The organism is Bacillus sp. N5-665 (genome assembly GCF_022637375.2).
Taxonomy (GTDB): domain Bacteria; phylum Bacillota; class Bacilli; order Bacillales; family Bacillaceae_G; genus Bacillus_A; species Bacillus_A wiedmannii.
The window spans coordinates 3,575,164-3,805,849 of sequence record NZ_CP093325.1; the positions used below are offsets into that span (position 1 = coordinate 3,575,164).

213 protein-coding genes, 12 pseudogenes, 1 riboswitch and 4 other annotated features (2 of these 230 running past the window's edge) are annotated in these 230,686 nt (G+C 33.9%); of the genes and pseudogenes, 59 read left to right on the plus strand and 166 right to left on the minus strand.

Features of this window, described 5'->3' with window-relative positions; genetic code table 11:
- Positions 1-839 carry the 3' portion of an NADPH dehydrogenase NamA gene (gene namA, locus MNO09_RS20920; RefSeq protein WP_001086182.1) on the plus strand. The gene continues 199 nt to the left of window position 1, outside the view, so 839 of the gene's 1,038 nt are visible here — the last part of the coding sequence; the start codon falls outside the window, past its left edge; it ends in the stop codon at positions 837-839.
- 776 nt (positions 840-1,615) lie between these two features.
- Here namA and MNO09_RS20925 read toward each other — a convergent pair.
- The 6 genes from MNO09_RS20925 to MNO09_RS20950 form a co-directional block, all read right to left on the minus strand.
- On the minus strand, positions 1,616-2,638 hold the full coding sequence (locus MNO09_RS20925) for a sensor histidine kinase (protein ID WP_001020444.1): 1,023 nt from the start codon (positions 2,636-2,638) through the stop codon (positions 1,616-1,618).
- The gene (locus MNO09_RS20930) at positions 2,635-3,306 is read right to left on the minus strand and encodes a response regulator transcription factor (protein ID WP_000720522.1); all 672 of its coding nucleotides are present in this window, start codon (positions 3,304-3,306) and stop codon (positions 2,635-2,637) included. The genes MNO09_RS20925 and MNO09_RS20930 overlap by 4 nt, the downstream gene beginning before the upstream one ends.
- Positions 3,307-3,387: 81 nt before the next feature.
- The gene (locus MNO09_RS20935; protein WP_000286985.1) at positions 3,388-5,376 is read right to left on the minus strand and encodes an FtsX-like permease family protein; all 1,989 of its coding nucleotides are present in this window, start codon (positions 5,374-5,376) and stop codon (positions 3,388-3,390) included.
- Positions 5,366-6,133, minus strand: a complete 768-nt coding sequence (locus MNO09_RS20940) for an ABC transporter ATP-binding protein (protein ID WP_001244402.1) — start codon at positions 6,131-6,133, stop codon at positions 5,366-5,368. Before MNO09_RS20940 ends, MNO09_RS20935 begins: the two co-directional genes overlap by 11 nt.
- Positions 6,134-6,992: 859 nt before the next feature.
- Positions 6,993-7,652: an oxidoreductase gene (locus MNO09_RS20945; protein ID WP_001042749.1), complete on the minus strand. Its 660-nt coding sequence runs from the start codon at positions 7,650-7,652 to the stop codon at positions 6,993-6,995.
- A 115-nt stretch (positions 7,653-7,767) separates the two neighbouring features.
- On the minus strand, positions 7,768-7,917 hold the full coding sequence (locus MNO09_RS20950) for a hypothetical protein (RefSeq protein WP_000540925.1): 150 nt from the start codon (positions 7,915-7,917) through the stop codon (positions 7,768-7,770).
- A gap of 267 nt (positions 7,918-8,184) precedes the next feature.
- On the opposite strand from MNO09_RS20950, the gene MNO09_RS20955 reads away from it, so the two are divergent.
- Positions 8,185-9,135 (plus strand): metal ABC transporter substrate-binding protein, encoded by a 951-nt coding sequence (locus tag MNO09_RS20955; RefSeq protein WP_001126161.1) that lies wholly within the window; start codon positions 8,185-8,187, stop codon positions 9,133-9,135.
- A 128-nt stretch (positions 9,136-9,263) separates the two neighbouring features.
- On the opposite strand, the pseudogene MNO09_RS20960 reads toward MNO09_RS20955, so the two are convergent.
- The 4 genes and pseudogenes from MNO09_RS20960 to MNO09_RS20975 form a co-directional block, all read right to left on the minus strand.
- Positions 9,264-9,544 (minus strand): annotated as a pseudogene (locus MNO09_RS20960) (transposase); the annotation flags it as partial.
- Positions 9,545-10,003 carry a DUF6773 family protein gene (locus MNO09_RS20965; protein WP_000413127.1) on the minus strand — a complete coding sequence of 153 codons (459 nt, stop codon included), beginning with the start codon at positions 10,001-10,003 and terminating at the stop codon, positions 9,545-9,547.
- A gap of 13 nt (positions 10,004-10,016) precedes the next feature.
- Positions 10,017-10,234 (minus strand): annotated as a pseudogene (locus MNO09_RS20970) (helix-turn-helix transcriptional regulator).
- Between the two features lie 461 nt (positions 10,235-10,695).
- Positions 10,696-11,267 (minus strand): annotated as a pseudogene (locus tag MNO09_RS20975) (imm11 family protein).
- 561 nt (positions 11,268-11,828) lie between these two features.
- On the opposite strand from MNO09_RS20975, the gene MNO09_RS20980 reads away from it, so the two are divergent.
- The 5 genes and pseudogenes from MNO09_RS20980 (at position 11,829) to MNO09_RS21000 (ending at position 16,444) form a co-directional block, all read left to right on the plus strand.
- The gene (locus MNO09_RS20980) at positions 11,829-12,101 is read left to right on the plus strand and encodes a TIGR04197 family type VII secretion effector (RefSeq protein WP_000974201.1); all 273 of its coding nucleotides are present in this window, start codon (positions 11,829-11,831) and stop codon (positions 12,099-12,101) included.
- 68 nt (positions 12,102-12,169) lie between these two features.
- The gene (locus MNO09_RS20985; protein ID WP_001070987.1) at positions 12,170-12,532 is read left to right on the plus strand and encodes a DUF3958 family protein; all 363 of its coding nucleotides are present in this window, start codon (positions 12,170-12,172) and stop codon (positions 12,530-12,532) included.
- The gene (locus MNO09_RS20990; protein WP_000056089.1) at positions 12,529-14,223 is read left to right on the plus strand and encodes an HNH endonuclease; all 1,695 of its coding nucleotides are present in this window, start codon (positions 12,529-12,531) and stop codon (positions 14,221-14,223) included. Before MNO09_RS20985 ends, MNO09_RS20990 begins: the two co-directional genes overlap by 4 nt.
- A gap of 4 nt (positions 14,224-14,227) precedes the next feature.
- Positions 14,228-14,704, plus strand: coding sequence for a DUF6985 domain-containing protein (locus MNO09_RS20995; RefSeq protein ID WP_000723514.1), 477 nt, complete (start codon positions 14,228-14,230; stop codon positions 14,702-14,704).
- A 1,554-nt stretch (positions 14,705-16,258) separates the two neighbouring features.
- A pseudogene (locus tag MNO09_RS21000) lies at positions 16,259-16,444 on the plus strand (hypothetical protein).
- A 281-nt stretch (positions 16,445-16,725) separates the two neighbouring features.
- Here the strand turns inward: MNO09_RS21000 and MNO09_RS21005 are convergent.
- Complete coding sequence (locus MNO09_RS21005) at positions 16,726-16,977, minus strand: hypothetical protein (RefSeq protein ID WP_000690659.1); 252 nt, start codon at positions 16,975-16,977, stop codon at positions 16,726-16,728.
- Between the two features lie 144 nt (positions 16,978-17,121).
- Between MNO09_RS21005 and MNO09_RS21010 the strand changes: the two genes are divergently transcribed.
- The 4 genes and pseudogenes from MNO09_RS21010 to MNO09_RS21025 all read left to right on the plus strand — a co-directional run bounded on the left by MNO09_RS21010 (position 17,122) and on the right by MNO09_RS21025 (position 19,013).
- The gene (locus tag MNO09_RS21010; protein WP_001042533.1) at positions 17,122-17,316 is read left to right on the plus strand and encodes a hypothetical protein; all 195 of its coding nucleotides are present in this window, start codon (positions 17,122-17,124) and stop codon (positions 17,314-17,316) included.
- A gap of 87 nt (positions 17,317-17,403) precedes the next feature.
- Positions 17,404-17,568, plus strand: coding sequence for a hypothetical protein (locus tag MNO09_RS21015; protein WP_000017081.1), 165 nt, complete (start codon positions 17,404-17,406; stop codon positions 17,566-17,568).
- A 171-nt stretch (positions 17,569-17,739) separates the two neighbouring features.
- Positions 17,740-17,956 (plus strand): annotated as a pseudogene (locus MNO09_RS21020) (exosporium leader peptide-containing protein).
- A 586-nt stretch (positions 17,957-18,542) separates the two neighbouring features.
- A complete protein-coding gene (locus MNO09_RS21025; protein WP_000172430.1) occupies positions 18,543-19,013 on the plus strand; it encodes a GNAT family N-acetyltransferase in 471 nt (156 codons plus the stop codon).
- Between the two features lie 96 nt (positions 19,014-19,109).
- Here MNO09_RS21025 and MNO09_RS21030 read toward each other — a convergent pair whose 3' ends face one another.
- Positions 19,110-20,060: a CobW family GTP-binding protein gene (locus tag MNO09_RS21030; RefSeq protein ID WP_000613444.1), complete on the minus strand. Its 951-nt coding sequence runs from the start codon at positions 20,058-20,060 to the stop codon at positions 19,110-19,112.
- Positions 20,061-20,225: 165 nt separating this feature from the next.
- On the opposite strand from MNO09_RS21030, the gene MNO09_RS21035 reads away from it, so the two are divergent.
- Positions 20,226-21,128, plus strand: a complete 903-nt coding sequence (locus MNO09_RS21035) for an aldo/keto reductase (protein ID WP_000442777.1) — start codon at positions 20,226-20,228, stop codon at positions 21,126-21,128.
- A 24-nt stretch (positions 21,129-21,152) separates the two neighbouring features.
- Here MNO09_RS21035 and MNO09_RS21040 read toward each other — a convergent pair whose 3' ends face one another.
- Positions 21,153-21,737, minus strand: coding sequence for a GNAT family N-acetyltransferase (locus tag MNO09_RS21040; RefSeq protein WP_001068735.1), 585 nt, complete (start codon positions 21,735-21,737; stop codon positions 21,153-21,155).
- A gap of 84 nt (positions 21,738-21,821) precedes the next feature.
- The gene (locus MNO09_RS21045; protein WP_001168148.1) at positions 21,822-23,285 is read right to left on the minus strand and encodes a flavin monoamine oxidase family protein; all 1,464 of its coding nucleotides are present in this window, start codon (positions 23,283-23,285) and stop codon (positions 21,822-21,824) included.
- 177 nt (positions 23,286-23,462) lie between these two features.
- Between MNO09_RS21045 and MNO09_RS21050 the strand changes: the two genes are divergently transcribed.
- Both MNO09_RS21050 and MNO09_RS21055 read left to right on the plus strand, forming a co-directional pair.
- Positions 23,463-23,654 carry a DUF3896 family protein gene (locus MNO09_RS21050; RefSeq protein ID WP_000815498.1) on the plus strand — a complete coding sequence of 64 codons (192 nt, stop codon included), beginning with the start codon at positions 23,463-23,465 and terminating at the stop codon, positions 23,652-23,654.
- 104 nt (positions 23,655-23,758) lie between these two features.
- Positions 23,759-24,760 carry an LLM class flavin-dependent oxidoreductase gene (locus tag MNO09_RS21055; RefSeq protein WP_000594032.1) on the plus strand — a complete coding sequence of 334 codons (1,002 nt, stop codon included), beginning with the start codon at positions 23,759-23,761 and terminating at the stop codon, positions 24,758-24,760.
- Between the two features lie 45 nt (positions 24,761-24,805).
- On the opposite strand, the gene MNO09_RS21060 is transcribed toward MNO09_RS21055, so the two are convergent.
- The 3 genes from MNO09_RS21060 to MNO09_RS21070 form a co-directional block, all read right to left on the minus strand.
- The gene (locus MNO09_RS21060) at positions 24,806-25,750 is read right to left on the minus strand and encodes an alpha/beta hydrolase (RefSeq protein WP_000798291.1); all 945 of its coding nucleotides are present in this window, start codon (positions 25,748-25,750) and stop codon (positions 24,806-24,808) included.
- 210 nt (positions 25,751-25,960) lie between these two features.
- Positions 25,961-26,416, minus strand: a complete 456-nt coding sequence (locus MNO09_RS21065; protein WP_000488201.1) for a DUF3939 domain-containing protein — start codon at positions 26,414-26,416, stop codon at positions 25,961-25,963.
- A gap of 107 nt (positions 26,417-26,523) precedes the next feature.
- The gene (locus tag MNO09_RS21070) at positions 26,524-26,967 is read right to left on the minus strand and encodes a Dps family protein (protein ID WP_000105195.1); all 444 of its coding nucleotides are present in this window, start codon (positions 26,965-26,967) and stop codon (positions 26,524-26,526) included.
- Positions 26,968-27,208: 241 nt separating this feature from the next.
- On the opposite strand from MNO09_RS21070, the gene MNO09_RS21075 reads away from it, so the two are divergent.
- The gene (locus MNO09_RS21075) at positions 27,209-28,249 is read left to right on the plus strand and encodes a YkvI family membrane protein (RefSeq protein ID WP_000370201.1); all 1,041 of its coding nucleotides are present in this window, start codon (positions 27,209-27,211) and stop codon (positions 28,247-28,249) included.
- A 36-nt stretch (positions 28,250-28,285) separates the two neighbouring features.
- Here the strand turns inward: MNO09_RS21075 and MNO09_RS21080 are convergent, their stop codons facing one another.
- From MNO09_RS21080 to MNO09_RS21100, 5 genes are all read right to left on the minus strand, one after another.
- On the minus strand, positions 28,286-28,654 hold the full coding sequence (locus tag MNO09_RS21080) for a DUF3979 family protein (protein ID WP_000965083.1): 369 nt from the start codon (positions 28,652-28,654) through the stop codon (positions 28,286-28,288).
- 296 nt (positions 28,655-28,950) lie between these two features.
- Entirely contained in the window at positions 28,951-29,256 is a 306-nt protein-coding gene (locus MNO09_RS21085; RefSeq protein WP_000539573.1) for a hypothetical protein, read from the minus strand.
- Between the two features lie 196 nt (positions 29,257-29,452).
- Complete coding sequence (locus MNO09_RS21090; RefSeq protein WP_000533116.1) at positions 29,453-31,435, minus strand: HAMP domain-containing methyl-accepting chemotaxis protein; 1,983 nt, start codon at positions 31,433-31,435, stop codon at positions 29,453-29,455.
- 206 nt (positions 31,436-31,641) lie between these two features.
- Positions 31,642-32,691: a ribosome small subunit-dependent GTPase A gene (rsgA, locus tag MNO09_RS21095; protein WP_001073092.1), complete on the minus strand. Its 1,050-nt coding sequence runs from the start codon at positions 32,689-32,691 to the stop codon at positions 31,642-31,644.
- Between the two features lie 182 nt (positions 32,692-32,873).
- A complete protein-coding gene (locus tag MNO09_RS21100) occupies positions 32,874-33,401 on the minus strand; it encodes a DinB family protein (protein WP_001018110.1) in 528 nt (175 codons plus the stop codon).
- A gap of 196 nt (positions 33,402-33,597) precedes the next feature.
- On the opposite strand from MNO09_RS21100, the gene MNO09_RS21105 reads away from it, so the two are divergent.
- Both MNO09_RS21105 and MNO09_RS21110 read left to right on the plus strand, forming a co-directional pair.
- Entirely contained in the window at positions 33,598-33,945 is a 348-nt protein-coding gene (locus MNO09_RS21105) for a DUF4257 domain-containing protein (RefSeq protein WP_000426320.1), read from the plus strand.
- A gap of 84 nt (positions 33,946-34,029) precedes the next feature.
- Complete coding sequence (locus MNO09_RS21110; RefSeq protein WP_000162604.1) at positions 34,030-34,254, plus strand: hypothetical protein; 225 nt, start codon at positions 34,030-34,032, stop codon at positions 34,252-34,254.
- A gap of 162 nt (positions 34,255-34,416) precedes the next feature.
- Here the strand turns inward: MNO09_RS21110 and MNO09_RS21115 are convergent, their stop codons facing one another.
- The 4 genes and pseudogenes from MNO09_RS21115 to MNO09_RS21130 all read right to left on the minus strand — a co-directional run bounded on the left by MNO09_RS21115 (position 34,417) and on the right by MNO09_RS21130 (position 37,491).
- Positions 34,417-34,779 carry a DUF805 domain-containing protein gene (locus MNO09_RS21115; RefSeq protein WP_001198798.1) on the minus strand — a complete coding sequence of 121 codons (363 nt, stop codon included), beginning with the start codon at positions 34,777-34,779 and terminating at the stop codon, positions 34,417-34,419.
- 143 nt (positions 34,780-34,922) lie between these two features.
- Positions 34,923-35,130, minus strand: a pseudogene (locus tag MNO09_RS21120) (hypothetical protein).
- 48 nt (positions 35,131-35,178) lie between these two features.
- Positions 35,179-36,354 carry an MFS transporter gene (locus MNO09_RS21125; RefSeq protein WP_000832286.1) on the minus strand — a complete coding sequence of 392 codons (1,176 nt, stop codon included), beginning with the start codon at positions 36,352-36,354 and terminating at the stop codon, positions 35,179-35,181.
- 201 nt (positions 36,355-36,555) lie between these two features.
- Positions 36,556-37,491 carry an aldo/keto reductase gene (locus tag MNO09_RS21130; RefSeq protein WP_000877954.1) on the minus strand — a complete coding sequence of 312 codons (936 nt, stop codon included), beginning with the start codon at positions 37,489-37,491 and terminating at the stop codon, positions 36,556-36,558.
- Positions 37,492-37,599: 108 nt separating this feature from the next.
- Between MNO09_RS21130 and MNO09_RS21135 the strand changes: the two genes are divergently transcribed.
- Entirely contained in the window at positions 37,600-37,908 is a 309-nt protein-coding gene (locus tag MNO09_RS21135; RefSeq protein ID WP_001259914.1) for an ArsR/SmtB family transcription factor, read from the plus strand.
- Positions 37,909-38,212: 304 nt separating this feature from the next.
- Here the strand turns inward: MNO09_RS21135 and galT are convergent, their stop codons facing one another.
- The 4 genes from galT to MNO09_RS21155 all read right to left on the minus strand — a co-directional run bounded on the left by galT (position 38,213) and on the right by MNO09_RS21155 (position 43,425).
- A complete protein-coding gene (gene galT, locus MNO09_RS21140; RefSeq protein ID WP_000640225.1) occupies positions 38,213-39,703 on the minus strand; it encodes a UDP-glucose--hexose-1-phosphate uridylyltransferase in 1,491 nt (496 codons plus the stop codon).
- A gap of 211 nt (positions 39,704-39,914) precedes the next feature.
- Complete coding sequence (locus MNO09_RS21145) at positions 39,915-40,865, minus strand: serine protease (RefSeq protein ID WP_001089046.1); 951 nt, start codon at positions 40,863-40,865, stop codon at positions 39,915-39,917.
- Positions 40,866-41,140: 275 nt separating this feature from the next.
- Positions 41,141-41,428 (minus strand): AbrB/MazE/SpoVT family DNA-binding domain-containing protein, encoded by a 288-nt coding sequence (locus MNO09_RS21150; protein WP_000648329.1) that lies wholly within the window; start codon positions 41,426-41,428, stop codon positions 41,141-41,143.
- A 116-nt stretch (positions 41,429-41,544) separates the two neighbouring features.
- Positions 41,545-43,425, minus strand: coding sequence for an ABC transporter permease (locus MNO09_RS21155; protein ID WP_001025973.1), 1,881 nt, complete (start codon positions 43,423-43,425; stop codon positions 41,545-41,547).
- A gap of 270 nt (positions 43,426-43,695) precedes the next feature.
- Here MNO09_RS21155 and nadE point away from each other — a divergent pair, with 270 nt between their 5' ends.
- Positions 43,696-44,514: an NAD(+) synthase gene (gene nadE / locus MNO09_RS21160; protein ID WP_000174887.1), complete on the plus strand. Its 819-nt coding sequence runs from the start codon at positions 43,696-43,698 to the stop codon at positions 44,512-44,514.
- Positions 44,515-44,559: 45 nt separating this feature from the next.
- On the opposite strand, the gene MNO09_RS21165 is transcribed toward nadE, so the two are convergent.
- From MNO09_RS21165 to MNO09_RS21180, 4 genes are all read right to left on the minus strand, one after another.
- Complete coding sequence (locus MNO09_RS21165; protein ID WP_000024987.1) at positions 44,560-45,021, minus strand: NUDIX hydrolase; 462 nt, start codon at positions 45,019-45,021, stop codon at positions 44,560-44,562.
- 30 nt (positions 45,022-45,051) lie between these two features.
- Positions 45,052-45,249 carry a DUF4083 domain-containing protein gene (locus tag MNO09_RS21170; protein ID WP_002203457.1) on the minus strand — a complete coding sequence of 66 codons (198 nt, stop codon included), beginning with the start codon at positions 45,247-45,249 and terminating at the stop codon, positions 45,052-45,054.
- Positions 45,250-45,352: 103 nt separating this feature from the next.
- On the minus strand, positions 45,353-46,513 hold the full coding sequence (locus MNO09_RS21175; RefSeq protein ID WP_000520869.1) for a transglutaminase domain-containing protein: 1,161 nt from the start codon (positions 46,511-46,513) through the stop codon (positions 45,353-45,355).
- A gap of 145 nt (positions 46,514-46,658) precedes the next feature.
- A complete protein-coding gene (locus MNO09_RS21180; protein ID WP_001041260.1) occupies positions 46,659-47,411 on the minus strand; it encodes a YwqG family protein in 753 nt (250 codons plus the stop codon).
- A 220-nt stretch (positions 47,412-47,631) separates the two neighbouring features.
- Here MNO09_RS21180 and MNO09_RS21185 point away from each other — a divergent pair, with 220 nt between their 5' ends.
- Positions 47,632-47,778, plus strand: coding sequence for a YjcZ family sporulation protein (locus tag MNO09_RS21185; protein WP_000540425.1), 147 nt, complete (start codon positions 47,632-47,634; stop codon positions 47,776-47,778).
- Between the two features lie 87 nt (positions 47,779-47,865).
- Positions 47,866-48,831 (plus strand): patatin-like phospholipase family protein, encoded by a 966-nt coding sequence (locus tag MNO09_RS21190; RefSeq protein WP_000686805.1) that lies wholly within the window; start codon positions 47,866-47,868, stop codon positions 48,829-48,831.
- A gap of 111 nt (positions 48,832-48,942) precedes the next feature.
- On the opposite strand, the gene MNO09_RS21195 is transcribed toward MNO09_RS21190, so the two are convergent.
- Positions 48,943-49,110, minus strand: a complete 168-nt coding sequence (locus MNO09_RS21195) for a DUF3933 family protein (RefSeq protein WP_000816376.1) — start codon at positions 49,108-49,110, stop codon at positions 48,943-48,945.
- A 12-nt stretch (positions 49,111-49,122) separates the two neighbouring features.
- Positions 49,123-50,565, minus strand: a complete 1,443-nt coding sequence (gene pdxR / locus MNO09_RS21200; protein WP_000443456.1) for a MocR-like pyridoxine biosynthesis transcription factor PdxR — start codon at positions 50,563-50,565, stop codon at positions 49,123-49,125.
- Between the two features lie 118 nt (positions 50,566-50,683).
- On the opposite strand from pdxR, the gene MNO09_RS21205 reads away from it, so the two are divergent.
- Positions 50,684-51,298 (plus strand): LysE/ArgO family amino acid transporter, encoded by a 615-nt coding sequence (locus tag MNO09_RS21205; protein ID WP_001287292.1) that lies wholly within the window; start codon positions 50,684-50,686, stop codon positions 51,296-51,298.
- A 53-nt stretch (positions 51,299-51,351) separates the two neighbouring features.
- Here the strand turns inward: MNO09_RS21205 and bcbE are convergent, their stop codons facing one another.
- The 22 genes from bcbE to MNO09_RS21315 all read right to left on the minus strand — a co-directional run bounded on the left by bcbE (position 51,352) and on the right by MNO09_RS21315 (position 76,029).
- Positions 51,352-52,581 carry a bacillibactin exporter BcbE gene (gene bcbE, locus MNO09_RS21210; RefSeq protein WP_000913346.1) on the minus strand — a complete coding sequence of 410 codons (1,230 nt, stop codon included), beginning with the start codon at positions 52,579-52,581 and terminating at the stop codon, positions 51,352-51,354.
- 237 nt (positions 52,582-52,818) lie between these two features.
- Positions 52,819-53,025 carry an alpha/beta-type small acid-soluble spore protein gene (locus MNO09_RS21215; protein ID WP_000113545.1) on the minus strand — a complete coding sequence of 69 codons (207 nt, stop codon included), beginning with the start codon at positions 53,023-53,025 and terminating at the stop codon, positions 52,819-52,821.
- Positions 53,026-53,151: 126 nt separating this feature from the next.
- Entirely contained in the window at positions 53,152-53,994 is an 843-nt protein-coding gene (asbF, locus tag MNO09_RS21220; protein WP_000877690.1) for a petrobactin biosynthesis 3-dehydroshikimate dehydratase AsbF, read from the minus strand.
- Positions 53,995-54,030: 36 nt separating this feature from the next.
- Positions 54,031-55,014 (minus strand): petrobactin biosynthesis protein AsbE, encoded by a 984-nt coding sequence (asbE, locus tag MNO09_RS21225; RefSeq protein ID WP_000200723.1) that lies wholly within the window; start codon positions 55,012-55,014, stop codon positions 54,031-54,033.
- Positions 55,015-55,058: 44 nt separating this feature from the next.
- The gene (asbD, locus tag MNO09_RS21230) at positions 55,059-55,313 is read right to left on the minus strand and encodes a petrobactin biosynthesis protein AsbD (protein ID WP_001250755.1); all 255 of its coding nucleotides are present in this window, start codon (positions 55,311-55,313) and stop codon (positions 55,059-55,061) included.
- A complete protein-coding gene (gene asbC / locus MNO09_RS21235; protein ID WP_000909562.1) occupies positions 55,310-56,548 on the minus strand; it encodes a 3,4-dihydroxybenzoic acid-AMP ligase AsbC in 1,239 nt (412 codons plus the stop codon). Before asbC ends, asbD begins: the two co-directional genes overlap by 4 nt.
- Positions 56,535-58,373 carry an IucA/IucC family protein gene (locus MNO09_RS21240; RefSeq protein ID WP_002203456.1) on the minus strand — a complete coding sequence of 613 codons (1,839 nt, stop codon included), beginning with the start codon at positions 58,371-58,373 and terminating at the stop codon, positions 56,535-56,537. The genes asbC and MNO09_RS21240 overlap by 14 nt, the downstream gene beginning before the upstream one ends.
- A 60-nt stretch (positions 58,374-58,433) precedes the next feature.
- Positions 58,434-60,242, minus strand: coding sequence for an IucA/IucC family protein (locus MNO09_RS21245; protein ID WP_001163360.1), 1,809 nt, complete (start codon positions 60,240-60,242; stop codon positions 58,434-58,436).
- Positions 60,243-60,540: 298 nt separating this feature from the next.
- Positions 60,541-61,062: a GNAT family N-acetyltransferase gene (locus MNO09_RS21250; RefSeq protein ID WP_000402425.1), complete on the minus strand. Its 522-nt coding sequence runs from the start codon at positions 61,060-61,062 to the stop codon at positions 60,541-60,543.
- A gap of 96 nt (positions 61,063-61,158) precedes the next feature.
- Entirely contained in the window at positions 61,159-61,839 is a 681-nt protein-coding gene (locus tag MNO09_RS21255; RefSeq protein WP_000119502.1) for an MgtC/SapB family protein, read from the minus strand.
- A gap of 159 nt (positions 61,840-61,998) precedes the next feature.
- Positions 61,999-62,655: a YkyA family protein gene (locus MNO09_RS21260; RefSeq protein ID WP_000873560.1), complete on the minus strand. Its 657-nt coding sequence runs from the start codon at positions 62,653-62,655 to the stop codon at positions 61,999-62,001.
- A 14-nt stretch (positions 62,656-62,669) separates the two neighbouring features.
- On the minus strand, positions 62,670-63,491 hold the full coding sequence (locus MNO09_RS21265) for a peptidoglycan-N-acetylglucosamine deacetylase (RefSeq protein WP_000409390.1): 822 nt from the start codon (positions 63,489-63,491) through the stop codon (positions 62,670-62,672).
- A 101-nt stretch (positions 63,492-63,592) separates the two neighbouring features.
- A complete protein-coding gene (locus MNO09_RS21270; protein ID WP_000824509.1) occupies positions 63,593-64,954 on the minus strand; it encodes a sensor histidine kinase in 1,362 nt (453 codons plus the stop codon).
- Complete coding sequence (locus tag MNO09_RS21275; RefSeq protein WP_001142159.1) at positions 64,951-65,640, minus strand: response regulator transcription factor; 690 nt, start codon at positions 65,638-65,640, stop codon at positions 64,951-64,953. Before MNO09_RS21275 ends, MNO09_RS21270 begins: the two co-directional genes overlap by 4 nt.
- Before the next feature lie 13 nt (positions 65,641-65,653).
- The gene (locus MNO09_RS21280; RefSeq protein ID WP_001174819.1) at positions 65,654-66,901 is read right to left on the minus strand and encodes a hypothetical protein; all 1,248 of its coding nucleotides are present in this window, start codon (positions 66,899-66,901) and stop codon (positions 65,654-65,656) included.
- 164 nt (positions 66,902-67,065) lie between these two features.
- Entirely contained in the window at positions 67,066-68,067 is a 1,002-nt protein-coding gene (locus MNO09_RS21285) for an LCP family protein (protein WP_000093639.1), read from the minus strand.
- A 283-nt stretch (positions 68,068-68,350) separates the two neighbouring features.
- Positions 68,351-70,654, minus strand: a complete 2,304-nt coding sequence (locus tag MNO09_RS21290; RefSeq protein WP_000738136.1) for a glycoside hydrolase — start codon at positions 70,652-70,654, stop codon at positions 68,351-68,353.
- Positions 70,655-70,864: 210 nt separating this feature from the next.
- Positions 70,865-71,074 (minus strand): DUF6366 family protein, encoded by a 210-nt coding sequence (locus MNO09_RS21295; protein ID WP_000712287.1) that lies wholly within the window; start codon positions 71,072-71,074, stop codon positions 70,865-70,867.
- Positions 71,075-71,186: 112 nt separating this feature from the next.
- Positions 71,187-72,080: a homoserine kinase gene (gene thrB, locus MNO09_RS21300; protein WP_000612662.1), complete on the minus strand. Its 894-nt coding sequence runs from the start codon at positions 72,078-72,080 to the stop codon at positions 71,187-71,189.
- Positions 72,077-73,135 carry a threonine synthase gene (gene thrC, locus MNO09_RS21305; RefSeq protein ID WP_000276445.1) on the minus strand — a complete coding sequence of 353 codons (1,059 nt, stop codon included), beginning with the start codon at positions 73,133-73,135 and terminating at the stop codon, positions 72,077-72,079. Before thrC ends, thrB begins: the two co-directional genes overlap by 4 nt.
- Positions 73,128-74,423, minus strand: coding sequence for a homoserine dehydrogenase (locus tag MNO09_RS21310; RefSeq protein WP_001066910.1), 1,296 nt, complete (start codon positions 74,421-74,423; stop codon positions 73,128-73,130). The genes thrC and MNO09_RS21310 overlap by 8 nt, the downstream gene beginning before the upstream one ends.
- Before the next feature lie 154 nt (positions 74,424-74,577).
- Positions 74,578-74,809, minus strand: a binding site (T-box leader).
- Positions 74,810-74,924: 115 nt separating this feature from the next.
- Positions 74,925-75,156: a binding site (T-box leader), on the minus strand.
- A 234-nt stretch (positions 75,157-75,390) separates the two neighbouring features.
- Positions 75,391-76,029: a pyridoxamine 5'-phosphate oxidase family protein gene (locus tag MNO09_RS21315; RefSeq protein WP_241950202.1), complete on the minus strand. Its 639-nt coding sequence runs from the start codon at positions 76,027-76,029 to the stop codon at positions 75,391-75,393.
- 82 nt (positions 76,030-76,111) lie between these two features.
- Between MNO09_RS21315 and MNO09_RS21320 the strand changes: the two genes are divergently transcribed.
- Positions 76,112-76,720: an NUDIX hydrolase gene (locus MNO09_RS21320; RefSeq protein WP_241950049.1), complete on the plus strand. Its 609-nt coding sequence runs from the start codon at positions 76,112-76,114 to the stop codon at positions 76,718-76,720.
- A gap of 88 nt (positions 76,721-76,808) precedes the next feature.
- On the opposite strand, the gene MNO09_RS21325 is transcribed toward MNO09_RS21320, so the two are convergent.
- From MNO09_RS21325 to MNO09_RS21345, 5 genes are all read right to left on the minus strand, one after another.
- Entirely contained in the window at positions 76,809-77,636 is an 828-nt protein-coding gene (locus MNO09_RS21325; protein ID WP_000291196.1) for a peptidoglycan-N-acetylglucosamine deacetylase, read from the minus strand.
- A gap of 117 nt (positions 77,637-77,753) precedes the next feature.
- Positions 77,754-78,626: an aminoglycoside 6-adenylyltransferase gene (locus MNO09_RS21330; RefSeq protein WP_001258525.1), complete on the minus strand. Its 873-nt coding sequence runs from the start codon at positions 78,624-78,626 to the stop codon at positions 77,754-77,756.
- 125 nt (positions 78,627-78,751) lie between these two features.
- Positions 78,752-79,192, minus strand: a complete 441-nt coding sequence (locus MNO09_RS21335) for an ASCH domain-containing protein (RefSeq protein WP_001001034.1) — start codon at positions 79,190-79,192, stop codon at positions 78,752-78,754.
- Positions 79,193-79,245: 53 nt separating this feature from the next.
- Positions 79,246-79,917: an O-methyltransferase gene (locus MNO09_RS21340; protein ID WP_000103840.1), complete on the minus strand. Its 672-nt coding sequence runs from the start codon at positions 79,915-79,917 to the stop codon at positions 79,246-79,248.
- A gap of 149 nt (positions 79,918-80,066) precedes the next feature.
- Positions 80,067-80,786 (minus strand): 3-ketoacyl-ACP reductase, encoded by a 720-nt coding sequence (locus MNO09_RS21345; RefSeq protein ID WP_000818989.1) that lies wholly within the window; start codon positions 80,784-80,786, stop codon positions 80,067-80,069.
- A 190-nt stretch (positions 80,787-80,976) separates the two neighbouring features.
- On the opposite strand from MNO09_RS21345, the gene MNO09_RS21350 reads away from it, so the two are divergent.
- Entirely contained in the window at positions 80,977-81,570 is a 594-nt protein-coding gene (locus MNO09_RS21350) for a DUF3139 domain-containing protein (protein ID WP_002096691.1), read from the plus strand.
- Positions 81,571-81,593: 23 nt separating this feature from the next.
- Here the strand turns inward: MNO09_RS21350 and hitS are convergent, their stop codons facing one another.
- The 3 genes from hitS to MNO09_RS21365 form a co-directional block, all read right to left on the minus strand.
- Positions 81,594-82,649 carry an envelope stress sensor histidine kinase HitS gene (gene hitS, locus MNO09_RS21355; protein ID WP_000040217.1) on the minus strand — a complete coding sequence of 352 codons (1,056 nt, stop codon included), beginning with the start codon at positions 82,647-82,649 and terminating at the stop codon, positions 81,594-81,596.
- A 13-nt stretch (positions 82,650-82,662) separates the two neighbouring features.
- Entirely contained in the window at positions 82,663-83,340 is a 678-nt protein-coding gene (gene hitR / locus MNO09_RS21360) for an envelope stress response regulator transcription factor HitR (RefSeq protein WP_000612742.1), read from the minus strand.
- 88 nt (positions 83,341-83,428) lie between these two features.
- Positions 83,429-85,189, minus strand: coding sequence for an ABC transporter ATP-binding protein (locus MNO09_RS21365; RefSeq protein ID WP_000453875.1), 1,761 nt, complete (start codon positions 85,187-85,189; stop codon positions 83,429-83,431).
- Positions 85,190-85,429: 240 nt separating this feature from the next.
- On the opposite strand from MNO09_RS21365, the gene MNO09_RS21370 reads away from it, so the two are divergent.
- The gene (locus MNO09_RS21370) at positions 85,430-86,194 is read left to right on the plus strand and encodes an alpha/beta fold hydrolase (RefSeq protein ID WP_001194960.1); all 765 of its coding nucleotides are present in this window, start codon (positions 85,430-85,432) and stop codon (positions 86,192-86,194) included.
- A gap of 98 nt (positions 86,195-86,292) precedes the next feature.
- Here MNO09_RS21370 and entFM read toward each other — a convergent pair whose 3' ends face one another.
- Entirely contained in the window at positions 86,293-87,579 is a 1,287-nt protein-coding gene (gene entFM, locus MNO09_RS21375) for an enterotoxin EntFM (protein ID WP_000755538.1), read from the minus strand.
- Between the two features lie 700 nt (positions 87,580-88,279).
- Here entFM and MNO09_RS21380 point away from each other — a divergent pair.
- Positions 88,280-88,450, plus strand: a complete 171-nt coding sequence (locus MNO09_RS21380; RefSeq protein WP_000789354.1) for a hypothetical protein — start codon at positions 88,280-88,282, stop codon at positions 88,448-88,450.
- 198 nt (positions 88,451-88,648) lie between these two features.
- On the opposite strand, the gene MNO09_RS21385 is transcribed toward MNO09_RS21380, so the two are convergent.
- A complete protein-coding gene (locus tag MNO09_RS21385) occupies positions 88,649-89,251 on the minus strand; it encodes a nitroreductase family protein (RefSeq protein ID WP_002096693.1) in 603 nt (200 codons plus the stop codon).
- A 245-nt stretch (positions 89,252-89,496) separates the two neighbouring features.
- Positions 89,497-90,450: a D-alanyl-D-alanine carboxypeptidase family protein gene (locus MNO09_RS21390; RefSeq protein ID WP_000825882.1), complete on the minus strand. Its 954-nt coding sequence runs from the start codon at positions 90,448-90,450 to the stop codon at positions 89,497-89,499.
- A gap of 188 nt (positions 90,451-90,638) precedes the next feature.
- Here MNO09_RS21390 and MNO09_RS21395 point away from each other — a divergent pair, with 188 nt between their 5' ends.
- Positions 90,639-91,640, plus strand: coding sequence for a S66 family peptidase (locus tag MNO09_RS21395; RefSeq protein WP_000926338.1), 1,002 nt, complete (start codon positions 90,639-90,641; stop codon positions 91,638-91,640).
- 89 nt (positions 91,641-91,729) lie between these two features.
- On the opposite strand, the gene MNO09_RS21400 is transcribed toward MNO09_RS21395, so the two are convergent.
- The 10 genes from MNO09_RS21400 to MNO09_RS21445 form a co-directional block, all read right to left on the minus strand.
- The gene (locus MNO09_RS21400) at positions 91,730-92,176 is read right to left on the minus strand and encodes a DUF6376 family protein (protein WP_000695196.1); all 447 of its coding nucleotides are present in this window, start codon (positions 92,174-92,176) and stop codon (positions 91,730-91,732) included.
- A 79-nt stretch (positions 92,177-92,255) separates the two neighbouring features.
- Positions 92,256-92,477 carry a hypothetical protein gene (locus MNO09_RS21405; RefSeq protein WP_000461289.1) on the minus strand — a complete coding sequence of 74 codons (222 nt, stop codon included), beginning with the start codon at positions 92,475-92,477 and terminating at the stop codon, positions 92,256-92,258.
- A 206-nt stretch (positions 92,478-92,683) separates the two neighbouring features.
- Positions 92,684-95,245: a glycosyltransferase gene (locus MNO09_RS21410; protein WP_000528185.1), complete on the minus strand. Its 2,562-nt coding sequence runs from the start codon at positions 95,243-95,245 to the stop codon at positions 92,684-92,686.
- A gap of 431 nt (positions 95,246-95,676) precedes the next feature.
- Entirely contained in the window at positions 95,677-97,401 is a 1,725-nt protein-coding gene (cydC, locus tag MNO09_RS21415; protein ID WP_088107108.1) for a thiol reductant ABC exporter subunit CydC, read from the minus strand.
- 2 nt (positions 97,402-97,403) lie between these two features.
- Entirely contained in the window at positions 97,404-99,119 is a 1,716-nt protein-coding gene (gene cydD / locus MNO09_RS21420) for a thiol reductant ABC exporter subunit CydD (RefSeq protein WP_000824081.1), read from the minus strand.
- Positions 99,119-100,135: a cytochrome d ubiquinol oxidase subunit II gene (gene cydB / locus MNO09_RS21425; protein WP_000950065.1), complete on the minus strand. Its 1,017-nt coding sequence runs from the start codon at positions 100,133-100,135 to the stop codon at positions 99,119-99,121. The genes cydD and cydB overlap by 1 nt, the downstream gene beginning before the upstream one ends.
- Positions 100,122-101,525, minus strand: coding sequence for a cytochrome ubiquinol oxidase subunit I (gene cydA, locus MNO09_RS21430; RefSeq protein WP_000448887.1), 1,404 nt, complete (start codon positions 101,523-101,525; stop codon positions 100,122-100,124). Before cydA ends, cydB begins: the two co-directional genes overlap by 14 nt.
- A 616-nt stretch (positions 101,526-102,141) precedes the next feature.
- The gene (locus MNO09_RS21435; RefSeq protein ID WP_000417567.1) at positions 102,142-103,197 is read right to left on the minus strand and encodes an LLM class flavin-dependent oxidoreductase; all 1,056 of its coding nucleotides are present in this window, start codon (positions 103,195-103,197) and stop codon (positions 102,142-102,144) included.
- 83 nt (positions 103,198-103,280) lie between these two features.
- Entirely contained in the window at positions 103,281-103,724 is a 444-nt protein-coding gene (locus MNO09_RS21440; protein WP_001205521.1) for a MarR family winged helix-turn-helix transcriptional regulator, read from the minus strand.
- A 357-nt stretch (positions 103,725-104,081) separates the two neighbouring features.
- On the minus strand, positions 104,082-104,621 hold the full coding sequence (locus MNO09_RS21445) for a DUF4352 domain-containing protein (RefSeq protein WP_000473160.1): 540 nt from the start codon (positions 104,619-104,621) through the stop codon (positions 104,082-104,084).
- A 304-nt stretch (positions 104,622-104,925) separates the two neighbouring features.
- Here MNO09_RS21445 and MNO09_RS21450 point away from each other — a divergent pair, with 304 nt between their 5' ends.
- Positions 104,926-105,669 carry a hypothetical protein gene (locus MNO09_RS21450; RefSeq protein WP_000548209.1) on the plus strand — a complete coding sequence of 248 codons (744 nt, stop codon included), beginning with the start codon at positions 104,926-104,928 and terminating at the stop codon, positions 105,667-105,669.
- Between the two features lie 88 nt (positions 105,670-105,757).
- Here MNO09_RS21450 and MNO09_RS21455 read toward each other — a convergent pair whose 3' ends face one another.
- Entirely contained in the window at positions 105,758-106,306 is a 549-nt protein-coding gene (locus MNO09_RS21455) for a DUF4865 family protein (protein WP_000579888.1), read from the minus strand.
- Between the two features lie 120 nt (positions 106,307-106,426).
- Here MNO09_RS21455 and MNO09_RS21460 point away from each other — a divergent pair, with 120 nt between their 5' ends.
- Positions 106,427-107,215, plus strand: coding sequence for a LysR family transcriptional regulator (locus MNO09_RS21460; protein ID WP_000405001.1), 789 nt, complete (start codon positions 106,427-106,429; stop codon positions 107,213-107,215).
- A 92-nt stretch (positions 107,216-107,307) separates the two neighbouring features.
- Here the strand turns inward: MNO09_RS21460 and MNO09_RS21465 are convergent, their stop codons facing one another.
- From MNO09_RS21465 to MNO09_RS21520, 12 genes are all read right to left on the minus strand, one after another.
- The gene (locus tag MNO09_RS21465; protein WP_002096695.1) at positions 107,308-108,261 is read right to left on the minus strand and encodes a branched-chain amino acid ABC transporter permease; all 954 of its coding nucleotides are present in this window, start codon (positions 108,259-108,261) and stop codon (positions 107,308-107,310) included.
- Between the two features lie 49 nt (positions 108,262-108,310).
- Positions 108,311-109,171: a branched-chain amino acid ABC transporter permease gene (locus MNO09_RS21470; protein WP_000382798.1), complete on the minus strand. Its 861-nt coding sequence runs from the start codon at positions 109,169-109,171 to the stop codon at positions 108,311-108,313.
- 21 nt (positions 109,172-109,192) lie between these two features.
- Positions 109,193-109,894 (minus strand): branched-chain amino acid ABC transporter ATP-binding protein, encoded by a 702-nt coding sequence (locus MNO09_RS21475; protein WP_001196690.1) that lies wholly within the window; start codon positions 109,892-109,894, stop codon positions 109,193-109,195.
- Entirely contained in the window at positions 109,872-110,645 is a 774-nt protein-coding gene (locus MNO09_RS21480; RefSeq protein WP_000149307.1) for an ABC transporter ATP-binding protein, read from the minus strand. Before MNO09_RS21480 ends, MNO09_RS21475 begins: the two co-directional genes overlap by 23 nt.
- A gap of 91 nt (positions 110,646-110,736) precedes the next feature.
- Entirely contained in the window at positions 110,737-111,954 is a 1,218-nt protein-coding gene (locus MNO09_RS21485; protein WP_000062016.1) for a substrate-binding domain-containing protein, read from the minus strand.
- A 234-nt stretch (positions 111,955-112,188) separates the two neighbouring features.
- The gene (locus tag MNO09_RS21490; RefSeq protein ID WP_002203455.1) at positions 112,189-113,985 is read right to left on the minus strand and encodes a 6-bladed beta-propeller; all 1,797 of its coding nucleotides are present in this window, start codon (positions 113,983-113,985) and stop codon (positions 112,189-112,191) included.
- A 62-nt stretch (positions 113,986-114,047) separates the two neighbouring features.
- Positions 114,048-115,043, minus strand: coding sequence for a 3-oxoacyl-ACP synthase (locus MNO09_RS21495; RefSeq protein ID WP_001020497.1), 996 nt, complete (start codon positions 115,041-115,043; stop codon positions 114,048-114,050).
- On the minus strand, positions 115,043-115,459 hold the full coding sequence (locus tag MNO09_RS21500) for a MaoC family dehydratase (RefSeq protein ID WP_033657676.1): 417 nt from the start codon (positions 115,457-115,459) through the stop codon (positions 115,043-115,045). Before MNO09_RS21500 ends, MNO09_RS21495 begins: the two co-directional genes overlap by 1 nt.
- Positions 115,460-115,463: 4 nt before the next feature.
- Positions 115,464-116,954, minus strand: a complete 1,491-nt coding sequence (locus MNO09_RS21505) for an o-succinylbenzoate--CoA ligase (protein ID WP_001161518.1) — start codon at positions 116,952-116,954, stop codon at positions 115,464-115,466.
- Positions 116,955-116,969: 15 nt separating this feature from the next.
- Positions 116,970-117,575 carry a TetR/AcrR family transcriptional regulator gene (locus MNO09_RS21510; RefSeq protein WP_001290799.1) on the minus strand — a complete coding sequence of 202 codons (606 nt, stop codon included), beginning with the start codon at positions 117,573-117,575 and terminating at the stop codon, positions 116,970-116,972.
- A gap of 130 nt (positions 117,576-117,705) precedes the next feature.
- Entirely contained in the window at positions 117,706-118,629 is a 924-nt protein-coding gene (locus MNO09_RS21515; RefSeq protein ID WP_000754944.1) for a CobW family GTP-binding protein, read from the minus strand.
- Between the two features lie 103 nt (positions 118,630-118,732).
- Positions 118,733-120,169: a flavin monoamine oxidase family protein gene (locus MNO09_RS21520; protein WP_000983562.1), complete on the minus strand. Its 1,437-nt coding sequence runs from the start codon at positions 120,167-120,169 to the stop codon at positions 118,733-118,735.
- 201 nt (positions 120,170-120,370) lie between these two features.
- Here MNO09_RS21520 and MNO09_RS21525 point away from each other — a divergent pair, with 201 nt between their 5' ends.
- Positions 120,371-121,315, plus strand: a complete 945-nt coding sequence (locus tag MNO09_RS21525) for an L-lactate dehydrogenase (protein WP_000715323.1) — start codon at positions 120,371-120,373, stop codon at positions 121,313-121,315.
- 86 nt (positions 121,316-121,401) lie between these two features.
- Here MNO09_RS21525 and MNO09_RS21530 read toward each other — a convergent pair whose 3' ends face one another.
- The 3 genes from MNO09_RS21530 to MNO09_RS21540 all read right to left on the minus strand — a co-directional run bounded on the left by MNO09_RS21530 (position 121,402) and on the right by MNO09_RS21540 (position 124,432).
- Positions 121,402-122,415 carry an AI-2E family transporter gene (locus MNO09_RS21530; protein ID WP_001006590.1) on the minus strand — a complete coding sequence of 338 codons (1,014 nt, stop codon included), beginning with the start codon at positions 122,413-122,415 and terminating at the stop codon, positions 121,402-121,404.
- 166 nt (positions 122,416-122,581) lie between these two features.
- Positions 122,582-124,192, minus strand: coding sequence for an amidase family protein (locus MNO09_RS21535; protein ID WP_000758817.1), 1,611 nt, complete (start codon positions 124,190-124,192; stop codon positions 122,582-122,584).
- A gap of 105 nt (positions 124,193-124,297) precedes the next feature.
- Entirely contained in the window at positions 124,298-124,432 is a 135-nt protein-coding gene (locus MNO09_RS21540) for a hypothetical protein (protein WP_000997339.1), read from the minus strand.
- Positions 124,433-124,615: 183 nt separating this feature from the next.
- Here MNO09_RS21540 and MNO09_RS21545 point away from each other — a divergent pair, with 183 nt between their 5' ends.
- The gene (locus MNO09_RS21545; protein ID WP_000860623.1) at positions 124,616-125,032 is read left to right on the plus strand and encodes a GNAT family N-acetyltransferase; all 417 of its coding nucleotides are present in this window, start codon (positions 124,616-124,618) and stop codon (positions 125,030-125,032) included.
- Positions 125,033-125,186: 154 nt separating this feature from the next.
- On the opposite strand, the gene MNO09_RS21550 is transcribed toward MNO09_RS21545, so the two are convergent.
- From MNO09_RS21550 to MNO09_RS21565, 4 genes are all read right to left on the minus strand, one after another.
- A complete protein-coding gene (locus tag MNO09_RS21550; RefSeq protein WP_001277030.1) occupies positions 125,187-125,789 on the minus strand; it encodes a nitroreductase family protein in 603 nt (200 codons plus the stop codon).
- Positions 125,790-125,846: 57 nt separating this feature from the next.
- On the minus strand, positions 125,847-126,497 hold the full coding sequence (locus MNO09_RS21555) for a DsbA family oxidoreductase (RefSeq protein WP_000216675.1): 651 nt from the start codon (positions 126,495-126,497) through the stop codon (positions 125,847-125,849).
- Between the two features lie 71 nt (positions 126,498-126,568).
- Positions 126,569-127,000, minus strand: a complete 432-nt coding sequence (locus MNO09_RS21560; protein ID WP_000704067.1) for an Rrf2 family transcriptional regulator — start codon at positions 126,998-127,000, stop codon at positions 126,569-126,571.
- 121 nt (positions 127,001-127,121) lie between these two features.
- Positions 127,122-127,991: a LysR family transcriptional regulator gene (locus tag MNO09_RS21565; protein WP_000156767.1), complete on the minus strand. Its 870-nt coding sequence runs from the start codon at positions 127,989-127,991 to the stop codon at positions 127,122-127,124.
- 97 nt (positions 127,992-128,088) lie between these two features.
- On the opposite strand from MNO09_RS21565, the gene MNO09_RS21570 reads away from it, so the two are divergent.
- A complete protein-coding gene (locus MNO09_RS21570; RefSeq protein ID WP_000192802.1) occupies positions 128,089-128,994 on the plus strand; it encodes a DMT family transporter in 906 nt (301 codons plus the stop codon).
- A gap of 42 nt (positions 128,995-129,036) precedes the next feature.
- Here the strand turns inward: MNO09_RS21570 and MNO09_RS21575 are convergent, their stop codons facing one another.
- The 5 genes from MNO09_RS21575 to MNO09_RS21595 all read right to left on the minus strand — a co-directional run bounded on the left by MNO09_RS21575 (position 129,037) and on the right by MNO09_RS21595 (position 134,515).
- On the minus strand, positions 129,037-129,657 hold the full coding sequence (locus MNO09_RS21575; RefSeq protein ID WP_000821375.1) for a YcnI family copper-binding membrane protein: 621 nt from the start codon (positions 129,655-129,657) through the stop codon (positions 129,037-129,039).
- Positions 129,658-129,746: 89 nt separating this feature from the next.
- Complete coding sequence (locus MNO09_RS21580) at positions 129,747-131,396, minus strand: copper resistance CopC/CopD family protein (RefSeq protein ID WP_070168706.1); 1,650 nt, start codon at positions 131,394-131,396, stop codon at positions 129,747-129,749.
- Positions 131,397-131,728: 332 nt separating this feature from the next.
- Positions 131,729-132,148, minus strand: a complete 420-nt coding sequence (locus MNO09_RS21585) for a VOC family protein (protein ID WP_000750864.1) — start codon at positions 132,146-132,148, stop codon at positions 131,729-131,731.
- A gap of 83 nt (positions 132,149-132,231) precedes the next feature.
- Positions 132,232-133,587 carry a branched-chain amino acid transport system II carrier protein gene (gene brnQ, locus MNO09_RS21590; RefSeq protein ID WP_001284769.1) on the minus strand — a complete coding sequence of 452 codons (1,356 nt, stop codon included), beginning with the start codon at positions 133,585-133,587 and terminating at the stop codon, positions 132,232-132,234.
- A 235-nt stretch (positions 133,588-133,822) separates the two neighbouring features.
- Entirely contained in the window at positions 133,823-134,515 is a 693-nt protein-coding gene (locus tag MNO09_RS21595; protein WP_000522525.1) for an FMN-dependent NADH-azoreductase, read from the minus strand.
- Positions 134,516-134,809: 294 nt separating this feature from the next.
- On the opposite strand from MNO09_RS21595, the gene MNO09_RS21600 reads away from it, so the two are divergent.
- A complete protein-coding gene (locus MNO09_RS21600; RefSeq protein ID WP_000103800.1) occupies positions 134,810-135,775 on the plus strand; it encodes an arsenic resistance protein in 966 nt (321 codons plus the stop codon).
- Positions 135,776-135,898: 123 nt separating this feature from the next.
- On the opposite strand, the gene MNO09_RS21605 is transcribed toward MNO09_RS21600, so the two are convergent.
- Positions 135,899-137,146, minus strand: coding sequence for a DUF4153 domain-containing protein (locus tag MNO09_RS21605; protein ID WP_000354055.1), 1,248 nt, complete (start codon positions 137,144-137,146; stop codon positions 135,899-135,901).
- Between the two features lie 1,321 nt (positions 137,147-138,467).
- On the opposite strand from MNO09_RS21605, the gene alr reads away from it, so the two are divergent.
- Entirely contained in the window at positions 138,468-139,583 is a 1,116-nt protein-coding gene (gene alr / locus MNO09_RS21610; RefSeq protein WP_000286224.1) for an alanine racemase, read from the plus strand.
- A 561-nt stretch (positions 139,584-140,144) separates the two neighbouring features.
- Here the strand turns inward: alr and topB are convergent.
- The gene (gene topB / locus MNO09_RS21615; RefSeq protein ID WP_000766761.1) at positions 140,145-142,289 is read right to left on the minus strand and encodes a DNA topoisomerase III; all 2,145 of its coding nucleotides are present in this window, start codon (positions 142,287-142,289) and stop codon (positions 140,145-140,147) included.
- A 332-nt stretch (positions 142,290-142,621) separates the two neighbouring features.
- Between topB and MNO09_RS21620 the strand changes: the two genes are divergently transcribed.
- A complete protein-coding gene (locus MNO09_RS21620) occupies positions 142,622-143,167 on the plus strand; it encodes a hypothetical protein (RefSeq protein ID WP_088107107.1) in 546 nt (181 codons plus the stop codon).
- Positions 143,168-143,354: 187 nt separating this feature from the next.
- Here MNO09_RS21620 and MNO09_RS21625 read toward each other — a convergent pair whose 3' ends face one another.
- Positions 143,355-144,638, minus strand: a complete 1,284-nt coding sequence (locus MNO09_RS21625) for an aminopeptidase P family protein (RefSeq protein ID WP_088107106.1) — start codon at positions 144,636-144,638, stop codon at positions 143,355-143,357.
- A 221-nt stretch (positions 144,639-144,859) separates the two neighbouring features.
- On the opposite strand from MNO09_RS21625, the gene MNO09_RS21630 reads away from it, so the two are divergent.
- Both MNO09_RS21630 and MNO09_RS21635 read left to right on the plus strand, forming a co-directional pair.
- Complete coding sequence (locus MNO09_RS21630; protein WP_088107105.1) at positions 144,860-145,843, plus strand: F510_1955 family glycosylhydrolase; 984 nt, start codon at positions 144,860-144,862, stop codon at positions 145,841-145,843.
- Positions 145,844-145,858: 15 nt separating this feature from the next.
- On the plus strand, positions 145,859-146,575 hold the full coding sequence (locus tag MNO09_RS21635; protein ID WP_000493103.1) for an urease accessory protein UreH domain-containing protein: 717 nt from the start codon (positions 145,859-145,861) through the stop codon (positions 146,573-146,575).
- Between the two features lie 45 nt (positions 146,576-146,620).
- Here MNO09_RS21635 and MNO09_RS21640 read toward each other — a convergent pair whose 3' ends face one another.
- Complete coding sequence (locus MNO09_RS21640; RefSeq protein ID WP_088107104.1) at positions 146,621-147,493, minus strand: LysR family transcriptional regulator; 873 nt, start codon at positions 147,491-147,493, stop codon at positions 146,621-146,623.
- A gap of 143 nt (positions 147,494-147,636) precedes the next feature.
- Between MNO09_RS21640 and MNO09_RS21645 the strand changes: the two genes are divergently transcribed.
- Together MNO09_RS21645 and MNO09_RS21650 are read left to right on the plus strand one after the other, a co-directional pair.
- Positions 147,637-148,344, plus strand: a complete 708-nt coding sequence (locus tag MNO09_RS21645; protein WP_000109161.1) for an alpha/beta fold hydrolase — start codon at positions 147,637-147,639, stop codon at positions 148,342-148,344.
- 146 nt (positions 148,345-148,490) lie between these two features.
- Positions 148,491-148,721, plus strand: a complete 231-nt coding sequence (locus MNO09_RS21650; RefSeq protein ID WP_000789778.1) for a DUF896 domain-containing protein — start codon at positions 148,491-148,493, stop codon at positions 148,719-148,721.
- 50 nt (positions 148,722-148,771) lie between these two features.
- Here MNO09_RS21650 and MNO09_RS21655 read toward each other — a convergent pair whose 3' ends face one another.
- The 12 genes from MNO09_RS21655 to kimA all read right to left on the minus strand — a co-directional run bounded on the left by MNO09_RS21655 (position 148,772) and on the right by kimA (position 162,172).
- Positions 148,772-149,251, minus strand: coding sequence for a CcdC family protein (locus MNO09_RS21655; RefSeq protein WP_000561059.1), 480 nt, complete (start codon positions 149,249-149,251; stop codon positions 148,772-148,774).
- Positions 149,252-149,266: 15 nt separating this feature from the next.
- On the minus strand, positions 149,267-149,662 hold the full coding sequence (locus MNO09_RS21660) for a DUF2871 domain-containing protein (protein ID WP_088107103.1): 396 nt from the start codon (positions 149,660-149,662) through the stop codon (positions 149,267-149,269).
- A gap of 146 nt (positions 149,663-149,808) precedes the next feature.
- Positions 149,809-150,204: a cytidine deaminase gene (locus MNO09_RS21665; protein WP_000358539.1), complete on the minus strand. Its 396-nt coding sequence runs from the start codon at positions 150,202-150,204 to the stop codon at positions 149,809-149,811.
- 33 nt (positions 150,205-150,237) lie between these two features.
- The gene (locus MNO09_RS21670) at positions 150,238-151,539 is read right to left on the minus strand and encodes a pyrimidine-nucleoside phosphorylase (protein ID WP_001983022.1); all 1,302 of its coding nucleotides are present in this window, start codon (positions 151,537-151,539) and stop codon (positions 150,238-150,240) included.
- Between the two features lie 36 nt (positions 151,540-151,575).
- Positions 151,576-152,757 (minus strand): NupC/NupG family nucleoside CNT transporter, encoded by a 1,182-nt coding sequence (locus MNO09_RS21675; protein ID WP_000876170.1) that lies wholly within the window; start codon positions 152,755-152,757, stop codon positions 151,576-151,578.
- Between the two features lie 102 nt (positions 152,758-152,859).
- Entirely contained in the window at positions 152,860-153,531 is a 672-nt protein-coding gene (deoC, locus tag MNO09_RS21680; protein WP_001017444.1) for a deoxyribose-phosphate aldolase, read from the minus strand.
- Between the two features lie 307 nt (positions 153,532-153,838).
- Positions 153,839-154,786: a DNA-binding transcriptional repressor DeoR gene (deoR, locus tag MNO09_RS21685; protein ID WP_088107102.1), complete on the minus strand. Its 948-nt coding sequence runs from the start codon at positions 154,784-154,786 to the stop codon at positions 153,839-153,841.
- Positions 154,787-155,154: 368 nt separating this feature from the next.
- Positions 155,155-155,781, minus strand: a complete 627-nt coding sequence (locus MNO09_RS21690; protein WP_000432982.1) for a LysE family translocator — start codon at positions 155,779-155,781, stop codon at positions 155,155-155,157.
- A gap of 231 nt (positions 155,782-156,012) precedes the next feature.
- Positions 156,013-157,092 (minus strand): non-hemolytic enterotoxin NHE subunit C, encoded by a 1,080-nt coding sequence (gene nheC / locus MNO09_RS21695; RefSeq protein WP_000415291.1) that lies wholly within the window; start codon positions 157,090-157,092, stop codon positions 156,013-156,015.
- A 259-nt stretch (positions 157,093-157,351) separates the two neighbouring features.
- The gene (gene nheB, locus MNO09_RS21700) at positions 157,352-158,560 is read right to left on the minus strand and encodes a non-hemolytic enterotoxin NHE subunit B (protein ID WP_000162959.1); all 1,209 of its coding nucleotides are present in this window, start codon (positions 158,558-158,560) and stop codon (positions 157,352-157,354) included.
- Positions 158,561-158,591: 31 nt separating this feature from the next.
- Complete coding sequence (nheA, locus tag MNO09_RS21705; protein WP_000751846.1) at positions 158,592-159,752, minus strand: non-hemolytic enterotoxin NHE subunit A; 1,161 nt, start codon at positions 159,750-159,752, stop codon at positions 158,592-158,594.
- Positions 159,753-160,345: 593 nt separating this feature from the next.
- Positions 160,346-162,172 carry a potassium transporter KimA gene (gene kimA / locus MNO09_RS21710; protein ID WP_000254869.1) on the minus strand — a complete coding sequence of 609 codons (1,827 nt, stop codon included), beginning with the start codon at positions 162,170-162,172 and terminating at the stop codon, positions 160,346-160,348.
- A gap of 143 nt (positions 162,173-162,315) precedes the next feature.
- Positions 162,316-162,462: riboswitch (cyclic di-AMP (ydaO/yuaA leader) on the minus strand.
- A 138-nt stretch (positions 162,463-162,600) separates the two neighbouring features.
- Here kimA and MNO09_RS21715 point away from each other — a divergent pair.
- On the plus strand, positions 162,601-162,729 hold the full coding sequence (locus MNO09_RS21715; RefSeq protein WP_000031869.1) for a hypothetical protein: 129 nt from the start codon (positions 162,601-162,603) through the stop codon (positions 162,727-162,729).
- 55 nt (positions 162,730-162,784) lie between these two features.
- Here MNO09_RS21715 and panE read toward each other — a convergent pair whose 3' ends face one another.
- Positions 162,785-163,729 carry a 2-dehydropantoate 2-reductase gene (gene panE / locus MNO09_RS21720; RefSeq protein ID WP_078183608.1) on the minus strand — a complete coding sequence of 315 codons (945 nt, stop codon included), beginning with the start codon at positions 163,727-163,729 and terminating at the stop codon, positions 162,785-162,787.
- A 174-nt stretch (positions 163,730-163,903) separates the two neighbouring features.
- Here panE and MNO09_RS21725 point away from each other — a divergent pair, with 174 nt between their 5' ends.
- Positions 163,904-165,379, plus strand: a complete 1,476-nt coding sequence (locus tag MNO09_RS21725; protein WP_241950050.1) for a hypothetical protein — start codon at positions 163,904-163,906, stop codon at positions 165,377-165,379.
- Between the two features lie 173 nt (positions 165,380-165,552).
- Here MNO09_RS21725 and trhO read toward each other — a convergent pair whose 3' ends face one another.
- A complete protein-coding gene (gene trhO / locus MNO09_RS21730) occupies positions 165,553-166,512 on the minus strand; it encodes an oxygen-dependent tRNA uridine(34) hydroxylase TrhO (protein WP_000246220.1) in 960 nt (319 codons plus the stop codon).
- Positions 166,513-167,004: 492 nt separating this feature from the next.
- On the opposite strand from trhO, the gene MNO09_RS21735 reads away from it, so the two are divergent.
- Positions 167,005-168,300, plus strand: a complete 1,296-nt coding sequence (locus MNO09_RS21735) for an Nramp family divalent metal transporter (RefSeq protein ID WP_001030663.1) — start codon at positions 167,005-167,007, stop codon at positions 168,298-168,300.
- Here MNO09_RS21735 and MNO09_RS21740 read toward each other — a convergent pair.
- From MNO09_RS21740 to MNO09_RS21750, 3 genes are all read right to left on the minus strand, one after another.
- Positions 168,290-169,198: a M23 family metallopeptidase gene (locus MNO09_RS21740; protein ID WP_088107101.1), complete on the minus strand. Its 909-nt coding sequence runs from the start codon at positions 169,196-169,198 to the stop codon at positions 168,290-168,292. The genes MNO09_RS21735 and MNO09_RS21740 overlap by 11 nt on opposite strands.
- Positions 169,199-169,280: 82 nt before the next feature.
- Positions 169,281-170,348 carry a sensor histidine kinase gene (locus MNO09_RS21745; protein WP_140399225.1) on the minus strand — a complete coding sequence of 356 codons (1,068 nt, stop codon included), beginning with the start codon at positions 170,346-170,348 and terminating at the stop codon, positions 169,281-169,283.
- A complete protein-coding gene (locus MNO09_RS21750; protein ID WP_088107099.1) occupies positions 170,338-171,036 on the minus strand; it encodes a response regulator transcription factor in 699 nt (232 codons plus the stop codon). The genes MNO09_RS21745 and MNO09_RS21750 overlap by 11 nt, the downstream gene beginning before the upstream one ends.
- Positions 171,037-171,178: 142 nt before the next feature.
- Between MNO09_RS21750 and MNO09_RS21755 the strand changes: the two genes are divergently transcribed.
- Positions 171,179-171,703, plus strand: a complete 525-nt coding sequence (locus tag MNO09_RS21755) for a GNAT family N-acetyltransferase (protein ID WP_000483961.1) — start codon at positions 171,179-171,181, stop codon at positions 171,701-171,703.
- Positions 171,704-171,869: 166 nt separating this feature from the next.
- On the opposite strand, the pseudogene MNO09_RS21760 reads toward MNO09_RS21755, so the two are convergent.
- From MNO09_RS21760 to MNO09_RS21780, 5 genes and pseudogenes are all read right to left on the minus strand, one after another.
- Positions 171,870-172,016 (minus strand): annotated as a pseudogene (locus MNO09_RS21760) (radical SAM/SPASM domain-containing protein); the annotation flags it as partial.
- 27 nt (positions 172,017-172,043) lie between these two features.
- Positions 172,044-174,089 (minus strand): class I SAM-dependent methyltransferase, encoded by a 2,046-nt coding sequence (locus tag MNO09_RS21765; protein ID WP_078176846.1) that lies wholly within the window; start codon positions 174,087-174,089, stop codon positions 172,044-172,046.
- A 327-nt stretch (positions 174,090-174,416) separates the two neighbouring features.
- Positions 174,417-174,797: a BA_1872 family lipoprotein gene (locus MNO09_RS21770; RefSeq protein ID WP_000771817.1), complete on the minus strand. Its 381-nt coding sequence runs from the start codon at positions 174,795-174,797 to the stop codon at positions 174,417-174,419.
- Between the two features lie 59 nt (positions 174,798-174,856).
- The gene (locus MNO09_RS21775; RefSeq protein WP_088107098.1) at positions 174,857-175,066 is read right to left on the minus strand and encodes a hypothetical protein; all 210 of its coding nucleotides are present in this window, start codon (positions 175,064-175,066) and stop codon (positions 174,857-174,859) included.
- Positions 175,067-175,508: 442 nt separating this feature from the next.
- Positions 175,509-177,137 carry a peptide ABC transporter substrate-binding protein gene (locus tag MNO09_RS21780; RefSeq protein ID WP_000810615.1) on the minus strand — a complete coding sequence of 543 codons (1,629 nt, stop codon included), beginning with the start codon at positions 177,135-177,137 and terminating at the stop codon, positions 175,509-175,511.
- Positions 177,138-178,311: 1,174 nt separating this feature from the next.
- Between MNO09_RS21780 and MNO09_RS21785 the strand changes: the two genes are divergently transcribed.
- Both MNO09_RS21785 and MNO09_RS21790 read left to right on the plus strand, forming a co-directional pair.
- A complete protein-coding gene (locus MNO09_RS21785; RefSeq protein ID WP_001202568.1) occupies positions 178,312-178,536 on the plus strand; it encodes a hypothetical protein in 225 nt (74 codons plus the stop codon).
- Between the two features lie 92 nt (positions 178,537-178,628).
- Entirely contained in the window at positions 178,629-178,943 is a 315-nt protein-coding gene (locus MNO09_RS21790; protein ID WP_000026687.1) for a hypothetical protein, read from the plus strand.
- A gap of 54 nt (positions 178,944-178,997) precedes the next feature.
- On the opposite strand, the gene MNO09_RS21795 is transcribed toward MNO09_RS21790, so the two are convergent.
- Entirely contained in the window at positions 178,998-179,210 is a 213-nt protein-coding gene (locus MNO09_RS21795) for a hypothetical protein (protein ID WP_078183614.1), read from the minus strand.
- A 151-nt stretch (positions 179,211-179,361) separates the two neighbouring features.
- Entirely contained in the window at positions 179,362-180,411 is a 1,050-nt protein-coding gene (locus MNO09_RS21800) for a flavin-containing monooxygenase (protein WP_000887815.1), read from the minus strand.
- A 262-nt stretch (positions 180,412-180,673) separates the two neighbouring features.
- Here MNO09_RS21800 and MNO09_RS21805 point away from each other — a divergent pair, with 262 nt between their 5' ends.
- From MNO09_RS21805 to MNO09_RS21830, 6 genes are all read left to right on the plus strand, one after another.
- Complete coding sequence (locus MNO09_RS21805) at positions 180,674-181,033, plus strand: ArsR/SmtB family transcription factor (protein ID WP_088107097.1); 360 nt, start codon at positions 180,674-180,676, stop codon at positions 181,031-181,033.
- Complete coding sequence (locus MNO09_RS21810; RefSeq protein ID WP_241950051.1) at positions 181,023-183,581, plus strand: heavy metal translocating P-type ATPase; 2,559 nt, start codon at positions 181,023-181,025, stop codon at positions 183,579-183,581. Before MNO09_RS21805 ends, MNO09_RS21810 begins: the two co-directional genes overlap by 11 nt.
- 59 nt (positions 183,582-183,640) lie before the next feature.
- Positions 183,641-184,225 (plus strand): SCO family protein, encoded by a 585-nt coding sequence (locus MNO09_RS21815; protein ID WP_000738790.1) that lies wholly within the window; start codon positions 183,641-183,643, stop codon positions 184,223-184,225.
- A gap of 54 nt (positions 184,226-184,279) precedes the next feature.
- A complete protein-coding gene (locus MNO09_RS21820; RefSeq protein WP_088107096.1) occupies positions 184,280-184,960 on the plus strand; it encodes a DsbA family protein in 681 nt (226 codons plus the stop codon).
- On the plus strand, positions 184,957-185,394 hold the full coding sequence (locus MNO09_RS21825; RefSeq protein WP_070168676.1) for a disulfide oxidoreductase: 438 nt from the start codon (positions 184,957-184,959) through the stop codon (positions 185,392-185,394). The genes MNO09_RS21820 and MNO09_RS21825 overlap by 4 nt, the downstream gene beginning before the upstream one ends.
- Positions 185,395-185,459: 65 nt before the next feature.
- Positions 185,460-185,978 carry a PCYCGC motif-containing (lipo)protein gene (locus tag MNO09_RS21830; RefSeq protein WP_088107095.1) on the plus strand — a complete coding sequence of 173 codons (519 nt, stop codon included), beginning with the start codon at positions 185,460-185,462 and terminating at the stop codon, positions 185,976-185,978.
- A 703-nt stretch (positions 185,979-186,681) separates the two neighbouring features.
- Here the strand turns inward: MNO09_RS21830 and MNO09_RS21835 are convergent.
- From MNO09_RS21835 to MNO09_RS21865, 7 genes and pseudogenes are all read right to left on the minus strand, one after another.
- Positions 186,682-186,789, minus strand: a pseudogene (locus tag MNO09_RS21835) (polysaccharide deacetylase); the annotation flags it as partial.
- On the minus strand, positions 186,789-187,295 hold the full coding sequence (locus MNO09_RS21840) for a DUF3902 family protein (RefSeq protein WP_000805758.1): 507 nt from the start codon (positions 187,293-187,295) through the stop codon (positions 186,789-186,791). The gene MNO09_RS21840 and the pseudogene MNO09_RS21835, both read right to left, overlap by 1 nt.
- A gap of 547 nt (positions 187,296-187,842) precedes the next feature.
- Positions 187,843-189,738: a M56 family metallopeptidase gene (locus MNO09_RS21845; RefSeq protein WP_241950052.1), complete on the minus strand. Its 1,896-nt coding sequence runs from the start codon at positions 189,736-189,738 to the stop codon at positions 187,843-187,845.
- Positions 189,738-190,139: a BlaI/MecI/CopY family transcriptional regulator gene (locus tag MNO09_RS21850; protein ID WP_000661423.1), complete on the minus strand. Its 402-nt coding sequence runs from the start codon at positions 190,137-190,139 to the stop codon at positions 189,738-189,740. The genes MNO09_RS21845 and MNO09_RS21850 overlap by 1 nt, the downstream gene beginning before the upstream one ends.
- 495 nt (positions 190,140-190,634) lie before the next feature.
- The gene (locus MNO09_RS21855) at positions 190,635-192,377 is read right to left on the minus strand and encodes a methyl-accepting chemotaxis protein (protein ID WP_000008936.1); all 1,743 of its coding nucleotides are present in this window, start codon (positions 192,375-192,377) and stop codon (positions 190,635-190,637) included.
- A 221-nt stretch (positions 192,378-192,598) separates the two neighbouring features.
- On the minus strand, positions 192,599-193,420 hold the full coding sequence (locus tag MNO09_RS21860) for a peptidoglycan-N-acetylglucosamine deacetylase (RefSeq protein ID WP_000694599.1): 822 nt from the start codon (positions 193,418-193,420) through the stop codon (positions 192,599-192,601).
- A gap of 134 nt (positions 193,421-193,554) precedes the next feature.
- On the minus strand, positions 193,555-194,058 hold the full coding sequence (locus MNO09_RS21865) for a DUF3902 family protein (protein ID WP_000833556.1): 504 nt from the start codon (positions 194,056-194,058) through the stop codon (positions 193,555-193,557).
- A 660-nt stretch (positions 194,059-194,718) separates the two neighbouring features.
- Here MNO09_RS21865 and MNO09_RS21870 point away from each other — a divergent pair.
- The gene (locus MNO09_RS21870) at positions 194,719-195,273 is read left to right on the plus strand and encodes a helix-turn-helix domain-containing protein (protein WP_001059762.1); all 555 of its coding nucleotides are present in this window, start codon (positions 194,719-194,721) and stop codon (positions 195,271-195,273) included.
- A 148-nt stretch (positions 195,274-195,421) separates the two neighbouring features.
- Here the strand turns inward: MNO09_RS21870 and MNO09_RS21875 are convergent, their stop codons facing one another.
- A complete protein-coding gene (locus tag MNO09_RS21875; RefSeq protein ID WP_088107033.1) occupies positions 195,422-196,849 on the minus strand; it encodes an S-layer homology domain-containing protein in 1,428 nt (475 codons plus the stop codon).
- Between the two features lie 620 nt (positions 196,850-197,469).
- Between MNO09_RS21875 and MNO09_RS21880 the strand changes: the two genes are divergently transcribed.
- Positions 197,470-199,218: an S-layer homology domain-containing protein gene (locus MNO09_RS21880; RefSeq protein ID WP_098098010.1), complete on the plus strand. Its 1,749-nt coding sequence runs from the start codon at positions 197,470-197,472 to the stop codon at positions 199,216-199,218.
- A 446-nt stretch (positions 199,219-199,664) separates the two neighbouring features.
- Here the strand turns inward: MNO09_RS21880 and MNO09_RS21885 are convergent.
- Positions 199,665-200,856: pseudogene (locus tag MNO09_RS21885) on the minus strand (ribonuclease).
- Positions 200,857-201,098: 242 nt separating this feature from the next.
- Between MNO09_RS21885 and MNO09_RS21890 the strand changes: the two are divergent.
- Positions 201,099-201,206 (plus strand): annotated as a pseudogene (locus MNO09_RS21890) (DUF4878 domain-containing protein); the annotation flags it as partial.
- Positions 201,207-201,249: 43 nt separating this feature from the next.
- Here the strand turns inward: MNO09_RS21890 and MNO09_RS21895 are convergent.
- The 10 genes and pseudogenes from MNO09_RS21895 to MNO09_RS21940 all read right to left on the minus strand — a co-directional run bounded on the left by MNO09_RS21895 (position 201,250) and on the right by MNO09_RS21940 (position 209,253).
- On the minus strand, positions 201,250-201,699 hold the full coding sequence (locus MNO09_RS21895; protein WP_001246772.1) for an SMI1/KNR4 family protein: 450 nt from the start codon (positions 201,697-201,699) through the stop codon (positions 201,250-201,252).
- Between the two features lie 16 nt (positions 201,700-201,715).
- Positions 201,716-202,182, minus strand: a pseudogene (locus tag MNO09_RS21900) (HNH endonuclease); the annotation flags it as partial.
- A gap of 336 nt (positions 202,183-202,518) precedes the next feature.
- Positions 202,519-202,776, minus strand: a pseudogene (locus tag MNO09_RS21905) (ankyrin repeat domain-containing protein); the annotation flags it as partial.
- Positions 202,777-202,877: 101 nt separating this feature from the next.
- The gene (locus MNO09_RS21910; protein ID WP_002096723.1) at positions 202,878-204,203 is read right to left on the minus strand and encodes a bifunctional S-methyl-5'-thioadenosine deaminase/S-adenosylhomocysteine deaminase; all 1,326 of its coding nucleotides are present in this window, start codon (positions 204,201-204,203) and stop codon (positions 202,878-202,880) included.
- A gap of 53 nt (positions 204,204-204,256) precedes the next feature.
- Positions 204,257-204,616: a YunG family protein gene (locus MNO09_RS21915; RefSeq protein WP_000349591.1), complete on the minus strand. Its 360-nt coding sequence runs from the start codon at positions 204,614-204,616 to the stop codon at positions 204,257-204,259.
- A 27-nt stretch (positions 204,617-204,643) separates the two neighbouring features.
- Complete coding sequence (locus MNO09_RS21920; protein ID WP_000702237.1) at positions 204,644-205,087, minus strand: GNAT family N-acetyltransferase; 444 nt, start codon at positions 205,085-205,087, stop codon at positions 204,644-204,646.
- A gap of 213 nt (positions 205,088-205,300) precedes the next feature.
- On the minus strand, positions 205,301-206,815 hold the full coding sequence (gene scpC / locus MNO09_RS21925; protein WP_000429793.1) for a succinyl-CoA:acetate CoA-transferase ScpC: 1,515 nt from the start codon (positions 206,813-206,815) through the stop codon (positions 205,301-205,303).
- Positions 206,816-206,942: 127 nt separating this feature from the next.
- Positions 206,943-207,587: a LytTR family DNA-binding domain-containing protein gene (locus tag MNO09_RS21930; protein ID WP_000389706.1), complete on the minus strand. Its 645-nt coding sequence runs from the start codon at positions 207,585-207,587 to the stop codon at positions 206,943-206,945.
- Between the two features lie 81 nt (positions 207,588-207,668).
- Positions 207,669-208,274 carry a pentapeptide repeat-containing protein gene (locus MNO09_RS21935; RefSeq protein WP_070168671.1) on the minus strand — a complete coding sequence of 202 codons (606 nt, stop codon included), beginning with the start codon at positions 208,272-208,274 and terminating at the stop codon, positions 207,669-207,671.
- 55 nt (positions 208,275-208,329) lie between these two features.
- The gene (locus MNO09_RS21940) at positions 208,330-209,253 is read right to left on the minus strand and encodes an alpha/beta hydrolase (protein ID WP_001102603.1); all 924 of its coding nucleotides are present in this window, start codon (positions 209,251-209,253) and stop codon (positions 208,330-208,332) included.
- Positions 209,254-209,457: 204 nt separating this feature from the next.
- On the opposite strand from MNO09_RS21940, the gene MNO09_RS21945 reads away from it, so the two are divergent.
- On the plus strand, positions 209,458-210,219 hold the full coding sequence (locus MNO09_RS21945; protein ID WP_088107031.1) for a DODA-type extradiol aromatic ring-opening family dioxygenase: 762 nt from the start codon (positions 209,458-209,460) through the stop codon (positions 210,217-210,219).
- Positions 210,220-210,272: 53 nt separating this feature from the next.
- Here MNO09_RS21945 and MNO09_RS21950 read toward each other — a convergent pair whose 3' ends face one another.
- The 3 genes from MNO09_RS21950 to MNO09_RS21960 form a co-directional block, all read right to left on the minus strand.
- Positions 210,273-211,487, minus strand: coding sequence for a multidrug efflux MFS transporter (locus tag MNO09_RS21950; protein WP_000179291.1), 1,215 nt, complete (start codon positions 211,485-211,487; stop codon positions 210,273-210,275).
- Between the two features lie 167 nt (positions 211,488-211,654).
- Entirely contained in the window at positions 211,655-212,506 is an 852-nt protein-coding gene (locus tag MNO09_RS21955) for a GNAT family N-acetyltransferase (RefSeq protein WP_000390874.1), read from the minus strand.
- A gap of 18 nt (positions 212,507-212,524) precedes the next feature.
- Positions 212,525-213,241: a DUF554 domain-containing protein gene (locus MNO09_RS21960; protein WP_000236058.1), complete on the minus strand. Its 717-nt coding sequence runs from the start codon at positions 213,239-213,241 to the stop codon at positions 212,525-212,527.
- 216 nt (positions 213,242-213,457) lie between these two features.
- Here MNO09_RS21960 and MNO09_RS21965 point away from each other — a divergent pair, with 216 nt between their 5' ends.
- Positions 213,458-214,561, plus strand: a complete 1,104-nt coding sequence (locus tag MNO09_RS21965) for a CapA family protein (protein ID WP_000854491.1) — start codon at positions 213,458-213,460, stop codon at positions 214,559-214,561.
- A gap of 52 nt (positions 214,562-214,613) precedes the next feature.
- Positions 214,614-214,841 carry a hypothetical protein gene (locus MNO09_RS21970; protein WP_033657814.1) on the plus strand — a complete coding sequence of 76 codons (228 nt, stop codon included), beginning with the start codon at positions 214,614-214,616 and terminating at the stop codon, positions 214,839-214,841.
- 80 nt (positions 214,842-214,921) lie between these two features.
- Here the strand turns inward: MNO09_RS21970 and ilvA are convergent, their stop codons facing one another.
- Genes ilvA through ilvE form a run of 6 tightly spaced genes read right to left on the minus strand, consistent with a single transcriptional unit; the run spans position 214,922 to position 221,819 of the window.
- Positions 214,922-216,184 carry a threonine ammonia-lyase IlvA gene (gene ilvA, locus MNO09_RS21975; RefSeq protein ID WP_000250345.1) on the minus strand — a complete coding sequence of 421 codons (1,263 nt, stop codon included), beginning with the start codon at positions 216,182-216,184 and terminating at the stop codon, positions 214,922-214,924.
- A gap of 31 nt (positions 216,185-216,215) precedes the next feature.
- Positions 216,216-217,889 carry a dihydroxy-acid dehydratase gene (gene ilvD / locus MNO09_RS21980; RefSeq protein ID WP_001255825.1) on the minus strand — a complete coding sequence of 558 codons (1,674 nt, stop codon included), beginning with the start codon at positions 217,887-217,889 and terminating at the stop codon, positions 216,216-216,218.
- Between the two features lie 46 nt (positions 217,890-217,935).
- Positions 217,936-218,943 carry a ketol-acid reductoisomerase gene (locus tag MNO09_RS21985; protein ID WP_000861121.1) on the minus strand — a complete coding sequence of 336 codons (1,008 nt, stop codon included), beginning with the start codon at positions 218,941-218,943 and terminating at the stop codon, positions 217,936-217,938.
- Positions 218,944-218,957: 14 nt separating this feature from the next.
- The gene (locus tag MNO09_RS21990; protein ID WP_000019915.1) at positions 218,958-219,188 is read right to left on the minus strand and encodes an ACT domain-containing protein; all 231 of its coding nucleotides are present in this window, start codon (positions 219,186-219,188) and stop codon (positions 218,958-218,960) included.
- Complete coding sequence (gene ilvB, locus MNO09_RS21995; protein ID WP_000434920.1) at positions 219,185-220,897, minus strand: acetolactate synthase large subunit; 1,713 nt, start codon at positions 220,895-220,897, stop codon at positions 219,185-219,187. The genes MNO09_RS21990 and ilvB overlap by 4 nt, the downstream gene beginning before the upstream one ends.
- 22 nt (positions 220,898-220,919) lie before the next feature.
- Positions 220,920-221,819, minus strand: coding sequence for a branched-chain-amino-acid transaminase (gene ilvE / locus MNO09_RS22000; RefSeq protein WP_000528128.1), 900 nt, complete (start codon positions 221,817-221,819; stop codon positions 220,920-220,922).
- 152 nt (positions 221,820-221,971) lie between these two features.
- Positions 221,972-222,210: a binding site (T-box leader), on the minus strand.
- Positions 222,211-222,277: 67 nt separating this feature from the next.
- Positions 222,278-222,523 (minus strand) — a binding site (T-box leader).
- A 262-nt stretch (positions 222,524-222,785) separates the two neighbouring features.
- Between ilvE and MNO09_RS22005 the strand changes: the two genes are divergently transcribed.
- Positions 222,786-223,544 carry an SDR family oxidoreductase gene (locus tag MNO09_RS22005; protein WP_000911794.1) on the plus strand — a complete coding sequence of 253 codons (759 nt, stop codon included), beginning with the start codon at positions 222,786-222,788 and terminating at the stop codon, positions 223,542-223,544.
- A gap of 49 nt (positions 223,545-223,593) precedes the next feature.
- On the opposite strand, the gene MNO09_RS22010 is transcribed toward MNO09_RS22005, so the two are convergent.
- The 4 genes from MNO09_RS22010 to MNO09_RS22025 are packed head-to-tail and all read right to left on the minus strand — an operon-like array spanning position 223,594 to position 228,706.
- Positions 223,594-224,283, minus strand: a complete 690-nt coding sequence (locus MNO09_RS22010; protein WP_088107029.1) for a response regulator transcription factor — start codon at positions 224,281-224,283, stop codon at positions 223,594-223,596.
- A gap of 15 nt (positions 224,284-224,298) precedes the next feature.
- Positions 224,299-225,789 (minus strand): sensor histidine kinase, encoded by a 1,491-nt coding sequence (locus MNO09_RS22015; RefSeq protein ID WP_000027744.1) that lies wholly within the window; start codon positions 225,787-225,789, stop codon positions 224,299-224,301.
- A gap of 27 nt (positions 225,790-225,816) precedes the next feature.
- Positions 225,817-227,061, minus strand: a complete 1,245-nt coding sequence (locus tag MNO09_RS22020; RefSeq protein ID WP_000966896.1) for a copper resistance CopC/CopD family protein — start codon at positions 227,059-227,061, stop codon at positions 225,817-225,819.
- Positions 227,062-227,077: 16 nt separating this feature from the next.
- The gene (locus MNO09_RS22025; RefSeq protein WP_000711351.1) at positions 227,078-228,706 is read right to left on the minus strand and encodes a multicopper oxidase family protein; all 1,629 of its coding nucleotides are present in this window, start codon (positions 228,704-228,706) and stop codon (positions 227,078-227,080) included.
- A gap of 247 nt (positions 228,707-228,953) precedes the next feature.
- Between MNO09_RS22025 and msrA the strand changes: the two genes are divergently transcribed.
- Positions 228,954-229,490, plus strand: a complete 537-nt coding sequence (msrA, locus tag MNO09_RS22030; protein WP_001291868.1) for a peptide-methionine (S)-S-oxide reductase MsrA — start codon at positions 228,954-228,956, stop codon at positions 229,488-229,490.
- 163 nt (positions 229,491-229,653) lie between these two features.
- On the opposite strand, the gene MNO09_RS22035 is transcribed toward msrA, so the two are convergent.
- Both MNO09_RS22035 and MNO09_RS22040 read right to left on the minus strand, forming a co-directional pair.
- On the minus strand, positions 229,654-229,854 hold the full coding sequence (locus tag MNO09_RS22035) for a hypothetical protein (protein ID WP_000913390.1): 201 nt from the start codon (positions 229,852-229,854) through the stop codon (positions 229,654-229,656).
- Positions 229,855-230,050: 196 nt separating this feature from the next.
- Positions 230,051-230,686, minus strand: partial view of an RCC1 domain-containing protein gene (locus MNO09_RS22040; protein WP_001106801.1) — the 3' portion only. Its footprint extends 261 nt past the window's final position; 636 of the gene's 897 nt are visible here — the last part of the coding sequence; its start codon lies beyond the right edge, outside the window — the gene reads right to left on this strand; the stop codon is at positions 230,051-230,053.

The window sequence follows — 230,686 nt, forward strand, 5'->3', positions numbered from 1 at the left end:
GACGAATTTCTAACAAAGACTTAGGCATTTGGGATGACAACCTAATTGAAGGCTTACATAAAACGACTACTTTTATACATGATAACGGTGCAAAAGCTGCCATTCAACTCGCTCACGCCGGAAGAAAAGCTGAATTAAATACGAATGCTTTCGCTCCTTCTGCAATTCCTTTTAATGATACGATGAAAATACCAGTAGAAATGAATATACAACAAATCAAAGAGACTATATTAGCTTTTCAGAGGGCCGCGTTACGTTCAAAACAAGCCGGATTTGATATTATCGAACTACATGGCGCTCACGGTTACCTTATCAATGAATTCCTATCACCACTTACTAATAAACGAACTGATGAATACGGCGGCTCACCTGAAAACCGCTATCGTTTCTTACGCGAAATCATCGACTCTGTAAATGAAGTTTGGGACGGACCAATATTCGTTCGTATTTCAGCAAATGATTATCACCCTGACGGGCTAACGGTTCAAGATTACGTTCAGTATACAAAGTGGATGAAAGAACAGGGAATAGATTTAATCGATTGTAGTTCTGGCGCAGTTGTACCAGCACATATTGATGTGTATCCCGGTTACCAAGTACAATACGCCAAACATATTAAAGAGCATACTAAGATTGCAACTGGTGCAGTTGGATTGATTACGACTGGGTCACAAGCAGAGCAAATTTTAAATAATGACGAAGCAGATTTAATTTTCATCGGACGTGAGTTACTTCGCAATCCGTACTTCCCGAGAATTGCGGCCAATGAACTTGGCTTTGAATTACAAGAACCTCACCAATATAAGCGAGCACCAAGAAAAATTCATACGAATAAATAAAACCGAGAAGAATATGTAAGACTGAACCTAAAATAATTAATATAAGATATGCTACAGGACAACACATGTTGTTTAACAATGTAGTTTTAAGGTGTATCAACACTTTGCTTGATACACCTATTTTTTATGTTTTTTATCACCCATTTATCACTACATTCATTAAGTCAACAAATATGTTATGTCCTTTCTTTTAAAACTGCCCTCTTTACTTTAAGTACAATACTTCACAATTTTTCCACCTAAATAAATTCAATCTCTTAAAAGTGTTATCCATGTGAAAAAATACCACCTTATTAAAGAAAGGCGTTTTATAGTGAGAGTAATAAAATAGATAAATAGAAACAACTTAGTTTATTTCTATTCAAATAACGCAACCGTTGTAGCTTGGAAATAAAGTTTGATTAAATTAGACCTTAAAAAATTGAAATTATTCATACTTACTTTAAGTGTAATATAAGTTTAGACACAGAACTGTCTAGAAAATATGTAGATTTTTACAACGCTAAGAAAGTTTCAGTGAACTAAGGGGATCTAATGAGGTCAATATCTATAGACTAAAATATCATTCTCGTAGTGGGAGTCACCATATCAAAAAAGAAAATAGTAGGTTCGAACACAATTTAGACACAAAACATCCGATTCACAATTAAATATATCAATATGTTAAATGGCTAAATAATACAAACGGTATGAAGAGAATTTCTAGTCTTTTCATACCGTTTTACATTTGTTCTTAAGTTTTATATGAAATTCGTGGAAAGATAGCAGCATCTATTTTATAAATAAGGCTCAAAAGTTACCATACCTGACAATGGAAATATTAATGTAACTCTAGTTCCTATATTCACTTCAGAATCAATGGCAATTTCCATACCTAATTTTGAGCACAGTTTTTCGCATAGATACAAGCCCATTCCTGTACTTTTGCTAAATCTTCTTCCATTCTCTCCAGTAAATCCTTTCTCAAAAACTCTATTTATATCTTGAGTTACTATCCCTACTCCATTATCCTCTATATTTAGTATTACTGAGTTAGTTTTCTTAATTGAGTATATACGTATCATTTGTTCTTTGTTATTTGAGTACTTTATGGAATTTCCTAATATTTGATTAATAATAAATTCAACCCATTTCCTATCACTATATACGATTTCATTAATATCTTTTATATCTAATTTTATTCTCTTATGAATAAAATCTCTATAATTTCTTTTAATTACAGTTCTTACTACATCATCAAGTTTGATTGGTTTTATAATATAGTCTTTATTAACGTTATTGCTTCGAGAATAATACAGAACCTGTTCTACAAAACCCTCGATTCGATCCATTTGAGAGTCAATTTTATTAGTTACTTCATTTTGATTATTTTCAATTATTAGCTTTGTAGAAGCTATTGGTGTCTTAATTTCATGCACCCATGTCTCTATATATTCTCTGTAATCTATTTGCATATCTCTATAATATTTTACATTTTCATGCATATCTCTACTTACTTCTTTCAGTATAGCGTTAAGCTTTTCCCCATGTATAAAGTTTGCTTCCTTTACTACCTCTGGAAGTAAGTATTTTTTCTCCAAGTTTTCTAATATGCTGTTAATCTCATTATAATAATTTTTACATCTTATAAATTCTATAGCCATATATGAAATTAATGGAAAAAACCAAATACAAAAGACAAAAAATATGATAATGAACGGAATGTGCGCAGTCAGCAATATACCTGCTAGTATGATATATACCAGTACATTTGATAGTATTACTACTATTTTATCTTTAATAAATTCACCTATATTCATGGCATTATATACCCTAAGCTTCTTCTTGTTGCAATTGGATTTTCTATACCTATCTCTTCAAGCTTTTTTCTTAATCTATTTATATTAACAGTTAAGGTGCTATCATCCACAAAATAATCAGATTTCCATAAAGTTTCTATGAGTGAATCTCTTTTTACAATATTTCCGCGATTATTTATTAAGCATGAGAGTATTTTAACTTCATTTTTAGTTAATTCTACAGACTTGTCTTGATAAGTAACTGTTGCATTTGAAAGATTTAAATTAAAGTCTCTATAAACTAAGATATGATTCGTCTTGAAATCTCCAGTTGTTCTTCTTAAAATGTTTGTTACTCTTGCTAATAGTATTTCTGTATTATACGGCTTTGTTATAAAATCGTCTGCTCCTAAATTCATACTTATTAGTTCATCTACATCACTATCTCTGCTTGTAACCATGAAGATTGGAACATCTGAAGTTTTACGTATTTCTCTGCATATATAATAGCCATCAAACACAGGAAGATTTATGTCTAGTAATATAAGGTCTGCATTCTCACTTTCTATATATTCGATAATATGATTAAAATCTGTGGGAGCCTTTACTTCATATCCATACTTTATAAAAAAATGTTGTAATTCTTCTCTGATGATTTCATCATCTTCAATCAGAATGATTTTTTTCATGACTTTTCCCTCCCTATACAGAATATAAGACTATTACATCTTGAGAAACAAGGTGTAATAGCCTTAATGAGCATTATAAAATCAAGTATTACTTTTTACAATATTTTTATAACCGACATATGTCGTGTAGAAATATATTACATAAACTACAAGAAATACTAAGCCAGTCATCAATGCTGGTAAAGTAATGTCTACTTGTTGAAATGCGTTAATAAAATCATTAACTACATAAATTCCAACTGCAGAATGAATTAAAGCAAGAAAAACTGGAAGACTGAAGTATACGAAAGTTTGAATGAAAATCGCTTTGTCGATCATTGTTCCGTTTGAACCAATTCTCTTCAAAGATTTATATCGATCTATGCTATCACTGGCTTCTGATAATTGTTGAAGAGCTAATACAGCCATACTCGTTATTAAAAATACAATACCTATATATATCCCAATAAACAGTACGATAGTTTTCATTCCCTTAATTTCTGCACAAACTTCATCCTTTGATTTGCCTGCTATACGATTAATATTTAATTTCGGGCCATTTTCGTCATGAAATCTCCGTGCAACGTTATCATATTTTTTATTATATTCTTCTCTATTTCCATCTAAATAATTTACATTAAGTACGGATTCAATAATTTTGTAGTCTGATAAAAAATCATCATTTATAACGATTTTGAAGAAATAAGGTTGCGTATCAGAAGTGTAAAGACTCTCTTGTATAATTTTAGCGTATTTTACCAGATATTCTTTTTCTTTAATATTTACCTTATTGCTATTTTTTAATCTTTCATTTATCGAATTAAGCAACCGCTTATCATTTGATAAAAGTAAAACTTCATTGTTATTTAAAGTGATTTCCTTTTCACCTTTAAGATTTAAAATTTTATTATAATCAGATAATTCAATGAAATCCATACCGCTTTTCTTATAATCTTTACGTACTTCCGGTACTAAGTCCCCCACTTCCATTCCTGTTGGATATACATTATAAGATACATATTTTTCGTTATTACTTATTTTAAAATTAGCTTTATTTAATACGTCTTCTATAGTGTAACTTTCATCCTTATTCTCCAACGTAATACTGGCATCAAATGGTGTTACTTCTTTCGTTGTTGCGTCCATCATTCTGTTAAAGCTGATTCCTGTAGATAGGGCCACCATTGTAAGAAATAACATTAAACAGATTACAGACATGGATATAAAATTTGTATTAACCTTACTATTTATTTGTTTGATGATAAATATATTTAAACCTTTAAAATAGATTTTTTTATTCTTCTTTACAACATATAATATAAATCCAGATAAACTAAAGAAAAACAGCAATGTACCTAATATGCCAAGTATGATTGATACCATGAGCATAGGATTATTATAATTCAATCCGATTTTTAGTACAGTCACATATGCATATCCAAGTGATGCTACACACATAATAAATATGATTACATAGATAAGAGGATTTCTAAATTTTACATCTTCGTTTTTTTTACCTGCTGTTAACAAATCAATTATTTTGTATTTAGAAACAACATATACATTAAATAACATAACAAGTAAAAACATGATTCCAAAGTATAATACACTTTTACCTATAGCACCTGTTGAAATTGCAAATTTATATTTATTGATGGGCAAGTCAAATAGCTTTAATGCAAATGTAGATAACCCCTGCGATACTCCAATACCTATTATAAGTCCACTCACTAAAGATATAACGCCAACTAGAAATGTCTCTATTACTAATATTCTGGATATGTTTCTTCTTCCCATACCTAAAGTCATGTATATTCCTAATTCTTTTTTACGTTTTTTAATTAAAAAATTATTTGCATACAATATTAAACCACCTAATATTACAGATACAAATACTGACACATTTGAGATAGCGTTCATTACTGTAGGCACATACTTTCTATCTGAAGCGTTAATTTCCATAAGTGCCTTTTGTGATTCTATTGAGTTAAAGCTATAAAATATACAAACAGCCAGTGTTAGTGTTAAGAAATATATTGCATAATCTTTAAAACTTTTCTTTACATTCCCAATAGCAATCTTAGAGTACATTATTATCGTCACCTCCAAGAAGAGTTATAACTTCGATAATTTTAGTAAAGAATTCTTTTCTGGAATCATTCCCTCTTACCAACTCGATAAATATTTTTCCATCTTTAATAAAAAGAATTCTACGAGCATAGCTTGCTGTAAATGCATCATGAGTAACCATAAGTATTGTAGCTTTTAAATCCTTATTTAGACTTTCAAATCTTTCGAGTAATAATCTAGCTGATTTAGAATCTAACGATCCTGTTGGTTCATCTGCAAGTACTAAAGATGGATCTGTTACGATAGCTCTTGCCGAACCAACCCTTTGTTTTTGTCCGCCTGATATTTGATAAGGGTATTTGCTTAATACTTGTTCAATGTCTAAATATTTTGCAACCGCTTGTATTTTTTCATCAATTTTTGAATTTGCCTCACCTTTTATAGTTAACGCTAGAGCAATATTTTCATAAGCAGTAAGGGTATCTAATAAATTAAAGTCCTGAAATACAAACCCTAATTCATTTTGTCTAAACTTATCTAGTGACTTTGATTTTAACCGAGTAATGTCACTATTATTTATCATTATTTTTCCCGTAGTAACATTATCAATCGTTGATATACAGTTAAGTAATGTAGTTTTGCCACTTCCTGAAGGCCCCATTATCCCAACAAATTCTCCCTCATCTACCTTAAAACTAATATTATCTATAGCCTTTGTTACATTATCTTTATTACCATAATATTTTTCAATTTTTTCTACACTTAATATATTTCGCATTAATACTTCTCCTTTTTCATTATAAAAATTCTTTAACTCCCCTTCATTTTATATAATTTCATTAATAGTATCGGTGGAATTACATTTCATTAACATTACATTTTTGTTATATTGAGTGATACCTCTACATGTAAGTTATCAGAAATCGCAGTGGTATACGTAAGGTCTATTCGATGCCTTAACCAAATGGTCAGATAAATGTAGGGATATCGTTTCTGGTGCAAAAATGATAAGACTTATGTAATTATAGGTTATAAAAAAACTCTAGATTTTCTATGTAGCATAGAAAATCTAGAGTTTTCATTCCAAATATTGATTAAACATACTTTATCTACGTTTGGCAAACATATTGGAGAAAGAACTTTACTATTAATAAAATATCATTAATTTTCTCCCCAAAAAATATTTTAGATCAAAGGACTAGTTATCCATTTCTAATCTAACCTAATCTTAAAGTTCAAATTTTATTTAGAAACCCTTATCTTTTTTGTTTTTTAAGCATAATTTCAATCCTAAACCAATTACCACAACCACAATTGGTTATAAGAAAGTGTCATTTTCTCTAGCAATAGAGACATCTATTGAAATTGTTTCTTTCAGCTTTTAAATCGCATCAGCTGACATTCCAATCATCTCAGGTTTATGTTCTTTTAACATTTCTGTACCATAAAATCAGACGTATTTGAGACGTATGAGGGATAAAAGTAGAATTAAGATCATAAATTGGCGTGATAAAAGGAGTGGATTCCCCACTCCTCTTTCATTTTAGTATAAGTGTTAAACAACATGTATTTACTGTTAATCCAAGCCTAAAACTCTATTTCCTTTGTCTTTCAGTAAAAGCCATTCTTCTCGTTTTTTATTCTATCGTTGTAATTTCATTTGAATTATAAATATGGATACCCGATTCTTCTCGCAATGCAGTTATATACATCCCTTTCGCCACATCTTTAGCTGAAATAGGTTTATACTTTTTGAAAGCACCTTTAAATATAAAAGGAATGATACGAGATAACTTTTCAGCCATTCGTTCACCGAAACGAAATTCTTGTCGATTTCCTACTAATAAAGATGGCCTAAAAATATGAATACCACCAATGACTAACTTTTGTAATTCCTCTTCCATTCTCCCTTTAACTTGCGAATAAAAGAAAAACGATTTAGGTTTTGCTCCCATTGAAGACACAACAAGGAAATTTTGTACCCCTTGTTTTTCAGCTAAACAAGCAGCTCGTAACGTATATTCATAATCTACCTTTTTGAAATTTGCCTTTGTTTTTGCTTTTTTGATTGTTGTTCCTAGACAACTAAATACATCATCTACAGCAAAAAACTCTTTATATTCCTCTAACACCGAAAAATCTATTTGTTTTTGCTGTAACTTTTCATGTTGCCATTGCATTGGTTCCCTTACAAAAATAGTAACCGAATCGTAGTAATCTGATTCAAGTAATAGACGCGTTATCTCTTGTCCAACTAAACCACTTGCACCAAGTACTAACGCTGTTCGCTTATTCATATATGCATATACCTCTTATTTTACTTTTCTCTCCTTCAGTAAAATACAACTTTTAGGAGTTTCCTTCTCTCATTTTACCACAAGTAAAGCACTATGCGTACGCATAGTGCTTTACTCACTCTTTTTTCTCATCTTTCTCTCGCAATTTTGTTACTGTTGATGCATCTCCTAAATTACTTATTAATCTTCTTAAAAAAATTAAGACTAATGCTAATGGTAATACTACCGCTAATATCAATAAAATAGCTTCCATTAAGTAACCCAAACACTCATCCCCCTCTGCACCCTCCTTTCAAATATATGAACGTAGCGTTGTCACATATGCATGCATTCCTAAAAATAATACATCCAAATTTGACAACTTTATAACAAAAACAAATCGGAATGATTATTATTTATTGCAACTTTATAAAAGATGTATTATACTAAGTTCGCAAACTAAAACGTAATTATTCCGTTTTGTATTAAAATGATATTTTTCTTCTATAATTGGGGAAAATATATCCGTAAAAAAAGAAAAGAGGAGAACTTCATGCCTAAAAGATTGACTATATTTTCATTCTTACTTATTTTCACTTTAATTTTTACTGGCTGCTCAAATAAAAAAGAAGGTAATGCCAAGAAAGACGGAAAGCTAACTGTTTATACTACTATTTTTCCTCTTGCAGATTTTGCAAAAAAAATTGGTGGCGACTATGTAACTGTTGAAGCGATTTACCCACCTGGTGCAGATTCACATACATTTGAACCAAGTCAAAAACAAACAGTACAAGTTGCAAAAGCGGATTTATTCGTTTATAACGGTGCTGAATTAGAACCATTTGCTGAAAAAATGGAAAAAGCATTACAAAAAGAAAATGTTAAAATTGTAAATGCATCAAAAGGTATTGAATTGCGTACTTCTACTGAAGAAGAGCATCATGATCACGGAGACGGTCATAAAGAGGATGAACATCATCACGATAAAGACCCACACATTTGGTTAGACCCTACTCTAGCAATGAAACAGGCAGAAAAAATTAAAAATGCACTTGTAGAATTACAACCTGATCATAAACAAGAGTTCGAAAAAAACTTCGCAGCACTTCAAACAAAATTTACTGATTTAGATGATCAATTTAAAGCAGCTGTTGCGAATGCAAAAACGAAAGATATTTTAGTTTCTCATGCGGCTTATGGATACTGGGAACAACGCTATGGCCTGAAACAAATTGCTATCGCTGGTATTTCAGCTTCTGATGAACCATCTCAAAAACAGCTTGCTGACATTACAAAAACAGTAAAAGAACATAATCTACAATATATTTTATTTGAAACATTCTCTACACCAAAGGTAGCGTCCGTAATTCAAAAAGAGACGGGTACAAAAATTTTACGTTTAAATCATCTTGCTACTATTTCTGAAGATGACGCGAAGAGTAATAAAGATTACTTCACTTTAATGGAAGAAAACGTAAACACATTGAAAGAAGCTACTAACTAATCAACTTTTGATAAGAAGAGGCTGTCTCAAAAGGTCTTTAAACAAGACCTTTTGGAGACAGTTTTTTAGTTTAACTTTAATATGGATGAAAAATGCCCGGTTATAGTAGAAAATCAACAGATTTTCTACTATAACCGGGCATTTTTCGCTTTAGATTGAGCTGTTGTTGTCCATTTCCGTAAATTATGGGAAACACAAATAAAACCCCATTCCAGTCGATTTTTGGAAAGGCCTCTTAAGGAAAAACGTTGGAAGAAGCGATTCTATTTAATATGACCGAATACGGGTTCTACCTCTATTTTTCGTTTTGTATATAATTCTTTACCTTTTTTGTACATAAGCGTTCTCATACTTTTTTTCGCTGTTTTTGATTTTTGACAGAGACGCTGATAGATTTTGTTTCGTTTCCTTATATTTTATTGGATCTCTTCCATGCTATTACTGTAATAAGGTATTGAATCCCAAATAGGAAGATGAAAAGTGTAATGAATTTTGCTATTACTGATAACCATCCAACAAAATCTTCAGGTAAATTATATTTGTATGTGGTAGCACCTATTGCTACAAAACACAAAATAAAGGTATCACTCATTTTTTCTTTTAATTGCTCTTTATTATTAATATCTGTTTCATAAACACCAGTTAGAATAGATTTAATAAAAAAGAAAATCATATAACAAATTATAATGGCTAATGAAGCAATCCATTCTAGGAATGGGCGGTGTAGATATGTTCCCCTTATGATAATATCAATAAAAGCTAAAAGTAGGACAACAATTCCAGATTGTGCCCAAATTTTCATTTCAATTTTTTGAATTCTTTCATCTGAATGTATACTGAGTGAAAACCATTTTTTTAGTTTTTCCATTTTAGAGTTCCTTCTAAAATAATTTATCTAAACTCTTATCTAATGTTTTAGCTATACGAATACAAAGTTTTAAAGAAGGGTTAAACTTATTACTTTCAATATGACTACTGGTTTTTCGCGTAGCGTTTACAATATCGGTAAACTCCAGTTGAATTAGACTTTTTTAACTCTTGCAATTTTCTCTTTACTTATAGACTTTAAATACGTCTCATTAGTAAATGATAACTTCATACCATAAATCCCATATTCTATATATTAAATTATCATCAACGAAAATGAAATGTATATTTTACATTATGACACATATACATTACCATTCTCTTTATTTTTGTATCTAAAACTACCCTACAAATATAAGAATAGAAATTTTTCTGTAGACACCTTTTTCTTTTAGTTATTTTCGTATCCCCAATGTAACAGCAAGGAATTTATATATCCGTATTTTGGTGTACTTTCATTTGAAATGCAAATACTAATACATTGCAACTTCATCGCTTGCTTCATGTATCCCTTTATATAAAGAGATAACGTAGTGGAACTTTTTTATAAATAGTTAATCCGTCCGTGAAAATTCACTTGTGAAAAAGAAGATTTCTGTAGAGAATTTTGCACCTTTAGCTAATGTAGTTACCTAACTTATTTCCTTTATCACCCAGGCGTTCAAGTCCAACTAGTGTAAAAGTATAACTTCTCTACATGGCACCCTCTTCTGAATCCCACACTTCAATAAATTCAAAACCTTTTAATTCACTCTCTAAAATTGCATTTTTGAATTGATCTGATACTAAAAGATAGTTAGGATGGACCTTCCCATTTATATTCAATTTAAAAACTGGTTCGTGCTGGACAACATAAGGAATAAATACAAATTTTTCACATCCTATTATTAAACCTGAACTGAACTTAACTTATCAAAGATTGTTTTATTAGTATCAAGTGCTTCCAACACCCTTAAAACATGCATAGCATAGTATTTTTTTTTGTTTATGAATTAATGGTAAAAATTCAATAGTATCTCCTACTATAGGTTCTAAAACATTCTTGGCTTTTTCACTAATTATTTGTACACCAGACTTTCCCAAAAAATAGGGGAATCGCTTGGTTTTCCTTCATCTGTTACCTCAATAAACTTAGGCGTCCATGAATCTGACAAACTCACCATAGAATTAAAACTAGTTTTAAAATATTTTTTATCCTCTTCATAGTTCAATAATTGAAAGGTTTCATAATCATCAATCGAGCTTTTTAATTGCCAAATTTTCATACTTTCCCTCCTATATACTCTGTTACTTAATCAGGTTCCATTCTTTTGGTTGATTTAGTTTTATACTGCCATCTAATAACCCTAACAGCATCAGGTTAAATACCACCAAACTCTTTAATCTCTGTCAGAGTATCATATACTAACCCTATATACTCCAGTCCATGATCACCTATATGCATTGCCTCCGTAGTTACGTATTTAACCTCTATTGCTCGATATCCAGAAAAAAAACTACCCCGTTAGTAGCAGCGTTTGAATCTATTTCAAACTTTTTTATAAAATTTTGTATTTCCACAGTGCTCCCCTTGTTATATCGTACAATATGATTTGCCGCATTATAATATGGAGAATTTTGTATTAAAACTAAAATTCTCCTAAGTAAATCTAGTGATTTATTGGTATAATTAATATCACATTCCATTTTATGGATTAACCAATAAATACAGGGCTATGTTTTAGAACATATGACGAAACTACTTATTTAATATTAAACATACTAAAGTACATAGCCTTTTCTTTTTACTATTAAAAAAACATATTAAAGTAAGGAGTTATATTATAATGGCAATCTTTCAAAGTAATGTTCAAAAAGCTGAACAAATTGTTACTCAAATGAGGTTAGCTTCTAACGCAATTCAAAATGCAACAAACAAATCTATAACACACGCGACACGTACAACTTTAACTGTGAATTCCAAAGCACAGGAAGCAAATCAGCAAGCATTAGAATTAACTAGACAATTTCTTGCTGCCTTTCAGCAATCAATTGACAATATACAGTCTGTAGCAACAGAGTTTGAACGAATGGACAACGAACTACAGAAGAATTTTTAGCTTTTTTAAGAAATTGTCCTTTATCCCTTCTGTTAACTTATATATAAGCAAAAAGGTAGACGGAAAAAATGAATCAAGAAATAGAACAAAAAGTGAAGGTCTTAAGTCAGAATCTAATAAATCTATCCGAGGAGCAATACCAAAATCAACGAGCAATACAAACACAAGAACAAGCAGAAGCAGACTTTCAAGAATTAAGAATGCGCAGCCATCGCTTTTTTCATCGTATGTTAGAAACATGGCATGGTGATAAAGAACTCTCTCGCTTTTTTACCAATATACAATTAGAAACTCAACAAATTGAAAGAAACCTTTCTTATAAATTAGAAGAACAAAAGGAAACATTAATTCAAGAGAAACAAAAATTATACAATCTAGAAAATGACCTCGCCCATCAAAAACAAAAACTTGCTAGGGAGGCCAATTTATGAGTTTAAATATGTACCTTGGAGAAGTACAATCCCAAACAAACACTATGTATGCTTTTTGTACTGCTACTATACAAAGTATGGAGCAAGTAATCCAGTCTATCGACAGTTTTGTTAGTGATTCTGTCCTACAGGGTCAGACTTATGATAGTGCGAAAATGTATTTTGCAGAAACATTTCTTCCTTTAGCACAGGGAATTATTTACCTATGTGAAGAATTACTACGTCAAAATGAAGCTTTTCCTGCTGAATTTCAATCAAGAGTCGCTTCAACAGATGTAGTTGAACAAGAACTATTAGAACAAATCCGAGAAATTGACCGAATGATAGCAAGTATTGAAGTTACGAAGCAAATTATGACACTACCGGATATGGATGCAATGGTTAACCTATTTATTGAGATGCGCCGTAAAATCCAGGAAAAGTTAGAACATCTATATGAATTTAATCAAACATCTAGTAATAACTATGCTACCGCGATTCAATTAGCGGCTAGTATCGCCGCAGGCCTTGCTGAAGTTCAAAGTGGAAAAGGCTTTAGCCCTGCAAGCGGTACATTTAGTACACAAAGAATAAATATGGAATGGGCAGATTCTATTCATGAATACCTAGACAATGATATTAGGTTAGATAATAGTATAAATACAAATAATCTAATCGAATCTGGTATAATATTAGGTAGTTCTTCTGAAAAGAATATACTAGAAAAGTTTATAAAAGGGGTTTGGAATGGCTCTGGAAAATTTATTGGCGGTTTAGTAGAGACATACAATTCGTTAGACGATACAGTGACAAAGGAAAACCTAAAATATGCTGCAGGTCATCCTATAGAAACCGCATATACCATGATAAATACTTTTTCAGACACTTTTATGAATGAATTTTGGCATGGCGATGCTGAAAGTCGTACACAATGGGGAACAAATATTTTTATGGAGTTTGGTTTAGGATGGATTGGAGATAAAGGAGCAGGCCAAATTGGAAAAGTAACTTCCCTTGGAGACTCTGTAAAGTTAACGAAATTTTCAGGTGATATACCTTATATTTCAAGCCACTTACCATTAAAAGATCGATTTGCTTTTGCTGGTGAATATAATTTACGCTCTAAATTTGGTATATCTGATTTAAATCAGGCACTATCAATATATCAGTTCGCTAAAAGTAACATCGATTTAGGAAAAATTAGCGATTTATTGAAGAATAACAAACAAAAAATGACAGACGGCAGAACTGTTACACCAAAATACAGTTCTTATGAAGAAAGACTTAAAGTATCAAATAAAAACCATGGCGAATGGAAAGGTGACCGTGGAGAATCTAAATTCATTTCTAACAAAGAAAAAGTAAAAAAATATCTAGATGAAATTAAAGTTGATGGAGTAGAATATAAAAATGCAATGCCAAACTTTTCAGCTTTTTCTAGAGCTGAAATAAAAATTGATATGACTGAAATTCGTGATGGTAAAAAAGGAAATTTCGCAAAAGCCGATGAAGCATTGGCCAAGAAACTATCAACTGATGAAATGAAAATAACCAGAACAGATATCAAAAAATGGCGAACTGAGAATCGTTACACTTGGCATGAACTTAACGATTGTGAAACAATACAATTAGTACCTACTGATATAAATAGCACCTTCAAGCATTTCGGTGGAGTTGGAGAAATCAAGAAAAAAAATAGTTTAGGAGAATAAAATTATGAAAAAAATAAACCATGAATTATTTGGTGAAATTGTTCACGATTTATATTGGAGCGGGCAACAAAAGATAACTATTTTTGGACAGGTAAAAATTGTTTCTTTAACTATTGATGGTGAAGAAGATGATTTAATTCCTAAAATTCAAGAAGAAGCGTATAGTAAGTTCATTACCAATTTAAACAAACTTACAAAAGAAGCTGAACAAGCAATATTCGAGTATTACAAAGAGGAATATATGGAATATAGGGATATGGCAGTTGATGAATCTGCTGATGAAATAGCACCGATTATTAAAACTATTCAAGAACTAGGGAAATTGGTAGAACCTGTTGGATTAATTATACTACCAGATTTTGAAGATGGAATTAGAAGAGTTGGATTAATATTCAATTGTACCTGGGAAGAGGACGGTGTTGGGGTGAAATTTGAAAATGAACAAGTTGTAGAAGTTGGTTATCAAGATATTGTTATTTAAACTTTTAAATTAATGTAATAAGCTTCATTTTCTGTTACATATCAACAGCTCGTGAAATAAAAAATGCCAAAATTATCTTGGAAAAGATAGAAATAGAAATTTCATTTTAACAGGTTATCCACTTGACTAATAATAGGGAAAAAATATAGGCAATAAAAAAAGAAGCCAGAGAAGTTACAGTTTATCAGTTCTTAGCAGCAACGTTTCATTAAGATGCATTTTACGAAGAAGCAAGTACGTAATATTTACAAAATGCTATCATTTTTTTAACTGACGTTATTAAAAGCGATTATGAAGATAACGAAAAAAATAACTACATTCAGCGTTGTGCAGATGGAATTCTTTTGGGATCTTTAGATATGACACCTATAGAATAGTTATAGCAAACTCTTAAAATACTAAAAGAAGCCCTAAAAAGAAAAGAACAAAGTTGTAATTAACAAAGCCGACTTATATCGTGTTGAGTCGGCTTTACTATTATTTCACACTTACTTCAAACTTGCCGTAATATATCATGTTTCTCTCTCGAATTATGCACGCAATAAATCGGATATCCATCGACATTTGCTTTGTGTGTCGATAAACAACACTGAGTGCCCTTTCACAGAAATAAAAATGGTAAGGGCAAAACTGGTGGTTATCATCACGTAAGTATGATGGGTGAAGGAGAAATTATAAACATGGCTTATATCAGCATTTCTAATCTACTAATAGAAGGATAAACACCTACGAAATATATCTCTAAATTTTTTAAAGAATCTTTTGATATATTACTGATTAGCTTACCTGAAGAGATTTCTTTAGTTAGTGATTTGCCAATCTATCTTGTTTACTATCAATCAATTTTAAAAAAATTCTTCGTTTAGGGGCTACTTTAAAATCTTAAGTTGATGGGCATGTGGCGGACACCTACTAATATTCTTGCTTTTAAATTAATTTCAGTATATTATATTCATATGATAATATAGGAATTACGGTATACAGAAAGGGATCAAATCTATTTGTAAGATTTAAATCCTTTTCAAAGATAAAAAAATTTCACCAAAACTTAATATAACTTATGCTTGTTTTTTTAAGACGTATCTAATAAAAATACATTTTTTTATCAATACAATTGTGTTTTCAATATAAATGAAAAATTTTAAATAGAAGTTTATTTACTTTCAATAATAAGAGGTAGTGTTCTAAAACATAGAAAAATAAGGCACCATACATAGTATCTGACAAACTTGAGAGGTTTTGTATGTAGTTTGCTCATCACAGATAAAAATAAAAGAGCCTTACCTATCTTGGCAAGACTCTACTAGTTTAGTTATATAATATTTACATAACAACTAAGAAACTAAAAACATATAACACCAAGTAGCAGAACCCTAATATTCCTCCTACAGCTAATACCTGTTTAGCCCAACTTTTAATTTTCAGATTACTGTAAATCACTTGTACTCTTTCCATATTTCCTCCTATTAGGGAAAACCCTTAAAGACTCACACCTCGCTATGATACCATTAAAGAATGACTAATAGAGCCTAATTTTTGTCTAAACGTATAAATATGCAATATTGCATACGAAAATGTATCGTTATAAATGTAAGCACTTACTATAATAAGGTTATAAAGATTCACACATCTTAATACAAAAACAGAGGAGAGAATAATATGGAAATCGCAATGGCAGTTTTTAAATTTATTGGTGGAGCAATCCCATTAATTCAAGAAATTCTAAAAGCATTTATGTAATTTCATTATTTAGCAATTCTTTATAAATATTATCATACAAATGATCTGTATATCAAAGATGAATTGATTTACAGATCATTTGCGTGAGCAAGGTCCTTTTAACATTATTGAGGGACTTTTTTAAATACTTAAAGGTTACGGTCACATCAAAATCAAGTTAGCAAAACAAAATGAAATTTTGATTTCGTTCAATTTGTTAATTCCCATAGGATTTACATACTTACTAACGGATAAGTTGATGTAATTTACATAGTAAATTACATCTTGGAGGAGATCAGCAGTTAGCTTTTGCTAGCTGCTCTTTTGCTCATATAAAGTAGTTTTTCTTGAGCATCCTCAGTAGCTTCTTTTCTGTCGAATTCTCCCCATCCATTACCGCTGCAAATTTCATCACCACAAGAACTACAAATTAATTCGTATTCATAGCACTCACAACCACAAGGTTCTCCACAAAGCATATTCGTATAATCAATATCTTCTTCAGCATTGTTATGGCCACACTCGTTACATTTAAAGTTGTAACCAATTTTCATTCTCCTTTCCTACCCAAATAGCGTTTTTGTTCAAATTTCTCCTGTACTTATATACGTCCCTGTATATCCAAAAACAAAAATATAGTAAAATACATTTATAAGTTCGTTTAATACTTAAATCTATTGAGAACAGGAGGTCTGTATATGAATAAAAGACTTAATGTGTTAATGAAAATTATGCCTTTCCTAAGTGTACTTTTTATCTTAATTGGAATATCTATGGCAATATTCGGTGCATTAGATCATAACCACAAAATGTTTATGGGTTCACTATTCGTAATTGTACAAGCTGCACTTGTAATTACATATACTAAGATGTTTAAAAAAATTGGTTTCTAAAACTTTGAATAAGGATTTCATTAAAAACTTACATGTATATCTTTTTCGTTATATAATTAAGATATCGATATATTAGGAGTGTTAATCATGTCAGGAACGATAATGATTTTGTTATACATTTGTTTCGGATTAAGTGCAGTTTTCAGCTTAATAAAAGAATTGAAAAAGCCACAGAAAAACCAGTTCTTGATTTTAGTTGATTCTCTAATTTTGCTAGGAGCCTTAATACTAGTAGGTAGTATCTTCATCTAAATTACATAACAAGAACTACATTAGGGAGCAAAGCAGTCTAGCGAAAGCTAACTGCTTTTTTATTAAATAACTATTTTATTAAATTTCATATATACAATCGCTTGTCCATTTCATTTGGCTCTACCCACGCATTTACTATTAGTAATACGAATTTTTCAGAGATGAATTTTATTGGACGAGTTTTTATCCTCCGCTGCATTAAATCCAGGTTCAGTCGGACCGACACTTCCACCTATGCAACCTTTTTAATTCCCTACAGGTGCTACAGGGGGAACCGGTAACACTGAGCCTTATTGGCAATACCGGACCACCTGGCATTGTTTTGCTCACATATGGCTTTAAATCTCTCATAATACGTTTTGCATTTCGGATACTCCCCATATCATAAATACTAATTACATGTCTTCTTGTTGCAAACTGTACCTTTCTAATCGTAGCGAGTATCACCACACAATGGTTGATGTTCATGTTTATCCATCTCATATTCTTTTAGATGTTTCCACTTGACCTTGTCGTCAATATACAGAACTTGCAGTATGGTGGCGTTTTCCTTCATATATATCTTCCTGGAATAAATTGCAGTTTCTCTAATCTAGATTGATCTACTGATCTACCACTACTTCTGATGCAGTAAGAGTCGGTAAACGAAAATTGAGCTTGCATTCTCCATCTTTTTTACACCCCTTGGCAAGATTTCTCCTGTAGGATATTACATACAGCAGACGATACAAAACCAAGTGCCCCTTCAACGAGCGCAATGTGCAGTGAATAAAAATATTGAGCTCACCAATGGAGATGCTCTTATTAGCATAGTGAAGCATAAACATTAAAGAGGTTGCTCAAAAGTAGCTATTCAGCTACTTTTGAGCAACCTCTTCTTTTTTATGTGTTTCTGCTTGACTTGACCAAAATAACAAGTAAAATTATCCATATTAGCTTTTAAGCTATATTAATTTAGAAGGTGAGTTGGAATTATGACTCTTCACATTTGTGAAGTAACAGAAAAAAATTGGCGTTCGGTAGCTGCTTTAAACGTCGCAAAAGACCAGCAGCAATTTATTGAAAGCAATGCGTTTTCTCTAGCAGAATCATTATATGAGAAAAACGGAACGTCAGTAGGTTTATATGATGGAGAAACACTTGTAGGATATGCAATGTATGGATGGTATTGGGAAAAACGTAAAAGCGTATGGTTAGACCGATTTATGATTGACGAGCAATATCAAGGAAAAGGATACGCAAAACGTTTCCTTCGCATACTCATTCAATTCTTACAAGATAAATTTGAATGTAAAATAATTTATTTAAGTTTGCATCCAGACAACAAACTCGCAATGGGATTATATGAATCATTTGGCTTCCGTTTAAATGGCGATATTGATGATGAAGGCCCAGTTGTAGGTGTTGTAATGGAGTTACTATTAGATGAACATACAAGCCTGTGAAAACAGGCTTTTTATCATCCTTCTTTTTTGCAATCTAGCATGTTTCTGCAAAGCACTTAGTTAAGTTCAAAAAATAAGCCTGCAATATATGCAGACTTATTTCACACACTCCTCGAAATGTTCTTGGAACCATTCTTTATTAATATCTTTTCCGATAAACACGACTTCACTTACTCGTTCTTCGCCCTCTTGCCACTCTCTATCATATGATGCAGCAAACAGTGTATGCACACCTTGGAAAACGATACGTTTATCTACTCCATCAATCGATAAAATTCCTTTGTAGCGATATAAATACTCCCCTAGCTCTTGAACGACAGCTGACATCCACTCATTTAGTTTTTGTAAATCTAACGGTCGCTCTTCGCGTAGTACAAACGACTTTACGCCTTCTAGATGATTATGCTCTTTATGAGGATAAATTTGTAACGTATCTTTCGTTTTAAACGTTTGAATTTGTAGTAACGATGGAATATCTACATCACAGTTAGTCGCCTCGATTAACTTTGCAGTTGGATTAATACCTTGCAGTTCCTGCAATAGATTTTCCTTTTCACTTTCATCCACTAAATCTAATTTATTTACTAAAACGACATCAGCAAATGCAATTTGTTCCTTTGCTTCTAGTCCTTTTTCAAAATGTTTATGTATATGATAACTATCTACTACTGTTACAACGCCGTTAATTTGGTATGCAGATTGAATCACAGGATCTAAAAAGAATGTTTGAATAATCGGACCTGGATTTGCAAGACCAGTCGTTTCAATTACTAATCCATCAAATTCCATTTTACCTTCTGCTTTTACGTCCAGTAATTGTTTTAAAGCGACTAGTAAATCTTCACGTACAGTACAACATAAACATCCATTCGTCATCTCCATAATCTCTTCTTCGACATTCATAATCAGCTGATTATCAATACCAATTTGCCCTATTTCATTTACAATCACCGCTAATTTCTGACCGTGATTTTCTGATAAAATACGATTTAATAATGTCGTTTTCCCTGATCCAAGAAAACCAGTTAATATCGTTACTGGAATCATTTCGTACATCTCCTTATAGCTATATGTTTTTACATTATAGCATATAGAGAAAATCATTTTTGTAGCAAAACATATTTATTGTATGTACGACACTGTAACTATATAATAATATGTAGCAAGAAAGCCTTTTCAAAAAATGATTCATTCATCAAGGAGGTAATTATAATGGAACGAGTTCAAATGGCCGAAACACTAGAATTTTCTCGTATTATTCAAGGTTTTTGGCGTTTAGCAGAATGGAATATGCCAAAGCAAGAGTTACTTTCTTTTATGGAAGCTTGTATGGATATGGGAATTACTACTTTCGATCATGCTGATATTTATGGCGGATATACGTGTGAAGGATTATTTGGAGAAGCATTACAACTCAAGCCTTCCTTACGCGAAGACATGCAAATTATCACAAAATGTGGAATCGCTCCCCCATCACCAAAATTTCCAGAGCGATATGTTGCGCACTACAATACGAGTACTGAGCATATAATAAAAAGCGTGGAAGACTCATTACGAAACTTACATACAGATTATATTGATGTACTGCTCATTCATCGTCCTGATCCATTTATGGATCCAAATGAAGTAGCAGAAGCGTTCTCACGCTTAAAGCAAGAAGGAAAAGTCCGTCACTTCGGTGTATCTAACTTTTTACCTTCACAGTTTAATATGTTAAGTTCTTATTTAGATTTCCCGCTCATTACAAATCAAATTGAAGTATCTGCGATGCAGCTTGAACATTTCGAAAAAGGGACAATTGATTTATGCCAAGAAAAGCGAATCAATCCTATGATTTGGTCGCCTCTTGCTGGCGGAGAAATCTTTATTGGTCAATCAGAACGTGCCGTACGTTTACGTGAAATGTTACAAAAGATTGCTACTGAACTAGATGTTACTAGCATCGATACAGTTATGTATGCATGGCTGCTTGCTCATCCAGCTAACATGATGCCAATCGTTGGATCTGGTAAATTAGATCGTGTTAAAACAGCCGCTCTTGCTACAAAAGTTGATTTAGATCGTCAACAATGGTTTACAATTTTCGAAAGCTCTAATGGACACCCTGTACCATAATACATAAAAAGAAGAGCTGTTTCTTTACAGCTCTTCTTTTTCATATGTATTTCTAGTCATGGCAAATACACACATATCCCTTAATCCATTTCCATCTACCGCTACACTCGCACTTTCCAATGTACCTTCTAACTTAAATCCTAATTTCTCAGGTATCGCTCTACTCTTCTTATTTAAAGAATCGCATCGAATTTCTACGCGGTTTGCTTTCAATTCAGTGAAAGCAAACTCCATTATACCTTTTGCAGCCTCTAGCATATAACCCTTTCCACTAAACCTTGAATCAATCCAATACCCAATTTCAAATTGAGGTATATCCCAATTAATACGATGCAATCCAGCTGATGCAATAAATTCACCTGTTTCTTTCGAAAAAACTAGTAATCTTAAATCCTCACGCTGCAAAAATTGAATATGCGATTTTCTAATGCTCACTTCTACTTCTTCCTCTGTTTGCTCTTTTTGTGCAAAAACCATCCAAGGTTTTAATTCTTTCATAGAAGCTTGAATTGCATCGTACACAGATTTACCGTCACCCGGTTTCGGCATTCGAATAAATAGCCTATCAGTATAAAATTCAGAAGGAAAATCGAATAATAACGGATTCACTTTCAACACTCCTTTTAATTCTATTATATATAATAATATCCATCTCAAACCATACAGTAAAGAAATTTCTGAATTTTACACATTTTAATCTTTTACCTCTACCGCTACACGAACTCCAGATTCAATTGCACCTTGTATCCATCCGTGATATAACGTTGTATGATCACCTGCAAAGTATAATCTCCCCTCTGGTTTTATAATCGCTGGTTGTAGCTCAGATTCTTGCCCTGCCTGAAATAGTGCAAACCCTCCGAGTGCATATGGATCCAATGTCCAACTTTTTGATATGCCAGACATGAACTCATCATATACTTGACCGCCTAATATTGTCGCTAAATTTTGTAATGTGTAATAAATACGATCACCTTTTGATAAACCATCCCATAACAACGCATCATAAGACCATGTATAGCTTCCTAACATCATAGCAGGTCCTTTTTCTCCAATTCCGTGACTTGGATAATAGGCATAACGAATTGGCAAATCCGTTATAATCCTGCCACCTAATTGCCCTTGTTCTTCCCAAAATCGACTTTTAAATTGAATCCCTATTTTCGTTGCTGGCATATAATGCAATTCACGAATTGCTTTCCATTTTTCATGAGATATAGAATTAAATGGATCTACTTCCACAAAGCGCATTGTCGAAAATGGAATTGTAATAATAACTAAATCCCCTGTAATACTACTATACTCAAAAGTTTGCTCGTTTCGATAAAAAGCTGTCACACCATTATCGTGTTGATGTAGCTTCATTAATTTTTGATTATATATAATATTTTCTTCTAATTGTGGTAAAAAGGACTTTGGTAATCTATCATTTCCGCCTACTATTTCACAAAATCCACTCTCCTCCTGCATAATGTATAAAAAGCGTAGTGTCTCAACAAATGACCTTTCCAAAAAACCTTCTAAATCTAATAAAACACCGATCATCTCAATTGTTACTGGTGAAAAGTAAGTATTATATTGATAAGGATGATACTTTAAAAATTGTCCTGTAGAGTATCTCCCAAAATCCTTTACTACAACATCCCAATTTTTCTCTGGGTTCTTTTTTATAAAATTTATAATGGGCTGTACCGCTAACAATAATAGTTCCTCAGACGTTTTCCCGACTTCATTCATTTCCACGGGATACTTTAATATACTTGGGTCCTTTTCATATTGTTTTAATGTCGTTTTCCGGCCATTTACGTAAATAATATCCGTCTCATTCCTATTAATAAACGGGCTCACCTGTAGCCCAAATTTTCTTATATATGCCATCGTTAATGTGTGCGAATACGGAATTCTCATTGCCCCAACATCTAAATATAATCCGGTATCTTCCATTCTAACCGTCTCTATGCGGCCACCTACCCGGTTGTTTGCTTCAAAAATCTTCACATCATGTCCTGCAGCCTTTAATAAAGATGCCGAAACCAACCCAGCCATACCAGCCCCTACTACTATAATTTGTTTCGGACGCGTCGTCTTCTTTAACCCTTTATTTATAACTTTTAACGTTTCATCCATTTCAGTGTTATACATTATATCTTTCTGCACAATTCCACCCCTTACTTCATAAAATGGGCATTAGTGGTTTAGTACATTTTATTCATAAATTCCTATAAACATAACAACATAGCAAGTGGAATATTCACTAAAAGTACATAAGAGGTAGCTTTCACATCTCTTCACGCTTCGTATAATATAGCAACAGCAAAGAAGGAGTGGTTGAAAATGAAACAAACTTACGACTACCACGCTACAAAGAAGTATTTAGAAGGAAAGAAACAACAACTATGCAACAAACTTAATAGTAAACAACTATCTAAAAAAGAGCGTGAACAACTAAAACTTGAGATTGATAACTACGAATATATATTAAATTTAGTCGAAATGAATTATTATGAACGGGGCTTTTCTCGTTAGAAGTGGATATAAGTGTATCCACTTCTCATTTTGAGCATTTCATTACGCATTTTTCGTAAGTAAATATATAATAGGATGTACATTAAGATTGCGAGGTATATTCTATGATCAAATTAAGTGTGTTAGACCAATCCCCTATTTCAGATGGTAGTACAGCAGCCCAAGCTTTTTCACATACAGTTACACTTGCACAAGAAGTTGAAAAATTAGGATTCACACGTTTTTGGGTATCTGAGCATCATAATTCCATCAGCCTTGCTGGTTCAAGCCCTGAAATACTTATTTCTCATATTGCAGCAAAAACGGATCGTATGAGAGTTGGTTCAGGTGGTGTTATGTTACCGCACTATAGCCCTTATAAAGTTGCTGAGAATTTCCGCGTTTTAGAAGCGCTTTATCCAAATCGTATTGATCTTGGTGTCGGCAGAGCACCTGGTGGTATGCCAATTGCAACTCGCGCACTTCAAGAAGGCAAAATGGTCTCACTTGATCAATACCCAGAACAAATTGCAGATGTTGCAATGTACTTACATGATCAAGTACCAGAAAACCATCATTATGCAAATTTAAAGGCTACTCCTGTCATTCCAACATCTCCCGAGATGTGGATGCTTGGTTCTAGCGGAGAGAGTGCAATGATTGCCGCAAAACAAGGTGCTTCTTTTGCATTTGCACAGTTCATTAACGGAAACGGTGGCCCTGAAGTAATGAATGCTTATCAGGAACAGTTCCAACCTTCTTATTTAGGAGATAAACCAAAATCAATCGTCTCTATTTTTGTTATTTGCGGAGAAACGAATGAAGAGGCGGAAAAAATTGCTTCTAGTTTAGATTTATCAATCTTATTACTAGAACAAGGAAAGCGTACAACTGGTACTCCTTCTATCGAAACTGCACAAAATTATTCATACAGCGCTTATGATTTATTCCGTATAAAAGAAAATCGTCAACGTATGATTGTCGGTGATCCATCTTCTGTGAAAGAACAAATCGTAAACTTAAGCAAAGCGTACAATACTTATGAATTTATGATTGTCACAATTACTCATCGATTTGAAGATAAATTGAATTCTTATCGCTTACTAGCAAATGCTTTTCATTTATAATGACAAAAGGGAGATACATCAGTTATGATGCATCTCCCTTTTTTACTACTTATTATTTTTGTCGTCTATATATTCAATAGCTTCTTTTAATAGTTCATCAAAATCCTTAGGGTAATCATGATTTAAATTGGGTACAACTTTAAACTCATGTTCTATATTCTTATCTCTTAATAATTGTACAAATTGCTGCGTACATTCGAAACAATCTTCATCTTGATCCCCACACACTATATATCCCTTTATATTTTTATTCTGTAGCACTTCCAATAACTCATTCCATTCATCAATCTCTGGAAGCCACGGCGCCACAAAAATAAAACCATCTACATCTATATTTTTTTGTAAAATCGTATACAAAGCTACTCTTGCACCAGCAGAAAAACCACCAATTATTAAACTTTCTACTGTATGATTTTCTATAAACGTAACGTAATGCTCTTTTAATTCTTCTTTCCCTCTATGTATATCATCCCAAACAAACCCATCTGAAAACTGAATTTGCGAAGACTGTGGTAAAGCTAACGTATAATCTTGATCCAAAACAGATTTCCAATATGGTTCTACTATTGCTATATTTTCTTGATCTCCGTGCATTGCAATAAATAGTTTTTCTTTTTTCTTACCATCTATAAATTTCACGTCTGCTCGTTCTGTTTTCTTTGCTAATTCTTCTCTCTCTTTACATAATTGAACCATTTTATGAAACTCTTCAAATTTATGTAGTGATTTTAAATCGTCGTCGGTAATTAAATATTCATTTCCATACCAAAAACCCTTTTCTATAATGGCTTCCTTCATTACATGCATCGCTTCTTCTTCAAGTCCTGCTGCACCCGCTAGTGCATATTTGAAATTATATATTTGCGCCTCATTCCCCACTATGCCTTTCGCATGCTCCATTATATAAGTGTACGCTTCCAAACTCCCTTTATTTGCGTAACAATGTAACGTTTCATTTAATAATTGAATGTAAGTCATACTATTTTTCATACACCCATTCCCCCGTAATCTTTTATAATATTTATTTCTCAAACCTTTATACCATTCTGTAATCACTGTATATAACTCACGCTAACAATACTTAATCATTACTTCTCTTCGTCCAATAAGTTTAGTATAAAGTTTAATAAACAGAAAAATCAATGTTTTCAAAAAAAAAAAAAAAAGACAACAATATATTTATTGTTGTTCTCAATACATCTACCCACTCTTTTGTTTTTTTCTGTCCGGTTTACTTGAAACTAAATAATGTTTTTCTGAAATATATAGGTCTCTTTTTAATATACGCTTCAAATATGGTCCTAATTTTATCCCGCATATAAGACGCTCTTCACTACCTTCAACAAGTGGAAACATTTCTTTTTCTGTTACGTACTGATCTACTGCTTTTTGTACGATATCAATTTCTTTAACTAGGTTTAGATTTTCTTCTGTATGTTCAAATACCTCAAGCGTTTCCTTCGTAATAAGAAAACTATTTGTTGGAAATGCAAGTAAATACGGCTTTAACAAATCATAATTTACTGTATAATCATCATTTACTAATACTGTATAAACGATATTAGCATTCGTTTCTAGAAACTTAGCCATCGCTTGTTCTAATTCATCTTTCGTAATTTCACGCTCTTCTTTTCCAGTTCTGAAAAAGCGAAACATTGCATCGCCTCCTTTTTACTATATTATAGCATAAAAGAAAACTGAAAAATGACAAAAAAAGCCATTGAATGAATTTTTCAACGACTTTTCCCTTAATATACTTATATTTATTTTAAGAACGCACTTAGCATCCATACATGTTGTTCTAATGTTGTATGAATCGCTAACAACATGTCTGCTGATGTTTCATCGCCAGCTTCGCCAGCAACTTCCATACCTTCTTTTAATTCTTGAATAAGTGCAGAGTAATCATTCACTAATGTTTGCACCATTTCTTCTGCAGATTCCTTGCTTGTCCCTTCACTCACACTAGATGTTGCAAGATATTCTTTCATTGTCGCTAGCGGTTTACCTTCCAACGCTAAAATACGTTCTGCTAATTCATCAATATTTGTTCCAGCTTCATTGTAAAACTCTTCAAATTTCTCATGTAACGTAAAGAAGTGTGGTCCTGTCACATACCAGTGATAATTATGTAGTTTCACATATAACACATTCCAGTTTGCTACCTGCTTGTTTAATACTTCAACAACATTTGTTTTCGTACTCATACAATCCACTCCTCTTATCATTTCATAATGTTTATCTTTTAATAACCTAGTTACATGTTACCATACATTTCCTACCCTTTCGAACGATTGGCTCATATGTAACAAAGTTTTAACACCTTTAATACTTCCCTAATATCTTTTAATTCATGTATGTTTTCAAACACTTCATAAGTCTAATTGTCCAAGCTCATACATATGCATAATAGTAAATCAAGCTCATCGTAGTAGAAAGAGGGATAACATGGACAATCAACAATGGCAAGTAGCAAAGAAGGTCGCTGCTACTTATATTGGAACAGTCGTTGGAGCTGGATTTGCTACTGGACGAGAAATTGTTGAATTTTTTACAGTGAACGGATTATATGGAACAATTGGCATATGTGTAAGTGGATTTTTTTTTATTTGGCTTGGCACAAAGATGATGTTACTTTCATCACAAATTGGTGCATTTTCAGCGCAAGAATTTAACAAATATTTATTTGGGGATGTATTTGGAAATGTTGTAAACACACTATTATTACTCGTATTATTTGGTGTAACGAGCGTTATGTTATCAGGAGCTGGGGCGGTATTTGAAGAGCAACTTCGTTTACCAAGACAACTTGGTATTTTCATTATATTGATCGCCTGTCTCCTTATAGGTAGTCGCGGATTACAAGGGGTTTTTGAAGTTAATACACTTGTCGTACCTATTATGATGATTTTTATTATCGGACTTGCTATTACAACTTTTTTTCACGGTACAACTCCTATTAGTGACACTATTCCTGCAGAAAGCTGGAATATGAAGTGGATTACTAGTCCTATTACATATGTCGCCTTAAATCTTTCTCTCGCCCAAAGCGTTCTCGTCCCGTTAGCCAGTGAAGTAAAAGATCGAAAGGCCATTTTATGGGGCGGTATTTTAGGCGGTGCAGGACTTTCTTTAATTTTATTATGTAGCCATTTAGCTATTTTATCAGTCGATCAATTTTATCAATATAATATCCCAATGGCTGAAGTCATAAGAAAATTCAATGCAACTTTTCACTTTTTCTTTGTCCTTATCATTTTCGGTGAAGTGTTCACAACTTTAGTTGGTAATGTGTTCGGAATGACAAAACAAATGCAATCCATCACCAGATGGAAAAGTAACAATATTATTTTCTTCATTTTACTGATTAGTTATTGCTTTAGTTACATTGGTTACAGTGAATTACTCCACATTCTATATCCTATAATTGGATGGGTCAGCATCATTTTACTGCCAATTATTGCTTTTAAACAACTTCAAAAAACATAAAAGAAGCATCCATGTTATTGGATGCTTCTTTTATGTTCATTCACAATCATCGCATACTTCCCAGTACGGCCCCATTTCGAGTGCTAAATATGGCTTTAATTGCAACCGAATCATCCGACTAGGCATACGTTCTAAAACGAATTGAATTCCTTCTTCCTCTTCGTCTAATTCAACTTTTGAAATCGCAATTCTTTGCATAGTAGAAATAGGCATTCCATCTTTATATAAAGTGATTTTCACCTCATCATATTCATTAAAATACAATTCAACACTCATTTGATTTTTCAACAGTTCATCAACAATTTCATATTTATCATTTCGTTCCTGGATTATATATTTCCAGCCGCCTCTACCTTCTTCTTTCGGAGCTGCTTGAAATAATGTCATCAAATCCTCGTATAGCATAAGATAACCCCTCTCTTACTAAAAAACGATGAGTATTTTATATACCCTTTATCTCTATCACTATCCATATGTATTGTACCATATATCGTCGTTTTTACCGTATTCATTTGCTTCATAATTGCATGTAAAACACCTGATTCTCTTCATTATTATATGAATTGTCTCTCATTATATTTCTTAATATGCTTCTAACGCTTTCCAATCATATCAAACATAAGTAAATACACTCTTTGTCCATCCTCCGCTTAGTATTTCCTTACAATAACAAAAAAGAAGAGTGACTTTTATCACTCCCCTTAAAAGAATTTCCCCGTAGCTACTAACGCTAATACTAGTATTAAAATTGTAAATAATAATGATACAATGAAACTAAAAATAGGTAATGCTTTTTTTTCATTCTTCTTAAAGAGTAACTTTAAACTAAGAAAGATGTTTACTGGTACAAGTATAAAATAAAAATATTTAACAATTTGCACCGAACTATTCGAAAGTGTTTTTAAAATAAACACTTCAATTAAAAAGACAATAAAAAATGAAATACTTAACCAAAATGAGACATAACTAAGCCAAGAATGTCTTTTGGTACCCCAATAAACTCCCATAGTAATCTCCTTTATTTGCATTTTATATGACTATAATTATACACAAAGTTAACAAATACCTCTATTTTTCGACAAATATTATACATGATATACCTTTAAACATCATAAAAATACTCTCTATCCCATTTCATGTTACATAATAAAAACAGACTACTCCAAAATCGCATACTGCTATTTTGGAGTAGTCTGTCCTCTGTTACACTTTAAATCTTTCAATTAACCCTTGTAACTCTTCGGCCATTTGAGATAATGTACCAGCCGCCGAACTAATCTCCTCAATGGACGCTAGTTGTTCTTCTGCTGATGCTGCAACGTTTTGAGTACTCGTCGCATTGTTCTGTGCTGTCATTGCAATTTGACCTACTGAAATAGACACTTCATTTGCACCTTTTGACATCCCATTAGCCGTTTCAACCATCGTTTTAATCTGATCTGCAATTTCATTTGTAGATTGTAAAATCTCAGTAAAGTTTTGCTTCGTTTCATTCGCAATAACAAGTCCAGATTGAACTTCTTCATTTACATGCCCCATAGATTTTACCGTCTTACTCATGTCATCTTGTATTTCACATATTAATTTACTAATTTCACTAGAAGATACACTAGACTTCTCCGCCAATTTACGTACTTCATCTGCAACAATTGCAAATCCTCTTCCATGCTCTCCTGCTCTTGCAGCTTCAATTGCCGCATTCAAAGCTAGAAGATTCGTTTGATCTGCAATATTTTGAATGACTTCTAGTATGTCACCAATTTGTTTTGATTTATTATTTAGCAACTGTATAACTTCATCTGATTGTGAAACAGATTCTGCAATAGACTGCATTTGATTTACTGTTTTTCCGACTAGTTTTCCACCATCTTCTGCTTTTTCACGAGTATGAGCAGAAGCCGTGCTAATTGATGATGAACTATTTGCTACATGCTGAATTCCTTCTGTTACATCAAATAATAACATTGCACCATTTTCTACGCTCGTTGTTTGCGTTGTTGCCCCGCTCGATATTTCATCCATTGCCATTGTAATTTGCTCAGTCGCTTCACTCGCTTGTCTTACACTTGCCGTTAGCTCTTCTGATGCTGCTGCAACATGTCCAGCCGAAGTATTAATTCTTCCAATTAACGTTCGCAATGCATCTGTCATCTCATTGAATCCTTTTGCAAGTTGGCCAATTTCATCATTAGAATGAATCTCGATTGTTTGCGTTAAATCTCCCTCACTTATTTCTTTAGAAGTGGCAACTAATCTTTTTAATGGCTTCGTTATAGAAAGTGTCACAAAATAAATAAGTGCTCCGCCTATAACTAATGAAATGAACATAACAATTAACATATTATAAAATACAGGCTGCGCAGCTTCAATTATTTCATTTGAGTACATCGTTCCACCGATTTTCCAACCTGTTTTTACATTTGTAGCAAATACCATTTGTTTTTCGCTGCCATCATACATATATGAAAAAGCACCATGGTTATCTTCATAAATTTTCTTCGCCCAAGAATCAGCTGCTTTTTCCCCAGATTTTTCTTGAGGATGTGCAATTATTTTTTGTTTTCCATCTAAAATGAAAGCATATCCCTTTTTACCGATATTGATTAACTTTGTTGTTTTTAATAAATTATCTAAACTTAAATCTATTGCTACAACACCGTTTTTATCTTCTGCTTGTTTTGCAATCGTTACGACAATATGTCCATTTCCTTGCGCCTTATACGGCTCAGTAACGACAATACCACCTTGTTTTGCCACTGCATCTTTATACCAAGAACGTTCTGTTGGATCATAGTCTGCTGCCATTTGTATATTTGGTTCTTGCACAAATTTCTTATCATTCCCAGCAACGTATACTTGTTCAACATCTTTATTCAAATTAATATATTGAGATAACATTTTTCTTACTTCATCTTGATTATCCCCTTGATACATATTACCTTGAATCACCCGTGCAAAATTATTTACATCATTAAATTTCGCCTCAATCATTTGATTGATTAAATTATCTAATATTTTTATATTGTCGTGAGCACTGCTCGTAATTTGTGATTCAAAATTCTTTTTAGCTGTTTGATAAGACATGCCTCCAATAATAGAGACAGCCGCAATTAAAATGACAAAAAACGAAATTAGTAGTTTTTTTGCTACTTTCATATCACGAAACCAATTTAATAGTCTACCCATTACAAACCTCCTGCTTTTCAATTTCAATAGTTAAATCTAGCGAGTTGTAAACATTTCCCATCCCTAAATTATTATTTTCATAATCTATTACGATGGATACTTTGTAAAGTTTAAACAATTAAATTCCCTTTGTCTATATATTTGAATAATATTATTATAAAATTTACAAATACAAAAAAAGCCAAAGGGAACCACCCTTTGGCTTTTCATATTTTTTTATGCTGTTTAGAAATCTTTTTCCACTTATCACGCTCTGCTCTCGCAAGAATAGCATCTTGTTTTCTCATAAAATACGCCAGTTCTCTTTGTAATTTTTTATAGCTTTGCAAACGATTTATCGTAATAATTCCGTTATCAATTGCATTATGCACTGCGCACCCTGGCTCATTTTCATGTTTACAATCCCTAAAACGGCACGTTTTTGCTAATTCTTCAATATCAGAAAATGTTGTTTGAATTGCATCGCTTCCTTCCCAAAGCTGCAGCTCCCTCATACCCGGAGTATCAATAACTAAACCACCACTCGGTAATCGGAACAATTCACGATGAGTTGTCGTATGCCTTCCTTTACTATCTTCCTCACGAATATCTCCCGTTTTTGCTACTTCAAGTCCTATGAGTGCATTTAACAAAGTGGATTTTCCAACCCCCGATGACCCGACTAAAGCAATTGTTTTTCCTGAAGAAACAAATTGCTGCAACGATTCAATACCAGTATGCTCTAAACTATCAACGACGAAGATCGGAACACCAATTGCCACAGCTTCCGTTTCAACAATTTTCTGTTCCACGTCTTCACATAAGCTACTCTTTGTTAAAACAATAACAGGCATTGCACCACTTTCATACGCTAATAGTAAATAACGTTCTATTCTTCTTACGTTAAAATCATGGTTAAGTGCATTTACTAAAAATAGATAATCTACATTTGCTGCTATTACTTGTTCTTCCGTTCGATTACCAGCCTCTTGTCTAGAAAAAGAGCTTCTTCTTTGAAAAATACGATGAATAATTGCTTTCTTTTCATTCTCTATTTTCTTTATATACACCCAATCACCAACCGCTGGATAATCTCCCTTCGTTACTGCTTCATGCCGAAACTTTCCAGACAGCTCTGCCATATATTCACCATCATTACAAATAATTCGATATATATGTTTATGCTCAAGTAAAATACGCCCTACTTCAAAGTTCTCTACAGCTTGTTCTTCAAAAAAAGAATCCCAGCCGAATGATTTTAAAATATTTTGATTCAAATTGATATCCTCCCTAGTTTGAGCTAAGCGGAAGGATCGTGCGCTCACTTATACAGTCTCGCCCTTTCCATCCACCTTTGTATTTGGTTTATTATTCATATACGTTATCTTCGCCATAATACATCACTCCGTTCTCATTTTAATTACTCTCATTATATGGAATATTTATTTAAAAAGCTACCTTATTTAACGAAATTTTCAAATATTTTATTTTTCATCATTCTAATTTGTCCACGGTGACTAACCTCATCTTCTAGCACATGAAACCACAGATAGTGCTGGTTATACGCTACACCGTTAGGCCACTTTCTTTCTGACATAAGCCATTCATCATCTTGTTCATTCAAATACTTCAGAGATTCTTCTCGAACACTTTGTAGAAGTTGTACATAATACTGTATTTCATGACCACGGATTGTTCTCCCCGCTTTCCCTAAATACAGTGCGTCTTCCCATATTTCTAATTCTTCTTTTGTAAAGTCGCGCTCTTGAAATGAAATAAGTTGATGGGCTTTTTCTATAGCTGCTATATGCTTTAGTAACGCTCCGATGGAATTCCCTCCACTCGTCATAATGAAATCTAATTGCTCAACAGATAGATCGTTTATTTCCTGTAATGTTACAGCCCTCGTATGCTCCAGCATGCTTACTAATTCCCCTATATTTTTTGTATAACCATCTACACTTCTTATTCGATAATCTATATTCATATCACGCACCCCTTTCTACATTCATATTAAGGAATAACCGCTTCATATAATAGACTAAAAGATATCAGGTTTTTCTGTTATAATTAAATTGAATTCATAATAAACCCAAACAAACTTTCTCAATATGCTTCTATGAAATATTAAAAGGAATCAATATAAAAGAATCGAATCTTATTCACTAAAAGGAGTGGATTCGATGGAAATGTATCAATGGCTAACTGCTGTTCTCGTTGGTGGCATTACTGGTTTCGTTTCCCATCTTATCAATAACCAAGGCAAGTTATTGCTTCCACGCCGTTTGAAAACTTTTTTTCACTTTGGGTTTTTGACTGATATTTTCACTGGTAGCTTAGCTGCACTTCTTGGACTCGTTCTATTCGATGTCACCTTAATAAAAGAAATTATAAAAGTATCCATTGTGACAGCTATTTCCGGTCAGACTTTCTTACTGCATCAAGCGCTTGGTGGTGAGCAGGCTAAAAATACACAAATTGGGAAAGCTGATGAAAAGATTCAAGAAATTGACAAATTATTACGACGTTAGTCTATACTTTCTTTAAAAATTATTGCTATAATAAACAATAAATATTTTCTATTGCGTCGTTTGTCAGAAGAAAGGGTGTTTCGTATGACAAAAAAGAAAATAGAAGATTTCTTAACAAACACTGAAAAAGAGGAACTGCTAGAAAACTATAAATGTTTACGAGAAGCCCGCACAAAAAGCGAAGCTAATTATTTTGGTGAAGCAGTAGACCATCTATTAAATAAAGCAAAACAACGAATTATTAAAGATGCAGGCATACATGATGAAAATGCAGCAACAGTTCAATCAAAGAGAAAAGCACTGTTTTAGTTACATTAGCTAAAACAGTGCTTTTTATTTAGAATTTTTTCTTCTTGCCATGCTATATTCTCTCTGCCTTTATTCTTCCCATTTTTACAGTTTCAAAAGTCATATAGGCCTAGAGATCAACTTAATAATATTAGCCCGTGCAAAATTTTAATAATAGGTTTATTAAATCGCTTCTTTTAAATCTGAATGCGGATTTGGTCCGTATTGATTGTCAGTTTCTTCACTTTCAATGATAAAAAATACAAGTAAAACAACGCTACCAAACGGTACAAAATTTAATAGTTGCCACCATCCTGTTTTCCCAATATCATGCAATCGTCGTGCACCAACCGAAAAACTTGGTATAATCATTACTAACATAAATAGCAACGCAATAATAGCAACTAACACCTCTGAAAATGATGATAAAAATAACAATAACCAAAAAATTACGATATTCGATAAACTAAAAGTCCAGTACTCTTTTCGCGTAGCTCTACCACTAAAATTCCCATAATTCTTTAGAGCTTTCAAATACCATTGCATTTAAATATCTCCCTTTTATCCCCAATAAAATTAAAACATGTAATTATTAACAAATAAGTAGAAATATAACACAGCATTTATGTAAAATCCATATCCTCATCTAAATTATCCTCTATTTAAATAGTTTTTTCTTTCAGCATTTTTCACATTACTTTCACATCTATTTCACAAATATAAGTAGTTCTATATGTTAAACTACATATATCCTTTTCCAAGGAACTATATGCCGATATATAAATCCCTATCTTTGTAGGGATTTTTTATTTTTGAATTCCTCATAACTTTGTTACAATACATTTCTACTACTATTTCTATACTTTTAGTAACCACTGTAATTAATAGCACATTCATGTATTCACACTCTTATTAATTCTGATTTGCAAAATATTTATACAGACTTTATGATGCAATTCCTGTTTCACTATCTTCATTAAGCTTTTCACTTTTTCTAAACAAAAATAAAGCTCCTATATATAGTAACGCAGTAAAACTACCTATAAGTATAAAATTGTGAGATGCTGCAAATAGCAGTCCTGCTATTGCAGCTCCAATCATTTGACCAATATACATAGAAGCATTAGCAAGCGCGGCTCCTGTTCCTCTTGCTACACTAGATATGTTTTGTAAGTGCCTCATCATTAATACAAACAAAATTCCTGTCACAAAAAACAAAACAAAGAACAATAACTCCACCAATACGATGTTCTTTACATGAGGAAGTAATACATATAGCACTGCTGTAAATATAATCCCACCATAGAAAGAAAGGTTATAACCAATTTTATTTACGATTCTAGGGCCAAAAATATTACCAGTTAAATTTCCTAGTCCTAATACGAGCATAGCTGTACCTACTTCATGAACTTGTAAGCCAAATTGAATGGAAAGCCATACACCCAAAAATGAAAATGCAGCAAAATTACCAGTTTGAAAAACAAAATATGCAAAATAAGAAATTGAAACCTTTGAATCTGTAAGTAATTGTTTATAGCGCTTTAAGATGTTTGTTTTACTTCCACCTATATGAACCGGTTTTATTTCTGGTAATACTACATAGATAAGAATTACAAGTAGTGCTGATAATATACCAATGATGAAGAATGGTGTTGTATAGTGTATCATTGCCAAATACGATCCAACTGGCAACCCTAAAATTTGAGAGATTGCTAACCCTGCTGTTGCAATTCCAATTGCCTTTACAATTCCCTCCTTTTCTATAAGGAGCGGAATAGATGCCCACACTTGTGGAGATACAAAGGCTGCACTTACACCTGCTAAAAATCTAAATGCTAGCATCCATAGAAAACTCGGTGCCATTCCACATAAAAACGTACTTAACGCAAAAAAACTCATTCCTATTACCATCACTGTTTTTCTGTTTAAGCCATCTGATATAGGACCAGCAATAAGCGCAAATCCAGCGTATCCTAAAGCATATGAACTCACCATCCACCCTGACAGCTCAGTTGAAACATGATACACCTTTTGTAATGTCGGTAAAAGTGGTGAAATTAAGAAAGTATCTGTACCTATCATAAACATTATCGTAAAGAATACAGCTAGTACTCTTTTCATTTAAACCTTCTCCTTTTATATAAAGTGAAACTTTAATCAGTGGGGGTTTTGTTCATCCCCCACTGATTATTAGTTGAACCAATCGGGCTTTTACGGGCAGTTGATCCCCCACCTAACTTCTTTGCTTCCGCTAAATTTTGAGGTGGGGGTCTTACTGCCCGTTAATGCGGGATAAAAAGAGGGAAGTACCCCTCTTCTCAACTAATCTTCTAAAATAGATTTAATTTCTTCCATAACCTTTTCATTCAATGAAACTTCCACCGCTCTTACACTTTCTCTTATTTGCTCCGCTCGTTTCCCACCAGGAATAACAGTATCAATTCCTTTTTTATTTAATAGCCATGCTAAAGCTAAATGTGATACTTCAAAATTCATTTCTTTAGCTAAACCTTTTAACTTCTCAACTTTTTTAAAGTTACTCTTATATGTATTTTCTTCAAATAGATTTACACTTTGACGCCAATCGTCTTCGTTCAATTTAAAATCTTCTGTATATTTTCCGCCTAGTATCCCAAAGGCAAGAGGTCCGTACGGAATAAATGAAATACCTGATTCTATACAATACGGCAAAAGTTCTTCCCCAGCAGTACGATCTAACATATTATATGGTGATTGTACAACATCTATATGTCCGTGCTGATTCGCTTCTTTTAACTGCTCTACATTAACGTTAGATATTCCAATTGAACGAATTTTCCCTTCTTCTTTTAGGCGAGTAAGCTCACCAATTGAATCTATGTAACTTGTTTCTGGATTTGTAAAATGTAAATAATATAAATCAATATAATCAGTTTGTAATCTTCTTAAGCTATTTTCCACAGCATTTCTTAAATAGCTTCTTTCATTATTAATATAAACCTCTCCATTTAATAACGGCTGTATTCCACCTTTTGTAGCAAGTACAACTTCTTGGCGTTTTCCTTTCAATACTTCCCCTACCAATTCCTCTGATCTACCGAATCCGTATGAATCTGCTGTATCAAAAAATGTAATCCCTTGCTGGATAGCTTCTTCTATTAATCGTTTTCCTTCCTCCTCATTCACATCAGCATATAAATTATGTCCCCCTACAGCGTTTGTTCCTAGCCCTAACTTTGAAATATTTAGTCCTGCCTTTTGCAATTTGGTATATTTCATTTTTTCTCCCCCTATATTTCTATTGTTCGATTATATTCGAACAATAGAAATATATCACTTTATATGTTATAGTGCAAACTATATTAACTTATACAAGCAGGTGAAAAAATGCGTACTCTCTATCATCCAAATCGAGAAGAAATTCAATTCTCTTCTGTCTTATACGCACTTAGCGATCAAATCCGTTTACAAATTGTAACTATGCTATTAGAGAAAAATGAACAATCTTGCGGTGCGTTAAACATTCCAATTGCGAAATCAACTTTATCTCACCATTTCAAAGTGTTACGTGAATCTGGTGTTATGTATACACGCCTTGAAGGCACACAACGTTTCATTTCAATTCGTGAAGATGACTTACATGCTAGATTCCCCGGTTTATTAGAGGTCGTATTACATGCGACAGAACCATACTAAAAAACATCTCATATTCATATGAGATGTTTTTAATTTTTTCTATTCTTTTAATAAAATGCAACTTTAATCAGAAGGAACTTTGTTCATCACACACTAGAAATATATACGATTCATTCTTTTTCACTTTATTTTTGTACTGGATCTTTTGGACACTTTAATTATTTGATTACATTTTATACACATCATTAATACAGGGCCGCCTATCTGTTTCAATTCCTGTAGTTGCTTATGCTCACACTCCTCCATATTATTACCTCCCTTATCATATAATTAGGTCATTTTGTAATCACCATCACTACTAAGTTCATTCCTTATTTAACCTCTGAATAAAACGTTTAAATGCCGATATCCCTTCGTCATCTCGCTTAAAAACACCAGCATCTTCAAGCGCCTGTATAAATTTCCGTCCCACTTCTTCTCTTATAATCTCCTGTACATTGTGTTCATGTATCCGATTGTCATATTTGATTTTTAATTGTTCTGCCCATCGTATATGAGGCGTTGGAATATCACTTGGAATGTTAAGTAAGAATTTTTCCACTTCCTGAAGTTCTGTTTTTAAACGCGCCGGAAGTACAGCTAACCCCATTACTTCAATCAGTCCGATATTTTCCTTTTTAATATGTTGTATTTCCGCATGAGGGTGGAAAATACCTAGCGGATGTTCTTCACTTGTACGATTGTTTCGCAAAACAAGGTCCAATTCGTATATACCATTCCGATAGCGGGCAATCGGCGTAATCGTATTATGTGGAACATCATTCGTAAATGCAAATGTATGAACAGAAGGATCACTATATCCCTTCCACCTCTCTAATATGTACTCCCCTGTATTTACTATTTGTTCTATGTCGTTACTTCTTAAGCGAATAACTGACATTGGCCATTTAATAATAGAACATTGCATTTCTGGAAAGTTAGTGAGTTCAAAAATTAAGTCGTTTGATGCATTTGCCATAGCAAATTCATAATTTCCACCTTGATAATGGTCATGTGTTAGAATAGATCCTCCTACAATAGGCAAATCTGCATTAGAACCAAGGAAATAATGCGGGAATTTTTCTACAAATTTTAACAAACGTAAAAATGTTTGACGGTCAATTTTCATATCACGGTGTTCTGAAGACAATACAATACAGTGTTCATTGAAGTATATATACGGAGAATACTGTAGAAACCAGCTTTCATCTGTAAGATTCATACGAATCATACGATGATTCGAGCGTGCTGGATGTCCAATTCTGCCTCTATATCCTTCATTCTCAATACAGAGTAAACATTTTGGATAATTTGTACTTTCCAATACTCTCTCTCTAGCAATTTGTTTCGGGTCTTTTTCCGGTTTTGATAAATTAATCGTTATATCAATGGGTCCATATTCCGTATTTACTTTATAATTTATATTTTTGGCAATTTGCTTCATTTGGATATAGTTGCTGTTTTTACTTAACTCATAGAAGTAATTTGTCGCAGCCTTCGGATTTTGTTCGTATTTTTCATAAAATAGAGAATTGATAACGGACGGTTTGGACATAAATACATCCATAATTGCACTTGCTAAAATCTCCTTCTCGTCCATTACTGCCTCAATGACTTTATGCATACAAGCATATTCAATTAACTCTTCCAATAACTCCGAAATTGCTTTCTTTGCGGGCGCTGACGCTTCCACTACAAAGTCATCTAAACGAAGTAAGGAAAGGATTTGATTCCTTGTATATATTTCATCTTCTTTTTCAATTAATTGAACTTCAATAGCACGATCAATTAACTGCTGGATAGCTTGATATATCATCAGTATATACCTCCTCTAACCTTATAGCGGTTTTCGTTGTTACGATGCAAGTTCTATGTACTTTTTATAATTTTATGAACAGACGTATAGGATAACCACCATTCTAATATACGTTGCATGAAAAAGAATTAAATACTAGATTCTCCTGTATATGCGACAGAACCATACGAAAAAACATCTCATATTCATATGAGATGTTTTTTCGTATTTGCTATTCTTTTAATAAATCTATTAATCCATTCCCTTCAGATGTACGTTCATACCCTAAAGGTACAGTTCTTTTAATAAGTTGTGCATATATTTCTGGCTCTGATAACTTTCTACCATATTCTCTCTCACACTGCTTAATGAGCAATGCCAGCGCTCCAGCAACATGCGGTGTTGCCATAGAAGTACCACTTAATACCGCATATTTTCCTTCGGGATACGTAGATAATATTTCATCACCTGGCGCCACTAAATCAATTTCTTGATTCGAATTACTAAAACATGCGATTTTCCGTTCTAAATTGACAGCGCCGACTTCAATTACTTCGGAATAAGCACCTGGGAAATCTAGTTCCTCTGTATTATCATTACAATCTCCATTATTCCCAGCAGCACATACGACGAGAACATCTTGTCTTACCGCATTTTGAATTGCTTCATGTAATTCTAGAACGTCTTGCGGGCCACCAAGTGACATTGAAATGACCCTAACTCTTTCTTTATTAGGTCCTCTCCAATTTACAGCATAATGAATCGCCTCAATAATTTGCTCATAACTTCCAGAACCATCTCCCGCTAAAACCTTTAACACTAACATTTTAGCAAGTGGTGCGACTCCTAAAACACCGACACCATTTTCAGTCGCTGCAATTGTCCCCGCTACATGAGTACCGTGTCCGTTATTATCAAGATAAATATTTGGATCCCCTTCGTAATCTTTCGTGAAATTTCTTCCACCGATAATGCGATCCTTTAAATCTATATGATTCACATCACAACCTGTATCTAATACGGCAACAACAATATCTTTTCCTTTCGCACTCTTCTCCCATACTTGTGGAGCATGAATGAGTTGTACACCTGGTGGAATTTCATTTACTTGTTCAACCACCTTATCTACTGTAAAAGGAATCAATTGTATACCTTTTTGTTTATTCGCTGTACTACTATTCATCGTAATCCCTCCTGAAAATATATTATTTTCATTTCAGACCACTTTTGAAAAGGTTTAAATGTAAAATTCGTTTTATTCGTTTCGTTTTCCTTCCTTAAAAATATTTCTCAATATAGCTTACTAATTTTATACTACTCTTTTTATTTATCTCGTAATTTTTATTCACCAAAAATCCGATTGGTACAACCAATAACAAAAATAAAAGGACCAATTTAATGGTCCTTTCATAGTTTTTAAAGAATGATATGAAATTTTAAAAATAAAATAAATTAAGACTAAGCCTCACTCTTATTTAAAAACTTCTCTATTTCTTTTATTAAATGTTTCGCTCCATCTATACTAACAGTAATGTTTCCATTTGCTAATGATATGTTTTGATTTGAAACATCACCTGTTATTTGACAAGCATTGTAAGGTTGATATTTTTGTAAAATGACTTTATCTTCTTCTACGAAAATTTCAAGTGGTGATTTGATTTGTATTCCCAATACATCACGTAATTCTTTAGGAATAACAATTCGTCCTAATTCGTCTACTTTTCGAATAACTCCTGTTGCTTTCATAATACTCCCCCCCTTACTTTCTATTATTTTTTCCACCTCGCTCTTTCCATTTTATCACTTTTTGGTAATACTTGTCTCTTTTTAGAAAATTTTGTACTCAAGTTAAAAAAACACATTTAACGAATACGTAATCTCTCTTTCAATTGTTTTAAATAACGAGATCTTATCAGTAAAAAGTAACCAACTTGAATTCCTACGAAAATACTTAATACAATCGCATTTTCTTTAAATAGTGAGTACTCAAACATCTGTCCGAGTGCAGTTAATGCTACTGCCCCATGTAATGTTGCAACGCCTATTGGAACGAAGAATAAAAGTGCCAATCGAATTGTAACTACTTTCGATAACTCTCCACTCGTTAAGCCTACTTTTCGAATCATTTCAAACAAACGAGTATCATCCTCCAAATCAGAAAACAAACGGAAGTAAAGGAAACTTCCTGCACATACGAAAAATACTATACCAATAAAGAAACCTACAAATAGAATTGGTCCTGCGATTTGTAAACTTTGGTTTTGTTCGTACTCTTCTGCACTAAACATTGCATGTTCTTCATAAATCTTCATTTGATGAGTAAGCTCTTTACCAACCTCTATTTCATCTTTCGTTCCTTCTGTTTTGTACACATAATCTTTTTCCTCTTTAAATCCTTCTTGTAATGCATCATATTGATTTTTAGAGATTACATAAACGTTACCTCTTAGTATTTTACTTAATGAAGAAGTATTAACTTTTTTCACTTTTAAAGATTCATTCAAATGTGGTAAAGTAATTTCTTTTCTTTCTTTCATCGGTGGGCCTGGTATATCGACTGATAAAAATAAAGCTTCTTTATTTGCTACAGTTTGAAATGGTTCTCCTGTTAACTTCGCATACTCCTTATAATCTGATTCTTTTATGAAAATAGCACTTCTTAAAGACTGCTCCTCTGACCTTTTCGTTGAAATAGTAGCTTTAGAAGCTGTTATACTATGCTTCTTTAATCCTTCATCAATTATCTTCAAATGCTGTGATTCATTACTATTTCCTTGCTTGGAGTGGTAATGAAACGCAATTGGTCTTTCCATAATTTCTTTCGTCATTGATGCGAAACCAACTAATGTACCTATTGCTGAAAATGCTACAGTTGAAATAATAGTTACAATAAAGAACATTCTGGCGTTGTCTCTCATACGGTAAGCTAAATCTGATAACGTAACAATATTTGTCTGTGTCCAATAGAAACGTTTACTTTTTTTACATAGTCTAATAATAAAGACACTCAACTGCTTGTACAGCAAATACGTACCAATAATGACTACCGTTGTAACAGGAATCATCATGACAAATACCATTGCACCGTGTGACATAAGTGCTCCCGCATATCCCGCACTAAGCAATATGACTGCTAATATAGAAGAAATAATGGAAGCTTTCGGTTCCGGCTTCGCTTCTGCTGATCCTCTAAACAATTTCATAATTTTATTTTTCCGAATCATTCCTGCACTAAACAATGAAATGATCATAAATAATACGAAAAACATAATACTCGTTACAACAATGGCTTTCATTGGTATGTAATAAGCTAAGGAAATATCTAATTTTAATATCATCGGAGCTACAAATATTAACATTCCAGAAAATAGCATTCCTGCAAGTATTCCAAAAATAATTGCCCCTATCCCAATCATAATATTTTCAAAGAAGATAAGACGCTTTAATTGATATTTCGTCATACCTAACATCATTAAAATTCCTAATTCACGCTTTCTCGTTTTTAAAAACATTCCCATCGAATATAAAATAAAGAAAAATGTAAATAAGTAAATAATGGACTGTGCAAAAGACATACTTACGAACACGTATTGCCCCAGTTCTCCAGCACTTAATGCCGGATGAAACGCAAAAAATGAATACACAAAAAAGGCCATAATAGCAAATGCACTACTTAAAAAATATGCTGAGTATGTTCGTCTATTTCGCGTTACATTCCGGTATGCGAGTTCTCTAATATTCATATTACTTCTCCGCCCTTCTACTAACTATGTTTTTATATTAGTAAAATACGGAAATACCTTCCATCGATTCAAATGACAAAAACCTTACATTATTGAAAGGTTTCAAAAAAATTGCTTAAACGAAGCAGTTTCATTATAATGACTACATTCATATTCATACACGCATCCTATTGTATATTCGCTAGTTTTGCGAAATAATAAAGGATAGAAGTATGTACCAATATACATATAAACTTAATTACTGCTTTAATATGAATAGGAGGAAACATAATGACATTACAAGAACAGATTATGAAAGCATTACATGTTCAGCCTGTAATTGATCCGAAAGCAGAAATCCGTAAACGTGTTGATTTCTTAAAAGATTATGTAAAAAAAACAGGTGCGAAAGGATTTGTACTTGGAATTAGTGGCGGACAAGACTCTACATTAGCTGGACGTTTAGCTCAGCTTGCAGTGGAGGAAATTCGTAATGAAGGTGGTAGCGCAACGTTTATCGCCGTGCGCCTTCCTTATAAAGTGCAAAAAGACGAAGATGATGCGCAATTAGCATTACAATTTATTCAAGCTGATCAATCTATTGCATTTGATATCGCTTCAACAGTTGATGCTTTCTCAAATCAATACGAAAACTTATTAGGTGAATCATTAACAGATTTCAATAAAGGTAACGTGAAAGCACGCATCCGTATGGTTACGCAGTACGCAATCGGTGGTCAACAAGGGCTACTTGTAATTGGAACTGATCACGCGGCAGAAGCTGTTACAGGATTCTTTACAAAATTCGGAGATGGTGGTGCAGACCTATTACCATTAACGGGATTAACGAAACGCCAAGGACGCGCTCTATTACAAGAATTAGGTGCAGACGAGCGACTTTACTTAAAAATGCCAACAGCTGATTTATTAGATGAAAAACCAGGTCAAGCTGATGAAACAGAGTTAGGTATTACGTATGATCAACTAGATGATTATTTAGAAGGTAAAGCAGTTCCAACTGACGTTGCAGAAAAAATTGAAAAACGTTACACAGTGAGCGAACATAAAAGACAAGTTCCAGCATCAATGTTTGATGATTGGTGGAAATAAATAAAACATAAAAAAGAAGCTAATCTCATTAGCTTCTTTTTTATGTTAACGATACACCCCTACTCTTTTCTCTAGTAAGTCCTGTAAACAATCCTCATGTTGTTGATTAAACAATGGTGGCATTTTGTTTAGCGGGAAAAACTTCAATTCCAACGTTTCATCACCGTCTACTTTTTGCTCTCCACCGGCAATTGAGCATGAAAAGAATATTAAAATTGACTGAGCTCTATCACCATTTGGATATGTTTGAAAATATTTTGTATACACCCCGAGAAGCTCATTTATTTCTACATCATAACCTGTTTCTTCTTTTATTTCTCGAATCGCGGTTTCTGCGGCAGATTCTCCGATTTCCATTGCACCGCCAGGAAATCCCCAAGCATTAAAATCACCTCTTTTTTGCAGTAATACTTCGCCAGATTCATTTAACACACAACCACCCGCAAAGTTTATGAGAACACAGTCGTGCCCTACTTTTTCACGTAATTCTTTTATATAATTAGCCATCCTCTTCCCCTTTTCATACATCTTCTATCACTATTTCTTATCTTTTTCAAGCAATTCAATCATTCGATCTAGCTTCTTATTCATATTAATTACATGTTGTTTTTTTGCAGCGCTGTTTTGCAATAATCTTCTAAGGAACAAAGTAAATGATAGGAAAAACAAAACGATAAGTCCGATTACTAAACAAGTATATATTAATGTAAAAATATTACTTTCGAACAAATTCATTCCAATCCCACATCCTTCCTTTTTGTATTTTATCACACAATTCTGTTTTTTAAAGTGATACATAATAAAAAGAGCACCTTTTACAGATGCTCTTCTTCATTAATTAATACGTAAATGTAATTGTCGCTAATGAATAATCTGCCATCGCACTATATGGTGCTACTTCATAAGATACACGTTTTGCACCTTTTGGCCAATTTATTTCATTTAACACTTTCTTTATATCTTGCATTGTTCCATCCATAGATTGCTTATATCGTACTTCTACCTTTTCTGGCTTAGAAGCGAATTGTTGCTGTAATTTTTTCTTAAATTCACTATAATTATCTGCCCCGTATTGTGCAGACAAATATTTTAAATTTGTTTCTTTTAACATTTGTTCATACGCAGCAGTCTTTGAACTACCCGTTTTTATTTTGTTTGTTAATTCATTAAAGTAACTTGCAGTTGCCGCCGGATATTTACTACGATCCCATTCATGATCTTTACTTAATTGCTCGTCAGACATATTAAAATATGAATATGTTACACGCCCAGCTTTATCTGGTACTGGATCATCGAATGTCGTATCAATGTGATACCATTTATTTTCAATGTTTACTAAATTCCATGCATGAGCTTGTCCATTCCCAGTGCCTGTTACAATATGATTTTGAATACCTGCTTCTTTTAACAACTCATACGTTAATAACGTATAGCCTTGGCAAACGGCAGAACGATTTGCTAATGCTTCATATGCTGTATACGCTTTATAAGACGTATCATAAGATACATGTTTCACAACATAATCATGAATCGCTTTTACTTTCTCATGCTCATCCATTCCAGGTTTTACAATTGAACCGATAATTGCTTTTGCCTGAGATTTCACATATTGTGTTTGCTCTTTTGATTCACGGTACTTAACTTGCAGTGTAAACGTATAGTTTCCTGGTAACCCTTTAATAGAATATTTAGTAGACGCTACATTATATTTTACATACTCATCTGCATCTACAATTTTATTAAACTCGCCATACAATTGGTCCATAACATTTCTAGCATTTCTATCTTTTGATTTATATGTGATTGTAATATTTTCTTCTCGATTATCAACCTGTTTTTTTAATTCTTTTCTAAAATCATTTAACAACTTTGCATCTGATTGTGATGTCGCTACAGTTGAATTCGTAGCTGCATAAGATACAGATGACGCCTGTAAGCCTCCCATTACTATAGTTGAACAAAGTGCGGCAGCTGTCACATACTTACTTGTCTTTCCCATCATGTCACTCCTTATATTCTATAACTATACGAAAAAGTATCGTATAGTTTCAGAGTATACAATACTTTTTCGTATAGGTCATATGAGATTATGCATATTTAACATTGTAAAAAGGTTGTTCTTTTTACAAGAACAACCTTTTTCATTAACAAGTTTGTAATACACAACATGTATTTTCAAAACGTCGATTTTTCAAGTCTTCATTTCCAATACAGAAATAAAGCATTCCTAAATCTCCCCACATCATATTACAATTTTTAGTATCTGAATCGATTTGGAATAAAAGCGTCATTTGCTGCGGGTCTATCCCCATATATTCTCCTGTCTCATATAATACTTCCTCTTGTACAGAAAATGGCTCACCAAACATTTGATGGTTATCATAGTTGTCTGGGATTAGTTCTTCAAGCAATTGTAAGAAACGATCTGAATCAGCCTCATCTTCAATGAAAAGCTCTGGCAATTTATATGTCAGTTCAAAAGTAGTTACACACTGGTTATAATTTGTTTGCAATTCATCGGCCCTTTGTAATTGCTCTACAGTAACATCATAATAAAGTACACGCCCCGCTTCAGTTGGATTCACATCTTCTTCAAAGTAATTTTCAATGCTAAAGAAATATAACATCCCTGTCTTAGGAAGATTGTGCTCCATACCAACATTTTGTAAATCATTTAAATTAAATTGAGCGATAAACTGTAACCGGTTTCCTTTGTACATTGGGTATTCAAATGCAGATGGTAAATCAGGAACTCCTCCCATTTTCGAACTACCTACCGCAACTGTTTCCTCCTGCTTTGGCACAACTTTCACACTAGGAAATACAGTATTAATAAGTTCTTCTTTTAAATGTGTCAGCCCATATTTATCAATTAATACTTCAATTTGTTTATTCATAAATTCTCCTTACATTTACATATTTATATCATCGCACAAAAATTATACTCCATTCTTTGTAAAAACAACAAGCCTCCAAAAAAACGGGCTCTTCCTTCATACGCGAACAAGTTAAAAAAAGCATAGTATACATTGTTCCTACAAACACGATAGTTCATTATTTCTTCCAGTACATTTTCCCCTCGTTCATTTTTATTTTTAATTTAAGGAGGAATTCCACATGGGTTACGGATATAGTTGCGGCGGTTACGGTTACGGCGGTAGTTGTGGTGGATGTGGTTATGGAGGTTTCGCTTTATTAATCGTTTTATTTATCCTTCTAATCATCATCGGAGCTAGCTGTTGGGGCGGCTTTGTAGGCTGCTAGTAAATTTAAAAACTATTGTAAAAAAGCACGTACAATACGTGCTTTTTTTCCATTTTCAAATCTTTTATTCGAAAGGAAGTATGATTGATGAAGATTGATGGTGTTTTTGAAGGAGGCGGTGTACGCGGGATTGCACATGTAGGGGCAATTTGCGCGTTAGCTGAAAAAGGCTATGAATGGGAGCGTGTAGCTGGAACATCAGCTGGTTCCATTATCGCTGCGCTCCTAGCAGCAGGATATTCTTGTTCAGAGTTAAAAACGATTATAACTGATATCGATTATAATAAATTTACGAAGAGAACCTTTATTGACAGAATCCCCTTTATCGGAAAAGGATTAAGTGCATGGACTACTCTTGGTATTTACTCCAATATATTTATAGAAGAATGGATTGAAGAATTACTTCGCAAAAAAGGAGTTCACTTATTTACAGATTTACCTGATTTAAATAAGCTTAAAATTATCGCTTCTGATATAAGTAATGGTAAAATGGTTATCTTTCCTGATGACTTACCAAACTACGGATTTTTAAATTATCGCTTCTCTATTGCTAAAGCTGTAAGAATGAGTAGTACAATCCCCTTCTTCTTTGAACCGGTAAAATGGAGAACCCCTAAATGGAAGCAACCTTGTTATATGGTTGATGGAGGGATTTTAAGCAATTACCCAATTTGGATTTTCGACTCACCTTCCTCTCCTCGCTGGCCAACATTTGGATTTCATTTCGTAAAAGATGAGATTCAAGCTGATCCTGCCCACTACAATGAGCCTATTTCCATGTTCAAAGGACTTTTTAAAACAATGATGCAAGCCCATGATTTACGTCATTTAGATAAGGAATCAAAAGCAAGAACGATTACAATTCCAACAGGATCCATTACAAGTACAAACTTTGAGTTAACAAAGGAAGAAAAAGAGTGGCTTTACAATTCTGGTTATAACGCCGCAAATAAGTTTTTACAATCTTGGAACTTCAGACAATATATCGATGACTATAGAAACGGAAATCAGGACCGAAAAACAAATCGGTATTTCCGTCAACTTGACTCATAATACTATTATTTTTCATACGAGAACACGTAACGCTTTCAAAAAAAATAAGCCTAGTAATATCATAGATTACGAGGCTTATTTACTTCCTGCTGCATCATTATTATTCGTTGCTTAAGGATACGTTAACCCTTCAGCTTCTTCCGCAGTAATAACTGTGTATCGATTTCCCGTTCGTAATCCTAACAATTCTGCTTTTTCAATTGCATCCTGCTTCGACTCCGCATAAGCAGCTAAATATTTTTCTCCATTGATAATTTGGCAAATTACGTATTGTTTCATTATTTTCTCCTCTTACTTTTTCATTAGTTGTGCAAGTTTTTTGATACCTATTTCAATTTCTTCTAACGTTGCGTATGAATAGGATAGACGCAAAAATTGGTTTGCACTTCTATCATACAAAGTACCTGGATTTAATAAAATCTTTTCTTTCAAAGCTTTGTCGAATAAGCTACGGTTCGAAACGGGTACATTCATATGTAACCAAATATAAAAACCACCTGTCGGTTCATACCATGTTGCTATATCACGACAATATTTCTCTAACATTTGCAACATAAAATCTCTACGTTTTTTCAACTTAGTTCTTACAAACTGTAAATGTTCATCATACAATCCATCTGCAAACCATTCCGCTGCAATTTGCTGGGATATAGAACTTGAACCATAATCTGTTTGCATTTTTATGTCTGCCAATCTTTGAATGACTGGCTCAGATCCAACAATCCATCCAATTCTTAACCCTGGACTAATAACTTTAGACATACTCCCAATATGTAGTACAATTCCGTTTTTATCATATGCTTTTAAAGGCTTTGAAACAGGCTCATCAAACCATAAGTCTTGGTACACCGCGTCTTCTATAATAGGCAAACCAATTTCGTTACATATTTCCATCACTTCTATTCGTTTCTTCGCATTCATACTAAAGTTCGTCGGATTATGAAAAGACGGGATTGTATATAAAATAGATGCATTAAATTGCTTCTTATATTTCGTAATATATGATGCATGTAAACCGTTCTCATCCATTGGTATACCAATTAAACGCATTCCTGCTGATTGAAAAACATTAAGAGAATATAAATAAGATGGTTTTTCTAATAAGATGGATGCCCCTTTTTGAAGAAGCCCCATAGAAATAAGTTGCAACGCTTGAATTGCTCCTGAAACAATTAATATAGAATCAGGAGTTACATCTATACCATGTCCTTTTAAATAGTCCGCAATTTTCTTCCTTAAATAGAAATTCCCTTTCGGTTCTTCATACCCAAGTATCATGCTCGACTTTAAAAGCTTATTCATAATATCTTTCATCTTTTTTTCAGGTAAAAGACTTGGCGCGAGCTCACCTGTTCCTAAACGAATTACATGCGGATAAAATTCAGCTTGATTAATCTCTTGAATAGCAGGCAGATTCGGATAATGAAGTCCTGTTTCTACATAAGACTGCCAATTAGGCGGGGGCGCGTACGTTGAAGCATTCTCATTATTATTTACAACAATTGTTCCTTTCCTGCCATTCCCTTCAATGTATCCCTTTGCCACTAGTTCATCGAAAGCCATTACAATTGTACTCCGGTTCACACCGAATGTATGTGCCAAATCTCTTTGTGAAGGCAATTTCGTTCCAACAGTCCATTCTCCATTAACGATTCTTTCTTTTATATACGTTTCTATTTGTTTATACAGAGGAGTCGCTAGAGACATATTCGGTTTCCAAACAAAGCTTTCCATCATATCACCTTATATTCTTTTTGGTTGGTAACCTCTCCAATCATATGGATGGATACAAATTTTCATTTCTTCTATACAATATACACTATCATACTGAATTAAAATAGGAGGTAATATGATGAGTGAAGCAATTATTCATGGTATCATTCTTGCATTTGGTCTTATCATTCCATTAGGTGTCCAAAATGTTTTCGTCTTTAACCAAGGTGCGAGCCAACCAAACATTTGGAGGGCAGCCCCTGTAGTATTAACTGCCTCTATATGTGATACGTTACTCATATTGATTGCAGTGCAGGGTGTCTCCCTTATACTCCTTACTTTTTCTTGGCTAACTAACACGTTATATATAATTGGATTTTTCTTTCTCCTATATATGGGCTTTGTTATTTGGAGAAGTAACCCTTCCAACGATATAAAAAAAGAAAACAGTATGCCATTAAAAAAGCAAATCCTTTTCGCTGCATCGGTTTCGTTATTAAATCCACATGCAATTTTAGATACAATCGGTGTAATCGGAACAAATTCTATTCAATACATAGAAAGTGAAAAATGGGCTTTCACACTTGCAACTATTATCGTTTCTTGGATTTGGTTTATAAGCTTAGCCTTAGCGGGGAAATTTCTAAAAAGAATAGACTCAACCGGAAAGACAATCGTATTATTAAATAAGTTTTCGGGTCTCATCATTTGGGGCGTCGCGCTTTATATGTTAAAACAAGTTATGTATTCTTAATGAACGAAAGAGAATTGCATGTTCCTTAAAACACCATGCAATTCTCTTACAGGTTATGAAGTAGGTTCCGTTTTCTGTTTTACCGTCTTTGCATCTTTTGCTGGTTTAATCCAAATCATTGCTATAACAGCACCGATACCAGCGAAAATACTTGTTACATAAAACACTTCATGGTCAGCACCTTTCATGAAAAAAGAGTATAGAGGTGGTCCAGCTGCTACACCAATAAATCGCATGGAACTATAAAATGACGTAACTGTCCCCCTTTGCTCCTTTTCAATTCCTTGTGTAATTAGGGCGTCTAAACATGGGAGTGCCATACCAATTCCTATCCCCATAATAACGAGACAAAGAAGTAGTAAATAAATCCCTTTTATAAATAAAGGAATGATGACTGATGCAGCTGCCATTAAAAAACCAATATAAATACACTTCTTCATTACATTTTGATTATCTCCAATTTTTTTACCCGCCATATATGAACTAAGTGACAGTACAAGTAACGGGATAGCAAGTACACAACCTTTCCATATACCATGTATGTCATACTTTGATTCCAGTATCGTCGACAAATAAAAGAGAATTCCGAATAAAATAAGCATAATAATTGCACCTAATACAAAAATGGCAATTAACCATCTTCCCTTTTCTCGAAACGTAGAGATAATAGATTTTATAAACTCTTTAAGTGGTGGCACTTCTCCTTCTTGTTTCTTTGCCTTTACTAGAACAAGTAATAAAACAATTGATACTATGCATAAAACTGGAATTGCCCAAAATGGTAAGAACCATACAATGGCAGCAAGAGCAGATCCTAAAATAGGGCTCAGCACTTTTCCAAATGTATTGGATGTTTCAATGATTCCTAAACCTGTACTAACTTGTTTTTCATCTTTGTATAAATCACCAACACACGGTATAACAACTGGCATTGCACCAGCAGCACCAATACCTTGAATCGCTCTACCGATCAATATCCAAGTGTAGGGATTATCAACTTTCCATGATACCCAACCAGTTATCGCTCCTCCTATAGCCGCAATCAGCAAACTCGGAACCATTATCATCTTTCGTCCCCATCTATCTGATAAATAACCAGCAATCGGTATAAGTAAAATGGCTACAATAGAGTAAATTGTAATAATCATGGATACTTGAAACGATGAAATATGTAATTTCTTTTCGATAGTCGGTAGGATTGGAATGAGCATTGAATTCCCTAATGTCATAACAAGTGGAACTGATGCAAGCGCAATTAAACAACAGTTTTCTTTTTTTAACATGTTGGCTTCGGAACCCTTTCATCGTATATTTCTGACCATATAATAGCCCTGCTGGAACGTAATTTTTCATTCCACCAGGGCTATTACATCTTTACTACTTCCCATTTACAACAAAAGAAATTGGGGAAAATATAGTATTATTCCTATTCTTTGAATCCAGTTCGCAATATATTCATACCAATTAATTGAAAAAAAAAGAAAGGAAGAATCCTTCCTTTCTCCTATAACCTTCTACAATTAGCGAGTATATCCGCCACCAAGTTGTTGTTCTGCCATCGCTACTAGACGTTTTGTAATTTCACCGCCTACAGAACCGTTTGCACGTGAAGAAGTGTCAGCTCCAAGTTGTACACCAAATTCTTGTGCAATTTCATATTTCATTTGATCTAAAGCTGCTTGTGCTCCATGTGATGCTAATTGATTAGAATTACGATTTCTAGCCATTACCAATCACCTCCTTATTTATATATAAATTGTGTTAAATTTTAATTTAAATACATGGTAATTTTTGGTTATTTATATTTTTAAAAAAAGAGTCTCTACAATGAGAGACTCTTACATCATTTTATATTAAGAAGTTACTACTTCTAAATTTCTATTTGTTAATACTTTCATTTCTTCTTTTAATATATCTTTCGCATTATGTCCAAACCATTCGAGTGAAGCAAAATGGTCAGTATCTCTCACTTCCTGAATAATCTCATTATAATTTACCACACCTTCAAATAATGGAACCATACCAATTCGACTTCCCGCTGCTGCATATACATTATTTGGTTCAAACACATGCAAATAATCTGCTGACGATATATTCTTAAAATGGTAATGTTGTATCCACGGCTTTAGTCGATGGAAGCTGTCTATTGGATCTGCACCAGACTCCCATATATGAAGAAAATCAAGGTTTATTTTCAAATTCGGATGATCTACTTCTCCTAATAATTCCAAAGTAGAAGGCAGCGTATCCGTTAACGTATTTGGATGTGTTTCTAAAAGTACATACATATTATGCTGAGCAAATACTTCACAAATCATGCGAATACGATTCACATACTCTTTTCTCTCTTGTCCCGAGAAATCTTCGCTACCTTTTTGTCCAGCAAACGTACGAATTTTGTTTGTTTTAAACCAATTAGCTAATATTGCAATTTGTTCACATTTCTCTATCGTTTTTTCAAAATCTGCTGATAATGATATGTCTAAGTAATCACTTATCATCGTAATTTCCAAGTTTTTATCCTTTAAACAATTCAATTCTCGTTCTGTCGTTTCATACTCTTGCATATACAAATTTTGTGCATGAGTCCCCCACAATTCAATTCCTTCAAAACCGTTTTCATATGCAAATTGAACAATATCAGTAAATGAAATTAATTGATGACGAAAGGAAATAGTACATAATGAATATTTCATAGGTTTGAACTCCCTTATCTTAAATTCAGTTAGCTTTTATAATACTAAGACAGACTCGTTTGTTTTCATTTCTTTCCATAATAAAAACTGTCTCTCTAATTCAGCCTTAATTTGCAGTTCAATTGCATTCATTTCATCCAACTTTTTAACAATTGATAATAACATGCCTGTATTATTCGTCATTGCCATTTTAATTGCTCGATACTGTACATTTGTAAATCCTTGTACAATATCCTCTACTCGATCACACCAATAATCAAACTCTTGCTCCGAATATTGCAACGTTTCACGGAAGTATGCAAAGGCATGTTCATAACTATATTTACGAATCGCAAGTACTGGTATTTGTTTGACTGCCGGTACAAGACCAGAAAGCGAATACCCATCTTCTTCATTTGCCATTTTTATAATTAAATTTTTCAGCTCCATAGTCAGTTCATTGTCAGTTCTTTTGAAAGTTTCTATGAAATAACTTGCTACCATTTCTTCTGTTGGCTCCTGAATTTCTTCTATATCAATGAAATACCCTCCACCAAATGGGTTATCTTGAACAGAGTGGAGCACTTTTTCTCTTTCCATATTCCCTTCCCAGCGAAAATCAGGATCTAGCATGAACCATTCTTCTTCTTTCTCCGTCTTTGATATCATCAAATAATGCGGAAACGGTTTTTGATGGAATTTATTTTCCCTCTCTGGTAATAGAGACATATCTACCATTACAATGACATAGCGATTCTCTGGCTTGTTTTCTACTAATTGTAAAAACGTTTCTACATTGCTATCCTTATCTTTTGCATGATCATACCATTCGTTCACTTTCATGCCATACAATTTTTCATACCATAATAAATAATTATCGTGGTTAATATTTTCGGAGTGATACGATATAATTCCGCCTTCTGTTATATCAAAATCGCCGTCCCATAGTCCAAAATAAAAGGGACGAAAATCTATATCGCTACGCCTTTTTATAATTTCGCAAAAACAACTCACTAAACAGTGAACTTTAATTGAAGTCATATTCTCATCCACTTTCCTAAAAGTTAATTATTCACATTTACTTCTTATACCGGCTGTAGCTCCTCCATAAAATCAAGTAAAGATCCTACAGTAAGAAATGCTTTTGGATCTACCTCATCCTCTGGAACGCATAGCTTTACATCCATTTCTATGTAAACTATGAGTTGTAACATCATTACCGAATCTATATATAAATCTTGGTTTAAACGCATCGTTTCTTCTAAATGCGTTACATTTTTTAGTTCCATTTTTTCTTTCATAATTTTCAATACTTCATTTTTTAATGTTTCACGTCTCATGTTGTAACCTCTCCCATCTCTAGTAACTTTCTACTTACTTTTCCAGTTTTATTTTTCGGAATTTCAGTTACACTTTCAATCTCATGTGGAACTTTATAAGCTGGTAAATGCTGTATACACCATTCTCTTATTCGAACCGGCTCAATATGAGAGATTACTTTCGCTTTAACTATTTCGCCCATCACAGGATGTTTCCCTCGATATACAATTGCCTCTTGAACACCTTCTAGTCGAAGCATCGTTTCTTCTACCTCTATAGGAAAGACTTTTAATCCTGAAACGTTAATCACATCATCCATGCGCCCCATAAAATGAAGGCCGCGCTCAGATTTATACCCCAAATCTTTCGTAAAAATTTCCTTATCGTTCATTTTCACTACGATTTCTTCAGGCATATTTTCATCTGAACCTATGCTTATACTCACATGAGGTAGTGGATTTCCTAAATCTAAATGGCTTTTCATATCATGACATATACTAATACAACCTGCTTCAGAACAACCGTATTGCTGCATCATATATGTTGTCATTTCTTTTAGTTTATAAAATAATGCTTCTGGCAAAGGCGCTCCGGATGTCATAATTTTATGAAACTGAAATGTTCCTTGCGGGAAACTCCCCATAATATGTAACATAAGTGGTACTGCATATATGATATGTTTTTCTGTATTGCGAACTATATTTAAGGCGAATTTAGGATTTTTATTCGTAATGATGATAGGTTTGCTTCCCCGCGTAATTGCAGATAACGTACCACATATTAGTCCGTATGAATGTGAAACAGGAGCCATAACAATCGGCACTTCATCTACTTCACAGTTTAAAGCTTCATTATAAGCCGTAATTTCTGTATCCACTTCCGCCCATGCTCTACGAATCAGTTTTGGTTCTCCTGTTGTTCCAGAACTATATTGCAATAAAGAAGGCTCTTCTAGTAAAGCGTTCACTACTTCTAATTTCGTAAAATCGCTATATTCTCCATATAATATCCCGATACAATTTGCACGCTTTGCCATTTCAATAGCCGTTTCTTTTGGCGTATCTTCATGTATAAGCAATACTGATAATTTCTTTTCTTTTAAGAAAAACACAAGCGTAATAATATCGAATGGATCTTTCAAACAAAGCGCAAATCTATTTCCTGCTGCTTTTTGAAATTGTTCCATTTCCTCATAAACTTGTAATCTCAAATCAAAATCACTTTTGCTATACTCTTGTTTATTAACGATTAGCATAATTTCCCCCTGTAACAACTGATTTTTGTTTCATAAGTTGGCTTGCTCTATACAATGGATTTGGAACTTCATGAACAAGCGATTCCACATCCATATATAATCGTCGCTTCGTTAATTGCTCAGCATAGAATGTAGGAGTGTATAGCTGAATACTTTCAAATCTATCTTTCAAGTATGGATATTTTCTAAAATGATTTTCAATTTCTTCGACAACTATCATCCAAAAAATTTCTTCTTTCCAATCATATTCGTCTGCAAGTACGAAAGCTAATTCTCCTACATTAAATAAGAACAGTGCATCTAATACCATCTCTTGTAAACATTCAATACGATTCATTTCAAAGAAATCATTCATTTTTCCATTCACATACGTTTTATGCATTTTAGTAAAGTCTGGACATTTATTCATTTCTTTTAAGAATGGACGATAAAACTCAAGTCCTTCATGGAAATCCTTTAATGCAATACGGACAGGTAGCCCTTCTTTATGAACTAAAATCATATTTTGTCCGTGTGATTCTAATGCGATTCCATGCTCTACAACAAGATGTATAACTGGTATGATCGCTTTTTGAATCAGTAATCGTAGCCAATTTTCTATCCCATATTTGTTTAACCATGCATCAATAACTGGTGTCCCGTCTTTCTCTTTTGCATATAAGCCGTTAAAGGGAACCGCATCCTCTTTCTCATTTAAATATTTATGAACGCTTTCACGCCAAATGCATCCTAATGAACCATATGTGGCTTTCTTATTCGTATCATACGTTACACTCGAAAATTCCTTTAGCAAAATAATGCGCGATTCATCCCTTAAATAAGAATCCTGACTTACGACATCACTTAACCAATTCGATATAGCTGGTGCACTCACAACTGAATATGGTTTCAGCGTACGGAGTGTTGAAGTGTTAAGTATGTTCAGCGATAACTTTACATATGGTCTCTTTGGATTCGTAACATTTCTTAACGTCCTCATCGATTGTTGCGCGCAATAATCATCCGCCGATTGTCCTAAATAAATTATATTTTTATCCTGTATATGGTCAGCGTAATTTGGAATGATGAAATTCTCCCACTGCCAAGGATGAACAGGTATAAACACGTACTGCTTTGGATCGCATCCCGCAATGTGAATTCGTTCCATATATGCTTCTAATTTATGCTCGCCTATCTCACCTTTTAAAATATTGTCATAGATTACTTCATTTTCATAACCTACAGCCGCATATTTCTTATGCGCTGCAATCCATACAATTTTTATTGGTCTCATAAATTCATATCCATATTGAAAATTGTCACGATATTGAAATCCAATTCGTGCTTTATAGCTAGGATGATATGGGTGACCGTCTATTAAATGGCACTCAAAGTCATCGTACGATTTTTGAGTATATTTCACCTTATTATGTCTTTCATATTGTGCAATCGTGTCTTTAAATATCGTTTGTTCTAATTCATGAATAAAAGAATCTAATTTCGTTTGTTCTACGTTAACAATCCGAAAAACTTCTTCCAAAAATTGAGAGACTGAGTGTATTTCTTGTTTTCCCTCTTGAACTCTTATTACTAATGAATCTATAGAGATACGTCCAAATGTCATTCGTTCTCTTCCGTAACATTCGTACGTGACACTTTTGTTGTCCTCATCAAGTCCTTGTATAAGAAAAAGAATTTGTTCTTCATTTTCTATGCGAATTGGCGTAATAATCCCCTCATAAATTAACGACTCTACTAATTGACGTAACACTCTTCTTCGTACTGAAATGTAATCTTCTGATTCAAGCGCTTTCAATATTCTCGTATGATACATGTCCACTCTCATAACTCCCTCCGCCTTACGAAAAAACACCATTATTTGTATTACGTGAAATTTTAACGTTATTTATGAACGAACAGCCACTTCTCTAACGAGCGGATTCTGTACCTGTACGTAAATTGCTTGTTCTAAAGGATTACTTAACTCATCGACATCGAAAAATCTCGTTAATAAATTTGCTTTACATGCCAACTTATCCTCTTCTAACAATTCTCTTAAAAAGGTAGAAGGTTCACGGTTATACGGAAGGAACGATTCAAGTACAGATCTTAATTCAGAGAGAAGAAATTCCTCCTTAATTAATCCTGCTGTGCCAAAACCGTTAATGAGACCAAACATATGATTAAAAATTAAGTAGTAACGAAATCTCTCATCTACAATATAATCGTCATATAAATTTCCAGTACGCTCTCCAATGCCAGCCAACTCATTATTAAGCATCTCTTTCATTGAATTACAGAAATAAAACCCTTGATTATCACGGAAATAATATTTGACCGGATAACCATCCTTTAGCTGAACAACGCTATTTTGCTGATGCGCTTCTAATGCAACACCATAACGTAAGTACATCCATACCATCGGCTTTAAAGAAATATTCATATATCGTCTAAACCAATCTAAACTTACTTCTTCACAGCTTCTACCTTCTAAATCTGCTAGTCGATGAATAATATTCGATAAACGAGTACGTTCCCCAGGTATAGCATCTTGCACTAATCCAGCAATTAAAGTAGCGTCATTTGCATGTTCACTATAAAAAGGATTCTCTCGTATAATTACTTCAAATCCAGATTCTTTTGCCCCGTAATTTAATGTAATAAATGCTGGATCACAAATAAAATCAAAACCTGGAAACTTCTCTAACACTTCACCAATTGCTGTATTTAGCATTTCCTTTCCTTCAAGACCACTCTCTAGTTCCTTCAATTTATTAATACGCATTGAATTTGTTACTTTTACTGGAAATGAAAACTTAAGCATATATTTTGATTGGGGATGATATAACGTCCTAAGTGATGATGTTGCCATATAATACTTACCGACAGGACCGATATATTCAAGTACTCCTTGATCTATCCAATCCTGTACGTATGATTGGTGTAATAGCCATTCTGCCTGAAGCGGATGAATTGGAAGTAATGAATATTCATCTTCATTACAATACTTCGATATAAATTCTTTACAAACCATCTCATCATTACGTAACTCTTCTTTTAGAATTACTGTTGTAGAATCTAACAATAATGATTTTTCATTTACTATATTTTTATGTGCCCTAAAATAATGAAGCTGACATTCTCCTTTTAATTCTGGAGAATACATTGCGCTTTTCCATTCCAAAATACCTTGTCTACTCTTTGGGGTTGGATGAGTTAAATGTCCAAATAATAAAGATTGCTCCGCTTCTATAAAGGATGTATGGAAACCGTATAATGCAGATGTATCTTCTATTCTCTCCTTTGTAAATTCTTCAATATTTTGACAACTACGAATAACTCGAAGCATAAGTTCAGCAGGATTCGTCCCTTCTCCGTAGTTGATAGACATCTCTTTTATTAAGAATGTAATAACTGTAACGTAATCTGCTTTTATAACATTCTTATTTTCTCCCATTTGATAATAAAATTGTTCTCCAAACAAATGGCGATCTGTTGCTGATTTATATATAACTTCTCCATACAAAGTAATGTGTTGTGCCGATAGCCGACAATATAAATATGTGGGGACTATATCTCTATTCAACGTATTACTGAAGATACTTTTCATTTTTTCATCCTCTGTAACCCATTCTCCACTCCCTGTTTCTCTTAAATAACAGTTTAAAAAACTTTGTAATGTTGCATGTTCTGCGATTTGTTTCGCATGCTGCATATTGGTCCTCCTCTTTATATTAAAGCTATCGAAATTTTATATAATAAACAACAATTGAATATCGTTATCAATTATGATTCTAATTGATAACGATATTCAATTCAATAGTATATTTCAGAATTTTTATATCTAATTTAACTTTTCTTGTTTTCTCTCTTTTCTTTAATCTAGTTAAAAATACACGAAAAAAATACTCAATTTCAAACTATATACTTACTATTTTTCATTAGTAATCCATCCAAAATAGTTAAACAAAAGAGGTATACCTTAATTGGCATACCTCTTTCAAAGAATAAGTTTACATAATAATATTATTTATATCTCTCCAACAATAGGCTGTTTCTTCTACCTGTACTCGCTCTAAAAATTTTGTATCAATTTTTTCTGGATTAAATTTTTCATAAAAATTTTTAGACGGATTATTCGTAACAACCCATACTAAAAGTGATTGCATATCATTATTTATACATTCTGATAATAGAGATTGAAATAACTTTTGTCCTATTTTCATTCCTTGATACTCTTGTAAAAGGTAGATTGCATATAATTCCCCATCACAATTATATGCACCACTTCTTTCCACTCCCCCGTCAATGAATCCGATTATTGTTTCATCTGACGTCTCTGCTACAAATCTATATTTGGATTTATCCTCTTGTTGAAAAATATTTTCCCATTGTTTTTCTCGTTGCTCATATGTTATATTTTCTAAAAATTCGTCAGCAAATATCCCTTTATACGTTGTTTTCCAGCTATCAACATGCACCTTTGCTATACCTCGTATATCATCTTTTATCGCTCTTCTAATATGTATTTCCATCATTTCTCCCCCTTGTTATTCATCATTATATCAATTTATTCCCTTAAAAATCCAAATAAAAAAAGAGTGAAGTAAATTCACTCTTTTTTATCACAATTATCTACTTTCCACTTCAACTGAAACAACACGATCAATCTCTTTCAGTGAACTATACAACTCTGTTGTATATAAATCTTCTGGAGCTAAAATAACCATTTCCAGTTGCTGAAATGCTCCATTATCTATATCTTTAATTTTCACTCGTTTCACATGCATACCTAAATTTTTAATTTGCTTAAATATACCATCTAACTCATGATGCTCTTTTACAGTAATTTTTATAGATAAATCCTTTTGTCTTAATGAATACGGACCTGCAATTTTCACAAGTTGTGGAAGTACGTTAATTGCTAAAATAATTAAAATCATAGCAACCGTCGCTTGTAAATAAAATCCTGCTCCAATCGCAATACCTAAAGCTGAAGCAGCCCACACCATAGAAGCTGTCGTTAATCCAGAAATAACATCATTACTTCTTCGTAAAATAACACCTGCCCCAAGAAAACCAATCCCACTCACAATTTGAGCAGCTAGACGCATTGGATCCATATTTGTATGTCCTGGAACAGAATATACATGTACGGCTTCAATTGAAACCATCGTAATTAAACAACTTGCTACAGAAATAACCATACTTGTTTTCACACCAAGCGGTTTATTCTTTAGCTGCCTATCTATCCCGATGAATAATCCTAAAAAGAGTGCTAAACCTAATTTGAGTAAAAATTCATATGACATATTTCCATTCTCCTTACTTTACAATGTTTCCCTTGGAATAATTCACTATAACTCTTTTATGATATCAATTCCAGTCTTTTCTATTCATTTAACGTAAAAAGCCGAAAAAACATTTGTAACGATGTTTCTCCGGCTTTTTATTATGCTTAAGATTCTTCTTTATTTCTGATCTTTCATCTTAATCTCTGCATCTTTGTAGAATGCTAATTTACTGTCATTATACTCTTTTGTAAAATTGTTAAATTGCTCTTTTGATTTTTGTGCTTCCACAGTTAATTCATTAACAGCCTTAACTTTTTCACCAATCTCTTTTAATTTCGTTTCTTTTACTTTTAATTTTTCATACAGTTCTTTTTCAGTCGCTAACGCCTTCGTATAATTTTCATTCATCTTTTGGAATGCATCATAACGGTTTTTATACGACTCTTCTACTGCTTTCGCTTGTTTTTGTAACTTCTTATCTTCAAGCTTCTCTATATTTCCTTGAACAGATTTCGTTTCTTTCTGAGCTTTTTCTAGCATTTCTTTCTCATTTTTCAATACTTTTTCACGGTCATCTACATTTGCAGTAGCTTGCTCTATCTTCTTCATAACAGCGTCATTATGATCTTTACCTTCTTGTAAAATTTGAGAATATAGTTCTTGACCTTCATTCTCTAATTTCTCTAACTTCTTCGCTTCATCAACTAATGATTTTTCTTGTGTCGCTGCTGTTTCAAAAGCTGTATATAGATTTTCTTCTGGTTTTTCACCGAAACAACCTGTTAATAGTCCTACTGATAGTGCTCCAACTACTGCTACTTTTCCATACTTCAACGTTCATTCCTCCATTACATACGGTTATCATGCCAGAAATTCACTGGGAAGTGACTCTCTTCATGATAAGCTTCAAACTCATAACCCTTTTCTTTTAACCCTTTTAAAATTGCTGGCACAGCAGCAACTGATTGTGGGTGAATGTCATGCATTAAAATAACTTCCTGTGGTTTTGTTGCATGTGTTATTACGTTTTGAGCAATTTGTGCTGCCGCTGCATCAACTTGCATTTTGTTATATTTCCAATCTAATGAATCAATTGTCCAATCCCATACTTTAAAACCGCCCTCTACCACTTTATTTCGAAGGCCTTCATTTAATCCAGGCATCGAACCGTATGGTGGACGTGTTAATTTAGGTGATTTTCCAATAATATTTGCGATTAAGCTTTGATCTTCTTTCATTTCATTTACATACTCGCCATTTTTATATAACTTCGCAAAATTATGTGTCATACTATGCATACCTACATAATGACCCTCTGCATTTTCACGTTTCACTAAATCCGGAAATTCTTTTACATTCGCTCCAATTAAAAAGAACGTCGCCTTCGCATCATGCTGTTTTAACATATTTAACAATTCAGCCGTATATTTCCCTGGGCCATCATCAAATGTAAGATAAGCAACTTTTCTTTCTTTTCCATTAAAACGACTTGGTGCCGTTTTATTCATTTCTACTTTCGGTTGTTCACTTGCAAGCTGTACTACGTTTTCTTGTTTTGCAACAGCCTTTGCTGGTGAAGTAATGGATTGAAACATGAAATACCCAATAGCTACTGCTGCAATCGCTATTAAAACGACTACTACTCGTTTAATTTTAAAAGCTTTTTCCATTCTATCGAATTCCTCTCCCTATTAATCTTATATATAAATCACCCAATATAATTATACATCTATTTATTTTATTACACTATATAAACAGACCTATATATGTATTATAGTGGGAGTTTTATCAAAATGGTTGTTCCTATTCCTTCTTTACTTATAAAATTAAGTGTGCCTCCATGAAGCTCTACCATTTTTTTAACGATGGCTAAACCGAGACCTGCACCTGTAGCATTGTTATTAATCTGGTAAAATGACTGTTCTATATATGGTAAATGCTCTTTAGCAATTCCAATCCCTTCGTCTTTCACCTTTATCACTGCTTGTCCTTCATTTTTAGTCGCTTCAATATGAATTGTACCTTTTTCATGTGAATATTTAATAGCATTTTGAACGATATTCAAGAAAATTTGCTTTAGCCTATTTCGATCTCCCATCAATTCAATTCTTTCTATCGTATTAATAAATTGAATTTGTTTCTCTTCAGCGTTAGGAGTTAATTGCCAAATCGTCTCCTCTAGTATATCGTACATTTGCACATTTTGTTTATATAAATTAAAATGATTTGATTGTAATCTTGAAAAATCTAGCAATTCTTCTACTAAATGAATCAATCGGTCTGTCTCACCTGAAATAATTCCCATGCCTTGCTTTATCTCTTCTTCTGTTAAATGATCTACCGTTTTTAACGTCTCACTCCAACCTTTAATTCCAGTTAAAGGCGTTCGTATTTCATGAGAAATAGAAGCAATGAATTCATTTTTCATCTGTTCCGCTTTTTCTATTTTATTAGACATATGATTTAAACTATATGCTAACTCACCTAATTCACCTGGATAATCCTCTTTAATTTTCTTCTTTAATGTACCTTCTGCAATTTGTGAAGAAGCATGAATAATAGATTCGATAGGTTTAACAAACGAATTCGCTAATCGTCTACTGATTAAGAATACGATACCAGAAATGACAATTCCAACTGAAATAGTAAACATAATAATTTCAATAATCTTTGCATTTACATTCGTTAAAACAGTTGTATATTTCAAAACACCGATCGTTTGTCCTTGATGAATAAGTGGACTAATCACTTCCAATTGTTTCACATTGTCTTTCGTAACAGTCACTTGATGATACATTTCTCCTTCTAGTAAAGAATACGGAATAACTACTTTACCTTCTACCTTTTGTCCACTTGACGACTGTATAATCGTACCATGTCGATCAATTAATTGTAATTCGGTTCCTTCTAACTGAAAGCTCTCAATTATATCCCCGCTGTATTCTTGCAAACGAATAAAGTATAGGGAATTGTATTCAGAGAAAAATCGCGTACTTGTCTTCGCATGAGATTCTATATATTGCACAATACCATTATAATAATATCGATAAATGGAGACTGAAAATACGACTTCAAATAATACGAGCATAAGTATAATGACCGTCATAAAATATAAAGTCACTTTTCTTTTCATCTTATACTTTCCTTCCACACATATCCTTTTCCCCACACAGTAAGAATAAATTCAGGTTCTGATGGATTACATTCTATCTTTTGGCGTAACCGCCTCATATTTACATCTACTACTTTCGTCTCACCTACATAATTCGTTCCCCAAATCATATTTAAAATTTCATCACGTGAAACCGGCTTTGAAGCCTGATTCATCAAATACTGTAATATCATATACTCTGTAGGGGTTAAATCAACTAATTGTCCACTTTTATATAATCTTTCTTCTATAACATTTAACGAAAACGGGCCAGATATGATCATATTCGCTTTTTCATCATGTACTTCTATTCTTCTTAGTAACGATTGTATACGTGCAATTAATTCCACTGGACTAAACGGTTTTGCGATATAATCATCTGCACCAATTCCTAGTCCTTGTACTTTATCTTCATTTTGTACGCGTGCGGTTAACATAATAATACCTATTTTTTTATTTTCTTCCCGGATGGATTTACAAACTTGAAAACCATCGATTCCTGGTAACATTACATCAAGCAATGCTACATCAACAGTATGTTCACATAAAATCTGTAACGCCTCTTCTCCCGTACTAGCTTCTAACACATAAAATCCAGCACGTTTCAAATTTAAGACGATAAAACTACGAATAGGCATTTCATCTTCTAAAACTAAAATTGTTGGCATAATTTCCACCTCCCTACTCTTGTTGATAATCCGCTAGCGGTTTTACATATGCTTTTACTTTTTCAAAATGTGGTTGTTTCGGTACAGCATATACGTGAGAAGCTGTTTTAACTGCTGCTTCGTATCCTTTTATTTTGAACCATTCTTTCCGCTTAAATATATGGACTTCAAGCCATAATTCTTTTGTACTTGTCTCCAAAAACTTTTGAGAATTTGATTCCTTTCGCTCATATGGTATCGTAATTTTTCCAATTAACTCTTCAGGAATTTTCACATAATATCCTTTTTCTATATCGATATATCTTTCTTCAATTGGTTTAATTCCAGATTCACTCCACTGTATGTAGCGTTCGAAAAGCGGACTATCACCATGTGATTTATCTTCCCAACCTTGTGGACGCACTGTACGAACAAATTCAATAATGCCGTCTTCATTAACATCTTTACTTTCTACAACATATTCATTGAACAAATCTTCTTTCCCATCTATAGGTAATACCTCATAATGACCCTTATCAAATTTTGCTACATACGTTATCCCTGAATGAGCGCCAACTCCTGCATCAATTACAACCGCCTTTAGTGATTTAGAAACACGGCCCATTTGTATTCTTTGAATGCTATTTATAAATGGATCGAATGATGCCTCAGATAAAGTTTTAAATTGTTCCATAAACTCAACTGTCAACTTCTCATCTTTTTCATACGTAACAAGGCTTATATCTTTCAGTCCATTTTTATTTAGATCCTCTATGAATAACTTCGTATAACTTCGATTATATATTTCCTTCATATCTTCATTTTCTTCCGAAAAAACATACATAACATGTTCTAACGATTCACGACTTACAGAAACTCCGATTAATAACTCTCGCTTCCCGTTCCCTGTAAAATCACCGACTTCAACGATATCTACATCTCCACCATCAAATCTATGCGTGGACTTTACTTTCCATCCATTTCCAACTTCTTCATAGACAGCTAAATATACGCTATGATCTTCATTCGGTAATTTATAAAATAAGATGGCTTCTTTCTTATTATCTTGTTTAAAATCCATTGACCAAATCATCTGTTTATCTTTATTAGACATTGGAGTAAGCAATCGATAATTAACAGGCAAATCTTTATCTATTTGCTCTTTTAGTTCATTAATCCATTTTTCATTGGCAGGAGCACCCATTAAACTTGTTGGAGCTTCAGACATTTTACATCCAGTCAACATAAAAATGATTCCCATAATGCCTATCCATTTCTGCATATGATATCTTTCCTTATTACAGATTTTCATTATTTTTCTTTACTTTTTGCTTCTCCAATATTCTCATACATATGAGTATAATTTTTCTAAAATAAAAAATCGTTACAGAAAAGTTACAAATCCATTCCGACAAAAAAAGATTGGCAAAGGCCAATCTTTTTTTATTATTCATTTCGAACTGGTTTTGGTGTTACACCTAAATGCTCATTTAATTTTTTTGAAATATCTTTTACATTTTTTTCGTTTGGAATGTAATAATAAATACCTCCGATACGTTTATCCGTACCTTCTATTTGCATTTTTTCCATTTCTAAATTAGATCCTGCCATATTTTTTGTAATCGCAAGCATATCATCGAAAGTTAAGTTCGTTTTCATATTTTTATCAACCGCATCAAGTAAAGAACCCATTTTGCTAATTGATTGCACAGACATCGCTTTTTTTGCAATTGCTTCTATTACAAGTTGTTGTCTTTGTCCACGCATTGCGTCACTATCAATTTTACGCGTTCTTGCAAGTGCAAGTGCTTGTTCTCCATTTAAATGTTGGAAGCCTTTTTCTAAATGAATCATACCCGCTTGGTCTTTACTATCTTGCTCTGTGAAAGTAACAGGTACATCAATATCAATACCACCAAGTGAATCGACAATTTGTACGAATGATTCAAAGTTAAACTTCACATAATAATCAACAGGAACATTTAAAAATCTTTCCACTGTATCTCGTGTACTTTCAACACCACCAAATACGTGTGCGTGTGTAATTTTATCTAATTTCTTTCTAGATGGAATATATACACGTGAATCACGCGGAATACTTACTAATTTAACTGATTTATCATCTTTATTAATTGTTGCTAATAAAAGTGCATCTGTGCGAACAGCTTCACCATATTGACTTTTTCGCATTTCACTACCATCTACACCCATAATTAAAATAGAGATGTTATCCTTTAAAGGCTCAACTTCTTTATCACGTTTTGATGATTTATCAATTTGTGCATACGCATCACTTACAACAGCTTTTGCTTTATTATATATTAATGATCCATATCCTACTCCTCCAAAAATAAGTAGGAAAAATGGAATTAAAATGAACCATTTTATTGACCTTCTTTTAGAACGTTTTTTATTGCTTCTCGTATTTTGTTCTAATTCAGAGCTCATCTTCATTCGCCTCTCTTTCTCTTTCCCTAGTATAATGTATGTCTAGTATTCTTCATATTGAATTTCCTTTCAAACACCTTACATTTTTGTAAGGTTACATGATGAATCCAATATGTATTCCATTTCACATTATACTCTCGTGCTTATTTTTGGCAAGTCACTATTTTCCAACTTCAAATATTTAACACTTCGCAACATCCGAAATTACAGATTTATAAATTTATCCGTTTCGAATCCTTCAATTTTCACCTAAAAAATCAGTAATGCAACAATACATTTCATTTTATCCCTCAAGCGGTGTATACATTGTTTTCTTCCCATGATTATTAATGAAAGCGGATTTTGCTTTTAGTTTCGTCTTTTCTATTTCTATCTCTTCATTCGAGAAATTCACAATAATTTTAATATCTTTTCCATAAGAAGCAGATTGAACTAATTTATCTTCTGACAAATATGCAAAGTTCGTCATTTCTTCTTTTACTGCCTTTTCATGAACTTCATTCCAAACTTTCAGATGCTGCGTAATTTCTTGTTTATGCTTATTCCACTCTACTTCATCTAAATGGTACAACGGAGGAACATTATACAATAATTCGTATAGCATACGGTTTCCTACCTCATCTTTTACTTTCAAACTTCCCCATTCCCAGTGGTGCGTTGTAATTACAGAATCATTGTATACTAATTTATATAATGGTACTGAATATACAGGGTTTAAATATACTTGTTTATATTCTTCTTTTAACGGTACTTGTTTTGCATATTTTTCTGGAACATTTTGATTCGGTGACCAATATCCGCCTACATAATACGGACTTGTTTTATTTTTCCTCATATCTTCATCGTCCCATTTAATAACCGGTGTTTCAATACCGTGAGCAAATGCAATCGTGCTACTTGCAAAGTCATTTCCGCCTTCTGAGCCAACTACCATACCTTTTTCTTGCGCAATATAATCCATTCGTTGCAATCTTGCTTTTAAATCTTGTTCTTGTGTCGTTATATGTTTTGCCGAATAATCATCATAAATTTCACCTGTTGCATCACAATCAATAAACCATGAATTATATTTAGGTCCATTTTGTAATATATCGTTCATTCGCTCTTTTACACTAGGAAGAGATAAAGTTGGATTTAACTTTCGTCCTCTACCTAAAAATCCTTGCACTTTTTCTCCATTTTTCTTCGTCACAGTTGCCTCTTCATATAGCGATGGATCCTGAAAAGAAGCTGTATTCCAATTTTTATCTACTTTTTCGTGAATAGAATGATAAGAATCATACGGACCAACTAAATATCCTATTTTCTTAGCTTCTGTCACGAAATCAGGCTGCATATACCCTTGTTCCCAATTCGGTAGCCCAATCCATGCATTGTCTATTCCTGCCGCTTTCATTTCCTTTATAATATCCGTTCCATCTGCTTTACCCCATTTACTTACTTCTTCAACCGCATCACCGAGCGCCGACTTTAATACATGCTTATTTAAGTTATATAACTCCATCTTCGATAAGTGATCTATCCCTTTGTTTAATAACTCACTAGCGTTCTGATCAACATTTTGGAAAATATCCTTTTTATACAATTCCTTCATTGATAATACTTCATTTACATAACGCAAAATAACATTTTTTTGATACTTATCAATGAAATCTTGTTTACTTACTTGCTCAAACACACTCAGTTCTCCAGGCTCCGAACTATTCTTTTGAATAAGCCCTTTTATATGACTAAACACAGGACTATTTATTTGCTCTCTTATTTTAGGCCAATTTATGTTACTGTCAGACAAACCATTTTGATTCCAAAAATAAAAATGAGCCGCACCATAAAGTTTTTCAATCTCTTTATTTTTTCTAGCCTTTTCTTGTAATGTTTTAAATTCACCTTTTCGAGCAATATTATCCTTATACAGTTTAGCAATACTGACTGCATCATTATTTGTCACATATAATTGAAATCCATATGTTTTATTTTTATTTATACTCGGGAATTCATGTATAAAATCAAATCCTATTTTCGGATCCGAATGAAATTTCAATTCATTATTAAACATATTGTTCGCAATATATACAATGGAATATTTCGAACCATTTAGCGCAAAAAACTTCATAGAAAATGATTCAGCAAATGAATATGCATCATCCTTTAAAAACTTCTTCCAATTTTCATCATTACTCGGAATTTGTTTTCCTTCCCATAACGGAAGTGTATAATTTTCAGCTTGTACTTTCGGCCATGTAAAACTTTCTGCACCAGTCGATTCCACTTCAATATTTAAGTGATCTTTTTTCTTTTCTAGATTCACTTTTACTTTTTGATCTGGGTATTCCCAAGATGTGCGATCCTTGTCTTTTTTTACATTCGACACCTTCATTTTCGGTAACGGCTGTGATGCCTGTTCCTTTACACCATCATGTTCTACAGTTAACGTGAAAGTCTCTGGATTTACATCGTAAGTGAACTCTTTATACGTCGCTTTCTTTACTTTAGACTCTTGTACAGCCTTGTTACCTTTTACATCACACCCGACTAAAGTCGAAAATGACATCGTTGTAAGAAGACATATTGCTATCATTTTTTTCATCTTCTGCACCTCCACCACTGAATATACAGGGGCTTTGTTACAGGAATGTGGCAAAAAAATAGAACTAGCATAACGCTAGCTCTATTTTGAGTATTATAAATAAGTGTGTATGAACAACTATAATCTGCTTAAAGTATATGTAGTACAATAGTGTTTTTTCATCCCCACTAAATATAAAAGCAAATAATTCGAAGCTTTAACACTTATTTTTTAACTAAAAAAATAAGTGTATATAATACACCCTAAAACTAGCACTAAAATTACTAGCGCTGTACCTTTCCAATTCATACCACCCGTCATATCAACTGGACTACCTGATTCAGCTCTGTTGAATCCATCATGTAAAGAACCGGTAGGATTATTTTTCAATTCACTTTGCCTTATACGTTCTCTGTTTTCTTCTGGTGACTCTTTTTTCATACGATCGCCTCCAAATGAATACACGCTTTACTAAATTATACATTATTACTTTTCTTTTATATGAAAACTGAAAAGATATTTACAACAAAAAAAGCTAGCAATGCTAGCTTTTTTATAGTTCTATATGTTCTTCTTTATTTACAGTAATTCCTCTATGATCGATTTCTAGCTCACACACTTTCATAGACGTAAATACTCTCGCTAATTGCTCAGCAATTTCTTGACGCTTATCATATGGCGTTAATATAAAAATGGATGGACCTGCACCACTAAGCGCTGTGCCGTATGATCCAAACTCTTTTGCACATTTACGAATTGAGGGTAATAGCGGTACGAGTTCTAAACGATACGGCTCGTGAAAATGATCTCTTTCCATCATTTCACCTACAACTTCCCACTTCTTTTGACAAAACGCAGCTACTAATACGTTGCTGATTGCACTAGCCTTAACTGCTTCATGAAACGGAAACACATCTGGTAATACAGATCGGCTTTCCTCTGTATTTAACTCTTCATTTGGAATAAGAGAAATTACACCTAATTCCTTACTTTCAATTCTTACAACCGAAACATTCTTTCCATCAAGTGCTCCGATTACAGTTCCTCCTAATATAGAAGCCGCAACATTATCTGGATGCCCTTCAAAATTTGTTGCAATTTGAACTTTTTGATCAGTCGTTAAGTTTAAATTGCCAAGTTGATTCGCAAGCTCTATCCCTGCTACAATTGCTGCTGCACTACTTCCTAGTCCTCTTGTAAGCGGGATATTACTAGTAACTTCTATTATATGAGGTGATAAAGAAGGACATACTTTACATGCCGTGCTAACGATTAAATTTTTATCATCTGTCGGAATTGATTCTTCAAAGGAATGGATTACTTGCCATCTATCAGCTTTTTCTTTTACCACCACATCTAAATATAATGACAAAGCTATTCCTACTGAATCAAATCCAGGTCCAACATTCGCTGTACTAGCAGGAACACGAATACTTAATGGTATCACGACATAATCACCCCTTTAATATGTTCTTTAATTTGTTCTATATTATTTGAAACATTTGCAATGTCTAATGTATTAGAAGAAATTGCGATATCAGGATCTTTCAAGCCGTTTCCAGTTAAAACTGCAACAACTGTCTCTCCTTTTTTGATTTTTCCAGATTGAACATGTTTAATTACACCTGCTAATGAAGCATTTGATCCTGGCTCAGCGAAAACCCCTTCCGTTTTTGCTAATAATCTATACGCATGTAAAATTTCTTCATCTGATACCATATCTATTTCACCGTGAGACTGTTCAGCAGCCTCTACTGCATATGACCAACTTGCGGGGTTACCGATACGAATCGCTGTTGCAATTGTTTCAGGTTCTTCAATGACATGTCCTTTTACAATTGCTGCTGCTCCTTCTGCTTCAAATCCGTGAATTCTTGGCTTCTTATAGCCTTTTTCTTTCTCATATTCACAGAAACCTTTCCAGTATGCTGTAATATTTCCGGCATTCCCAACAGGAATCGCTAAAACATCTGGTGCACTTTGCAACTGGTCACAAATTTCAAATGCTGCTGTCTTTTGCCCTTCAATTCGATAAGGATTCACTGAGTTTACTAATGTAATCGGCTCTTCCGCAGCAATATTTCTTACAGCCTTAAGTGCATCATCAAAATTTCCTTCTATTGAAATGATTTCAGCTCCATAGGCGACTGCTTGCGCTAATTTTCCATGTGCAATCTTTCCTTCAGGGATTACGATTATACATTTCATTCCAAGGCGTGCCGCGTATGCTGCGGCCGATGCCGAGGTATTACCTGTTGATGCACAAATAATTGCCTCCGAACCTTCTTCTTTCGCCTTCGCAACAGCCATTACCATACCACGATCTTTAAAAGAACCTGTCGGATTCGCTCCTTCATACTTACCGTATAACTGAATTCCTAATTGTTTTGATATATTTAATAACGGAATAAGCGGTGTATTTCCTTCCATTAAGCTCACATCAGGTGTATTTCCATTCACCGGTAAATAAGAAGCATACTGTTTTAATAATCCTTTATACATATTGTTTTTCCTCCTCAATAATGTAATAACTGTTTATTTCACTTGCGACATTTTCTATCGCTCCTAGTACTCGTTCGAATTGATACTTTGAAGTTTGATGTGTCACAACAACGACTTCTGCAAGTTCACGATTTAAAGGTAATTGAATAACTTCTTTTAAACTTACAGAATAATTAACGAAACATTCTGTTATTTTTTGTAACATCCCAGGTTCATCTCGTAATGAAATACGTAAGAAATATTTCGAAACGACTTCTTCATCTCCTTGTAATTCATATGGCTCTGGTTCTTTTAACGCACTTTTATTTTTCGGGACTTGATTCATATTTTTAACGATTGAAATAATATCACTTACTACAGCAGAACCTGTCGGTAACTTCCCAGCTCCAGGTCCGTAAAACATTACTTCCCCTACTGCTTGACCGTGAACATATACTGCATTAAATTCATTATTTACATTCGATAATGGATGATGACTTGGTAAAAGAGTCGGTTCTACACTTAAATGAATGGCTGACCCTTGTTTCTCTGCTTTACCAATTAATTTCATAGTAAATCCTAATTTTTCTGCCATTTGTAAATCTTCTTTTTCGACCTTTCGAATCCCTCTTACTTGTACATCATCTAAAGAAACATTCATCGAAAAACCTAAGTTTGCAAGAATGGCTACCTTTCTCGCCGCATCTAGCCCATCTACATCCGCTGTTGGATCCGATTCTGCAAAACCTAATTTTTGGGCTTCTTGTAAAGCCTCTTCATACGACCATCCCTTTTGACTCATCTTTGTTAACATGTAATTTGTTGTACCATTTACAATCCCCATTATTTTTTCAATTTGATCTGAAGCTAATCCATCTGTTAATCCCCTTAACACCGGAATACCGCCCGCTACACTTGCTTCATAACATAGATCACAATCATTATCGTTCGCCAGTTGGAGAAGCTCTGCACCGTATACAGCCATTAAATCTTTATTTGCTGTTACGACATGTTTTTTATTTCGTAAAGCCTTAACAATATGTTGCTTTGCTTCTTCAATTCCGCCCATTACCTCTACTACAATATCAATATTTGGATCATTTAGAACTTCATCGACATGACTTGTTACTACGATCCCATCAATGCAAACATCACGTTCTTTTTCTAAGTCACGTACAACGACTGTCTTTACCTTCACTTCATACCCTGTATCAAGTGCAATTTTTTTATAATGTTCTTTCAAAATATGGACAACACCACTTCCGACCGTACCTAAGCCTAACACCCCAACATTAATAACGTTATTCATTTTCTAATCTCCTCCTACAATTTTATTTTTTATCTCTATCAATCACCTTGCTCTGCTTTTTAATCATGCAGGTGGTGGTTATTTCCGTACGTACAAATCGTTTCATGTTACAGCACCTCCTTTCAAAGTAATAAAAAAACACACTCATCCCTAGGAAAGGGACGAATGTGTTTTCGTGGTTCCACCCTTGTTCCAATCTAGACTTATTTCCTTCTAGATTGCTCAAGTTCAGATAACGGCTGATTCCGTCAATAATTACTAGATTACTCGTTCACTATTGAAGTTCAAAGGTGGTAAAATCATTTCTCGTGTTAGGAAGCTCACACCCTTGGCTTCCCTCTCTGTAAACCGTAAAAATGATTCCGTGTCCTTATCGTTACTTTTTCGCTCATGTTTATTTGTTAATTCATTATACTCGCATAAACAACAAAATCAATACTATTTTTTAATTATTTTTAATTTTCAATCTCTAATTCCATAAAAAAACACACTCATCCCTAGGAAAGGGACGAATGTGTTTTCGTGGTTCCACCCTTGTTCCAATCCAGACTTATTTCCTTCTAGATTGCTCAAGTTCAGATAACGGCTGATTCCGTCAATAATTACTAGATTACTCGTTCACTATTGAAGTTCAAAGGTGGTAAAATCATTTCTCGTGTTAGGAAGCTCACACCCTTGGCTTCCCTCTCTGTAAACCGTAAAAATGATTTCATATCCTTATCGTTACTTTTCGTTCATGTCTATTTGTTAACTTATTATAGTTATCAACTTTTTAAAAAGCAAGCCTATTTTTACTAACTATTTTCAAAATCATTTTTTATTGTATTTCAAAATAGCATTATGCAACTACCACTTGATTTACCTATTTTGTTATTTCTCCAGTTTGTAAATCAACGATTCTTATATGAATATCACATTCTAAAATGTGTACATATTCACCTTACAAAACTATATCTATAAAGTTTTTTCAATACAATCTTTTCGTATAACTTTCTTCTAAAGAACGTGCAACATCTTCTTCAGAAGTATTTACTTTCGCATGCTCCAGCAACATTTTTGCTGCTGAAGGTAACTCTTTTTTATGTAACCAAGATTCTGGATCCCACATCTTAGATCGGATAAAAGCTTTTGCACAATGAATATAACACTCTTCTATTTCAACGACAATTCCAAGTAACGGATTGCGCCCATTCGCCTGCATTTCTTGCAATATCTCTTCGTCGTTTGTAATATACGCTCGGCCGTTTATCCGAAGCGTCTCCCCAAGGCCTGGAATAAAAAAGAGTAACCCTACGTATGGATTTGAAATAATGTTCAAAATGGAATCTATACGACGGTTACCTGGTCTTTCTGGAATGATAATTTGATTATTATTTAATACGAATACAAACCCAGGTGCGTCTCCTCTCGGCGAAGCATCACACTCTCCTAATTTATTTGCAGTAGATAATACTAGAAAAGGAGATTTAGACAGAAAATCTACGCAATGGTGGTCTAATGATGAAATAACTTTCTTTAACGCTCTCTCATTTGGTTGCCCCAATATTTTCCGTAATTCTTCCTCTGTTGAAATAATCGATTTTATTTCTTTACTCTCTATCCCCACTATTAACCACTCCATTTTTCTTTATTTTCCCAAAATTCAATACAGATATTGTATAATAAAATTTGCAGAAAGGGGAATTAAAATGACAGAGTGGTTAACAATATTTGATCCTGAAAGAAATACACTTGGGAAGAAATTGCGTGATGAAGTGCATCGTGACGGTGATTGGCACGAAACATTTCATTGTTGGTTTGTAGAAAAAGATGCTGAAGATATGTTCTTATATTTCCAATTACGCTCTAAAAATAAAAAAGAAGCTCCATGTATATGGGATATTACTTCAGCTGGACATATTATGCATGATGAAAAAGTAGACATCGGTGGCCTTCGTGAAATCGAAGAAGAATTGGGACTCTCTTTTCAAACGGCTGATTTAGCATACAAAGGAATTTTTAAAATAGATTATGAAATTTCAAATCTTACTGATCGTGAATTTTGTCATATGTATTTTCACAATGTCATCAATCCACTTCCATTTGCACCAGCTGAAGAAGTAGACGATGTGATGAAAGTACATGCAACCTCTTTTTTACAACTATTAAAAAAAGAGATTGCATCTTTAACAACTATTTCTGTTTTAAGCAATAAACCGATAACGATAACATTTGAAGATATTTATCCATATGATCTTGCATACTATGAATTCGTTGTAGAACAAGGAAAAGAATTACTAAAAAATAATAGTTTATAAACAAAATAGGACTCCCATTTTAAAATACTTGGGAGTCCTATTCTTAATAGTGGATGATTGACAATACCCGACTGATTTAAACTCCACTTCATTTTCTCTCTTTCGATGTTTGAAACATACTTGGCAGCGTTACAAAGCGTGCCCCTTTCGTTTTTAACTGCGGAATAAATTTATCTAGCGCCTCTACAGATCCTTGTAAATGCCCACCTGGGGTTGAATGCTGAAGGATGACACTGCCAGGAAATGAATTCCCTAACACATTATTTGTAATCGTATCAGCGCTTACTCCTTTCCAATCAACCGTATCAACACTCCACTGTACAATCATAAAGTTTTGCTCTGTCGCCCATTTCAATTGATTTTCAAGTATTTCACCGTACGGTGGACGTATAAACTTCGGTGCATAACCAGCTAAACGATTTAATATTTCTTCTGTTTTTATAATTTGATTACGGTACTCAGCATCAGTTACTTTCGCTAAATTCGGATGGCTATACGTATGATTACCAATTACATGCCCTTCATTCGCAATACGTTTTACTACATTCGGAAACTTTTCCGCATTTTCACCAAGCAAGAAGAAAGTCGCTTTTACATTATGTTGTTTTAACTTATCCAAAATTTTTGGCGTAAATTCTAAATCTGGTCCATCATCAAATGTAAGAGCGACTTCCGCTTTATTGTACGGTCCGGAAAATGCATACGCATATTTTTCGACCCACGAAAATGGTGTCCACGATCCACGCTCATATGCTTTCATTTGTACTTCATAGTTTTGAGGGATATATGCGTATGGCAATGAGCTTATATAGTCTCCATAATAAAATGAGTGATATGGCATATAGGCGTACGAAACATCTCGTTCTAGTCCCCATTCATATGGAGCAAACATTTCTGGTGAATAAAAATAATACATGATAAAAACCTCCCTAAAATTTCATATGTGATTCATCTGCACTTTGTTAGAGAAATTCCTATTCATGAACAAAAATAAGACTGTCCGTAATTAGGACAGTCTTATTGCTTACTATTATTAATAAATCGATGTACTATCTTTCGGCAAAGCTTTCACATGTTTTAAATAGCTTGTCACTCTGTCATCATCACCTTGCGGGTATTGATATCCATATGTGTTAGCAATTTCATTCGCTACTTCCCTAAATAAATTACCCATGATAAAGAATGACTCCCATATGTTTTCATATTCTGCATTAGAAAAAGTTCTTTTAAATTGCTCCCACATATCTTTTTCAATATATTGCTCGAAATGCTTCCCAAACTTTCCTGCATTACCTGTAAAGTCTGTTTTCATACCAATATGCCATTCTAGCATTACAATGAACATATCTCGTACTGGACCATCAAGCATCCCTTTCGCATAAGAAAGTTCTTCTCTCCATAGTCCTTTCCCTACATTCGTACTACACCACCAAAATTCATTACAGCAATCTAAAAACTCTTTTTCTGTAGGCTTTTTTATTAAGTAATCTTTATCGCTTGCTGGTGGAAATTCAACAATACAATTATCTTTATCCAGAAACAGTTTACTTAAACTATCTTGTCCAACGAACTTATTTATCAAATCAAATGGAACGAGCGTTAAATCAATTCGATTTCCATCCATAAACTGCATTAAATACGGAAATTTCCCGTCTTCGTCCGCTGGAATTAATGACATTTCTTCTGGCATTTGTACAATCATTATTTCTCCAAATCTATGAATCCAATTATGATTAGACGTAAAAGATTGTATATCATTTACAACATACATAATATCATAGTCTTGAAAACAATCTCTTTTCACATTTGGATTTACACGTGATCCATTCATGATAACTGCTCGGATTCTTTCATCCTCTTTTGCTGTATTTATAATTAAGTCTAACATTTCTTTTTCAGTTCTCATCTATTCCTTACCTCCAATTTTTATATAAACTTATATTTCCAAGTATGTTGGAGGTCCACGAGGTAGCTGCGTTGTACACGATACATGTTATAATTTTTGAAACATCTTTTTCATTTTCTCTCCTCCTATTTTTTTATATCTATTCTTCTAAATCGTTCACATACAAGCAATATATCATCAGAAAAATCATGACCCACTTCATTCAATTTACTTCTGAAATATCTTTCATGAATCTCCTTCCAATTTTTATAGCTTTCATCCCCTTCAGCAATTGCAAATTCTCCTGTAATTTCATTCATAGGTAATATTGTTACTTCAATTGTTTTTACAATTGCTACCGGATTTTCATCGTGATCCAAAATAACAGAGTAGTCCTCTGCAGTTGGTAACGGTATATTCTTTAATTCATAGAAGAGATATGCAGAACAAGTTGCCGTTTTCGTTCCGTCAACTACTTGCTTAGCAAGACGATTTGCGGTATCACCAAATTTCCATGCACTCACCGATTTTGGTATCTCAGCATCTTTCCAATACTCCGCCCAGTATTGTTGTGCTGCTTCATTCATTATCTCTCACTCCCCTAAACTCTACTATAAATGTAATAGACTTTCGAACCGTATCACTCTTTTACGACTGCCATTACAAACCCATCGTATCCTTTACTTCCTACAGTTTGAAGCGCAGTAGCACTTACACTTGGCTCTGCAGCTATTAATTCATAGAAGCGACGTATCCCTTGTACACGAGGATCGTTACTCGTATTGTCAATAACTTCTCCTTCACGTACTACGTTATCACCAATAATTATAGTACCAGGGCATGATAGTTTCAGTGCCCACTCAAAATAGGTAGGGTTATTTTGTTTATCAGCGTCTATGAAAATAAAATCAAATGGTTCATAATTTTCATTTTCGATTTGCCGTAAAGAATCTAAAGCTAATCCTACTCGTACTTCAATTTTATCATTCAAATTGGCACGCTCAATATTGTTACGTGCAATTTCTGCATGTTTTTCATTTGCTTCCAATGTAACAACTCGGCCTTCAGATGGCAAGCCCCTTGCAAGCCATATCGTGCTATATCCGCCTAGAGTACCAATTTCCAAAATGTTTCGAGCTCCTTGAATTTGTACTAATAGTTGCAAAAACTTCCCTTGCGTTGGCGATACATCATGTGCTGGTAAATTAGCTGCAGCGTTTGCTTGAAGAACTTCTTCTAATGTAGAATCTTTCGGTATTAATACATCACTCACATATTGATCAACAGCCGTCCATTTCTCAATCGTACTCATGTAAATACCATCCCCTTCAATTTCTCAATGCTTTTCTACCATTCACTCTTAATTATACCGAAAATTCCGTCTCATACACAAAAAATAAAGAAGAGACATCTACTCCATTACAGAATAGATATCCCTTCTTTTGTTTATAAATTTATCCCCTAAGGATTAGTAGACCAAAGTCCTGCTGATTTAATAAATGTACGTTTATTTAATTTCAGCTGCGCTACGATAAATTCTGCAATATCTTCTGCTTGCATTACTTTATCTGGGTTTCCGTCAGTTAATCCTAAATCTACAGCCATATCAGTTGCTACTGTACTTGGGGTTAGAGCTGTTACACGAATGTTATGTTTGCGAACTTCCATCGCTAACGATTCTGTTAAGCCAAGAACACCAAATTTAGAAGCGCTATATGCACTTGTTACAGGTGCACCTTTTTGTCCTGCTGTAGATGAAATGTTAATAATATCACCAGATTGTTGTTCAATCATGCTTGGTAAAGCTGCACGAGTTGCATAGTATACACCCATTAAGTTTACTTGAATGATTTTTTCCCAATCAGCAACGTCTAATTCTAAAAACTTACCGAATTTAGAAATACCAGCGTTATTAATTAAAATATCAATAGATCCTAAACCATTTTTTAACGTTTCAATTGCAGTAGTCACTTCTTTATATGAAGAAACATCAGCAGTCGCAATAACAGCTTTTACGCCTTCTGCTTCTACTTCTTTCGCTACAGCTTTTAAGTTTTCTTCTGAACGAGCTAAAAGACCGACATTTACGCCCTCTTTCGCTAATGCGATCGCTACAGCACGACCAATCCCTCTACCTGCTCCTGTAATTAAAGCATTTTTGCCTTGTAATAATTCTGCCAAGTATAACACTCCTTAATCATCTCAGTTATGTACTATATTAAAATTGTATCTATGTTTATGTAAAAAGGCAATGATGCACTTTCATGTGCGTAGGTTACTTATAGGTAACTATGGAAAGTTTTTATTGATAAGTCTCATGTTTTTTCCATAATTCATGTAAAATAAAAATAAATCCTGCATAGGAGAGTGCATGTGTATGAAAAGAAAAAAATGGTTCTTATCACTAACTGCAGTCGGACTATGTATCATATTTTTGGCTATGTACTTTATATTTGGTAATCCATTACATTATAAAGTAATAGAAAAAGATACTAGCGACTACCTCTATACTATAAAAGGCTATAAGCAAAAAGAAATACAAAGCATAACCGGAAAATATACTCTCATTTATAATATCGGCTATTATGCAGAGGTCGTATATAAAGACGAACCTTATTTTACATACTCTTATACATACGATAAGAATAAGAAAATAATACAAGACAACAGCATTTTAGGAAGACATACTGAGTCATTTGAAAGTCTTAATTTAAACTGGTCATTGTTTGACGAGTTAGTAGACGGTATTCATACAAACCTGCAAAAAAGAGGTTTAAGTGAAAAGAAAGATTATTCTATACGCTACGTTCAATTCATTGATATCGATAATGATAAAAACGGTGCAGAAGCATATGTTGACTTTAAGAAAGATAAAAAATCAGATTATTCATACCGTATGAATAACGAAGGAAAAGCTTATCAATATAGTTGCAGTAATGGAAAATGTATTTTTAAAGAGAAATAGTGTTAGAAGATATCCTCCTAACACTATTTCTCTTCAGAATTTGGAATACAAACAATAAATTCTGTCCCATTCCCCTCTTCACTCTCGACTTTTATTTTTCCTTGATGAAGGTCGAGTACCTTTTTTACGATAGCTAAACCTAATCCACTTCCTCCATAAGTGCGATTTCGTGAAGAGTCCGCTTTATAAAAACGCTCAAAAATATGTTGTTTCTGTTTTTCAGATATACCAATTCCAGTGTCACGAATACGTATTTCTACGAATTTCTCATGTTCTTGTAACTGAATTGTAATTGTGCCACGACTTGGAGTAAATTTAATACTATTATGAATTAAATTAATCCACACTTGACTCATACTTTCTTGATCGGCAGTTATATGCACTTTTTCTAAATCAAGGTCTAATTCAATTTCTTTTTCAGCCCAGAGCGGTTCACTATTTAACACAATTTGCTTTAACTGTTGATCTAATCGATAAGTCGCTTTTTCTGGTGTATACTCCTCTGACTCTAAAAGAGTTAGTTTCAGTAAATTTTGGCTTAGTTTAGATAATCTCGTCGTTTCCGTTTCAATAATGGTAAGATAATGCTTTCTTTTTTCCTCCGAAAGATTGTTATCTTGTAGTGCTCTAGCAAATCCTTTTATAGAAGTTAAAGGTGACTGTATTTCATGAGAAACATTCGATACAAATTCCTGGCGCATTTTCTCCATCGCATTCAGTTCATCTGTCATATCATTTATACTTTTTACGAGTACACCAATTTCTCCATCATACTTTTCTTCATTTCGTATTTTTACGGAGAAGTCTCCTTTTGCAATTTTTTGTATCGGTTCAATAATAGTCCAAATCATTGCCTCTCGTTTTGGTCTCATTAATATCCCAATCAATGTCCAGATAAGAACAATAAATACAAAACCGACCATATCACTAATTAGAAAGGCCACAAACGACGATACGTTTACTTCAAAAGCATTCAATATACTAGTTGCTACATAAAATGCGATAGACCAAATTATAGTGAGAAAAGAAAAAAGCGCTAATACCGCTCCCGTTACTTTCAACATCTTCAACTTACTCATTCGTTTTTTTTCCTCATTTACTTACCTCTAAGCGATACCCTAATCCTCTTATCGTTTTAATACTAAACTTCGACTTCTCTTCTTGAAACTTCTCACGTAGTCGATTAATATGAACGTCTAGTGTACGTTCATTCCCTTCAAAATCATATCCCCATACATCTTCAATTAACTGCTCTCTCGAACAAGTTCTTCCTGCTTTAGAACCTAAAGTAAAGAGCAATTCGAATTCTTTTAGCGGTAATGTGACTGTTTGTTCTCCGGCTGTAACTTCAAATGTTTTACGATTTAACAGTACATTCCCAATTTGAATCGATTGCGACACTGTAATTTGGTAACGTTTCAATAACGCCTTAACTCTCACTACTAGTTCTATAGGATCAAATGGTTTTACAAGATAATCATCGGTGCCAAGGTGAAATCCTTTTACTTTTTGAGACGTTTCCCCTTTAGCAGTTAGCATCAAAATTGGAATATCATAGTACTTCCTTAATTCAAAACATACATCAAATCCATCCATATTTGGCATCATGATATCAAGAACAACCATATCAACTTTTACTTCGTCTATTTTCTGAAGTGCATCTAGTCCATCAATTGCCTCATATGTTTGAAAACCTTCTCGTTCTAAAAATACAGAAACAAGTTCTCTAATATGCGGATCATCGTCCACTATTAAAATGTTAGGTATCAAAGAAACCACTTCCTTTCTAATTCGCATCCTTTATAAAACTTTTAAAAATGAATCATTAGTGGAGTAAAAACCCCACTGATGATTCATTTTATAATACGCCCTCTTTAATTTTCAATTGTTGCGTTGCAAATTCACGATACATATCATGTGTCTGTAATAATTCATCATGTGTACCGCTTCCTGTAAGATTCCCTTTTTCTATAAAGATAATTTTATCTGCATCCACAACAGTAGAAAGTCTATGTGCAATAACTAATGTTGTTCTGCCTTTCATTAAGTTATTTAACGCTTTCTGAACGACAGACTCTGATTTACTATCTAGACTGGAAGTTGCTTCATCTAACATAAGAATTTGTGGATTTCGAAGTAACGCTCGAGCAATCGCAATTCGTTGTCTTTGCCCTCCTGAAAGCTTCACACCACGTTCTCCAACTTCTGTTGCGTATCCGTTTGGCAAATCATGAATAAATGCATCAACATATGCCATCGCTGCTACTTTTTCAATTTCTTCATCTGTCACTTCACCCTCAACACCGTAGCAAATATTATCGCGAATTGTCCCATCGATTAATGGACTATCTTGTGATACGTAACCGATTTGACGTCGCCATGATTGCAATGAATAACTCGTAATTGATTCTTTTCCTAATTTAATAGCACCGCTAGTTGGCTCGTAAAAACGTTCTAATAGTGAGAATAACGTCGTTTTCCCGCTACCACTTGGTCCTACGATTGCTGTTACTTTTCCTGATTCAATTGTGAAATCAATATTCTTTAAAACTTGCTCTTCTTCGTTATACTCGAAATGTACATTTTCAAGAACGATCGGCTGCTTAGCATTTGTGACCTTCACACCAGTTTCATGATCTTCTACTTCATATTCTAAAATCGTATTAATTCTTTCCGTTGCACCAATCGCCTTTTGAAATTGTGTAAAGAACATAGATAATTGACTCATTGGCATTATAATTTGAACTAAATATAAAATAAACGCTACTAGTTCTCCTGTTGTTAATGCACCGCTAGAAACTCGCATTCCACCATACCCTACGATAATAACAAGCAATGCCATTAAAACAAACGACATAACTGGTGAAATTAACGCTTGCACTTTTCCCTCTTTCAAACCAAATTGTAATAGCTTTTCAATACCTTTATTTCCAGTTTCATATTCCTTTTTTTCTGTGTTCGAAGATTTCACTAAACGAATTTCTGATAACACTTGTGTTAATACACTAGTAAAAGATGCTGTTTCATCTTGAAGTGCTTTTGAAATCTTATACATTTTTCGTCCAAGCGGAACTAAAATGAGTACTGATAATGGAATAACCGTTAAAAGTAAAAGTGTCATTTTCCAATCTAAAACAAATAATACAATTAATGATCCAACAATTGAAATACCGCCTGTTAATAAATTTGACAAATGCTCAGAAATTAACGTTTTCACAACTCCTGTATCATTTGTCATACGACTAATTGTATCGCCTGTTCTATTTTGATCATAATAAGTTACCGGTAAAATAAGCACCTTTTTCCACAAACGTTCTCTCAGCCCAGCTACAATCTTCTGTCCAATATAATTTAATAAATATATAGACAATCCTGCAGCTATAGTTTGCATAATAAAGAATGCAACTAGCCCAACAATTTGCCCTGTACTAATTGAAGAAAGTGAAAAATTATCTACTAACCCCTTCGTTAACATCGGAATAAATAAACTCGCTCCCGTAGAAAGCAAACTCATTAATAATGCAAAAGCAAGAATCCCTTTCGGAGGATTTGTATCTTGAATAAGGCGTAAAAACTGCCTCCAGCTCCCTTTTTTCTTCATCTCATTTCTAACTTCCATTCCTGTTCATCTCCTCGTGTTAAACCAAACTGTTCTTTCTAAAAATAGAATACAATACGAATGTAAACTGAATGTAAACACACTTTTTCTATTTTTACAAAATATACATAAAAACGCATCTTTACAACAGATATAAACATCTGATATTATTACCTAGTACTAAATATTATTCTATGTGAATTATAAATAACCAATTTACGATACTATATAAATCTCCCGTTATTGAAAGGAGTATCCTTTTTGCAAACAAGTATACATTCCGAAAAAGAAACAATCATTTTTATTCATGGATTAGTTGGCAATCGTCGTGCCTTCAAAAAAGAGCATAAACGATTTTCCGCCTCTTACAACATTATTACTTATGACTTATTAGGTCACGGCGACGATAAAGGAGAAGCTATCGAATTTTCATTACAGCGTCTCGTAGATCAATTATTGAATTTATACGAAAAAGAAGGCATTAAAAAGGCCCATATTTGCGCTTTAAGCTACGGCTGTTATATCTCTACAATTTTTGCACAAATGCACCCAGAAAAAGTTTTGAGCATTTGTCATATTGGTGGACATTATAATAACCCTTCCCTTTTATATAACGTATTTCAAAAGTTTTGGGAGAAGCGAGGAGACGATTACTCTAAATGGCTCTCTCAATACGCAAATACTATTTTTCCAAGTGGCATATTAAAGGCAAATCCGTTCGCAGTCATTTCAAGAAATATTTATTACCGTTTCGGATTGCAATTACATTCATCAATTATTGCCCAATCATTACGGCATCGTTTAGAATTCGATTTAAAATCTAAATTAAAATCACTTCCCCACCCTATTCTATGGGTAATGGGTGAACATGATCATCTCTATAAATCTTGTCTTTTTGATTTGAAATCCATTCTTCCTAACGTTTTATATAAAGAAATACCGCTTGCAGGACATGCAGCAAACTTATTTCGCCCGAACTACTTTCATGACCTATATGCTCGATTTTTAAATGGAAAGTTACAGTAAAAACTACTACATTCCCAATTTATTCAACTATAAAAAGGCTTCCCAAGTTTCCCTGGAAAGCCTTTTCTCTATACGAAAAGTATATAAACTACTTTTTCTTAGTATGCTTTTGTGTAACCTAACATGTGCTTGCTCCAGTAAGAGTTACTTACAGAACTAATTCGTACACCAGTTGCATCAGTTTCTGCACTAATGAACTGACCGTTTCCTAAGTAAACGCCCATGTGAGAAGGACCTGATTTATAAGTATTTTGGAAGTATACTAAATCACCTGGTTGTGGATTGCTAGTTTTTGTTTTAGAGCTCCAGTATCCAGCAACTGTTTGACGAGCGCCTTTATGACCAGTTTGATTTAATACGTAGTGAATGAATCCACTGCAGTCAAAACCAGCAGGTGTTGTACCAGCAGTTCTGTATGGTGAACCATTTAAAGATCTAGCGAATCCAGCGATTGAAGATGTATCTCCACCTGTTGTTGGTTTTTGTACGTCTTTACCTGGTTGTTGAACGTTATTTGTAACGTTATTGTTATTGTTATTCGTAACGTTGTTTACTCCGCCTTTTACAAACTTAACGAAGTCTGCGCTTACGTAACCTGTACGGCCGTTATGGTTAATTTTGTACCAACCATTTTCAGCACCAGTAACGTTTAATACTGTACCGTTTGTTACGCCACCGATTACAGCGTTGTATGTAGCTGGGCCTGTACGTACTTTTAAAGCACCAGTGTTAACAACATAAGAACCACCAGTTTGAACTGTAGTAGTATTGTTGTTTGTAGTTGGTTGTTTTGTTTCGTTAGATACAGCAGAACCACCTTTTGTTACGAAGTCTTTGCTTACGTATCCAGTTCCACCATTGAAGTTGATTTTAAACCAATCTTGTACTTCACCTACAACTTGTACTGTTTTACCTTTATTTACAGAGCCTAATACTGTATGAGATGTACTTGGGCCTGTACGTACGTTAAGTGAAGAAACGTTTACTGTGTAAGTACCAGTTCCTTGTTGAACAGTAGTTCCTGTTTTACCACCAGTCGTTACGAAGTCACCACTTACATAACCAGTTTGACCGTTTACAGTTACTTTGAACCAACCGTTTTCTTGTCCAATTACTTGTAATACTTGACCTGATTTCACTTTAGAAATAACGTTATGTCCTGTACCAGCACCTGAACGTACATTTAATACATCAGCTGTTACCGTGTATTTTAATTCAGAAGTTGTTTCTACCTTTTTTGTTTCAGTTACAGTCGTTTGAGTTTGAGTTTGTCCATTAATTTCTTTTAGCGCCTCATTTGAAACTTGTGCCTGAGCAGAATCCATACCTGGAACTGCAACACCCACTACAGAAGCTGCTGCTAAACCTGCAATTACTTTTTTCATAAGTTGTCTTTACTTCCTTTCCCTACTATCCTCTTAAAAAAACTTATAAACTTAATACATTACAATATTATCAAAGTAAAATATTCATTAAGTTCCATTTTTTAACAAGAGTTTTTTTTTTTCACACAGAGTTCATTTTAAACGAATGAAGTGAATTCCGCGTGAACTTCATGTGAACTTTACCATTAAACTTAGTATTTTTGCAATGCTTTTTTCAATTCTCTTATGTATTTCATTGAAAATTCGACATTTCATTCATTATCTTAATATACATTTTCTATCCACTTTGAAAAACTCTATTCATCTAATCCAATGCAAAGAATGTATTTCCTAGTAAAGTCCCTTCCATGAAGCATACTCTTATCATGACAAAAAATACTTTTTTTATCAATAGTATAATATTTTCAGAAAGTTTCTTCCGATACTATCTATCGTTTATAAAAGATTTGACGATTTGTAAGATTTAACTCCAAAAATTCTGTTCTAATTTGACGAAAATACACACTCCACTACCCACTTTTCACTAACTATGGAATTTCTAGGATATTTACATTATTATATATATAGTAGTATTTTAACCAATACATATTTTATTTACCCTACACTGAAACCTATCGAACTTTTACAGGTCGGTATATTGAATTTTAAGATGGAAGTCGTATTGCCCGCAAATAATGGGATAAAAAAAGGAGGTATATTTATGAAAAACATAATAGAGGATCCTATAAATAAAAATATAGAATTGTACTATGCTTTTTTTCAATTCGTTTCAATTATTACCTTACAAAAAATATCAACTATTGAAACACGTAAAAACGAATTAAAAAATCAGATGAAAAATTCCTATCAAAAAAATCCTTATTACTTATAAAAGGTGAACAGGTTGTATCCCTGTTCACCTTTTATCCCGCATTAACGGGCAGTAAGACTCCCACCTCAAAATTCAGCGAAAGCAAAGAAGTTAGGTGGGGGATCAACTGCCCGTAAAAGCCCGATTGGTGTGGGCTGATAATCAGTGGGGGATGAACAACTCACCCACTGATTAAAGTTTCACTTTATCATTCCTACATTATTTATAAATTTTCACACGGTTTTCTAAAGGGTGGTATTCTTTTTCACCTGCAGGTACCACCGGTTTACCAAACGGCATTTGTGCAGTAAGTTTCCAATTTTCTGGAACTTCCCATTCTTTTCTCACTTCTTCATCAATTAATGGATTGTAATGCTGCAATGTAGCACCAAATCCTTCAATTTCTAAAGCTGTCCAAATTGCAAATTGTAACATTCCTGAGGATTGCTGTGACCACGTTGGGAAATTCTCTTTGTATAATGCAAAGTTTTCTTGCAGTTCTTCCACTACTTGACTGTCTTCAAAGTATAAAACCGTTCCATAACCACTTTTAAATGCATTCATTTTTTCTTCAGTAGATGCAAAGTTATTTTCAGGTACAATTTTTCGTAACGTTTCTTTCGTAATATCCCATAACTTATCATGTTGTTCTCCTAGCAAGACGACAACGCGGGCGCTCTGAGAGTTAAAAGCTGAAGGTGTATGTTTTACAGCATGATAAATCACTTCTTGAATTTTTTCATCAGAAACTACTTGCTCTTTACTAATCGCGTAAATAGATCTTCTGTCTTCAATTGCTGTGTAAAAATCTTTTGCCATCATAATTCCCTCCAATTTTCATTTGAGGCTTTTTCATATGTATACATCATATTCCGCCTCTTAAAACTTATCATTAATAAGCTTCTAACTTTAGACTATCAACAAACAATAATAAACTCAAATAATAACACTCACATTTTTCACCTTTTTACTTCCTAATGCTAACAATAAAAAGGCAATTTATTGTTACCGATAATAAGTAACAACAAATTGCCTTTCTTATATGATGATCCAACTCAGTATTTCACTTAATTAACTAAGCCAAATGCATAAGACATTAGCTTGTTCGTCTCTGTAAAACGCTTCGTTTTACCTTTCGTTCCCATTACAACAGTAATAATACGAGTATCACCTTGTTTTGCTGTACCCGTAAAACAATACCCCGCGCTATCTGTAAATCCTGTTTTTAATCCGTCTATTCCTTCTATATATAAAGCTTTATTATTTTTGTTTAACATATCATTTGTACTTGCAACATTAATATTATTAAATGCTAACTGACTTTGACGTAAGTGAGTCACTTCTAATATTTCTGGATAGTCTTTTATTAGATGATACGCCAAGTTTGCTACATCAGCAGCTGTCATCTTCGTCTCACTTCCATCAGGTTCTTGTAGTCCTGACGCATTTGCGAATTTAGCATAATCGGACATTTTTAACTGCTTTGCTTTTTCATTCATAAGCTGAACGAAATCTTTCTCTGTTTTTGCCATATGTTCAGCTAAAGCTACAGCCGAATTATTTGCTGATTCAATCATTAATGCATGGTACAAATCTTTTACAGTTAATGTGTCATTCACTTGGACTGGGATTCTCGCACCCTCTGTTTGTGCCGCTTTCGCACTCATTTTCACTGGATCTTCCCAGCGAACTTTCCCATTATGTACATTTTCTAATAGAAGGTACGCTGTCATCATCTTAGACATACTTGCTGGCGCAAAAGCTTCATTTTCATTATGTTGATAAATAATATCTCCATTACTCGCATCGATAATCATAGCTGCTTTTGCATCAATTTCCGGTGGTATGTACTTTGGTGGCACTACTTTTTCAGCTAATCCTGTTTGAGGTAGTTCTGCCACTTGTAAAGGTTGTCCCTCTATATTTGTTGCACTCTTTTGAGTTCCTTGGAATAAGAACCAACATATCCCTAAAATAATGACTACTAGGATCGTCAGCCTTCCCCATTTTAACCGCTTCATTTCAAAACTCCTTTAGCAAACCTTTTATACACTCACGTTTAACCATAACAATAATTACTTTATATCGTCAAGGCAAAAAGCATATTTATTCATCTAATACATTTATGTTACAATTAAAATACCAAAATATAAGAATATTCAATGTTATATTGTCGTAATTTAACTACTTAATAGAAAGGATTCTTACAATGCTACTTCCAAAAACATTAAAATACGGAGACACAATCGGCATTTATTCGCCCTCTTCACCAGCAACCTACACTTCTCCTAAAAGATTTGAACGAGCGAAATCTTATTTACAACAGAAAGGATTTCACATATTAGAAGGTTCACTAACAGGTCGATATGATTATTATCGCTCTGGCAGTATACAAGAGCGTGCCGAGGAACTGAATGCTTTAATAAGGAATCCTAATGTATCTTGTATTATATCAACAATTGGCGGTATGAATTCCAATTCCTTATTACCTTATATTGATTATGATGCTTTTCAAAATAATCCTAAAATAATGATTGGCTATTCAGATGCAACAGCTTTATTGCTAGGGATTTATGCCAAAACAGGAATCCCTACATTTTACGGTCCGGCACTCGTCCCCTCCTTTGGAGAATTTGAGCCTTTTGTAGATTATACATACAAATATTTTGTAGAAACATTACTACATGATCAATCGCTTCCTTACAACATAAAACAGCCTTTATTTTGGTCAGATGAATTTATTAATTGGGAAGTGAAAACGAAAGAAAAAGAACTTAGACCAAATAATTGGATTTCCGTAACAAATGGACAAGCTACTGGACGTATTATTGGTGGGAACTTAAATACAATGCAAGGAATTTTGGGTAGCCCTTATATGCCAAGCATTCAAGAAGGCGATATTTTATTTATTGAGGATAGTTCAAAAGATGCAGCTACTATTGAAAGAAGCTTTTCATTACTTAAAATTAACGGTGTATTTGATAAAGTTTCAGGTATACTTCTTGGAAAACATGAGCAATTTGATGATTGTGGTACAAAGCGCAAACCGTACGAAATATTATTAGAAGTACTGCAAAACCAAAGCATTCCTTTATTAGCTGACTTTGATTGTTGTCATACCCACCCGATGATCACTATGCCGATAGGTGTTCAAGTGAACATGGATGTAACCAATAAAACAATACATATTTTAGAAAAATGGAAGATATAAAAAACGCCTATATTATAGGAAGAAAATATTATAAACTTTCCATTAGAAAACATAAAAAAGCTCCGTTCATCACAAAACGGAGCTTTTTATTATTGTCCTAAATTTTGAACCTTCTCTTTCAACTCACGAACTTGATCAATCGTCTGCATAAGCTCAGAGTTTTTAAATTGCTCTACATCCACTTTTCCTTCTTCTATCTTCGTCATTGCCGTATCAATTAATGTATTTAACTTTTCGTTATATCCGACGATTTGCTGATGAAGATCCTTTGCTACATCAGGTGGTGTTAATTCATTGAAAGCGGGTATATCTTGTTTAATTTCACTAAGCTTCGTTTCTAATTCTTTTCGAGCCTCACTATCATTAACAGCCTTTTCAGCTAATGCTGGTGCATCATTTGCAAATGCACTTATTTCATTTACATAGTCTGTCGCTTTTTGAGCATAATCTATGGAGTTCTTTCCTTGCTCTACTAGTGAACACCCCATTAAACCAATTGAAACCATACATACTAATAAAATTGATTTGATTTTCATTTTAGACTCCCTTCGTCATTATACTTGTCTGTAATCTTCTTTATCATAACTTCTAGCTAAATCTTTTTCAAATAGCTATTTAACCTCTCACATGCCCTATTATCGTTACAACATCTATTTCTATATGTACGCTAATAATATCTTCAATTATATCCATATACCCTTGTCCTATAGCTGCTCCATAGCTTAATGTAAGCCCCTTCTTTTCATACACTGACTTTGGCACTGAAAAAATAAATCTTCTCAAGTTTCTTTCATCAGCAGGCTCCATAATTAAAACAATTCCATCCTCTTCAAACATATACACTCGCCCTCCAACTTTACATTCACTATGGCTCAGTATTGCCTTTGTCAGCTAAATTTAAAACAAAAAAATAAGTTGCACATCGCTCTATAATTAAAATAAGAAGCATTAATTCTTTTTTTTAAGTTTAATGCTTCTTCAAAACTTTGATTTAATTGTCCATAATCCGTATTATACGAATTATTTCAATTCCCCTCAATTCTTCATTTCCGGACAATATAGAGTACATCAGTTTCAGATAAACCAAATTTCCTCGCACTTTTCATTCCTTGTTTTTCAGCTATGTTATACAATTCCACCTTAAATCCTACATTCATTAATCGTTGTATAAATCCTGATTGATTATAAATTCTTACATGTTCTTCATGACCAAAAGCTAATTTTCTCAATTTTGGCGTTAAAATTAATTCATTCTCTATAATAATATCTACATTCATTACGATTGGAGCTTGAATAATTCCCCATCCATTTGTTTTTAATACTCTATATAACTCTCTCATCGCTTTTTCATCATCTTGAACGTACTGTAATACATGACCACATAAAATCACATCAAATGTATCATTTTCATATGGAATTCTAGTAACATCAATTTCCTGCATTAATGGATCCTTTGGTTCAATATCTCCACACACATATATAATATTTTTATACTGAGCAAACCAACTTCTTAACTTCGCTTCTGGTGCAATATGAAGCATAGTATCATTTTCACTTAATAAATCCGTTTCCATTTCAATATATACACGATATAACCTTTCACGGTCCATCGAATCACATACCGGACAAATCCCCGTATCTTTATTCCACATCTCGAATTTGTATTTTGGAAAAGCGTAATGTTCTGGCCAAGGAGAAAATTTTTCAAATTGTTGATTGCAAAATTGACAATAGCAGACTTCTTTCTCAAATATACGATTAACTAGCTTATTTAGTTCCTTCTCTATCTTTTCATTATCAATTTGATTTAATTGACTATTTTTTACCACATCCTTAATTATTAAAACCGTATTTTCCAAACAATTAGTTAAACACTCTTTATAATCTTGCTCACAATTTAAAAACCCACTATTATATGCATCTATTATTAATTCAATCCATTCTTCAATTGTCTTTAATGTAAATTGCATTTGTTTTTGATTTTCCCCACTATGTTGTCTAAAATAACTAAGGGGTTCCTCTATATAAACTACTTTTCCTTTCTTCATCATATCTAGCCATGTTGCAATGTCATTAATAGCAGAGTAAGCCTTCCCCTTAAAACACCCAAAATCCCCTCCCAAAAATTTTCGATTAAATAGAACTGTTGTAGGCTCACCAACTACATTTTTTAAGTTTTTTAACATATAATCCCCTAATTCTTTCCCTTCAAAAAGTGTAGTTTCTTTGGCAATTTTCATATTCAATGTTGATGGTGATAATACTTTTCCATTCTCATCAATTAATTCACGATATGACGTCACAAACGAAATGTTTTCTAGACTAAAAAAACAGTTCATCATTCTTTTAATCTTTTCAGGATGAAATAAGTCATCATCTAATAAAAAGTTTATATAATCTCCATTTGCAAGTTCTATACACTTATTAAAGTTCTCTGCTTCTAATCGAGGTTTATTTTTAACATATGTAATACATTCATATTCACTTAAATATGGTTGGATCATCGCTTGAATTTCACCGTTTATACTATCGTCAGAAATTATTATTTCGATATTTTCATATGTTTGATTCAAAGCACTTTTGAGAGCTAATTCCAAGTAATGGGGTTTATTATAGGCAGGAATGAGTATACTGACTTTCGGTAAATGAGAGTTGTTATTCCGATACTGTTTTTTCTTTTCTATATTTATTTCCTTTCGCTTAATTTTTCGGTAATAGTCTAATGTATATAATATTGATGATGGAACTAATTTTTTTGCATAGTCTAGGAAATTAGTTATCGCTTTATATAACTCTTTTTCAGTAGATAAAAAACCATACTTTTCTCCAACTATAATACTATGTGAAAAATCCTCTACTCCATCCATAAGTTTATTAGATTCATTCAACTGTTGACCTGAATGTAATCGGAAGTAACTAAGTGTCTCCGCTATGTATACTGCTTTTCCTTTACTTAATAAAGATAACCATGAGGCTATATCTACATTACATAGATACCTTCTCTTATCAAAAATCCCATACGGTTCTTGTAAATCATTTTTACGAAATAAAACTGTTGTCGGTTCTCCAATATAATTTTTTTGATCCACAATTACCCTATTTCCTAGTTCTGTTCCCTCTATAATCGTATCCTCTTCAAATAAACGGACAGTTGAATAAATATGTCGTAGTTCTTTCCCTTTATCATCAATTACTTGACGATGAGATGTTACAAGCTTGATTTCATTATCTAAATCATTGAAAAAATACTTCATCATTTTTTCAATTTTATTCATATGAAATATATCATCATCCATTAAAAAATTTATATACTCACCGTTCGCTTCATTAAATAACATTAGCGCATTTTCAAATTGTCCGAGAGTTGACCTGTTTTTTATATAAATAATATTTGAATGATCACATAAGTATTTTTGTAACACATTTTCCGTTTCGTCATTCGTGCTATCATCTCCAACAATAATTTCTATATTAGAATATGTTTGTTGTAATACACTACACAATGCTTTTTCAAAGTAGCCAGGACGATTATAAGTAGGAATTAATACACTTACCAACGGAATTCGATCTATCGCCTCTTCACTTTTTTCAAAACGATTCCCCATCTTTTCCCTCCACCTTTTCGCATATTATTTATATACGCGACATAATATCACATTACTTAAACCGTATGAAACCTTTATACTTTTATGCAAGCCCATAACAAAATATCCTACTTTTCACTCCAAAATATACATATTCAATAATTTAAGCATTTGATTAACTGTTTTTTATACATTTGATTTCTATCATAAAATAATGTAAGACAAATAAAACGAAACTTTAATCAGGGGGGCTTCTCCATCCCTTCTGATTATCCCCCTCACCAATCGGACTTTTACGTACAGTTAATCTCCCGCCTAACTTCCTCACATCAGCCGGATCTTGCCCTGCAAATAGCGAGATAAATCTATACCTTAAAAAGAATATATATTTCTTAACAAAAAAATAGCTGCACCATTAGGCTTAGCTATTTTACAATTATTACTTATTCAAACTATATTCCTTTATCTAACTCATACAGCTTACGATACTTCTCGTTTTCTTTCAGAAGTTGTTCATGACTGCCTTGCATCACAATTTGGCCACGATCAAGGAATATAACTTCATCTACATGTTCAATTCCTACAAGGTGGTGTGTAATCCAAATAACAGTCTTTTCTTCTGTTGCAGAAAACATTGTTTCTATTAAAGATAATTCTGTCTTTGGATCTAAGCCAATCGTAGGTTCATCAAGTACAATAATTGGAGCCTCTTGCATTAGCGTTCTAGCAAAAGCAACCCGTTGTCTTTCTCCACCAGAAAACCTTTTCCCCATTTCATGCATTTTTGTTTGCAATCCATCTGGAAGAGAAGCTATATGCGAAGCTAATTGTGCTTTCTCTAAAGCTATCCATATCTCTTCATCCGTAGCCTCTGGTTTACCGATTCGCACATTATTTCCAATTGGCGTATCGAATAAATGCGGCTTTTGATTCAATACAGAAATATATTTTGATAAAAGATTCGTATGAGCATGTTCACTATTCAATAAAACTTCACCATGTAACGGGCTTAGCGCACCTGCTAACAATTTTAACAAAGTAGATTTTCCTGTTCCACTTCTTCCTAAAATGGCGATTTTCTTTCCTGCCTTTATTTGCAGTGATACTTCTTTCAATACAAATTCATTACTATCTGGGTAACGATACGATACATTATTTAATTCAATGTCTATATGTTTTGATGCAACATAATCTTTATCCTCATGTAATTCCTTTTCATCCTGTAAAACATCATTAGCTTCTACTTTATTTAGACGATGAGCAGATTCTACATATGATGGAATTCGATCGATGGCATCTGAAAGAGGAATAAGCGCGTTTGTGACTGATAACGTCATTAAGACGAAAGCCGCAATAACGGTAGGTGCAATCTGTTCACTTGCCGCCTCATTTCCAGTCCATATGATCATTGAAATAACTACAATCCCCACTACTAATTGAATGATACTGTCCCGAATATGATTCCAGCGCTTCATTCTTTTTTCCGTTTTTAACAACTGAGCATTTTGCTCTACATACTTATCAATGAATTCATCTTTTCTACCACTTGCTTGCCAATCAGATAACCCAAAAACAGCGTCTGTTAGTTGTTGATACAAACGGCTTCTTCCTTGCTTTAAAGTAACATGATGCTGCTTCATTAAAAGTAATGATACAAACGGAAGAAGAAAAACGATAATAGCCAACATACATGCTGCAATAAGTGCAAATACTACGTCAAATGCACCGATAACAAGTACGAATATGCTATATACAACTAATGCTAATAGACTAGGAAATATTGTACGTAAATATAGGTTTTGCAAATGCTCTATATCTTCGGATAATATACCTAACATATCGCCCGTTTGAAATCGTGAGCGAAAAAATAACGCCTGCGGTTCTACTATTCTGTATAGTTTCGTTCTCATCTTTTCTAATATGCGTAGTACGACATCGTGTCCAACTAAACGCTCTAAATAATGAAATACCGCTTGTCCTATACTAAACGCACGTGTTGCAACGATAGGAACATATACAGCCATTACATTTTCTGGTCTAAGAGCAGATTTAGAGATTAAATAACCTGAAATGAAAAGTAACATTGCACCTGAACTAACTCCAAGAAGACCAAGGAAAATAGTTAAAGTCATTCTACCTTTATTTTGCTGTATATAAGGTTTAATCCAGTTACTCATCTCTATCCCCTCTCTTTCCTGTGAAAATGTAATGCCTCATTCTTTAAAAGTTCTTCATACGTTCCGCTTTCTATCATTTCCCCTTTATTTAAAATAAGAATATGATCCATCTGTTTCATCCAGTGAAGACGATGTGTTGCAAGAAATACTAGCTTACCTTCAAACAGACGTAACATCGCTTGCTTTATTTCAAATTCAGTTTCAATATCAAGATGTGCTGTAGGCTCGTCTAATAGAATGATTGGCTTTTTGCTTAAAAGTGCACGCGCCATAGCGACACGTTGTTCTTGCCCGCCACTAAGCATACGTCCACCTTCTCCAATTCTTTCATACATCCCATTCGGAAGCGATGTAACGAGTGAACGAAGACCAACTTCATTAATAACTCTTTCCACTTCTGCATCAGTTGTATTTGTTTCATAGAAACAAATGTTATCTTTTAATGAAAGCGGGAAAATATAAGGTTGCTGCGGAATATAAGCAATATTCTTTTGCCAATCTTCGCGGGTATCCCCGTCAATTTCCACACCATTTACTATCAGCTTTCCACCCGAAGGAGTTAAAAATCCTGCTAATACATCAATTAACGTCGATTTCCCTGCCCCACTTTCACCAATTACACCTATAGCGCCAATGCCTTCCCAAGTAAAATCAATTCCCTCTAATATAGCTTTCTCAGATTCATCATTCTTTACTTTTACATCTTGTAATTTCAAGTTACTAGCGGAATTCCATATTAGACCTACATTTGATTCTTTCTTTCCTATTTCTTTTTGTTGCTGTAAAATCTCTTCTATTTGCTCCATTGCAAGTTGTCCATCTAATGTAGCATGATAATTCGCTCCAACTTGTTTAATCGGCAGAAAATATTCCGGAGATAAAATTAAAATCGTAAGGGCTGGCAATAGTACAATTGTCCCATCTATTAAACGTATCCCTAATCCGACCGCCACAAATGCGATTGATAAACTCGTAAAGAAATCTAATGCAAAAGAAGAAAGAAAAGCAACTCGCAAAGTACGCATCGTTGCTTTTCTATATCTTTTACTTACTTTTTCAATCTTTCCTTCGTGCTGTTTACTTTTACCTAAATACTTTAATGTTTCTAATCCTTTTAACGTATCTACAAAATGATTAGAAAGTACACGATACGACTCATACTGACTATCCGCCATCTTTTGCGCTGCTAATCCTAGTAGGATCATAAATATAATCACGATAGGAATCGTTACAACTAAAATGATTCCAGACTCAATATCTAGCGTAAAAACATATAGTACAATTAGTCCCGGTACGATACTACTTCTAATCATTTTAGGAATTGTTAATTCTATATATGTTTTAAACTTCTCAATACCTTCTATCGATAAGGTAACCAGATGACCAGTTCCAGCAGTTTGAACATAACGTGGACCTAATGTGAAATACGCCTCTATTAATTGTTTTCTCAGTAGCGATCCTGTTTTTTCAGCGAAACGTTCCACTAATATTTGCGATATTCGCACTAGCATATGACGTACTGCAAACGTGATTCCAAAATAAACCGTTTCATTTAACACAGATTGCACAGTTTCTCCTTGAAATAAAAACGTAATAGCCCGTGCTAAAAACACTGTTTGCGCAATAATACTTACAGCTTCTAAAATGCTAATGATTGTTAACACTACATATAAAACTCGGCTACCAGGATACGACGGAAGTCCTCTTTTTCTTTTCATTAGTACTCCAAATCTTTATCTGACTTAACAGGTTGTCTAAACACATAGAAACTCCATATTTGACTTCCCAAAACAAATGGCAATATAGCAATTGAAAAATACGTCATCAGTTTTAGTGCATAATCTCCTGATGCTGCATTATAAATTGTTAAATCGTATATTGACCCTAACGAGCTAATTAAGACACGTGGGAACATGCCGGCAAACACACTCGCACTTAGTAAAATGATTGTTAAACTCGTCATAACGAAAGCCCAACCATCTCTTCTTCTTTTATTTAATAATGTTGACGCACATAATGCTACAAAAGCTCCAATCGGAACCATAATCCACTCTGTACCATGACCAGTGAAAATATCTGTTTTCCATAACCCTACACCGGCAAAAATAAGAAGTGCTATAATTGCAAGCGGTGCAATTTTCAACGCAGCAATACGTGCACGTTCTCTTAACTTACCAGTTGTACGTATAGTAAGGAATTGCAATCCGTGAACAATACATAGCAGAAGGAACATAACTCCTCCAAGTAATGCAAATGGATGAAGTAATGGTAAGAATCCACCTACAGCATTTTTCGTTTCATCAATTGGAATACCTACCATAAAGTTAGCAATGGCAACGCCCCAAAGAACAGGCGGTAGTAAACTTCCTAAAAACATACCCCAATCCCAAAAACCTTTCCATTTATGATTGTCTATTTTCGCACGGAATTTAAAGGAAACCCCTCTTATAATTAAAGCAAGAAGCATAAATACAAACGGAATGTAAAACCCGCTAAATAAAGTTGCATACCAGTGCGGGAATGCTGCGAACATAGCCCCACCAGCACAAACAAGCCATACTTCATTCGCGTGCCAAAATGGACCAATTGTATTTAAATATATTCTTTTCTCTAAATCGTTTTCCCCTAAAAACCTTGAAACTATACCTACACCGAAATCGAATCCTTCAAGTACAAAGAAGCCTACGAATAAAATTGCAATAATGATAAACCACAACTCATTAAGAGATAACATACTCTTCCTCCTTATCAAATGGATCATGGCTTTGAGAATCCTGTTTCGTTTTCTTATTCTCATGTCCTTTAATGACACGAACGAATAAGTAAACAGTAATTCCTCCTATAATTAAATATAGTGATGTGAATGAAACTAAAGAGAATAATACTTCTCCGAACGTAACATTTGGAGATACAGCATCTTCCGTTTTCATAACACCGAAAACTACCCAAGGCTGACGTCCCATTTCAGTCATAATCCATCCTACTGTATTACCGATAAACGGTAGTGCAATTGCATACACCATTAATTTTAAATACCAATTTTTTTCAGCTAATCGATCTTTTCTTGATAAGAACCATCCGTACGCTCCTAGAAGAAGCATAAATGTTCCACTCATTACCATCGCTCTAAAACTCCAGAACATAGTGTGTACTGGCGGAATATAATCTCCAGGCCCATATTTTTCTTCATATTGCTTTTGAATTTGATTCATCCCTTCTACTTGACCGCTAAATTTATCAAATGATAAAAGACTTAGCATATAAGGGATTTGAATTTCAAACGAGTTTTCTTGCTTCTCTGCATCAATTTTCGCAAATACTGTAAATGGAGCTGGATCCTCACTCGTATTCCATAACGCTTCAGCTGCTGCCATTTTCATTGGGTGTGTCTTAATTAATTGTTGTGCTTGCGCATGACCGAAGAATAATACTAGCGCAGTTGTAAGTGTTCCAACAATGATAGAAATGCGGAACGATTTTTTAAACACTTCAGTTTCTTGAGCTTTCGTTATTTTCCATGCACTCACACCTGCAATAAAGAATGCACCAGTTGCAATTGCTGCTGTAATTGTATGCGGGAATTGTACCCATAATTGTGGGTTTTGAATAATCGCTAAGAAATCATTCATTTGTGCACGTCCATCTGCTGCCATTTCATATCCTACTGGCGATTGCATAAATGCACTTGCAGTTAAAATCCAAAATGCTGATAACATTGTTCCAATTGAAAGGAGCCAAATACATAACAAGTGAATTCGCTTCGGTAATTTGTCCTCACCGAATACCCATAAACCTAGGAATGTAGACTCTATGAAAAATGCTAATAAGCCTTCAATTGCAAGTGATGGACCAAACACATCACCCACGAAACGTGAATATGTTGACCAGTTCATGCCAAACTGGAATTCTTGTAAAATACCAGTTACTACACCTACCGCAAAGTTAACTAGGAATATTTGTGTCCAAAACTTCGTCATCTTCTTATAAATTTCTTGTCCCTTTACCACGTATAACGTTTGCATTAACGCAATGATAAAAGCTAAACCAATAGACAGCGGAACAAAAAAGTAATGGAAAATCGTTGTTGAGGCGAATTGTATTCGTGCCAATTCGAGCGTTTCCATACTACAATCACTTCCTTCATAATTTTTTATATCGTAATTTCAATTGAGTTGTATGAATAAAACAACTCAAATCTTAGAAATATAGAAAGATAAATTTGTTTATGTACTTTTAGAAAATATAAATTTTCAGTTTTCAAGATAATTACAAAAGAACTTTCTCATAAAATTTACCTTTTCACTATTTCAGTAGTGTTTTATCCGTTAATCGAATTGTATAATATACCTGCATAGTAAATTCAGCTGATTTTTGACGTATTATTGACATCATTTTGTCTGAAATATGTCTTTTGTCATTTTTTTGAATTAGATTTTTCTCATTAATAAAATGTATTTTTTTAATATAAGACTTACTTCCATATCAATAAAACAATCATTTTTCTCTTCATACACTTGACTTTCGCGCGAAAAAATGTCCTCTAAATTAACGGAGAAATCAGTTAGTTTTTGTCAAGAGAAAAATATATTTCTAAAATTCAAACACGAAATAATGTTATTCAAAAATAGAAAATCCCCTCCCTCTTTCTAGTCTAAAAATTCATTTTTTTGCCATTTTTTCAAACTAAATTAATACATAAAAAAATACCGAGAATCGATTAGACTCTCGGTATTTTTCAAATTATTTTGCTGTATGTTTTCTAATAGCCGGTAAAATTTCAGTAGCAATTAATTCAATGTTTTTCTCAATTTTATTAAGTGGTACGCCACCAAAATCAATTTGTGCCATAAAACGTTGTTGCCCAAATAATTCATATTGGTAAAGCATTTTTTCAATAATTTGTTGCGGGCTACCAACCATTAATGCGTCACGGTAATCTACTGCATTTGTGAATTGTTGCTTCGGATACCCACCACCGCGCAGTGTAAGCATACCAGCATTAATATGAGGATAGTATTCACTAAATGCATCTTGTGAATTTTTTGCTGTATAAAATAAACTCGTTGTTGCAACTGGCAAACTTGCTGGATTAAATCCACTTTGCGCCGCAGCCTCTCGGTAGGCATCTACCGATCCTTTAAAGTTAATAGCTGGGCCACCTAGTGTTGTTATCATCATTGGTACACCCGCACGTCCCGCTTTAATCGCACTAGCTGGTGGGCCACCAACTGCACGCCAAATTGGTAAGTTATTATTTTTAGCTCTCGGAATAACCGATGCATGTGCAAGCGGCGCTCTGAACTGTCCGTTCCATGTTACATGTTCCTCTTTATTAATTTTTAATAAAAGATCCATTTTCTCTTCAAATAACTCTTCATAATCATTCACATCATAACCAAGTAAACTATATCCCCCAATACGAGATCCACGACCAGCTACGATTTCTGCACGTCCATTAGAAATTAAGTCAATTGTAGCAAAATCCTCATATACTCGTACCGGATCAGATGTACTTACTATCGTTGCTGAACTTGCAATTTTTATATTTTTCGTAGCTTGTGCAATAGCTCCTAAAATAACTGTATGAGCTTGCGTTGTAAAATGCGTTTGATGACTTTCACCGACAGCAAATACATCAAGTCCAGCTTCATCCGCTAACTTAGCTGTTTCAATTAATTCATGAATTCTTTGTTCTGCACTAATTTTCTCTCCGTTATGCGGATTTAAAACATGATCCCCAATTGAATATAATCCAAACTCTATTCCTTTACTTGTATCCATACGGTATTTTTCCATAGTTGTTCTCTCCTTTAATTCTGTCGTATTCATTTTCTTCAATCACCCATCACTTGATTAGTCAATTGATGGTGTAAAAAAAATTACTCATGTGGTAATTCTTTTTTTTCGCTATGCTTATGAACTTTCGTCATTAACTCGTATAATATTTTCTGCTCTTCTTCATTTAATACATCATCAAAAAACGAAGATTGAAATGCAAGCTGCTCTGGCAACGCTCTCTCTAAAGCTGCTTCCCCTTGCTCTGTAAGACTAATTGTTTTCGTTTTCCAGTCTTGTTTTCGCACAATATATCCTTCTTTTTCAAGACGAGTTAACATTCGAGAAATGCCACCTTGTGTAACAGTAACCTTCTCAGCTAACTCCATTTGTGTTAGTGGTTGATACGTACGTATTTGCAAAAGCACATCAAATTGAGCTGTCGTTAAATCAAAACGTTTTAAAAACTCATTTGACATCTGATTACTTTGGTTCGTAAATCGTATTAAACGTAACCATATTAATGATCCTATCGTATTATCACGCATGTTTGATCACTTCCTATCGTGAATCTTACTATCACTTTACCACTCAAGTGATAGTGATGCAAGAAATAATTTCATTTTTTATATAACTCAACTTACTTGTACTTAACTAAAGGCATCACTCGTGTAGTATTAGGTCTACTTACCATTCTCTACATCTCCATAAAAAAAGGATTAAGCTCAAACGCCAATCCTTATCATGCATTTATTTTTTGTTTTTAAAACAGTATGTTTGAAATTCACACCATCTAATCTATTATTTTCTTTTATCGTACCGTAAGCATACTGGCTTCATGTAAAACCTGTATAAGTTTGCATAAAAGGCCCTTGTTTACACCAATCGGGCTTTTACGGGATAAATCATTTAAGTTCTACTTTTACTTCCTCTTTAGACATAACATCAGGTCTATAAATTAATTCAAGATTAGAATCACCTTTTTTCGCTTCAAATGTTATGGCTCCTGTTAACTTACCGTTTGGATCTACATCTTTAATTTTAAAAATATTTTTATTACTAGTTGAAAATGTATGGTCCACAATACTTCCGTCGCCTCTTTCAAGGTAAAAATCTAATGGGTTAATTCTAACTTTTTGATTACCAATATTCTCTACTGTAACATGAACAATAACAAACTCATTACCTTTTTCCAGCTTATCATATTCTGCCACTTGTGCTATTTGTACTTTATGGACTGTTAATTTTTGATTTCTAATTTGAGTAGTTTTTTCGACACTATATTCTCTTGTATCTTCATTCTTCGTATTTTCTTTTTTGGCACTACTTTGCTCTTCCTTAGTATTATTTGATACAGTTTTAGCTACTTCTTTCTTCTCATCACATGCCGATAAACTGAAAGCTAAAGTCCCTCCTAAAGTGACTGTCGCGATTTTTTTAAACATAAATTCCCTTCCCCCAATGTGAAAATGATAAAAATCCCCAAAAACTATATATTATACTAACAGATAAATGAACAGTATATTGTCGCTATGTGTCGAATGTAGTAAGGCTATATATAAGTATGAAGTCTTACTTTGCTTCATCTCTCAACTGTTCGACATATGATAAAATCTTAACAATAAGATATCTACCTTACTTACGAACTCTTTCTTCCCATAACTATGAGTATCATAAAGTTTTAAATAAGAAAAAATTCAAATAAAATGATAAAATTAAACAAAGCACTAGTATAAAGGTGGGCAGAACATGCATATTTCTAAACAATTTATAAAACCATTTCCTGAATATGAAGACATATTTTATGATGATTTGGAACAACATAAAAAGCACTTTTTACCCATTTGTTCTATAAACTTACAATGTATTGAACCGGAATTGGACGAATGGTTACATATTGTGTCAGCAAAAGAAATCCATGATGGTTGCGTGGGTGATTTCACCAAACCATTTCACACAAATTTTACGAAAGCAGATACATTAGGATTCGATGTCATTAATGGAAAATATAAATTTGAAGCGGATTGGAATTATTTCGAAATCGAACAAAATAATTCTGACATAATAGAACAAGCCTACGAGAGTAATGAAAGAAATTATCAAATCCGTAAAGAGTATTTTCAACGTAATCAAAAAATTTATCCTTATTCTAGCTTTGGAAAAGAAATAACATCTGTAGAAGTATTAGAACAAGAGTTTGCTGAAAAACAAACAAATGGCTGGGGATTAAATTATCCCGTGGTAAATGGTATCCTAGATGATGTTCGTTTTATGACAGAAGAAGGTGAAGAATTATTAGAAGACTGCGATAACGAAGACGAAATTTTTGACTTTACGAATCTTCTATATGTACCAAAAGATAAATATGGACATCCATTTACATATGTTGGATTTGTTACAGGATATTATTTTCAAGCTTATGGTGCCGATCGTATTTACTTATTCTTTAATAAAGAATTAAGAAAAGCAGTAATTTGTTTTGAATATACATAAGATAATTAAGAAAAGTCCATTTTGAACATTATTACTTGACTCAAAATGGACTTTTTATAAATAATTTATTTATATTTCAATTCCTCATCTACTGTGAAATGTGTAAAACCTCATATATTGTAATATCCTCCATCTCTTCAATTTCAGGCTTTACTTCATAAAATTCAAACTGACTATATCCCCACTTATCTGGGTTATACACTATTACATTCCCTTTACAATTTTCTGTATTCTGGACATTCTTATTAAAAATGCTAAATTGAGTCCCCCTCAATGAATTACTTTGAGAAATACTCCCTACATATTCAACAACATACTTACATTTCTTAAAATCATCCTTTACATTAACAACTAATGGAACACCTATATTTATTTGTTGCCATCCAAAAGATTGTAAAATATTATCGTAATACCCTTCAAAGATAAATTTGTTCATTCCTTCATGGCCATTCCAAATATATAAAGGTGCATAACAGTTATAGAAATTCCCATGCTTACCTGCCTCAGTCATTAAATATGCTTTAAAATTCAATTCTTGAAAACCATCCATTTTATACCCATTATCCTTTACCCTTTTCTTAATAATCTCCATATCATAATCTTTTGGCAAAATGACCTTATATTGCATTCCAATCATGTTTATCACTCACTTTCCATCTTATATACACAATGATAAGGCAATGATTGACTAACGTAAAATAGGTATAAATTATGCTTGGTATCATTTATAATGATATCGTATAAGGGGCTGTGATAAATGGAAATAAATGATCTTATTATATTCAAAACTGTAGCTAGCGAAGGTTCTATTAGTAAAGCTGCTAAAGAGTTAGGATATGTTCAGCCAAACGTAACTGAGCGAATCAAAAAATTAGAACAAGAATTAGAAACTCCTTTACTACATAGAGATAACAAAGGCGTTTCCTTGTTACCTTCTGGTGACATTTTATTAGACTACACGAATCTAATATTAACTCTAGTAGAAGAAGCAAAAGATAAAATTAAAACGAATGGTTCTTCTTATATAATTGCGACGTCACAATCTATTTTGACTAATTATGTAAGTAAGCGCATTAAAGAAAATTTCAGGAATTATCAAATATATGTAGAAAATAGTAGTCATTTGCAAAAATTACTGCAGCAACAAAAAGTTGATATGGTCATTACTTATGAGGATTACCCGGACACAGCGTTTAAAAAAGTATTTTTCACTTCAATTTCTGTAGGCTTATTAAAAGCGAAAGAAAAGTGTACCATTGACTTTTCAAAGGAACTCTTCTTCGTTAGCAATGACAAAAAGTGCCCTTTTAGAAATAGGACGATACAATTTCTAAAAGAAAATAATCTATCTCAGCATCAACTTCAACAATTAGATTCTTATTCACTCATTGAAGATTTTATAAACGATGGCAACGGAATAGCCTTTTTACCGATTAGAAATGATAAATTGGTACCAATTGAAAATGTTCCAATTGAGAAATTAACCGTTCATTTTTTTACAAATCAAAACTCTTTAAAACAAATCCCTGATGAACTATTTGATTAATATAATAGCTATAAACTAATTACATACACCAATAAAAATCCCTCCTTTACGAATCTAAAAGAGGGATTTTTATATTCTATACAATTGATTTTTCACACATTTTGCTCTACTTCTGCACTTTTCTCCTTCTTACTCTGTTTCACATTCTTCAGTCTCTTAATCGTGCCAACTAATCCTTTCGGAAAAACTAACAAGACGATAATGTACAATAAACCAAGAATAATTGTCCATCTTTCAAAAATCGGATACGCTGTGGCTAGTTCTGATAAATAATATTTCAGTGATTCAATAATTCCAGCTCCAGCAATCGCTCCAATTAACGTTCCAACTCCGCCAATCATCGTCATCAATAATGCATTTAATGTCATTTCAATTGAAAATACAGTCGTATTAACAAAGCGTAGTGTGATAACAAATAAACCACCGCTAATTGTAGCAACTACTCCTGCAACAATACTAGCAATAATTTTATAATGAAGAACTTTATATCCTAGTGCTTCCACACGTTGCTCATTTTGTGAAATTGCTTTTAATACTTTTCCAATAGAAGATTTTGTGAAAAGACGTAACAGAATAAAAATGACAATTAAACATATAAGTGTTACATAATAAAAGGTAAGACGATCACGGAATAAGTCTGGTACACCAAATGTAAAACCATCCCCTCCGTGAGTGAGACCGCGCCACTTTTCAGCAAGTACGAAAAACAACTGTGAAATAGCAAGTGTTAACATTGCATAAAAATGACTTTTCAGTCGTAAAGAAAGCAAACCGATTATATAACTAACAATTACTGAAATGATAATTGCAGCTACTATCCCTATTAAAAAGTTCGTTATAGATACTCCTTGCCGATCAAATAAAAGCGCTACGCCATATGCTCCTATTCCAAAGAACATACAGTGACCGAACGATACAATTCCGGTATATCCAAGCAATACATCAAAACTCATTGCAAAAATAGCAAAGATGAAGATTTGAGTGAACAAAATTAACAAGCTCCGTGAATCATTTACGAATGGAAATACACTTAAACAAATGAGCATACATACTCCGAAGTATACTTTAATTCGATTTGATGTGCTGTTCACCATTTCACCCCTTTTCACTAACAAGTCCATTTGGCTTCACTATTAAGAAAAATAGTAACATTAACATATTGATTGCAAGTGATAAATCCGGTATAAAATACGCTGTAAAAGCACCCGCTAATCCGACAATTAAAGATGCGATTGCTGAACCTTGTACGCTTCCTAATCCTCCAATGATTACTACTATGAAAGCTAAAATCGCATACTGCATACCCATCTCGGCGAAAATAACGCCTGAATACGGTGCTAATAAGAATCCTCCTAACGCTGCCATTCCTGCTCCTAATAAAAAGACGAAAGAAAATATTGCATTTACGTTAATACCGAGCGCTTGAACCATCTCTTTATCTATTACACCAGCGCGTATCATTAGACCTATCTTTGTTTTTTTGAGCAATAATAGTAAGGCAATGTAAATGATGATCCCAATTAAAATAACGAATAGACGATATTTAATTAATATAACGCCTTCAAATGTATAACTACCTTGTAACCATAACGGTAATTTAGCACCAATTGGATTTGGCCCCCAAAATACTTTAATACATTCACTAAGTACAAGCATTCCTCCAAGCGTCACAAGAAGCTGGCGAACATGATTTCCATATACCGGTCTAATCAGAAATCTTTCTAAAATGAATCCAAGAAACATCCCCATAGCAATTGCGCCAATTAACGCTAATACATAACTACCTGTCATATTAAATAACCAAACACCTGTAAACGCTCCCCAGGCAAATAAACCACCATGTGCGAAGTTTAGAACGCTCATTAAACCGAAAATAAGTGAAAGTCCTGATGCTAATAAAAAAATGAGCATCCCTGTTGAAATCCCATTTACAAATAAATTGATTAACACATCCATCCTTCTCACCTCAGATTCATGTTAAGAGATTCCTAAATATTTGTGACACATTTCCTTATCCTCTTTTAATTCATGCATAAAACCGTTATGAACAATTTTTCCGTTATCCATAATATAAAAGTAATCACCAATTTGACTAGCCATCATAAAGTTTTGTTCAACGAGTAAAACTGTTGTTTTCTCCTTCATTTTTAAAATAGCTATCATTAATTTTTCTATCATAATAGGGGACAAGCCTTTACTCGGCTCATCAATAAGTAATAAACCATCACTATTAATAAATGCTCTTGAAATTGCTAGCATTTGTTTTTGTCCTCCGCTTAAGAGTCCACTTTTTTTGTGCCAAAACTGCTTTAAATCTGGAAATAGTTCAAACATCCACTCAATTTTCTCTTCCGCTTCTTCTCCCTTACCCCTAGCAAGAGCGAATGTTTCTTCTACTGTCAAATCGTGAAAAATACCTTGATTTTCTGGTACATACCCTATTCCTTTCCTTGAAATTAAATGTGTAGATAATCCATTTACTTGTGAACTATCATAATAAATTTCACCATGTGCGATATGGTGAAATCCCATAACCGAACGTAATGTCGTCGTCTTCCCTGCCCCATTTCTTCCAAACAGTACAGTAATCGTTCCTTTCTCAACAGCAAGAGATACCCCTTGTAAAATATGAAACTGATCTAAATACGTCTCTATATTATTCACTTGTAATAGTGCCACTATATAATCCCCCTAAATAAGCACTTTGTACACGCTCATCTTTCATAATCTCTTCAGGCAAACCTTCAGCCAATAGCTCTCCATGGAATAAAACGATAAGATGGTCTGACAAACCTAGTACCATATCCATTTTGTGTTCAATTAGTACAATTGTACTCTCTGGATGTTTCTTAATATTTTCAATCACTTGTAAAATAGCCGGTACTTCCTCAACTGATATACCTGCCGTCGGCTCATCAAGTAGTAATACATCCGTTTTTAAAGCTAGTAACATCGCAAGCTCTAACTTTCGTTTTTCCCCATGTGCTAAATCTTTCGCTAATACATGTTCTTTCTCGTGAAGTAAGACTGTTTTTAAGAAACGTCTCGCCTCTCCCACTTGTTGCTTAAATTTTGCCGAACTCGGAAAAAAACTATAGTAATCTTGAACAAATGATTGAACACTTAAACGAACATTTTCAAGTACCGTTAACTCTGGGAATATATTTGTAAGTTGAAAAGAACGACCAATTCCTAATCGAGTTCGATCCGAAATTGATAATTTTGTAATCTCTCGTCCTTTAAAATATACTTCCCCCTTTGTTGGAGAAATTTGTCCACTTAGTAAATTAAATAACGTTGTCTTTCCTGCACCATTAGGTCCAATAATGGAAATGAGCTTTCCTTTTTGTACTGTTACATTCACATCTTTAATAACATGATGCTCGCCAAAAGATACGCAAAGATTTTTCGTTTCTAGCAAATGTGTCACGAAATCCCTCCTTTTAAAGCTTTAAGTATGAAAGAAATACGTATAAAGAGGGTGCACGCCCTCTTTATACGTAAACGACAGAAAATTCAGTCTATTTATTTTGAACTGGTGGTTCTGTCTCTTTCATCGTTAATTCTCGCTCTAATACTGGCACCGGATAGTCAACACCATCTTGCTTTTTCAATGTGATAGAATACAGTGTCTGCATCGCTTGGTGATCCTTCTCCCTAAACTTCATCTTTCCTTTCGGTGTCTCAAATTCCATTCCTTCCATTTTCTTAATCAATGTATCTACATCTGTATCACCTTTTGTTTTCTTTAAAGCTTCTACAATTGAAATTGCCGCTGACATTCCACCTGCTGTAAATAAATCTGGCACCGCACCATTAAATCGTTTTTTATGCTCTTCCACTAACCAATCATTCACCTTATTTTTCGGGAGGGTATGATAATAAACAGAAAAACCTTGCATTCCTACTAACGCATCCATCGTTTTTAATGCCGGTATATCTGGTGCACCGGTAGAAATTTTAATACCTTGCGCTTCTACATTCATATCTTTCAACTGTTTCCAAGGTGAATTTGCCCCTGCCCAAACGATAAATAAATAATCTGGTTTTGAGCTAATGATATTTTGAATATTTGCAGTAAAGTCAGTCGAATTTGTATCAGCATATTGCTCGTTTACAATATTTGCACCTAACTTCTTCGCTCCAGCTTTAAATGCCGCAATTCCTTCACGACCGTAAGCATTATCTTGTGCTAACGTTGCTATTTTCACATCTTTTTTAGCAATTGCTGCAGCACCAGCGACTGCATCTTGAGATGAATTTCTACCTGTTCTAAAAATATATTTATTCCAGTTCTTCCCGGTAATACTATCAGCTACTGCTGGTTCTACAACCATTATTTTTTCATATTCTTCAGCTAGTGGTAAAACCGCTAATGTATCACTTGAACTAGACGATCCAACTAAAAAATCAACTTTCTCTTCTTCTAATAACTTCGTAGCTTTCTTCACTGCTACATCAGCTTTCGTTTCCGTATCTTCTACAACAAACTTAATCTTCTTCCCTTCCACTTTCCCAGTTCCACCCGTTGCATAGTCTAACCCTAATTCAAATCCGTTCATTGTTTGTTTTCCATACGATTCTAATGGACCTGTTAATGATGCAAGAACCCCTACCTTAATCGTCTTTTCATCCTCTGTACTTGTTTTCTTTCCTGAACAAGCTGCCGTTATTAATAACGAACCTAAAACACAACCAGTAGCCATCATTCTTAGCCATTTACGTTTTTTCATCGACATTGTGATCCTCCCCACACTTTTCTTTCTGATAGAATCAAACACGCCAAAGTTACCCATCCGTAATTATGACTTTTTCTTTGAATAATATAAACGAGATTGTTAGTATACATGTATCTTCTCCGATTTCCATGAAACACCTTTACAATTTGATACAAATATTTTATTCCTACCTATACCGCATTCCGAAACTATTAAACTTCTATCCTTTCTAACAAGCATTTTGAGCCTCTAATACTAATTAGCTTTCTTAAAAAATTGAATTCTTTGGAGTAAACCATCTGTAATAATGATATTTCCTTGGCTATCCACATCTATTCCTTGTGGTGAGAAAAACTGCCCTGTTATACCACTAAAACTTCCAAAAGACTCTAAAAAATCCCCATTTTCATTATAAATATTCACGCGATTATTAGAAGTATCTGTGACATACACCGTATTATTTATATCGATTTCAATTCCTATTGGCAAAAAAAGATCTCCTGGACCCTCTCTCCAATTTTCTAGTGGATCTAAGTTTCCAGCTCCATGATTTGTACCCCATTTTGTAAGAAAATTACCCTCATTATCAAATTTTTGAACCCTATTATTAATACGATCCACAACATAAACATTATCTTTTGAATCAATTGCTAATTGCATAGGTTGAAAAAACTCTCCCTCTCCACTTCCTTTTCTCCCCCATTCTTTCATATATACAAAGAATGGATTAAATTTTTGAATACGATGATTTTCTGAATCAGCTATAAATATGTTTCCTTTACTATCAATAGCTATTCCAGATGGAAATTGAAAAAAACCTGGTAATACTCCAAATGAACCATATGAAGCAAGCGCTATTCCTGAATTGGTGAATTTTTGGATACGATGATTTACAGAATCAGATACATACACGTTATTGTAACGATCCGTTGCAATTTGTCTTGGAACATAAAACTGTCCCGGAAGACTTCCGTATCCTAGTGGTCCACCAGCACCAAATAAACTTCCCCACTTCCCAACAACCTTCCCAGATATATCATATTTCAAAATTCGATGATTAAAGGAATCAGATACAAAAACATTTCCATTTGTGTCTCTTTCGACATCATAAGGTCCTGCATATTGTGTATTTCCATTCCTTTCATTACCTATGGTTTTCTTCATTACCGCTGTTAGGCCTACCTCATTATATAAAAGTACACGATTATTTCCCGTATCCGTTATATAGATATTCCCTTTACCATCGGGAAGAACTTGATTAGGATAAACAAACTGAAAAAAGTTACCTACTGTATATAAAAATTGATCTTTATTTGTAAATTTCATTATCCGATTGTTATATGTATCTGCTACATATAGCGATCCAGATGTTGAGTCAAAATTTATTCCTCTTGGATGGTAGAATTGATATGGGCCTAAACCTGCAATTCCTGTTCCGATTACTCGCTTAAACTCCCCTTTTTTATCAAACACTTGAATACGATTGTTATATGTGTCTGCAATATAAACCTCATCTTGTTTATTTATCGCGATACCTTGTGGTAAAGCCATTTCTCCATTCGCCTTTCCATAACTCCCTATTGTTTGAATATACTGCCCATTCGGGCTATATTTCTGAATACGATGATTGTATTCATCCGTAATATAGTAATTGTTATCGCTATCTACTGCAATTTCCCTAGGAAACGAGAACTGCTCACTTCCTTTACCTTTTGTGCCCCAACTTTTAATAAATTGAAACTCCTCATTAAATTTTTGAATACGATAATTCGCTGTATCCGCAACTAAAATATTACCTTCTTTATCAACAGCAATACCAAATGGCATATTAAACTGCCCCGGACCTTCACCTAAAGTTCCTATCGTATCAACAACTTCTCCATTCTTATCTATTTTCAAAACCCTATTATTCCCCATATCAACAACATACAAAAATCCTTTTGCATCCCTTGCCATCGCCACCGGTGTCCTTAATAACTTAGAAGGATCTAGCTCACTCCCCCATGATTTCACATATTTTACAGCAGAGGCATTTCCTACAGAAGCAAACATCCATAGACTCACAATAACAATGAAAAAACAACATATAATTTTTTTAATAAAATCCATCTTTACTACCATCTAATCACAGTCGCTGCCCACGTATACCCAGTCCCTGCACTAACTACTACTGCAATATCTCCAGGCTGTAATTTTCCCTGTTCATTTGCAAAGTGAAGACCAATGCAAGGATCAAGCGCTGACATATGTCCATAATGATCTAAATATACAACTTGTTCTTCTTCTAGCCCTAGTCCCTGTATCAATTCTATTAACATAGAACGTTTTGTATGCAGTGGTAACAATACTTTAATATCTTTAGGAGTAAATCCACTTTTTCTTAACGCCTCCCTAATAACCTTATCAAAATTAGAGATTGAAACCCGGTCTAGACGTTCTTTCATACTATTAGGATCTATTACATCAATATAATGTTGTCGATTCTCGACTGTATCATAGCTTGCAACCTGCTTCGATCCACCAGCTGGAATACGAACATCGTCATGAAATGAACCATCCGTTATAATCGCACTGCCTAATATTTCACCGTTTCTAGCGTCCTTTTTCACTAAAGCTGCACTTCCACCATCAGCGAAATTAAACATAAAACGTGAGCGTGGATTATCATAATCTACAATTTGAGATTCTTTACATCCACCTACTAATAATATATTTTCAATTGAGTTATCGGAGTAAAGCATATCTTTTGCGACTTTGAGAGCAATAGGAAAGCAAGAACTAACATTCATAATTTCAAAAGCATAAGCATTTTTTAATCCAAGTTCATGCTGAATTTTTGGGGCACTTGACCATACGTGGTAATCTTTATGTGGACTGCCAAAATAAATGACTACATCAATAGATTGAGGATCTACTTGTAATAATATTGGCTTTGCAGCAGCAATAGCTAAATCTGATGCATGCATCGTTTCATCTGCGACATGTTTTTCATATAATCCAAACTTTTCTATAATAATATTCTCAGGGATACCTGTTTTTTGAGATAGGTCTGCCGCCGTCTCTACATCTTTTGGGAAGAAAACACCAGTCGCTTCAATCCCAATATTCATTAGACTACTCCTCCTTCTTTTGGTACCATCATAGTTGCTACACCAGTTAATACTAAATCTCCTTTTTGGTTATGACACTCCGTTAACAATTTCAAAACTCTCTTTTCTATCATAAATTCTTGTACTGTTGCCGTAGCTGTAACCGTATCTCCTATAAAGACTGGTGCTGTAAATTTAATAGTTTGTTCCATATAAACAGATCCTTTTCCAGGTAAATGAATCCCAAGCAATTGTGATAATAGACTAGAAGTTAGTAAACCATGTGCTATTCTTTGATTAAATCTAGTTTGTTTCGCATACTCATGATCAATATGAATTGGATTAAAATCCCCGCTCAAACCTGCAAATAATACAAAATCCGTTTCTGTTATTGTTTTACTACATGATGCCTGTTGACCTGTGCTATACATCATCATCTCTTCACCAACTTTTCAATTGATTTGCTAACTGTGCTTTTTGAATTTTACCAGTTGCATTTTTAGGCAATTCCTCTAGAAACACAATTTCTTTTGGAAGTTTATATTTTGCTAGAAATAAACGACAATGTTCAATGACTTCTTTTTCAGTTAATTCACTGCTACTCTTTTTCACAATAAAGGCGATTGGAATCTCCCCCCACTTTACATGTTGCCTACCAACGACCGCTACCTCATATACCTCCGAAATCTTATTAATGACCTGCTCTACTTCAAGTGGATAAATATTTTCACCACCGGAAATTATCATATCTTTTTTTCTACCGATAATGTATACAAAACCATCTTCATCAACTTTAGCTAAATCTCCCGTATATAACCAACCATCTTGAATCGTTTCTTCTGTTGCATCTGGCCGATTCCAATACTCTTTCATTACATTCGGCCCTCTTATAAGTAATTCTCCAACTTCACCAACCTCAACTTTATTTTTGTTTTCATCAATAAGTACATACTCACAAAACAGAACTGGTTTCCCAATTGATCCTACTTTATGTCTTGCATCTTCTTCTGAAAGCATAAATACGGTTGGTGATGTTTCAGTCATACCAAAGCCTTGCCCAAATAAAAATCCTCTATCTATAAATTCTCTCATCAACTCTTCTGGACATGGAGCACCACCGTTATAAAACCAGCGAACGGATTGTAAATTTGTAGTTTCAAACTTTGCACAATTAATTAATGCTTGATGAATTGTAGGTACCCCCATCACTACAGTTACTTTATGTTTTTCTATCATGGAAAGAGCTGTGGTTGGTTCGAATTTCCTTGGAATAATGATTACGCCACCTGCAAATAAAGTTGGAAATGCGAATAAACCAATTCCACCAATATGAAATAAAGGTAATAATACAATAGAGCGGTCGTGCATAGTTAAGTCAATCGCAAATGTATTGTTTAGCGCATTCCAAAACATATTTTTTTGTGTAAGTACGGCTCCTTTCGGTTTTCCTGTTGTACCTGATGTATAACATATAATAAAGGATGCGCTTTCATTTATCTCTTCAAAGTTGTCACTTTTTCTATCTTCTATTTCTTTTAAACTTTTAATCGAAATAACTCTTTGTACGTACGATACCTTATGCATTGACAGTGCCATATTTTGAAATGTTTCCTCTACAAATAAAACTGTAGTTTCACTATCTTTTAACTGAAATATAAGTTCATTTTCTGTTAATCGTATATTCAATGGAACAGCAATACATTCTACCTTTGCTATAGCAAACAAAAGTACAATATATTCCAAGCTATTTTGTGATAAAATAGCTATCCTTTCTCCTTTTTGCACATTTAAATCGTAAATTAAATAGGCTGCTACGTTACTTACATACTCATGTAACTGTTTATATGTCATTTCCTCCTCTTCTGTAATAATGGCAATGCGATCTGGATGTAAATAGGACCGTTTTTCAATCCAATAAGCAATGCCTTGCATATTTTCCCCACTCCCTTATCTCTTTCTCAATCCTTCAAATATTAATGACATCGCTGCTTCAAATACATCTTCCGGAACATCTTTCTCTTCCCAATAGCCCCATCGCATTCCTAGAAATTGCCCAATTGACATAAGACAATACGCAATTGTTTCTTTATCAAGTTGTTTAAACTCTCCCGCTTCCATACCAGCCGATAAACTTTTTAAAAATCCATTTGCGAGCTTTGCATAATACCATCTATATAAGTTATCATCAACAACTACTGCCTGTTGTACAATGTTATATAGATTAGGTCGATCTTTCACCCACCGAAAAAAAGCCTGAAAACCTCTTCTTTGTGCCTCTTCATAACTTGATATTCCCTTCATTTCTTCTTTAATAATTAAGCGTAACTCACGGTTCAATCTGCGAATCAATTCATCAAATATATCTTTTTTAGATGGAAAGTAATTATAGAAAGTTCCGTGCGCTACCTTTGCTTCTTGTGTAATATTCACAATAGAAGCCTCGTAATATCCTTTACTACCAAACACCTCTTCTGCAGCACACAATAATTTCTCTCTCGTTTCTAATCCTTTTGTTGTTAAGTTTTTTACATCCATTATTATTTTTTCTGACACCTGAATCACCTCTTAGATTTGATTATAAATATATTTCTGAATTTTACAATTATTTTTATTAGACAAAATCTGCAAGCGTTTTTCTACATATAAAAAAGGACTAACTTAATTTGAAGTTAGTCCTTTAATCTTAATTAGAATTAAGTTCTACTTTCTCTAACCCTTCAGCCAATTGTTTCTTATCTAGCCCTTCTCCTATTACTACCAAGTTCGTCGGGAAACCGAAATCTTGTTCCAGTAAAGTTGGTACCCCAAATGAATATTGGAATAGGTGCGGGTATTTATCTCCATGGAATTTCACAAATCCTTTTACACGATAAATACTATCTGGTAAATTCGAAAGCCATTCGTATAATTTATCTTGATCAATCGATTTCGTAAATTGATATGTCATCGTTTGTATATGCAAATGCTGTTTTACATGTAGTGTCTCATGTTCCCCATCATTCGTAAATTCAGCTTCTTCTATGTCTTCTAAAGATATATTACAATATTTTGTTTCAAACAATTTCGCATGATTATTTATTGCTTTCACTTCTTCAATTACTTTGTTCTTATCCGCATCTGTTAGTAAATCTGATTTATTAATTAAAATGTGGCTACCAAACTTCAATTGCTCATGCAATAATTGCTGAACGTTTGCACTTAATACTCTTCGATTTAACCACCTTACTGCATCTAAAACGACTACAATTGATTTCACTTCTAGAAAAGGTGCTAAAATTGGTGATACACACGCATCTAACACTTCAATTGGATGTGCAACACCTGTCGTTTCTATATAAATGACATCTGGTCTTTCTTGCTGATATAACGAGTGTAATTGTATTTCAAGCTCTTCTTTTAGCGTACAACAAATACATCCTTTCAGAAGTTCCCTTAAAACATTCTCTTTTCCAATAATATCTGTATCTACCGAGTATTCACCAATTTCATTCATTAATACTGCAACTTTTCTATTCTTCTTTTTCTCCGCTAACAATAAATTTTGTAATAATGTTGATTTTCCACTTCCTAAAAAGCCACCTAATATATGAATTTCTACTTTTTTCATTTGATCGACCATCCATTTCTTTATTTCAAACATATTCAAAGCGTAATAATTACGATTTATATTAATCATTTTATTAAAAGAATAGTGATTTGTAAATATATCTTCACTGTTCGTTTACTTCATAAGCAACTCGAATTCCAGACTCTATTGCTCCTTGCATCCATCCATGTGTTAATGTCGTATGCTCTCCTGCAAAGTGTACTTTGCCAGCTGGCGGCGTAATATACGGAAATAACTCGAGCTCTTGACCTGGTTCGAAAGCCGTAAATGCGCCGCAAGAATACGGATTTTGGCTCCAGCTAAAAGATGTTCCAGTAACAAACTCACTATAGACGATTTCACCGTATATTTCCGCTAAATTTTTTAATGCGTAACGTATACGATCTCTTTGCGGGAGACTATCCCACGTTAACGCCTCATCTGCCCACGTATAACTCGCTAAAACGATAGCCGCCCCTGGTGTATGAATGCCATAACTCGGATAATATGTAAATCGTATAGGTAAATCTGTAATAGATTTACCGCCACGCTGCCCCACTCTTTCCCAAAATCTACTTTTAAACTCTATCGCAATTTTAGTCGAAGCTATATAGTTTAATTCACGAATTGCCCGTCTTTTAAAATAAGAGAATAAATGATATGGCTGAACTTCTACAAATCGTAACGCTGAAAATGGAATTGTGATAATAGCAATGTCGCCTGTTACCACAAATGGATGTAACGTTTGTTCATTTGTTACTTGCATCATTACTTTATTATCTTCCTGTATAATTTTTTCTACTTTATACGACATAAAAATATTTTCTTTTAACTCCGGTAAAAATGAATTTGGTAATGTATCCATTCCGCCCGTTATCTCATAATATTTTGTCGTTGAAGTAAAAAAGATCATTTCACGTAATACTTCAATTAAAGACATTCCCATATATGCTTCCATATCTAGAAGTACCCCAATCATATCTATTGCTCCATCTGAATAATACTCGCTTAAAAATGATCCGAGCGAATATGTTTTATACTTTTTTTCAACGATGATCCAGTTTTTATTAGGATCTTTTTTTATAAAATTAAGTATTGGTTCTAATACTACTAACATTAGCTCTTCGGCTGTTTTTCCTTTTTCGTTCTCTACAATTGGATATCCAAGTATACTTGGATTTTTTTCAAACACGCTCAATCTCGTTTTAATATTATTCGTATAAATAATATCTGAAGCGGTTTTATTTACAAAAAGATTTAACGGTAATTTAAATTTACGAATGTAGGCTAAAGTTAACCCGTGTGTTTCAGGAATTCTCATTGGTCCTGCATTAAAATATAAACCAGAACTAAATGGTTCACGAATCGTATATATCCTTCCGCCTATTCGGTTATTCGCTTCTAAAATTGTTATGTTATGCCCTGCTTCTTTCAATAACGATGCTGCAACTAATCCTGAAATCCCTGCACCTGCAATAATAATCTGCTTTGGATTATTCGTTTTAACGAGCCCCACATTAATAATATGGAGCATTCTTTCCATCGTTAATGGCTGCATCATGCCCTTTTCCCCTTCGATAAAGGATTTTATTGCATTATATTCGGTTCACTCACTTCCTATGTTTCGTGCAAAGAATTGCACGGATACATTTTCAATTACTTGAATATCTTTTATAAAATGTAATAAACTAGATATGACTCTATAGAAGTAAGACGTACTATCTTACATAATAAAATCAATGAAATTGCGAGGAATTTTGAAATGAAAAAAGGTATTAACCGTGTTGTATTAGTAGGAACAGGAGCAGTTGGATGTAGTTATGCTTACTGCATGATTAACCAAGCTGTAGCTGAAGAATTTGTTTTAGTTGATGTAAACGAGGCAAAAGCTGAAGGAGAAGCGATGGACTTAAGTCATGCTGTTCCTTTTGCACCAGCTCCAACTAGAGTATGGAAAGGTAGCTACGAAGATTGTAAAGACGCTGATCTTGTAGTCATTACGGCTGGATTACCACAAAAACCAGGCGAAACACGTTTAGATTTAGTTGAAAAAAACGCGAAAATCTTTAAACAAATCGTTCGTAGTATTATGGATAGCGGATTTGATGGTATCTTCTTAATCGCAACTAACCCTGTCGATATTTTAACTTACGTAACTTGGAAAGAATCTGGTTTACCAAAAGAACGCGTAATCGGTTCTGGTACAACTCTTGATTCTGCTCGTTTCCGCTATATGTTAGGTGAGTACTTCAATATTGGTCCACACAACATTCATGCTTATATTATCGGAGAACATGGCGATACAGAACTTCCTGTTTGGAGTCACGTATCAATTGGTATTCAAAAACTACAAACGCTTCTTGATAAAGACAACACATACACGCAAGAAGATTTAGACAAAATTTTCATAAATGTTCGTGACGCAGCTTACCATATTATTGAGCGAAAAGGTGCAACTTACTATGGTATCGGTATGTCACTTCTACGTGTTACTAAGGCCATTTTAAACGACGAAAATAGTGTATTAACTGTTTCAGCATATTTAGAAGGTCAATACGGTCAAAAAGATGTTTATATCGGCGTACCTGCTGTTTTAAATCGCGGCGGTGTTCGTGAGATTTTAGAAGTGGAATTAAGTGAAGAAGAAGAATTAAAATTCGATCACTCTGTTCAAGTGTTGAAAGAAACAATGGCTCCTGTTCTGTAATCGTGAATTCAAAAAAGCAATCCAATTTACTTTGGATTGCTTTTTTTGATTGTTCCTTGAAAACATCATTTATTTTCTATCTTTTTCTATTTTTTAAACTGTTCCTCATTGTTTACATCAAGTACATCTAATAAAAAGATAAAGATTGGTATCCCGATAATAAGCCCCCATATTCCAAGGAAATGTTCTGAGAAGATGAGAATCATAAATGTATAAAAGATTGGTAAATTCGTTTTCGCAGACATAAACTTCGGATTTAAAAAGTAGCTTTCAAGAGCATGGATTACTGTAATGAACACAAGTATGTATACAACGTACATTACTCCGCCTACGTTATAAGCAATAATACAAAGTGGAAACAAGGAAATGATAACACCAGCAACTGGAATCAAACCGAGTAGAAAGACCATGACGGCCAATACAAGAAGCTGCGGAAATCCTAAAATCACAAGTGCAATTACAGTGAGTACACAATTGACAACCGCAATTAAAAACTGTGCTTCAATTACTTTACCGAACGATCTTGCAAACCTTTCACCAAAATATGCAATCTCCTCATAAAAAACCTTCAGACTACTATCTTTAAATTTCGAAGTAAATGATATTATGCGTGCTTTTTCTAACAAGAAAAATAAACTTAGAATAAGAGAGAGTAGTATTTGCAAACTGACTTTTCCTATATTTGCAATCGATTGATATATGACATCTACACCTTGTTCTATATATTTTGATACTTCCATCCCATTAATTGTTGAAAGTGCATATTTAATGATCTCATTATCAGGTGGATTTTGAAAAAACAGCCTAAACTGATAAATCAATTGGGAAATTTGTATCGTTAGCACAGGTAAATATTTATATAATGTTGTGCCGATAAAAGTAACTAATATTATATACAAACATGCGATAACAATTTTCCGATTCACTTTCAATTTCTTTGAAATAAAACGTTGAAACCGATCCATTAAAAATGTAAGTATGAACGTAATTAATATTAAATTGATCATACTTCTTAATCCATATAATACAAGCGCTACTATTATTAAAACGAGAAACCGTTGGAACCCTCTACTTCGAAAGAAATTTTTCACTTCATTCATTAAGATTTAACCTCCCCCTTCAATGGATGGAAATTGAATATATTACATTTTATGAACTTCTATAGACAATCTTTCTTACTAATTGAGAAGAATCCTTTTTTTCTTTTTATATTGTTAGATTCTTTTCATATTACCCCACTCATAGAGCTTTTTTTCGTTTACCTTTTTACAATTTTGGTGATTTTCTATTTTTAGACTGCTGCTCATACGCATATCCAATATTGAACAGTTCTTTTTCACCAAATTGCTTCCCGACAAACACTGCACCTACCGGCTCTCCATTGTCATCATATCCTGCTGGCACCGCTAATTCTGGATAACCAGCTACAGCTGATAGAAGAACTTCTTCGTTGTTAATCATAACTAAAGCATCCAAACCTTTTTCTACTAAATATCTATCTAGCTCTTTTCTTGCATTTTCTTGACTCGATCGCACTATTTTTTCAAACTCATCTTTCGTTATAGCAGATTTTTCAGATCCCTCGATTAATGTTTGTCCATACTTTATTCGTCTATTACTATCATTTTTATTAAACGCTATAATCTCTTCTAGCGATTTTACCGGTACATTTTTTTGCTGTGCAAGATAATCGTTAACATTATGTTTGAACTCATATTCTAATGTTTGCAAATTATCTACTCCCCCATCGTTTAACTGAATATCATCAGTCAATATCGCACCTGCATCTTGAAGGTCTTTTCTAATCTTCTCTGCTACTTCTTTTCTATTCTCATCTTGTCGATCTATTGAAAAAAGAACTCCTACTTTTTTCCCTATCAATCCGTCTATTGATAAGTCCTTCGTATAATCAATTCTTTCTTTATCTTTCATTTTTTCTGTCATAGCATCTTTTTCATCATAACTTACCATTATATTAAATAACGTTGCCGCATCCTTTACCGTTCTTGCCATCGGTCCTGCTGTATCAAGTGTTTCAGCTAACGGAATAATGCCAGATCTACTCACCATACCTAGTGATGGACGCAACCCAACTACTGATTGCTGCGTCGCGGGTGCTACAATTGACCCAGTCGTTTCCGTCCCGATTGCAAGTGGTGCAAAATCTGCCGCAACTACTGTAGCAGATCCAGAACTTGATCCCGATGTATCAAACGTAATCGGACCGTATGGATTCAAATTTTGTCCTTTTTTTCCGCTATATCCGCTAGGCATTGTAAAGGATAAATAATTTGCCCACTCAGACATATTCGCTTTCCCTAAAACAAACGCACCTTCTTCTTTCAACTTCTTCACGATTGTCGCATCTTCATCTGCAATCCAATCTTTTAACACATACGTGCCCGCACTTGTCGGCATCACCTTTTCTGTTTGTACATTATCTTTTACGATAACCGGCATGCCGTATAAGTTCGACTTCTTATTTGAAGACCTTTCTTTATCTAACTTTCGCGCTTCTTCCATTGCATTTGGATTAATCTCTGTAACAGCATTTAATGATATTCCATTTTGGTCATGTTCTTGTATTCTAAAAAGATAAATACTCGTTAATTCTTTATATGATAATTTTCCATCATCAATCATTTTTTGAAGCTCGTTCACAGTCGCATTTACAACCTCTTTTTCTTTTATCTTCACATTATCTATGTTAATCCCTTTCAACTGATTATGTATCGGTTTTAACACTCTATCTTTATCATATACGATACGCTCAGGTTCCTTTGGAAAATAATTTTTATACACGTAATATCCTCCGGCACATGTCAATAGGACGATCCCCCCAGCAATGGACAGCGTTATCTTTATCCACTTTTTCATGCTGTTTCCTCCGCTCTAAAAGTTGCTCAATTGTATTGAAAAAGAGAGTTATCCTTATAACCCTCTCTTATTAAAATGCTAAATGAAAAAATGAAGAATTTCAATTTAATTCATTCTTTTTTTCATTTGCTTCGCTAATAATTCCTTCACTTGATTATACGTTAACCCTGAATCCTTATTTAAACGTTTTACCTCCTCAACATCAGTACCTACCACTGTATATTTTTTCTCATCATTCATTTTTCCACTTCCCTTTCTACTGCATTATTTCTAATATTTTTCCCCTAAACTCTTATAAATTAATACAAATAAGGAAACTGTACGAAATTCAATAGCCAAAAGGGATTCAGTTACATAAGAGGAAAAGATAAAAAAATGTCGAATTTATATACATGTTGTATTTAAGGACTTGGAGGTTACATTTTGAAAACATATGAGTTTAAACAGAACATTCCAACATTAGAAGAGTACAAATACTTGTGTGATTCTGTTGGATGGACTAATTATATGAATTTTGAAGTAGCGGATACTTCACTGAAGAATTCTATTCACTGCATCACAGTGAAAGATAATGAACAAATGATTGGCATGGGGAGAATTGTTGGTGATGGAGCTATCTATTTCTATATTCAAGATATAGTGGTTCATCCGGATTATCAGAAACATGGTATTGGGAAAGAAATCATGCATCGTTTAGTTGCATACTTACATGAGAATGCCCCTGATAAGGCGTTTGTCGGTTTGTTTGCATCACAAGATAAAGAATCATTCTATGAAAAATTTGATTTTAAGGATTACTCACCAAACATGACGGGGATGTTTACTGTCATTTCAAAATAATAAACATAACAGATTTTTAATTGTAAGGAAAGACTTCGATTCATATGAAGGAAGTCGTTCTTGCAGTAAGAGTTTAACATTGCATACGAAAGGAGAGTACATATATGGCCAATATGTACTCTCCTTTCATTTAACTTTATATATATTAAATTTCTTAATAAAATTTCACTACATCTTCAGTAGGTAAGAAAGTTCTTTCTCCTGGTTGTTCATTTGGCTCACCAAATGGCATTTGTCCTACTAAGCTCCACTCTGCCGGAATGTTCCAAGTTTCTTTCACTTCAGCATCTACGATTGGATTGTAGTGTTGTAATGATGCACCAATTCCTTCAGCCGATAATAACATCCATACAGTATGTTGTAACATTGCATTTCCTTGATGAGACCAGAATGGGAACTGATCTTTATATAATGGTGCATTTTCTTGCATTTTTTCTACTGTTGCTTGATCTTCAAAGAATAACACAGTCCCAACACCTGTATGGAAACCTTTTAATCTTTCTACAGTCGCTTCAAAGTTTTCTGCTGGTACGCGGGCTCTTAGTGTTTCTTTAACAATATCCCAAAACTTTTCATGCTCTCCATCCATTAATACAACCATACGACCACTTTGCATATTGAAAGATGTTGGTGCGTGTAACGCTGTTTTTAAAACTTCTTCAATTCTTTCTTTCGTAATTGCATCGTTTTTTGTTACTTTACGAATGGAACGACGGTTCACGATTGCTTCTTTTAAGTTTGTTGTAGTTGCTGACATTTTAATTCCTCCAAATATTTGTTTTATAATTTATTTTGTTATTTCATAACAAGCGATTTAGCAATATCCATCTGTATTACATTGCATACCTTCAAATGAATTTGTTTTATCCTTTTCAATTTCTTTATCAATGACTCTTTGTAGCGTTTCTTTACTAGCAAGCCCTTGAATGACTTCATCTCCAATCATGACAGTTGGAACAGCCATAATATTCGCTTCATCATATGCATGCTGAATTGCTTCTTGATGCTTTTCTTTATATTTACGAGTTACTAACGCATCTTTAAATTCAGCTTCAGGAAGACCTACTTCTACCGCTAATTTTGTTAAAACATCAATATCTTCAATGTTTTGCTCTTCTTGGAAAAATGCTGTGAATACGCGGTGATGATACTCATTTCCTAGTCCACGTTCTTTCGCAAATTGACACCCTTCGAAAGCTAAATGTGTATATGGATGCGGAGAAACACGTGGCAAACGCATATCGATTCCTAACTTCTTCGCAGTTGGAAGAATAAAAGCATCCCATGAGCCTAATTTTTCTGGCTCATTCCATGGATCTATTTTTGAATATGGACTTGGACGTAATTCAAATGGCATCCATTCAATTTCTACATCTTTCTCTTTCGCTACTTCATCTAATGGACCTTTTGCTAAAAAACAAAATGGACATATAAAATCTGAGTATACTTTCATTTTTACAGTCATACTTTTACACCTTACCTTTATAGTTGTAATCAAATCAGTTACATTGATAATAAAAAAATATAAAATATGATTTAAGCATTCATTTTTTCTTGCAAAATTTCAAACAAATGCCCCATCGTAATATTGCTCAAAACTTCTTCCATCGCGGATTGCGCTTGTATTAATATAACTTCTAACACCGCTTGAATATTCGCTCCAATTGGACAATCTGGATTTGGTTGCTCGTGAATATGGAATAGTTTGTCTTCTTCCACTACATTCACTGCATGATACACATCTAACAATGTGATTTCATGTAAATCCTTTAATAATCCCGCACCACCTGGACCGCGATTTACATATACAAAACCAGCTTGTTTCAAGTACGACATCATTTTACGAATGACTACTGGATTTGTGTTTACACTTTCAGCTATATAGTCTGAAGTACAAAGTGAAGATGGATTGTTTTTCAAAATAGATAAAATATGAACAGCTATAGAAAAGCGGCTACTAATTTTCATCGTGATCACCACCTCGATGTAATCATTATAGTTACAACAAAAAGATAAGTCAATCCTTTTCATAGATTTTTTATAAGCAAATAAAAAAAGTGTCCCATTATGATATATGAGACACCTCTTTTTATTCTGCAAATAGCGCTTGAAATTCTTCAATAAATAGCTGCACAGCGATTGAGGAATCCTTTAATGAAGGAACAGCTAAAGCAATTTCTCTCCATACTTGTGGTTCCAATTCTCTCGTTTGCACATTCTGTGGTAAATTCGTTAAAGATAATTCGGCTAATATTGCAATACCTAGCCCTTCTTGAATCATGTTTAAAGCTGTAGTAACGGTTGATATTACATACTCAGCCCGAAGTGGTACGTTTGCTTGTTTAAACATATCAATAATGGGTGGTTCGTATCCACCCTTACATAATATAATCGGTTCATTCTCTAAATCACTAATTGTAATAGAGTCCTTCTTACAAAGAGGATGATCATCTCTTAAGATAGCAACCATTTTGCCCTTCGTTAATGGGACAATCTCCATCTCTTTATTAGGCAAAATAACAATTCCTATATCAACAACCCTCGATACTAACCAATCTTCAACCTCTTTAATCGTTCCTTCACAAAGAACAACTTCTAAGTTCGGATACTTCTCCTTAAAAAGGTTTATCATTTTGGGTAAGAAATGTGCAGAGGCACTCGGAAAACTCCCAATTCGAATCGTCCCAACTTCGTGTCCTTTCTCCATCGCAACTTCTTGTTCAATCTTCTCTACACCGTTCAAAATCTCTCTAATATGCACAAGAATTCTGTTTCCTACATCCGTAACGATTAGCCCTTTTCGTTTATCACGTATAAGAATCGTAACTCCTAACTCTGACTCAATACTTGAAATTGCATGACTTACAGCTGGCTGCGTCATATTTAACACCCGAGCAGCCTTCGTAAAACTACCTAGCTCAACAGTTTTTATTAATACTTGCAGTTGTGTAATGGTCATAACTAATCACTTATACTCCTTATAAAAAAGATTCATTTTATTTATTACAGTCGATATCATATCATAGTGAAATGAATAACAACAAGGAGGTCTTACCGTGACACAGCTTTCTCGAACTAAGACGGCCATAATCCTTACCTTTCTCGTTTTCATGTGGGGAATCAATTGGCCTTTATCTAAGTTTGCCCTGCATTATACACCACCCGTTTTATTTGCAGGCGTTCGAACTTTAATTGGAGGATTTATTTTACTCCTTTTCGCATTACCGAAATACAAAGAGTTACACTTAAAAGAAACTTGGCATTTATACGTTATTTCTTCTTTACTTAACATCATTATATTTTACGGATTACAAACTGTAGGCCTTCAATATATGCCCGCTGGGTTATTTTCCGCCATTGTATTTCTACAACCTGTTTTACTCGGCATTTTCTCATGGATTTGGCTTGAAGAATCTATGTACGGCTTAAAAATTTTCGGGCTTGTTCTTGGATTTATTGGCGTAGGTGTCATTAGCTCTAGTAGTTTAACTGGACATATTTCTATTATCGGAATCCTTCTCGCGATAGGATGCGCTATTGGCTGGGCACTTGGAACAGTATTTATTAAGAAGACTGGGCACCGCGTTAATTCCATTTGGATGGTAACACTGCAGCTTATTATTGGCGGGCTTTGCTTAATTGGATTTGGTTCAGAGTTTGAAAGCTGGTCTAGTATCGCTTGGAGTATACCATTTGTTAGCGTACTACTCTTTATTTCATTCTTTGTTATTGCAATGGGATGGCTTGCATACTTTACTCTTGTTGGAGCTGGTGAAGCAAGTAAAGTTGGGGCTTATACATTTCTTATTCCACTAATCGCTATTATTGTAAGTTCAATTTTCTTACATGAGGCCATTACTATTAGCTTATTCATCGGACTATTATTTATTGTGGTGAGTATTTGTTTCGTAAATATAAAGCCGAAAACACTTGCTGTAAGGCAGCAGGTTGAAGTGAAATAGATATAAGAAAGAGCCTACGGTTTGTAGGCTCTTTCTTATATCTTACTTTTTACGACGTACTACAAAAACACACGCACCTACCGAAGATACAATCGCCAAAATAGATAAAACAATTGCTATCAATTGCATATTACTAGTACCTTCATTCTTTTCTACACTAGATACTTCACCATGTTCTCCTGTTAATGACGTACCTTTTGCAATTGTAGTAAGTGAATGTGGTTTTTCAGCTTTTTCATCGCCTGTCCATTCAACAATTTCTCCGTCTTTATATTGTTGATATGCATCCCAAGCTATTTTTTGTTCTTTATCCGGATTTTTAGCGACGAAAGTAAATCGCTGGAACTGACCGGGTAAAATCCCTTCTCCTGTTGCTTCCCATACTACAGTTTTAACTTTTCCGGCATTATCTTTCTGCTCTTCCACTTTCCATCCTGGCACTGGTTCATACTGTTGGAACTCTACTCCAGACGGTATTTTCAATGTAACTTTTGTCGTTGCTAGATTCTTCTCAACTGGTACTTTTATCGTGTAAGTCTCCCAAGAATTAACGTCCGAAGCTTCTGGTTTCACAGTGACGTGCGCACTAACAGGTAACGAAAAAATCCCCATTGCAATTATTGTTGCGATCATTGTTGTGCCAAATTTTTTTATACGTTTCATTTTCTATTAGCTCCTTTTTATCTATACCTTCTCTTTATCCCGCTATTCGCCGGATAACCCGATTGATGAGGGCTGATTAAAGTTTCACTTTATCTGCCGCCTACAATAAATTTATAATCCGTATCAAAACTATCAAGAGATTTTGTTAATCCGTGCACTTGTATATTCCAGTTTCCTGTCATGTTAATATACATACCTTCCGCTTCATATTCTCCTGGTGACACGGCCGAAACTTTAAATGAACCCTTCCCCATATTCATATCCAATGATTGCGTGGTTAAAATAATTTGCTCCATATCAGTAACAGGTTGTCCGTTCTCATCCTTTAAAGTAATATGGAATGTATTTTGTCCTACTTTATTAGGACTTACATGTAAAGTAAGTTCATATCCATTATCTAATTGCTTACTCTCTGTAAAAGGTCCAGTTGGAGGCATCGGCGGTGTTTGTACGTTTGTCATAAAAGCTACGATTACGAAAATGATAATTCCTATGATAAACTCTACTTTCACCGTAGCGCCTAAACCTTGCTCCGCTCTCATTTTCCCTTTCACATAATGAACAATTCCCAATATCCCCATGAAAATGAATAAAAGTATCTTTGCTAATAAAACTAATCCATACTTCGTATCAAATAACGAGTGTATTGTTGGTATAAAGAATGTACTGTTAAAAAGACCTGTTATTAAAATTACGATGACAGCACCTGTTGCCCACGGTGAAAAGCGCTTAATCATATCCCAATACATACTCCACTTATCATCCTCTTTACGTAAAAGAAGAACAATAGATGATAGACCACCAATCCATAACGAAGCTGCGAATAAATGTAGAAAGTCCATAACGACCGCAATCTCTTTAAACTTTAAACCAAATGCGTGACTATTAAAGGCTTTCATAACAAGTATCCCGATAAACAATAGTATTGGAATGCTCCATACTTTAAACGACGACAGCTTCTCACACTTCATCGCAAAATACGTAACAATTATAAGCGAACTAATAAGAACCATTTGAGTAATCCATACATATCCAAAAACAGAAAGCTGTAATGTTTCTTTTAATAGTAACGGATCGAATGCTTCTAACCATGAAACATCAGCATTTATTTTCGCTTGCAATGGTAGATTGAATAATAAGCTAATCAATATACCCAATAATGAGATCCATATTATGTTCTTACTCCTTGATCGAACCGAGGTTGCATTCCCTTTATACATAATAAGATTAAAGAATAGCACGCCTATAAATAGTGAGAAACTTGTATATAAAACTCCACGTTCCATAATCATATCTATTTGCGGGACATACCCCATCTCTTCTACTTGTATATCGTCTGCTCCCGCTTCCTCTGACCCAATTCGGAACGGAATAACTCCTTGAATAGGATGCCCGTCAGCAGAAATCACTTTCCACTGAATAGAGTAAAGCCCGTTTTTCAAGTTTTCTTTTAAGCCTACTTCTAATATTTTTTTGTTTTTCTTATCGATATGAGCATCTTTTAAATCTACTCTTGTACCTGAGGTATCTCTTACAAACAATGTATTAAAATGCGAAACTTGTATATCCTCATCAAATTCAATTTTCACTACAGATGGTGCTTTCTTCAACGTTTCATTTTCAGCAGGGTTTGATTTCACAATGTACGCATGAGCAGATGCACTTTTTGGTATCAATATGATAAGTACACACGCAATTAATAGCCATGCCCCTAACCTTCTCATTACTTTCACAATCATTTCACTTCTTTCTTCCTCATCACTATCTTTTCATTCCTTAAACTTCCCAAGTTTCATTCTTCGACGAAATATTAACCTGATTAAATATAAATTTCTATACAGTGTAACTTTTTATTTCTCTCTCACCTCTTAACTTCCAATACAATAGTAACTACCTTCATAGATACAACTTACATTTTTAAAGTCGATTGTTATTATATCATAAAATATATTTATGTAAGTTCCTAAAGAAGAAAAGTTATCGTGAATCATTTGTGAAAGAAGTGTGAAATACATAAATGAAAAAGGTATTACGTTATTACGCAATACCCTTCTTCCATCATAAAATTTCTTTACTTCTCTTCTGGATAATCACAATACTCAATGATTGTTCCCTCTGTATCCGCTGGGTTAAGATATATTAATCTTCTACCGTGCTTATTAATTCGAAGTGTATGCTCTAACGTTCGAATACCTTGTTCTTTTAACTCTTCTAAAGCTACATCTAAATCATCGACACGATACGCAACGTGATGAACACCTTTACCTTTTTGCTTTATAAATCGGGCAATTGGAGATGTCGTATTATTCGTAGGCGCAAGTAATTCAATTCTATCTCCATCCACTTCAAGAATGGCTACTTCGCTTTCCACACCAGGAGCTTCACTTACGTAACGATCTATTAAAGTTCCTAACAACACCTTTTCATAAAAATGTATCGTACTTTCTATATCTCGAACTGCGATGCCGATATGATCAATTGTTTTTTTCATTTTATTTCCCCTACTACTTTATTTTCTTTCATTATTAATAGTAACAAAAAAAGTTATAGAAACAAGTTCTATAACTTTTTTATTTAACCTATTTTCTTATTCGCACTAGCTGGTTGAACTTGATTTTTTGCTTTTAAAACGCTAATACCATATCCGATAAATCCACCGATAATTGCTGGGAAGATCCATCCTAATCCTACTTCTTGCATCGGAAGGAATTTAGTGAACACTCGGCTTACTACTTCAATGTTAACTCCAGCTGCACTTAATCCATCGAATAAGCTGATGATAAATGTTACGATTAAGCTCACTTGATAAACTTCAGCTCTTCCTTTGAATAATGAATGGAAGAATGTTAAGAAAATCAATACGATTGCTAGTGGATAAATTGCTGTTAGTACTGGAACAGAAACTGCGATTAATTGTGTTAATCCTACGTTTGCAACAATTGCACTAAATACACATAGCGTGATGGCAATCGCTTTGTAAGGAACATTTGGGAATAACTTATGGAAGAATGAAGAACATGCTGATACAAGTCCCACACTAGTTGTTAAACACGCTACTGTAATCATTAACCCTAATAATACTCCACCATATGATCCGAAATAGTAGTTAGAAACTTTCGCTAATACTTCTCCACCGTTCTCTAAATGTCCAAGCTTTGCAACACTTGAAGCACCCATATAAGAAAGAGCTGTATAGATAATTGCTAAAATAGATGCTGCAATGATTGTCGCTTTTGCACAAACGATCATAATCTGTGTTTTCGTTTTTGCACCTTTTTCTTTAATTGCATTAATGATGATGATTCCAAATACGAATGATGCAAGCGTGTCCATTGTTAAGTATCCTTCTTGAAATCCTTTAAAGAATGCATGTGATGTATAAGCTTCCACTGGTGCTTGCATATCTCCAATCGGATGTATAAAAGCAACGATTACTAAAATACCAATGAAAGTTAACTTAATTGGCGTTAAGATTTTTCCAACAATATCGACAATTTTCGCAGGATTTAGCGAAAAAAAACAAGTGATGCTAAAGAATACAATTGTGAAAAGAATTAAAGGTGTAGAACCTAATCCTTCTGGCATAAACGGTTTAAGACCAATTTCATAAGATACATTTCCTGTTCTTGGTATTGCAAATAACGGGCCAATCGCTAAGTATAAAACTGTTGTAAACACAATCCCGAATACTGGGTGAGCACGACTTGCTAGTGACTGTAAATCATCTTTACCCGAAAAACCAAATGCCAGTACACCTAGTAGTGGTAATCCAACACCCGTTACTAAAAATCCAGCGTTAGCAATCCATACATTCTCTCCTGCCGATTGACCGAGCATTGCCGGGAATATTAAATTTCCTGCTCCAAAAAATAGTGCAAATAACATTAATCCAATAACTACTATGAACGAAAACGGTACTTTATTCGCCATAATATAACCCCCATTCAAATTTCCTTATCTCATTTTCCATTTTTAACTAATTGAATTTTCTGAATATTTAATTCAACTATCAACTATTCTTGAATTTATTATAGTTTGTCATATAATATTTTGCAATACTATTTTCAAACTTTTCATTTATTTTATAAATATACATTTTTTAACATAGAAATAGACTAAAAAACCAACATGGTCATCCATGTTGGTTTTTTACATTTACTATCAATTAAAATTTTGCCGCTACTTTCTTAACGTTCTCTAAACCTTCTTCAACAATTTGTTGTGAACGATCTGGATATTGATTGTGCCCTTCAATTACAACAGTTTCTGGATTTGTAATTCCCCAGAACCCAAGCACATTCGTTACATAATTAACTGCCATTTCCATAGGAGCCATTTGTTCTGAAGAATAATCCGAACCACGCGCACCTAATACAACGACTTTCTTATCACCAGCTAAACCTACTGGGCCATTTGCTGTATATTTAAATGTTTTTCCAGCTTGAGATAAGTATGAAATATATGTGATTAATGGTGCTGGCACTGTGAAGTTCCATAGTGGGAACGCAAATACAACTTTATCAGCTTCTAAAAACTGATTTAAATATTGATCTACCTTAGCTACAGCCTTCTCTTCTTCTGCTGTTAACTCCATTCCTTGACTACGTTTATATCCACCTGAAATAGCGATATTTCCGTAATACGGAAGATCTAATGCGAATAAATCTAACTCCGTAATTTCTGTATTTGGGTTCGCTTCTTTATAAGCACTTACAAATGTTTCATACATTCTTGAACTAACTGCTTGCTCCGCCGGACGATCGTTTGCTTTTACAAATAATACTTTTGACATTGTTTTATTCCCCTCTACTTTTGTATTTTCTTCTTTTTTACCAAATAATGAGCTAAATAGTCCCACTTTCTTCACCTAAACTTTCTTATCATATTCATTATTCATCATCATAAAAATTCTTATTCTAGTAAAAAGTTCCAATAGATACCTTAAGTAAAAACACAAAAAACTTTTTGTTATTTAATTACCTTATGTAAGTGATTGTAATACAGTGACTTACTTTAGTCAAGTAACTTTAAATAAAAAATAATATCTCAAATTAAAAATAATGACCACAATACAATTCATACACCCATTGTAACTTTATTGTTTGTATAATGGATGTAGAGAGGGCAATTCATATTTAGAAAGGATTTACTCATGAGCACTATAGAAAAGATTCAAACTTTTATTATTCTTTTTGCTGTTACATGCGGCATCGTACTCGGACAATTTAATTTGATACATATGTATTCAGAGCAATTTATTGTCCCCTTCTTATTTTTCATGCTGTATGGATTATTTCTCAGCATTCCATTGAAAGAAATAAAAAATGGATTCCGCAATTTAAAATTCGCTGGAACGAGCCTTACTATTAATTTTGTATGGACACCTTTACTCGCTTGGGGATTAGGTGCACTATTTCTTTCAGATCACCCAGCACTTTGGGTTGGATTTATTATGTTAATGGTTACTCCATGTACAGATTGGTACTTAATCTTTACTGAAATAGCGAAAGGAAATGTAGCACTTTCTACTGCCATTTTGCCTGTAAATTTAATTTTGCAAGTACTACTCCTTCCCATTTATTTATTTTTATTTGCTGGTGTCATGAAGACTGTATCTGTTTCTGTTTTAGTAGAAAGTATTGTTATCGTAATCGTCTTACCATTTATACTTGCACACGCTACAAAATTCATTATGAATAAACTGAAAAAAGCTGAAACACTCGAGAATAGTCTCATTCCGTTTTTCAGCTCTGCTCAAATTGTATTTTTAAGTTTAGCAATCGTAGCGATGTTTGCATCACAAGGTAAATATTTACTACAAAATATGAATGTCGTTTTACTATTACTCATTCCTGTTCTATTATTCTTCATCATTAATTTCGTACTCGGACAATTTATCGGAAGCATGATGCGTTTATCTTATAAAGATACAGTAAGTTTAAACTTAACAACATTAGCAAGAAACTCACCTGTTGCACTTGCTATTGCTGTAACAGCTTTTCCAGATGAGCCTCTTATTGCTCTCGCATTAGTTATTGGGCCATTAATAGAACTACCTGTACTAGCTTGTGTATCACAAGTGTTATTACTTATTAAGAAAAAGCAGCAATATACATAAAAAAACGTCCAAATTTGGGACGTTTTTTATTGTTGAGAAATTATAGAAGTAACGATAATTATCGGCTCTAAGGATTTTATACGTTATAGAAAATTAGCTTGTCGTTACATTAACAAAGCCTATCTAATTAAAAATTATAGGAAAAGTAAATATAACAAAAGCGGCCCAAAGTCCGTAGATTGGCAAATACTTCGTAACAGCATCTTGGATAGCTGTCGGTCCTGATTTGTTTTGTAGAAAACGCATATAGGAAAACATAATCCAAATGAGATTTGCCCAAATCAGTATGTTTATGCCTAAAACAGCAAGTCTATTAGGTGTAATCCCGTAAGAAGAAAGTCTGAATACGATGGCTGATAATGCGACAGTGTCAATAATAAGCGCCAGAACAATTAAGGCAAAATTTATATAATCTGAAATGCTCTTTTTCTCGTCTGAGTCACTTTCAACAATAGAAAATATGGTAACGGCCAATACACCAAGAAGTATTCCATTGAACGCCATTAGGAAATTGCGGTCCAAGAATGGATTTTTTCCACTCCATATAACCGTTATAAGATAGATCAACAATGTAATCAGTACAAGCGGACTAAAAATTTTAGCTATATATGGTGTAATATTTTTAGCAAGTTTAAGGTTCATTGATACTAAGTATGTAGCCACAATAGCGAGAGCCGCAGCACCAAATAAAACAACATTACTAAAATAGAATTCTCCTATATCCAAGTCAACGAAGCTAAATAACTTCATCGTGAATACTGCTAGTACCATTCCGCTCACTGCCATACTCGCGTAGAGAAGACAATATTCTAAATTAAATTTAATATACGCTAATCTTGTACTGCCTTTTGAATATTCATTTCCTGTAAACGCAAGTCCCAATAAGACCCATAACAATATAGGAAGATGTAAATACGCAAGGATACTGCTGTCTTTATAATTTAATGGCAACATATTAAGATACAACCCGGCAATTAAGAACAACGCTGCAAGGAAATAAATAATACTTTTTTTCGGAGTATTATTGTAAATAAAATAAGCAGCAATAAAGGGAATTACACCAAAAGCCAAGTTAATTGGAGCAATTGCTTCCTGCTCGACAAAGTGGAAAATGATTCTAGTGCTTAGCCCAGCTAGAATAGCTAACATGCCCATGAATAAGAAACCTTTTTGAAACAGCGATATTTTTTCTTTATTTGCCGTCTCCTTGAAATTCAATCTTTCATACCAAGCAGCTAGAAGCTGAGAATCAGGGTTTTCATCCCATGCTTGTGAGAATGACTTTTTAAAAGCTTTCGGGTCTTTTCTATACATTCTCTCCAACTCATGAGGGTTATCCATATTTTCAATAATCAAATTGTTAATGTCCATATTTATACCTCCTCTAATTTTAAAAATAACGTTGTTACCTTTTCTATAAAAAGCACCACACTTATTTATTATGTTTTTGATTTTAATATAAAATTTATCGTTTTACAATAAATTTTTATTATTTTTTACGATATTTTCATTGCATACTTCCACAAACATTAATGTAAGCTACTTTTGGTTGTTCTCTTAATTGCTTATTTCCATTTTCTAATTCCTTATTTTCCCTTTATATAAAAGAAGTTCCCTATAAAATAGATTTTTTCAGTGTCTACTCTATAGGGTACAGTTTAATTGGCATACTTTTTTATTTGTTGAAACCACTTGTCCCAAAGTAAAGAACTTTTTCTTCCGAATTTTTATGCTTCATAGTTTTTTAAAATTAAAATACCTGACATAAAAAGTACCTTCACCTATAAAGGAATATTTTTTCACCTGTAAATTGTAAAATGTACCTTATGACTCACGAAATAGTAATGATAAATATATAAGTTTCCTAGCCAAAAATAAACTCTAAGCAATCCTAAAATATCTAATCTTCCTTTATATATTTTCATCCACTTTAAATAAGATAACAGCAACTTCGATTTGCTTTTTACTACTCTTTTATGAATCAGTATCTTTTAAAATAATCACATTTTATTTACCACATTAGAAATTTATTTATTATGAAAGTAGACTTTTTCTTCTAAGTATTTCGCTACTTCTGGTTTCAACCCTTGATATAGGCTCGTTAACATTTTTATTTTAGCAATAGTAGCTCTTTTATTACTAAATTTATTTTCTAACACATATTTAAGATGAAGAACAAAACTCAAAGTTTCAAAATGTAAGAGTAAATGAAAATGTCCAGAGATAAAAAAATTTTTAATTTACAATAAATTCTTTTAAAACATAATAAAGTTGTTTAAAAAATGCTGGTCATGTTATTTAACAATTGGGCCATTTAATAGAATAACTCCTTATACAATTTATTTGAATTTAATTAATCTAAAGGGGGATGACCCACCATCATATTTTCTAGCTACCATCTATTATGGTGGGTCCACACCCTACCATAAGACCGTAAAAATACTTATTGTGTGGACCTTTTTGGATTAGTGCAGGTATGTAAAAATTTTAGCAATGGTATGAATATAATGTTTAACGCCTTTAAGCTTACAGACGGCCGTCCTGTATAGTCTCCCTTATGTGTTGGAAGTTAATTAATTCCCTAGGAAGACGAAAAAAAGTCTGCTCTTAAAAAGTTCACAATCAGTGGGCAATCCGTTTAATGAGCTACTTGAAACGATCATTGAAAATTCACCTAAAGTGGGGGGAAATGATGTATAGACCAATATGGACTGAAATTAGCCTTAGTAACATTTCACATAATATTAGTGAATTTCGAAAAATAATACCTAACTCAACAATAATAATGGCCACCGTAAAAGCGAATGGTTATGGGCACGGTGCTGTCGAGGTTTCCCAAAAAGCGATTAATAGTGGAGTGGATTATCTAGCGGTGGCCAGTTTAGAAGAAGCTATTAAACTACGAAAATCAGATATTCAGGCACCTATACTTATACTTGGATACACACCTCCATCAGCATCGAATCATGTTGTTTATTGGGATTTAACACAATCAATTTTTGATATGGAACATGCAGAAGCTTTATCAAATTCTGGGCAAATCTTAGGAAAAAAGGCAAAGGTTCACGTCAAAGTCGATACAGGAATGGGACGATTGGGACTTCAAGCAGAAGGAGCAAGTGATTTTATCCATATCGTGTCAAAAATGGATGGGCTGTATCTAGAAGGAGTGTACTCGCATTTTGCTACCGCAGATGAAGCCGACATACGGTATGCAGAAAAGCAAAAGAACCGATGGAGAAGGTTATTGGAAGAATTGGAGAAACAAAAAGTTTCTATTCCCATATTTCATATTGCCAATAGTGCTGCAACAATAGAAATGCCAGATATGACCTACGATATGGTTCGTATTGGTATTTCTATGTATGGCCTTTATCCATCTAAAGAGGTGAATAAAACAAAAGTTAATCTTAAACAAGCAATGCAGTTAAAAACCAAAGTCATCTATATCCAGACACTTGAGAAGGGGGATGGCGTATCATATGGAGCAACTAGCATTGAAAGAGATAAAGCAATTATTGCAACTATTCCAATTGGTTATGCAGATGGGTATTCGAGGCGATTATCTGGAACGGCTTATGTCCTTATACACGGACAAATAGCTCCTGTTTTTGGTAGAATATGTATGGATTTTTGTATGATTGATGTTACTGATATTAAGGATGTAAATATTGGTGATGAAGTGGTAGTTTATGGAGGTCAAGGGGATTATTTCATATCATTAGATGAAGTGGCAAATATGTTAGGAACCATATCGTATGAAGTTGCTTGTAACTTGGGTCAGAGAGTTCCTAGAATTTACAAATAACCAGCTAAAGACAGTATTCATTATAATTATCTCAATTGTTATGTATTAGGTCACTATGTTGAAAAGATATGAAATGGATGTAGCGTCATAACCCTTTTTCCAGAATAAATACGTAGCTTTATTCAAAACATGTTCTTTGTTAATATTTATACTTCTACCTAATTTACAACACTCCCATTCATATAATTTATTTTGAAATCAAGCCTTCTATTCATGAGATTTTATTTAATGTTCAAATCAGAATTTTAACAGAATTAACGGAAAATTATTTCCTTCTGATTTTTCTCTAGCCTAGTTAATTGTTCCCCAGTCTAATTAATTTTTCCTTTTGGACACTTCAATTGGACCAAGCTATATTAAATTAATATGGTGGAAAATTGTTTCCACCATATACAATGCACCTTCATACCCAGATGTTCCAGATAAATATAGCTTGACTAATTGTAGAAAAAGCATGACATAAATTTGTCATGCTTTTTCTTTTCTATAAATATTTTTTCAAACCTAGTCTGTTACAGAAGCTTTTACTCAAGAAAGAACTTTTTTATTTATTGACACCACTTAATTCTCAAACACAAAATTCATCTTATTATCTTTCCACTCTAACTTCGCATCAAATATTTTCTCGCCCTTTTTAAAGCCTTTAATTAAATCGGTCTTCTCACCTTTTAAAAGCTTTGTCATATTCTTTTGCGAAATTGTTTTGCTTAATATTTTCTTCGAAATGGTAAAATCACATTGTGTCGTGTTGTAGTTAGAACAACCGTAAAACGTTGACTTATCAATCACATCGCCATCACATTTTTTACAGCTACCAACCTTTTTCCCTGTTGTAAATTTCGATCCTTTTCGTTCAATCGATTCAACATGTAGTCCAGTGAAATCCCATTTCTCATACATTTCCACTGCATCTTCAATAATTTTAGCTGATAGCTTTTTCGTTTGCTCCATAAATGTAGCTGGTGATGCTGTGCCTTCACCAATTTCCGCAAGGCGCTGCTCCCATTTCGCTGTCATTTCTGGTGAAGCTAGTATTTTATCACCGATTGCGGTAATTAATACTTTCCCTTTATCGGTTGCGTACACTTGATTTTTCTGCACATCTATATATTTACGGTCTTTCAGCATCGTAATAATACCTGCACGCGTTGCCTCAGTACCTAAACCTTCTGTTTTCTTTAATACTTTCTCCAGCTCTTCATTCTCTAAATACTTACCGGCCGTTTTCATTAACGTAATAAGTTGTCCTTCTGTATAACGCTTCGGCGGCTGTGTTTTTCCTTCTTTCACTTTCACCTTTACAACTTTTCCTTGTTCCCCTTCTGCGACAATTGGAAGAATTGTTTCGTCATCTTTATCGTCTTGGAAAATAACTTTACGCCAACCTTCTTGAATTTGCTGTTTTCCTTTTGAAATGAATTCAGCACGTTCATCTACAAGAGTTGTAATCGTTGTGTAGTCAAAGATTGCTACTTCATAATGCGCCGCAATCAGTCTTCTTACGATCATATCGTAAATTTTCTTTTCATCACCTGATAGTTTGCTTGGATTTGTAACTTGCTCTGTCGGAATAATAGCGTAGTGATCTGTCACTTTTTTTTCATTCACATAACGCTTATTATTCATAATCGATTCAACTGGAGCTGGTAATAAACCTTTATATTCATCAAACTGACTTAACTTCTGTAAAATATCAGGGAACGTCGCTGCTTCTCCTTGTGTAACATAGTTAGAATCCGAACGAGGATAAGAAACTATTCCTTTTTGATATAGTGCTTGTGTTATATCAAGCGTCTTTTTCGGTGAAAATTTAAAAGCTTTATTAGCTGTCGCTTGCAGTGCTGATAAATTAAATAAAAACGGCGGCTGAAACTCTTTACGCTCCGTTTTCATTTCTTTTACTACGGCCGGTTTCCCTTGGCAAAATGCTGCAATTTTATTTGCCATATCAGGGTCTTGTAAGCGGGATTCACTATCCTTCTCCCATTTCCCCTCATACTTCTTTCCTTCTATATTAAAGGTTGCGAACACTTCCCAAAACGGCTCAGACTTAAAGTTCTCTATTTCTTTTTCACGCTTTACAATTAATGCGAGTGTCGGTGTTTGTACACGACCAGCTGAAAATACATCGTTCATTCCTTTTTTCTTTAGCAAAATACTAAAGACACGCGATGCATTCATACCAACGACCCAGTCCGCACATGACCTTGTATACGCCTCATAGTACGTATTAATTGTATCTGCTTCATCTAATAAATTTTTAAATCCTTGGTATATAGCTTGTTTCGTTAAAGAAGAAATCCAAAGACGCTTCATCGGCTTTTGCACGTTACAAAGATTAATAATGTTTCGTACGATCAATTCCCCTTCACGCCCAGCATCGCCCGCGTGAATAATTTCTGTTACCTGAGGATTATGTAACAGCTGTTTCACAACATTAAATTGCTTATACTTTGACTTTGTTACTTCAAATTGAAAACGTTCAGGAATCATTGGTAACGTATTAAGTGACCATTTTTTCCACTCTGCGTGATAATGCTCTGGATTACATAACTGCGTCAAATGACCAATTGCCCATGTACAGTACGCTCCATTTGGAAATAACTCATTCGCTTCTACTTCTAAATATCCATCTTTTCGGCGATATTTAAATTGTGAAACAAGAGCCAAACCTTGATCTGGTTTCTCGGCAATAATTAATTTCATTTTATAACTCCCTATCTGTATTCCAGTGTTACTTTCATTGTCTATCTGTTTAGAAGCGATGATAAAACAACAATCTTATTTATCATTCGCGGTTTGTCTCGCAAATGGGAGACCTATAATATTATACGCTTATTCTTTATGGCTTCACAATAGAAACTCTTCATTTAACTCTTACATTCACATGCTCATAATTAAAAAGGCGTCCCAAAAAATCAGAAGCCTTCTTGCTTACATTTATGAAATTGTGCAGATAATATGCAGATATAAATAAGCATAAGTACTCTCCATATGAACATATGATGAAATGAATGATAGGACAGGGAGGTATCATAATGTTCGCTTACACATTAACCGCCTTAACACTTTGTTGTATCTCGGTTCTTATTACATCATATATATCTAAACGCAAGGGTACCCTAATGGAGTATATGGTATTTATTATGTCTTTTAGTATGAGTACGGGTTTAAGTATCGGTTTTTATTTAGGTATTCTTTTTAAAGGTGAATTACTAAATTCTACTTTGCTTGCGATTTTGATTAGTAGTTGTGTCGGTTTTTTAGTCGGTCTACGGTTTCACCTATTTACTGCTTTAGAAGGAATGTTCTCTGGATTAATGGCAAGTATGATGGGAGCAATGATTACAGAAATGTTAAACGCTCAACAAGCTCATAGTATACTGTTTATTAGTCTTTTACTTACGATAACAATAACTATGTCATGTATGATTCAACTTTTATCAGACACCTTTTCTACTTTTATTCAACGGCGTTTTTTGTTATTACTATCAATTAGTGTGGCAATTATCGTTGCCGTATTCGTGACATACCCAGATCATACTCCCCCACCTTCACCCGGGCATGATCAACATATACATTGACTCTTACACCGAAAATGAATAAGCAGCTATCCATAGGATAACTGCTTCATTTCATTCTGGCTTATTAGGAATGTTTGGTTTTGGAACATAATCAGATTTATAAACAGAAAATGCTTTTCGAAAAAATATCGAGGTTTAAAATGAACAAAATAAAAAGACGCCCAAAATTGAGCGCCTCTTCTAATGATTATTTCGTAACAACTTCATCTTTTTTTACATTTACATTGTTTTCTCTCATAAACGCTTCAATCTCTTCAACTTCTCTAATAATATCTTTTGACAAGTTTTCATGTCCGTCTTTCGTTACAAGAATGTCATCTTCAATACGAATTCCAATTGCTTCTTCTTCAATATAAAGACCAGGTTCAATTGTTATAACCATGCCTTCTTCTAACACTCTATCTTTATATGTTCCTACATCATGCGTATCTAAACCAAGGAAATGGCTAACACCATGATAATAGTATTTTGATAACTCTTCGTCTTCTTGAATTAAACCAATTGCTTTACACTCTTCTGCTAGTACCTTTTTTGTATGCTCATTTAATGCAGCAAACTTTACTCCTGGCTTAATGAGCTTTGTTGTTTCTTTCAATGCTTTTAATACAATATTATACATTTGTTTTTGGCGAATAGAGAATGTTCCATTTGCCGGGAATGTATAACTAATATCAGCGTTATAGTAGTCTTTTTGAGCGCCTAAATCTAGCAGCACTAAATCACCATTTTGAATTTGTGCATCATTGTCTTCATAATGAAGAACTGTAGCATTTTTTCCACTTGCCAAAATTGTATTGAACGCATGATGCTTAATGCCAGATGATTTCAGTGTGAAATCAAACTGAGCTTCTAATTCATACTCCATCATGTCAGCTTTTGCATGCTTAAGTACGTTGTAAATGCCCTCTTTCGTTACAGCAATCGCTTCTTTAATAATTTCAACTTCTTCTTCTGTTTTAAACACTCGTAATTCACAAATATTCGGATATACATTACCAATTAAAACGTGTGGATACTGTTCTCTTACATGTTTAGCAAAAGCAAGCGTTTTTGTCTCCGTACCATTCCACTCACGACGCTCTAAATCTAAATATAGATGCTTCACATTTTCTGTAAAAAGTATATTTGAAATTGTCTTTTCAAAGCTATCTAAATATACCACTTTCTTTATACCTGAAATTTTCTCTGCTTCTTCGTTAGAAACTGTTTTACCGACCCATTTTTCCATGACTGGATCCGATTTTTCAATGAACAGTGTTTCTTCAACACTATTTCCAAACTTCTTCAACATGAAAATAACATTTGGTTCCTCGATTCCTGTTACATAGTAAAAATTTCGACTCGGCACAAATTTATAATGTGCATCCGCAGACATATGAGGTGCTTGTCCAGCAAATAAAATAGTAATAGATTCATCTGGTAATGTGTTTACTAATCGTTCTCTATTTTGAGCAAAAAATGTTGATTTCATAATATTCCCCCTAGCGTTCTATGTATACTGGTAAATCTAATTACCTAATACAATTCATTCTATTATTGTTATAATTTTTCGTCAATTGATAGTACTCATATAAAAAGGAAAATTTTCATTACTAGAGCCCATTCCAATCTAAATTATGCATACCACTCCACAATTTCTTGACATTTATTCCATATACTTAAAATCTCATATATAGGAAAGGAGCTACAACTTTGAAATATTATGTAGCAACAGGGATAGCAATTACTTCTTTATTCATCATTACAGGATGTTCTAGCAACGCCGAAACAGCACCAGTGAAGAAAGACACGTTGCAATCTCAACGAAAACATACAGAAACAGTAAATACGAGTCCGCAAAACTTCTATAAGGAAACTACATCTGGAAAAATCGAGCACATTCATGGAATTGGCTATGCAGGAAATATGCCCGGAGTTTCTATTGCCACTCACAGTGGTATAAAAGTTTATCAAAATGGAAAATGGTTTGAAACTAAGACTGAGCTACATGATTATATGGGGTTTCAGGCAACGAAGAACGGATTCTTTGCCAGCGGCCATCCTGAACCAGGTGCAAATTTAAAAAATCCTTTAGGATTAATGAAAAGTTCTGATGGCGGTAATACCCTCGAGAAGCTAGCGTTTTATGGAGAATCTGATTTTCACAACCTTGCTGTTGGATATAATACGGAAGCAATTTATTTATACAATGAGCGTCCAAATTCTAAATTACAACAAGGTTTTTATTTCAGTACGAACAACGGACAAGATTGGAAAAATAGTAAGTTAAAAGGTCTTTCAAGTACAATTCATTCCTTTTCCGTACATCCTGATCAATCTAGTGTAGTCGCGGTAAGTGCTAAAGATGGTGTTTACTTATCTACAGATTACGGAAATACATTTGAACTATTCTCTACATCACTTGAATCGACAGCAGTTACATTAAGTAATGAAGATGTTTTTTACGCCCCTATCAATAAGCAAATGATAACGAAGAAATCAATTGCTACAAATGAAGAAACAAACATACAAACTCCATCTTTAGATTCTAAAGATGCAATTATGTACATATCACAAAATCCTCAAAATTCATCTGAAATAGTATTTGCTACAATGAAAGCAAATGTGTTCCTTTCTACAGATGAGGGGAAAACTTGGAAGCAGATTACTAAGGAGGGCGCATTCCAATTTAATTAGAAAGGTGAATATAACGTGTTTTCAACAATTAGTGAATGGAGCTATCAACTCATGTCTCCTTTAATGGATGTCGCGAGTGCTACGAAATCAGTACCTCTATTATTTCCGTTTTTATTAGGCGTAGTAGGAACCCTTGCTCCTTGCCAATTAACAGGAAACATTAGCGCTGTTACACTTTATGGCAATCAATCTTTACAAAAAGGACATGCATGGAAACATATATTGTTATTCATTTTAGGAAAAATAATAGCTTTTACAACGATTGGACTACTAGTATGGTTTTTAGGAAAAGAGTTTCAGCAAACATTAACTTTGTACTTCCCATGGTTACGAAAAATAATTGGACCTTTATTAATTTTAATGGGGTTAATGTTGGCAGGTATTATAAAGAGCAGAAGTTTCTTCTCGATCAAATTTATACGAAAACAAAATGAAGTTGGCTCATTTTTACTTGGATTCTTCTTTTCCTTAGCTTTCTGTCCGACCATGTTCGTTCTATTTTTTGGAACGTTAATCCCTTTATCTTTCTCATATAATTATGGTTACTTGTTTCCAACATTCTTTTCGATAGGAACTGCTCTACCAATCGTTGTCCTTATGTTCATCATCTTCTACCTCGGATTAAACGGAGCATTACTGAAAAAGAGCCGAAAAATAGGGAAAATTATTCAGCTTATAGCCGGTGTTCTTCTGATATTAATCGGACTTTATGATACTACTCTTTATTGGTAATACATACAAAGGGTAAGCTTCAGTGAAATGAGCTTACCTTTTGTATCATTTTTTCTTTTGTTGTAGTTGATTTAGTAAATTCTTAACAAACGCTAAGAACAGCGGATCATTCTCTTTTTTAGGTGACCATTGCATAATAAGTTGTCGTGGAATTTTAATTTCTATCGGTTGCACGATAAAGTCATGAATGATTTGTTTATGCAGTCCTGATAACGGAACGATTGTTATACCGTTAACTTGTACAGTAAGTGCTAATGCCGAGCTAATTGACTCTGACTCCATCACTTTATTAACTGTTATTTCATTTTTCATCAAATATGGTTCAAGTACTTCTTTACAACCAGAAAGCGGCATAATAAAAGGATAATTTTTCAACTCTTTAATAGTAAGGTTAGGTGGAATTGTCTTTGAAGAAACCATAACATAAGGATCTTCACCAATAACTTCATAATGAAATCCTGGTATTAAATTTTCTTTTATAGAAATAGAAAAATCAGCACTTCCAAAAGACAGCCAATCTAATACTTCTTGATAGCTTCCTTCTCGAACTGCAAGCACGTACTGACTTTGATCAATATTACCTAGTTGGATACACTCCGCCAAACAATATACAGTAACGGAAGGATACGTAGCTAGTACAATCTTATACAAGCTTCTATTTTTTAATTGTAAAACTGTTTCTTCAAGGTTTTCATACTCCATTAGAAGTCGATCTACACAAACTAAAAATTCCTTTCCATTTTCAGTTAACATCGTTCCTTGTCTAGAGCGATCAAATAAAGTTAAAGCATATCGTTTCTCTAATTTGTTTATGATATGAGTTATAGCGGGCTGTGTCATATGTAATTCTTTCGCTGCTAAACTAATGCTGTTCAACCGAGCCACATTTTTAAAAACTTTAAAATCAAAAACGTTCATTCTGTTCTCCTTATATAAAAGATATTTATATCATCTATAAATAACCTTCATTATATTTATCAAACCACTTCCTATACACTAAGTATACATCATCAATATTACGAAAAAATAAGGCATATAAACATTAGAGGAGTGTTGATTAAATGAGTACTTACATTTTAATACATGGAGCATGGCAAGGTGAATGGGCATGGGAATTAGTAAAACCTCAACTAGAGGCTTTCGGACATACAGTTGTTACACTAGACTTACCTGGAAGTGGAAAAGATATGACTCCATCACAAAATATAACGCTAGATTCTTATGTTAATGCAGTAACAGCTACTATAGATCAACAAAATGAAAAAATTATTCTTGTTGGACATAGTATGGGTGGAATTGTAATCACGCAAACAGCTGAACTTATACCAAATAAAATCGATAAATTAGTATATCTTTGCGCATTCTTACCACAAAACGGAGAAAGTCTTAGTAGTAAATTAGATGGTGAAGCTGGTCCACAATTCTCAATTAATGAGAATGACATGACTGCAGAACTTATACCAGAGTTGACTGAACAAACATTTTTAAATGCTACAGAAAATGCAGCTATTAAAGAATCTTCTTTCAAACAAATGCGTCCTCAGCCACTAGGACCGTTTCAACAAGAGCTAAAAATTTCTGAAGAAAACTTCGGAACTATAGATCGCATTTATATTGAAACAACTCTAGATAGAGCGATTCCAATTGATTTTCAGCGCCGAATGAATACAGAAACTCCTTGCGCGAAGGTTATTACTTTAGAAGCTGATCATTCACCGTTCTTCTCTAAAACATCAGAACTTGTTAGTCACTTACATGAATTAAGCTAAGCTTTATATTTTCCTTGTAGACACCCACTTACTGTAATACGGGTGTCTACTTTTCTTTTACCCTTCTTGACATATTCATATAAAAAAGTTAAAATAACTATAAATTAGTAAGTAACTAATTTAATTTAAAATTAGAGGTGAACAAAATGAAAAACATTTTATTCCGTATTAACGAATTATCAAAAAAAGAAAAAGCATCTGGATTAACAGTTGACGAAAAACAAGAACAACAAATGTTGCGTCAAAACTATACAAAAACATTTCGTGGAAGCTTGGATTCCATTTTATTAAACACAAAAATTGTTGATCAATATGGTCTTAACGTTACACCAGCCGCATTACAAGATGCTCAAATACGTTTAAAATTAAGCAAATGAAATCAAAGCTAAAAAAACAATCGTATAAAACATAAAAAGAGCCGGAATTCCTATTTAGAAATTCCAGCTCTTTTTATTATTTTTTCCAATTTAGTAAATGAGCGATACATCGCAATTCTCCACGAAACAATCATCGCAAATGCGAGTAAGAAAAACATTCCACTTAACTCTGCTAAATCAATTGATTGACTTAAATATGATTTTAACGCTACTCGTACAGCCAATAATCCGACTAAAATAAATATGAATGCTTTTGACGGTTTCATATATATATGTTCACTTCTTATTTCAAACTTAGTTGTTTTAATAAGCAATATAGAGAAAATAAGTCCTATGCTAATCGCCTCTACTATTTCTAACGATGTTAATCGAAACTCCGGTAAGAAGTACATCATTGCGCCAGTACTCATAAAGATTGGTGGTAATATAATTTTCTTTTTCGTTACCGGTTTTTTCGCTGCTTTAAAGCGAAGAAACATGACACCAACAGCCATACAAACTGCTACAATACTTGATAAAAGTGCTATCATACTATCCACTCCTATCTATTTAAAAGATTTTTTAAGTAAAATCATAAACCAAACGAGCCCGATACTTATAATGACATGTCCTAATCCAACCATATGGCTTAGACCGTTAAAGTCAGTTCCGTTTACTTGTAGAAGACCTCTCCATAACATTGTAGCAATAGTAAACATTAATCCTACATTATAAACAACAAACCATGCACGAAAACTCTTTGTTTCATGGACATTAAATACTTTAAATAGAGCCAAAACGATTAAAAAGAAGACGAAGCCGAGCACCAATACGTGTGTATGCACTAATTGCAACATTGTGGATCCTTTAATTCCTTGTGCTTTCGAATACTCTCTTGCAAATACTCCTGATAATAAACCGATAATTAAGTAAATGAATGCTGCATTATATAATTTCTTCATTCTATTCCTCCTGCTGTAAACTTTCTATATTCGCTGCAATCATTTTACGGAAAGTTTATGAACGGAATATGAACAAAATATTACATTCAACTTTTGAAAATAAAAAAGCCATTCCACAATTAATATTTGCGGAATGGCTTTTCAACTTATTTTAAATCTTCTATTGAGAAAGCACCTGGAAGTAATTGCTCAACAGTCACTTCTTTTTCATCACCTTTTACATTCGTTAGTAAAACTGGCATTTTCGGTTCACAGAATTCAGCAATTACTTGTCTACAAGCACCACATGGTGAAATCGGTCCGTCTGTTTCGCCTGTAATAACTAAGTAACTAAAGTCGCGCTCCCCTTCTGATACTGCTTTAAAGATCGCTGTTCTTTCTGCGCAGTTACATAAACCGTAAGAAGCATTTTCTATATTACAACCAGTATAGATTTTACCTTCTTTCGTAACTAATGCTGCACCAACAGGAAATTTCGAATACGGAATATATGCTTTCGATAACATCTTATTTGCTTCTTCGATATATTTTTTCTTATCCATATTATTTCCTCCTTAAAGTAAGTGTAATTATGATTAGTCAGTAATAACTGTATGAACTAATTTAGGAGCCACTGCTGTTTCAGCGATAGAAATGTTCTCATAGATTTTAGCTTTTACATCTTCTACATTTTCGCGATTTGCATAGATTGTTACGAATGGCTCGCCTTCTTTTACTGCATCGCCAACTTTTTTACGTAACATTAATCCTACCGCTAAATCGATTTCATCTTCTTTTGTCGCACGGCCAGCACCAAGTAGCATAGCTGCGATACCAATTTCATCTGCAACAATGTTTGAAATAACACCTGAAGTTTTTGCAGGTACATCAATTACATACTTCGCCTGTGGCATTTTTTCTGGATTGTCTACAATTGAACTATCTCCGCCTTGATTGCTTAAGAACTCTTTAAACTTCTCAGTTGCTTTTCCGTTTTTCATAACTTCAATTAACATTTCACGAGCTTCTTCTAATGTATTTGCTTTTTTCGCAAGTACAACCATTTGACTTCCTAATACGAGTACTAATTCTGTTAAATCTTCTGGACCTTCACCTTTTAACGTATCAATCGCTTCTTTCACTTCTAGAGCGTTACCAATCGCAAAACCAAGCGGTTGTGACATATCTGAAATAACAGCCATTGTTTGACGTCCTACGTTATTTCCGATACGTACCATTGCATGTGCTAATTCTTTTGCATCTTCTTCTGTTTTCATAAATGCGCCAGCACCTGTTTTTACATCAAGTACGATTGCGTCAGCACCAGCTGCAATTTTTTTACTCATAATTGAACTTGCGATTAAAGGAATTGAGTTTACTGTTCCTGTTACATCGCGTAATGCATAAATCTTTTTATCCGCAGGTGTTAAGTTTCCTGTTTGTCCAATAACAGCTACTTTGTCACGGTTTACAATATCAATGAACTGCTCTTTCGTAATTTCAACGTGGAATCCTTCTACCGCTTCTAATTTATCAATTGTTCCACCCGTATGTCCTAAACCACGACCAGACATTTTTGCTACTGGTACATCTAAAGCAGCAACTAATGGTCCTAATACTAATGTTGTTGTATCACCTACACCGCCAGTTGAATGTTTATCTACTTTTATGCCTTCAATTGCTGATAAGTCAATCGTTTCTCCAGACTCAACCATTGCCATCGTTAAATCTGCACGTTCACGATCTGTCATATCTTTAAAGAAAATTGCCATTGCAAGTGCACTCACTTGATAATCAGGAATACTTCCGTCTGTATATCCATTAATAAAGAATTTGATTTCTTCAGTCGTTAATTCTTTGCCGTCACGTTTTTTCGCAATAATATCTACCATTCTCATTACAATCACCATTCCTTTTTATATAATATGAATCTGTTAAAATAATAAGCCAACGATTGTTGCTGATAAGAAACTTACTAATGTTGCACCGAAAAGTAATTTCAAACCAAATCTTGCGACTACATTCCCTTGTTTTTCATTTAAGCTCTTAACTGCCCCAGCAATAATTCCAATTGAAGAGAAGTTTGCAAATGAAACTAAGAATACAGATATAATCGCTGTCGTTCTATCTGAGAAATTAAAGTTTCCTTGTGCTAAATCTGTCATCGCAACAAATTCATTTGATACTAATTTTGTTGCCATAATATTTCCGGCATTAACTGCTTCATGCCAAGGTACACCCATAATAAATGCAAATGGTGCAAATACATAACCAAGAATTTCTTGGAATGAAATACCGATTACACCTTTAAATACTGCATTAATGAATGCGATAAGAGCAACGAAACCGACTAACATAGCTGCTACTGTAATCGCAACTTTAAATCCATCTATAATGTATTCCCCTAATACTTCAAAGAAAGTCTTTTTCTCTTCTTCTTGTACTTCTAACATATCTTCTTCTTCAGTAACTTCATAAGGGTTAATGATAGAAGCGATAATAAAACCACCGAATAAGTTAAGCACTAAAGCGGTTACAACATATTGCGGTTTTAATAACACCATATATGATCCAACGATAGACATTGAAACGGTAGACATTGCAGATGCACATAATGTATACATTCTTTTCTCTGGCAATAACCCTAGTTGTTTCTTAACTGAAATAAACACTTCAGATTGTCCTAAAATCGCAGAAGCAACAGCATTATATGATTCTAGTTTCCCCATTCCATTTACTTTACTTAATGCTAGACCGATAGATTTCACAATAATAGGTAATACTTTAATGTGTTGCAAAATACCTATTAAAGCTGATATAAATACGATTGGCATTAATACACTTAAAAAGAACGAAAACTCTTTTTGATTTACTAATCCACCAAATACGAAATTCACACCGTCAGCGGCATATTTTAATAACTCTCCAAAACCATCTGCTATTCCGCTAATTAATATATTCCCTACACTTGTATTTAATAATAAAAACCCCAAAATGAATTGTAATATAACCATCGTTATGATTGGGCGATATTTGACTTTCTTTCTATCATTACTAGCAAGCCAAGCGATACCTAAAATCAATACGAGGCCAAAAATACCAATTAAGTATTTCATAAGCCGTCTCCTCCCATTCGTATCCGCTTACATTTTTTTCAATTGTTAGAGCAATAGATACACTTTACTTTGTGTATCTATTGCTTTTGTCTTCATTAATGATTAGTAGTTATCTGTAGCACCTTTTGCATCATTTAATACGATTGCAACACTAGCACTAGCTCCAACCCGAGAAGCTCCAGCAGCTACCATTTTGTCTGCATCTTCACGTGTACGAACGCCACCAGATGCTTTTACACCAACGTTTGGTCCTACTGTTTTACGCATTAATGCGATATCTTCAGCAGTTGCTCCGCCAGTTGAGAATCCAGTTGAAGTTTTTACGAAGTCAGCACCAGCTTTAACTGATAATTCACAAGCGCGTACTTTCTCTTCATCTGTTAGAAGGCAAGTTTCAATGATTACTTTTACAAGAGCTTTTCCTTTTGCTGCTTGTACTACTTCATAAATATCTTTTTCAACAAACTCGTTATCGCCATCTTTTAAAGCGCCTACGTTGATTACCATATCAACTTCAGTTGCACCTTTTGCAATAGCATCTTTTGTTTCGAAAGCTTTTGTTTCAGTAGTGCTTGCTCCTAATGGGAAACCGATTACAGTACAAACATCTACATCATGTCCAGCTAATTCTTCAGCAGCTAGCTTTACCCATGTAGGGTTAATACAAACAGAAGCGAATTTATATTCCTTTGCTTCTTCGATTACTTTCATAACATCTTCTTTTGTAGTATTAGCTTTTAAAATTGTATGGTCAATTAACTTTGCAATATTCATTATCTTCACTCCTCATATCTTTTAACAACTTCATTCTAACTCTTAGTTGAACAAATGTAAATACACTTTTGAAATTTTGTTCATTCTTTTCGAAAAGGAATTTTCTTGTAGTAAATAAAGCGCATTCTAACTAAGAAACAATTCCTATTTAAAATCAAAACTTTTATATTAACAATGGTAGTATGTATCTCAATATCCATAATTATTTTTAAAAAGGCAATTTGCATTCAAAAAACACTCCCATAATTCATACATAACAAAATAAAAGGCTTTCTCAAAATTAACATCTTGAGAAAGCCTTTTATTTCTAACCTTTTTGATAATGTAACAATTCCTTCGCCGTATGCTGATCAATAATTAATACATTTGCATACCCGCCACGTAACGCACCATCAATTGATTTTATTTTTCTATTACCACCGGCAACTAAAATAGAGCGTTTCTTTAATTTCAGTTCTTCTAACTCAATTCCAATAGTCCGCTTATTAATTTCTTCACTACTAATATTTCCGTTCCCATCAAAGAATCTTGAACAAATGTCACCGACCGATTGTTTTTTGAGTAAACTCGTTTCATCCTTATCAAAATAACCTAATCGGAATAATAGTGCTTCGTCTCGCACTGTTCCTACAGTGAAAATTGCAATATTCGCTTGTTTCCCCATTTCGATAATGTGATGGATATGTCGATCCTGCTCTACTAATTCTTTTGTCACTGCATTATCAAATATAACTGGAAGGGGTAGATTTCTTGGCGTCGTTTGAAAAGCATCTGCAAATAAAGCAATCGTTTCATTCGCATATGTATTTACACTCGAATGACTAATACCACCTTTTAACTGAACAACTTCTACACCTTTTACATGTTGCGGTACGATTTTTCTAGCGATTTCATACATCGTCATTCCCCAACTTACACCAACGATATCACCGTTTTTAACCGTCTTTTCCATATACTCAGCTGCATATTTACTAATATACTCTGTAATCGTTGCATATTCTGGCACTGGTGAAAAAACGACATGCGCCTCTAACAAGTTGTACTTTTCTTTCAGTAAATTTCCAACGTTATCTAAATCAGCAAATGGATCGGCTATGCTAATTTGAACAAATCCTTTTTCTTTCGCGTACTTTAATAATCTAGAGATAGTCGGCCTTGAAATATTTAATTTATTAGCAATTTCCTGCTGACTATAATCTGATTGATAATATAATCTTGCAACTTCAACGCTTAATTGTTGTTTATCTTTATCCATAGTAACTCATTACATATCCTTTCCTGTATTTCCTTTTCGTTACAAGCATTATACAGCTTTATGCAAGAAATTTCGACTACCGAATTTTATCCGCCTACACTGCTACTTCACTTAATGTATGCAATGACACTTTAAACAATGTTTTTTTGTCCATCCCCCTACCGATTATCAGCCCGCCCCTCATAATGTAAGATTTTTTCTTATAAAGCAAACCGGTCAGGTTATTGAGGAACTTATTTTTAAAGTTCAAATTAGATACGTGTGTAAAATTAGTATGAAGGTATGAAATCAATTGTAAAATGGTAGTTTTAGAATAAGTAAATAAGAGAAATAACCACTATTGATTATTTCTCTTTTCATATACATATTTATTTTTGGAAAAACAATCTAACTCCAAATACTAATAATACTGCGCCCGTAATACCCTCTATTGTACGGTTCACTCTTTCTTTTCTTAGAAAAGTTCTTAATTGGCGTATGAGTGAGATATACAGTAAATACCATATTGCTGTCAAAGTCGTAAATGTGACTCCTAATACAAGAAATTGGAGGAAATGATTTTGATTACTTACAATAAATTGGGGTAAAAAACTAAGGAAAAACACAGCAGTTTTTGGGTTTAAAATTGCCGTAGTAAATCCTTGTCTAAAGCTTTTAATTGCCCCAATATCCTTAGAGTCCATTTCTACTGAACCTGACATATCTTCTTTTTTATGTAAAGCACTTTTAATTGACTTCACAGCTAAGTAAATTAAATAAAAAGCCCCAGCATATTTTATAAATGTAAATAACATAGCAAATTTCATTAGGATGGCAGAGAGTCCTAGCGTAGCCATTATTGTATGAATCATCATTCCAGATATCGTTCCTAAGACAGTCTTTATCCCACCATTTTTACCATGCGAGATAGTGTTTTTTGTAACTAGTGCAAAACCAGGACCAGGCATTATTATGATTAACATTGCTGTAAGGATAAATAACAAATAATTTTCCATGTTCTAGTACTTCCTTTCCAATTTTTAATTTTGCTTACAGTATAGCTTTTTTCATTAAAACATTAAATATAAAAAGCTTGATCAGAAGTTTATCTAAGTTATTAGTATCGATTTGATTAAACATGACCCCAAAGCTACATTAACAAAAAACATGGCAAGTTTATATATCAAATTACAAGTCCAACTCTCACAAAAAAGGATGAAAAATAAACAGCGGAACTAGTCCACTGTTTACTTCGCCACGCCTTCATGTAATTTTTCTGTATAATCTTTTACATCTTTCCAGCTATCTTTTGCTGTATTTAAATCTTCTTTTATGAAGGTAAATTCTTCAGGACTGATTCCTTTTACGTTTTGTAGTAAATTATTGTATTTTGCCCCTACCGTATACCATTGATTTGATATATTTTGCAGTGCTGTAATTGCTGCATCAATTGTTTCTGTCATGTTTGTTGTTTTATTTTTCACATCAGTCAAAATTGCAACTTCTGCTTGTGCTCCAGAAATTCTATCTTTTAAATTGGCTATTTCTCTTTCTGCATTTGCGATATCTTTTTTCGCAATGGCAATCATCGGTCCGCCAGCAAGACATGTTATTAACGCTACGCAAAGTACACCACCAGCAATGACCATATCATTACTCTTTTTTATTGAATCGTTATATGTATTTATTTGTTGCTCTAGAGCTGGAATGCCAGCATTCGTACTTGCCAATATCGCTGTTAATTGATTTGTATCCTCTTTAAAACTATTTGTGTCTTTCGCCATTCTATCGCGAAAAGCTTTCAAATCCCTTAATAATACATCTACCTCATTTTGATTCTTTACAATATCTGCATACAACTTTTCTAAATCCGCTTTTAATTTTCCGCTATCCTTTTGATCAATCGCTATTAGCATGCTATTATAATACGCTTGAAAAGTATTATTGTAATTAATAATATTTTGATCTGTTTTCATAATTTGAGGCTTCATATAATTTAACCAATACGCTGCATTAGTTTTTGCATCTCTTTGGTGCTGAATCATATTTCCTTTAAACTCACTATTAATGGAACTTATTTTACTCAAATCAGTCTCTTGCTGATTTTGAATTAATTTTGCATATGAATCCATTGCAAATATGCTCGATGTCGTTTGCGCCATAACATCTTGGAATCCAGCTGGCCCTAGAGAATAGTTTTTCGCATTTTCTTGCAATGTTTTTACGTTTTGTTCCGCTGCAAAAGGATGTAAAGGAAGCACATTACTCGTTGCCACTCCAGCAATCATTATTGCTAAAAGACATTTCTTATAAAATCTTTTCTCCATACTTTTCACCTATTTTCTTTATAAGGGTATAAAGTGAAACTTTAATCATTGGGGGTTTTCTTCATCCCCCACTGATTATTAGTTGAACCAATCGGACTTTTATGGGCAGTTGATCCCCCACCTAACTTCTTTGCTTTCGCTGAATTTTGAGGTGGGGGTCTTACTGCCCATTAAAGTGGGATAAAAAGCTCCTGCCCACAACTGAACAGGAGCTTCAAATCATTCATCAATACGTAACGCTCTAACGATTCGTATTTGATTAAGCTTTTTTCGTATCTACTACTTTAATATCTTCAGCATAAATCTTTTCTGCATAGTCTTTAATGTTTTTCCAGCTATCTTTCGCAATGTTTAAATCTTCTTTAATGAAAACAAGGTCATTCGGACTAATTGAATCTACATTTTGAAGTAAAGAATTGTATTTTGATCCCATTGTATACCATTGATTTGAAATATTTTGCAACGCTGTAATTGCAGTATCTATTGTATTTGTTAAATACTCCGTTTGTGTTTTAATGTTCGTTAACCCAGCTACTTCTAATTGAGCAGTTGTAACTTGTCCTGTTATTTTTTGAATTTCAGCTTGTGCATTATCAAGTTCTTTCTTCGCTAATACGATACCAGCTGTACCACCGCCTACAGCTGCTGCACCACCTGCAATTAATGCGACTCCTAGCGGCGTTCCTGCACCTGTAGCAATAACTACTGCACCACCAATAATTGCAATTGGCCCTAGAGCTGTCGCAACAGATGAACCGATAATAATTGCATTATATTTACTAATTGCTTCATTGTACGTTGTAATTTGATTTTGCAGAAGCGGAATTCCAGCATCTTGACTAGCTAATATAGATGTAATTTGATTTGCATCACCTTTGAAGTTTTGCGTATCGGACGTCATTTTGTTTCGGAATTTCTTCAAGTCTTCTACTAGCTGATCTACTTGCGCTTTATTTTCATTAATACTACTTGATAATCTAGTTAAACCTTTCGTAAGAGTTGCTTTATCCTTTGCATCTACCGCAGCAACTAAAGTATCATAATAGTTTTGGAATTTCGTATTGTAATTAATAATATTTTGATTCGTTGAAATAAGCTGTGGTTTTAATACATCTAACCATTGCTTCGCATTTCCTCTAGCTGTATCCTGGTGCTGAATTACTTTCCCTTTTAAAGCCGCATCAACAGACGATACATTACCAAAGTTAACATTACCTTGTTTAATAATTGTTAAAGCGTACAGATCCATTACTAAAGCGTTTGAACCTGTTCTTTCCATTGCATCTTTTAAGCCTTCTGGTCCTAATGAGTATTCCTCATAGTCATTATAAGCTTTTGCTACCGCATGAACTGGAGCCTGTTTCACTGCACTTTCAGCTGCATACGTATGGGCTGGCATGATGTTTCCTGCTGCAAATACTGCCATAAGTGCTGATAGAGCCATTACTTTATAAGGTTTTTTTGTCATTTTTCTTCTCTCCCTATATCGTTACTTATTTTTAATGTACTTCAACGTTTGTAACGTAATCTTCAAATTGATTTGTTTGCTTATTCATTTCATCACTTACTTTTTTAATTTGGTTGAAATGTTTTTGTAGTAAACTACTGTCTGTATACGTGCCTTCTTCAACATTCTTTTGAATTTGGATCATATTACTATTTAAAACTTTCCAATCCGTTAATAACGTTTCTAAAGTTGAGATTTGGCGATCAATTAGTTCTGTAAAGCTACTTACTTGATCTTCAACGAATGTAATTTGTGTTGCCTCTGCTTCAGTTTGTGATAACTTTTGAATAAGTGGTAATAGCTCTTTTTGCTTTTGCTGAATGCGAAGAGCTGCTTCTCTCGTTTGGCTATCTGCAGCATTTACAATTTCATTACTTAAAGTACCGATAGAAACGAAATCAATTGTTTTCGTTTGTGCAGTTTGATTTGTAATTGTAAATACTTGTTTACCAATATTAATAGAACCTTTAATAATTTCTTGAGGTCTATTCAAAATAGTCGTTAATTCCGCTTGAATTTCCCCTTGAATTCTTTTAATATCTTCTCGTAATTTCACAATATCTCCACTTGATCCTTGTAGCGTTTTTATCGCTTCATCAGCTTTAATTGATAAGTTGCTACTATCTTTGTCTAATACCGTTTTAAATCGATTTAACTCAAATAAGTCTTGCTCCATACTCTCTTGGATGCTTTGTACTTGCAATTGTAATTTTCCATATGCACTTGTAAAATCTGCTTTTGCCTTTTCATCTTCATTTATGTTTCCTGCTAGTTCATAGAGCTTACTATAATAACTATTAAATCTAGTACTATATCTCATCATCTCTTGATTTAAGTCGATTAGCTTCGGATTATATTCATCAATCCACTCTCGTACATTTGCCTTTGCAAACTTTTGATGATTTGTTAAGCTACTCATAGCATTTACCTTAATGTCTGGCTGTTGTAAAATAACTAATCCGTATGCTTGTATAAGTGGTGACTGTGATCCTAACATTCTAATTGAATTGGATAATGTATTTGGAGCAATTACATTTTGTGCATATACTGTTTTCACTTCTGTTTGCCCCTCCTTAGCGTAAGCGCTTACAGGAATAAAACAACTCGTAGATACTGCTGTAACCAATAACCCTGTAATTAAAGTCTTTTTCACTTTAACTCCTCCTATGTATTAGCAACTATTACTATCGCATTTTATTATTCTATTTTCTTGCACGTAATTTGAGATGGTTAAAATAGAGAACGTTCTTACCGTGATTCATGTACGAACCATCTCTCCCAACTTTTATTGCTACAGTACTCACTTATCGTTCTAAAACATTTCATATGTGATTAGTATGAATAACATTGTATAAAATTTCTATTTCATAGCCATTTCCACATTCACACAGTGAATGTATTACATAAAAATATTATTCATTTTAAGCTAAATAACGTACGCAAATATGAAATTTCGTTTTGTTTTCATGTAAGTTTTGTACTGTAAGGTCATTTAAACACAGCTATTTATCTATCGTAAAGAAGTATTTTCATTCCCTTTATTTTCAAGCTTTCCTGTCCTTATTTCAAAATATAATCCACTTCACTTTTTCAATTGAAATATCCATATATCACAACAAAAACTCCTACTTACTCATAGATATAAAAATTATATCAGTATATCTTTTAGGTTCATATGCAATTATGCATAGCGTATACACAAAAAGGATAGCTTCACTTTCGTAAAGCTATCCTTAAAAAATCTTCTTACTTTTTCAAATGATATGGAACTGTTGTAATAACAACATTTCTTTTATAGAGTAAATACGCACGAATGAGTAAACTAGACTGATTATGAAGAATGTTATGCCAACCTTTTTTCGGAATGAACTGTGGTATAACGACAGTAACTCGGTAATTTGATTCACTCGCTTTATATTGCACTGTATCAATAAACTTTGTTAGCGGTTGAATAATACTTCTATAGTGAGAATGTAAGGTAACAAGTCTTACTTCAGGTTGCCACTTCTTCCATTTCTCTTCAAATTTCTTTTCCTCTTCTCTGTCAAAAGCAACATATACAGCGATAACTTGATCTGCAGAAAGAGCCTTCGCATAGTTCAATGAATTTTCCACCACATGAGTCATGCCCGCTACAGGAACGACAATTACATTTCCCTCAATTGGAACAAGTGGTTCACAAGTTTTTAAACTTAATTGATCGCCCACTGCATCGTAATGCTTCTTAATTCTATGGAACAAGAAGATGATGGCAGGTAAGAAAATAAGGATTGACCAAACTTGTGCAAATTTAGTTAAAAAGAACATGCTCATTACGATAAAACTAATAACTGCACCAATTAAATTAACCGTTAATCTCAAAGCCCATCCTTCAGGTTTTTCACGAAGCCATTTTAATACCATACCCGTTTGAGAAAGTGTAAATGGAATAAATACACCTACTGCATATAACGGGATTAAATGTTCTGTTTGCCCTTGGAAAGCTACAATTAAAATAATCGAAGCTATCCCAAGTATAATAATACCGTTTGAGTAACCTAGGCGGTCTCCTCTAATCGTAAACATTCTCGGTATAAATTTGTCTTTTGCAAGGTTAACTGCTAATAGTGGAAATGCAGAATAACCTGTATTAGCAGCAAGAATTAATATTAAAGCAGTTGTACCTTGTATGAAATAGTACATGAAATTACGTCCAAAAGTTTGTTCAGCAATTTGTGAAACAACTGTTACTTCCTTACTTGGATTAATTCCGTAATAATAAGCTAAAAAGACAATTCCTGAAAATAAAACGGCAAGTAATGCACCCATTGCAAGCAATGTTTTCGCTGCATTGTTAGGTGCAGGATCCTTAAAGTTTGGAATTGCGTTAGAGATTGCCTCAACACCTGTTAAAGCCGAACTACCCGATGCAAATGCTCGTAGCAGTAAGAACAAACTAATTCCCGCAACCGGCGTTCCAATCGGCGTGTGTAAAGTCGGTGAAACGTGACCAGTTAAAATATTGTATATCCCTACCCCAATCAATATAAATAGTGCTAGAACGAATAAATAAACCGGATATGCTAAAACGGAAGCTGATTCCGTTACCCCTCTTAAATTTAAAATAGTAATCAATATAACAAATATAATCGCAATGATTACATTATGTGCATGTAAACTTGGAAAAGCTGATGTGAGCGCATCTGTACCTGCGGACACACTTACTGCCACAGTTAAAATATAATCGACTAATAAAGATCCTCCAGCTATTAACCCTGGATTCATCCCTAAATTTTCTTTTGATACAACATACGCGCCTCCGCCATGAGGATAAGCAAAAATAATTTGACGATAAGATAAAATAAGGGCTGTCAATAACACTAATACCCCAACAGCGATTGGAATTGAATACCAATAAGCAATCGCTCCAAGACCTGCTAAAGCAATTAAAATTTGCTCTGGTCCGTATGCAACCGATGACAATGCGTCAGAAGATAAAATGGCTAACGCCTTCGTTTTATTAAGCTTTTGCTCTCCTAACTCAGTTGATTTTAACGGTCTTCCAATTAAAAACCTTTTAATAGATGAAACCAATGCTGTCCACTCTCCAATAATTTTGTACGAACGATTCTGCTAGTTACAGCGGATAAACAATTTCTTCAGAAAACAAAAATGTCTACAAGCCATAACGAAATAGACTTGTAGACATTATATTTTTTGTCGCACAAGCTCCACCTTCCTTCTCAATATAACGCTTACGAGGTTAGCTGTCGGATTCGGGCCTATGAGTAGCCCTACCTTTTTCAAGGATTCACCCCATTGGATTAAGTACTAATCCATAAGAACGGGTCCCCCGCACCATGCGGTTTCAGCGATTTAGAAAATTGAAACTGTGGATTATAATACTCCTTTATTTTCAAAATGTAAACAAAAATTTTGAAAAAGAAAAAAATAAAATGATTGCGCATAATCCGCTGGTAAATATACATAATGAATACTAAAAAACGATAAAGGAGACCCATATGTCTAAAGAAAAGAAGCCTATTTTTTCTGATTCCTATTTAGATGCATTAGCAAATGAAATTAATCAATTATACGGTAAACGTGAACAGGAAATAAATTTGACAGATAGAACGAAAAGAAATAAATAAGTTGTCATAAAAAAAGAAAGCAATACACTTATATATTGCTTTCTTTTTTATTTTTTCATACATCCAATTCTATTGCTGATTTGTTAAAGATCATTTCTTCATACACTTTTAAATTTTGATATACTGCACCCAATAATGGTGCTTCCATAGAAAACTGTTCTGCTACATCTAGTAAGTATCCTTGTATGTGCTTCCCTTCAATGGACGAACCTTTTTCCATATCACGCTGCATCGATGACTTCATATCATACGAAATTTTATCAATTGTTTTCATATGTTCCTGGGCAATATCTTCCTTAATTGGTGCCCCTATATATCTCATGATTTGCACACATTCTTCAAATAAGTTTTGAATAAAATCACGTCCACCTTCGCTTTCACGAATCGGTCCTATTGGTGCACGCATTAATGTTGTCACACCTGACATTACAGTAATAAATAAATATTTATGCCACATATCTTGCGTAATATTTTCACTTAAAACAAAACTAGATTTCGTACCTGCAAATGCTTTAGCAATATGCTGTATTCTCTCTGAATCTTGAAACTTCATTTCTCCAAACAGAAGTCTGTTGGCAGCGCTAGTTTGTACAATTTCTCCTTGATCGTTTAACGTCGTCTCGATAAAACATAGACCGCCAATCACTTTCTCTTCACCAAATTCTTTTTGTAATAGTGATACATGAGCAATACCATTTAACAATGGAATGATGACAGTATTTTCACCTACAAACGGCTTCAAATCTTGAATCGCCTCGTTTAAGTGATACGCTTTTGTTGAAAATAAAATGACATCAAATGGAGAAGTTCGATCTTCTTTCGTTATTAATTTCGGTTGGAAGGAAAAATCCCCATTCACACTACGAATAACAAGTCCCTTTTCCTCTAATTGCTGTTTTCTTTTACTACGAACAAGAAACGTAACATCTTCCCCTTTTTCGACTAATCGGCCACCAAAAAATCCTCCGACGCCACCAGCTCCTAATACTAAAATACGCATACAACATCCCCCTTTTCAAAATACAATTTTATAACATGTAGTATACATAACATTATACATGTCCTCTACTAAATAAGCTGAATTTTCATTCTTAATCAAGTATAAAACAGTGGTTATTTTCAAATAAATTTGGGCATGTTGTTTTTATAGCATATATGAAAGGAAACAATGTAAATGGAGGCAATACAGACAATCGAGGAAAAAGATGTAGCAACAGCTATATTTCAATTTATATTCCCGTTTTCTTTTAAAACTGGATATGAACAAAATATGTTCCCTTTCTTAGAGAAAAATGATTTTCGCCCTTTTCGACTCGATCATCTTGAAAATGAAAATACATACTACGGAAAGTTTCAAGTTTCACATCAAAATATGGAAGCATACTATCTTTCATTTACAAATAAAATTCTATTTCCTCAATCAGAGCACCAAAAAGGATTGCAGCGCTATTCTAAAGACCTTAACTTAACTGGACATTTAACAACAAATTTGATTTCCGTTCCATTCAAAATTCATTCTATTGACGTAACACTTTGTCCTTATGAGCTTGGCTTCTTAACAATTCGGACAGAAGTAGAAACCGCTCCAAACATGACATTGTCAGAAGCAATCGAATTTGCCGCCCACTTCCGTGTCCTTGAAACTAAAAATGATACAACTGAAACTATCTGTATTGAATGTAACGGAAAACAATATTCACAAGTAGAGAAGCTCATATTCGGCGATTTATTTCATGGCTTAACAGACTTCTTTGAGAAAAAGAGATTGCGGAGTTCTTACTTTCAAACATTCCCCTTCTTTGAAGATCAACGAATGTATGTACAAACTTTATTATCCATAAACAAAAAGTCAGACCTTCATGTAATCGATGTATACCGAGCTTCCAGTCTTTCCGGATTAACAGACAATGGCAAGCCCTATATTAGCGCAAATAATGTTCCTTATATTCAAGATTATTTAACAAAACATTCTTATCAAAGATGGGCTCCTAATCGCTACTTTATTATGGAAGAACATATTTTCACATGTATAACAAACGAGGATGAACACGAATTCGCTAAACTTGCTAGTCAAATGTACGGAGAGTTTTATTACGCTTTGTTATTAAATCTATTTCATAAAGTTGTTTTATTAAAGATGGCAAACGCTTATGCTGAACTAAACATTGATCAAGATACAAATGAAATAGAGAAATTAATTTATTCAATCAATTCATTTACAGCGAATTACTTTTCTTTAGAGTTAGTATCCCAATCACAGAGTGAAGATATTTTTTTCCGCTTAAGAAAACTATTTAATATTGAAGTACTTTACTCGAATGCAAAACAAAATCTCGATAGTTTGTTTAAATATCAAGAAAATGTCGCTTCTAAAAAAGATAGCCTTTTACTATTAATTTTAACGCTCTACTCTGTAGTAGGCCAAATGTTAGGGTTTACTATGATTGATCTTTTAAGAAACACCGATTCAAACAAAATCTCGTCGCCACTTGAATTTTTCGCACTTTTAATAGCAATCAGTGGCATAGTCATTTCATTTATTTTAGGCGCGCAAAGTTTATACCAATGGAGTCTACAACATAAACGAAGAAAATCATGGGTAAAACAAACTGTACTTTCTGCTGTGAAAGAGAAAGATGATAAGAAGTAAAGAAGGTTATTTTCAAATTACAAATACGTGGTACGCTTCAGTAAATGAAATTTTTATTAGCGATTTTTAAATTATATCGACTTACCGACAAAAACTGACAAAAAAAGTACCGCATAGTAAAAAAAGTACTCCAAAATAAAATTTGGAGTACTTTTTTATTACACTAATTTATCTTACTTTCCTGCTTCGATTTTCTCTAATGCAGCAGCTACTTGCTCTTCAGTTAATTCGTGTTGCACGATATAACGATTACGTGGGTGTACACGACATTCATGAGAACATGCACGTAAATGTTTTGCTTCGTTTTCTTCAGAACATAAAATTTTCTTATTACATTCTGGATTTGCACAGTTTACATAGCGCTCACAAGGTTCACCTGTAAAGTGGTCTTTACCAACGATAACATGCTCTTTTTGGTTTACTGGTACAGAGATACGCTCATCGAACACGTAACATTGTCCATCCCAAAGCTCACCTTGTACTTCTGGGTCTTTGCCGTACGTTACAATACCGCCGTGAAGCTGACCTACATCTTCGTAACCTTCACGAACTAACCAACCAGAAAACTTCTCACAACGAATTCCGCCTGTACAGTATGTTAAAATCTTTTTACCTTCAAGTGTTTCTTTGTTTTCTCTAATCCAATCTGGTAATTCACGGAATGATTCGATATCTGGTTTAATTGCACCCTTGAAGTGTCCTAAATCAAACTCATAATCATTTCGTGCATCAATAATAACTGTATCTTCTTGTTTCATTGCTTCATAAAAATCTTTTGGCTCTAAATACTTTCCAGTTATTTCGTGTGGGTTAATGTCATCTTCTAGACGAAGTGTAACTAACTCTGGACGAGGACGTACGTGCATTTTCTTGAATGCGTGCCCTTCTTCTTCATCTATTTTAAATACGATACCGTCAAAGCGTGGATCGTTGTTCATTGCTTCCATGTATTTCTCTGTTTGTTCTACAGTTCCAGAACAAGTTCCGTTAATTCCTTCTTTAGCTACAAGGATTCTTCCTTTTAATTCAAGTGAATTACAAAATGCTAAATGCTCTGCAGCGAATTCTTCAGGGTTTTCAATTGTTGTATACATGTAATATAGTAATACTCTGTATGGTTTTGTAGTTGCCAATGTATTTCTACCACCTATCTAATTTTTAAAATCATGTATAAGTTAACGTTCATATCAAAACATATATAATAAGAAAATGTATCCAAAGTTTTATGCATCCCATTTTCTTCTCTTTATACTATTTTCTATAAGTTAACAAAAATAAAAAACAAGATTACACATCAAAACACTATGGTTAAGTTGTAATCCCAATATATTATATATCATACAAATGCAATTCCATCAATTAATATGCTGTATTATAGGCTTTATGTTCACATGAATTTCAAAAATAGCCCTTTAATTCATTATGTTTCCCCACGTCATCACACCATAAACTCCCAATTTTTTATAACACGACACCATCTATTGCAGCAAGGCATATAATTTGCACTAAGGAAACATTCGTGTTCAAATAAAAATATCATCTAATACATCTAAATGTATTGAAATAAACAATAAGAATACTTACAATAATTTCATCAAGTTAACATTTCAAAGGGGAAAACTACTATGAATAAAGATATATCAAAAGATGAACAAGTCCCTTCTCAAAGTACAACTGTTCAATCCGCACACTTAGCTTTAAGTGGCGAAACGAAAGGCTGGAAACGACTGTTACCGTTTTTAGGACCCGCTTTTATCGCATCCGTAGCTTATATTGACCCTGGTAACTTTGCTACAAATATCGCAGCTGGTTCACAATACGGATATTTACTATTATGGGTTATATTCGCTTCTAACTTAATGGCAGTATTAATTCAAACCTTATCAGCTAAATTAGGAATTGCTACGGGAAATAATTTACCTGAAATAGCTCGCGAGCACTTTCCAAAACCTGTGTCTATCGGCTTATGGATACAAGGTGAACTCGTTATTATGGCTACAGATTTAGCTGAATTTATCGGGGCAGCACTCGGATTGTATTTATTATTTGGAATTCCTATGTTACCAGCTGCTTTAATTACAGCAGTCGGATCATTTATTATTCTTGAGTTTCAACGCAGAGGATTTCGCCCACTAGAAGCTATTATTACAGGGATGATTTTTATTGTAGTAATAGCATTTGGAATCCAAGTTTTTTATGCAAAACCAGAATTAAGTCCCCTTCTTTCAGGACTATTTATTCCGAAATTCCAAGGTGTAGACAGTATATTACTTGCAGCAGGGATATTAGGTGCGACAGTAATGCCACATGCAATCTATTTACATTCTGCATTGACACAACGCCGCGTGGTTGGAACAACTGACGAACAAAAGAAAAAGATTTTCCGTTTCGAATTTATTGATATCATTATTGCAATGGTTATCGCTGGAGCAATTAATGCGAGTATGTTAATTGTTGCTGCTGCACTATTCTTTAAAAACGGCTTGCATGTTGAAGATCTTGATGTTGCTTTTAACCAGTTCAGTACTTTAGTCGGTCCAGTATCGGCTGCTTTATTTGGAATTGGGCTCTTATCAGCAGGACTATCTAGCTCTTCTGTCGGTACAATGTCAGGTGACATTATTATGCAAGGTTTCATTCGAATGCATATTCCGTTATACTTACGCCGCTTTATTACAATGATTCCACCATTAGTTATTATCGCTTTAGGTGTAAATCCAACTTACGCTCTAGTCATGAGCCAAGTCGTCTTATCATTCGGTATTGCTTTTGCATTAGTACCACTTATTATGTTTACAAGCAGTAAAAAAATTATGGGTGCACTCGTTAACCACCGCATAACAACCTTTATCGCTTGGATCATTGCTGCACTTGTTATCATTTTAAATATTTTCTTACTGTATCAAACATTTATAGGATAATGAGAAAAGGTATTCCAATAAAACTGGAATACCTTTTTTCATTACCACTTATGTATGTACCTCTTTCTGGCATTATCACACCTTTCTCAGTTCGAAAGTAAAGTGGTAATCCTTCCGCAAGAAATATGCTCACATTTGATGGATCCTGCCTTTGATGATGAATATGTAAATGCGGCTCACTTGAACTTCCGGAGTTACCGACTTGGGCTAGAACCTCTCCTTCATTTACATGTTGGCCTTCCCTCACTTTAATTGATCCTTTCTTTAAATGGGCCAGAACCATAAATGTCCCTGATTCATCTAGTCGTAAATAAATATGATTCCCCGCCATTGACTGAAAATCATCCTCTCCTGGAACTACATCTTTTTCATCATTATTGATAGATACAACTGTTCCAGAAGCTGGTGCCATTACTTTCGCTCCATATATTCCATAATCCCCTAAATTACTACTTTTCGCTTCAGCAGGCGGAATAAGAATATCATATGCCCACCTTTCATTCGGTTTTATAACGTGATAGTTCGTTTCTAACCGATCACCACCCCATCCTACTAGTGCTCGTTCATTTAAGGGAAAACGAACGACTATTTTAGGACTCATAGTCTGTACATCTGCTGGGTAAGCAAGTCCGCCTATGTTAGCAAACCACCCTAAAGGCCAAGCACCAATTATAGAGAAAAGAACTATGAAGAGTAGTGTTCTATCTATTCGCTTTCTGAAAATAACTTTCCACACAAATAGTAATACTGACCCTATCAAAATAAAGATTGATACTACGCTAAAGGCTTGTATACTCCACCAAACAATAACTGATATAACACCATTAACTAAATAAACTACACTCCAACTTATAATTAAAAATGCAACTAAAATTACTAATACATATTTCTTCCACATGTTGTATCCCCACTCTCATATCTTTGTTCTACATGATACGAAGTGAACATTACGACATAAAAAAGAAATACTTACGACTTTCTTACATTTCTTTATACTGCGGTAAAACGATAATGAAAACAGTTTCTTTATCGTTACTACGCACAGTGATATCTCCTTTATGAAGTTCTGCTATACTTCTCGCAATTGCAAGTCCCATCCCTTTTCCACCCGTATGAGAGCTACGTGATTTTTCACCACGATAAAACTTTTCAAAAACGTAAGGAAGGTCCTCATTCGGAATGCATTGTCCAAAATTTTTAATTTCTATTTCAACATTCATGTCTCTTTTAGAAACTTGAATCAAAATCTGTTTTCCGTCTTTCCCGTACATAATACTATTACTAATTACATTTTCGAATAGCCTCACCATAAGCGCTACATCCATTTCCACATGTAACTCCTTATCACCGTTAATACCAAAGCTCATATCGGCATCATCTAGTAGTGGTACAAAATCAATCATGATTTGTTCAATGAACGCTTTCATATTTACTACACTTTTATGTAATTCGATTTCTCTATAATTTATTTGACAATATTCTAATAAATCATCTACTTGATTTTTTAATTCATAACTTTTTCGCTTTAATATACTTACATACTGTTCACATTCTTCTCCATTTGAATGAAGCTGATTTCCTAACAGGTCCGCGTAACCTATTAGAGATGTTACAGGTGTTCGTAAGTCATGAGAAATATTACTAATCATTTCATTTTTCATTTCCTGCGATTTTTTTTCATTTTCGATAGACTCTCTTAAACTTTTGGCCATTCTATTAACATTCGTTGCTAATTCACCAATCTCGTCATTTTTTGAAATAGGTATATGTATTTCCAAATTACCATTACTTATTTCTTTCACGTTCTTATTTATTTCAGATAGCCTTTTCATCATTGTTTTTGTCATGAATGCAAAGTATATTGTAGTAAAAGTTAAAAAAGCCATTAAATATAACAATGAATATTTTTCCTCTAATGCAGTAACATGACTATATATATTTCCAACTACAATTTGAAACGCTATTATACTTACAGATGCTAACAAAATGCTACATATGAATGCGATAAAAAACTTAGTTCTAATGCCTTGTAATGATTTAATCTTCAATTTTATATCCGACTCCCCAAACATTTTGAATAAACTTCGGCTCTTTTGGATTCTCTTCAATTTTATTTCTTAATCTTGCAATATGAACCATTACTGTATTATTACTTTCATAGGCTCTTTCTTTCCAAACGCTCTCATATATTTCTTCAATAGTAAACACACGATTCTTTGCAGCAGCCATTAAGTACAAAATATTATATTCAGTTTTCGTAAGATTGATTGTTTCTCCATATAACATTACTGTTCTAGACACTTCATCTATTTCTAAACCTCTAATATTTATTTTCTTTTCTATTACTTGGACAGCATTTTGATTGAAATATGTATACCTTCTTAATTGAGCTTTCACTCTCGCTATAAATTCAATTGTACTAAACGGCTTCACAATATAATCATCTGCCCCAGTACTAAATCCAATTACTTTATCTACGTCCGATGATTTTGCGCTTAAGAACATAATTGGTAAACTATGTTTTTCTCTAATCCTTCTGCACAATTCTATCCCATCCATTTGTGGCATCATAATATCCAAAATAGCAAGTTGGATACTGTTATTATTTATTATTTTTAAAGCCTCTTCTCCGTTATGAGCACTAAAAACTTTAAAACCTTCTTGCATTAAATTCGCGTTAACAAATCGAACAATATCTTGATCATCATCTACAATTAAAATTGAGTTTTTCTCCATATATAAACCTCTTTTTGAAATATATTCCACAATCAATTTTATCACAAATTAAAACCATACTTCCCTCTTGAATAATCTTTTTTTTCAGATTAAATTATATAATAACAACACATTCTAGTTTCAGAAGAAATGGAGTGAAAGCATGTTTCCTATATTAAAAACCGACCGACTCATTTTACGAGATCTTACCGAAGAAGATGCACCGAGTATACTACAATGCTTTTCTAATACTGATGTACTGCGCTATTATGGCCAAAAACCATTACAAAATGTTGATCATGTGAAACAAGTCATTCATAACTTTAAGCTCAGTTACAATGCAAGAAGCGGTATAAAGTGGGGAATCGAATTAAAAGACAATAAAGAACTCATTGGTACCATTGGTTTTCACGATTGGTCTTCTGAGCATAAACGAGCCAATATAAGTTATGCCTTTCTCCCTGAACACTGGGGAAAAGGATATGCGACGGAGGCTGTTTCTGAAGTTATATCATACGGTTTCCACACACTTCATTTAAAACGGATCGGAGCAATTGTATTTCTTGAAAATGAAGCTTCCAATAAAGTGCTATTAAAATTAGGATTTGAAAAAGAAGGCGTTCTAAAAAATTATATGTATCAAGATGATATCCCATATGATACAAATTATTATTCTTTATTAAAATGAGTTTAATAGAAATTATACGTAAAAACTCGTTTCAGCATAATGAATCAAGATAGTGGATTTTTAACGAAAGATGGGAAACCGAGCGTTTTTCATTTCTTAGATCATCATACGACTGATGCGAAGTACAATAAATTATATAATCTAAACAAAGGGCATGAGCATATTCTTACTCATGTCCCTTTTTTACGTTCTTTTTCTGTTTTCGCAATGCATTTGGAATGTATACACAGAAAGGTTCGCTTTCCATGTAATCTCCCGTCATTGCATATGATTTAGAACGAGATCCTCCACAAACATATCGAAACCCACAAACTAAACTTTTTATAAGTTTTCAATATCATTACCTCTTTTCTAAAACCATAAAGAACGTACTATCCGGTAGCACAACCGCATTCCCAGACTCATCTTTAAAATCGATTTTCTCGCTAAGATGTTGTGTATATCCATCCTGTAAATAGTTCATAGCTTGAACGATGTTTACTTTATCTCCAAAGATACCCTTTACGAAATCCTTATAGTCGTTTGGCGTAAAGATTCCAAACTGCTCTTGCACCTCGTGAACAAAGGAATCCTCACCCCATGTATACGTATATAAGAACTCCATCGCATCGTTAACAGGCATTTTGACTGTATTGTCTGCAAGTACCTCATACTGGATTATACGCCCCTTAAATTCACGGACATACTGCTCTAAGAACTTCATTCCACCTGCATCTTTAAAATGAATCACACGCATTAACATTTTATCTTCAGTCATGATGCCATCACGAATGATAATACGACCTCCTGGCTTTATCACCTCGTAAGCACTCTGTAACCCCTTTTTAATTACTTCATGATTGAATTTCTTACCTTCATACTCAATATAAGAGAACAGCTCATGAAGGATAGAAGAATACACAATCGTATCAACCGATTCTTTATCAAACGAGCTACCTAAGTTGATTGCATCCCCTTTAATGACGTCCCAAGAACGACTTTCGTCCTGTTTCTTCTTTTTCAACGTATCAATCACATTTTCGGAAATATCGATACCGTAGATTCGTTTATCCTCGGTCTCTTCTTCAATCATGTCTAGCATAACACCACCACCGGATCCGACATCTACAATCGTATCTCCCTTTATATAATCAAGAATAATTCGTTTATCATCAGCCGAACTATTCATATGCTCCAAATACACTTCTTCGTTATGGAATCTATCATATGCATCCTTTCGTAACCCGAAGAAATCAAAGAGCAGTACATTTGCCCGAGCATGCATCATATCTATCTTTTCTGCCTCTACACAGAAGATGATTAACGCTTCACCTACAGCAGAAAACTGAAATGACACATACGCAGTCTTCATATCTTCATCGACTTTAACCTCAAAAGAAACATGTGTTGTATTCGGCTTCTCGTTCTCACGGTACTCCCGTAGATACTTCTCAATAACCCGCTTACGATACACATTGTCCTTCTTCTCGCCTTTGAAATCATAGTGCAACTGCTGCATCAATTTCTCGAAATGGATATGCTGAACCTTTCTAGTGCCTATCTCGTTCTTTAACATAACAAAAACTGTCCAAATATCCTCGAAGCTAAGGGCATGCATAGACGGTTCTACATACCACAAATCCTTATCAGATAAAAATGTTTGAACGTCTCTCTTCTCGCTCCCCATAATTATATCTTTTTCAAATACTGACTCCTTATGTTTTGGCGTGAGTCTATGTACACGAGAAGTAAATGGCTCCACATAACCATCAAATAGCCCATCAATTGTAATCTTCACATCGTTCTTTACTTCGCTCCACAAAGATTTTGATACACCTTCAATAATACATTGATTAAGATAGTATAGAATCTCCTTTAACCTAACGTCTCCGTATTCTTCTTTATATGTGTCAATTAAATCAATATGAGAGTTCAAACGAGCCTCTCCGCGGATATACTGCCCGATTAATCCATGTGTTCTAATTAAATCTCGAACAAACAAATACTCAGTAGAGTTTAAGTTTGTCTCTATATGTTCGATAAACTGAATATCACTAAAGATATCAGCAGAACCCTCGTTATGTACCAATAGATTGATTCCGTTCTTCTTCCATTTCTCTCGCTGTTTTAAAGAGCCTACCTTTGCAAGCTCACTATACGTTAGTACTTTTTCAATAATGCGATACGCTTCTTCATCTAAAGACAATCCATCTAACACTTGCAGCGTACGGTGTACATAGTACAACACCGCATCTGTTTTTAATTCACCAAGTACTTGTACATTCTCATAGTTTTGATGTATCTCCTCTGCCTCGATTAGATACTTTAACCACGTAGGGAGAGTATTAGAAAACCCTTCAATGTATTTATTTAGAACCTCAATATTTTTCAACTTATTTACCCCCATATATAATCAATATCAGTAGTATGGTCTGGGACATCTTCTCTAAAAAGATTATCACCTTATCTCCCCTTTACCATCTATATCTCTTTCAAATACAAATGCATCAAACCGAGTCTTTTTATCATGTAAAAGAGAGTTATCAATTTCGTTTCTAACATGCCAAGTTTGTAACACATTCTTTTGTTCATCTCTTATTTTAACTTCATCAGGAATTTCGGCGGAATAAACAGCAGGACTCAGCGAAGCATTTCTTACATTAATAAACATTTGTTGTGATAGAATCAACCGAAAATAGAAACGGCAAGCGGGTGCACTCCACTTGCCATTTTTTCATAGCTTAGTATGTATTTGAATTTCTTTTGCTTTCTCTTTTTCACCCTTCACTCGTACAATTAAATCATATGATCCGGATTTTGGCGCTTCAAAAGAAAGCAGACCTTCTTGTTGAGAAGTGACTTCTTCTTCATAAATAACCTTATCACCTTTTGTAACTTGCAATAAAATCGTACCTTCTTCAACGGCTGCTTCATAAGGAATTTCCACATTTCCTTTTTCAGCTTTAATCGTTTGCACATCGTAATACCCTTGCAACGAACCAATTTTTAAAGTCGTTTCGCCATTTTTTTGAACCTTTGTGACTTGTGTTGCTGTATTGCATGCGCTTAACAATACAACAAGAGTGAGAATCATAAATAAACGTAGTAATTTCATAGAAATTCTCCTTTTTTATGTATATGAATTAAATTTCTAACTCTAAATTTTGTACCATCTTATTTCCCACCTCTTAAAATAGCTGTTTTTATAATAAAATAAGTAATAGAAAATAATAAACAAGTACCCATTGTACCAAAAACTGCAACTGAGATGTTACCTGCTAATGTTTCATTTGGATCTAATGCATTAGGTAAAATTGTACCCAAAATTGCAATACAGGCTAATACAACCATAAAATATTTAAATCTTTTTACTTTCTTATTCATACTAATTATCCCCTTTATTCCTTAACATTAACTTCTAAACCAAATCCCATAAACCTACACCAGGACCTAATGGTACATGGAATTTGACTCTGCTTTTTCTAGCTTCAAAGGATCCCCCGAGATTCCCAAATTAATATCCCCAAGTATTATACATATCCATTAATTCATATAGAAAAAGCCCCGTTCAAATCAAACACTTAAGCTCCCTTATTTTTATAATACTCAAATAATTATACACAAACATCGCTATCGATTCATCTTAATACCTCAATTACCTTTTAAGTATATCAATGACAAAATATATAATCTAATATTTTTTATATAATTAAAAACAAACATAGTTACAACAAGAGATTGTTTGTATGCTGATTTGTACTGTATTCCCTTATTCCATGTACTCTTTAAAAAAACCTTACTTTTTAAAAAGTAAGGTTTTTTGTATTTATTCATTAGCGATATAAGCATTCTTATACGTATAAACACCACCAAATTGATGCTTCTCAATTCCTTTTACATAATCCTTTTGTATGTAAGCTGATCCCATTTGATAAAGCGGTGCAACTGCAGCATCCTCTAGCAGAATACGCTCGGCCTCTTGCAATGCTTCCCATCTTTTCTTTTGATCTAGTACAAAATCGCTTTTCGCTTTCTTTATTAATTCATCGTAGTGAAGGTTAGAATAATTCATTTTGTTATTCTGATTATCCGTCGTAAAGAGTTCTAAATAACTAATTGGGTCTTTATAATCCGGTCCCCAATTTGCCATAGATATATCGTAATCTCCTGTTTGTTCTAACTGTAATTTTTGCTTAAATGGCTGTTGATTAATTTGTATCGTGAGTCCTTGCAAATGCTTTTCTAAGTCACCTTTTATATATTCTGCCATACGTTTTGCATTATCTTGTTCATACGTTAAAAACTCGAGGTTTACTTCTTCTACTCCCAGTTCTTTTTTCGCTTCTTCCCAAATCTTTTTCGCATTTTGCAAATCATATGGAGAAAGATCTCCATTTTCTTTTCTCAAATCTTTACCAGTCTCTTCATTTATATGACCAGCCGGTACAAGTCCACTTGCAGACTTTGCCCCGTTATTAATAAAGTGAGCAACGAAATCTTCTTTATTTAACGCTAATGAAATAGATTGGCGCACCTTTTTATTTGCTAACGCACTATTTTTCTCATTAAAACGTATCATAGCAATTCCAGGATCGCTCGACATATGTAATTCCTTATTCCCTTTATACTTGTCTACAAATTGAGAATTAATAGACACCCGGTCTAAATCACCAGCTTCGTATAAATTAACAGCCGTCATTGTATCCTTTACAATTTGAAAGTTTATCTCGTCTAATTTCACTTTCTTTTCATCCCAATATGTAGCATTCTTCTTTAATTGAAACTCTTGTTCATGCTTCCATTTCTCTAATACAAATGGCCCGTTATATATGAGATTACTAGGTTCCAATGCATAATTCTTTCCTTGTTCTTTCAAAAATGATTCATGCTGTGGTAAGTAAATCGGCAGTGCTAACAACTGTAAAAAATACGGAATTGGCTGTTCGAGTTCCACTTCTAACGTATAATCATTTATTGCTTTAACCCCAAGTGTATCAAGAGGCATTGTTCCTTTATTAATTTCTTTCGCATTTTTCACATGAAAGAGCATGTACGCATATTGAGATGCTGTTTCAGGTTTAATTGCACGTTTCCACGCAAACATAAAATCATTTGCTGTCACACTGTCTCCATTTGACCATTTTGTATCTTTACGCAAATCAAATGTATATTTTTTACCATCTTTACTTCTTTTAAACGATTTTGCTACTGCTGGAATAGGCTGATCTTGATCATCTAATACATACAAACCTTCAAATATGTTTTGCATAACGTGCGCTGATGTACCATCCATCGTTTTCGCAGTATCAAGAGAAGGAATTTCTTCTGATACTGTTACATTTAACACTTGTTTTTTAGCTTCTGCATCACTTTTATTCGCTTTATTATTACAAGCTGTTAATAATAAAGTTGTAACAAGTGCCATTACCATTAAATGGCTCTTTTTTTGCTTCATGAATTGTTCTCCTTAAGTATAAAATATTATAAAGCGTTATATATTATAGCAGAAATATGAACAGAAAGATGCGACATTCTTTTGAATATTTATTCGTTCAAGAAAAAAGCTATCCTTTTAGAAATGGATAGCTTTTCCATAATAAAATCAAAACTAGTTGTCGTCTCAATTGTTTGAAGGAAATGTTTTTTCAAAACTAACTCTTCTACATAAATAGCTATACGTTCGTCACAATGATTTTTAAAGCGTCATCCTAAAAAATCTATCTTTTTTTATCAGTGTTAACACATAAAAAGAAGTTAAGATACAAAAATAGGCTGTGGAGAAGACCTGATATGCTCCCCTTAAGGTAGACAGATTAAAAAATAAAGTTTCTAGTGTTGTAATGAGTACATCACATATATCCGTGACAAACTTTCCATCATCAACAACAAGTTGATTATTGACAGACTATTTAAAAACCTTTCATATTCAGTAATATAATATAGCGGACAAAAGCGCTATTTCCATTTCTACATATTCTATGTGATGTATCAGGACATTAAAATTTTATTTTTAGCGACTAATATTTCTTTCTTACCTATGTTACGCACCTCAAATCGATCGAATAAAATAAATTAACATTCAAACTAAATATTAGAATTTATAGGTTAGAATTACATTTGTATAAACTCATAAATTACATATTAATTACCTAGTAGTTTTTCACAAAAGAATAGAGGCACCAATACATGATTGGTACCTCTACTATAATCAATTCTATTCCAGCATCAAACTGTTCGTTAAATAGGAATTTAACGAACAGTTGACAAAATGGAACTGAACCTCCCTTCTTATCACAGATGTTGTACAAGGACATGAAAGTCTAAACTGAAATTTTCTAGATTTATATAATATTCATTTAATCTAAGGTTAAACCAAATAAATAGATTAGGAAGGAAATAATTTATTCAATAAAAAACCCTCTAAAATTCCTTTTTGCAATCTCAAAAAAGCATCTCATATAACTGTCATGCTTTCCTCATATCCGCTAAATTATAAAAATGGGCAGTTCATTTAAGTGTTTTAATATTTAAATGAACTGCCCGTTTTTATTTAGACAAATTACCAATTAATTAACAACCAAATAAGATGTGTTGACTGAAGAATCATTACTTATGAAGGAGGTATTAGTATGAGAGCACCTATTTACTCTCAAACGCCAACACCTTGGCATTCTGGCCATTGGGATTATCACACAGGTCACCTTGATTATCATTCTGGCCATTGGGATTGGTATCCAAGTCATTGTCACCCATGGGGATGCCATCCAGGTCAATGGAAATGGCATCCCCCACATTGGGATTGGCACAAAGCATACTGGGATTGGCACCCAGGTTACTGGGGAAATCATCACTAATGTAATTTACTAATTTATACTATGCTTGTTTTTTAAAAAGGTTTGTATTTCAAAATAATATTTATTTTTTATGAAAGAAGGTACAAAATATCATGTCAATTAACTATCCTTATAATAATTACTATTATCCATTAACAGAAAATGAGAGACCCATACCACCTCCAACACAGAATGGACAATGGTTCTATCTCCCACAACACTACTTTAAACATGGCGATCATTGGGATATGCGACCTGGCCAGAACGTGTGGATAGATTTATCTACAACAAATGGTCATCAAGGTCCACCACCAACGGGATCAGGCCCTGTTCCTGGTGGTGTTTGGTTTTGGGCTCCAGCACATTACTTTGAACATGGAAATCATTGGGATTGGCGTCCTGGACAATATGTTTGGGTAATCAGATAAAACAAAGAAAAAGAAAAAGAAAAGACATTTTTCTTTTTCTTTTTCTTTGTTTTTTTATCTGTGACCGTGACCATTATAATGACCATGCCCATTATGATGATGGTGATGGTGGTCATAATGTCCATGCCCATTATGATGATATGATTGATAATGCGGATAATAATGGTGATCATAATAATACGGATGATGATGGTGATCATGATGGTGGTGGTCGTGATGATGATGATCATAGTGGTTATAGTAAGGATATCTATTTTCTTGATTCATTCTCAGTCCCCCTTTACATATAACTTAATAGCCAGTATATGTAGCTACTAAATTTAATGCTATAAAGTAAATAACCAATTTTTTTATTCGATTTTACAAATATAAATTTTCTCGATATAAATTAATATTAAATTCAATAATTTTATTTGTATTATTTTTTATAAAGCTCTTTTTTTATAACCGAATGTAAAAATTTAGCATCCCTCCCCACTCCACAAATAAGTGCTGATCCCCTTTGATGTTGCCACGGCAATCCAATATAATATAATCCTTGGATTGGACTAACACCTCTGTTGTGAATAGGAAAACCTTTTCCATCTAAAACCCCTTTTATATCTATCCATTTGTAATCAGGCGTAAAACCTGTTGACCAAATAATATTTTGTACACTTATCTTACTGTTATCGTCGAAGGTGACTTCTCTTTCATGTACTTTTGTCACTCTTGGCTTGACTCCAACACTTTCATCACGAATTAATTTTTTTAATTCAAAACCAAAAATAGGATCACTTTGTTTTCGAAACCATAATCCGCGTCTTGTATCAGTTCCTGCATATAAGAGCCCAATCTTTTCTAACCAATGAAATATGCTTTTTCCTATGATTTTGAGTGGTAAAAATTTAAATGGGTGACTAATAGCAATCGTTACATCTCGACTCTCTGCAAGTTCAGTCGCAATTTGCGTACCAGAGTTTCCTCCTCCTATTACAAGGACAGGACCACCTGGAATTTTCTTTGGTGATTGATATTGAGAAGAATGGATTTGAAATACCTCTTGTGAGAGATGTTGTGAAATTGAAGGCATAAATGGTTTCTGAAAAGCACCAGAAGCGATGATAACATGCTTAGAAAGAAATACTCCTTTATCGGTAGATACTTCAAACGTACTTTCTGTTTTTTGTACTTTATGTACAGTCGTTTCCAACTGTACTGGCAACGAAAAATGAACAGTATATATTTCAAGATAATCTGCAATTTCATCTTTTGTAGGAAACGCATTTTTATCTCCTTCTAATTTCATACCTGGCAATGAACTATACGATTTAGGTGTAAATAGAACCAAAGAGTCATACCTGTTTCTCCACGAATCTCCAATTCTCTTTTCTCCCTCAAATATTACAAAATCGTAGCCTTCTTTTTTCAAGTAATAGCCCATACTTAATCCAGCTTGCCCAGCACCAATTACAATAACGTCTAACATGCATCCGCCCCCATTACCTACTTTTCAAGTCTTACATATGAACAATTGTTCATATGTTCATATATTTTCGTTAATTATAGCATTCCCTTTTTCCACGTCAAGGGGTTTTTATCCAATTTATCCTTAGCACTTATAGATAAAAATGGAGCAAATGATATTTTTCAGACTTTTTATAATTATTTTGACACACATATTAGTCAATGCTAATATGAATGAATAATAAACATATTAGTAATTTCTAATACGATTGGAGTGAATACAATTGTGCAATACAAATAATTTAGATATAAAAGCCAAATTTATCCGTGGTTTTGCTGATAAAACAAGGCTTCACATTCTTCAATGTATGATGGATGGGGAAAAAACGGTATCTGAAATTGTAGAAATCATCAACGGAAATCAGTCAAACATATCTCAACACCTGAACTGTTTAAAAGGATGTGGCATTATTCTTGGAAGACAAGAAGGAAAGTATGTCTACTATTCTTTACGAAATGCACAAATCGAACAGTTACTTATAATGTTTGACGTTGTATTTCATGAAGTTCAAAACGAGGTAGCATCATGTGATAAAAACGATGCATGCTTATCTCAAAAGGGAGAGAGTTGTCATGACAGATAAGAAAGAAAAACAAACGAGTTGCTGTCAAACTTCTTCTCACAGTGAGTCTTCATCAACTCCTACTAAAGAAGGAATACAAAAGGAAAATTCATCATGTTGCTCTTCAAAAAAAGAAATTCCAATTGTTCCCGTTGCTACTAAGGAGGTTTCCTGTTGTAGTAGTGACAAAGATACTGTGAAAATAGAAAAAACAAAAGAAACAAACTCATGTTGTTCCTCTAAAAAAGAGATTCCAATTGTTCCAATCGCTAAGAAAGATTCATGTTGTAGTAGTAACACTGATACTGCGAAAACAGTGAATACCTCTTCTGCTTCTTGTTGTGAACCTAAACCAGAAAAGGAATCCTCATGTTGCTCTTCTGCATCCGCCATACAAATAGAAGAAGTAACATCAGAAACTTCATGTTGTAGTGATAGCTCATGCGAATCCCCATCACCCCGTGATAATCAGAAAGTAACAGGAGATGGTGTACAAACATATGTGGTAGATGGTATGGACTGCGGAGCTTGTGCCTTAACAATCGAAAAACATCTACAAAATGTTTCTGGCGTTGAGGAAGTTCGAGTTAATTTCGCTACAGGAAAAATGCAAATTCGTCATAATCGAAATGCAGATGACATTATTAAAGAAGTATCTAATGCAGGATTTGAAGCCTCCTTAGCAGGAACTCGTAGAGGAGCGGCACCTGTTTCGAAATCAAAAAATACAACTTTGATTCTTTCAGGGTTATTTTTAGCTTTAGGATTTGGAGGAAGTTTTACAAACATATCACCTCTTCTTATTACACTTCTCTATGCGGCAAGCATTGGTATTGGTGGTTATAAACCTGCAAAAAGTGCCTTTTATGCAATCAGAAGTAAATCACTTGATATGAATGTTCTCATGATATCGGCTGCTATTGGTGCTGCATTAATCGGTCAATGGCTAGAAGGAGCAACCGTTGTTTGGTTATTTGCATTAGGAGCAACCTTACAAAATAAATCAATTGAACGTACACGTGAATCTATTCGCGGACTGATTGATTTAGCGCCATCAGAAGCTTGGGTAAAAGTTGGAACTGAACTTATAAAAAAATCTGTAGATGATATTGCAGTGAATACAACGATTGTCGTAAAGCCTGGTGAAAAAATCCCATTAGACGGCACAGTTATAGGAGGAACTTCTACTGTAAACCAAGCACCGATAACTGGCGAATCTATTCCGGTCGATAAACAAATTGGCGATTCTGTATATGCAGGAACGATTAATGAAGAAAGTTCTCTTGAGATTACAGTCACTAAACTCGTTGAAGACACTACTTTATCTCGAATTATTCATCTCGTAGAAGAAGCACAAGAAAAGAAGGCACCTACAGAAGCATTTGTGGATCGTTTCGCAAAAATCTATACACCTATTGTTTTTGCATTAGCCATTGGTGTCATGCTCATCCCTCCCCTTCTTGGTATGGGCGAATGGATGGAATGGATTTATAAAGGATTGGAACTGCTTGTTGTCGCTTGTCCTTGTGCTTTAGTTATCTCTACTCCAGTCGCTATTGTATCTGCAATTGGAAATGCAGCAAGAAACGGTGTACTTATTAAAGGTGGTACAGCTCTAGAAGTCGCAGGTTCATTAAATGCTATCGCATTTGATAAAACAGGAACATTAACCGAAGGAAAACCAAAAGTAATGCATGTACGAAGCTTAGATTGTACTGAAGATGAATTATTATCAATTGCAGCAACAATCGAAGAATATTCTAACCATCCAATTGCAAAAGCAATTACGGCTTATGCGAAAGAACATCAAACTTCTATTCAAAGTGGAACTGACTTCCGTGCAATTGTAGGAAAAGGTGCTCAAGTAACGATAAATGATGAAACATACTACGCTGGAAATAAAGCATTATATGAAGAGTTTGGAGTTTCGCTGCAAATGTGGAACGAACCGATTAGGGAAATGCAACGAATTGGTCAAACCGTGATACTTGTTGGAACAAATAAAGTTATTTTAGGAATGATTTCAGTAGCAGATTCCATTCGTTCTACTACTTATGGAACAATTCAAGAATTAAAACAATCAGGTATTCGTGAAACTGTTATGTTAACAGGAGACAATGAAGGAACAGCTGAACACATTGCACAGAAAGCAAAAGTAGATCGTTATTTTGCTAACTTACTTCCTGAAGATAAGGTTCATTCTGTAAAACAACTTCAATCTGAAGGGAAAACAGTAGCTATGATCGGGGATGGTATTAATGATGCCCCTGCCCTTGCTACTGCAAACCTTGGTATTGCCATGGGTGGTGCAAGAACTGATACAGCAATGGAAACGGCAGATATTGTATTGATGGCAGACAATCTTGAAAAACTTCCTTATACAATGAAACTAAGCCGAAAAGCATTGCACATCATTAAACAAAATATATGGTTCTCATTGATTATTAAATTCATTGCCCTTGCCTTTATCTTCCCAGGTTGGCTTACTCTTTGGATGGCTGTACTAAGTGATACAGGGGCTGCGCTTATTGTAATACTTAACAGTATGCGTTTATTACGAAACAAATAATAAGATTCGGGGCTACCTAGTAGCTCCGTACCTTAAATATATTTTGAAAGGGTATACATATGAAAAAAATGCGTGTAATTGGATTACTTATGCTTATTTCCATAGTTACGATTTTAGGAGCATGTAGTGATAATAAACTAAGAGATTCACTAAATTGGGATGTAGAAAAGTTTGCATTTACAGATCAAAATGGGAAAAATTTTGGTTCATCTGAGTTAAAAGAAAAGGTTTGGGTAGCTGATTTTATCTTTACAAGCTGCCAGACTGTTTGCCCACCTATGACAGCCAATATGGCAAAACTTCAAAAAATGTTGCATGCAGAAGGAATTAAAGATGTAGAGTTTGTATCATTCAGTGTAGATCCAGAAGTAGACACACCTGAAAAAATAACGGAATTTATGAAGGTCTATGAAATGGATACAAAGAGAACTCATTTCCTAACAGGATATACAAGACCAGACATTGAAAAGTTTGCAAAAGAGAACTTCCAAACCCTTGTAACCAAACCAGAAAACAACTCACAAGTTATACACGGTACGAGCTTCTATCTCGTAGACAAAGATGGAAAAGTTGTAAAGAAATATTCAGGCCTTCAAAACACACCATATGAGGATATCATCCGTGATATTAAACGAATTCGATAACTAAAAACCTTCTTATTATGTTCCTATTAAACTCTAAAAATTCGAGGTGTTTACATGAAGAAAAAACAAGGCTCTCACATAAAATTATTGTTAATTACCACATTAATCATTTTCGCTGTGGTTACAGCTTTCGTCGTTTTAAATAAAGAAGAAAAAGTTGCTACGAATAAAGTGATAAAAGATTTACCTCCTATCGGTAAGCAACCTACTTTAGGAAAAGAAGATGCACCAGTGTCTATTATTGAGTTTGGTGACTTTAAGTGTCCTGCTTGTAAAGCATGGGGTGAGCGTATCTTCCCTCAATTACAAAAAGACTATATTGATACGGGGAAAGTTAAATTTTCATATGTGAATGTTTTATTCCACGGAACAGAATCAAAATTGTCTGCTTTAGCTGCTGAATCTGTTTATAAACAAGACCCACAAGCATATTGGAGTTTCCATAAGGAATTATTTAACGCACAGCCAGAAAATCACGATGATCCATGGATTACTCCTGAAAAACTATTAGAAATCGCAAAAACATATACACCAAGTATTAACACTACTCAGCTCGAAGAAGATTTGAAAAAACAAACAGAACAAGAAGAAGTAAACAGAGATGAAAAACTAACACAAGACTACAGTGTAGAACAAACACCGAGCATGGTTGTAAATGGAACAATGTTATCTGATCCTTATGATTATGAACAAATCAAAAATTTAATTGAAAAAGCATTGAAGGAAAAGAAATGATGAATACAACAAAAAAGAACTTTGAATGGCGTAATTACACCTTATATATGGCATGGATTGTGTCAATGATTGCTACACTAGGTAGCCTGTTTTTCAGTGAGATTCTGGGGTTCATACCATGTGAATTGTGTTGGTTTCAACGAATAATGATGTATCCGCTTTGTATTATTTTAGGCATTGCCACGTTCTATAATGAAAAGAACATTAAAAAGTATATATTACCAATTTCTATTATTGGTGGAAGTATTTCACTTTATCACTATGCAATACAAAAAATCCCTGGTGTTTCAGAAATTAATCCATGCGTCCAAGGTGTCCCTTGTAATGTTGATTACATCAATTGGCTAGGTTTTATCACAATCCCATTTTTAGCTTTAATTGCTTTTTGTATGATTACTTTGTTTATGTTGTTAACGAGATCAAAAACGAATTAATAAAAAACAATATGTAAATCGAAGCATTATCTATAAAGGAATTTCTACAGAGAGGAGACAGTATGATGTCAAAGATCATACCTATAGTTTTATTAGTAAGCCTATTAATCGGCTGTAGTTCCGTTAATGATTCATCACCCACTAAGAACAAACACACACAAAATCAGTTACAAGAAACAAAAAATAAAGGTGAACATTTTAAAGGCGATACTCTAGAAACAACAGCTAATATAGAAACTCTTCCTTCTTTTTTATCATCTACCACAAATGGACAAGTCTCTCAAATTTATGGAATGGTAGGAAAAGACACCGAACTCTTACAATGGATTCCTTGTTACTGTGGGTGTGACGAAAACTCTAACCATAAAAGCAATAAAGATTGTTTTATCCGTGAAATTAAAGAGAACGGTGAAGTTACATGGGAATCACATGCGATGAGTCAAGCAGCTTGTGTAGATATTGCTTTCCAAGCTGTTTTAATGAAGCAAAATGGAGCCTCTATTTTAGAAATTCGTGAATACATCGACAAGCAATATAAGAAAGAAGGTATAAACGTTACTCCAACACCGATGCCAAACTCTTAATAGGTGTAATAATATTTATTATTAAATCAAAGCTCCTAACATATTGGTCATTTATAATATGTTAGGAGCTTTGATTTTATCTGATTGTTTCACTATGGTTCAAATCATGTATATTTCTTTTAATGGAAATTTTTAGAGAAGGATGAACTAATAAAAACATTTCATATTTTTGAATGAAAAATGTAACAATTATACTCAGGAAATCTAATAAGATGAAAGCTATATTTCATCTTATTAGATTATTACTGGCTTAGTAGTTTAGAGTTTCGTGTCCTGTGTTCAAAAAGTTTAGACTTTCATGTCCCAGTATTGAAACATGAAAGTACCTACAAAATTTATTATAATGGTAATGTATCAACGATTGTTTATGAGATTTTAGTTTAGACTTTCATGTCCTTGTACAAGAAAGACATGAAAATGGATACTTTTTAGACACGAAAGTAGATACTTCTTGAATATCTTTCGCTACTAATATAAATTCCAAATGAATTTTCACTTCACATTTAATTAGGGTTTGCTGAAATGCAAAAAAAGAGAGCAAAACTCTCTTTTTCATTTAATCAATACTATTTTTAAAATTTATATAATAAAAAATAGCCAGTTAAAATAGTGTGTTGTTATATATTTTGCTAAACACGCTCTTACAAATATTTAAACCCTGCATTAATTTCTTATTCCATTCATTTAACTAATAAATAATTTTTTATATTCGGTTATCATGCCAGAAGTTTATTGGAAAATGATTATTCTGGTTATAAGCTTCAAGTTAATAACCTTTTTCTTTTAACCCTTTTATAATCTGTGGAGCTGCTACCATCCTGCACTTGCATTCATACCAGAACCCATAAAAGTAATAAATAACGGCCATAATAACGGCCATAACGTAAGAAGTATATTTACAAGTATAAGTATACTATATACCCCAGGGAAATTATGATTTTTACAATTTACCAATACTAAAATCACTAATAATATTATGGGTATTAAATATAAAAATAGCATTATAAACCAATACCATGTCATTAAAGTAAGGCTCAATGGTCCTAATATCATGTGTACAACTCCGAATGATAATCCTAATGCTCCAAAACTAAAGGTTGTAATTATTGTTTTTAGAAGCACTTTAGCCAATTTTGAGTCGTACGATTTTCTACTATATAGACCTATCACGATATACAACGATAGATATGCCATTAATACACCTATCCAAATCAATAGCCAGTCTGCATCTAACATAAAGATGTCAAACAGCGCCCAACACACCCCTACTATTGAAAAAACAAGGGAAATAATTATATATTTTAAAACTGGTTTCATATTCATTTCACGTCCTTTAAAAACTTAAGAATACATTATTAGCTTGTATTCTTCTTTTTCTACCGCTTTACTATAGTCTGTTGTATATTCAATAACAGTAATCTCTTTACTTCTAAGTAGATTCTTTTTCCACGTTTTCGCATCAGTTGACAGTATGAGTTATTCTCTCCTAATTTAGATGGATCACTGGAATTGGCTTTAATATGAATCTGCTACCTCAAACCGCCTCATCTCAAGTAAAACTATATCTAAATGATGAGGTTTTACTTGAGATCCAGGTGATAGCGGTAAAATACATCACCATTTGCTAGTATTCTTCCATTACTTCTTTTTGAATTATACTCCCTCCTGTTCTCCATACAATATACCTACCTAGATTCAATTTATGTTTTAAATTGTTATTTTTTATCCACCTCAATCAAGCTAGCAAAACTAAATATCATTTTACTTTTTTATTATATAGACTATACTAATTTCTCTTCCCACTTATAGGTTTCGTTTAAGCTAAAAAATATAGCCTCAAGAACGGGATCCTGAGACTCTATTTTTATTTTAGAAAGGACAGCATAATTTTCTCTGTTTCTTCTTTACTTAAATCACCTGCAAGAATTATGACTTGATAAGCGCTATTCTTTCCTTTTGCAGGAACAATCATTTGCATGAATTTATAGTGTTCCTCTGTATCGAGACTTTCTTTTAAGCTTATTTTTGCACCTTCTAATTCATAATTTGTTACCTTTTCATTATACTCCGTTACTTTGTTCGACAAATTTTCTCCCTGATCAGTATCTGCAGTTTGGTACACAAAATACACATTATCTTCATTTTGATATTGAGAAACAATAGTGGGATTCATTTTTTCAGTAGTCATCGGTGTTTGAACATCTTGTCCAGTTAATTTATACCCTTTTACCACATAACTTGGGGTCTTAATTGGAAAATCAAGATATTTCTGTGCTTCCTTTTTAGTTAATCTAAAATGCGAATAAATTTTATCTCTAAATGGTCCAATTTCTTCACTGTTTTTCTCATATTTTTTTTCCTCTTCTGGGTCTAACTTTTCTTTTCTACCTAAAGTAGATGCCACTGTTTCTAAATCAATAAATCGTTCAAATTCTTCTTTCGTAAACAGATTTCGTGCCACCCCAAGTTCTGTAAGTAAAGTATTATAGTCTCCTTCTGAAACAAAAAATTCTGCTTCTGCTTGTTCTTTTGTACCAATCATTTTTTCTACAATTTGCTGTATAGGAATATCGGTTTGTGTTTTTAATTCTTTCATATTATTTTTGGCTTCTATTTGTTGTTTCTCAGGGTTAGTCGGCTTATCAGCACGGGCGTTTAATAAGGATACAGATGATACTGCAATCACTGCCACAGCCCCTATCGCAGACCAACGATATGATTTTTTTTGGAATTTTTTAATCATTAGAATTCTCCTTTTTAACGCTCTCTTGTTTTTACTAAAATTTGCTATACTTGGTACTTGATAATAACTTGAGTAGTGTTCCAATAGACTAATAATAGTATGTCCATACGCAATTTGTTCCTCTGAATCTATACATGTAAGAGCTAATGCATCGCATGCTAGTTCTTGATCTTCCCGCATACATGAGTAGGCATACCATAGAATTGGATTAAACCAATTTAAAATGAGTAAGCCATGCATAAGCCAGTTCACACCAACATCTCTTCGCTTGATGTGAGCTAATTCATGATAAAAAATATATCGTAACTGTTGTTCATCTAATATTTCCATATGTACAGTTGACAATAACAACTTGGGACGAATAAATCCGAACACTGTTGGACTGGAAACCTTTCCAGATACAAATAAAGGGATATTCCGTTGAATAGACATAGAGTGCTTACACTTTTCAAAAATCTGGATAATCTTCTCATCTGTAATAACAGGTTGTTTTCTTATGTAAAGTAATAAACGCCTGTTCATTATAAAAGTAGCAAAGCTTAGAAGGATAACTCCAGTAAGCCAAATGTATATAAAGATTGTATAAAATGAAATCGTCTCATCATCCTGCTTTTCATTCATGCCTGTTTGTGTCTTGTTTGTCTGAGCAGTTTTTGTTGAACTTGAGGTATAAGTATCTTCTTTTGTGAGAACCTTTGTATCGTCTATATCTTTTAATTCTCGCATACGCTCTTTTGTAAGAAAATTAGCTACAGGATTTCGGCTAGAAATGAATGCATCATCATTCTTGTAAGTAAGAACAGAATAGATACTATAGGAACTATCTGGCGACCAAGGTAATACAAGTCTTATAATTAATATGATCCATAGCATATATTGCCAACGTGGAGTTAACTTATTTCTAAACAAGACCTTGATACACAAAATTAGGCCCACTAATATACTAGCCATAATGGAAGTCTCAATCATCCAATCAAAAAAAGCAGGTAGATAGATATTTATAAATTTTTCTATCACTATAATCTATCCTTCCTCTGATTTTCCTCAGTTTTCTCATCCAGAATACGTTTAAGTTCGTTAATATCTTCTGAAGACAGCTTTTCTTCTTTTAAGAAATTTACAAGTAAAGGTTTAAATGCTGCACCATAGAAACGTTTAAGTAAAGATTTCGTTTCTACTTGTAAATAACTATCTTGCGATACCAAAGGATAATAAGCGTACATACGCCCTTTATCTTGATGGTAAGCAACTGCTTCTTTGTGAACTAATCGATTAATCAGCGTTCGAATCGTTTTGGGTTTCCAATCCATTTTCACCTCTAACGCTTCAATCACCTCATTTGCTGTTTGTGGAGATTTTGACCATAATACTTTCATTACTTCTAATTCGGCTTCCGAAATTTTAGGTAATTCTTTCATTGTTTAAAATTACACCTCCCTGTATTACACTTGTAATCCACAACTGAATATTACACTTGTAATCTCGTGTTGTCAATCGTATTGAATGTTTGTAGAATCCTTTCCTATGCCCATTAACATAAATTTAGACTATCATGTTCTCCTAATGAGGCAAGAAAGCAGATTTTTCATAAATATTTTTTGTTACTAATATAGACTTAAATTTTAACTTCAAACTTTGTGCATTTGTTGTTGTATAAAGGCATGAACATGGGAGCTTTTTAGACAAGATAGTGGATACTATTTTATAAACAATAGCTTCTGTAAAATTTAATATTATTATATTATAAAGACATTTACTTACTCTAAATCATAAGTAAATGTCTTTTGATTAAAAGATAGTTATTTCTATTAATAACTCCCAGTGGGAAATCCAACAATATAATTAACTATTTAAATTTAACTGTTAATCAGACTTAAAAATTGCCCTATTTTAATAGCAATTTTTTATTATTCTTACATTATATTTGATTGCTCTTTGTCTTGCTTCTCGATAGTAAATTTTGAAACTAATGCTGACAATGCTTCTACTTTTTCTTTTATTTTGTTAGATTGATTCGATATCTCCTCGATTGATACTGCTTGTGATTGGATAGACTGTACAGTTTGAGTTGTTTCCTTAGCTACTTGCGTTGCAGTTTCAGAAACACTAGACATAGAGGCATTGACTTCTTCTGTACCCGCAGACATTTCTTCTGTCGCTGCAGATACTTCTTGAATTTGACTAGTGATTTTATTAATAGCCGACATAATAGATGAGAATGCTTGATCTGCTTTATTAGCTGTTTCTTTTCCTTCTGAAGCTTTTTGTTGGCCTTTTTGCATTGCAGTAACTGTATCTTTGGTATCTTGTTGAATGGCTTGTATTAAATGATTGATTTCATATGCAGATGTTTTAGACTGCTCAGCTAAATTTCCTACTTCCGTTGCCACTACTGCAAATCCTTTTCCGTTTTCTCCAGCACGTGCAGCTTCAATTGAGGCGTTCAAGGCAAGAAGATTTGTTTGTTCTGCAATATTAGTGATTGCATCCAGAGCTTTATCAATTTGCTGCGTACGTGTAACAAGTCTCTCTATTACTTTGGATGTTTCTTCAACAACCTCATGAATACTATTCATTTGAAGTATAGATTGTTTTATTACTTCACTACCAGAATTGACTTGTTCTGTTGTTGTGACAGCCACTTCTGTAACCGTTGCTGAAGATTCAGCTACTGTTTGAACGCCAGTTGCAATTTCTTCCATTGATGAGGAACTTTCTTGAATACTAGTAACTTGTCCTTCTATTTTTTTATCAACCTCAGATATAGTTTGAACAACCTCTCTTGATATATGAGATGCTCGTTTAGTATCTTGCAACATCCCATTGGTAGAAGAAATAACCTCTTGTGTTGTGTTTTTTACTTCTCCAATTAATTGTTGCAAGTTATCCAGCATACTATTAAAAGACTTCACAATGCTTCCCAATTCATTATTTGATTTATAAGAAGTACGTATCGTTAAGTCACCTTCAGATACTCGCTCCATATCCCTTTGTAATAATACAATTGGTTGTTTAATCGCACTTTTAATGATATAGCCAATAAAAATAACGATTGCGATTGCTATAATGGAGATACTAACAAACAGCATCATGGTATTTGTTGCACTGTCAGTATTATTTTTTTGTAATTGATCTGCATTATTATTATTAAATTGGATAAGTTCACGAATTGACTGAATTGACTTTTTCATATTGGGATCAACCTCTTTTAGGTAATAAGCATATGCTTCTTCATTATTAGATTGTCCCAAATCTTGCACTTTTTTCAGTTGTGTTCTTAAGTCTTTAAATATTGTATAAAATGTGTTATACAATTCCTTTTCTCTATTAGAACTAACTCTTGTCTCAAACTTCTTTAATAACTGATCAGTTTCTGTACGAGCTACATCTATTTCTGTTAAAAGTTCTTTTATTCGTTTTTCATCTTTTGATAGGATTGTTTCTTTTACATTCATATTGATAAGATAAAAATTAGACTCTATAGCTCCTATCCACTGAATTGGTAATAAACTATCTTCATACATAGTAGTAGAAGCATGTTCCCCTTTTTTAAGGCCCCAAAATCCTAGTATAGATAATATTATACACGAGACACTTGCTATAACTACCATTACGTTTAGTGTTGTTCCAATTTTACTGTTTTTTAAAAACGACAATTAAATCCACCTCATTGTTATATATTGATTAAATAATTAGATGTATAAAAATAAAATACACTTAATTACTTGTATACATTGAAAATACTATAATTTAACTTAAATAATAAATATAAATGGTTAAAAGAGCGTGTTGTTATATATTTAGGTCAACGCGCTCTTACATATATTTAAACCCTATATCATTTTCTTATTCTATTCATTTAACTCATAAAGCCTTTTTATATTTGGTTATCATGCCAGAAGTTTATTGAAAAATGATTATTCTCATCATAAGCTTCAAATTCATAACCTTTTTCTTTTAATCCCTTTATAATTGCTGGAACTGCCGAGACAGATTGTGGATGAATATCATGCATTAAAATAATTTCTTTTGAAGACGTCGCACCTGCTAAGACATTTTGAACAATTTTTGCGGCTGCTACATCAACGGGTAATTTATTGTATTTCCAATCTAAAGAATCAATTGTCCAATCCCATACTTTTAAATTATTTCCGACCACTTCATTTCGAAGTGATTCATTTAACCCGGGCATTGATCCATATGGTGGGCGTGTTAATTTCGGTGAGTTTCCAATAACATTTCTAATTAAAGATTGATCCTCTTTCATTTCCTTAACATATTGCTGATTGGTGTATAGCTTTTTAAAATCATGTGTCATACTATGCATGCCCACATAATGGTTCTCTACATGCTCTCGTTTCACTAAATCTGGGAACCTTTTCACATTGTCGCCAATTAAAAAGAATGTTGCTTTCACATTATTTCTTTTTAATATATCTAATAGGTTAGCTGTATATTTTCCTGGTCCATCATCAAATGTTAAATATGCAACTTTTCTTTCTTTACCATCAAAACGAGTAGGTATCAATTTTTTCAATTCATTTTTAGGTAGACTGCTCACTTGTTGAACACTGTTTACTTCTTCTGCATTTACCAGCTTAGGATTTGTAATAGATTGAAACATGTAATACCCTATTGCTACTAATGTAATAGCCAACAATACACTTATAATTCTTTTTTTCTTAAGTTTAATTTTCATATTATAATCTTCTTTCTATCCTATTATTTCACTTTATGTTGTTTAGTTATATTATCCTATTAGCTTATAAAGTTCTTTAACTTAACCAATGTCAATTTTGGATTACTTATTTTAATAATCTATATAGGTAAAAATTAGTGTCCTGCACTAGCATTCATGCCATTTCCTATGATAGTTAGAACCAAAGGATATAATACTGGTCCTAGGGTAAGGAAAATGTTCGAAATTACAATAAATGTATATAACAGGCTGTAATTTTGACTATTTTGATGTACAAATACTAGGATAACTAATGTTATTATAGTAATGAAATGTAGTGATAACATTATCAACCAATAATACATCATTATAGTAAGATTCGCCTTTCCTAATAGTTGGCATGTTATCCCTATTATTATTCCTAATACTGTAGCATTAAAGGAAATAAATAAAATCCTTTTTAGTATTCTAGGAAATGTTTTGTGATCCACCGTTTTATTATATAAGCCTATTAAAATGCCCAAAGATAGATATGCCAGTAATAGCCCTATCCAATCCCAGATCCAATCTTGACCTCCTATTAAAGTAAACAAAAGCGAAATGACGCCTCCTACTGCAAGAATCAAGGAGATCATAATGTTAGTTAAAGCTGATTTCATAATGTTTTCACTTCCTAAAAAATTTTATAATAAAGCATTGGTGTTTACTCATATGTTTTCATTTACTTATTAGAAATTCTTTTTAATTAACTGAGAATCTGTTTGATAGTATTCTTCCATTAATTTTTTTGGAATTATACTTCCTCCTGTTCCCTATACAATTTGTGTACCTTGATTCAATTTATGTTTTAAATCATTATTTTGTAAATAGTCTCCCCCCCACTTTATGCAATTTAATAAGTCTAATTATTCCTGCTAATGCTGATGGTTCTAGCTAAATATCCTCTTTACCCACTATTTCTTTTAATAGCTTATATAAATGATTATTACCAACTGTATATGCTCCACTTAAAAATGGTTCTATTGCTTTCCCTACAAACCCAGATGCTATTCCAAGTGTCAGCCCATCCGCTATTGCATTATTGTCAATCTCAAAATCTTATATAGAAATTCAATCATATAATCAGGTCATCATACTTAATAGTTCACATGGAAGAATAAGTATCAATCATGTCTCGTCTTATTTACTATTCTCACAACTATGCAGGTGCTTGAAAATTAATCATACTTTATTATAATTAAGTATATTAACAACATGTTTAGTATAAGTGAATAAAATTAATTTTAATTTTATTCACTTATTTAAAGGGGATTACGCATATGAACAATATTAATATCGGTGAAAAAATTATGGTATTTAGAAAAGGTGCCGGATTAACTAGTAAACGGTTAGCTGAATTAGCTGATATAACACCTTCCATGTTAAGTCAGATTGAGAAAGGAATCACGAATCCATCCTTACAAACACTAAAACTAATTTCTGCAGCATTAAATATTGCTTTATTTAATTTTTTCTTAGAAGATACCAATACAGAAGAATTAGTTGTAAGAGCTAATCAAAGAAAAAAAATAACTTTCCCTGAAAGCGGCAATGTTTCGTATGAGTTATTATCACCTAATTTAGAAGGATCACTGGAATTAGCTTTAATGAATCTGTTGCCTCAAACCGCTTCTTCTATGGAGCCTATGGCACATAAAGGTGAAGAAATAGCATTTGTTATGGAAGGACAAGTAAAACTATATCTAAATGATGAGGTTTTACTTCTTAATCCAGGTGATAGTGTGAAAATCCCACCATACGCAAAACATAAATGGGAAAACACTTCTTTACACAAAGTCACTGTTATATTTGGAGTAACCCCACCATCTTTTTAATTTCAAGTAATACCGCATAAAAGTTAGAGAAAATAATTCTCTAACTTTTTTGTATACATAACTATATTTAATAAAGTAAAAAACTTGTCTTATAATTATATGTCATTTAATTCTAAACGATTATGAGTAGTGAAAGAGACCTTTCTAATTACATACTTAATTTACTTTTTAATGTCCAGTATTTTTCTCCAGTAGCTTCAAAAGAGAATTCTACCCATCCATTTGGATCTTCACGATAAATAAAGATGTTTGTTCCAGGAGTTACTGTACCGACTTTATTTTCCTCGACTGCAACATCTGATTTACTTTTAATTTTTAAATGAAATGGATAAGGTACTTGGTAATAAGCAGTTGATGATACCACATTTGCTGTTGTCCCATCTTCATACATGTTATACGGAATGTTATTAGATAACGCTTCAACATCTAATGTTTCAGGATTCTTTGGTAATTTTTTTGCAGATGTATAGTCTTCCACACGGAACGGTTTAATACGTTCCATAATATTTGCAATTTTTCCAGCCCACCCTTTATCAGATGCATATTTTACGTTCATACCAACTAACGTTGGTCCGTTATAATGCATACCATCTTCTTCTAAATATCTTTCTCGCACATAATTGGCATTATAAGCAATACTGTCGCTGTATGTTGGTAAATATTTTGCATATTTAAACGGATCTCCATCATATGCACGTAATCCGAATAGATTATGTTTTTGATATGCAATTTCTGATTTTCCATATCCAGATTCTAAAATTGCATGAGCGGCTAAATATAGAGCATTTACACCATATTTATTTTGTGCGTTGATAAAGTCTTTCCCATGTCCAACTAATGGACTATCTGAATGGTATTCTGCAATAAAATTATCAATTTCTTGGGCTGTAATATTGGAAGCCATTATTAAATTTAAATCTTCATATGATGTAGCAGTAATAATCTCTTTTTCTTCTAAAACATTCTTTGGAGTTAGTTGCATCATATCAGTTTTAGCAGTAAGTTGAGCAGCTTCGGCGCGTGTTGTAGACCTATTTGGTTGCCAGCCGTTATCAGTCCCAACGGAGATTTTTAAGTCAATTAAAATATTGGCATATTTTTCTCCCCAATGCCCTTTTAAATCCTCAAATTTACTTTGGCCATTATCATGTGCTGTACTTTGTAGTTTATAAGCATTTACTAGCATCGTTGCCATGGCAGCGCGAGTTACTTTACCGGATGGATTGAAAATGCCATTCCCTTCTCCTTTAATGATGCCAGCTTTTTCAGCTGCAGCAATATAGGGAGTAGCCCAGTGGTCTTGAGAATCTGTAAAGGAAGGTTTGGCTTTGAAGTCAATTTGCATACCCAAAACCTTTGTCATAATAGTCGCTGCAGAAGCTCTGTCTAATGAATCATTTGACCCAAAAATCCCATCTGGATAGCCACTTAATACTTGTTTATCTACTAAATAATTAACAGACTGCTCTGCCCACTTTGGAACATCAGGAAATTTGTGAGTATCTGCAAATATATTAGATGAGTAGGATAGTAGACTTCCTGCAATAATTCCTGTAGCAATTAACTTGGATTTCATAAAATATTCTCCTTCTAAATCTTAATTTCTAGCCATTTTCATGCAATTAATTTATAACATTCCTTTATTAAGAAATAATAATAAATAATTGCAATGAATGTTGGTGATCTTATTGAATAATTAACTATATTGTTAATGGACAATCTTTATCCAACAGAGTATATAGAGAAAAGGTTTTCTATCAATATGTATCTTTTAAAAATTTTTAAGCATAACATACATTTGGTTCAACGATTTTAGTTACCTGTATATAAGTGTCAATGAACAAATATAAGTTTATATTCAACTTTTTTAATTAAATTCAAGTTAGTTTTTGTATACTTGTTAAACTAGTAAACAAACTTGAAAATCAATCTCAATTAATCTCGATTAATTATAGTTAAGTATACATTAATACGTCAACACCTTATTAATTTTTAGTAAATAAAATTAATTTACATTAATTTTTTGTGTAAATATAAAACATTTTTGTTAAATTTATTCATTGACACTCATGTATATAAGTAACTATAATCGTTACACCAAATTGAATAGATGTCAGCATCATCACAAACATATAAATATAAAAATAAAAAATCTCAATTTGGTAATACAATAGATTGGTAGAGGTGTATATTTTTATGAAGCGCAAATTAATCACAACAGGTCTTCTTGCGGGGGCTATATTATCCTATTCTTCTAGTATTTTTGCGGATACTCAAAAGTTTTCTGATGTTCCAAAGTGGGCAGAGCAATCTGTTAATTATTTAGTAGAAAAACAAGCTATATCAGGTTTACCAGATGGTACCTTTGGCTCAAACGCTATGTTAGATCGAGCTTCCGCCGCAACAATTATAACAAAAGCCTTAGGGATAAAAATTGATACAAAAGCCAAACCTTCTTTTACAGATACCCAAGACCACTGGGCTACTCCCTATATTGCTGCAGCTGAAAAAGCTGGCATCATTAAAGGCGAAGGAAATGGAATCTTCAATCCAACTGGAAAAGTTACACGTGTTGCTATGGCGACCATGCTAGTAAATGCTTATAAACTACAAAGTACAGCACATGATAATGGCCAAAGTAAATTTGAGGATTTAAAAGGGCATTGGGGAGAAAAATATGCCAATATTTTAATTGACTTAAAAATCTCCGTTGGGACTGATAACGGTTGGCAACCAAATAGAGTGATAACACGTGCTGAAGCCGCTCAACTTACTGCTAAAACGGATATGCTTTCTAAAGAAATAAAAGGTGTATTGAGAGAAAAAGTCAGCAGTAAAGATATGGATGTCAATAGTAAAGAGGTCGAGTTAATTTCAATAGAAAATCGATCTTTAATTACTGAGACAGCTATTTCAACACAAAATAATAAAGAACAAACTCTACTAAATCAACACAAAAAACGTTCTGGTAAAGTAACTGCTAAAACAGAAAAGTCTTTAATTATTTCCGATGGAGATTCAAGTTTAGATGCTATGGTTACTTCCCCTGAAATCCTTAAAGATATTCAAATTGGAGATACCGTTACTATTTATGCACCTATTTTTATAGATGGTCTTGTATTTGGTCAACCCGATACAGCTAAATATGCAATTGTTCAAAAAGAAAATGAAGACAACGTGCTAAAAAAACAATATAAAATGCACACTGGAAATGTAATCAATAAATCAAATGACGCTATTGAAATTTCTAATGAAGATTCGACTGTTAGTGCTATCGTTTCATCTGAAATCTTACAAGATATAAATATTGGAGATACTATTACTATTTATGGGGCATCTTTTATAAGTAATATGGCAACTGGTGAATTATCCGCTAAAGCTCCTATCATTGAAAAGTTGGCCAGTAAGACAGTTACTCCTAATACAAGTATGGATAAATCGAATTCTATATTAGAAGTCAATAAAAAAGAACAAAATGCTTTAAATCAGCACCAAAAGCGTTCAGGAAAAGTAACTGCTAAAACAGAAAAGTCTTTAATTATTTCCAATGGAAATTCAAGTTTAAGTGCTATGGTTACTTCCTCTGAAATCCTTAAAGATATTCAAATTGGAGATACCGTTACTATTTATGCACCTATTTTTATAGATGGTCTTGTATTTGGTCAACCTGATACAGCTAAATATGCAATTGTTCAAAAAGAAAATGAAGACAACGTGCTAAAAAAACAATATAAAATGCACACTGGAAATGTAATCAATAAATCAAATGACGCTATTGAAATTTCTAGTGGAGATTCGACTGTTAGTGCTATCGTTTCTCCTGAAGTCGTACAAGATATAAATATTGGAGATACCGTTACTATTTATGGGGCATATTTTATGAATAATATGGCAACTGGTGAATTATCTGCTAAAGCTCCTATCATCGAAAAGGTGGTAAAATAAGCAATAAGTTTCCAATGGGAAAATCTCCATACCAAATAAGTATATAGATGCTATTTCTCTAATATCTATAGTTGTGTTAGTTATTTAAAATTGATATGAATTTGCTTTGTCTAAAGCTAAAAACAAGAAGCTTCTTGTTTTTTGTATAAGTGAATTTGTTTATAATTATTTAAATGAAACATTTTATCCCCTATAAATCTATTTAGAATACTTTCATGGATATTTTATTATAAGCTAAGTAGTTTAAAGTTTCTTGTCCCTAGTTCAAAAAGTTTAGACTTTCATGTCACATTATTGAGACATGAAAGTCTAAACTTCATAAATGTCTTTTGTTACTTATGAATTAAATTAAATTTTAGTTGAACTTCACATTTAATTAGGTTTTATTGAGAACTAAAAAAGAGAGCATGGCTCTCTTTTTTATACTATTTACTATTTACTATTTACTATTTACTATTTAGTTTTGTTTCAAATTCAGTTAAATTAGTTGAAGCGTTATTAAACTTTTGTTCAGAAAGTTTAATGGATTTTCGTGCTTCTTTCATTCTGTCTTCCATTGGAGCTACACCTCGTATTCCTTGCAATATAGCATTTGCTGCATTTTCTCTATAATTTGCCGCAAGACCAAACTCTTCTCTAAATTTATTTATTTTTTCTTTTAGAACAGGGTCATTTATTTTATCAGAAGCATTAAAGTTGATATTCTCTTTTGATAATTCCCTGTACTTAGTTGATACAAGCTCCATTTGTTTTTGTAAAGTATTTTGGTCTACAGTTGCTGGAGTTTCCCCCTCTTTGTTGAAAACTGATTTAACTTCTTGATTCCATATATCATTAAACTCTTTTATCATGGAATCAATTTTAGGTTCAATTTCATTTTTGTATGTAACAGCATCCGTATTTGAAGCAGTTTGAGGCTGTTCTTGTTTAGTTGTAGTTCCTCCATAATGTTGATCTATATTGAATCGAATTTTATATTTTCGAGTTTTTGCAATTGTCATTTCTGGGCTTTGTCTATGGATTTCAAAAGTAAAATCAACCCAGTTTATAGCTTCAAAATTTGAGTCGTAGGCCTCATATATAACCCTATTGTCCTGTGCAAGTTCGGGTGTACCCTCTTGCGGACTCTCTATTTTCATAGTTGGATTTAACAAAACACTTTTCATAGGTTTATCTGGTGTTTTTTGATGTCCTTGATCAGTTGTGGCCTGCATCTTACTAGTCTCAAGAGTAAAAGTGGAATTTGATGTGTTCTCAATTGTAAAGGCTATACTAATAGAGCCAACATCCTTCCCGTTATAAATACCTTTCTTATTACTTAAAAATAGTTGGTTCATAGATACTTTAAGTCCGTCAAAGTTATCTTCGAATTTTGCATTATCATAAATTATGAAATGCTCATTATTTGTAGCATTATGACCATTAGGACTATATCTATAGGAACCCGCATTAGTAGTTGTATTTATTTCTTTTACTGGTACATCTTCTTTTGTATCTTTTTTCTGTTTATCGTTTGTTTTTTTTTGTACTCTCTTGCTTTGATTTTTCCGCTTCGCTAGCAATATCATTAGATTCACACGCTGTCATCCCCATAAATAAAGTACTACATGTTAAAGCTACTAATAATTTCTTATTCAAAATTCAATTCCTCCAGATATTCCAATGTAATATTTATTATAACAAATTTAGTTCCCTTTTTTTTAAAAAATATCCACTTGGTGTCTTAATATGAGGACAAAAAAATGGGTACTAAATGAACTGTATCCGTTAATAATTCAGCATTTTACACTCTAAGATTAGTTCCTACTTTCATGTCTTTTTACAACAGATATTGATTTTCTTGGATCCATGTTGTTTCCGTATCTCCAGTAATCTTGTTCAAAGCTCGTTCAGCTACAGTAACTGTTGATGCTTTATATAAAGGTAATCCTAAAAAAGTAAACGTAATTGAACTAGAGAAAACGGATGAAGGTTGGAAAATTAGTTAATTATAAAAAAACGGTCTAGAATTCTAGGCCGTTTTTTGTTTCCTCAATCTTCTTCAAAATCACGTAAACTAGCAAGCAATTCTGTAAATGTTGAGCAAACAGGATATATTGCTTCCTCTATGTTTTCCTCCTCATGCTCCCAAAATACTACTGTTGGTGATTTAGGATTGCTACGGTAATCAAAACACAGATGATTCCCAAATGAATCCTTACCAAAGGGATATACTTTATTTCCTAATCTATCTTTTATATCATCATAAACTTGAATAATTGAATTTCTACTTTCTAAATCAAAAGTTAAAAGCTTACTAAATACATTCTCATCCTGTCCAGGTACATCAAATATTTTTGGCCTTGGATAACCACTATCATAATGTTTTACACATTCTACAAAATCCATAGGGAATTTAATATTGAAATATTGTTCTACTTTCTGAATGTTTTCATCTGTAATTTCTTTTTTATTTACTCCAATCCAAGTAACGTTGCGCATATATCCCCCTCCTTACTTATCGCTGTATTTCCCAAATTTTATATCCGCCAGTGTGACCTGTTTTCCTATGTGTTTCATAATCAACGAGGTGCATTCGTCCTGCTTCTTGATGATGCCATGAATAATTTTCTGGTACCTCACCTAACTTAAATAACTCTATTTCTTCTTCTGTGAATTTTGCAGCTAACTTAGGGTCTTTCAGTATTTGTTCGTATAATGCTTTACTACATATTCTATCATGTGTCGGTCTAGAATTTTTAAAATCAGCTTCTTTTAATTTAACTTCAGAAATAGCTCTAAAAATAGGAAACCATCTAAATCATAACGAATGCCTGTAACAGGATGTTTGTCCCCCGCTAACTCACCCATTCTTAACCTTATTGTCTTCGGGCCATTTGGACCTTCATAGGTATATGGAGCTGCTTTCCGCAAATACTGTTGAATACTTCTGACTCCCGCATATGAAAGGTGATTTCCAGCTTTGACTATTATGTGGAATTGAAATCAACATTGTAGTAATAGGTAGTGGTGGTTGTTATTGTGCATTCTCTTTTTTGACCTACGTTTGAGCTTCCTACAGAGAAGAGTTTTTTGTTGTGGCTTTCTTAGTATGCCGAAAACTTACGTACTATTGCTCTTGTAACATTAGACAGGTTTTCTATTCTCTAAAATAGAAAACCTGTCTAATGTTATTCATAGTCTTTTAATTCAGGAATTTAAACGAATTACAGTTTACTATAATCTAATTAGGTATATATAATTAGACTTTTCTTCACATCAAATCACTACCTACTGCATTAAACATTCAGCAATTTCTGTTTATCCAAATTCTATGGCGTATTCATAGGCATTCATGTTCTTAAGACTCTCTCTTGTATATCTAATTGAAACATCTATACCTTTTCCAACGAGAAACTCAACTACATTTTTATGCCCACCGTAAATGGCTCCAAATAAAGGGTTTCTTTTTGCTAAGCTCACATCTAATTCTGAACCGGCCTCTATTAAATACTTTACTATGTTCAAGCGGCCTGCTCCTGCTGCCAAATTTAATGCAGAAGAATCAAAGGTATCTCCCAAAGCTGTGCCTCTTACAATATTTTTTTAGCACTCACCATAAAAAAGTTCAGACACAAAAACAGGCTATGGAGAAGACCTTCTCCACAGCCTGAAAATACCTATCTTTGTAAACCTCGTTTATAACGACTCGCTTCAAATATAATACGCTCTTCATCTAACGTTTTACATTCACCATTCCAAACGACACGTTTTCCGTTAATAATTACATCGCTTATATCTTTTCCACTAGCGGCATATACAAGGTGTGATAACACTTCATCTGCTGGTTGTAAATGCGGCTTATTAGACGGATCAATCGTAATAAAATCGGCACACTTTCCAACCTCAAGTGATCCTGTTTGTTTCATGCCGATTACTTCAGCAGCTCCTTTAGTCGCAAGTGTAAGAGCCGTTTCAACTGGTAATGCTGTTGCATCTTGATGAATACCTTTTTGTAGTAAAGTCGCTATACGCATTTCTTCAAACATATCTAAATTGTTATTAGATGCCACACTATCTGTTGCAATTCCTACTTTCACTCCTGCTTCTAGCATCGCTTTTACATTCGCTATACCAGAACCTAGTTTTAAATTACTATTCGGGTTATGAGCTACTCGAACATCATGTTCTGCTAAAAATGCACGCTCATTTTCATTTAATACTACACCGTGTGCAATAACTGTTGGGCGTTTAAATAAACCGCAACTTGCTGCATATTCTACTGGACGTTTTCCGTACTGTGTTTCAATATCACGTACTTCACGCTCTGTTTCCGAAAGATGAATATGAACCATCGTTTGATTTTCTACTGCAATACGAGCACACTCTTCTAACAGTTCTGTAGAACATGTATATGGACTATGCGGCGCAACCATCGTAGTTAACATACCACTTTCGTTATAGTAACGCTTCACATATTTTTCAGCTTCTTCAATCGCTTTCTTCTCATCGTCCTTCGTTCCGAAGCTAAATAAAGTTCTTGAAACAGCAGCTCGCACCCCACTCTTTGATACCGTTTCCATAATTGCATCTTGATCTACTCCAATTGGATTAAACATATCAGAGAATGATGTTGTACCACTTTTCACCATTTCAAGTAATCCTAATTCCGTACTAGCAACCGCAAGCTCTGGCGTAAACTGACTTTCAAGTGGCCAAATTCTCGTCTCCAGCCACGGTTGTAATAACATATCGTCTCCAATCCCTCTTAAGAGACTCATTACAACGTGTGTATGTGTATTTACAAGCCCTGGTAAAACCCACTTTCCTTTCATATCAATTACTTCATCTACTTCAAAATTATCAGCAAATTCTCCGCTCTTTACATCTATAATTTGATCATTTTCTACAATGATATATCCATTTTCTATCACTTCGTTTTGTTCATTCATCGTTACGATTGTAGCGTTTACATAAGTTGTTTTCAAAAGTATTTCCCCTTTCAACTCTATGAAGTTCCCTTTAATAAGTTACCACCATTATAGTAACTTATTAAAGATTAAGAGTCAAAAGATAATTTGAATTCTTTCATTATCTTTTCCTTCAAAATGCTATATTGTTTTTCATTTGTATCTGCAAATGCTTCTTCCCGATTTGATTTCTCATCCATATAATCCAATTCTCTATTGAATTGAGCCCCTGTAAAATCAAACCTCTTCCCATCTATACAGTTATAAAAGTGCCACACCTCTCCTATTTTTGTCTTCTTGATTTGCCCTCCGCATATATCTTGAATGACTAAAGCCGTTACACCACACTGTCCCTTTGCTGGATTTTCACTTGTCCACTTTGAACTCGTTTCAATCGACCACGATTTTATTAGTGCTTCATATATTCTTTTTCTCTTTATATGATCCATTTTCAGCTTCTCCTACTATTAATTGTTTTACACATCATATTTCAAAAGAGGCAGTAATCGCCCCTTAAAAACCGTTGATGGTGTTTCCCCGATTAACTTCGCTCCCATCTTCAAGTAAAACCCTTTTGCATTCGGGTCACTATCAATTGTAAAATTTTTTATCCCTAGTTCATTTGCTTTTTCTATTACATACTTCCAAAGTATTTTCCCGTATCCTTTCCCTTTGTAACGAGGATGAATATATAAAAAATCAAGAGCATTTTCATTACGTAAAAATGAAAAAAATCCAATCATCGTATTATCGTTTTCTAAAACATATACAAAATTATTTTTTATGTACTCATCGGTAATTGTTAAATCTTCCTTACAAGCAAGTATGAATTCTTCGCTATAGTTCCACGTTGCTTTTGAATGTAGTGCGAGTTCACTTAATTCATTTACTTCACTTAATAACGCTTTTCTTATCTTCATGATTCTTTCTCCTCACATTCAATATATAAACTCTTAAAATGATTCGAAAAGTAATTTAAAAAACCTCTTATTTCCGTAAATAAGAGATTACTTTTATAAATCTTTATTATAGGTAACAATTTTTTAAAAGAAAAAGAACGCCATTCCTGAAAATTGACGTTCTTTTTCTTTTAACCTTTATGGCATATTATTTTAAGAATCACTCTTACATTTCTATACAGTTTCTACTACCGCTTCAAGCATTGTTCCATTTTTAGCATAATTCGTATGCCAAGAAAAAGCTTTTTCTAAAACATGAGGAGTTTGTCCACCTCTTGTTTGTGCTTCTTCAAAATAAGCTCTTAGCTGGTCACGATACATTGGATGTACGCAATTCTCAATAATTAGTTCCACTCTTTCCCTTGGCGCTAGTCCTCTTAAGTCCGCATACCCTTGTTCAGTGACGATAACATCTACATCGTGTTCCGTATGGTCTACATGCGAAACGAAAGGAACGATACTTGAAATGTTGCCGCCTTTTGCAATCGATTTAGTAACAAAGATAGCTAAACGCGCATTTCTTGCAAAATCGCCAGAACCACCAATACCATTCATCATTTTTGTACCTAAAACATGAGTAGAATTAACATTTCCGTATATATCTAATTCTAAAGCAGTATTAATCGAGATTAATCCAAGGCGACGAATGATTTCAGGATGATTAGAAATCTCTTGCGGGCGCATCATTAATTTGTCACGATATTTTTCAAAGTTAGAAAATACTTGTTGCATTTTCTCTTCAGAAAGCGTGATGGAGCAGCAGGAAGCAAAATTAACTTTCCCAGCATCCATTAGATCAAAGACCGCATCCTGTAAAACTTCAGAATACACTTCTAAATCTTCAAACTCCGAATCTAGCATGCCATGCAATACTGCATTAGCAACTGAACCAATTCCCGATTGTAACGGTGCTAAACGATTTGTTAATCGGCCTACTTTAACCTCTTCTCGAAGGAACTCTATTAAATGCTGTGCCATAATGACAGTTTCTTCATCTGGAGGAACAATTGTCGATGGCGAATCCAGTTGATTCGTAAACACAATTCCCTTCACTTTTTCAGCATCAATCGGAATACCGATTGTTCCAATTCGATCATCCGTTTTTACGAGCGGAATTGGGAGTCTTTCCCCTTGTTTACCTGGTTCATATAAATCATGTAGCCCCTCTAGTTGCGTAGATTGAGCTATATTCATTTCAATAATAATGGACTTAGCATTTAAGGAGAATGCTAAGGAATTTCCAATTGAAGTGGTTGGAATAATCATGCCATCTTCAGTAATCGCAACCGCTTCCAAAATAGCGACATCTATATCCATAACGTCAGCACGGAGTAACTCTGCTGTATGAGATAAGTGCTGATCCACAAATAAAAAGTCTCCGTTATTAATTCCTTTTCGCATAGTCGCATCAGCTTGGAAGGGCAATCTTTTCCCTAAAATTCCTGCCTCAGCAAATAATTTATCTACATCCGAACCTAAGGAAGCCCCTGTATAAACATTCACTTTAAAAGATTTATCATTCTTCACTCGGTTTACAAGTGCAAATGGGACTGCTTTTACATCCCCAGCGCGTGTAAATCCACTTAAACCTAAAGTCATTCCACTTTCAATCCATGAAGCTGCTTCTTCAGGTGTAACTACTCGATCTTTTAAACGTTGATCCCTAATTCTATCTAAATTATTCTCCATATGTAATCCCTCTCTTAATGAATATTCATAATCATTTTACACATTAACAGTATCAAAATAGGGATTTTCTTACACAATGCCGAAAATTCAGATAAAACAGCGAATCTAGGTTCTAAAGCAGAAACATTTAGAATCCTAGAAGCTTACGAAAATAGCTAGCATATGATTGACTCACTGGTACCCTCTCTCCGTTATCCATAGAAAGTAAAAAAGTAGAATGCGTATCAGGGTAAATCGCTTTAATATGATTAACATTTACAATAAAAGAACGGTGACATCTAATAAAAGAATCTTTCGGCAGCAAGTATTCGAATTCTTGTAGCGAGTACTTATGTGTTCCTGTTAACTCTTCTGAATTCACATACGTCTTTTTATCTTTAGCTTCTAAATACATGACCTTTGAGAAAGGAACTGGAACCCAGCCGTCTGTTGTTTTTAAAGTAACGACCGACTTACCATCCGTTAAAGCGGGATAAATTGCCGTCACGCAACCTTCAATCTTGCCATTATTTGAAAAAGGTACGGCCATTCCATGATAAGGAATACCGAAAACATCTCGGTTAATAAACTCAGAGGCTTTTTGCTTCGTTATCATTGCTTTATGAGCAATCGTCCCTTCCTTAATAGGATCTCCGGTGCTAATCTTTAAATCAATTCGTTTGCTTGGTCGATAGTAAGTATATTCTTTCGTATTTGAAACGGCGATTGATATTTCATCTGAAAATAATTCCCCAACAACATCTAGTAGTATACCTAATGTTTTATCTTCCATATTATTAACACCTCATTTACTATTATACTACTATTATGATTTATAAAACCGTTCAGCAATTTGAACGGTTTTACAGATTATTTAGTTCACCTTAGCCCCATAACATCTTGCTACTGCAACTGCCTGCGCTATATCTAATTTCACATTTTTTAAATCAAAACTTGTAAAATCAATTCTATCAACTACCGCCCCTTTTAAATCTGCACCACTAAATTTCGCCTTACCTAATTGTGCACCTGTTAAATCTGCTTCACGCAAATCTGCTTTTTCTAAATTACATTCATATAGGTCAGCTTCAATTAAACGTATACCCTTTAACATTTGTTTACTTAAGTTCGCGAACCTTAAATTCGTATATGACCAATCGCCCGATATTATAGTTATTCCATCTAAATTCGCTTCTTCAAAATCAGAGCCAGTCATTTTACATTCTTCAAACTTCGATACGAATAAATTCACACCAACAAACTTACAATTCGCAAATGTAGTTCCTTGATGGATAGAAGCGTTAAATAGAGCACCGGTAAAATCACATTCTATAAAATTACAATTTTCAGTAGAAACTTCCGATGCATCTATCCCTCTAAAACGGCATTTTATGAAAGTACAATTTTTCAATTCCTCTTCTTTAATCAAAACATCTTGAAAATCTATTTCTATATACTCTTTATTTACAAATTCACTCATAACTATTCCTCCGTCTCCTTAAAGAAACCTCACTTGAAAAAAGTGAGGTTTCTTCTCATACAATATGTCCATCTAACCAAGAAATCAAATCTTGAAATACTTCATCTCGATTTACTTCATGGAACATTTCATGTCTTCCATTTTCATATAGACGCAATGTTACATCTTTCACGCCACATTTTTTATAATTTTCATATACTTCTTTTACACCTTTCCCCATATCCCCAACAGGATCACGATTTCCTGAAAAAATATGTATTGGAAGGTTTTTCGGTGTTTTCTTAAACTCTTCTAGTTTATTTACTTCTAATACCCCAGAAAATAATTCACGATAAAAACTTGTTGTACAAATAAATCCACATAAAGGATCCGCAATATATTTATCAACTTGATTATTATCTGAAGATAACCAATCAAATTTCGTACGATTTGGTTTAAAGTGCGAATTGAAATTTCCGAAAGATAAAAAGTTTAGCATCGGACTTTTCGTTTTTGCCCCGCGTAGTTTCATCTCGATTGTCGCTACTTTATGACCAATGACTCCTAAGAATCCCGGGTTCCCACCAGTTCCTGAAATAAGGAATCCATCATATAATCCACCTTTAAGTTGTACAGCACGTCTTGATAAAAAAGAACCCATACTATGTCCAAGTAAAAACAACGGGCATGTCTGCTCTTTTCTTATCGTTTCTGATACAAAAATAACATCAGACACAGCCTCATTCCAACCTACATTTGGTTCAAAATGACCATAATCTTCTTCTCTTTTCACTGTTTTCCCATGACCTTTATGATCATGCGCATAAACACCATACCCTGCTTCTAATAAAGCAGCAATAAAGTCTGTATAAACACCTGCATGTTCTGTCATACCATGTGCAATTTGAATAATCCCTCGCGGATCTCTTTCTGGTAGCCACTTACGTAAATAAATTTCCGATCCATCCAATGCCGTAACGAAACTTTCCTGTACGTTCATTTCGTCAGCCCCCAACTCTATTATGTATATCAAAAAATGAATATCCATTCATTATTCTTATTATGTATTATATGCAATTGCTTTCATTATGACAAATACTGCACTTTTCCAATTAGCTCTATAACTATTATGTTGACGAATTTAAAATAAAATTATATAGTAACTTACATAAAGTAATTATTATATTTTTGGGAGGTTTCTATTATGATGCCATCATTATTTTTAGCACACGGATCACCGATGCTTGCTATTCAAGATACAGAATATACAAGTTTTTTAAAAACACTTGGAGAAACATATAAACCGAAAGCAATTGTTATTTTTACTGCTCACTGGGAAAGTGAAGTATTAACGATTTCCTCATCAGATAACGAATATGAAACAATTTATGATTTTGGAGGTTTTCCTCCTGAGTTATATGAAATTAAATATCGTGCGAAAGGCTCTTCTAACATTGCATCTATGTTAGAAACAAAATTTAAAAACAAAGGTATTCCAGTCCATCATAATATGACGAGAGGTTTAGATCATGGCTCATGGACACTCTTGCACCGCATGTATCCAGAAGCAAATATTCCTGTCGTCCAAATATCAGTCAATCCATTCCTTCCTGCAAAAGAACAATTTGAAATTGGAGAAGCACTAAAAGGACTTGGACAAGAAGATATTTTAGTAATCGGGAGCGGTGTTACCGTTCATAACTTACGAGCTTTAAAATGGAATCAAACAACACCCGAACAATGGGCAATTGAGTTTGATGATTGGATTATTAAACATATGCAGACTACTGATAAAGATGCATTATTTAATTGGGAGAAAAATGCCCCTCATGCACAACTAGCAGTACCAAGAGCAGAGCATTTTGTTCCTTTATTTATCGCTATGGGAAGTGGCGATAATAACAGTGAAGTCATTCACCGTAGTTACGAGCTTGGTACATTAAGCTATCTTTGTCTCCAATTTTAAAGAAAAGGATGAAGCAATCGTTGCTTCATCCTTTTTCTTTTTCATTCACTTAGTTAACTAACTTCCAAATGTCGTTTCTCTGATACCTCTTCGTTCTTATTGTGAAAATAAACCCAAATGCACGCAATAAATAATAGTGATGAAGTAGAAAAGAAAACATATTGGAAGCCCGCATGTGCTGCAATTTGTCCACCAAGTACTGGTCCAATCATATTTCCTAAAAACTGAAACGATTGATTATACCCAAATATTCTTCCCGTTACATGGGTTGGTGTATGTTGTTTTAGTAGAGTTTGTACGGAAGGTAATAGTCCTGCTTGTGCAATACCTAATAAAAAGCGAAGAATTAATAGTTGCCAAGCTGAGGTTACAAATGCTTGCGGAATAAAAATAATTCCTGCAGCAAACAACGCTACAACTAACGTTTTTTGAGGACCGATATGATCTGATAATCTACCTAACTTAGGAGCTGCCATAATAATCGCTAAACCTGTCGCAGACATGACTGCGCCTGCAATCATTTCAATATGAGCTGTTCCTGGGCCTTCTAAATTCTTTACATACAATGTAATAATAGGTTGAATTGACATGTTCGCAAGTTGAATAATAAATGTTGTTACAAATAAACTAATAATTAAATGCTTTGCTGGAACCATCGTCCATACTTTTTTCTGTTGTACTTTTTTTGCTTGAGCGGAGTGATTCTCTTCATGTAGGAAGAAAAAAACGATGAGAAAAGAAAGGAATAAAAAAGCTCCTGTAACAAGAAAAACATGGCGCATTCCAATTAACTCAGACAAATAACCACCAAGTAATGGGCCAAGTAAAGAACCGCTCACGCCACCTGTTGAAATTGTGGAGATTGCCCAACCTGAATGTTCTTTCGGAGTTTCTGCTGCAATAAATGTCATCGCCGTTGAAAGGAAACCAGATACTGCTCCCATCAAAAACCTTAGTGCGACTAGTTGATACACATCCGTTACAAACCCCATAAGCGTCATAATGATCGCCATACCAAGGCTCGCACGAATCAGCATCAATTTCCGTCCATGTATATCACCAAGCTTTCCCCATATTGGTGATACGATCGCACCCATTAAAAATGTTATACCAAATGCAAGTCCCGACCACTGTGCAATACTAGAAGTGCCAGTTACTCCTAATTCCTCAATATAAAAAGATAAAAAAGGAATTACTAAACTCATACCGGCTGCAGTGGTAAAACAACCTAGCCAACAAATCATTAAATTTCGTTTCCAGCTGGCCATTTTCACACCTTCTTTCTTTAGATACCCATTCTACACCCTTTCTTGTAAAAAGTTTAGTAATTTGCTTTATTTGTAAGATTTACTACAAAACCCGCTATTTTCTAGTAAAAATCACTACATCTTTACATTATTTTCATAAAAAAACCAACTCCCCTATATGGAGTTGGTTACTTATTCTCTAACGGTATTAAACGCGCATCACAATTTCGCTCATAAAACTCAATCGGACCTGCTTGTCCAATAATTACGTATTCATATCCTTCTTGCTTCATACTATGTAAACAACGATGTAACAATTGCTTCCCTACACCTTTCACTCGATTTTGTTTTGCTGTGCCCATTGGACCAAACAATCCCTTCTTTCCTCTCACTACATCATAACAAGCGAAGCCTACTATCGCTTCTTCTTGTTCTGCTATATAAATAGGTAAATTATCTTTATATGTACGAAATCCATACGCTATCGAATGCAGCCAACGTTCACCAAATTCCGCCTCAACAAAACTTGCTAATTTTTCGAAATCAGAAGAGCTAGCCTTTCTAACAGTACAAGTTAAATCATTATAAGTAGGAACAAAACATTTTAGATCAACCGCTAAATCTCTTGGCTCAGCTATAATATGTAATATATCTCTTTGTATTTGTGCATTTTCAATAAACGTATTTACACGAAATAGTGCATACATAACATGCCCTTCATTCATTATTACTTGCTGAAAACGTTCCATACGTTTCTTCGCTATTTGTAAAATTTCTAGCACCTTATAAGATACCTTATATTGTCCTATTTTTTTATACTCTTGATCCGTTAAATCGTATTGTTTTCGTAATGAAAGTTTTTCTAAAAAATCCGTACCCACGTTACGAAACAAATACATATACAACTCGTTGCAAACTCCAGTACCTTCTTTACACATGCCTATAAGCAGATGAGCTGGTTGAATGATATTACTTTCTGCCTCTTCTGCTGCAATCTTCAATATGTTATGAACACGTTTTGTGAATTGAAATTCCTCCATATGTATCTCCACCCCCTATTACTTTACTATTAAACCGTAACCGTAAATAAGTGAGACAATTATTCCAACTACCAATATACCTGGCAGTAAATTTGCCACCTTAATTTTAATAATACCAAGTAAGTTCAATCCAATAGCAGCTATCATAATACCACCTGTAGCTGTCATTTCCACTATAAATTGATTCATTAATTCTTTCGGGACCAAACTATTAATTTGTGTTGCAAAAACCGCAATACCTCCTTCGTATAAAATAACTGGAATCGCCGAAAATACTACGCCAATTCCTAAAGTTGTCGTTAATATAATAGAAATAAACCCATCGATAATCGCCTTTGTAAATAAAATATCATGATTGCCGCGAATCCCGCTGTCGAGTGCACCAAGTATCCCCATCGCACCAATTGCAAAAATTAAAGTAGCTGTTACAAAACCTTCTGATATGCTCCCTTTCCCTTTCAATCCAACTTTATTTTCTAGCCCATCTCCTAACAGTTTTAACTTTCCCTCTAATTGTAGCCATTCCCCGATGACGGTACCAATAACTAAACTTAATATGACAACAAGAAAATTTTCACTTTTCAATGCCATTTGAAGTCCAAGCACAGTAACCGCTAAACCGATTGCATGCATAATTGTTCCCTTCATACTTTCTGGAATCCTACTAAATAATTTACCTAGTAAAGTACCAAATATAATACAAACCCCATTTACAACTGCTCCTAATATAACCATTTCTCATTCTTCACCCTTCGAATTCTTTATTTCTATATTTTGGTTTATACATTGATTTACAGGTTATCTATATGTTAACTTAATATTGAGAATATTAACAAATGTTTTTCACTACATAAACCGCAATTTTTTGTAGTTATACATAAAGTGAAACTTTAACTAGCGCGAGTTTTACTGCCCATAAATTGCGGTATAAACTCAAAAGGGACGGTATTTATGAAAACTTTACTAAAACGATTTCTGTTAATAGCCTTTTGCATTACACCAATTGTTTTATTAATCAACTACTCTTTTATTTCAAAAGCGAAAGACAAATCCGATTTACAAAACAAATCTAGTAAAACCGCTTCAACAAGTGAAAAGAAAATAGAAGATCAGGAAATTACACTCACCTTCTCTGGTGATACTATGTTCGATTGGCAATTACGTCCTGTAATCGAAAAAAACGGGGCTGATTATCCATTCCAACATGTAAAAGAAGAAATAACAAAAGCTGATATTTCTTTCGTTAATTTAGAGTCAGCATTTACAACGAGAGAAAAAAAAGCACCTGGGCAACTATTTTGGATTAAAAGTGATCCATCCACACTACAAGCTATAAAAAACACTGGATATGACATCGTAAATATCGGGAATAACCATACACTTGATTATGGGCAAGATGGATTATTAGACACGATTTCTCACGTAGAAAAATTAAAGTTCCCATACATTGGAGCCGGAAAGAATGAAAAGGATGCCTATACCGCACGAGAAATTACTGTAAAAGGGAAAAAGTTCAAATTTCTTTCCTTCGTTCGATTTATGCCTGATACGAATTGGGTAGCTCGTGACAATAAACCTGGCGTTGCGAACGGATATGATTTAAATCTTGTAACAAAAACAATTAAAGAGCAAAAGAAAGATGCAGACTATTTAATCGTCTATATGCATTGGGGCGTTGAAAAATCCAATCGTCCGGTAGAATACCAAAAACAATATGTACCTAAAATGGTTGAAGCAGGAGCTGACGCGATTGTCGGAAGTCACCCACATTGGCTACAAGGATTTGAGTATTATAATAAAGTTCCTATCGCTTACTCATTAGGAAACTTTTTATTCCCAAGTTATGTGAGCGGGAAAAGCGCCGAAACTGGCGTATTAACTTTAACTTTTAAAGGAAAGGATGTCCAAATGTCATTCAATCCTTACATCATTCGCAACAACCAAGTTTCCCCTGTAAATGAGGAAGAAAAGAAAAAAGCTCTACAATATTTACAAACGATTTCAACTGACGTAGAAATTGATGAAGCAGGGAAAATAAAAAATAAACGCAACTAGACAGCGCAAGATAAATTTCTCTGTAACATACATTAGAGGATAGGTGATGAATATGCTAAAAGACTTATTAGAAAATATAAACCTCTTAGAAAACATCTATAAAATGTCTATAGCAATCCTACTTTTATGTTCCTTTTATTCTGTGAGACTATTTAAAAAAATAAAGCGAGAGCGAAATCTTACTCCCTTTGAATTTACAATGTATGTAATTATTCGCATTGCGATATTTTTTTGGTTAGCTAGCTTTATTCTTCTTGAATTTAATGAGTATCTAGTTTAACTTTAAAAAAGATAGAACAAGCATTATATTTCCCCGCTTGTATCTATCTTTTTTATTTGGGTGCTAACTCTTTCCTTCTATTAAATAAGTAAATCAAACAAAACAGGATTTTTATTAAGCTCCATAAATTGAATATTATTTTCTTTAAAACGAGTAATTAATTGCTCATAATCCTCTTTATGTTTTAACTCTACTCCGACTAGTGCTGGGCCATTTTCTTTATTATGCTTCTTAATATACTCAAAGCGCGTAATATCATCTTCTGGCCCTAACCCTTTATCAAGAAATTCTCTTAGCGCACCTGAACGCTGCGGGAATTCAATGATAAAATAATGCTTTAACCCTTCGTAAATGAGCGAACGTTCTTTCATTTCTTGCATTCTATCAATATCATTATTTCCACCACTTAGCGTACATACAACTGTTTTACCTTTTATTTCATCTCTATATAAATCAAGCGCTGCAATAGATAGTGCACCAGCCGGTTCAGCTACAATTGCATTTTTCTTATACAGTTCTAAAATCGTCGTACAAACCTTTCCTTCTGGTACTAAAACAATATCATCAATTACATCTTTACAAGTTTCAAATGTTAACTTCCCTACCTTTTTAACAGCTGCCCCATCAACAAAACTATCTATTTTCTCCAATGCGACATTTTCATTTTGAAGAAAAGCCTCTTTCATAGATGCAGCTCCCATTGGCTCTACACCAATGATCTTTGTAGCAGGACTAACACCTTTAACATATGTACCAACACCTGATGCTAATCCACCACCGCCGATTGCTGTAAAGATATAATCAACTGGTTTCTCCATATCATGCATAATTTCAACTGCCACTGTTCCTTGACCAGCAATAACATACGGATCATCGAACGGATGAACAAACGTCATTCTATTATCCTCACAATAGCGCTGCGCTTCTTGGAAAGAGCTATCAAATGTATCACCAACTAATACAATTTCTGCAAAATCACCACCGAAAAATTGTACTTGCGATACTTTTTGTTTAGGCGTCGTTGTTGGCATGAAGATTTTTGACGGAATCTTCAATAAATTGCACGTATAAGCAACTCCTTGTGCATGATTACCTGCACTTGCACAAACAACACCGTTTTGTAATTGTTCTTTCGATAAACTTTGAATTAAATTGTACGCACCACGGATTTTGAAAGAGCGAATTAATTGTAAGTCTTCTCTTTTTACATAAACGTCACAATCATATTTCTCAGATAAAACTGTATCACGTTGTAACGGTGTTTTAATAACGATATCTTTCATGCAATTATGAGCCATTAAGATATCTTCAATTTTCACTCTCTCCTTTACCTTCTGCACCATTTCATATCATCCTTATCTCTTTTAAATTGGCTCAATCAAAATTCGGGATTTTTAGAACTGCACCTGTATTCGCCGATGTTACCATCTGTGCATAACGTCCAAGCCAGCCAGTTTTCACTTTCGGTTCTGGTCGTTTCCATTCTTTTTTACGCTTATCTAATTCTTCATCACTAACTCTTACTTCTAACAATCTTTCCTCAACATCGATACAAACGATATCCCCTTGGTTGAGAAGTGCAATCGTTCCGCCCGCAGCTGCTTCTGGCGAAATATGCCCTACCGAAATACCACGTGAAGCTCCAGAAAAACGACCATCCGTTAATAGCGCAACATCTGCACCTAATCCCATACCAGCAATCGCTGATGTTGGTGCTAACATTTCCGGCATACCAGGGCCGCCTCTTGGTCCTTCATAGCGAATAACAACTACATCGCCTTTCTTAACCTTTCCAAGCATAATGCCCGCAAGCGCCTCATCTTGTGAATTAAAAATAACGCAAGGTCCTTCAAATCGTTTTACTTCTGTTGCCCCACTTTTAATAACTGCCCCATCTTTCGCAAGGTTTCCTTTTAATATACGTAATCCCCCTTCTTCACTATGAGGGTTTTCGAGAGAATGAATAACTTCCTTATCTTTAATCTCTGCATGAGCAATGTTTTCTCTTAACGTCTGCCCAGTAGCCGTTATTCGGTCTAGATGAAGTACCCCTTCTTTTCGGCTCATCTCTTTCAAAATTGCACTAATCCCGCCCGCTCGATCAATATCTTCCATATGCCAATTGGAAGCAGGGCTTACTTTACATAAATGTGGTACACGTCTTGAAACGGCATCAATGCGGTTCATATCGTAATCTAATCCAGCCTCTTGCGCGAGCGCCAATGTGTGCAACACTGTATTTGTTGAACCGCCCATCGCCATATCAAGTGCGAACGCATCATCAATTGCTTCTTCCGTTACAATGTCTCGCGGTTTAATATCTCTTTCAATTAAAATCTTTAATTTCTCTGCTGCTTGTTTAATTAATTCTTCGCGTCTTGGATCGATGGCTAAAATACTTCCGTTACCCGGAAGAGCTAAACCTAATACTTCACATAAACAGTTCATAGAGTTCGCTGTAAACATACCGGAACAAGAACCACAAGATGGACAGCCATGATCTTCAATATCCTTTAATTCTTCTTCTGAAATTTTACCAGATTGATAAGCTCCTACTCCTTCAAAAACAGAACTTAAATCGACAACTTCTCCTTTAGATGTTTTTCCAGCCGCCATCGGACCACCTGAAACGAATACAGTTGGAATGTTAATACGAAGTGCAGCCATCATCATACCGGGTGTGATTTTGTCACAGTTTGGAATACAAATCATACCATCAAACCAATGTGCATTTACAACCGTTTCTACTGAATCTGCTATGATTTCACGACTCGGAAGCGAATAACGCATACCGATATGCCCCATCGCAATACCGTCATCTACTCCAATTGTATTAAATTCAAATGGAACCATACCTGCTGCACGCACTGCTTCTTTAACAAGTTTCCCAAACTCATTTAAGTGCTTATGACCTGGAATAATTTCAATAAAAGAATTACAGATAGCTATAAACGGTTTATCAAAATCTTCATCTTTCAAACCAGTTGCTTTTAATAAACTACGGTGCGGCGCTTTATCAAAACCTTTTTTAATCATGTCACTTCTCATCTTGTCAAATCCCCTCTTACGTATTTTTCACTTATAATCTCTTATTCTATTTCTTTACTAATTCTTTCGGTGCGTGAATCCAGCTCATCATTTCACGAAGCTCTGCTCCTACTTTTTCTAACTGATGATTTTGTTCTGCTTTTTTCATCGCATTATACGTTGGTCGCCCAGCTTGATTTTCTAAAATCCACTTCTTCGCGAATTCACCTTGCTGAATTTCTGTAAGTACTCGTTTCATTTCTTTCTTCGTTTCATCTGTAACAATTCTCGACCCTGTTACATAATCTCCGAACTCTGCCGTATCGGAAATAGAATGGCGCATGTTCGTTAAACCACCTTCGTACATTAAATCAACAATTAACTTTAATTCATGTAAACATTCAAAGTATGCAATTTCAGGACGATATCCGCCTTCTGTTAATGTTTCAAAACCAGCTTTCACAAGTGCCGTTACCCCGCCGCAAAGCACTGCTTGCTCACCGAATAAATCCGTCTCTGTTTCTTCTTGGAATGTCGTTTCAATTACGCCTGCACGTGTACAGCCTACACCTTTTGCATACGCAAGAGCTAAACTTAATGCTGTTCCTGTTGCATCTTGATGTACTGCTACTAATGCCGGAACACCATTTCCTTCTTGAAATACACGCCGAACGAGATGACCTGGACTTTTTGGCGCGACCATCGCTACATCTACGTAACTTGGCGGGTTAATTTGTCCGAAGTGAATATTAAATCCATGTGAGAAAAGTAACATTTGTCCTTCACGGAGATTCTCTTCTACTTCTGCTTTATACACATGTGCTTGCTGTTCATCTGGCAATAGCATTTGTACAACTTGCGCGGTTCGAACAGCTTCTGAAACAGACATTACTTCAAATCCATCTGCTTTTGCTACTTCAAAAGACTTACCAGGTCGAACACCAACTACAACTTCCACACCAGAATTACGTAAATTTTGTGCCTGCGCATGACCTTGAGATCCATAACCAATTACCGCAATTGTTTTCCCTTGTAATAACTCTAAATTTGCATCTTTCTCATAATACGTTTTCATATTCCATACACTCCCTATAATTTATTTACTTGCAGTACATCAATTAATTTTTTCAACTGATTAACAAGTAATGTCGCTTCATTTTCAGTACAAACTGCTGTGAGTTTCATTTCAGATACACCACTAGTATCTCTTTCGTTTAAATGTAAAGAAGAAATATAATAACCACGCCGAGCAAAAATCCCACTTATACGTAATAAGACGCTTGGCTCGTTATGAATAACGAGTGAAAAAGTATGACTCATTCTTCCCACCTCTTCATAATCATTTCGTTATTCCCTTTGTTTGGCGGAACCATCGGAAATACATTTTCACCTTCTTCTACACAAAAATCAACTACGACAGGACCTTCATGAGCAAATGCTTCTAACATCACTTGTTTCGCCTCGGTTGAATTTGTCGCTCTTAATCCTTTCACTCCATAAGCTTCTGCCACTTTCACAAAATCTGGCGATCCAATTTTTGATTCTGACAAACGATTTTCATAAAACATTTCTTGCCATTGCCTTACCATCCCTAAAAATTTGTTATTTATAATAAATACTTTTACAGGGATGTTATTTTCAACAATTGTTTGTAATTCTTGAATGTTCATTTGAAAAGAAGCATCGCCTGCAATACAAATGACGAGTTCTTCTTCTTTCGCAAGCTGAGCACCAACTGCCGCCGGGAAACCAAACCCCATCGTTCCTAGTCCGCCAGATGTTAGAAAAGTCCGTGGGTTTTTCGCTTTATAAAAATGCGCAGCCCACATTTGATGCTGTCCTACTTCTGTCGTAACAATCGCTTCACCGTTCGTTAATTCACTTACTAGACTAATAACATGCTGTGGTTTTAACTCACCTTCTTTTTGATTGTAGGAAAGAGGATATTCCTCCTTCCATTCCTCTATTTTCGTAAGCCATTCATTTGTTTGTGTACGAATTGGCATATGTAACAACATGTGTAACGCTTTTTTCACATCTCCAACAATCGGATATTCCACAGTTACATTTTTATGAAACTCTGAAGGGTCTATATCAATATGTACCTTTTTCGAATGCGGAGAAAAGAGTTCTAATTTTCCTGTTACACGATCATCGAAGCGAACACCCAAAGCAAGTAGTAAATCACATTCTGTTACTGCCATGTTTGCAGCATACGTTCCATGCATGCCGAGCATTCCTAAAAATAACGAATCTCCCGGCGGATATGCACCAAGTCCCATTAAAGTGGAAACGACAGGAATACGATTTTCCCTCGCAAACTGAATAAGTTCATCAGAACCACCCGAATGAATGATCCCTCCTCCAATATAAAGAAGTGGACGTTTTGCTTCGAAAATTGCTTTAGCTACCTCTCTAAGCTTCCTACTGTCTGGCATAGGCTCTAGTTTATATCCTGGAATCTCAATTACTTCATTATAAAAACTTGTTACCTTTTCATTTTGAACATCTTTTGGAATATCAATTAATACTGGTCCCGGGCGCCCGCTTTCGGCAATGTAAAAGGCTTCTTGTACAATACGTGATAAATGATTCACATCACGAACTTGATAATTATGCTTCGTAACAGGTACTGTAATCCCGACAACATCTGCTTCTTGAAATCCGTCTTTTCCGATGAGAGGTTTTGCAACTTGCCCTGTAATAACAACTAAAGGAATCGAATCCATATAAGCATCTGCTAAACCCGTAACTAAATTTGTCGCCCCTGGTCCAGAGGTAGCAAAGACTACCCCGACCTTTCCAGAAGCTCTCGCATATCCTTCTGCCGCATGAATGGCAGCTTGTTCATGACGAGTTAAAACGTGCTTCAAACCACTTCCGTATAACGCATCGTATACTGGCAAAATCGCTCCGCCCGGATAACCGAAAACAGTCGTTACACATAATTTTTTCAAACATTGAATAACGTGTCCGGCACCTGTCACATTTTCACACTGTAACTTCTCACGTGTTGTATGCTGCTCCATTTTAATTAACTCCTCTCCCTATCTACAGTAAGCTCTCCGCCAGTCCTGGAACACGTACGCCTCTTTCTCTCGTTAACTTTTTAAATTCCTCTGTCAATTGTTTCGTTACACTTCCCGGTTTCCCATCTCCAATTTCTCTTGAATCAACTTTTACAACCGGAATTAATTCTGCTGCCGTTCCTGTTAAAAACACTTCATCAGCTACATATACGTCATGACGAGTAAACGGTCTTTCCTCACACCGAATATTAAGTCGCTCACATAGCTCGATAACACTATTTCTCGTAATACCTTCTAGCGCTCCTAAATAAGAAGGAGGTGTTAACACTTTTCCATCTTTCACAACGAAAACATTATCTCCAGATCCTTCACAAACATATCCTTGTTGATTTAACATAAGTGCCTCTAGCACTCCTGCTTGCGCCGCTTCAATTTTTACAAGTACGTTATTTAAGTAGTTCATTGACTTAATGCGTGGATCTAGTGCATCTGGCGTATTACGTCTTGATGCAACAGATACAACGCTTAATCCATTATCGTAAAATTCCTGAGGGAATAACTTTAATTGTTCTGCAATGATAATAACGCTCGGTTTCACACAACTTCTAGGGTCGAGCCCTAAGTCACCTTTTCCTCGTGAAACAATTAAACGAATGTAAGCATCCGCATACTCATTTTTCTGCAACGTTTGTAAAACCGCTTCTTCCATTTCTTCAACCTTCAATGGGATTGTAAGTAAAATAGATTTTGCCGATTCATATAATCGTTTTACATGTTCTTTTAAACAAAATACATTTCCACCGTAACTACGAATTCCTTCAAATACACCGTCTCCGTATAAAAAACCGTGATCATATACTGAAACAACTGCCTTTTCCTTTTCTACAAATTCCCCATTCATATAAATGTACTGGTTTCCCATCTCACATCGCTCCTCTTTTTTTCTCTCTATTTTTGCAATCTATTTCTATATCGATTGCTGAGATGAGTATTTTTAACAGAATATTCAGTATATAAACCTTAAAAATATACTCGTCTCAACAATCGATTACATACATACTTGTAGCAATCCATTGCTGAGACGAGGGAATCGCGGTACCACTCAGCTTCCTTACACTTCTCACGAAATATAAGCTCTGCAAGTCCAATTAGACTTTTGTTTTTCTATCGGAAACAACTCCGCTACTTTTTACTAGTTTCAAAAGTAGTGCTCCGAGGTGATCTTCAATGATGAAATTGTTACCGCCCTCACAGCTTCTAGGCGGCTCTCTGAAACAATTTTTATCATTTACTCTCCTCTTCTACGCATTCTCTTATTCGATTTTTTAAAATAAAAACTCTCGCCTCAGCAATCAACTACTACAATTTAGTAGCTTTGATTGCTGAGGCGAGAGTTTCGCGGTACCACTCAGCTTCCTTATACTTCTCGCGAAATATAAGCTTTGTAGGTCCAATTAGACCCCCGTCCTTTTACCGGAGACGATGCCGTCGCCCTCTACTCAGTTTCCCTTTCGCAAGCGATGCTCCGAGGTGATCTTCAATGATTCGATTGTTACTACTCTCACAGCCTAGGAGCAGCTCTCTGAAACGATCATAACCATCTACTTTCCTCTTCTTTGCATATGCAACATATAAAGTTAGAAAATTCTTAATTAACTTTTATTTGTTAAACGTATTATAGGACGTTGTTCTTTTCATTGTCAACATGTTTTTCCAAAAAAAAAAAAATAAAATTCAATCAATTCAAGAGAAGTCTATTTATTTTTTCTCAAAACAAAATCGGAATGAACTTCTTACACATACTCATATATTACTTAAGTATGTTCGCATTACTACATAAAAAAACAACTTAATAACATATAAAATTTTATGAGGAGATGAGAAAACTATGTTAAAAGGAAAAGTGGCATTAGTTACAGGAGCAAGCCGAGGAATTGGACGTGCTATTGCAAAACGTTTAGCAAACGACGGTGCATTAGTTGCTATTCATTACGGAAATCGAAAAGAAGATGCTGAAGAAACTGTTTATGAAATTCAATCAAATGGCGGATCTGCTTTTTCTATCGGTGCAAACCTTGAATCTTTATATGGTGTAGAAACCCTTTATAGTTCTTTAGATAGCGAATTACAAAAAAGAACTGGTAGTACTAAATTTGATATTTTAATAAACAACGCTGGAATTGGTCCTGGTGCTTTTATTGAAGAAACGACTGAACAATTTTTTGATAGAATGGTTTCAGTTAATGCAAAAGCACCATTCTTTATTATCCAACAAGCTCTATCTCGTTTACGTGACAATAGCCGAATTATTAATATTTCATCCGCTGCCACTCGTATTTCTTTACCTGATTTCGTTGCCTATAGTATGACGAAAGGCGCTATTAATACAATGACTTTCACACTAGCAAAACAGCTCGGAGCACGAGGAATAACAGTGAATGCAATACTTCCTGGATTTATTAAAACAGATATGAATGCGGAACTCTTGAGCGACCCAATGATGAAACAGTACGCTACTACCATTTCCGCTTTTAATCGCTTAGGTGAAGTAGAAGATATTGCCGATACCGCGGCATTTCTCGCTTCTCCAGACAGCCGCTGGGTTACTGGACAATTAATTGATGTTAGCGGAGGATCTTGTTTGTAATTTCTTAATCTACTTACGCAAAAAAAGCCAGCATTTTTGCTGGCCTTTTTCACTGTGTAAAACGATATCCTACTCCCCAAATTGTTTCGATATATGATTTATCGAATGGATCGAGTTCAATTTTTTGACGAATATTTTTCACATGTACAGCAACCGTTGCTGCATCACCAATTACATCCATCCCCCATACAGTTTCAAAGAGACGATCTTTACTAAATACTTGATTTGGATGTTCTGCCATACAAGTTAATAAATCAAATTCTTTTCCTGTTAACATGACCTCAGTTCCATTTACAAATACACGTCGGGCCGATTTATCAATAAACAATCCTCGAATACGAATGTCATCTTTTATTAGTTCTCGTTTTCCTGTTAAACGATCATAACGAGCTAGATGAGCATTTACACGTGCCACCATTTCACTCGGGCTAAACGGTTTTATAATATAATCATCTGCTCCAAAACCTAACCCTTTAATTTTATCGATTTCCTCTTGTTTTGCGGACACCATAAGTATTGGTATGTCCTTTTCCAATCGAACTTGTTTACAAATTTCATATCCATCTATTCCCGGTAACATTATGTCTAAAATTAACAAGTCATAATCCTCTAGAAGAACTCTTTGTAAACCTTTTTCGCCAGAGTAATCAATATCTACTGTATACCCAGCAACCTCTAAATAATCCTTTTCTAACTCTGCTATAATAGCTTCATCTTCAATAATTAAAATTCTTTTCAAGATGCTCTCCTTTTTCTAATTGATTTTTTGTAATGTAAATGCCAGCGTCGTTCCTTTACCTTTTTTGCTTTCTATCCAAATATCACCACCATGTTGTGTGATAATCTGATGTGCAATTGACAAACCAAGTCCGCTTCCACCTGTTTTAGAATTTCTAGAATGATCTGCACGATAAAACCTTTCAAATATATGAGGCAACGCCTTCTCTTCTATTCCTACCCCATTATCTTTTATGTAAATCGTTACATAATCAATAGATTCGGTCATGCGAATTCCTATATATCCTTCTTCTTTATCCATATACTTCACACTATTCCAAATGATATTTGTAATAACACGACGTAATTTTTCACGATCACCTTTTACCAAAATAGAAGTATCCTTTTGAGCATCCCATCTCACTGCAATTCCCTTATCTTGTAATTCAAGCTGTAGTTCTTCTATGCAATCAGATAAGTATTGATTAATTTCAACCTCTTCAAATTGAAACGGTTCCTCTTTTAAATCAAGTTTTGAAAAGAGAAAAAGCTCGTCAATTAATTGATCCATATCAAACACTTTATGATAAATAATCGTTAAATATTTATCTAATTGTTCTGGAGTTCGAGCGATACCCTCTTTAATTCCTTGTACATAACCTTTAATAGCCGTTATTGGCGTCCGTAAATCATGAGAAATATTTGAAAGCAACTCTTTACGATTTTTTTCATATTGCATTTGCAGCTCGACCGATTCCTTCAACCTGCCACGCATCTCTTCAAACGATAAACTTAATTCACCTATTTCATCTTTCGCAAGTGGCTTTACTTGAAAATCTAAATCACCCTTTTGAATTCTTTCCGTTGCCTGCTTTAATGAATGCAATGGTTTAATAATACTCCGTGATATAAAATATGTTAATATTCCATTCGTAATAATTAACCCAAGTATTAAAGAGAATACGAAATACGGGAAAAATTCTCTAATCATTTCTTCTAAAGGATTTACATACTCAAATACAAAAATACTTACCTTATCCTTCTCTTCATCGTAGTAATCAAATTGCTTATAGTAAAAAGAATTACCCTCTATTTTCACATCCATTCCTTTTCTTTGTCCTTCCGTTTCAAATGCGGGTAGGTATTTATCAAACGAAGAGATTTTAAAATATGGGGATGAATATGTAAGCTCATCATTTTTTCGAATTAGTAATCCTGCTTGATTATCGTTTAATTCTTTATCAGTTTCCTTTAAAAAATTTATATCCTCCAATTTATCTGGAGCATACGATGAAAGAATTTTCAACCTACTAAAAATATCATCTTCATCTTCTTTTGTACGAATAGCTCCCTCCTGCTCTTTATCAATGAGAGAATGACTATTTTGATTAAGACCAATGATTGCTTTTGCAATACGAATATCACCAAATAAAGTAACACTAATTAACATAACTGCTATACCGCAAAAAACGATTGGAATAATTACCATCGCAACATACGACAACAGCAATCTAATACGGATTGACATTACAGAACTCCTATGAACATTATAATTTTAGCTTGTTACAGAATTCACCGGAAACGAAACTTGACTCATCCAAATACCAGCTAATAATACGAGTATAGCTAGAACAATTTCTAAGAGCAATAAACGGCGATTAACTGTTCCAATATCGTTACCCCATGTTTTCGTTTGTCTCCATGCTACAATTGTAATTATACATACAGTAAGAATCTTTATATTTAAAAGGTTCGTCCATATTGAATTAAAATTAAAAAGTACCCAATTCCTTGTCTGTAAAAACACAATTAATTCCCCAGAAAGAAATGCTAGAATAAATGAAATACCAGCAATAATACTAAAATGTTTACGGAAACGCTTTTGATCAAATGTAATTTTGTATAATGTTGTCCACGCTATAACAAGAGCTAAATAAATAAGTGCTCCTAGCCACACTGCAATACTCATAACATGGACCATTCTAATTATAACTGCTGCCCAATTTGGATTAGTAATCCATACATGACCTGTGAAAGAAAAACTCGCAACAAGAAATCCCCAAACTAGCGCATACCATTCGTTCCCCATATGCTGCAAAGACATAAGAACTAATAATAGCAGTTGAATCATAATAATAACTGAAAATGGCGAATGAATAAGTAAACTCTCCTTCGGAATAATTGACTTATACACTATTAATTCGGCTATTAATCCTACTACAAGTATAGAGAAAAAAATCTTTTTCATATTCTTCATTCTTTGCAATATGGAAGGTAATCTATAACGTTTTACAAACATATCGAGCCACTTTACTCCTGCTCCAATTAAAATCATTCCCTCTACAATATAGCGTAGTGTTACTATCATAACATCTGAAAATACTGAGCCACTCCCACTCGCATTTCCCTCTACCACTACATTAGTTTGTACTTCTTCTCCAATTGAAAAGGGATAGCCTCCCTCACTCGGATGTCCGTCTGCAGAAATCATAGACCACCTTACTGTGTAAGTACCATTATTTAAGTTTGGTAATTTCACTTTTATTTTTGTTGGGTTATCTAATATTTCAACCTTTGATACTTGCACTCTCTTTGCACTTGGATCTAGCAGTTCAATATTGACTACATTTCCTGTAACTGGTTCACTAAATTCAAGAATAATCTGTTCCGGTTGTACTGTAAGAACCTCCCCCTCTTTAGGGGTGGCTCCTACAACACTTGTATGAGCAAATACACTACTATGAGAAAATAAAAATATACTTACACTTGTTAAAATAAATACTATCATTCTATAAAGCATGAAAACCTCCGTATTATTATTCTGGATGATTACCTGAGTGATCTCCGGTAGAAAATGGAGTAGTTACCCCCTCATAATTCATCATCGTATGCATCCCTTTTTCCGCATGAACGAGATGATGACAATGAACCATCCATAGTCCACTATTATTTGCCTCTAAAGCAATTTCATATTCTTCTCCCGGAAAAACATTAACTGTATCTAAGTAAATCGGACTTCCCTCCATTGGTTTACCATTTTTAGAAATAACTTGGAATGTATGTCCATGCAAATGCATTGGATGAATTTCTTCTCCCTTATTTTTAAAGCGAATCTTAACTTTATCTCCTTTCTCTACTTTAATGGGTGGAATATTAGGTGATGTCTTTCCATTAATCGTATACACCCATTTTTCTTGTCCATTTACATCTTTCACACCTTCTGCCAAATCCATATCATAGACCTTTGTAAACTTTGAATCTATCGTAAACTTGCCAACTTCTTTTTCTCCATATTTCGTAAAGTCAAACCATGGATAACTCTTTATATCAATAGGTTTTTTCGGCAAAGAACCGTTCCCAATAGTCGCCGTTAACATTCGATTCATTTTCTTAGATGGATCCACATTAATAAGTTTTACACTCGTTGTTTCCGGCATTTTAAAAACAAGGTCATAACGTTGTGCAGCTCCCATCGGAAGAATTGCTTTATCTAGCTCGTCCCCACCTTTTATATCACGACCATCTAATGCGATAATTTGAAATGGCGCCCCAACTAATGTCATTAAATGCGTATTATTCCCAGCATTAATTAAGCGAAGGCGTACTGTTTCACCTGGTTTTGCATCCAATCGTAGACCCTCACTTGTATCATTTAATGTAAATATATCGTAATCATCTCCATCAGATAAATCTTTGAGTTGATCATTACTTGGCATCATTAACGGGCCTTCTAAAGTTTGCGCCTTTTCATTTCGAATATGATTGCTAGGGTAGCTATCCCAATCTTTATCTTGTTCGCCATTATGCTTACGGGTTTTTATGGCTCCTGTTTTCCATTCATGGATCGCCACTGTATAATCCTTTTCATATTTTACAGCTGGTTTATTCGGTTCAATAACAATGGTTCCAAATAGTCCCCGTTCCGTTTGTATTGCACTTTTTTGATGTGAATGATACCAATATGTCCCTACCTGATCAGCATTAAATGCGTATGTATATGTTTCACCTGGTTTTATAGCATTTTGCGTAACACCTGGAACACCGTCTACCGCCGCAGGAACATCTAATCCATGCCAATGGATTGTAACGGGTTCTGGCAATTCATTTTTCAAATTTACAACAATACGTTCACCTTGTTTAACTCGAATTTGAGTACCCGGTGATGTTCCATCAAAGGTCCATGCATCTACCTTTTTCCCATCTCCCAAATCTAAACTTGCTACTTTCGCCGTAATATTAAAAGTTTTTGTAACCCTTTTTTTGGCATCTGAATTAGCAATAGATGTAATTGATTCTGAAGTAGATGTTGCATCTGTTAACTTCTTTTTTTCATTTGTACCTGGGTAATTATTTATTAAAAAATATCCAAAAATAACTAACCCTAATAGTAAGCATGCCGCAATCAATATATTTCTTAAATCGCTTTGTATAAATTCCTTTTTCATATTAGTCTCTCTTTCATTTTTTGTTGTAAACTATTAATTTTCATACGTGGATTCATTGCCTATCACCTCACATATTCACTTCGATTTACATCATAACACTCAGAAAAAAAGAAACTTTGAAGGAATTTTAAAGACTTTATAAAGAAATATATTTCAATTTTTCTTTACTTCTAAATCTTTTTTATTGCGTAATAAAAAAGATTGTATAATACTATATAAAACATATACATTTAGGAGGATTACAACAATGTCCGAAAAAACATACGAACTCGCAACCTTCGCAGGCGGTTGCTTTTGGTGCATGGTAAAGCCATTTGATGAACTTCCTGGTATTCATAAAGTACTTTCTGGCTATGCAGGTGGTCATGTAGAAAACCCAACATATGAACAAGTAAAAGCTGGTACATCTGGTCATTTAGAAGTTGTACAAATTACATTCGATCCTTCTATTTTTCCATATGAAAAATTACTAGATTTATATTGGCCACAAATCGATCCAACTGATGATGGCGGACAATTCTTTGACCGTGGTCCCTCTTATCGCACTGCTATTTTTTATCATAATGAAACGCAAAAAGAGCTTGCTGAAAAATCAAAACAAGCTCTTGCAGAAAGCGGTATGTTTAAAGAGCCAATCGTAACTGAAATTCGCCCGGCTGCACCTTTTTATGAGGCTGAAGAATACCATCAACATTTCTATAAAAAGAACCCAGAAAAATATGCTACTGAGCAAAAAGAATCTGGCCGTGAAGACTTTATAAAAGAAAATTGGCAAAAAAAATAATAAAAATGCATCGTACCTTTTAAGTACGATGCATTTTTATCTTTGAAAAAAGTACCATGCAATGATGAGAAAAACCGCTGTCAATGTCCAAAGTGCGATTTCATTTTTCACTCTACTCTTCTTCTTAGTCATTTCATTCCCTCCTAATAGCAATACAACATATTCAAGATTTCCTCTGTTTAATTGTCCATCTTATATACGTGAATACATCCGTACAAATTCTTATAACAAGACCACCAATGATTCCGATTGCAATTGAAATTACTAATGTCTGTCCAAAACTAAAAGTAGTTGTGTATGTTATGTAGAGAACAACGCATACAAGTAAAACATCCGGTAAAGAAAGCAAAAACTTTTTAAGCATTTCTTCAGCTCTCCTATGTCTTATTTATCTCTTCTACTGTAGCTTTGAAATAAGATTTGTTTAAAAATTCCATTTAGACCTTCATTTTACGGAAAAGAATAAGACCCCCTTTTGAAAAGGGACTCTTATGTACATGTTCTATTCCATAATTACTCCTAAAATAGAATAATATTACTAATGATTTGTTGTACATTAACTATTTGCCAGGCAATCGAATGTTGCGCCAACTACCTACATCGCATTGACCGTATGTATTATCACCTACTGCTACCACGGTGCCATCTAATTTAAGACCGACCGTATGCGCACAACCAGCTGCTACCGCTACAATATCGCGCCAATCACTTACATTACATTGACCATACTCATTCCAGCCTACTGCCACCACGGTACCGTCTGATTTAAGTCCGATTGTATGATTCGTACCAGCTGCTATTACCATAATATCTCTCCAGCTGCCTACATCGCATTGACCAAGTTTATTATTACCCACCGCCATCACTTTGCCATCCGATTTCAAACCAACAGTATGAAGGTAACCTGCGGCCAACTCCACCATTCCACGCCATCCACTTACATTGCATTGGCCATATCGATTATTCCCCACTGCCGTCACTGCGCCGTCCAATTTAAGACCGACTGTATGCCAATCACCCGCCGTGACCGCCACAATATTTCTCCAGCTACTTATATTACATTCTCCTTCTTTATTTCGCCCCACCGCTATTACCGTGCCATCCGGTTTAAGACCAATGGTACGACGCCATCCCGCCGCAACCGATACAATATTATGCCATTCGTTTACATCACATTGATCATGCTTATTCCACCC

Excerpts from the sequence above, each read along its gene's own strand:
- MNO09_RS20925 (WP_001020444.1), bottom strand. The coding sequence starts at position 2,638 with ATGAATATAGGTGAATTTATTAAAGATAAAATAGTAGTAATACTATCA.
- MNO09_RS20930 (WP_000720522.1), bottom strand. The coding sequence starts at position 3,306 with ATGAAAAAAATCATTCTGATTGAAGATGATGAAATCATCAGAGAAGAA.
- MNO09_RS20935 (WP_000286985.1), bottom strand. The coding sequence starts at position 5,376 with ATGTACTCTAAGATTGCTATTGGGAATGTAAAGAAAAGTTTTAAAGAT.
- MNO09_RS20940 (WP_001244402.1), bottom strand. The coding sequence starts at position 6,133 with ATGCGAAATATATTAAGTGTAGAAAAAATTGAAAAATATTATGGTAAT.
- MNO09_RS20945 (WP_001042749.1), bottom strand. The coding sequence starts at position 7,652 with ATGAATAAGCGAACAGCGTTAGTACTTGGTGCAAGTGGTTTAGTTGGA.
- MNO09_RS20955 (WP_001126161.1), top strand. The coding sequence starts at position 8,185 with ATGCCTAAAAGATTGACTATATTTTCATTCTTACTTATTTTCACTTTA.
- MNO09_RS20965 (WP_000413127.1), bottom strand. The coding sequence starts at position 10,003 with ATGGAAAAACTAAAAAAATGGTTTTCACTCAGTATACATTCAGATGAA.
- MNO09_RS20980 (WP_000974201.1), top strand. The coding sequence starts at position 11,829 with ATGGCAATCTTTCAAAGTAATGTTCAAAAAGCTGAACAAATTGTTACT.
- MNO09_RS20985 (WP_001070987.1), top strand. The coding sequence starts at position 12,170 with ATGAATCAAGAAATAGAACAAAAAGTGAAGGTCTTAAGTCAGAATCTA.
- MNO09_RS20990 (WP_000056089.1), top strand. The coding sequence starts at position 12,529 with ATGAGTTTAAATATGTACCTTGGAGAAGTACAATCCCAAACAAACACT.
- MNO09_RS20995 (WP_000723514.1), top strand. The coding sequence starts at position 14,228 with ATGAAAAAAATAAACCATGAATTATTTGGTGAAATTGTTCACGATTTA.
- MNO09_RS21005 (WP_000690659.1), bottom strand. The coding sequence starts at position 16,977 with ATGAAAATTGGTTACAACTTTAAATGTAACGAGTGTGGCCATAACAAT.
- MNO09_RS21010 (WP_001042533.1), top strand. The coding sequence starts at position 17,122 with ATGAATAAAAGACTTAATGTGTTAATGAAAATTATGCCTTTCCTAAGT.
- MNO09_RS21015 (WP_000017081.1), top strand. The coding sequence starts at position 17,404 with ATGTCAGGAACGATAATGATTTTGTTATACATTTGTTTCGGATTAAGT.
- MNO09_RS21025 (WP_000172430.1), top strand. The coding sequence starts at position 18,543 with ATGACTCTTCACATTTGTGAAGTAACAGAAAAAAATTGGCGTTCGGTA.
- MNO09_RS21030 (WP_000613444.1), bottom strand. The coding sequence starts at position 20,060 with ATGATTCCAGTAACGATATTAACTGGTTTTCTTGGATCAGGGAAAACG.
- MNO09_RS21035 (WP_000442777.1), top strand. The coding sequence starts at position 20,226 with ATGGAACGAGTTCAAATGGCCGAAACACTAGAATTTTCTCGTATTATT.
- MNO09_RS21050 (WP_000815498.1), top strand. The coding sequence starts at position 23,463 with ATGAAACAAACTTACGACTACCACGCTACAAAGAAGTATTTAGAAGGA.
- MNO09_RS21055 (WP_000594032.1), top strand. The coding sequence starts at position 23,759 with ATGATCAAATTAAGTGTGTTAGACCAATCCCCTATTTCAGATGGTAGT.
- MNO09_RS21060 (WP_000798291.1), bottom strand. The coding sequence starts at position 25,750 with ATGAAAAATAGTATGACTTACATTCAATTATTAAATGAAACGTTACAT.
- MNO09_RS21065 (WP_000488201.1), bottom strand. The coding sequence starts at position 26,416 with ATGTTTCGCTTTTTCAGAACTGGAAAAGAAGAGCGTGAAATTACGAAA.
- MNO09_RS21070 (WP_000105195.1), bottom strand. The coding sequence starts at position 26,967 with ATGAGTACGAAAACAAATGTTGTTGAAGTATTAAACAAGCAGGTAGCA.
- MNO09_RS21075 (WP_000370201.1), top strand. The coding sequence starts at position 27,209 with ATGGACAATCAACAATGGCAAGTAGCAAAGAAGGTCGCTGCTACTTAT.
- MNO09_RS21080 (WP_000965083.1), bottom strand. The coding sequence starts at position 28,654 with ATGCTATACGAGGATTTGATGACATTATTTCAAGCAGCTCCGAAAGAA.
- MNO09_RS21085 (WP_000539573.1), bottom strand. The coding sequence starts at position 29,256 with ATGGGAGTTTATTGGGGTACCAAAAGACATTCTTGGCTTAGTTATGTC.
- MNO09_RS21090 (WP_000533116.1), bottom strand. The coding sequence starts at position 31,435 with ATGGGTAGACTATTAAATTGGTTTCGTGATATGAAAGTAGCAAAAAAA.
- MNO09_RS21100 (WP_001018110.1), bottom strand. The coding sequence starts at position 33,401 with ATGAATATAGATTATCGAATAAGAAGTGTAGATGGTTATACAAAAAAT.
- MNO09_RS21105 (WP_000426320.1), top strand. The coding sequence starts at position 33,598 with ATGGAAATGTATCAATGGCTAACTGCTGTTCTCGTTGGTGGCATTACT.
- MNO09_RS21110 (WP_000162604.1), top strand. The coding sequence starts at position 34,030 with ATGACAAAAAAGAAAATAGAAGATTTCTTAACAAACACTGAAAAAGAG.
- MNO09_RS21115 (WP_001198798.1), bottom strand. The coding sequence starts at position 34,779 with ATGCAATGGTATTTGAAAGCTCTAAAGAATTATGGGAATTTTAGTGGT.
- MNO09_RS21125 (WP_000832286.1), bottom strand. The coding sequence starts at position 36,354 with ATGAAAAGAGTACTAGCTGTATTCTTTACGATAATGTTTATGATAGGT.
- MNO09_RS21130 (WP_000877954.1), bottom strand. The coding sequence starts at position 37,491 with ATGAAATATACCAAATTGCAAAAGGCAGGACTAAATATTTCAAAGTTA.
- MNO09_RS21135 (WP_001259914.1), top strand. The coding sequence starts at position 37,600 with ATGCGTACTCTCTATCATCCAAATCGAGAAGAAATTCAATTCTCTTCT.
- galT (WP_000640225.1), bottom strand. The coding sequence starts at position 39,703 with ATGATATATCAAGCTATCCAGCAGTTAATTGATCGTGCTATTGAAGTT.
- MNO09_RS21145 (WP_001089046.1), bottom strand. The coding sequence starts at position 40,865 with ATGAATAGTAGTACAGCGAATAAACAAAAAGGTATACAATTGATTCCT.
- MNO09_RS21150 (WP_000648329.1), bottom strand. The coding sequence starts at position 41,428 with ATGAAAGCAACAGGAGTTATTCGAAAAGTAGACGAATTAGGACGAATT.
- MNO09_RS21155 (WP_001025973.1), bottom strand. The coding sequence starts at position 43,425 with ATGAATATTAGAGAACTCGCATACCGGAATGTAACGCGAAATAGACGA.
- nadE (WP_000174887.1), top strand. The coding sequence starts at position 43,696 with ATGACATTACAAGAACAGATTATGAAAGCATTACATGTTCAGCCTGTA.
- MNO09_RS21165 (WP_000024987.1), bottom strand. The coding sequence starts at position 45,021 with ATGGCTAATTATATAAAAGAATTACGTGAAAAAGTAGGGCACGACTGT.
- MNO09_RS21170 (WP_002203457.1), bottom strand. The coding sequence starts at position 45,249 with ATGAATTTGTTCGAAAGTAATATTTTTACATTAATATATACTTGTTTA.
- MNO09_RS21175 (WP_000520869.1), bottom strand. The coding sequence starts at position 46,513 with ATGGGAAAGACAAGTAAGTATGTGACAGCTGCCGCACTTTGTTCAACT.
- MNO09_RS21180 (WP_001041260.1), bottom strand. The coding sequence starts at position 47,411 with ATGAATAAACAAATTGAAGTATTAATTGATAAATATGGGCTGACACAT.
- MNO09_RS21185 (WP_000540425.1), top strand. The coding sequence starts at position 47,632 with ATGGGTTACGGATATAGTTGCGGCGGTTACGGTTACGGCGGTAGTTGT.
- MNO09_RS21190 (WP_000686805.1), top strand. The coding sequence starts at position 47,866 with ATGAAGATTGATGGTGTTTTTGAAGGAGGCGGTGTACGCGGGATTGCA.
- MNO09_RS21195 (WP_000816376.1), bottom strand. The coding sequence starts at position 49,110 with ATGAAACAATACGTAATTTGCCAAATTATCAATGGAGAAAAATATTTA.
- pdxR (WP_000443456.1), bottom strand. The coding sequence starts at position 50,565 with ATGGAAAGCTTTGTTTGGAAACCGAATATGTCTCTAGCGACTCCTCTG.
- MNO09_RS21205 (WP_001287292.1), top strand. The coding sequence starts at position 50,684 with ATGAGTGAAGCAATTATTCATGGTATCATTCTTGCATTTGGTCTTATC.
- bcbE (WP_000913346.1), bottom strand. The coding sequence starts at position 52,581 with ATGTTAAAAAAAGAAAACTGTTGTTTAATTGCGCTTGCATCAGTTCCA.
- MNO09_RS21215 (WP_000113545.1), bottom strand. The coding sequence starts at position 53,025 with ATGGCTAGAAATCGTAATTCTAATCAATTAGCATCACATGGAGCACAA.
- asbF (WP_000877690.1), bottom strand. The coding sequence starts at position 53,994 with ATGAAATATTCATTATGTACTATTTCCTTTCGTCATCAATTAATTTCA.
- asbE (WP_000200723.1), bottom strand. The coding sequence starts at position 55,014 with ATGACTTCAATTAAAGTTCACTGTTTAGTGAGTTGTTTTTGCGAAATT.
- asbD (WP_001250755.1), bottom strand. The coding sequence starts at position 55,313 with ATGAGACGTGAAACATTAAAAAATGAAGTATTGAAAATTATGAAAGAA.
- asbC (WP_000909562.1), bottom strand. The coding sequence starts at position 56,548 with ATGCTAATCGTTAATAAACAAGAGTATAGCAAAAGTGATTTTGATTTG.
- MNO09_RS21240 (WP_002203456.1), bottom strand. The coding sequence starts at position 58,373 with ATGAGAGTGGACATGTATCATACGAGAATATTGAAAGCGCTTGAATCA.
- MNO09_RS21245 (WP_001163360.1), bottom strand. The coding sequence starts at position 60,242 with ATGCAGCATGCGAAACAAATCGCAGAACATGCAACATTACAAAGTTTT.
- MNO09_RS21250 (WP_000402425.1), bottom strand. The coding sequence starts at position 61,062 with ATGGAAATACATATTAGAAGAGCGATAAAAGATGATATACGAGGTATA.
- MNO09_RS21255 (WP_000119502.1), bottom strand. The coding sequence starts at position 61,839 with ATGTCATATGAATTTTTACTCAAATTAGGTTTAGCACTCTTTTTAGGA.
- MNO09_RS21265 (WP_000409390.1), bottom strand. The coding sequence starts at position 63,491 with ATGGAAAAAGCTTTTAAAATTAAACGAGTAGTAGTCGTTTTAATAGCG.
- MNO09_RS21270 (WP_000824509.1), bottom strand. The coding sequence starts at position 64,954 with ATGAAAAGAAAAGTGACTTTATATTTTATGACGGTCATTATACTTATG.
- MNO09_RS21275 (WP_001142159.1), bottom strand. The coding sequence starts at position 65,640 with ATGCCAACAATTTTAGTTTTAGAAGATGAAATGCCTATTCGTAGTTTT.
- MNO09_RS21280 (WP_001174819.1), bottom strand. The coding sequence starts at position 66,901 with ATGCAGAAATGGATAGGCATTATGGGAATCATTTTTATGTTGACTGGA.
- MNO09_RS21285 (WP_000093639.1), bottom strand. The coding sequence starts at position 68,067 with ATGAGCTCTGAATTAGAACAAAATACGAGAAGCAATAAAAAACGTTCT.
- MNO09_RS21290 (WP_000738136.1), bottom strand. The coding sequence starts at position 70,654 with ATGAAAAAAATGATAGCAATATGTCTTCTTACAACGATGTCATTTTCG.
- MNO09_RS21295 (WP_000712287.1), bottom strand. The coding sequence starts at position 71,074 with ATGAAAAAAGAGTCACCAGAAGAAAACAGAGAACGTATAAGGCAAAGT.
- thrC (WP_000276445.1), bottom strand. The coding sequence starts at position 73,135 with ATGTATAAAGGATTATTAAAACAGTATGCTTCTTATTTACCGGTGAAT.
- MNO09_RS21310 (WP_001066910.1), bottom strand. The coding sequence starts at position 74,423 with ATGAATAACGTTATTAATGTTGGGGTGTTAGGCTTAGGTACGGTCGGA.
- MNO09_RS21320 (WP_241950049.1), top strand. The coding sequence starts at position 76,112 with ATGACAGAGTGGTTAACAATATTTGATCCTGAAAGAAATACACTTGGG.
- MNO09_RS21325 (WP_000291196.1), bottom strand. The coding sequence starts at position 77,636 with ATGTATTATTTTTATTCACCAGAAATGTTTGCTCCATATGAATGGGGA.
- MNO09_RS21330 (WP_001258525.1), bottom strand. The coding sequence starts at position 78,626 with ATGAGAACTGAAAAAGAAATGTTAGACTTAATTATAAATACAGCAAAA.
- MNO09_RS21335 (WP_001001034.1), bottom strand. The coding sequence starts at position 79,192 with ATGAATGAAGCAGCACAACAATACTGGGCGGAGTATTGGAAAGATGCT.
- MNO09_RS21340 (WP_000103840.1), bottom strand. The coding sequence starts at position 79,917 with ATGAGTACGATTGAGAAATGGACGGCTGTTGATCAATATGTGAGTGAT.
- MNO09_RS21350 (WP_002096691.1), top strand. The coding sequence starts at position 80,977 with ATGTGTATGAAAAGAAAAAAATGGTTCTTATCACTAACTGCAGTCGGA.
- hitS (WP_000040217.1), bottom strand. The coding sequence starts at position 82,649 with ATGAGTAAGTTGAAGATGTTGAAAGTAACGGGAGCGGTATTAGCGCTT.
- MNO09_RS21365 (WP_000453875.1), bottom strand. The coding sequence starts at position 85,189 with ATGGAAGTTAGAAATGAGATGAAGAAAAAAGGGAGCTGGAGGCAGTTT.
- entFM (WP_000755538.1), bottom strand. The coding sequence starts at position 87,579 with ATGAAAAAAGTAATTGCAGGTTTAGCAGCAGCTTCTGTAGTGGGTGTT.
- MNO09_RS21380 (WP_000789354.1), top strand. The coding sequence starts at position 88,280 with ATGAAAAACATAATAGAGGATCCTATAAATAAAAATATAGAATTGTAC.
- MNO09_RS21385 (WP_002096693.1), bottom strand. The coding sequence starts at position 89,251 with ATGATGGCAAAAGATTTTTACACAGCAATTGAAGACAGAAGATCTATT.
- MNO09_RS21390 (WP_000825882.1), bottom strand. The coding sequence starts at position 90,450 with ATGAAGCGGTTAAAATGGGGAAGGCTGACGATCCTAGTAGTCATTATT.
- MNO09_RS21395 (WP_000926338.1), top strand. The coding sequence starts at position 90,639 with ATGCTACTTCCAAAAACATTAAAATACGGAGACACAATCGGCATTTAT.
- MNO09_RS21400 (WP_000695196.1), bottom strand. The coding sequence starts at position 92,176 with ATGAAAATCAAATCAATTTTATTAGTATGTATGGTTTCAATTGGTTTA.
- MNO09_RS21405 (WP_000461289.1), bottom strand. The coding sequence starts at position 92,477 with ATGTTTGAAGAGGATGGAATTGTTTTAATTATGGAGCCTGCTGATGAA.
- MNO09_RS21410 (WP_000528185.1), bottom strand. The coding sequence starts at position 95,245 with ATGGGGAATCGTTTTGAAAAAAGTGAAGAGGCGATAGATCGAATTCCG.
- cydC (WP_088107108.1), bottom strand. The coding sequence starts at position 97,401 with ATGAGTAACTGGATTAAACCTTATATACAGCAAAATAAAGGTAGAATG.
- cydD (WP_000824081.1), bottom strand. The coding sequence starts at position 99,119 with ATGAAAAGAAAAAGAGGACTTCCGTCGTATCCTGGTAGCCGAGTTTTA.
- cydB (WP_000950065.1), bottom strand. The coding sequence starts at position 100,135 with ATGTTATCTCTTAATGAGTTGTGGTTTATCATTATTGCAATTTTATTC.
- cydA (WP_000448887.1), bottom strand. The coding sequence starts at position 101,525 with ATGGAAACGCTCGAATTGGCACGAATACAATTCGCCTCAACAACGATT.
- MNO09_RS21435 (WP_000417567.1), bottom strand. The coding sequence starts at position 103,197 with ATGGAAAAATACCGTATGGATACAAGTAAAGGAATAGAGTTTGGATTA.
- MNO09_RS21440 (WP_001205521.1), bottom strand. The coding sequence starts at position 103,724 with ATGCGTGATAATACGATAGGATCATTAATATGGTTACGTTTAATACGA.
- MNO09_RS21445 (WP_000473160.1), bottom strand. The coding sequence starts at position 104,621 with ATGTTTAAAAAAATCGCGACAGTCACTTTAGGAGGGACTTTAGCTTTC.
- MNO09_RS21450 (WP_000548209.1), top strand. The coding sequence starts at position 104,926 with ATGCATATTTCTAAACAATTTATAAAACCATTTCCTGAATATGAAGAC.
- MNO09_RS21455 (WP_000579888.1), bottom strand. The coding sequence starts at position 106,306 with ATGATTGGAATGCAATATAAGGTCATTTTGCCAAAAGATTATGATATG.
- MNO09_RS21460 (WP_000405001.1), top strand. The coding sequence starts at position 106,427 with ATGGAAATAAATGATCTTATTATATTCAAAACTGTAGCTAGCGAAGGT.
- MNO09_RS21465 (WP_002096695.1), bottom strand. The coding sequence starts at position 108,261 with ATGCTCATTTGTTTAAGTGTATTTCCATTCGTAAATGATTCACGGAGC.
- MNO09_RS21470 (WP_000382798.1), bottom strand. The coding sequence starts at position 109,171 with ATGGATGTGTTAATCAATTTATTTGTAAATGGGATTTCAACAGGGATG.
- MNO09_RS21485 (WP_000062016.1), bottom strand. The coding sequence starts at position 111,954 with ATGTCGATGAAAAAACGTAAATGGCTAAGAATGATGGCTACTGGTTGT.
- MNO09_RS21490 (WP_002203455.1), bottom strand. The coding sequence starts at position 113,985 with ATGTTTGCTTCTGTAGGAAATGCCTCTGCTGTAAAATATGTGAAATCA.
- MNO09_RS21495 (WP_001020497.1), bottom strand. The coding sequence starts at position 115,043 with ATGAATATTGGGATTGAAGCGACTGGTGTTTTCTTCCCAAAAGATGTA.
- MNO09_RS21500 (WP_033657676.1), bottom strand. The coding sequence starts at position 115,459 with ATGATGATGTATAGCACAGGTCAACAGGCATCATGTAGTAAAACAATA.
- MNO09_RS21505 (WP_001161518.1), bottom strand. The coding sequence starts at position 116,954 with ATGCAAGGCATTGCTTATTGGATTGAAAAACGGTCCTATTTACATCCA.
- MNO09_RS21515 (WP_000754944.1), bottom strand. The coding sequence starts at position 118,629 with ATGAAAAAAGTAGAAATTCATATATTAGGTGGCTTTTTAGGAAGTGGA.
- MNO09_RS21520 (WP_000983562.1), bottom strand. The coding sequence starts at position 120,169 with ATGATGCAGCCATTAACGATGGAAAGAATGCTCCATATTATTAATGTG.
- MNO09_RS21525 (WP_000715323.1), top strand. The coding sequence starts at position 120,371 with ATGAAAAAAGGTATTAACCGTGTTGTATTAGTAGGAACAGGAGCAGTT.
- MNO09_RS21530 (WP_001006590.1), bottom strand. The coding sequence starts at position 122,415 with ATGAATGAAGTGAAAAATTTCTTTCGAAGTAGAGGGTTCCAACGGTTT.
- MNO09_RS21535 (WP_000758817.1), bottom strand. The coding sequence starts at position 124,192 with ATGAAAAAGTGGATAAAGATAACGCTGTCCATTGCTGGGGGGATCGTC.
- MNO09_RS21540 (WP_000997339.1), bottom strand. The coding sequence starts at position 124,432 with ATGAATGATGAGAAAAAATATACAGTGGTAGGTACTGATGTTGAGGAG.
- MNO09_RS21550 (WP_001277030.1), bottom strand. The coding sequence starts at position 125,789 with ATGTCAGCAACTACAACAAACTTAAAAGAAGCAATCGTGAACCGTCGT.
- MNO09_RS21555 (WP_000216675.1), bottom strand. The coding sequence starts at position 126,497 with ATGACTGTAAAAATGAAAGTATACTCAGATTTTATATGTCCATTTTGT.
- MNO09_RS21560 (WP_000704067.1), bottom strand. The coding sequence starts at position 127,000 with ATGAAAATTAGTAGCCGCTTTTCTATAGCTGTTCATATTTTATCTATT.
- MNO09_RS21565 (WP_000156767.1), bottom strand. The coding sequence starts at position 127,991 with ATGACCATTACACAACTGCAAGTATTAATAAAAACTGTTGAGCTAGGT.
- MNO09_RS21575 (WP_000821375.1), bottom strand. The coding sequence starts at position 129,657 with ATGAAACGTATAAAAAAATTTGGCACAACAATGATCGCAACAATAATT.
- MNO09_RS21580 (WP_070168706.1), bottom strand. The coding sequence starts at position 131,396 with ATGATTGTGAAAGTAATGAGAAGGTTAGGGGCATGGCTATTAATTGCG.
- MNO09_RS21585 (WP_000750864.1), bottom strand. The coding sequence starts at position 132,148 with ATGAAAAAAACAATTGATCATATCGGCATCGCAGTTCGAGATATAGAA.
- brnQ (WP_001284769.1), bottom strand. The coding sequence starts at position 133,587 with ATGGCGAATAAAGTACCGTTTTCGTTCATAGTAGTTATTGGATTAATG.
- MNO09_RS21600 (WP_000103800.1), top strand. The coding sequence starts at position 134,810 with ATGAGCACTATAGAAAAGATTCAAACTTTTATTATTCTTTTTGCTGTT.
- MNO09_RS21605 (WP_000354055.1), bottom strand. The coding sequence starts at position 137,146 with ATGGACATTAACAATTTGATTATTGAAAATATGGATAACCCTCATGAG.
- alr (WP_000286224.1), top strand. The coding sequence starts at position 138,468 with ATGTATAGACCAATATGGACTGAAATTAGCCTTAGTAACATTTCACAT.
- topB (WP_000766761.1), bottom strand. The coding sequence starts at position 142,289 with ATGAAATTAATTATTGCCGAGAAACCAGATCAAGGTTTGGCTCTTGTT.
- MNO09_RS21620 (WP_088107107.1), top strand. The coding sequence starts at position 142,622 with ATGTTCGCTTACACATTAACCGCCTTAACACTTTGTTGTATCTCGGTT.
- MNO09_RS21625 (WP_088107106.1), bottom strand. The coding sequence starts at position 144,638 with ATGAAATCAACATTTTTTGCTCAAAATAGAGAACGATTAGTAAACACA.
- MNO09_RS21640 (WP_088107104.1), bottom strand. The coding sequence starts at position 147,493 with ATGAACGTTTTTGATTTTAAAGTTTTTAAAAATGTGGCTCGGTTGAAC.
- MNO09_RS21645 (WP_000109161.1), top strand. The coding sequence starts at position 147,637 with ATGAGTACTTACATTTTAATACATGGAGCATGGCAAGGTGAATGGGCA.
- MNO09_RS21650 (WP_000789778.1), top strand. The coding sequence starts at position 148,491 with ATGAAAAACATTTTATTCCGTATTAACGAATTATCAAAAAAAGAAAAA.
- MNO09_RS21655 (WP_000561059.1), bottom strand. The coding sequence starts at position 149,251 with ATGATAGCACTTTTATCAAGTATTGTAGCAGTTTGTATGGCTGTTGGT.
- MNO09_RS21660 (WP_088107103.1), bottom strand. The coding sequence starts at position 149,662 with ATGAAGAAATTATATAATGCAGCATTCATTTACTTAATTATCGGTTTA.
- MNO09_RS21665 (WP_000358539.1), bottom strand. The coding sequence starts at position 150,204 with ATGGATAAGAAAAAATATATCGAAGAAGCAAATAAGATGTTATCGAAA.
- MNO09_RS21670 (WP_001983022.1), bottom strand. The coding sequence starts at position 151,539 with ATGAGAATGGTAGATATTATTGCGAAAAAACGTGACGGCAAAGAATTA.
- MNO09_RS21675 (WP_000876170.1), bottom strand. The coding sequence starts at position 152,757 with ATGAAATACTTAATTGGTATTTTTGGCCTCGTATTGATTTTAGGTATC.
- deoC (WP_001017444.1), bottom strand. The coding sequence starts at position 153,531 with ATGAATATTGCAAAGTTAATTGACCATACAATTTTAAAAGCTAATACT.
- deoR (WP_088107102.1), bottom strand. The coding sequence starts at position 154,786 with ATGGATAAAGATAAACAACAATTAAGCGTTGAAGTTGCAAGATTATAT.
- MNO09_RS21690 (WP_000432982.1), bottom strand. The coding sequence starts at position 155,781 with ATGGAAAATTATTTGTTATTTATCCTTACAGCAATGTTAATCATAATA.
- nheC (WP_000415291.1), bottom strand. The coding sequence starts at position 157,092 with ATGGAGAAAAGATTTTATAAGAAATGTCTTTTAGCAATAATGATTGCT.
- nheB (WP_000162959.1), bottom strand. The coding sequence starts at position 158,560 with ATGACAAAAAAACCTTATAAAGTAATGGCTCTATCAGCACTTATGGCA.
- MNO09_RS21715 (WP_000031869.1), top strand. The coding sequence starts at position 162,601 with ATGTCTAAAGAAAAGAAGCCTATTTTTTCTGATTCCTATTTAGATGCA.
- panE (WP_078183608.1), bottom strand. The coding sequence starts at position 163,729 with ATGCGTATTTTAGTATTAGGAGCTGGTGGCGTCGGAGGATTTTTTGGT.
- MNO09_RS21725 (WP_241950050.1), top strand. The coding sequence starts at position 163,904 with ATGGAGGCAATACAGACAATCGAGGAAAAAGATGTAGCAACAGCTATA.
- MNO09_RS21735 (WP_001030663.1), top strand. The coding sequence starts at position 167,005 with ATGAATAAAGATATATCAAAAGATGAACAAGTCCCTTCTCAAAGTACA.
- MNO09_RS21740 (WP_088107101.1), bottom strand. The coding sequence starts at position 169,198 with ATGTGGAAGAAATATGTATTAGTAATTTTAGTTGCATTTTTAATTATA.
- MNO09_RS21750 (WP_088107099.1), bottom strand. The coding sequence starts at position 171,036 with ATGGAGAAAAACTCAATTTTAATTGTAGATGATGATCAAGATATTGTT.
- MNO09_RS21755 (WP_000483961.1), top strand. The coding sequence starts at position 171,179 with ATGTTTCCTATATTAAAAACCGACCGACTCATTTTACGAGATCTTACC.
- MNO09_RS21765 (WP_078176846.1), bottom strand. The coding sequence starts at position 174,089 with ATGGGGGTAAATAAGTTGAAAAATATTGAGGTTCTAAATAAATACATT.
- MNO09_RS21770 (WP_000771817.1), bottom strand. The coding sequence starts at position 174,797 with ATGAAATTACTACGTTTATTTATGATTCTCACTCTTGTTGTATTGTTA.
- MNO09_RS21775 (WP_088107098.1), bottom strand. The coding sequence starts at position 175,066 with ATGAATAAGAAAGTAAAAAGATTTAAATATTTTATGGTTGTATTAGCC.
- MNO09_RS21780 (WP_000810615.1), bottom strand. The coding sequence starts at position 177,137 with ATGAAGCAAAAAAAGAGCCATTTAATGGTAATGGCACTTGTTACAACT.
- MNO09_RS21785 (WP_001202568.1), top strand. The coding sequence starts at position 178,312 with ATGAGAGCACCTATTTACTCTCAAACGCCAACACCTTGGCATTCTGGC.
- MNO09_RS21790 (WP_000026687.1), top strand. The coding sequence starts at position 178,629 with ATGTCAATTAACTATCCTTATAATAATTACTATTATCCATTAACAGAA.
- MNO09_RS21795 (WP_078183614.1), bottom strand. The coding sequence starts at position 179,210 with ATGAATCAAGAAAATAGATATCCTTACTATAACCACTATGATCATCAT.
- MNO09_RS21800 (WP_000887815.1), bottom strand. The coding sequence starts at position 180,411 with ATGTTAGACGTTATTGTAATTGGTGCTGGGCAAGCTGGATTAAGTATG.
- MNO09_RS21810 (WP_241950051.1), top strand. The coding sequence starts at position 181,023 with ATGACAGATAAGAAAGAAAAACAAACGAGTTGCTGTCAAACTTCTTCT.
- MNO09_RS21815 (WP_000738790.1), top strand. The coding sequence starts at position 183,641 with ATGAAAAAAATGCGTGTAATTGGATTACTTATGCTTATTTCCATAGTT.
- MNO09_RS21820 (WP_088107096.1), top strand. The coding sequence starts at position 184,280 with ATGAAGAAAAAACAAGGCTCTCACATAAAATTATTGTTAATTACCACA.
- MNO09_RS21825 (WP_070168676.1), top strand. The coding sequence starts at position 184,957 with ATGATGAATACAACAAAAAAGAACTTTGAATGGCGTAATTACACCTTA.
- MNO09_RS21830 (WP_088107095.1), top strand. The coding sequence starts at position 185,460 with ATGTCAAAGATCATACCTATAGTTTTATTAGTAAGCCTATTAATCGGC.
- MNO09_RS21840 (WP_000805758.1), bottom strand. The coding sequence starts at position 187,295 with ATGAAACCAGTTTTAAAATATATAATTATTTCCCTTGTTTTTTCAATA.
- MNO09_RS21850 (WP_000661423.1), bottom strand. The coding sequence starts at position 190,139 with ATGAAAGAATTACCTAAAATTTCGGAAGCCGAATTAGAAGTAATGAAA.
- MNO09_RS21860 (WP_000694599.1), bottom strand. The coding sequence starts at position 193,420 with ATGAAAATTAAACTTAAGAAAAAAAGAATTATAAGTGTATTGTTGGCT.
- MNO09_RS21865 (WP_000833556.1), bottom strand. The coding sequence starts at position 194,058 with ATGAAATCAGCTTTAACTAACATTATGATCTCCTTGATTCTTGCAGTA.
- MNO09_RS21870 (WP_001059762.1), top strand. The coding sequence starts at position 194,719 with ATGAACAATATTAATATCGGTGAAAAAATTATGGTATTTAGAAAAGGT.
- MNO09_RS21875 (WP_088107033.1), bottom strand. The coding sequence starts at position 196,849 with ATGAAATCCAAGTTAATTGCTACAGGAATTATTGCAGGAAGTCTACTA.
- MNO09_RS21880 (WP_098098010.1), top strand. The coding sequence starts at position 197,470 with ATGAAGCGCAAATTAATCACAACAGGTCTTCTTGCGGGGGCTATATTA.
- MNO09_RS21895 (WP_001246772.1), bottom strand. The coding sequence starts at position 201,699 with ATGCGCAACGTTACTTGGATTGGAGTAAATAAAAAAGAAATTACAGAT.
- MNO09_RS21915 (WP_000349591.1), bottom strand. The coding sequence starts at position 204,616 with ATGGATCATATAAAGAGAAAAAGAATATATGAAGCACTAATAAAATCG.
- MNO09_RS21920 (WP_000702237.1), bottom strand. The coding sequence starts at position 205,087 with ATGAAGATAAGAAAAGCGTTATTAAGTGAAGTAAATGAATTAAGTGAA.
- scpC (WP_000429793.1), bottom strand. The coding sequence starts at position 206,815 with ATGGAGAATAATTTAGATAGAATTAGGGATCAACGTTTAAAAGATCGA.
- MNO09_RS21930 (WP_000389706.1), bottom strand. The coding sequence starts at position 207,587 with ATGGAAGATAAAACATTAGGTATACTACTAGATGTTGTTGGGGAATTA.
- MNO09_RS21935 (WP_070168671.1), bottom strand. The coding sequence starts at position 208,274 with ATGAGTGAATTTGTAAATAAAGAGTATATAGAAATAGATTTTCAAGAT.
- MNO09_RS21940 (WP_001102603.1), bottom strand. The coding sequence starts at position 209,253 with ATGAACGTACAGGAAAGTTTCGTTACGGCATTGGATGGATCGGAAATT.
- MNO09_RS21945 (WP_088107031.1), top strand. The coding sequence starts at position 209,458 with ATGATGCCATCATTATTTTTAGCACACGGATCACCGATGCTTGCTATT.
- MNO09_RS21950 (WP_000179291.1), bottom strand. The coding sequence starts at position 211,487 with ATGGCCAGCTGGAAACGAAATTTAATGATTTGTTGGCTAGGTTGTTTT.
- MNO09_RS21955 (WP_000390874.1), bottom strand. The coding sequence starts at position 212,506 with ATGGAGGAATTTCAATTCACAAAACGTGTTCATAACATATTGAAGATT.
- MNO09_RS21960 (WP_000236058.1), bottom strand. The coding sequence starts at position 213,241 with ATGGTTATATTAGGAGCAGTTGTAAATGGGGTTTGTATTATATTTGGT.
- MNO09_RS21965 (WP_000854491.1), top strand. The coding sequence starts at position 213,458 with ATGAAAACTTTACTAAAACGATTTCTGTTAATAGCCTTTTGCATTACA.
- MNO09_RS21970 (WP_033657814.1), top strand. The coding sequence starts at position 214,614 with ATGCTAAAAGACTTATTAGAAAATATAAACCTCTTAGAAAACATCTAT.
- ilvA (WP_000250345.1), bottom strand. The coding sequence starts at position 216,184 with ATGGTGCAGAAGGTAAAGGAGAGAGTGAAAATTGAAGATATCTTAATG.
- ilvD (WP_001255825.1), bottom strand. The coding sequence starts at position 217,889 with ATGAGAAGTGACATGATTAAAAAAGGTTTTGATAAAGCGCCGCACCGT.
- MNO09_RS21985 (WP_000861121.1), bottom strand. The coding sequence starts at position 218,943 with ATGAAAACGTATTATGAGAAAGATGCAAATTTAGAGTTATTACAAGGG.
- MNO09_RS21990 (WP_000019915.1), bottom strand. The coding sequence starts at position 219,188 with ATGAGTCATACTTTTTCACTCGTTATTCATAACGAGCCAAGCGTCTTA.
- ilvB (WP_000434920.1), bottom strand. The coding sequence starts at position 220,897 with ATGGAGCAGCATACAACACGTGAGAAGTTACAGTGTGAAAATGTGACA.
- ilvE (WP_000528128.1), bottom strand. The coding sequence starts at position 221,819 with ATGGGAAACCAGTACATTTATATGAATGGGGAATTTGTAGAAAAGGAA.
- MNO09_RS22005 (WP_000911794.1), top strand. The coding sequence starts at position 222,786 with ATGTTAAAAGGAAAAGTGGCATTAGTTACAGGAGCAAGCCGAGGAATT.
- MNO09_RS22015 (WP_000027744.1), bottom strand. The coding sequence starts at position 225,789 with ATGTCAATCCGTATTAGATTGCTGTTGTCGTATGTTGCGATGGTAATT.
- MNO09_RS22020 (WP_000966896.1), bottom strand. The coding sequence starts at position 227,061 with ATGCTTTATAGAATGATAGTATTTATTTTAACAAGTGTAAGTATATTT.
- MNO09_RS22025 (WP_000711351.1), bottom strand. The coding sequence starts at position 228,706 with ATGAAAAAGGAATTTATACAAAGCGATTTAAGAAATATATTGATTGCG.
- msrA (WP_001291868.1), top strand. The coding sequence starts at position 228,954 with ATGTCCGAAAAAACATACGAACTCGCAACCTTCGCAGGCGGTTGCTTT.
- MNO09_RS22035 (WP_000913390.1), bottom strand. The coding sequence starts at position 229,854 with ATGCTTAAAAAGTTTTTGCTTTCTTTACCGGATGTTTTACTTGTATGC.